This is a genomic window from Rhodococcus sp. 05-2256-B1, assembly GCF_002258465.1.
In the GTDB taxonomy this organism is placed as follows: domain Bacteria; phylum Actinomycetota; class Actinomycetes; order Mycobacteriales; family Mycobacteriaceae; genus Rhodococcoides; species Rhodococcoides fascians.
This window is the reverse complement of sequence record NZ_NOZA01000030.1, coordinates 113,421-340,411: the sequence shown is the minus strand read 5'-3', so window position 1 is coordinate 340,411 and position 226,991 is coordinate 113,421. Positions and strand designations below refer to the sequence as shown.

239 protein-coding genes, 4 tRNA genes and 2 pseudogenes (2 of these 245 cut by a window edge) are annotated in these 226,991 nt (G+C 65.0%); 93 read left to right on the top strand and 152 right to left on the bottom strand.

All coding sequences use genetic code 11. The features are described from left to right. From CH285_RS18840 to CH285_RS18820, 5 genes are all read right to left on the bottom strand, one after another. A protein-coding gene (locus tag CH285_RS18840) for an ATP-binding cassette domain-containing protein (protein WP_176458515.1) crosses the window boundary here: on the bottom strand, positions 1-217 show its 5' portion. 968 nt of this gene lie to the left of the window's left edge; only the first 217 of its 1,185 coding nucleotides appear in the window; its start codon is at positions 215-217; its stop codon lies beyond the left edge, outside the window. A gap of 490 nt (positions 218-707) precedes the next feature. Further along, on the bottom strand, positions 708-1,094 hold the full coding sequence (gene rplL / locus CH285_RS18835; RefSeq protein WP_032365267.1) for a 50S ribosomal protein L7/L12: 387 nt from the start codon (positions 1,092-1,094) through the stop codon (positions 708-710). An 81-nt stretch (positions 1,095-1,175) separates the two neighbouring features. Beyond that, complete coding sequence (rplJ, locus tag CH285_RS18830) at positions 1,176-1,757, bottom strand: 50S ribosomal protein L10 (protein ID WP_032365266.1); 582 nt, start codon at positions 1,755-1,757, stop codon at positions 1,176-1,178. 332 nt (positions 1,758-2,089) lie between these two features. Beyond that, positions 2,090-2,575 carry a class F sortase gene (locus CH285_RS18825; protein ID WP_230592922.1) on the bottom strand — a complete coding sequence of 162 codons (486 nt, stop codon included), beginning with the start codon at positions 2,573-2,575 and terminating at the stop codon, positions 2,090-2,092. A 143-nt stretch (positions 2,576-2,718) separates the two neighbouring features. Then, complete coding sequence (locus CH285_RS18820) at positions 2,719-3,486, bottom strand: CHRD domain-containing protein (protein ID WP_032369727.1); 768 nt, start codon at positions 3,484-3,486, stop codon at positions 2,719-2,721. A 143-nt stretch (positions 3,487-3,629) separates the two neighbouring features. On the opposite strand from CH285_RS18820, the gene CH285_RS18815 reads away from it, so the two are divergent. Both CH285_RS18815 and CH285_RS18810 read left to right on the top strand, forming a co-directional pair. Then, positions 3,630-4,163, top strand: a complete 534-nt coding sequence (locus CH285_RS18815; RefSeq protein WP_230073282.1) for an RNA polymerase sigma factor — start codon at positions 3,630-3,632, stop codon at positions 4,161-4,163. Further along, positions 4,160-4,930: an anti-sigma factor domain-containing protein gene (locus CH285_RS18810; RefSeq protein ID WP_032369729.1), complete on the top strand. Its 771-nt coding sequence runs from the start codon at positions 4,160-4,162 to the stop codon at positions 4,928-4,930. The genes CH285_RS18815 and CH285_RS18810 overlap by 4 nt, the downstream gene beginning before the upstream one ends. On the opposite strand, the gene CH285_RS18805 is transcribed toward CH285_RS18810, so the two are convergent. The 5 genes from CH285_RS18805 to CH285_RS18785 are packed head-to-tail and all read right to left on the bottom strand — an operon-like array spanning position 4,912 to position 10,525. Next, positions 4,912-7,191, bottom strand: a complete 2,280-nt coding sequence (locus CH285_RS18805) for an MMPL family transporter (protein WP_094643952.1) — start codon at positions 7,189-7,191, stop codon at positions 4,912-4,914. The two genes, CH285_RS18810 and CH285_RS18805, sit on opposite strands and share 19 nt — an antisense overlap. Then, a complete protein-coding gene (locus CH285_RS18800; RefSeq protein ID WP_094643951.1) occupies positions 7,188-8,354 on the bottom strand; it encodes a hypothetical protein in 1,167 nt (388 codons plus the stop codon). Before CH285_RS18800 ends, CH285_RS18805 begins: the two co-directional genes overlap by 4 nt. After that, on the bottom strand, positions 8,351-9,091 hold the full coding sequence (locus CH285_RS18795) for a phosphatidylserine decarboxylase (protein ID WP_094643950.1): 741 nt from the start codon (positions 9,089-9,091) through the stop codon (positions 8,351-8,353). Before CH285_RS18795 ends, CH285_RS18800 begins: the two co-directional genes overlap by 4 nt. Further along, on the bottom strand, positions 9,091-9,288 hold the full coding sequence (locus CH285_RS18790; RefSeq protein WP_032369733.1) for a hypothetical protein: 198 nt from the start codon (positions 9,286-9,288) through the stop codon (positions 9,091-9,093). Before CH285_RS18790 ends, CH285_RS18795 begins: the two co-directional genes overlap by 1 nt. A 1-nt stretch (position 9,289) precedes the next feature. Beyond that, entirely contained in the window at positions 9,290-10,525 is a 1,236-nt protein-coding gene (locus tag CH285_RS18785; protein ID WP_094643949.1) for an SDR family oxidoreductase, read from the bottom strand. 237 nt (positions 10,526-10,762) lie between these two features. Between CH285_RS18785 and CH285_RS18780 the strand changes: the two genes are divergently transcribed. Further along, complete coding sequence (locus CH285_RS18780) at positions 10,763-12,709, top strand: CocE/NonD family hydrolase (protein WP_094643948.1); 1,947 nt, start codon at positions 10,763-10,765, stop codon at positions 12,707-12,709. A 10-nt stretch (positions 12,710-12,719) separates the two neighbouring features. Next, positions 12,720-13,631 (top strand): alpha/beta fold hydrolase, encoded by a 912-nt coding sequence (locus CH285_RS18775; protein WP_094643947.1) that lies wholly within the window; start codon positions 12,720-12,722, stop codon positions 13,629-13,631. A 72-nt stretch (positions 13,632-13,703) separates the two neighbouring features. Here CH285_RS18775 and rplA read toward each other — a convergent pair whose 3' ends face one another. From rplA to CH285_RS18720, 11 genes are all read right to left on the bottom strand, one after another. Next, complete coding sequence (rplA, locus tag CH285_RS18770; protein ID WP_027498276.1) at positions 13,704-14,423, bottom strand: 50S ribosomal protein L1; 720 nt, start codon at positions 14,421-14,423, stop codon at positions 13,704-13,706. A gap of 83 nt (positions 14,424-14,506) precedes the next feature. Next, positions 14,507-14,941 (bottom strand): 50S ribosomal protein L11, encoded by a 435-nt coding sequence (gene rplK, locus CH285_RS18765; protein WP_008713829.1) that lies wholly within the window; start codon positions 14,939-14,941, stop codon positions 14,507-14,509. A 65-nt stretch (positions 14,942-15,006) separates the two neighbouring features. Then, a complete protein-coding gene (nusG, locus tag CH285_RS18760) occupies positions 15,007-15,843 on the bottom strand; it encodes a transcription termination/antitermination protein NusG (RefSeq protein WP_032365254.1) in 837 nt (278 codons plus the stop codon). A 64-nt stretch (positions 15,844-15,907) separates the two neighbouring features. Continuing rightward, entirely contained in the window at positions 15,908-16,369 is a 462-nt protein-coding gene (gene secE, locus CH285_RS18755; protein ID WP_032369898.1) for a preprotein translocase subunit SecE, read from the bottom strand. Positions 16,370-16,399: 30 nt separating this feature from the next. After that, a tRNA-Trp gene (locus tag CH285_RS18750) sits at positions 16,400-16,472 on the bottom strand. A 190-nt stretch (positions 16,473-16,662) separates the two neighbouring features. Next, positions 16,663-17,088, bottom strand: coding sequence for a (3R)-hydroxyacyl-ACP dehydratase subunit HadB (gene hadB, locus CH285_RS18745; protein WP_032365253.1), 426 nt, complete (start codon positions 17,086-17,088; stop codon positions 16,663-16,665). Next, on the bottom strand, positions 17,075-17,587 hold the full coding sequence (gene hadA, locus CH285_RS18740; RefSeq protein WP_048316186.1) for a (3R)-hydroxyacyl-ACP dehydratase subunit HadA: 513 nt from the start codon (positions 17,585-17,587) through the stop codon (positions 17,075-17,077). Before hadA ends, hadB begins: the two co-directional genes overlap by 14 nt. 91 nt (positions 17,588-17,678) lie before the next feature. Beyond that, complete coding sequence (gene rpmG, locus CH285_RS18735; RefSeq protein WP_027498281.1) at positions 17,679-17,846, bottom strand: 50S ribosomal protein L33; 168 nt, start codon at positions 17,844-17,846, stop codon at positions 17,679-17,681. A gap of 81 nt (positions 17,847-17,927) precedes the next feature. After that, positions 17,928-18,000 (bottom strand) — tRNA-Met (locus tag CH285_RS18730). A 63-nt stretch (positions 18,001-18,063) separates the two neighbouring features. Then, positions 18,064-18,136 (bottom strand) — tRNA-Thr (locus CH285_RS18725). Between the two features lie 183 nt (positions 18,137-18,319). Next, positions 18,320-18,402, bottom strand: a tRNA-Tyr gene (locus CH285_RS18720). A gap of 175 nt (positions 18,403-18,577) precedes the next feature. On the opposite strand from CH285_RS18720, the gene CH285_RS18715 reads away from it, so the two are divergent. Beyond that, entirely contained in the window at positions 18,578-19,078 is a 501-nt protein-coding gene (locus CH285_RS18715; protein ID WP_027498282.1) for a YajQ family cyclic di-GMP-binding protein, read from the top strand. 66 nt (positions 19,079-19,144) lie between these two features. On the opposite strand, the gene htpX is transcribed toward CH285_RS18715, so the two are convergent. Both htpX and CH285_RS18705 read right to left on the bottom strand, forming a co-directional pair. Further along, the gene (gene htpX / locus CH285_RS18710; protein WP_094643946.1) at positions 19,145-20,014 is read right to left on the bottom strand and encodes a zinc metalloprotease HtpX; all 870 of its coding nucleotides are present in this window, start codon (positions 20,012-20,014) and stop codon (positions 19,145-19,147) included. Between the two features lie 87 nt (positions 20,015-20,101). Further along, the gene (locus CH285_RS18705; protein WP_032369738.1) at positions 20,102-21,121 is read right to left on the bottom strand and encodes a polyprenyl synthetase family protein; all 1,020 of its coding nucleotides are present in this window, start codon (positions 21,119-21,121) and stop codon (positions 20,102-20,104) included. A 294-nt stretch (positions 21,122-21,415) separates the two neighbouring features. Between CH285_RS18705 and CH285_RS18700 the strand changes: the two genes are divergently transcribed. Next, complete coding sequence (locus CH285_RS18700) at positions 21,416-22,663, top strand: geranylgeranyl reductase family protein (RefSeq protein ID WP_094643945.1); 1,248 nt, start codon at positions 21,416-21,418, stop codon at positions 22,661-22,663. Positions 22,664-22,675: 12 nt separating this feature from the next. On the opposite strand, the gene CH285_RS18695 is transcribed toward CH285_RS18700, so the two are convergent. The 4 genes from CH285_RS18695 to CH285_RS18680 form a co-directional block, all read right to left on the bottom strand. Beyond that, a complete protein-coding gene (locus CH285_RS18695; protein WP_027498286.1) occupies positions 22,676-23,371 on the bottom strand; it encodes a demethylmenaquinone methyltransferase in 696 nt (231 codons plus the stop codon). Between the two features lie 14 nt (positions 23,372-23,385). Beyond that, a complete protein-coding gene (locus CH285_RS18690; RefSeq protein ID WP_217900717.1) occupies positions 23,386-24,525 on the bottom strand; it encodes a glycosyltransferase family 4 protein in 1,140 nt (379 codons plus the stop codon). 63 nt (positions 24,526-24,588) lie between these two features. After that, on the bottom strand, positions 24,589-25,014 hold the full coding sequence (locus CH285_RS18685; RefSeq protein WP_094643943.1) for a glutaredoxin domain-containing protein: 426 nt from the start codon (positions 25,012-25,014) through the stop codon (positions 24,589-24,591). Beyond that, a complete protein-coding gene (locus CH285_RS18680; RefSeq protein WP_176458516.1) occupies positions 25,007-25,495 on the bottom strand; it encodes a DUF3592 domain-containing protein in 489 nt (162 codons plus the stop codon). Before CH285_RS18680 ends, CH285_RS18685 begins: the two co-directional genes overlap by 8 nt. A gap of 55 nt (positions 25,496-25,550) precedes the next feature. Between CH285_RS18680 and CH285_RS18675 the strand changes: the two genes are divergently transcribed. Further along, positions 25,551-26,054: a DUF2505 domain-containing protein gene (locus CH285_RS18675; protein ID WP_027498290.1), complete on the top strand. Its 504-nt coding sequence runs from the start codon at positions 25,551-25,553 to the stop codon at positions 26,052-26,054. Here CH285_RS18675 and menD read toward each other — a convergent pair. Then, the gene (gene menD, locus CH285_RS18670) at positions 26,051-27,661 is read right to left on the bottom strand and encodes a 2-succinyl-5-enolpyruvyl-6-hydroxy-3-cyclohexene-1-carboxylic-acid synthase (protein WP_094643942.1); all 1,611 of its coding nucleotides are present in this window, start codon (positions 27,659-27,661) and stop codon (positions 26,051-26,053) included. The genes CH285_RS18675 and menD overlap by 4 nt on opposite strands. Before the next feature lie 62 nt (positions 27,662-27,723). On the opposite strand from menD, the gene CH285_RS18665 reads away from it, so the two are divergent. The 4 genes from CH285_RS18665 to CH285_RS18650 are packed head-to-tail and all read left to right on the top strand — an operon-like array spanning position 27,724 to position 31,690. Further along, positions 27,724-28,311: a flavin reductase family protein gene (locus tag CH285_RS18665; RefSeq protein WP_094643941.1), complete on the top strand. Its 588-nt coding sequence runs from the start codon at positions 27,724-27,726 to the stop codon at positions 28,309-28,311. Then, on the top strand, positions 28,308-29,372 hold the full coding sequence (locus CH285_RS18660) for an AbrB family transcriptional regulator (RefSeq protein ID WP_094644056.1): 1,065 nt from the start codon (positions 28,308-28,310) through the stop codon (positions 29,370-29,372). The genes CH285_RS18665 and CH285_RS18660 overlap by 4 nt, the downstream gene beginning before the upstream one ends. 49 nt (positions 29,373-29,421) lie before the next feature. After that, complete coding sequence (locus CH285_RS18655) at positions 29,422-30,270, top strand: siderophore-interacting protein (protein ID WP_094643940.1); 849 nt, start codon at positions 29,422-29,424, stop codon at positions 30,268-30,270. 22 nt (positions 30,271-30,292) lie between these two features. Beyond that, positions 30,293-31,690 (top strand): DUF2252 domain-containing protein, encoded by a 1,398-nt coding sequence (locus CH285_RS18650; protein WP_255032524.1) that lies wholly within the window; start codon positions 30,293-30,295, stop codon positions 31,688-31,690. An 84-nt stretch (positions 31,691-31,774) separates the two neighbouring features. On the opposite strand, the gene CH285_RS18645 is transcribed toward CH285_RS18650, so the two are convergent. From CH285_RS18645 to CH285_RS18635, 3 genes are read right to left on the bottom strand one after another with little or no spacing between them, the layout of a single operon-like run. Next, complete coding sequence (locus CH285_RS18645; protein ID WP_027498296.1) at positions 31,775-32,218, bottom strand: DUF6918 family protein; 444 nt, start codon at positions 32,216-32,218, stop codon at positions 31,775-31,777. A gap of 52 nt (positions 32,219-32,270) precedes the next feature. After that, positions 32,271-33,242, bottom strand: a complete 972-nt coding sequence (locus CH285_RS18640) for an o-succinylbenzoate synthase (RefSeq protein ID WP_094643939.1) — start codon at positions 33,240-33,242, stop codon at positions 32,271-32,273. Next, positions 33,239-33,883, bottom strand: a complete 645-nt coding sequence (locus CH285_RS18635) for a PaaI family thioesterase (RefSeq protein WP_094643938.1) — start codon at positions 33,881-33,883, stop codon at positions 33,239-33,241. The genes CH285_RS18640 and CH285_RS18635 overlap by 4 nt, the downstream gene beginning before the upstream one ends. Positions 33,884-33,951: 68 nt before the next feature. Here CH285_RS18635 and CH285_RS18630 point away from each other — a divergent pair, with 68 nt between their 5' ends. From CH285_RS18630 to CH285_RS18620, 3 genes are all read left to right on the top strand, one after another. Further along, the gene (locus tag CH285_RS18630; protein ID WP_027498299.1) at positions 33,952-34,845 is read left to right on the top strand and encodes a 1,4-dihydroxy-2-naphthoyl-CoA synthase; all 894 of its coding nucleotides are present in this window, start codon (positions 33,952-33,954) and stop codon (positions 34,843-34,845) included. A 6-nt stretch (positions 34,846-34,851) separates the two neighbouring features. Further along, positions 34,852-35,973 carry a GGDEF domain-containing protein gene (locus tag CH285_RS18625; protein WP_230591125.1) on the top strand — a complete coding sequence of 374 codons (1,122 nt, stop codon included), beginning with the start codon at positions 34,852-34,854 and terminating at the stop codon, positions 35,971-35,973. 101 nt (positions 35,974-36,074) lie between these two features. Next, positions 36,075-36,455, top strand: a complete 381-nt coding sequence (locus CH285_RS18620) for a VOC family protein (RefSeq protein ID WP_032369747.1) — start codon at positions 36,075-36,077, stop codon at positions 36,453-36,455. Here the strand turns inward: CH285_RS18620 and CH285_RS18615 are convergent. Together CH285_RS18615 and CH285_RS18610 are read right to left on the bottom strand one after the other, a co-directional pair. After that, complete coding sequence (locus CH285_RS18615) at positions 36,452-37,723, bottom strand: sensor domain-containing phosphodiesterase (RefSeq protein ID WP_230593371.1); 1,272 nt, start codon at positions 37,721-37,723, stop codon at positions 36,452-36,454. The genes CH285_RS18620 and CH285_RS18615 overlap by 4 nt on opposite strands. A 105-nt stretch (positions 37,724-37,828) precedes the next feature. Then, positions 37,829-39,148, bottom strand: coding sequence for a hypothetical protein (locus tag CH285_RS18610; protein WP_094643937.1), 1,320 nt, complete (start codon positions 39,146-39,148; stop codon positions 37,829-37,831). A 187-nt stretch (positions 39,149-39,335) separates the two neighbouring features. Between CH285_RS18610 and CH285_RS18605 the strand changes: the two genes are divergently transcribed. Genes CH285_RS18605 through menE form a run of 5 tightly spaced genes read left to right on the top strand, consistent with a single transcriptional unit; the run spans position 39,336 to position 42,623 of the window. Beyond that, positions 39,336-40,508, top strand: coding sequence for an inorganic phosphate transporter (locus CH285_RS18605; RefSeq protein ID WP_094643936.1), 1,173 nt, complete (start codon positions 39,336-39,338; stop codon positions 40,506-40,508). A gap of 5 nt (positions 40,509-40,513) precedes the next feature. Then, positions 40,514-40,801 carry a hypothetical protein gene (locus tag CH285_RS18600; protein WP_027498305.1) on the top strand — a complete coding sequence of 96 codons (288 nt, stop codon included), beginning with the start codon at positions 40,514-40,516 and terminating at the stop codon, positions 40,799-40,801. A gap of 26 nt (positions 40,802-40,827) precedes the next feature. Continuing rightward, positions 40,828-41,157: a DUF3349 domain-containing protein gene (locus CH285_RS18595; RefSeq protein WP_032369750.1), complete on the top strand. Its 330-nt coding sequence runs from the start codon at positions 40,828-40,830 to the stop codon at positions 41,155-41,157. Between the two features lie 4 nt (positions 41,158-41,161). After that, positions 41,162-41,476 carry a DUF3349 domain-containing protein gene (locus CH285_RS18590; protein ID WP_027498307.1) on the top strand — a complete coding sequence of 105 codons (315 nt, stop codon included), beginning with the start codon at positions 41,162-41,164 and terminating at the stop codon, positions 41,474-41,476. 10 nt (positions 41,477-41,486) lie between these two features. Beyond that, positions 41,487-42,623 carry an o-succinylbenzoate--CoA ligase gene (menE, locus tag CH285_RS18585; protein ID WP_032369751.1) on the top strand — a complete coding sequence of 379 codons (1,137 nt, stop codon included), beginning with the start codon at positions 41,487-41,489 and terminating at the stop codon, positions 42,621-42,623. A gap of 22 nt (positions 42,624-42,645) precedes the next feature. Here the strand turns inward: menE and aztA are convergent, their stop codons facing one another. Beyond that, positions 42,646-43,296 (bottom strand): zinc ABC transporter ATP-binding protein AztA, encoded by a 651-nt coding sequence (aztA, locus tag CH285_RS18580; RefSeq protein ID WP_032369752.1) that lies wholly within the window; start codon positions 43,294-43,296, stop codon positions 42,646-42,648. A 53-nt stretch (positions 43,297-43,349) separates the two neighbouring features. Here aztA and aztB point away from each other — a divergent pair, with 53 nt between their 5' ends. Genes aztB through aztD form a run of 4 tightly spaced genes read left to right on the top strand, consistent with a single transcriptional unit; the run spans position 43,350 to position 47,582 of the window. Continuing rightward, positions 43,350-44,231 carry a zinc ABC transporter permease AztB gene (gene aztB / locus CH285_RS18575; RefSeq protein WP_230592926.1) on the top strand — a complete coding sequence of 294 codons (882 nt, stop codon included), beginning with the start codon at positions 43,350-43,352 and terminating at the stop codon, positions 44,229-44,231. Beyond that, positions 44,213-45,436 carry an ABC transporter gene (locus tag CH285_RS18570; RefSeq protein ID WP_094643935.1) on the top strand — a complete coding sequence of 408 codons (1,224 nt, stop codon included), beginning with the start codon at positions 44,213-44,215 and terminating at the stop codon, positions 45,434-45,436. Before aztB ends, CH285_RS18570 begins: the two co-directional genes overlap by 19 nt. Then, complete coding sequence (gene aztC, locus CH285_RS18565; RefSeq protein ID WP_032369754.1) at positions 45,433-46,359, top strand: zinc ABC transporter substrate-binding protein AztC; 927 nt, start codon at positions 45,433-45,435, stop codon at positions 46,357-46,359. The genes CH285_RS18570 and aztC overlap by 4 nt, the downstream gene beginning before the upstream one ends. Positions 46,360-46,388: 29 nt before the next feature. Beyond that, positions 46,389-47,582: a zinc metallochaperone AztD gene (aztD, locus tag CH285_RS18560; RefSeq protein ID WP_176458517.1), complete on the top strand. Its 1,194-nt coding sequence runs from the start codon at positions 46,389-46,391 to the stop codon at positions 47,580-47,582. Positions 47,583-47,630: 48 nt separating this feature from the next. Here the strand turns inward: aztD and CH285_RS18555 are convergent, their stop codons facing one another. Both CH285_RS18555 and CH285_RS18550 read right to left on the bottom strand, forming a co-directional pair. Beyond that, positions 47,631-48,011 carry a nuclear transport factor 2 family protein gene (locus CH285_RS18555; protein ID WP_255032525.1) on the bottom strand — a complete coding sequence of 127 codons (381 nt, stop codon included), beginning with the start codon at positions 48,009-48,011 and terminating at the stop codon, positions 47,631-47,633. 5 nt (positions 48,012-48,016) lie between these two features. Further along, positions 48,017-49,693 carry an alpha/beta hydrolase gene (locus CH285_RS18550; protein ID WP_255164802.1) on the bottom strand — a complete coding sequence of 559 codons (1,677 nt, stop codon included), beginning with the start codon at positions 49,691-49,693 and terminating at the stop codon, positions 48,017-48,019. Positions 49,694-49,755: 62 nt separating this feature from the next. Between CH285_RS18550 and CH285_RS18545 the strand changes: the two genes are divergently transcribed. The 3 genes from CH285_RS18545 (at position 49,756) to CH285_RS18535 (ending at position 52,857) form a co-directional block, all read left to right on the top strand. After that, the gene (locus CH285_RS18545; RefSeq protein ID WP_027498315.1) at positions 49,756-50,535 is read left to right on the top strand and encodes a PIG-L family deacetylase; all 780 of its coding nucleotides are present in this window, start codon (positions 49,756-49,758) and stop codon (positions 50,533-50,535) included. 154 nt (positions 50,536-50,689) lie between these two features. Further along, positions 50,690-51,940, top strand: a complete 1,251-nt coding sequence (locus CH285_RS18540; RefSeq protein ID WP_032390385.1) for an Hsp70 family protein — start codon at positions 50,690-50,692, stop codon at positions 51,938-51,940. A 47-nt stretch (positions 51,941-51,987) separates the two neighbouring features. Then, the gene (locus CH285_RS18535) at positions 51,988-52,857 is read left to right on the top strand and encodes a 1,4-dihydroxy-2-naphthoate polyprenyltransferase (protein WP_027498317.1); all 870 of its coding nucleotides are present in this window, start codon (positions 51,988-51,990) and stop codon (positions 52,855-52,857) included. Here CH285_RS18535 and CH285_RS18530 read toward each other — a convergent pair. Genes CH285_RS18530 through CH285_RS28450 form a run of 5 tightly spaced genes read right to left on the bottom strand, consistent with a single transcriptional unit; the run spans position 52,854 to position 54,388 of the window. Further along, positions 52,854-53,234 (bottom strand): phage holin family protein, encoded by a 381-nt coding sequence (locus tag CH285_RS18530; RefSeq protein ID WP_032365232.1) that lies wholly within the window; start codon positions 53,232-53,234, stop codon positions 52,854-52,856. The genes CH285_RS18535 and CH285_RS18530 overlap by 4 nt on opposite strands. A gap of 33 nt (positions 53,235-53,267) precedes the next feature. After that, positions 53,268-53,771 carry a Clp protease N-terminal domain-containing protein gene (locus CH285_RS18525; RefSeq protein WP_094643933.1) on the bottom strand — a complete coding sequence of 168 codons (504 nt, stop codon included), beginning with the start codon at positions 53,769-53,771 and terminating at the stop codon, positions 53,268-53,270. Positions 53,772-53,777: 6 nt separating this feature from the next. Next, on the bottom strand, positions 53,778-53,993 hold the full coding sequence (locus CH285_RS18520) for a hypothetical protein (protein ID WP_032365231.1): 216 nt from the start codon (positions 53,991-53,993) through the stop codon (positions 53,778-53,780). A 55-nt stretch (positions 53,994-54,048) separates the two neighbouring features. Further along, positions 54,049-54,198, bottom strand: coding sequence for a hypothetical protein (locus CH285_RS28455; protein WP_255032526.1), 150 nt, complete (start codon positions 54,196-54,198; stop codon positions 54,049-54,051). Between the two features lie 22 nt (positions 54,199-54,220). Continuing rightward, on the bottom strand, positions 54,221-54,388 hold the full coding sequence (locus CH285_RS28450; protein WP_230597500.1) for a hypothetical protein: 168 nt from the start codon (positions 54,386-54,388) through the stop codon (positions 54,221-54,223). Between the two features lie 171 nt (positions 54,389-54,559). Here CH285_RS28450 and CH285_RS18510 point away from each other — a divergent pair, with 171 nt between their 5' ends. From CH285_RS18510 to CH285_RS18500, 3 genes are read left to right on the top strand one after another with little or no spacing between them, the layout of a single operon-like run. Further along, positions 54,560-55,954 (top strand): HNH endonuclease signature motif containing protein, encoded by a 1,395-nt coding sequence (locus tag CH285_RS18510; protein WP_094643932.1) that lies wholly within the window; start codon positions 54,560-54,562, stop codon positions 55,952-55,954. 25 nt (positions 55,955-55,979) lie between these two features. Next, a complete protein-coding gene (gene pepN / locus CH285_RS18505; protein ID WP_032390388.1) occupies positions 55,980-58,439 on the top strand; it encodes an aminopeptidase N in 2,460 nt (819 codons plus the stop codon). 5 nt (positions 58,440-58,444) lie between these two features. Next, positions 58,445-58,756: a hypothetical protein gene (locus CH285_RS18500; protein WP_032369908.1), complete on the top strand. Its 312-nt coding sequence runs from the start codon at positions 58,445-58,447 to the stop codon at positions 58,754-58,756. A gap of 6 nt (positions 58,757-58,762) precedes the next feature. Here the strand turns inward: CH285_RS18500 and CH285_RS18495 are convergent, their stop codons facing one another. Continuing rightward, positions 58,763-59,845, bottom strand: a complete 1,083-nt coding sequence (locus tag CH285_RS18495) for a PLP-dependent cysteine synthase family protein (RefSeq protein WP_032390389.1) — start codon at positions 59,843-59,845, stop codon at positions 58,763-58,765. Next, positions 59,842-60,195: a DUF4229 domain-containing protein gene (locus tag CH285_RS18490; protein ID WP_027498324.1), complete on the bottom strand. Its 354-nt coding sequence runs from the start codon at positions 60,193-60,195 to the stop codon at positions 59,842-59,844. Before CH285_RS18490 ends, CH285_RS18495 begins: the two co-directional genes overlap by 4 nt. Before the next feature lie 199 nt (positions 60,196-60,394). Between CH285_RS18490 and CH285_RS18485 the strand changes: the two genes are divergently transcribed. Further along, positions 60,395-60,610: a BldC family transcriptional regulator gene (locus CH285_RS18485; protein WP_027498325.1), complete on the top strand. Its 216-nt coding sequence runs from the start codon at positions 60,395-60,397 to the stop codon at positions 60,608-60,610. A gap of 135 nt (positions 60,611-60,745) precedes the next feature. After that, positions 60,746-60,943 carry a membrane protein gene (locus CH285_RS18480; protein WP_027498326.1) on the top strand — a complete coding sequence of 66 codons (198 nt, stop codon included), beginning with the start codon at positions 60,746-60,748 and terminating at the stop codon, positions 60,941-60,943. A 9-nt stretch (positions 60,944-60,952) separates the two neighbouring features. Here CH285_RS18480 and CH285_RS18475 read toward each other — a convergent pair whose 3' ends face one another. Next, positions 60,953-62,296 carry a MinD/ParA family ATP-binding protein gene (locus tag CH285_RS18475; protein ID WP_373454745.1) on the bottom strand — a complete coding sequence of 448 codons (1,344 nt, stop codon included), beginning with the start codon at positions 62,294-62,296 and terminating at the stop codon, positions 60,953-60,955. Here CH285_RS18475 and CH285_RS27550 point away from each other — a divergent pair. Then, positions 62,241-62,459, top strand: a complete 219-nt coding sequence (locus CH285_RS27550; RefSeq protein WP_052063184.1) for a hypothetical protein — start codon at positions 62,241-62,243, stop codon at positions 62,457-62,459. The genes CH285_RS18475 and CH285_RS27550 overlap by 56 nt on opposite strands. Positions 62,460-62,740: 281 nt before the next feature. Here the strand turns inward: CH285_RS27550 and ccsB are convergent, their stop codons facing one another. The 6 genes from ccsB to hemL are packed head-to-tail and all read right to left on the bottom strand — an operon-like array spanning position 62,741 to position 68,775. Next, positions 62,741-63,724, bottom strand: a complete 984-nt coding sequence (gene ccsB, locus CH285_RS18470; protein WP_032375566.1) for a c-type cytochrome biogenesis protein CcsB — start codon at positions 63,722-63,724, stop codon at positions 62,741-62,743. A gap of 3 nt (positions 63,725-63,727) precedes the next feature. Further along, on the bottom strand, positions 63,728-65,347 hold the full coding sequence (resB, locus tag CH285_RS18465; protein ID WP_032407367.1) for a cytochrome c biogenesis protein ResB: 1,620 nt from the start codon (positions 65,345-65,347) through the stop codon (positions 63,728-63,730). Then, a complete protein-coding gene (locus CH285_RS18460; RefSeq protein ID WP_032369910.1) occupies positions 65,344-66,153 on the bottom strand; it encodes a cytochrome c biogenesis CcdA family protein in 810 nt (269 codons plus the stop codon). Before CH285_RS18460 ends, resB begins: the two co-directional genes overlap by 4 nt. 5 nt (positions 66,154-66,158) lie before the next feature. Continuing rightward, positions 66,159-66,749 carry a TlpA disulfide reductase family protein gene (locus CH285_RS18455; protein ID WP_027498331.1) on the bottom strand — a complete coding sequence of 197 codons (591 nt, stop codon included), beginning with the start codon at positions 66,747-66,749 and terminating at the stop codon, positions 66,159-66,161. Continuing rightward, positions 66,742-67,404, bottom strand: coding sequence for a histidine phosphatase family protein (locus CH285_RS18450; RefSeq protein WP_027498332.1), 663 nt, complete (start codon positions 67,402-67,404; stop codon positions 66,742-66,744). Before CH285_RS18450 ends, CH285_RS18455 begins: the two co-directional genes overlap by 8 nt. Before the next feature lie 51 nt (positions 67,405-67,455). Beyond that, positions 67,456-68,775, bottom strand: a complete 1,320-nt coding sequence (hemL, locus tag CH285_RS18445) for a glutamate-1-semialdehyde 2,1-aminomutase (protein WP_032365224.1) — start codon at positions 68,773-68,775, stop codon at positions 67,456-67,458. 117 nt (positions 68,776-68,892) lie between these two features. Between hemL and CH285_RS18440 the strand changes: the two genes are divergently transcribed. After that, a complete protein-coding gene (locus CH285_RS18440) occupies positions 68,893-69,399 on the top strand; it encodes a pyridoxamine 5'-phosphate oxidase family protein (RefSeq protein ID WP_032407368.1) in 507 nt (168 codons plus the stop codon). Here CH285_RS18440 and CH285_RS18435 read toward each other — a convergent pair. From CH285_RS18435 to CH285_RS18420, 4 genes are read right to left on the bottom strand one after another with little or no spacing between them, the layout of a single operon-like run. Then, complete coding sequence (locus tag CH285_RS18435) at positions 69,396-69,941, bottom strand: hypothetical protein (protein ID WP_094643931.1); 546 nt, start codon at positions 69,939-69,941, stop codon at positions 69,396-69,398. The two genes, CH285_RS18440 and CH285_RS18435, sit on opposite strands and share 4 nt — an antisense overlap. Before the next feature lie 53 nt (positions 69,942-69,994). Then, on the bottom strand, positions 69,995-70,684 hold the full coding sequence (bioD, locus tag CH285_RS18430) for a dethiobiotin synthase (protein WP_094643930.1): 690 nt from the start codon (positions 70,682-70,684) through the stop codon (positions 69,995-69,997). Further along, positions 70,681-71,814: an 8-amino-7-oxononanoate synthase gene (locus CH285_RS18425; protein WP_094644052.1), complete on the bottom strand. Its 1,134-nt coding sequence runs from the start codon at positions 71,812-71,814 to the stop codon at positions 70,681-70,683. The genes bioD and CH285_RS18425 overlap by 4 nt, the downstream gene beginning before the upstream one ends. A gap of 39 nt (positions 71,815-71,853) precedes the next feature. Beyond that, a complete protein-coding gene (locus tag CH285_RS18420; protein WP_373454743.1) occupies positions 71,854-73,140 on the bottom strand; it encodes an adenosylmethionine--8-amino-7-oxononanoate transaminase in 1,287 nt (428 codons plus the stop codon). Between the two features lie 84 nt (positions 73,141-73,224). Between CH285_RS18420 and CH285_RS18415 the strand changes: the two genes are divergently transcribed. From CH285_RS18415 to CH285_RS18405, 3 genes are read left to right on the top strand one after another with little or no spacing between them, the layout of a single operon-like run. Continuing rightward, complete coding sequence (locus tag CH285_RS18415; RefSeq protein ID WP_094643929.1) at positions 73,225-74,571, top strand: serine hydrolase; 1,347 nt, start codon at positions 73,225-73,227, stop codon at positions 74,569-74,571. A 46-nt stretch (positions 74,572-74,617) separates the two neighbouring features. Next, a complete protein-coding gene (locus CH285_RS18410) occupies positions 74,618-74,824 on the top strand; it encodes a hypothetical protein (RefSeq protein WP_027498338.1) in 207 nt (68 codons plus the stop codon). Positions 74,825-74,867: 43 nt separating this feature from the next. Further along, the gene (locus CH285_RS18405; RefSeq protein ID WP_032365221.1) at positions 74,868-76,835 is read left to right on the top strand and encodes an acyl-CoA dehydrogenase family protein; all 1,968 of its coding nucleotides are present in this window, start codon (positions 74,868-74,870) and stop codon (positions 76,833-76,835) included. A 14-nt stretch (positions 76,836-76,849) separates the two neighbouring features. Here the strand turns inward: CH285_RS18405 and CH285_RS28730 are convergent. From CH285_RS28730 to CH285_RS18330, 15 genes and pseudogenes are all read right to left on the bottom strand, one after another. Beyond that, positions 76,850-76,972: pseudogene (locus CH285_RS28730) on the bottom strand (cyclase family protein); the annotation flags it as partial. Positions 76,973-76,983: 11 nt separating this feature from the next. After that, entirely contained in the window at positions 76,984-78,159 is a 1,176-nt protein-coding gene (locus CH285_RS18395) for a PQQ-dependent sugar dehydrogenase (protein WP_094643928.1), read from the bottom strand. 85 nt (positions 78,160-78,244) lie between these two features. After that, positions 78,245-78,448, bottom strand: coding sequence for a heavy-metal-associated domain-containing protein (locus CH285_RS18390; RefSeq protein ID WP_027498341.1), 204 nt, complete (start codon positions 78,446-78,448; stop codon positions 78,245-78,247). 21 nt (positions 78,449-78,469) lie between these two features. Beyond that, positions 78,470-78,751 (bottom strand): metal-sensitive transcriptional regulator, encoded by a 282-nt coding sequence (locus CH285_RS18385; RefSeq protein ID WP_027498342.1) that lies wholly within the window; start codon positions 78,749-78,751, stop codon positions 78,470-78,472. Between the two features lie 16 nt (positions 78,752-78,767). Next, positions 78,768-79,019 carry a hypothetical protein gene (locus tag CH285_RS18380; RefSeq protein WP_032369769.1) on the bottom strand — a complete coding sequence of 84 codons (252 nt, stop codon included), beginning with the start codon at positions 79,017-79,019 and terminating at the stop codon, positions 78,768-78,770. Next, complete coding sequence (locus CH285_RS18375) at positions 79,016-79,504, bottom strand: hypothetical protein (protein ID WP_032369770.1); 489 nt, start codon at positions 79,502-79,504, stop codon at positions 79,016-79,018. Before CH285_RS18375 ends, CH285_RS18380 begins: the two co-directional genes overlap by 4 nt. Beyond that, the gene (locus CH285_RS18370; protein WP_141214963.1) at positions 79,494-79,934 is read right to left on the bottom strand and encodes a hypothetical protein; all 441 of its coding nucleotides are present in this window, start codon (positions 79,932-79,934) and stop codon (positions 79,494-79,496) included. Before CH285_RS18370 ends, CH285_RS18375 begins: the two co-directional genes overlap by 11 nt. Before the next feature lie 35 nt (positions 79,935-79,969). Next, the gene (locus tag CH285_RS28005; protein WP_176458502.1) at positions 79,970-80,143 is read right to left on the bottom strand and encodes a hypothetical protein; all 174 of its coding nucleotides are present in this window, start codon (positions 80,141-80,143) and stop codon (positions 79,970-79,972) included. Positions 80,144-80,224: 81 nt separating this feature from the next. Beyond that, positions 80,225-80,863 (bottom strand): hypothetical protein, encoded by a 639-nt coding sequence (locus tag CH285_RS18360; RefSeq protein ID WP_230073313.1) that lies wholly within the window; start codon positions 80,861-80,863, stop codon positions 80,225-80,227. Further along, positions 80,860-81,834 carry a porphobilinogen synthase gene (hemB, locus tag CH285_RS18355; protein WP_027498346.1) on the bottom strand — a complete coding sequence of 325 codons (975 nt, stop codon included), beginning with the start codon at positions 81,832-81,834 and terminating at the stop codon, positions 80,860-80,862. Before hemB ends, CH285_RS18360 begins: the two co-directional genes overlap by 4 nt. Positions 81,835-81,927: 93 nt before the next feature. Beyond that, complete coding sequence (locus CH285_RS18350; RefSeq protein ID WP_027498347.1) at positions 81,928-83,490, bottom strand: uroporphyrinogen-III synthase; 1,563 nt, start codon at positions 83,488-83,490, stop codon at positions 81,928-81,930. Positions 83,491-83,649: 159 nt separating this feature from the next. Then, positions 83,650-84,609 carry a hydroxymethylbilane synthase gene (gene hemC / locus CH285_RS18345; protein WP_032390400.1) on the bottom strand — a complete coding sequence of 320 codons (960 nt, stop codon included), beginning with the start codon at positions 84,607-84,609 and terminating at the stop codon, positions 83,650-83,652. After that, positions 84,606-86,003, bottom strand: coding sequence for a glutamyl-tRNA reductase (locus CH285_RS18340; protein ID WP_032365215.1), 1,398 nt, complete (start codon positions 86,001-86,003; stop codon positions 84,606-84,608). Before CH285_RS18340 ends, hemC begins: the two co-directional genes overlap by 4 nt. Continuing rightward, the gene (locus CH285_RS18335) at positions 86,000-86,812 is read right to left on the bottom strand and encodes a redox-sensing transcriptional repressor Rex (RefSeq protein WP_027498350.1); all 813 of its coding nucleotides are present in this window, start codon (positions 86,810-86,812) and stop codon (positions 86,000-86,002) included. The genes CH285_RS18340 and CH285_RS18335 overlap by 4 nt, the downstream gene beginning before the upstream one ends. Positions 86,813-86,967: 155 nt before the next feature. After that, entirely contained in the window at positions 86,968-87,249 is a 282-nt protein-coding gene (locus tag CH285_RS18330; protein WP_027498351.1) for a glutaredoxin family protein, read from the bottom strand. 204 nt (positions 87,250-87,453) lie between these two features. On the opposite strand from CH285_RS18330, the gene CH285_RS18325 reads away from it, so the two are divergent. Continuing rightward, complete coding sequence (locus CH285_RS18325) at positions 87,454-88,389, top strand: HAD family hydrolase (RefSeq protein ID WP_045840673.1); 936 nt, start codon at positions 87,454-87,456, stop codon at positions 88,387-88,389. A gap of 18 nt (positions 88,390-88,407) precedes the next feature. Here CH285_RS18325 and CH285_RS18320 read toward each other — a convergent pair whose 3' ends face one another. The 10 genes from CH285_RS18320 to CH285_RS18275 form a co-directional block, all read right to left on the bottom strand. Continuing rightward, entirely contained in the window at positions 88,408-88,896 is a 489-nt protein-coding gene (locus CH285_RS18320; protein ID WP_032365213.1) for a GNAT family N-acetyltransferase, read from the bottom strand. Positions 88,897-88,915: 19 nt separating this feature from the next. Then, positions 88,916-89,965, bottom strand: a complete 1,050-nt coding sequence (locus CH285_RS18315) for a lysophospholipid acyltransferase family protein (RefSeq protein ID WP_027498354.1) — start codon at positions 89,963-89,965, stop codon at positions 88,916-88,918. Next, a complete protein-coding gene (locus CH285_RS18310) occupies positions 89,962-91,089 on the bottom strand; it encodes an NAD-dependent epimerase/dehydratase family protein (protein ID WP_255032528.1) in 1,128 nt (375 codons plus the stop codon). The genes CH285_RS18315 and CH285_RS18310 overlap by 4 nt, the downstream gene beginning before the upstream one ends. Positions 91,090-91,255: 166 nt before the next feature. After that, positions 91,256-91,357, bottom strand: a complete 102-nt coding sequence (locus tag CH285_RS18305) for a 30S ribosomal protein bS22 (protein WP_003402602.1) — start codon at positions 91,355-91,357, stop codon at positions 91,256-91,258. A 231-nt stretch (positions 91,358-91,588) separates the two neighbouring features. After that, the gene (locus tag CH285_RS18300) at positions 91,589-91,825 is read right to left on the bottom strand and encodes a helix-turn-helix domain-containing protein (protein ID WP_008713658.1); all 237 of its coding nucleotides are present in this window, start codon (positions 91,823-91,825) and stop codon (positions 91,589-91,591) included. 127 nt (positions 91,826-91,952) lie between these two features. Next, entirely contained in the window at positions 91,953-92,768 is an 816-nt protein-coding gene (gene proC, locus CH285_RS18295) for a pyrroline-5-carboxylate reductase (protein ID WP_027498355.1), read from the bottom strand. Positions 92,769-92,786: 18 nt separating this feature from the next. Beyond that, positions 92,787-93,644 (bottom strand): thioesterase family protein, encoded by an 858-nt coding sequence (locus CH285_RS18290; RefSeq protein ID WP_032369773.1) that lies wholly within the window; start codon positions 93,642-93,644, stop codon positions 92,787-92,789. Between the two features lie 20 nt (positions 93,645-93,664). Next, on the bottom strand, positions 93,665-94,507 hold the full coding sequence (locus tag CH285_RS18285; RefSeq protein WP_032365210.1) for a sugar phosphate isomerase/epimerase family protein: 843 nt from the start codon (positions 94,505-94,507) through the stop codon (positions 93,665-93,667). Between the two features lie 12 nt (positions 94,508-94,519). Further along, entirely contained in the window at positions 94,520-95,779 is a 1,260-nt protein-coding gene (locus tag CH285_RS18280) for a hypothetical protein (RefSeq protein WP_094643925.1), read from the bottom strand. Beyond that, positions 95,776-96,729: a Ppx/GppA phosphatase family protein gene (locus CH285_RS18275; protein WP_032365208.1), complete on the bottom strand. Its 954-nt coding sequence runs from the start codon at positions 96,727-96,729 to the stop codon at positions 95,776-95,778. Before CH285_RS18275 ends, CH285_RS18280 begins: the two co-directional genes overlap by 4 nt. A 33-nt stretch (positions 96,730-96,762) precedes the next feature. On the opposite strand from CH285_RS18275, the gene CH285_RS18270 reads away from it, so the two are divergent. After that, positions 96,763-97,560: a hypothetical protein gene (locus CH285_RS18270; protein WP_032365207.1), complete on the top strand. Its 798-nt coding sequence runs from the start codon at positions 96,763-96,765 to the stop codon at positions 97,558-97,560. Between the two features lie 67 nt (positions 97,561-97,627). On the opposite strand, the gene CH285_RS18265 is transcribed toward CH285_RS18270, so the two are convergent. The 11 genes from CH285_RS18265 to CH285_RS18215 all read right to left on the bottom strand — a co-directional run bounded on the left by CH285_RS18265 (position 97,628) and on the right by CH285_RS18215 (position 110,079). Next, the gene (locus CH285_RS18265; RefSeq protein ID WP_027498361.1) at positions 97,628-98,317 is read right to left on the bottom strand and encodes a response regulator transcription factor; all 690 of its coding nucleotides are present in this window, start codon (positions 98,315-98,317) and stop codon (positions 97,628-97,630) included. Continuing rightward, a complete protein-coding gene (locus tag CH285_RS18260; protein WP_027498362.1) occupies positions 98,314-99,486 on the bottom strand; it encodes a sensor histidine kinase in 1,173 nt (390 codons plus the stop codon). The genes CH285_RS18265 and CH285_RS18260 overlap by 4 nt, the downstream gene beginning before the upstream one ends. Before the next feature lie 137 nt (positions 99,487-99,623). Next, entirely contained in the window at positions 99,624-100,379 is a 756-nt protein-coding gene (locus tag CH285_RS18255; protein WP_032365206.1) for a phosphoglyceromutase, read from the bottom strand. A 12-nt stretch (positions 100,380-100,391) separates the two neighbouring features. Then, the gene (locus CH285_RS18250) at positions 100,392-101,555 is read right to left on the bottom strand and encodes a low temperature requirement protein A (protein WP_094644049.1); all 1,164 of its coding nucleotides are present in this window, start codon (positions 101,553-101,555) and stop codon (positions 100,392-100,394) included. 228 nt (positions 101,556-101,783) lie between these two features. Next, the gene (locus CH285_RS18245) at positions 101,784-102,185 is read right to left on the bottom strand and encodes a hypothetical protein (protein WP_094643924.1); all 402 of its coding nucleotides are present in this window, start codon (positions 102,183-102,185) and stop codon (positions 101,784-101,786) included. A gap of 21 nt (positions 102,186-102,206) precedes the next feature. Further along, on the bottom strand, positions 102,207-102,746 hold the full coding sequence (locus tag CH285_RS18240; RefSeq protein ID WP_094660301.1) for a DUF3558 domain-containing protein: 540 nt from the start codon (positions 102,744-102,746) through the stop codon (positions 102,207-102,209). Positions 102,747-102,903: 157 nt separating this feature from the next. Then, a complete protein-coding gene (locus CH285_RS18235; protein ID WP_371828524.1) occupies positions 102,904-104,103 on the bottom strand; it encodes a lipase family protein in 1,200 nt (399 codons plus the stop codon). A gap of 34 nt (positions 104,104-104,137) precedes the next feature. Next, positions 104,138-105,889, bottom strand: coding sequence for a CocE/NonD family hydrolase (locus CH285_RS18230; protein ID WP_094643922.1), 1,752 nt, complete (start codon positions 105,887-105,889; stop codon positions 104,138-104,140). Beyond that, positions 105,886-107,094 carry a lipase family protein gene (locus CH285_RS18225; protein ID WP_032369919.1) on the bottom strand — a complete coding sequence of 403 codons (1,209 nt, stop codon included), beginning with the start codon at positions 107,092-107,094 and terminating at the stop codon, positions 105,886-105,888. The genes CH285_RS18230 and CH285_RS18225 overlap by 4 nt, the downstream gene beginning before the upstream one ends. A 91-nt stretch (positions 107,095-107,185) precedes the next feature. Then, positions 107,186-108,628, bottom strand: coding sequence for an MFS transporter (locus CH285_RS18220; RefSeq protein WP_094643921.1), 1,443 nt, complete (start codon positions 108,626-108,628; stop codon positions 107,186-107,188). Continuing rightward, entirely contained in the window at positions 108,625-110,079 is a 1,455-nt protein-coding gene (locus tag CH285_RS18215; RefSeq protein ID WP_094643920.1) for a condensation domain-containing protein, read from the bottom strand. The genes CH285_RS18220 and CH285_RS18215 overlap by 4 nt, the downstream gene beginning before the upstream one ends. A 260-nt stretch (positions 110,080-110,339) precedes the next feature. Between CH285_RS18215 and CH285_RS18210 the strand changes: the two genes are divergently transcribed. Continuing rightward, positions 110,340-111,362, top strand: a complete 1,023-nt coding sequence (locus CH285_RS18210; RefSeq protein WP_094643919.1) for an alpha/beta hydrolase — start codon at positions 110,340-110,342, stop codon at positions 111,360-111,362. Between the two features lie 36 nt (positions 111,363-111,398). Then, the gene (locus tag CH285_RS18205) at positions 111,399-112,364 is read left to right on the top strand and encodes a glucosyl-3-phosphoglycerate synthase (protein WP_027498370.1); all 966 of its coding nucleotides are present in this window, start codon (positions 111,399-111,401) and stop codon (positions 112,362-112,364) included. Positions 112,365-112,540: 176 nt separating this feature from the next. Here CH285_RS18205 and CH285_RS18200 read toward each other — a convergent pair whose 3' ends face one another. The 10 genes from CH285_RS18200 to CH285_RS18155 all read right to left on the bottom strand — a co-directional run bounded on the left by CH285_RS18200 (position 112,541) and on the right by CH285_RS18155 (position 124,946). Continuing rightward, a complete protein-coding gene (locus tag CH285_RS18200; protein ID WP_032365199.1) occupies positions 112,541-114,130 on the bottom strand; it encodes an AMP-binding protein in 1,590 nt (529 codons plus the stop codon). A gap of 99 nt (positions 114,131-114,229) precedes the next feature. Further along, a complete protein-coding gene (locus CH285_RS18195; protein WP_027498372.1) occupies positions 114,230-115,498 on the bottom strand; it encodes an ABC transporter permease in 1,269 nt (422 codons plus the stop codon). Next, entirely contained in the window at positions 115,495-116,715 is a 1,221-nt protein-coding gene (locus CH285_RS18190) for an ABC transporter permease (protein ID WP_032365197.1), read from the bottom strand. The genes CH285_RS18195 and CH285_RS18190 overlap by 4 nt, the downstream gene beginning before the upstream one ends. After that, positions 116,708-118,210: an ABC transporter ATP-binding protein gene (locus CH285_RS18185; protein ID WP_032390616.1), complete on the bottom strand. Its 1,503-nt coding sequence runs from the start codon at positions 118,208-118,210 to the stop codon at positions 116,708-116,710. Before CH285_RS18185 ends, CH285_RS18190 begins: the two co-directional genes overlap by 8 nt. 18 nt (positions 118,211-118,228) lie before the next feature. Beyond that, positions 118,229-119,320, bottom strand: a complete 1,092-nt coding sequence (locus CH285_RS18180; RefSeq protein WP_228139285.1) for a BMP family lipoprotein — start codon at positions 119,318-119,320, stop codon at positions 118,229-118,231. 77 nt (positions 119,321-119,397) lie between these two features. Beyond that, positions 119,398-120,828, bottom strand: coding sequence for a nucleobase:cation symporter-2 family protein (locus CH285_RS18175; protein ID WP_094643918.1), 1,431 nt, complete (start codon positions 120,826-120,828; stop codon positions 119,398-119,400). Positions 120,829-120,885: 57 nt separating this feature from the next. After that, complete coding sequence (locus CH285_RS18170) at positions 120,886-121,392, bottom strand: YbjN domain-containing protein (protein ID WP_094643917.1); 507 nt, start codon at positions 121,390-121,392, stop codon at positions 120,886-120,888. Then, on the bottom strand, positions 121,389-122,717 hold the full coding sequence (gene mshA / locus CH285_RS18165) for a D-inositol-3-phosphate glycosyltransferase (protein ID WP_176458519.1): 1,329 nt from the start codon (positions 122,715-122,717) through the stop codon (positions 121,389-121,391). The genes CH285_RS18170 and mshA overlap by 4 nt, the downstream gene beginning before the upstream one ends. A gap of 67 nt (positions 122,718-122,784) precedes the next feature. Then, complete coding sequence (locus CH285_RS18160; RefSeq protein WP_094643916.1) at positions 122,785-123,633, bottom strand: alpha/beta fold hydrolase; 849 nt, start codon at positions 123,631-123,633, stop codon at positions 122,785-122,787. 11 nt (positions 123,634-123,644) lie between these two features. Beyond that, the gene (locus CH285_RS18155) at positions 123,645-124,946 is read right to left on the bottom strand and encodes an ROK family protein (RefSeq protein WP_094643915.1); all 1,302 of its coding nucleotides are present in this window, start codon (positions 124,944-124,946) and stop codon (positions 123,645-123,647) included. Between the two features lie 333 nt (positions 124,947-125,279). Between CH285_RS18155 and CH285_RS18150 the strand changes: the two are divergent. Continuing rightward, positions 125,280-126,034 (top strand): annotated as a pseudogene (locus CH285_RS18150) (SDR family NAD(P)-dependent oxidoreductase). Positions 126,035-126,093: 59 nt separating this feature from the next. Here the strand turns inward: CH285_RS18150 and CH285_RS18145 are convergent. From CH285_RS18145 to CH285_RS18135, 3 genes are all read right to left on the bottom strand, one after another. Then, on the bottom strand, positions 126,094-127,368 hold the full coding sequence (locus tag CH285_RS18145; protein WP_373454742.1) for a L,D-transpeptidase: 1,275 nt from the start codon (positions 127,366-127,368) through the stop codon (positions 126,094-126,096). Between the two features lie 86 nt (positions 127,369-127,454). Continuing rightward, complete coding sequence (locus tag CH285_RS18140) at positions 127,455-129,005, bottom strand: MBL fold metallo-hydrolase (protein ID WP_094643912.1); 1,551 nt, start codon at positions 129,003-129,005, stop codon at positions 127,455-127,457. 61 nt (positions 129,006-129,066) lie between these two features. Next, positions 129,067-130,083: a UDP-N-acetylmuramate dehydrogenase gene (locus CH285_RS18135; RefSeq protein ID WP_032399558.1), complete on the bottom strand. Its 1,017-nt coding sequence runs from the start codon at positions 130,081-130,083 to the stop codon at positions 129,067-129,069. A gap of 58 nt (positions 130,084-130,141) precedes the next feature. Between CH285_RS18135 and CH285_RS18130 the strand changes: the two genes are divergently transcribed. The 4 genes from CH285_RS18130 (at position 130,142) to CH285_RS18115 (ending at position 133,007) form a co-directional block, all read left to right on the top strand. Then, the gene (locus tag CH285_RS18130; protein WP_094643911.1) at positions 130,142-130,651 is read left to right on the top strand and encodes a DUF2505 domain-containing protein; all 510 of its coding nucleotides are present in this window, start codon (positions 130,142-130,144) and stop codon (positions 130,649-130,651) included. Between the two features lie 45 nt (positions 130,652-130,696). Further along, positions 130,697-131,200 carry a DUF2505 domain-containing protein gene (locus tag CH285_RS18125; RefSeq protein WP_032365187.1) on the top strand — a complete coding sequence of 168 codons (504 nt, stop codon included), beginning with the start codon at positions 130,697-130,699 and terminating at the stop codon, positions 131,198-131,200. A 143-nt stretch (positions 131,201-131,343) separates the two neighbouring features. Continuing rightward, entirely contained in the window at positions 131,344-132,039 is a 696-nt protein-coding gene (locus CH285_RS18120) for a methylase (protein WP_032386176.1), read from the top strand. A 26-nt stretch (positions 132,040-132,065) separates the two neighbouring features. Further along, positions 132,066-133,007, top strand: a complete 942-nt coding sequence (locus CH285_RS18115) for a GNAT family N-acetyltransferase (protein ID WP_176458520.1) — start codon at positions 132,066-132,068, stop codon at positions 133,005-133,007. Between the two features lie 3 nt (positions 133,008-133,010). Here CH285_RS18115 and CH285_RS18110 read toward each other — a convergent pair whose 3' ends face one another. Then, complete coding sequence (locus tag CH285_RS18110; protein WP_032365186.1) at positions 133,011-133,598, bottom strand: type IV toxin-antitoxin system AbiEi family antitoxin domain-containing protein; 588 nt, start codon at positions 133,596-133,598, stop codon at positions 133,011-133,013. A gap of 110 nt (positions 133,599-133,708) precedes the next feature. Between CH285_RS18110 and CH285_RS18105 the strand changes: the two genes are divergently transcribed. Further along, entirely contained in the window at positions 133,709-134,455 is a 747-nt protein-coding gene (locus CH285_RS18105) for an LmeA family phospholipid-binding protein (protein ID WP_176458521.1), read from the top strand. 61 nt (positions 134,456-134,516) lie between these two features. Here CH285_RS18105 and deoC read toward each other — a convergent pair whose 3' ends face one another. After that, positions 134,517-135,167, bottom strand: a complete 651-nt coding sequence (gene deoC / locus CH285_RS18100; protein ID WP_032369790.1) for a deoxyribose-phosphate aldolase — start codon at positions 135,165-135,167, stop codon at positions 134,517-134,519. 58 nt (positions 135,168-135,225) lie between these two features. Between deoC and CH285_RS18095 the strand changes: the two genes are divergently transcribed. Together CH285_RS18095 and purU are read left to right on the top strand one after the other, a co-directional pair. Continuing rightward, positions 135,226-136,068 carry a class I SAM-dependent methyltransferase gene (locus CH285_RS18095; protein ID WP_094643909.1) on the top strand — a complete coding sequence of 281 codons (843 nt, stop codon included), beginning with the start codon at positions 135,226-135,228 and terminating at the stop codon, positions 136,066-136,068. Between the two features lie 13 nt (positions 136,069-136,081). Beyond that, positions 136,082-136,966 (top strand): formyltetrahydrofolate deformylase, encoded by an 885-nt coding sequence (gene purU / locus CH285_RS18090; protein ID WP_032365183.1) that lies wholly within the window; start codon positions 136,082-136,084, stop codon positions 136,964-136,966. A 10-nt stretch (positions 136,967-136,976) separates the two neighbouring features. On the opposite strand, the gene CH285_RS18085 is transcribed toward purU, so the two are convergent. From CH285_RS18085 to CH285_RS18065, 5 genes are all read right to left on the bottom strand, one after another. Next, a complete protein-coding gene (locus tag CH285_RS18085) occupies positions 136,977-138,002 on the bottom strand; it encodes an alpha/beta fold hydrolase (protein WP_080731889.1) in 1,026 nt (341 codons plus the stop codon). An 80-nt stretch (positions 138,003-138,082) separates the two neighbouring features. Then, a complete protein-coding gene (locus CH285_RS18080; RefSeq protein ID WP_027498392.1) occupies positions 138,083-138,373 on the bottom strand; it encodes a DUF2516 family protein in 291 nt (96 codons plus the stop codon). 67 nt (positions 138,374-138,440) lie between these two features. Then, on the bottom strand, positions 138,441-139,235 hold the full coding sequence (locus CH285_RS18075) for a heparin-binding hemagglutinin (RefSeq protein ID WP_032365180.1): 795 nt from the start codon (positions 139,233-139,235) through the stop codon (positions 138,441-138,443). Beyond that, positions 139,228-139,695 carry a helix-turn-helix domain-containing protein gene (locus CH285_RS18070; protein WP_027498394.1) on the bottom strand — a complete coding sequence of 156 codons (468 nt, stop codon included), beginning with the start codon at positions 139,693-139,695 and terminating at the stop codon, positions 139,228-139,230. Before CH285_RS18070 ends, CH285_RS18075 begins: the two co-directional genes overlap by 8 nt. A 73-nt stretch (positions 139,696-139,768) precedes the next feature. Further along, positions 139,769-141,043 carry a DUF445 domain-containing protein gene (locus tag CH285_RS18065; RefSeq protein WP_027498395.1) on the bottom strand — a complete coding sequence of 425 codons (1,275 nt, stop codon included), beginning with the start codon at positions 141,041-141,043 and terminating at the stop codon, positions 139,769-139,771. 140 nt (positions 141,044-141,183) lie between these two features. On the opposite strand from CH285_RS18065, the gene CH285_RS18060 reads away from it, so the two are divergent. After that, a complete protein-coding gene (locus CH285_RS18060; protein WP_228139367.1) occupies positions 141,184-141,861 on the top strand; it encodes a TetR/AcrR family transcriptional regulator in 678 nt (225 codons plus the stop codon). Here CH285_RS18060 and CH285_RS28000 read toward each other — a convergent pair. Then, entirely contained in the window at positions 141,858-142,031 is a 174-nt protein-coding gene (locus CH285_RS28000) for a hypothetical protein (RefSeq protein WP_167326064.1), read from the bottom strand. The genes CH285_RS18060 and CH285_RS28000 overlap by 4 nt on opposite strands. A gap of 72 nt (positions 142,032-142,103) precedes the next feature. Here CH285_RS28000 and CH285_RS18055 point away from each other — a divergent pair, with 72 nt between their 5' ends. Together CH285_RS18055 and CH285_RS18050 are read left to right on the top strand one after the other, a co-directional pair. Further along, positions 142,104-142,649, top strand: a complete 546-nt coding sequence (locus CH285_RS18055; protein ID WP_176458522.1) for a type 1 glutamine amidotransferase domain-containing protein — start codon at positions 142,104-142,106, stop codon at positions 142,647-142,649. A gap of 16 nt (positions 142,650-142,665) precedes the next feature. After that, a complete protein-coding gene (locus CH285_RS18050) occupies positions 142,666-143,655 on the top strand; it encodes an iron-siderophore ABC transporter substrate-binding protein (protein ID WP_094643908.1) in 990 nt (329 codons plus the stop codon). A gap of 70 nt (positions 143,656-143,725) precedes the next feature. Here CH285_RS18050 and CH285_RS18045 read toward each other — a convergent pair whose 3' ends face one another. After that, positions 143,726-144,187: a PPOX class F420-dependent oxidoreductase gene (locus CH285_RS18045; RefSeq protein ID WP_027498399.1), complete on the bottom strand. Its 462-nt coding sequence runs from the start codon at positions 144,185-144,187 to the stop codon at positions 143,726-143,728. A 32-nt stretch (positions 144,188-144,219) separates the two neighbouring features. Here CH285_RS18045 and CH285_RS18040 point away from each other — a divergent pair, with 32 nt between their 5' ends. Beyond that, a complete protein-coding gene (locus CH285_RS18040; protein ID WP_094643907.1) occupies positions 144,220-145,077 on the top strand; it encodes a polyphosphate kinase 2 family protein in 858 nt (285 codons plus the stop codon). Between the two features lie 53 nt (positions 145,078-145,130). On the opposite strand, the gene CH285_RS18035 is transcribed toward CH285_RS18040, so the two are convergent. The 4 genes from CH285_RS18035 to aceA all read right to left on the bottom strand — a co-directional run bounded on the left by CH285_RS18035 (position 145,131) and on the right by aceA (position 148,964). Next, complete coding sequence (locus tag CH285_RS18035; RefSeq protein WP_094643906.1) at positions 145,131-146,171, bottom strand: NAD(P)-dependent alcohol dehydrogenase; 1,041 nt, start codon at positions 146,169-146,171, stop codon at positions 145,131-145,133. A gap of 96 nt (positions 146,172-146,267) precedes the next feature. Then, a complete protein-coding gene (locus CH285_RS18030) occupies positions 146,268-146,549 on the bottom strand; it encodes a hypothetical protein (RefSeq protein ID WP_371128976.1) in 282 nt (93 codons plus the stop codon). Positions 146,550-146,634: 85 nt separating this feature from the next. After that, entirely contained in the window at positions 146,635-147,510 is an 876-nt protein-coding gene (locus CH285_RS18025) for a 3-hydroxybutyryl-CoA dehydrogenase (protein WP_032373732.1), read from the bottom strand. Between the two features lie 164 nt (positions 147,511-147,674). Next, entirely contained in the window at positions 147,675-148,964 is a 1,290-nt protein-coding gene (aceA, locus tag CH285_RS18020; protein ID WP_027498404.1) for an isocitrate lyase, read from the bottom strand. Positions 148,965-149,496: 532 nt separating this feature from the next. On the opposite strand from aceA, the gene CH285_RS18015 reads away from it, so the two are divergent. Next, the gene (locus tag CH285_RS18015; RefSeq protein WP_143545007.1) at positions 149,497-150,411 is read left to right on the top strand and encodes a DUF559 domain-containing protein; all 915 of its coding nucleotides are present in this window, start codon (positions 149,497-149,499) and stop codon (positions 150,409-150,411) included. A gap of 194 nt (positions 150,412-150,605) precedes the next feature. Here the strand turns inward: CH285_RS18015 and CH285_RS18010 are convergent, their stop codons facing one another. Further along, a complete protein-coding gene (locus CH285_RS18010; protein WP_032381228.1) occupies positions 150,606-151,010 on the bottom strand; it encodes an SPW repeat domain-containing protein in 405 nt (134 codons plus the stop codon). 148 nt (positions 151,011-151,158) lie between these two features. On the opposite strand from CH285_RS18010, the gene ramB reads away from it, so the two are divergent. Both ramB and CH285_RS18000 read left to right on the top strand, forming a co-directional pair. Continuing rightward, the gene (gene ramB / locus CH285_RS18005; protein WP_027498407.1) at positions 151,159-152,571 is read left to right on the top strand and encodes an acetate metabolism transcriptional regulator RamB; all 1,413 of its coding nucleotides are present in this window, start codon (positions 151,159-151,161) and stop codon (positions 152,569-152,571) included. Positions 152,572-152,588: 17 nt separating this feature from the next. After that, the gene (locus tag CH285_RS18000; protein ID WP_032389034.1) at positions 152,589-153,362 is read left to right on the top strand and encodes an LLM class flavin-dependent oxidoreductase; all 774 of its coding nucleotides are present in this window, start codon (positions 152,589-152,591) and stop codon (positions 153,360-153,362) included. A 26-nt stretch (positions 153,363-153,388) separates the two neighbouring features. Here the strand turns inward: CH285_RS18000 and CH285_RS17995 are convergent, their stop codons facing one another. Continuing rightward, on the bottom strand, positions 153,389-154,384 hold the full coding sequence (locus tag CH285_RS17995) for an MBL fold metallo-hydrolase (protein WP_230597367.1): 996 nt from the start codon (positions 154,382-154,384) through the stop codon (positions 153,389-153,391). Between the two features lie 9 nt (positions 154,385-154,393). Continuing rightward, on the bottom strand, positions 154,394-155,716 hold the full coding sequence (mqo, locus tag CH285_RS17990; protein ID WP_052066482.1) for a malate dehydrogenase (quinone): 1,323 nt from the start codon (positions 155,714-155,716) through the stop codon (positions 154,394-154,396). Positions 155,717-155,786: 70 nt separating this feature from the next. Here mqo and CH285_RS17985 point away from each other — a divergent pair, with 70 nt between their 5' ends. The 3 genes from CH285_RS17985 (at position 155,787) to CH285_RS17975 (ending at position 159,918) form a co-directional block, all read left to right on the top strand. Further along, entirely contained in the window at positions 155,787-156,449 is a 663-nt protein-coding gene (locus tag CH285_RS17985; protein ID WP_052066481.1) for a TetR family transcriptional regulator, read from the top strand. Positions 156,450-156,544: 95 nt separating this feature from the next. Further along, complete coding sequence (locus tag CH285_RS17980) at positions 156,545-157,984, top strand: gamma-aminobutyraldehyde dehydrogenase (RefSeq protein WP_032389032.1); 1,440 nt, start codon at positions 156,545-156,547, stop codon at positions 157,982-157,984. Next, a complete protein-coding gene (locus tag CH285_RS17975; protein ID WP_094643903.1) occupies positions 157,981-159,918 on the top strand; it encodes a primary-amine oxidase in 1,938 nt (645 codons plus the stop codon). The genes CH285_RS17980 and CH285_RS17975 overlap by 4 nt, the downstream gene beginning before the upstream one ends. Positions 159,919-160,046: 128 nt before the next feature. On the opposite strand, the gene CH285_RS17970 is transcribed toward CH285_RS17975, so the two are convergent. The 3 genes from CH285_RS17970 to CH285_RS17960 form a co-directional block, all read right to left on the bottom strand. Then, positions 160,047-160,475 carry a hypothetical protein gene (locus CH285_RS17970; protein WP_037219569.1) on the bottom strand — a complete coding sequence of 143 codons (429 nt, stop codon included), beginning with the start codon at positions 160,473-160,475 and terminating at the stop codon, positions 160,047-160,049. 223 nt (positions 160,476-160,698) lie between these two features. After that, positions 160,699-161,220: a hypothetical protein gene (locus tag CH285_RS17965; RefSeq protein ID WP_094643902.1), complete on the bottom strand. Its 522-nt coding sequence runs from the start codon at positions 161,218-161,220 to the stop codon at positions 160,699-160,701. Next, positions 161,217-161,429 carry a helix-turn-helix transcriptional regulator gene (locus CH285_RS17960; RefSeq protein ID WP_027498412.1) on the bottom strand — a complete coding sequence of 71 codons (213 nt, stop codon included), beginning with the start codon at positions 161,427-161,429 and terminating at the stop codon, positions 161,217-161,219. Before CH285_RS17960 ends, CH285_RS17965 begins: the two co-directional genes overlap by 4 nt. Positions 161,430-161,610: 181 nt before the next feature. Between CH285_RS17960 and urtA the strand changes: the two genes are divergently transcribed. The 6 genes from urtA (at position 161,611) to CH285_RS17930 (ending at position 167,203) form a co-directional block, all read left to right on the top strand. Next, positions 161,611-162,888, top strand: a complete 1,278-nt coding sequence (gene urtA / locus CH285_RS17955; protein ID WP_032369802.1) for an urea ABC transporter substrate-binding protein — start codon at positions 161,611-161,613, stop codon at positions 162,886-162,888. 72 nt (positions 162,889-162,960) lie between these two features. Then, a complete protein-coding gene (gene urtB, locus CH285_RS17950; RefSeq protein ID WP_027498414.1) occupies positions 162,961-163,845 on the top strand; it encodes an urea ABC transporter permease subunit UrtB in 885 nt (294 codons plus the stop codon). Continuing rightward, positions 163,842-164,933 (top strand): urea ABC transporter permease subunit UrtC, encoded by a 1,092-nt coding sequence (gene urtC / locus CH285_RS17945; RefSeq protein ID WP_032369803.1) that lies wholly within the window; start codon positions 163,842-163,844, stop codon positions 164,931-164,933. Before urtB ends, urtC begins: the two co-directional genes overlap by 4 nt. Continuing rightward, positions 164,930-165,760 (top strand): urea ABC transporter ATP-binding protein UrtD, encoded by an 831-nt coding sequence (gene urtD, locus CH285_RS17940; RefSeq protein ID WP_027498416.1) that lies wholly within the window; start codon positions 164,930-164,932, stop codon positions 165,758-165,760. Before urtC ends, urtD begins: the two co-directional genes overlap by 4 nt. Then, entirely contained in the window at positions 165,753-166,445 is a 693-nt protein-coding gene (gene urtE / locus CH285_RS17935; protein ID WP_032365166.1) for an urea ABC transporter ATP-binding subunit UrtE, read from the top strand. The genes urtD and urtE overlap by 8 nt, the downstream gene beginning before the upstream one ends. A gap of 11 nt (positions 166,446-166,456) precedes the next feature. Next, on the top strand, positions 166,457-167,203 hold the full coding sequence (locus CH285_RS17930) for a GntR family transcriptional regulator (RefSeq protein ID WP_080729159.1): 747 nt from the start codon (positions 166,457-166,459) through the stop codon (positions 167,201-167,203). On the opposite strand, the gene CH285_RS17925 is transcribed toward CH285_RS17930, so the two are convergent. Continuing rightward, entirely contained in the window at positions 167,130-168,059 is a 930-nt protein-coding gene (locus CH285_RS17925) for an ABC transporter substrate-binding protein (protein ID WP_094643901.1), read from the bottom strand. The genes CH285_RS17930 and CH285_RS17925 overlap by 74 nt on opposite strands. A gap of 109 nt (positions 168,060-168,168) precedes the next feature. Between CH285_RS17925 and CH285_RS17920 the strand changes: the two genes are divergently transcribed. From CH285_RS17920 to CH285_RS17910, 3 genes are all read left to right on the top strand, one after another. Next, a complete protein-coding gene (locus CH285_RS17920) occupies positions 168,169-168,729 on the top strand; it encodes a carboxymuconolactone decarboxylase family protein (RefSeq protein WP_027498420.1) in 561 nt (186 codons plus the stop codon). After that, positions 168,726-169,490 carry a class I SAM-dependent methyltransferase gene (locus tag CH285_RS17915; RefSeq protein ID WP_255032288.1) on the top strand — a complete coding sequence of 255 codons (765 nt, stop codon included), beginning with the start codon at positions 168,726-168,728 and terminating at the stop codon, positions 169,488-169,490. The genes CH285_RS17920 and CH285_RS17915 overlap by 4 nt, the downstream gene beginning before the upstream one ends. A gap of 117 nt (positions 169,491-169,607) precedes the next feature. Further along, entirely contained in the window at positions 169,608-170,657 is a 1,050-nt protein-coding gene (locus CH285_RS17910) for a M48 family metallopeptidase (RefSeq protein ID WP_032369805.1), read from the top strand. 70 nt (positions 170,658-170,727) lie between these two features. Here the strand turns inward: CH285_RS17910 and lpdA are convergent, their stop codons facing one another. Next, positions 170,728-172,143, bottom strand: coding sequence for a dihydrolipoyl dehydrogenase (gene lpdA, locus CH285_RS17905; protein ID WP_032365160.1), 1,416 nt, complete (start codon positions 172,141-172,143; stop codon positions 170,728-170,730). A gap of 114 nt (positions 172,144-172,257) precedes the next feature. Here lpdA and CH285_RS17900 point away from each other — a divergent pair, with 114 nt between their 5' ends. Beyond that, positions 172,258-174,327 carry a prolyl oligopeptidase family serine peptidase gene (locus CH285_RS17900; protein WP_094643900.1) on the top strand — a complete coding sequence of 690 codons (2,070 nt, stop codon included), beginning with the start codon at positions 172,258-172,260 and terminating at the stop codon, positions 174,325-174,327. 2 nt (positions 174,328-174,329) lie between these two features. Here the strand turns inward: CH285_RS17900 and CH285_RS17895 are convergent, their stop codons facing one another. From CH285_RS17895 to ppk2, 3 genes are all read right to left on the bottom strand, one after another. Next, the gene (locus CH285_RS17895) at positions 174,330-175,346 is read right to left on the bottom strand and encodes an alpha/beta hydrolase (RefSeq protein ID WP_032389022.1); all 1,017 of its coding nucleotides are present in this window, start codon (positions 175,344-175,346) and stop codon (positions 174,330-174,332) included. A 127-nt stretch (positions 175,347-175,473) separates the two neighbouring features. Then, the gene (locus CH285_RS17890; protein ID WP_027498426.1) at positions 175,474-176,307 is read right to left on the bottom strand and encodes an alpha/beta hydrolase family protein; all 834 of its coding nucleotides are present in this window, start codon (positions 176,305-176,307) and stop codon (positions 175,474-175,476) included. 1,084 nt (positions 176,308-177,391) lie between these two features. Continuing rightward, positions 177,392-178,336 (bottom strand): polyphosphate kinase 2, encoded by a 945-nt coding sequence (gene ppk2, locus CH285_RS17885; RefSeq protein ID WP_045840630.1) that lies wholly within the window; start codon positions 178,334-178,336, stop codon positions 177,392-177,394. A gap of 281 nt (positions 178,337-178,617) precedes the next feature. Here ppk2 and CH285_RS17880 point away from each other — a divergent pair, with 281 nt between their 5' ends. After that, positions 178,618-178,824, top strand: coding sequence for a PspC domain-containing protein (locus CH285_RS17880; protein WP_027498428.1), 207 nt, complete (start codon positions 178,618-178,620; stop codon positions 178,822-178,824). Positions 178,825-178,904: 80 nt separating this feature from the next. Here CH285_RS17880 and CH285_RS27995 read toward each other — a convergent pair whose 3' ends face one another. Both CH285_RS27995 and CH285_RS17875 read right to left on the bottom strand, forming a co-directional pair. Further along, complete coding sequence (locus tag CH285_RS27995) at positions 178,905-179,060, bottom strand: hypothetical protein (RefSeq protein ID WP_155288427.1); 156 nt, start codon at positions 179,058-179,060, stop codon at positions 178,905-178,907. Between the two features lie 162 nt (positions 179,061-179,222). Then, positions 179,223-180,635: a glucose-6-phosphate dehydrogenase gene (locus CH285_RS17875; RefSeq protein WP_027498429.1), complete on the bottom strand. Its 1,413-nt coding sequence runs from the start codon at positions 180,633-180,635 to the stop codon at positions 179,223-179,225. 49 nt (positions 180,636-180,684) lie between these two features. Between CH285_RS17875 and CH285_RS17870 the strand changes: the two genes are divergently transcribed. Beyond that, complete coding sequence (locus CH285_RS17870; RefSeq protein WP_094643899.1) at positions 180,685-181,287, top strand: hypothetical protein; 603 nt, start codon at positions 180,685-180,687, stop codon at positions 181,285-181,287. 12 nt (positions 181,288-181,299) lie between these two features. On the opposite strand, the gene CH285_RS17865 is transcribed toward CH285_RS17870, so the two are convergent. Continuing rightward, positions 181,300-181,872, bottom strand: coding sequence for an isochorismatase family protein (locus tag CH285_RS17865; protein ID WP_027498431.1), 573 nt, complete (start codon positions 181,870-181,872; stop codon positions 181,300-181,302). Between the two features lie 21 nt (positions 181,873-181,893). Here CH285_RS17865 and CH285_RS17860 point away from each other — a divergent pair, with 21 nt between their 5' ends. After that, positions 181,894-182,700, top strand: a complete 807-nt coding sequence (locus CH285_RS17860; RefSeq protein ID WP_255032287.1) for an MOSC domain-containing protein — start codon at positions 181,894-181,896, stop codon at positions 182,698-182,700. Here CH285_RS17860 and CH285_RS17855 read toward each other — a convergent pair. From CH285_RS17855 to aspA, 4 genes are read right to left on the bottom strand one after another with little or no spacing between them, the layout of a single operon-like run. Then, a complete protein-coding gene (locus CH285_RS17855; protein ID WP_094643897.1) occupies positions 182,665-182,985 on the bottom strand; it encodes a hypothetical protein in 321 nt (106 codons plus the stop codon). The two genes, CH285_RS17860 and CH285_RS17855, sit on opposite strands and share 36 nt — an antisense overlap. Before the next feature lie 58 nt (positions 182,986-183,043). Then, positions 183,044-183,964 (bottom strand): asparaginase, encoded by a 921-nt coding sequence (locus CH285_RS17850; RefSeq protein WP_094643896.1) that lies wholly within the window; start codon positions 183,962-183,964, stop codon positions 183,044-183,046. After that, a complete protein-coding gene (locus CH285_RS17845; protein WP_032399574.1) occupies positions 183,957-185,390 on the bottom strand; it encodes an amino acid permease in 1,434 nt (477 codons plus the stop codon). Before CH285_RS17845 ends, CH285_RS17850 begins: the two co-directional genes overlap by 8 nt. Positions 185,391-185,394: 4 nt before the next feature. After that, positions 185,395-186,834 carry an aspartate ammonia-lyase gene (aspA, locus tag CH285_RS17840; protein WP_027498436.1) on the bottom strand — a complete coding sequence of 480 codons (1,440 nt, stop codon included), beginning with the start codon at positions 186,832-186,834 and terminating at the stop codon, positions 185,395-185,397. Between the two features lie 102 nt (positions 186,835-186,936). Between aspA and CH285_RS17835 the strand changes: the two genes are divergently transcribed. Beyond that, a complete protein-coding gene (locus CH285_RS17835) occupies positions 186,937-187,641 on the top strand; it encodes a FadR/GntR family transcriptional regulator (protein ID WP_094643895.1) in 705 nt (234 codons plus the stop codon). A 22-nt stretch (positions 187,642-187,663) separates the two neighbouring features. Then, entirely contained in the window at positions 187,664-189,079 is a 1,416-nt protein-coding gene (argG, locus tag CH285_RS17830) for an argininosuccinate synthase (protein WP_032373710.1), read from the top strand. Between the two features lie 68 nt (positions 189,080-189,147). Here the strand turns inward: argG and ligD are convergent, their stop codons facing one another. Both ligD and CH285_RS17820 read right to left on the bottom strand, forming a co-directional pair. Continuing rightward, positions 189,148-190,095 (bottom strand): non-homologous end-joining DNA ligase, encoded by a 948-nt coding sequence (gene ligD / locus CH285_RS17825; RefSeq protein ID WP_032406506.1) that lies wholly within the window; start codon positions 190,093-190,095, stop codon positions 189,148-189,150. Positions 190,096-190,167: 72 nt separating this feature from the next. Next, positions 190,168-191,634 (bottom strand): helix-turn-helix domain-containing protein, encoded by a 1,467-nt coding sequence (locus tag CH285_RS17820; RefSeq protein ID WP_052060538.1) that lies wholly within the window; start codon positions 191,632-191,634, stop codon positions 190,168-190,170. A 150-nt stretch (positions 191,635-191,784) separates the two neighbouring features. Between CH285_RS17820 and CH285_RS17815 the strand changes: the two genes are divergently transcribed. Genes CH285_RS17815 through CH285_RS17800 form a run of 4 tightly spaced genes read left to right on the top strand, consistent with a single transcriptional unit; the run spans position 191,785 to position 195,010 of the window. Further along, on the top strand, positions 191,785-192,828 hold the full coding sequence (locus tag CH285_RS17815; RefSeq protein WP_027498441.1) for an amidohydrolase family protein: 1,044 nt from the start codon (positions 191,785-191,787) through the stop codon (positions 192,826-192,828). Position 192,829: 1 nt separating this feature from the next. Then, positions 192,830-193,609: an iron-sulfur cluster assembly protein gene (locus CH285_RS17810; RefSeq protein WP_255032286.1), complete on the top strand. Its 780-nt coding sequence runs from the start codon at positions 192,830-192,832 to the stop codon at positions 193,607-193,609. Between the two features lie 5 nt (positions 193,610-193,614). Further along, complete coding sequence (locus CH285_RS17805) at positions 193,615-194,640, top strand: NAD(P)-dependent alcohol dehydrogenase (RefSeq protein WP_027498442.1); 1,026 nt, start codon at positions 193,615-193,617, stop codon at positions 194,638-194,640. A 46-nt stretch (positions 194,641-194,686) separates the two neighbouring features. Beyond that, a complete protein-coding gene (locus CH285_RS17800; RefSeq protein ID WP_094643894.1) occupies positions 194,687-195,010 on the top strand; it encodes a putative quinol monooxygenase in 324 nt (107 codons plus the stop codon). 9 nt (positions 195,011-195,019) lie between these two features. Here CH285_RS17800 and CH285_RS17795 read toward each other — a convergent pair whose 3' ends face one another. Both CH285_RS17795 and CH285_RS17790 read right to left on the bottom strand, forming a co-directional pair. Next, on the bottom strand, positions 195,020-195,922 hold the full coding sequence (locus CH285_RS17795) for an alpha/beta fold hydrolase (RefSeq protein ID WP_094643893.1): 903 nt from the start codon (positions 195,920-195,922) through the stop codon (positions 195,020-195,022). Between the two features lie 30 nt (positions 195,923-195,952). Then, entirely contained in the window at positions 195,953-196,741 is a 789-nt protein-coding gene (locus CH285_RS17790) for an RsiV family protein (protein ID WP_094643892.1), read from the bottom strand. A 92-nt stretch (positions 196,742-196,833) separates the two neighbouring features. Between CH285_RS17790 and CH285_RS17785 the strand changes: the two genes are divergently transcribed. Further along, on the top strand, positions 196,834-197,187 hold the full coding sequence (locus CH285_RS17785) for a VOC family protein (protein WP_032369819.1): 354 nt from the start codon (positions 196,834-196,836) through the stop codon (positions 197,185-197,187). 66 nt (positions 197,188-197,253) lie between these two features. Here the strand turns inward: CH285_RS17785 and groL are convergent, their stop codons facing one another. Beyond that, complete coding sequence (gene groL / locus CH285_RS17780; protein WP_008713461.1) at positions 197,254-198,879, bottom strand: chaperonin GroEL; 1,626 nt, start codon at positions 198,877-198,879, stop codon at positions 197,254-197,256. Between the two features lie 406 nt (positions 198,880-199,285). Between groL and CH285_RS17775 the strand changes: the two genes are divergently transcribed. Continuing rightward, positions 199,286-200,767 (top strand): amino acid permease, encoded by a 1,482-nt coding sequence (locus CH285_RS17775; protein ID WP_027498447.1) that lies wholly within the window; start codon positions 199,286-199,288, stop codon positions 200,765-200,767. Positions 200,768-200,832: 65 nt separating this feature from the next. Here the strand turns inward: CH285_RS17775 and CH285_RS17770 are convergent, their stop codons facing one another. After that, positions 200,833-201,750 (bottom strand): serine/threonine-protein kinase, encoded by a 918-nt coding sequence (locus tag CH285_RS17770; RefSeq protein WP_094643891.1) that lies wholly within the window; start codon positions 201,748-201,750, stop codon positions 200,833-200,835. 265 nt (positions 201,751-202,015) lie between these two features. Here CH285_RS17770 and CH285_RS17765 point away from each other — a divergent pair, with 265 nt between their 5' ends. Then, positions 202,016-203,881 (top strand): BCCT family transporter, encoded by a 1,866-nt coding sequence (locus tag CH285_RS17765; RefSeq protein WP_094643890.1) that lies wholly within the window; start codon positions 202,016-202,018, stop codon positions 203,879-203,881. Positions 203,882-203,930: 49 nt separating this feature from the next. Here the strand turns inward: CH285_RS17765 and CH285_RS17760 are convergent, their stop codons facing one another. After that, a complete protein-coding gene (locus CH285_RS17760) occupies positions 203,931-204,260 on the bottom strand; it encodes a winged helix-turn-helix transcriptional regulator (protein ID WP_032406509.1) in 330 nt (109 codons plus the stop codon). 79 nt (positions 204,261-204,339) lie between these two features. Between CH285_RS17760 and CH285_RS17755 the strand changes: the two genes are divergently transcribed. Then, complete coding sequence (locus CH285_RS17755; RefSeq protein WP_032386652.1) at positions 204,340-204,687, top strand: DoxX family protein; 348 nt, start codon at positions 204,340-204,342, stop codon at positions 204,685-204,687. On the opposite strand, the gene CH285_RS17750 is transcribed toward CH285_RS17755, so the two are convergent. From CH285_RS17750 to CH285_RS17730, 5 genes are all read right to left on the bottom strand, one after another. Further along, entirely contained in the window at positions 204,667-205,269 is a 603-nt protein-coding gene (locus CH285_RS17750; RefSeq protein WP_032369823.1) for a DJ-1/PfpI family protein, read from the bottom strand. The two genes, CH285_RS17755 and CH285_RS17750, sit on opposite strands and share 21 nt — an antisense overlap. 7 nt (positions 205,270-205,276) lie before the next feature. Next, complete coding sequence (locus CH285_RS17745; RefSeq protein ID WP_032369824.1) at positions 205,277-205,954, bottom strand: GOLPH3/VPS74 family protein; 678 nt, start codon at positions 205,952-205,954, stop codon at positions 205,277-205,279. Between the two features lie 80 nt (positions 205,955-206,034). Then, complete coding sequence (locus CH285_RS17740; RefSeq protein WP_032369825.1) at positions 206,035-206,379, bottom strand: UBP-type zinc finger domain-containing protein; 345 nt, start codon at positions 206,377-206,379, stop codon at positions 206,035-206,037. Then, positions 206,376-207,809 carry an ATP-binding protein gene (locus tag CH285_RS17735; protein WP_094643889.1) on the bottom strand — a complete coding sequence of 478 codons (1,434 nt, stop codon included), beginning with the start codon at positions 207,807-207,809 and terminating at the stop codon, positions 206,376-206,378. The genes CH285_RS17740 and CH285_RS17735 overlap by 4 nt, the downstream gene beginning before the upstream one ends. Further along, positions 207,806-209,461 carry an FAD-dependent oxidoreductase gene (locus CH285_RS17730; RefSeq protein ID WP_032369827.1) on the bottom strand — a complete coding sequence of 552 codons (1,656 nt, stop codon included), beginning with the start codon at positions 209,459-209,461 and terminating at the stop codon, positions 207,806-207,808. The genes CH285_RS17735 and CH285_RS17730 overlap by 4 nt, the downstream gene beginning before the upstream one ends. A 499-nt stretch (positions 209,462-209,960) precedes the next feature. On the opposite strand from CH285_RS17730, the gene CH285_RS17725 reads away from it, so the two are divergent. The 6 genes from CH285_RS17725 (at position 209,961) to CH285_RS17700 (ending at position 215,609) form a co-directional block, all read left to right on the top strand. Then, positions 209,961-210,737: a DUF1206 domain-containing protein gene (locus tag CH285_RS17725; RefSeq protein ID WP_027498457.1), complete on the top strand. Its 777-nt coding sequence runs from the start codon at positions 209,961-209,963 to the stop codon at positions 210,735-210,737. A gap of 126 nt (positions 210,738-210,863) precedes the next feature. Then, positions 210,864-211,328 carry an SRPBCC family protein gene (locus CH285_RS17720; RefSeq protein ID WP_032369828.1) on the top strand — a complete coding sequence of 155 codons (465 nt, stop codon included), beginning with the start codon at positions 210,864-210,866 and terminating at the stop codon, positions 211,326-211,328. Positions 211,329-211,416: 88 nt separating this feature from the next. Then, positions 211,417-211,686: a GlsB/YeaQ/YmgE family stress response membrane protein gene (locus CH285_RS17715; RefSeq protein ID WP_027498459.1), complete on the top strand. Its 270-nt coding sequence runs from the start codon at positions 211,417-211,419 to the stop codon at positions 211,684-211,686. Between the two features lie 139 nt (positions 211,687-211,825). Continuing rightward, positions 211,826-212,542 carry a phosphatidylserine decarboxylase gene (locus CH285_RS17710; protein ID WP_032369829.1) on the top strand — a complete coding sequence of 239 codons (717 nt, stop codon included), beginning with the start codon at positions 211,826-211,828 and terminating at the stop codon, positions 212,540-212,542. A 7-nt stretch (positions 212,543-212,549) separates the two neighbouring features. Further along, entirely contained in the window at positions 212,550-213,404 is an 855-nt protein-coding gene (locus CH285_RS17705) for a CDP-alcohol phosphatidyltransferase family protein (RefSeq protein WP_027498461.1), read from the top strand. A 21-nt stretch (positions 213,405-213,425) separates the two neighbouring features. Continuing rightward, complete coding sequence (locus tag CH285_RS17700) at positions 213,426-215,609, top strand: AAA family ATPase (RefSeq protein WP_094643887.1); 2,184 nt, start codon at positions 213,426-213,428, stop codon at positions 215,607-215,609. 53 nt (positions 215,610-215,662) lie between these two features. Here the strand turns inward: CH285_RS17700 and CH285_RS17695 are convergent, their stop codons facing one another. Both CH285_RS17695 and CH285_RS17690 read right to left on the bottom strand, forming a co-directional pair. Beyond that, positions 215,663-216,415, bottom strand: a complete 753-nt coding sequence (locus CH285_RS17695) for an isocitrate lyase/PEP mutase family protein (protein WP_032365137.1) — start codon at positions 216,413-216,415, stop codon at positions 215,663-215,665. A gap of 59 nt (positions 216,416-216,474) precedes the next feature. Further along, the gene (locus CH285_RS17690) at positions 216,475-216,885 is read right to left on the bottom strand and encodes an NUDIX hydrolase (RefSeq protein ID WP_027498464.1); all 411 of its coding nucleotides are present in this window, start codon (positions 216,883-216,885) and stop codon (positions 216,475-216,477) included. 247 nt (positions 216,886-217,132) lie between these two features. Here CH285_RS17690 and CH285_RS17685 point away from each other — a divergent pair, with 247 nt between their 5' ends. Genes CH285_RS17685 through mnhG form a run of 6 tightly spaced genes read left to right on the top strand, consistent with a single transcriptional unit; the run spans position 217,133 to position 223,564 of the window. Further along, entirely contained in the window at positions 217,133-219,982 is a 2,850-nt protein-coding gene (locus CH285_RS17685) for a Na+/H+ antiporter subunit A (RefSeq protein WP_094643886.1), read from the top strand. Continuing rightward, complete coding sequence (locus CH285_RS17680) at positions 219,979-220,665, top strand: Na(+)/H(+) antiporter subunit C (protein ID WP_081371263.1); 687 nt, start codon at positions 219,979-219,981, stop codon at positions 220,663-220,665. Before CH285_RS17685 ends, CH285_RS17680 begins: the two co-directional genes overlap by 4 nt. After that, the gene (locus tag CH285_RS17675; RefSeq protein ID WP_094643885.1) at positions 220,662-222,305 is read left to right on the top strand and encodes a Na+/H+ antiporter subunit D; all 1,644 of its coding nucleotides are present in this window, start codon (positions 220,662-220,664) and stop codon (positions 222,303-222,305) included. Before CH285_RS17680 ends, CH285_RS17675 begins: the two co-directional genes overlap by 4 nt. Positions 222,306-222,307: 2 nt before the next feature. Then, positions 222,308-222,949, top strand: coding sequence for a Na+/H+ antiporter subunit E (locus CH285_RS17670; protein ID WP_228139369.1), 642 nt, complete (start codon positions 222,308-222,310; stop codon positions 222,947-222,949). Beyond that, complete coding sequence (locus tag CH285_RS17665; RefSeq protein ID WP_027498468.1) at positions 222,946-223,203, top strand: monovalent cation/H+ antiporter complex subunit F; 258 nt, start codon at positions 222,946-222,948, stop codon at positions 223,201-223,203. The genes CH285_RS17670 and CH285_RS17665 overlap by 4 nt, the downstream gene beginning before the upstream one ends. Positions 223,204-223,225: 22 nt before the next feature. Continuing rightward, complete coding sequence (gene mnhG, locus CH285_RS17660; protein WP_027498469.1) at positions 223,226-223,564, top strand: monovalent cation/H(+) antiporter subunit G; 339 nt, start codon at positions 223,226-223,228, stop codon at positions 223,562-223,564. Here the strand turns inward: mnhG and CH285_RS17655 are convergent. The 4 genes from CH285_RS17655 to CH285_RS17640 form a co-directional block, all read right to left on the bottom strand. Next, on the bottom strand, positions 223,530-224,819 hold the full coding sequence (locus CH285_RS17655) for a phosphatase PAP2 family protein (RefSeq protein WP_094643884.1): 1,290 nt from the start codon (positions 224,817-224,819) through the stop codon (positions 223,530-223,532). The two genes, mnhG and CH285_RS17655, sit on opposite strands and share 35 nt — an antisense overlap. Before the next feature lie 38 nt (positions 224,820-224,857). Then, the gene (locus CH285_RS17650; protein ID WP_027498472.1) at positions 224,858-225,988 is read right to left on the bottom strand and encodes a glutamate--cysteine ligase; all 1,131 of its coding nucleotides are present in this window, start codon (positions 225,986-225,988) and stop codon (positions 224,858-224,860) included. Position 225,989: 1 nt separating this feature from the next. Continuing rightward, positions 225,990-226,712 (bottom strand): superoxide dismutase[Cu-Zn], encoded by a 723-nt coding sequence (gene sodC / locus CH285_RS17645; protein ID WP_032365131.1) that lies wholly within the window; start codon positions 226,710-226,712, stop codon positions 225,990-225,992. Between the two features lie 96 nt (positions 226,713-226,808). Next, positions 226,809-226,991, bottom strand: the final stretch of a protein-coding gene (locus CH285_RS17640; RefSeq protein ID WP_255032285.1) for a LytR C-terminal domain-containing protein. The gene runs 354 nt beyond the window's last position; 183 of the gene's 537 nt are visible here — the last part of the coding sequence; its start codon lies off the right edge, out of view; it ends in the stop codon at positions 226,809-226,811.

Here is a 226,991-nt window from a genome sequence, read left to right as displayed (position 1 = left end):
AGGAGCACTGCAGGATGTCGGTTCCGTCGATGAAAATCTTGCCCTGCTCGGGGCGAAGGAGACCGATCAGCGACTTGAGGAAGACCGACTTACCGGTACCGGAAGGACCGAGCAATGCACTGACTTCACCCTTCGGCAGAGTCAACGTCACGTCCTGCCAAATCTTCTGTACACCGAAAGACTTGGTCAATCCTTCGACCGAAACCTCGACTCCCACGCTGACCTCCACAATTCATACACATCGACCCGGATGTGGGTTGCGTCACTGTATCCCATGCACGTGTCCGCTCCGACACAGGAGCTTACCGCCCAGTAAGAACTTCCCCGAGTCAGGCTGTAGAGCTTGCATCAGTGTGGCTCATCTCACGCGAGCCGGTCGGGAAGTCGCCCGAACTGTGACAAGTCCCTGCCGTCGGATTCTGTGACAAGACACAACTGCACCCGGCCGAGACCATTCGGAAAGCTTCGGACTTCGGCGTTCACGAGTAAACAGTGACGCGTTGCCGATGTCCCGGGATCGAGAAGACTCCGTGATCGGTCACAACGCAGCGCGATGCGATCCGCATCGAACACAGGAGAAGGCTCCATCGAACGCAGGAGCAGCCCTCCCCCGAACACAGAAAAGGGCCGCCCTCACCGAAGTGAGGACGGCCCCTTCTGTGCGCTCGATGTTGACGAGCGCGAAGTACGACTGCAGTGAAGCGGTCTTACTTGACGGAGATCTTTGCGCCGGCAGCTTCCAGCTTCTCCTTGGCAGCCTCGGCTGCATCCTTGGCGACCTTCTCCAGGATTGCCTTCGGAGCGCTCTCGACGAGGTCCTTGGCTTCCTTCAGGCCGAGGCCGGAGACGACCTCACGGACGACCTTGATGACCTGGATCTTCTTGTCGCCGGCCGACTCGAGAACGACATCGAACTCGTCCTGCTCTTCGGCTGCCTCAGCCGGAGCGCCTGCTCCGCCTGCTGCTGCAACTGCGACGGGAGCAGCTGCGGTGACCTCGAAGGTCTCCTCGAATGCCTTCACGAACTCGCTGAGCTCGAGGAGGGTGAGCTCCTTGAACTGGTCGAGCAATTCTTCGGTGCTGAGCTTCGCCATGGTGGCGGTCCTTCCTGTAAGTACCTGGCCGCTGATCCGCGACATGGTGTTGGTGTGGAGCTGTTCGCTAATGCCAGCGGATCAGCTTTCGGCGGGAGCTTCCGCCGGTGCTTCTGCTTCTGCAGGGGCCTCGGCTGCGGCAGGTTCGCCGGCAGCCTTCTTCTCCTGCAACGCGAACGCCAAGCGGGCGAACTGCGATGCGGGAGCGTTGAACAGGCCTGCAGCCTTCGACAAGTTGCCCTTCATGGCGCCGGCGAGCTTGGCCAACAGGATCTCGCGAGACTCGAGGTCTGCGATCTTGTTGATCTCGTCCACGGACAGCGTTGCGCCGTCCATGTAGCCGCCCTTGATGATCAAGGCCTTGTTGTCCTTCGCGAAGGCCTTGATGGCCTTCGCAGCGTCGACCGGCTCGCCCTTGATGAATGCAATGGCGGTCGGTCCGACGAACAAGTCGTCGAGGCCGGTGATGCCGGCATCGGCAGCTGCGCGCTTGACCAGGGTGTTCTTGGCGACGGAGTACGTGGCACCTTCGCCGAGCGCACGCCGGAGCTGAGTCAGACCGGAAACCGACAGGCCACGGTATTCCGTGACGACGGCAGCCGTCGAACCCTTGAACTGGTCGGTGATCTCCGAAACTGCGGAGACCTTTTCGGGCTTTGCCATACTTCGCCTCCTCTCGTGGGAAGTTGTGTCGATCGCGAGAGGGCCGGAAAACGACGAACGCCCCGGTGCAGGAAGCACACGGGGCGTGAACAAGTGGCAGCCGAAGCTGCACGACAGGTTCCCTACCGCGTTCTCCTGCGTGGGCCGTCCGAAGCGATCTCGGACCTTCAACCGCACACCTGTCAGGAAATTTCCCTCGAGAAGGCGGTGACCAACGGTCTTGGGTAGAACTTGATTGGGCGGAACGAAAGAAATGCACGCACTGCGAGCACATTCCTTCTGGACCGTCGACCAGGCTACAACACCTCGGGGGTCAACTCCAAAACGATCGGCTACTGCCGCACCCCGTAGACGACCAGGTTGCGTTCGTAACTGCCCACGGTCGCATCGAAATCGCCCGAACAGGTGATCAACCGGATCTCGTCGCCGGGCACCGCGCCGAACACCGACGCCGTCGGGAAGTCCGCCTTGCCGTGGTCGCCGATGCGCTCGATCCGATAGTCCGCTCGGCCACCTGCTTCGTCGCCGACCGTGACGATATCGCCCGGGTTCAGATCCGACAGCCGATCGAACACCGCAGGCCCGGTAGTCGAGTCGACATGCCCGGCGAACACCGTCGGACTGCCGATCCCACCGGGTCGGCCACCGCCGGTGAACCACCCGACGTCGTCGTAGTCGGTGGGTACCTCCATCTCGCCGCTGTCGGCAATACCCAGGCCGACGAGCCCCTCGTCGAGCGCGATGGCAGGAATGCTCAGGCGCATCGGGATCGGCCGATCCCCCACTACGCCGGACAGTTCGGGCGAGGGCACGGGCACGGGCGACGAAGAGGACACCGTCGGGGCCGGCTCAGGTTGTGACGACGGTGGCGACGGTGGCGACGCACCACATCCCGTCACCACCGCCGTCAGAACCGCAGCCGTCAGAACCGCGGCCGCGAGTGCAGCCCGCGTGGGGAGCTTCAGCTCTGCACCCCGCGGGTGCGCCGTGCCACCAACGTCACGCCCGCGACAGCCATCGCGCCGAGGGCTACCGCGCCGACGACGGGAGCTGCGGAACCGGTCGCCGAATCGGATGCCGCGGCGAGCGCCGCGCCGCCACCTCCGGTTGCTACCGATCCGACCGGAATCCGGGTCAGCTGTCCTCGGACCGCTCCGGCCGAGAAGTCGACGGTGTGGGTGTCGGCCGCGAAGCCTGCTGGGTCGGCTTCGATCCGGTCCAACGTGAATCCGGTACCGCTGTCTGCATCGGCACCGGCCGGGGTCAGACCGGTGGTGAACGGACCCTGCATGCAGCCGTTGCTGTTGCGCGGGCCGTCCCCGACGGGGGTCGGGTTCGGGAACGCGAGGCGCGGCGGTCCCGCTGCACCTGCTGCGGCCTGGTGGATATGAGTAGCCGTCTTGGCCGGGCTCATGTAGTCACCTGTCACACCGTTCAGCGAGATGTCGTAGCAGATGATGTCGAGGTCGGAATTGATCCGCAGCGTGAAGGTGCCCATCGCGCCCGGCTGACCCGGAGTGGCCACGCCGTCACCGTTCAGAACCTGATCGGGCGTGGCCATCGCGGTGAATGCGCTGGTGAAACTGTCCGGTTCGGCGACCGGGGTGTCGGCAGCGGCCGGGCCCGCCGAGAACAGCAGCAGCGCCGCCGCGGTGGCCGTACCGCCGACGAGTGCCGTGGCGGATCTACGAACGGACGCCGCCCGGCGTGTAGTGGAACGTGTGATCATCTCGTGTGCCTTCCATGAAAGTATCGGGCAGGCGAGCCCGTACACGGTGTACGACGGTCGGCGCGTAGATGTTCAAATATCGGTAAAGAAATATTCCAGTCTTGGATATGAACGCCTGCGGGGCCGCAGACGTAATCACTGTCATGAGCATCGGGAGCGTGATCGAGCTGAACTTCGATGTCGCGGCCGCATACGACCAGCACGCGTCGGAGATGCTCGGTTACGCCGTCAATGCCCTCCGCGATCGAGCCCTCGCCGAGGATTGTGTGCAGGAGACGTTCCTGCGGGCCTGGCGGGCCAGAGCGCGCTTCGACCCGAGCCGAGGTTCACTTCGCACGTGGCTCTTCGCGATCGAGCGAAACGTCATCGTCGATCTCGTTCGGTCCCAGGCGAGAGTGCCTGCGACGACATCGGACCGGCCCGACGAGCACGAACGCGGACCGAGCGCCGTCACGCGCGACACCACCGCCGACACCGACGAGCGGCTCCGCATCATCGCGGCACTGGCACAGCTCTCGCCCGACCACCGCGAGGTCGTCGTGGCTGTGCACGTATCCGGAAGCAGCTACGCCGAACTGTCGGAATCGACCGGAGTGCCGGTACGCACGCTCCGCACCCGCGCCTTCTACGCCCTGAAGGCACTACGCAGAAACCTCGACAGAAAGGAGGACCGATGACAGCCTCACCCGATCGGCGAGCAGAGCTGATCGCTGCAGCAGTCGGCGACGATCTCGACGATGCCGAAGCCGGCGAACTTCGCGCGCTGGCCGCGTCGGACCCCACGGTCGACACCGAGATCGCTGCACTGCGCGCGACGACGGAGCAGCTCGAACGCCGGGGCCCGAACCTGCCGTGGCTCGACTCGACTCCGCCGCCCGGACTCCGCGAGCGAATCCTGGCCGCCACACAGAACGCCGACAACACCGAGAACACGGTTGCCCCTGAGCGTTCGGACAGCTCCGGATTGCAGCCGGTCGCCAGGCCGCGGTTCGGTGTCAGAAACGGGTCGGCCGGGTTGGCCGCTGCCGCAGCGCTCGTCGGTGTCGTCGTCGGCAGTGCAGCAGTACTGGGCATCGACGCATACCGCTCCGAGCCCGGTGAACCCCAGGTCGTGGTCACCGGACCACCAGGAACTCTCGGGGCCTACGAGGAAATATCGTTCACCACCAGCGGACCGACTGTCGACGTCGAAGGCGGTCTCGTCGCCCACACGTGGGGAACGGAAACCGTCCTCGAAATGGACGGCATCTCCGAGGGCGGTCCGTACGACGTCGTTCTCGTCGACCGATCGGGCGTCGACCGGCCGTCCGGCACGTTCCTCGGCAGCACCGTCACCATCGAGTGCCGGATGAATGCCGCCGTCCTGCGCGGCGACGTCGCCGAGATCGAGATCAGGGGTTCGGACGGAGTCGTACTCGCGTCGGCTCAGGTGCCGTCTGCCTGAACGCTTGTCTCGGAACGCAATCCGGGCCACCAATTTCGCTCGCCGAACAGCTTCATCATCGCCGGCACCATCATCATGCGCACCAGAACCGCGTCGAACAAAACGGCGACAGCGAGCGCGAACCCGAACTGTTGGAGTTCGAGAACATCGGCAGTGAGGAAGCTGGCGAACACGGCGATCATGATCGCGGCCGCAGCAGTGATCGGCCTGGCGGTGTGCTCGAGGCCGTCGACGATCGCGGTGTCGTTGGCGCTGGTGTCGTTGGCACTGGTGTTGGTCACGCTGTGTCGGTTGCGATGCGAGACGAACACCTCGCGCATCCGGCCGATGAGAAACACCTCGTAATCCATCGACAGACCGAAGACCACGGCGAACACGGTGACGGGCAGATACACCTGGATGTAGCCCGGACTGTCGAATCCGAGTAGCGACGATCCCCATCCCCACTGGAACACCGCCACCGTCGCACCCAACGCCGCGCCGGTGACGAGCACATTCATGGCGACCGCCTTGATCGGAATCACCACGCTCCGAAAGACGATGCCCAGGTACACCAGCGAGAATGCCAGTACTGCGAACACGACCCACAGGAATTTGCTCGAAATCTCCTGGGAGGCATCGACGACGAGGGCGGTGGTTCCGCCGACCGATACGGTGGTGCCGTCGCGGTCTGCGGCAACAACTGCCTGCGACCGGATCGACGCGACCAGGTCGGAGGCCTCGGTCGAGTCGATCGGCACCGCGGGCACCACGATCAGCAGCGTGCGACCGGAGTCCTGTTGCGCCAGGGCGTAATCGACGCGACCGTCGGCTCGGATGTCGTCGGCGAAGGCCGCGACGGTGGCCGCCTGCGCCGGTTCGAGGGGACGGTCACCGCTGCCGGTGAACACGACGGTGATCGGCGAAATCGTTCCAGGAGCGAACTTCTCGGTGAGGACCGTGTTGGCCCGGCCGCTCGGCTCCGCGGCAAGGGCGTCGGCTCCGAGGTCCACCCCGTACTGGATGGTCCCGATCGGCACCAGGGCGGCCAGCAGCACGGCCGCGGTGACGGCCGTGTAGCGCCACGGGCGTTCGATGACGTGCCGCGCCCACCGTGACCACCACGTGGGTATCGCGGCATCATGCTCACCGACCGCCGGAGGCTGAAACCTCTGCGGCAGCGACAGTGTCGAGATTCGCGGGCCGAGGACCGCGAGAATTGCCGGTAGCAGCGTCCAGGCCACCACGACGACGCACGCCACCGTCAGCGCAACGACGAACGAAATACTCTGCACGGCAGGAACATCGACGATCGCCAGAGCACCGAGCGAAATGAGTACGACCAGACCGGAGATGACGATCGTGTGGCCCGCCGTTCCCATCGCGGCCCCGACGGCCGCATTCGTACGCCCCTGGCCCGTGGCGTCCCCCGGCAGCGTGGTGCGGTCCATTTCCTCTCGAAATCGGCTGACGATGAAGAGCGCGTAATCGATGCCCAGACCGAGACCGAACATCGACGCCACCGTCGTCACGAGGACGTCGAAGGTCATGACGTGCGAGAGCAGCGAGAACACTCCGAACGCCGCCAACACTCCGATGCCCGTGGTGACGAGCGGCACGATGCCGGCGACCACGGATCCGAGAGCCAGGATCAACAGCACGAATGCCATTGGTAGGCCGATACTTTCGGCCCGGACGGCGTCGTCGGACTCAACTTTCGTCAGATCGACGGTCATCGGCGAGTATCCGGTGACCGCCACGTCGATACCGCCGGCGGACGCCCCGTCGATGAGCTTCTGCATCCGTTCTGCTGTCGCGATCCGGTCGCGAGGGTCGCCGCCGACACCGACGAAAGCCAGTGCCGACGTTCCGTCCTCGGAGATCTGGGGCACGAATCCGGCCGTCTCGTAGGGATCGATGACCCGCAGCACATCCGGGGATTGCCGCAGCGCAGAGACGGTCTCGCCAACGCGTTCGCGGAAAGCGGGATCTGCGACGCGGACCCGATCCGACGTGAACGTGACGACGAGCTGCTCGGACCCGAACGAGGAGAAGTGCTGTTCGACGAGCGCGTCGGCGCGACTCGATTCGGTACCGGGGACGGAGAAGTTGGCTCCCACCAACGAGTTCTGCAGTGCCGGATAGAGCGCAGCAGAACCCACCGCGAGCAACAGCCAGACGGCCAGCACGAGCCACCTGTGACGGCCGACCGTTTGCCCCCAGCGGTCACCGATGCCGAGCCTGGTCTGCGCACGGTCGAGCACCACCGTCCGATCGATCATGGCCGAGGCAGCTCGAGATCGCAGTTGTAGATGCGGTACGTCCGGTGCGGAGTCTGCTCCATGCGGGTCAGCACCGATCCCTTCATCCAGGGACTGTCGTCGAGCACCGGCGCTGCCTCCACCCGGGTGTAGCCGAGATCGCGCATCCGCACCGACAACTCCATGATCAGCAACGACGACACCGCGCGATCGGGGCAGTCCGGATCGACGAACAGCATGTCCACCCGCACCCCGTCGATCACGTCCGTCCGGCTCGGCTTCTTGACGTGCCACAGCGTCACCAGGTCTCGCAGCCACCGCGACTTCAGGTGCGCCGCCTTGGCCGCGGCCTGATTGACGTCCGGGATACCCATCAGAAATCCGACGGGCTTGCCGTCCAACTCGGCCAGCAGGGTGAGCCGTCGATCGAGGACCGGCAGCATCATCTTCAGCAACTCGAACAGTTCGACGAAGGACAGTGGTGAGAAGCCCCAGAAGTTCACGAACGTCTTGTTGTAGAGATCGCGCACGATGCGCGCGTCGCGGCGAACCGTTCGGTACTTCATCGAGCGGAACGTCACTTCCGAACGCGCCTTGATCTTCTCGAAGATCTGCATGTGCCGCGCATATTCGGGGCGGTTGTAGATCACGCACGGGTCGTCGAACAGGTAGCTGTAGAAGTCCTTGATCCCCACGAGCCCCCACTTCTCGAAATGGGCTGCGTAGTACAGAGGATTGTGCGGCATGCCCACCAACGGAAGGGCAGGCTCGTCGTCGACGACGATGCCCGCGCTGTAGAACATCGACGGACCGAAAGGCCCGGACATCGCGCCGAGCCCGCGCGCGGCAAGCCACGCCGCCGCGGCGTCGAGCAGGCCGGTGGCGACCTCGTGATCGTCGACGGCCTCGTAGAACCCGAAGAAGCCGATGGATTCACCGGTGTACTGGGTGAAGCTCGTGTCGTGGATGGCCACGACTCGTCCGACGACGACCCCGTTCTCGCGTGCGAGGAAGGCCGCGATATTGCGGGTCGACGCGATGGCGACCGGCGGCGAAATCAGGATCCGATCGAGATCCATGGGTTCGTCGGGCAATCGGTACGGATCACCCTGGTAGACGAGATCGGTGACAGCCTTGAATTCGTTCCAGTCCTGGGTGGACTCGACCCGGTCGACAGTGATCATCGTTCCTTCTCACATGAAGTGTTGTCTGCCACCGGGATCGGTGAGCGGGCGACGACGCTCTCCCCCGCGAACACGTACTGGCCCGGTCGGACGGTGATGGTTTCGGCGAGAGCGTCGGGGACGAACACGTCGCATTGAGACCCGAAGCGGATCATCCCGTACTGCTCGCCGCGTTCGACGGTGTCGCCGACGGCGACGTGCGCGACGATCCGGTCGACCCACAGATCCGCTATCTGTGTCACCGTCACCACCGACCCCGATGAATGTTCGATGGAGATGGTGAGCCGCTCGTTGCTCAGTATGTAGTCGCACCCCTCGTCGTACGGGGTGCGCCGCGTCAACAGGTTCGCTCCCACTCGCGCCATCGACTTGTTGAACGGTGCCGCGGAGCGATGACGCCGCATGCCGATGGTGCCCGAGATCGGAATCCTGTTGCGGTGCACCGAGTATTCGGACATGTAGATCCCGATGAGGTATCCGCTCTCGGTCGCTGCCACACCCGCGATCTCGTCCAGCGGAATGGTTCTGCCCTTCTTGACGGCGAATGCCGTCGAACCCGCGTCGACGCGTTTGACGTACGTGACGAACCCGTCGGCTGGTGCCACCACCGACAGCGGATCGGCCGGCGGAACGCGATGCGGGTCTCGGAAGAAGAACCGGGTGCGCCAGTACAGGAACACCCCGAACGGTGCCGCCACGGCGACACCCACACCGACGAGTGCTCGTCCGAGCGACATCAGAGATGTCGCTGTTCGTCGATGCTCTCCGACCACGTCACGAACGCGTCGGCTGCCCGGTGTCGCAGCGCACCGGGCAGCAGCCCGATAGCTGCACACACGACGTAGAAGCCAACGGAGAGAACGGCGTTGGTGACCTCGTGGCCGAGGGAGAGTTCCCGCAACCGCACCGAGGTCGGCTCGAATCCGTCTGCCACGTCAGTTGACGACAGGGGTGAGCGTCTTGAGCTGGGCCTTCTCGAAGTACAGCTCGAAGAGCCTGCGGTGATCGCACCAGGAGGTGTCGTGGTCGACGGGCAGGATGGCCTCGGGCTTGTGCACCAGCCGCATCAGCTTGTCGATGTTGTCGGCAAGCATGGTCTCGGCGAACCGAGGAGAGATACGGACGCTGACGCGTTCGACGAACTCGTCCCAGCTCACCAGGTCGAGGCCGAGGAGCTCGGCATACAGATCGTGTCCGTAACCGGTCGGGTTACTGGGCAACAATCGGGTGAGCGGGTGGCTCCGCAGTGCGTTGCCGGCCATGACGTCGCACATCACGTCCACCGGGACGTAGTTCATTCCCGGCCCGTCCCAGATCGCGCCGGCGGCGATCGCCAACTCCACGATGCGCCAGAAGCTGTAGACGCGGCCCGGATCGAGGCCAAGGTCGGTACTGCCGAGGATGTAGGGGGCCTCGGCCAGCGTGACGGAGTACGTGTCCGACATCGACAACCACCCGAGCAAGGTGGCGTTGACCCACTTCATCTGGGCGTACCCGGAGTACCACCACGAGTCGGGACGACGGAAGTCCTCGGGCTTCTGATAGAGATGCGCGCCGATGCTGCCGACGTAGGTCAGATGCTTTCGGGCCGAGGTGATGCTGAATTCGAGGATGCGCAGCACGCTGACGAACCAGTCGTCCCGCAGCTCGGCGTAGCTCTCGGTGTAGTCGGTCGAGCTGGCGCAGTTGAAGATCTGGCCCACACCGGCTGCGAGTTCGAAGTACGCGGCCTTGTCCAGACCGAAGCGGAACGAGGTCGGCGTGCCTTCGACGATCCGAATCTTGTCTGCATCGACCGTGATCTCGTACTGATCGAACGTGCGCTGGAGTCGCTCGAGGGCCGACTCCTCCTCGGTGGAACGAACCACGGCGTACACGACGTCGACGGCGGAGTCCCGGGTGAGACGGCCGATCAGATGCGCGCCGAGAAACCCGTTCGCTCCGAACACGAGCGCAGTGTCGGTACGCGGTGGTGCCATGCTCGCGACGCGGCGACGAGTCTCCTCGTCGATGAACGGCCGCAGCGCGGTGGGATCGCCGTTGCTGAGGGCAACGACATCGGCGTACTTGCCGGCAAAGCGAAGCCCCGGGCATTCGCTGGTGATCAGTGCGTCCGCGTGCGGCCAGATAGGCCGTTGCGATCCGTCTCCGAACAGTGCTTCTACGTGCATTCGTACTCCCCCTGCAACGGTCGGTGTCCCACATCACTCGGACTGGCAGACGTTAACAACGCAGCGCGCGTCGTAGTCGCTGGTTTCGAAAGTCTGGTACGCCCCACAGCGTCGCTCAACCGGCGTTGAGAATGTTCCCAACAAAACACAGAATGCAGGCCGTCTCGTTGGAGCACACCACGACCGATTCGCGTTCCACAGGACAAAGAGGGTCGTTCGAAGGTCTAATCGTTCTTCATGACCGCCGTCGAGCCCAACCCCCTCCTGAGACCCCAGCGCGACCCCAGCAGCGGCGAGGCCGCGCAGGCCTGGGCAGCGATCACGGCGCAGGCTCCGCAGTACCCACGAGTGTCCGTCTCGGCCGACGTGCGCATTCCGATGAGCGACGGAGCGGCCCTGCGCGCATACGTCTTCCGCCCCGCCGATGCGTCCGGGGCGCCGGTACCGGGGACGTTCCCGACGGTCCTGAACCTGACGCCTTACAACAAGCTGCTGATCAAAGGTATCGATACGATCCTCGAAACACCGATACTCGGCCGAGCCATCAGGAAGTTCTCGTCGGCGTTCGACCTGACCGGTACCGCGTTCGACGGCATCACCGAAATCACTCGTGTGGTCGCGGGCGGAGCCGCGGATCTGTTGTCGGTGAACCGCCACCTGGTCCGCAGCGGGTACGTCCAGATGATCGTCGACGTTCGAGGAACCGGAAGCTCCACCGGAACCTGGGACGTGCTGGGCACCCGAGAACAACAGGACTCGACCGAAGTGATCGAGTGGGCGCGCCGGCAATACTGGTGCAACGGCAGAATCGGTATGGCGGGCATCTCGTACTCTGCGATCAACGCACTGCAGGCGGCAGCCAAGAGACCCGACGGGCTCGACGCGATATTCGCCGTCGAAGGTTCGGTGGACATCGTTCGCGAGATCTTCGCAACCGGAGGCGCGACCTCGGCGTTCATTCCCCTGTGGCTCGCTGCTGTCAACGGACTCAAATGGGCACCTGCGGTGAGAGGAATCGATACCGTCGCCTGGCTTCGCGATCGCGTCCGATCACCTGCGACCGACCTGTTCGATCTGGCCAAAGGCTTTGTGACGGGCAATGATCCACGAATCTACGACGACCCGTACTACGACACCATCGACGCCGTCATCGAGGACATCACCGCACCGACCTTTCTCTACGGCTGCTGGCACGACATCTTCGGCAGCTCGGCCCCGGACATCTACAACCGACTCGCTCTCGAACGCGGCTCCAAACAACTACTCGTCGGCGACGGCTACCACGTCAATCCCGGAATCGGCTTCGGCGAACCGGGTTTTCCACCACGACTGGACGTACTCGAGCGAGCCTGGTTCGACAGGTGGCTGTGCGACATCGACAACGGAATCGAGAACTACGGGCCGGTCACACTCCGACAACAGGGCGGCAATTGGACTGCGCACGGCCGCTTTCCGGCTCCCCAGGCACAGTCCCGCAGGCTGTATCTGTCGGCCGAAGCGTCGAACACCGCCGCCCACGCCGCCGGCGACGGCAGCCTCGCCTTCGAGCCGTCCACGTCGTCCGGCGTGCTGACCGTACGTCCGTCCCTGCGTGCCGTCGTATCTCGGGAAACCACACAGGTTCTCGCCGGTGTCACGGCTCTACTGGGCGGCGGCTTCACCTACGACAACCGATTCGCCGAAGGTGCCGCCGCCACGTTCACCACCGAACCCGCCCGCGCGGACGCCGTGCTGTCGGGGCCGATGAACCTGCATCTGCGCGTGATCTGCCATGCCCGAGAAGCATTGTGGGCGATCATGATCTGCGACGTCGCCCCCGACGGTAAGTCGACCGTGCTGAGCAACGGGGCGTTGCTCGCGTCTCGCCGAGCCGTGGACGACGAGCGATCACTGTTCGCACCGAACGGCGACTACACCCGGCCGTACCACCCGCTCACCAAGGCCGCTGTGCTGCCGGTACCCGTGGGGCAGCCCATCACACTCGACATCGACATTCTCGGCACCGAAGCTGTGATCGCGACGGGTCATCGCCTCCGGGTGGCCGTATTCGCCACCGACGCACCACGGTTCATCCCCATCCTGCCGGACCTCGTTCGCACTCGACTGAAACCGCAGGACATCGCGATCGACCCACACGATCCCAGTTACCTGGTGGTTCCGGTACTGGGCGACCCCGACTGGTAGGAACGAGAACATGAGAATCGAACAAGGCATCGCGCCGTCGAACTCCATCGACATCGCGTACGAGGACATGGGTTCCGTCGACGACCCCGCCGTACTGCTCATCATGGGTCTGTCCGCGCAGCTGACGCTGTGGCCCATGGACTTCTGCACGCGTCTCGTCGACGCCGGCTATCGGGTGATCCGCATCGACAACCGCGACATCGGGCTGTCGACGAAGATGACGGGCAGGAAGGTGCACGGCTGGCAGATTCTTCGGCTCCTCCGGCACGAACTGGGGATGTCGTCGGACGTCCCGTACACGATCGTCGACATGGCCGCCGATGCGGTCGGCGTACTCGACCACCTCGAGATCGACTCCGCGCACGTCGTCGGCGCGTCGATGGGCGGCATGATCACGCAGGTGTTCGCCGGTAGCTACCCGCAGCGAACCAAATCCGTGTCCATTCTGTTCTCGAGCACCAACGAGGCATTCCTGCCACCGCCGGATCCCCGGGCACTACTGCCGTTGATCGGTGGCGTCGGCAAGGACGCCACGAAGGACGAGATCATCGCGCATTCGGCGAAGACACTGTCCACGATCGGCTCCCCCGGGTTCCGGACACCGCTCGAGGAACAGCTCGAAATCGCCCAGGTGATGTACGAACGCAACTACAACCCGTCCGGCGTCATTCGGCAGATGGCGGCCATCACCGGTACCGGCAGCCTCAAGCCCTACGCACGGAAGATCGACGCACCGACGACCGTCATCCACGGGACCGCGGACCGACTGGTGCGGCCGGCCTGTGGCAAGGCCATCGCCCGGGCGGTTCCCGGCGCGGAGCTGACCCTCATCGACGGCATGGCACACGACCTGCCGGCCGCGTTGCTCGACCGAATCAGCGGCCTCGTGCTGGCCAACTTCGCTCGCACGAACGCAGCCTAGATCTCGGCAGGACAGAACGACGAAGGCCGGCCTCCCACAGGGAGACCGGCCTTCGTTCGGAGCTGAAAGAAATTACGCGTTCGCGTCGTCCTCGAGGAGGTTGCGAGTGCGGTTGGGATCGACCTGGACGCCGGGTCCGGTGGTGGTCGAAACGGTGACCTTCTTGACGTAGCGACCCTTCGCCGACGACGGCTTCGCACGCAGGATCTCGTCCAGTGCGGCACCGTAGTTCTCGACCAGCTTGGTCTCGTCGAACGAGGCCTTGCCGATGACGAAGTGCAGGTTGGCCTGCTTGTCGACGCGGAAGTTGATCTTTCCGCCCTTGATGTCGTTGACGGCCTTGGTCACATCGTTGGTGACCGTGCCCGTCTTCGGGTTCGGCATCAGGCCACGAGGTCCGAGGACACGGGCGATGCGGCCGACCTTGGCCATCTGATCGGGGGTCGCGATAGCGGCGTCGAAGTCCAGGAATCCGCCCTGGATGCGCTCGATCAGATCTTCTGCACCGACGACGTCGGCTCCTGCTGCCTCGGCTTCAGCAGCCTTCTCACCAGCGGCGAAAACAATAACCCGAGCGGTCTTGCCGGTGCCGTGGGGAAGGTTGACGGTGCCGCGCACCATCTGGTCTGCCTTGCGGGGGTCGACGCCGAGTCGCACTGCGACCTCGACGGTGGGGTCGAACTTGCTCGACGCGGTCTCCTTGGCCAGCTTGGCGGCTTCCAGAGGCGAGTAGAGGTTGTCCTGGTCGATCTTGGCGGCCTGCTCGAGGTAGGCCTTACTGCGCTTTGCCATGTCTTACTGTCCTTCGTTCGAGTTCAGAGTGGTTGACGAGCCTGGCCGGCTCTCCCACGTGTGATGCTTGGAGAGGCTGAAAATCAGCCTTCGACCGTGATGCCCATCGAGCGAGCAGTGCCGGCGATGATCTTCGCGGCCTGATCGATGTCGTTGGCGTTGAGGTCTTCCTGCTTGGTCTTGGCGATCTCGCGCACCTGATCCATGGTCACCTTGGCGACCTTGGTCTTGTGCGGCTCGCCGGAGCCCTTCGCCACGCCTGCAGCCTTGAGCAGCAGCTTGGCAGCGGGAGGAGTCTTCAGCTTGAAGTCGAACGTACGGTCCTCGTAGACCGAGATTTCGACGGGCACGACGTTGCCGCGTTGCGACTCGGTCGCGGCGTTGTACGCCTTGCAGAACTCCATGATGTTGACGCCGTGCTGGCCCAGTGCGGGGCCGACGGGCGGTGCCGGGTTGGCGGCGCCGGCCTGGATCTGCAGCTTGATGATCCCGGCTAGCTTCTTCTTCTTCGGGGGCATGTCTTGTTTCCTTGTATTCGCTCGGGTTTCTTGCGGTTGCTACTGCAAGTCTGTGCGGTCGGCTTCTAGATCTTGGAGACCTGGGTGAAGCCGAGCTCGACCGGGGTTTCACGGCCGAAGATCGATACCAGCACCTTGAGCTTCTGCTGCTCTGCGTTAACCTCGCTGATGCTGGCCGGGAGGGTCGCGAACGGGCCGTCCATGACGGTGACCGACTCGCCGACCTCGAAGTCGACCTCGATGGTGGGCTTCGACGTGGTCTCGCTGCCCTGCTCGGCAGTGCCTGCGGCCGCTTTCGCGTCCTTCTTGGCACCTTCCTGCGGCATGAGGAACTTGACGACCTCGTTGATGGTCAGCGGCGACGGACGTGACGTCGCGCCGACGAAACCGGTGACGCCGGGAGTGTTGCGGACCGCACCCCAGGACTCGTCGTTCAGTTCCATGCGGACCAGGATGTAGCCCGGCAGAACCTTGCGGTTGACCTGCTTGCGCTGGCCGTTCTTGATCTCGGTGACCTCTTCGGTGGGAACCTCCACCTGGAAGATGTAGTCACCGACGTCGAGGTTCTGCACACGGGTCTCGAGGTTGGCCTTGACCTTGTTCTCGTATCCGGCGTAGCTGTGAATGACGTACCAGTCACCGGGAGCGCGACGCAGAGCCGCCTTCATCTCGGCAACGGGGTCTTCGGGCTCTGCAGTGACGTCGACGTCAGCGGTGACCTCGGATGTCTCGTCGCCTTCGGCGGGAACGTCGTCCCCGGCGGCAGCGGCGACGTCGGCCTTGATTGCTTCGTCCGTCTCGCGGTCCTGAGCGGCCTGCTCCGCTTCGAGGCCCTGCTTGGTCGCCTCGACATCGGCGTCGAATGCGGCCACTTCGGTGGCGTCGTTGTGCGGCGTGCTCACGTCAGCACCCTTTCTCTAGTTCCTGCTCGGTTCGATCGTCGAAAGTCACGGCAACTGCGTTCGGTCAACCGAACAGCCAGCCGACGCCCTTGATGAACAGCAGATCGAGGCCACTGATGAACGCGACCATGAACGCCAGGAAGACGAGCACGACGGTGGTGTAGGTGACCATCTGCTTCTTGTTCGGCCAGATGACCTTCCGAAGCTCGGCGACGACCTCGCGGAAGAACTGCAGCAGACGCAGAAACACATTCGGTCGCTTGTCGAGCTTGGCCTTGCCGGACCGAGCCTTGCCCGAAGCCGCCTTCGCGGGCGCGGCCTTCGTCATCGAGACTCCGGCGGCGCTGCCACGGGACCTGCCGGACGCGCGCTTACCGGTGGGAGCCACTGCGCCTGCAGCGGCATCATCTGCGGTTGTGTCAGCATCGGAGAGACGGCCCTCGGAGCCAGGTGCGACGTCGTCTGGAGCCGAGGAGTTCTCGAACTCCTCCGATCGACCGTCGCGCTTACCGCGCTCCTCGCTCACGTCGTTCCTCTCAGTTGCTGACACCTTGGGCAGGGGCGACAGGACTTGAACCTGCAACCTACGGTTTTGGAGACCGTTGCTCTACCAATTGAGCTACGCCCCTTCGGCCGAAAACTTCTCGGCCGCTCTGGTGTCCACCCGACGCATTCACGCGAACCCACACAACCTCCGAGGAGGACGCGGGCAGCGCACAGCGCTGGATTACCCCAGAAATCTCAGTGTACTGCACACCCTTCGGAACAGATAAATCCCGTCGTTCCGGCAGCTCGGTGGCCGTCCGGATCGACCCATCATCAGGCCAAGCGAACCGTAGCGGTCGCTCGCCCGAAAATCTTCTTGCCCTCGAACTTCGCCACGATAGCGATGACGGCAGTTCTCTCGTCCGCATCCACCGACTTGATCTTGCCGGAGAACTCGACCGCAGCCGCGGAGTCCTCGGACACGTAGACCGAGCTGGTGAAGCGAACGTTGTATTCGGTGACCGCACCGGGATCACCCAGCCACGACGTGACGAACCCGGCACCGAGGCCCATCGTCAGCATGCCGTGCGCGATCACATTGTCCAGGCCGGCCAGGCGGACGACCTCGTCGCTCCAGTGAATCGGGTTCGGATCTCCCGAGACACCCGCGTAGTTCACCAGATCGCCGCGCGTGAGCATGACGACTCGCTCCGGCAACTCGTATCCGACGGAGACGTCGTCGAAGCTACGAAGCGCCATGCATGATCACTTCCTTGACCGCGTGCGCGATGTTCTCGTCGACCTCGCCGCCGGTACGCGCGACGATGGTCGTCCACGTCGTCTGCACGACCTCGCCGTTCTGGTCGGTGACGATGTTCTTGGTGGTCATGATGTCGCTGCCACTCATCTGACGGAACGACTCGAGGTGGACATCGCACACCAGTCGATCGCCGACCTGAATCGGGCGATGAAATTGCAGCCGCTGATCGGTCTGCAGAATCTGGCTCGGGTCGTACCCGGTGATGACCTCTTTGAACATCCGCGTCTGCGCGATGATGCCGACCAGCGAAATGAAGGTCAAGGGCGCGAGGAGACCGTCGTAACCGAGGCCCTTCGCTGCGTCCTCGTCGTGATGCGCGGGATGGAAGTCCTGGACCGCACGCGCGTACTCACGGACCTTTTCGCGGCCGACCTCGTAGAAGTCGTCGACGCGGTAATGAAAACCGACCATGGACGCCGCGTGAGCGGATACATCCATGGCCGGAATTTCAGCTGATGCCGCAGCATCGTGTGGTGCTTGTGACACGGTGGAAACGACCTTTTCTACCCTTACAGAAGGGCAGTTGGACCTAGCGAGACTCGCGGTGCGCCCGGTGCGTGCCGCAGTTGGAGCAGAACTTCTTCAGCTCGATGCGGTCGGGATCGTTCCGACGGTTCTTCTTGGTGATGTAGTTGCGGTGCTTGCAAACCTCGCAGGCCAAGGTGATCTTGGGCCGCACATCGGTGGAGGAGGCCACTGGACGCCTACTTTCGGGTAAATCTGATCTGGGTCAATCAGGACTGTTCATGCGTGCTACTTGCCGTGCTTGCCTACTGTGTAGCGGTGACCGGACTTGAACCGGCGACGCAACGATTATGAGTCGTTTGCTCTACCAACTGAGCTACACCGCCTCAGGTGCTCATCGTCCACCATCCCACGAACGGGAGCGCGACGTCGAGCCATCCAATCCAGCGAGCCCCCTAACGGAATCGAACCGTTGACCTTTTCCTTACCATGGAAACGCTCTACCGACTGAGCTAAGGGGGCGGGTGACTACGGGAACTCTCGTTCCGCAGGCTCCACCTCAGAACACGAACAAGCCGTGCGCTGAAGCCTTCAAGAGGTTACACATTCCGAGCACCGACTGCCAAATTGCGAGGTCAGCGGCCCTGATATGTCCTCTTCACATGGAAACCCCAGCGAGAAAATCTCTCGCCGGGGTTCCAGGTGTGGCAGATGTAGGATTCGAACCTACGTAGGCATAAGCCGACGGATTTACAGTCCGCTCCCATTGGCCGCTCGGGCAATCTGCCGTGCTGCGATCGAAGTCCGTGCTGGTCTTCGGCGCGGTGAGAAGAATACAACGAACGTCCCCCCGGAACGCAAACCGGGTGGATACGGTCGGTAGCGGGCCGATAAAGTCCCAGCGGGATGTGGACCGACACCACCGCAGAAACAAATTTTCGATTCGACTGGAGAGTGTGAGAAGTGGCTGATTCGTCCTTCGACGTAGTGAGCAAAGTCGACCGGCAGGAAGTGGACAACGCTCTCGGACAGGCCGCGAAGGAGCTGGCGACCCGCTTCGACTTCCGAGGATCGGACACCAGCATCGAGTGGTCCGGCAGTGGCGAGTCCGAGACCATCGTCATCACGTCCGAATCCGAGGAGAAGGTCAAGGCAGCTCTGGACGTCTTCAAGGAGAAACTGATCCGACGCGACGTATCGCTCAAGGCTTTCGAGACCAACGACCCGGCCGCGTCCGGCAAGGTCTACAAGGTCACCGGCAAACTCGTGCAAGGCATCAGCACCGAGAACGCCAAGAAGATCTCCAAGAAGATCCGCGACGACGGCCCCAAGGGCGTCAAAGCGCAGATCCAGGGCGACGAGCTGCGCGTGAGCAGCAAGAAGCGCGACGACCTGCAGGCAATTCAACAGTTGCTCAAGAACGAGGACTTCGGCATCGCCCTGCAGTTCGTCAACTACCGGTAGAGCGCCGCATGTGAGTGGAACCTCGTAGCAGACTACGAAGTTCCACTCACATGCCGCAGGCTCCGCTCAGTACGGCCGATGGCCGGCCATCCGCTCGAGCCGTTCGATTCGGTCGGCCATCGGCGGGTGGGTGGCGAAGAGCGCGCCCGCCTTGTCGCCGATGCGGAACGGATTGGCGATCATCAGATGCGACTCCGCGGCCAGCCGCGGCTCGGGCGGCAGCGGTGCCAGCTGCACCCCCTGCTCGAGTTTGCGCAGCGCCGACGCCAGCGCCAGCGGATCACCGGTCAGCTCGGCACCGGACTGATCGGCCTGATACTCCCGAGAACGAGAGACCGCCAGCCGCACCAACGTGGCCGCGATGGGTCCCAGCATCGACACCAGAAGCAGAGCGAGCGGATTGGCTCCCCCGTTGCCGCGGCCACCGAAGACGTTGGCGAAGAAGGCCAGGTTCGCCAGGCCCGAGATGACCGCCGCCATGGCACCGGCCACCGACGAGATCAGGATGTCGCGGTTGTACACGTGCGAGAGCTCGTGTCCGAGTACCGCTCGTAGTTCGCGCTCGTCGAGCATGCGCAGAATGCCCTCGGTGCAGCACACGGCTGCGTTGCGCGGGTTCCGCCCGGTGGCGAACGCGTTGGGATTGTTGGTCGGGCTCACGTACAGCGCGGGCATCGGCTGATGCGCCGTTGTCGCCAGTTCCCGCACGATCCGGTACATCGCCGGCTGTTCGAGCTCACTGACCGGCACCGCGTGCATCGACTTCAGAGCCATCTTCGCGCTGTTGAAGTACGCGTAACCGTTGACGCCGACGGCCAGCACGATCGACCCGATCAGAATCATCGAGTTACCGAACAACGAACCGATGAAGACGATCAGCGCAGACATCCCGACCAGCAGGCCGAATGTCTTCGCACCGTTGGCGTAACTGTTCATCGTGACGGGTGCCTCCTCGTACCGGGTGTTCCTACCCGATTCAACGACGGCACCCCGACGCGCAGTTCCCGACCACTGCGTGGGCGACTACCCCACGCGTTCGACGGTGTAGTTCACCAGTCGGCCCAGGGCGTCGTTGGCCGGTCCCTGCGGCAGCAGTGCGAGCTCGGCGTAGGCGCGGTCGGCGTACTCGCCGAGGGTCTTCTTGGCCGCGACCATGCCGGGTGACCGCTGCAACAGCTCCAGGGCCTCGGTGACCAGCGCATCCTCGGTGACCGGGCCGGCCAGGATCTCGCGGAGGCGGTCGCCGTCGGCACCTTCCTCGCGGAGCGCGAACAGCACCGGCAGGGTGTGCACGCCTTCCCGCAGGTCGGTGCCGGGAGTCTTACCCGACTGCTCGGTGGCCGAGGAGATGTCGATGATGTCGTCGGAGATCTGGAACGCGGTGCCGACAGCGTCACCGAGGCGCTCGAGGCGTCCCACGTGCTCGGCATCGCCGCCACTGAACGTGCCGCCGAAGCGCCCACAGGAGGCGATGAGCGACCCGGTCTTCTCCCACACGACCTTCAAGTAGTGCGCGATGGGATCGTCGGTGCTCTTGGCCCCGATCGTTTCGCGCATCTGCCCGGTGACCAACTCGGCGAAGGTCTCGGCGATGATGCGGACGGCGTCGGGTCCGAGGGTGGACACCAGACGCGACGCATGTGCGAACAGGTAGTCGCCCGCGAGAATGGCCACACTGTTGCCCCAGCGTGAGTTCGCACTCTCGGCTCCGCGGCGCATCGACGCCTCGTCCATGACGTCGTCGTGATAGAGCGTCGCCAAGTGCACCAGCTCGACCACGGTGGCGGCGGTGACGATCGCCGGATCTGTCGGCGACGGCCCCAGCTGGCCGGTCAGCACGGTGAACAGGGGTCGGAATCGCTTGCCGCCGGCCTTCGCCAGATGCAGAGCAGCCTCGGTGAGGAACTCTTCGCCGTCGGACAGTTCGCTGATCATCAGCTCTTCGACGCGCGCGAGACCGTCGGCGACGGATCGAGCGAGCTCCGGGTCACCCAGGTCGACTCCGGCAACGACCGTTACTGCGGTCGCGTCGTCTGTACTCACGATGTTGATCCCTGTCCTGTCGTCGGCGTCGAGCGGCGATGGATGACGGAAACTGCTGCTCGGGTACTACCGTAGTGAACCTAGTGTGCACACTCGCACGACGGTGCCGCCCACCACAGGTGACTATTCCCTCACCGAACCGAGCCCGAGTCGCTTCCCGACGCGCCCTCCAGGGCCAATGAGTGAACGACGTCACCGCTCCGACGGTGAACACGCCCGATGAGCAGGGCCTCGACAACGGTCGACCGAAGGCCCTGACGGCGCAGCACCGCGGCAGTCGGGATACTGGGATCTGTGACCTCATCCAACCCGGCCCTGCCCTCCTCGACCGATGTGTTGGTCGTGGGCGCGGGCCCCGCAGGATCGTCCGCGGCAGCGTGGGCAGCGCGTTCCGGCCGCGACGTCGTACTCGCCGACGCGGCCGTCTTTCCCCGGGACAAGACGTGCGGCGACGGGCTGACTCCGCGCGCTGTCGCCGAACTCGATCGGTTGGGCCTGGGTGAATGGGTTCGCGGTACCGCGCGCAATCGCGGGTTGCGTCTGAGTGGGTTCGGCCAGGAACTCGAGCTCGAATGGCCGAGCAGATCGTTCCCTGCGGTGGGCAGCGCCGTCCCGCGAACCGAATTGGACGACCGCATTCGCCGCGTCGCCGTCGAGGCCGGGGCTGTGATGGCCGAGGGTGCCAAAGCGGTGTCCGTCACCCGCGACGGAAATGCGGTCCGATCGGTGACGCTGCAGACCGGCGAAGGCAGCCATGAGGTCGCGTGCCGCACTCTGATCGTCGCCGACGGAGTCCGGTCCACGCTGGGCAAGCAACTCGGACGCCAGTGGCACCGCGACACAGCGTTCGGCGTCGCCGCCCGCGCGTACATCACGTCTGCGCGCAGCGACGACGAATGGATCAGCTCGCACCTCGAACTGCGCGACGGCGCAGGCACTCTGCAGCCCGGCTACGGATGGGTCTTCCCCCTGAACGACGGCAACATCAACATCGGCGTCGGCACGCTGGCCACCGCCACCCGGCCCGCACCGGGAGCCCTGCGCCCCCTGCTGGACCTCTACACCCAGCAGCGGCGGTCGGAATGGGAACTGACCGGCGAGCTACGGTCGGTCGCGTCGGCGCTGCTGCCGATGGGCGGGGCGGTCTCCGGCGTCGCGGGGGTGAACTGGGCGATCATCGGCGACGCCGCAGCGTGCGTGAACCCACTCAACGGTGAGGGCATCGACTACGGACTCGAAGGCGGCCGCATGGTCGTCGACCTTCTCGATCACGCGGACCTGACCGACGCCTGGCCGACCCTGCTGCGTGAGCACTACGGTCAAGCCTTCTCCATTGCTCGACGCCTCGCCGGACTGCTGACCGTGCCGAGGTTCCTGCCCGCAGCGGGTCCGGTGGGCATGCGCTCGCGGGCACTGATGAAAGTTGCCGTCCGGTGCATGGGCAACCTGGTCACCGAGGCCGACAGCGACCTCGTCGCTCGTACGTGGCGAACCGCAGGAACCACGTCACTGAAAATCGATTCGCGGCCGCCGTTTTCGTAGCCGCGCGCGGGCTCAGGGCCGAATTGCCTTGTGTAGTGCCACGATTCCGCCGGTGAGGTTGCGCCACTGCACGTCGGTCCAGCCGGCGTCGGCGATGCGCTGAGCCAACTGCTCCTGGGTGGGCCACGCGCGAATGGACTCGGCGAGATAGACGTAGGCGTCGGGGTTGCTGCTCACTGCGCGAGCGACTTTGGGGAGCGCCTTCATCAGGTACTCCATGTATGCCGTGCGGAACGGGCCGAAGACCGGGGTGGAGAATTCCGAGACCACAAGACGCCCACCGGGTTTGGTGACCCGAGCGATTTCGCGCAGACCGGCATCGAAGTCGGAGACGTTGCGAAGGCCGAACGAGATGGTGGCGGCGTCGAAACTGGCGTCGGCGTACGGAAGTGCCATCGCGTCACCGGCGACCATCGGCACTCCGCGGGAGAGTCCGGCTCGGAGCATGCCCTTGGAGAAGTCGGTGGCGACGCACCAGGCCCCGCTGCGTCCGAGTTCGACCGTGGAGACGCCGGTGCCGGCGGCGAGATCGAGGACCCGCTCGCCCGGCTTCAGGTCGAGTGCTCGGCGGGTCAGCTTGCGCCAGCTGCGGTCCTGGCCGAACGACAGAACGGTGTTGGTGATGTCGTAGCGGCGGGCGACGCCGTCGAACATCGACGCCACCTCGTGGGGCTCTTTTTCCAGGGTTGCGCGCGATGTCGTGGCCACGAACTCCAGCTTACTCAGGCTGCTTCGGTCACCCGTGGCGCTGTGATGCCTTGCACGTCGTAGTAGTGGGAGATCAGCTCGTCGCAGATGGCAGGCCAGGTGCGGTGCAGAACCGATCGGCGGGCGGCGTTGCCGAAGCGGGCGCGGGTGGTGGGTTCGGCGAGGGCGCCGACTGCACTGGGCAGCAGCTCGGTGAACTTGTCGACCGGCAGTAGGTAGCCGTTGCGGCAGTGCGAGACCAGATCGCGGGGTCCGCCGGCGTCGGGACCGATGACGGGCACTCCGCTGGCGAGGGCTTCTTGGACTGCCTGACAGAAGGTTTCGTGTTCGCCGGGGTGGACGAAGATGTCGAAGCTGGCGTAGGCCTGCGCGAGTTCGTCGCCGCCGAGTTGCCCGGTGAAGATCGCGTTCGGCATCAACGCCTGCAGTGCTGCAGTATCGGGTCCGCCACCGACGATCACCAGCTGGATCGACGGATCTGCGGCCAGTACGGCAAGCCGTTCGACGTGCTTCTCCGGCGCGAGCCTGCCGACGAACCCGACGATCAGCTTTTCGCCGGATCCCCATCGGCCGCGAAGGGTGGCCGACGCGGCCGAGGGCGCGAACCGAACCGCGTCCACTCCCCTGGCCCACCGGTGTACGCGCGGGATGCCGTGCTGCTCGAGAGCGTCGACGGCCGAGGTGGACGGTGCCAGAGTGCGGGCCGCTCCGCGGTGCAGTCTCCTGGTCCAACGCCACGCGGCCTTCGAGGTCAAGCCGAGGCCGTAGCTCGCGGCGAATCCTGCGACATCGGTCTGGTAAACGGCGACGGCAGGCACGTCGAGGCGGTTGGCGGCGGCCAGGCCGCCCGCTCCGAGCAGGAACGGGGACGCCAGATGCACGACGTCGGGCGCGAAGGTCCGTAGCGCCGAGACCATCCCGAGGCCAGGAACACCGACCGGCAGGGAGCTGACCTTCGGCACCATGACGGACGGCACTCGGTGGACCGGGACGCCGTTGTGCCAGGTCGCCGCTCGCGGTCCCGACGGGTTGTCGGGGGCGACGACGATGGCGTCGTGCCCGGTCTTCTCGAGATGTTCGAGGACACGGATCACCGAGTGGGTGACGCCGTTCATGTTGGGTAAGAACGATTCCGCAACGATGGCTACTCGCACGGTCCTCAGTGTGGGTGGCCACGCAGTCACCCAGGCATGGACGACGTTACGTGTGGGCCAACGTCACACGAATTGCTGGGCGACCCACGACGGACTCGGGTTGGTGCGGTGTCCGGTACCCACGAACACCGTCGGAACCGTCTCGTTCCCGTCGTTCACCGACCGAACCCGCGCTGCGGCAGCAGCATCTGCGCGGATGTTCGTCCACACGGCCTTCTTTCCGCGGAGCAACAGCGCAACCCGTAGCCGAAGGCAGAAGATGCAACCGGGACGCCAGTAGATCAGCGGCACCGATTTTTCGGTCGCGAACACTCGAGACGCGTCGTCGGATACAGAGCGCGGATACAGCACCGGAGTCGTCAGAACGAGCAGAAACACCACCACGAGCACCATGATCACCATCGAGGACGCGATGTTGCCGAAGTTCACCAACGCGAACCCGGCCACTGCGGCGACAGCAGCGATGACCCGCTGTCTGGCATTACGCATCCTGTACCTCCATGCGCTCGGCCTTCATGCGCGGGGTCTCCTTGCGACGTAACCAGAACAGGGCAGGCCCGGCGATGAGCCACGTGACGACGATGACCGATCCGGCAGGAACGATCGCTACCGCGGCGTCACGGCCGGCGACACGCACCAGCAGGTCGCTGTCGCTGTCGTTGTCGTCGGAGTCCGCCTTGTAGTACTCGACCTCGATGCGCTGCCCCACGACGAGATTGGTGGGGTACAGCACGCCGAGTCTGGGATTGTGGGTCACGCCGTCGGGGGTGATGAAACTGACCGCCGAACGCAATTTGCCCGCTGAGAGCACCTCGGCCGTCGCGACGCCCTTGTCGGAGTCGATGGTGACGTCGTTTCGCCAGGCACCGACCACCAAAAGGACCGACAGAACCGAGATGGCGACCGCGACCACGAGCACGACCAGCCGGATTCTGTGCAGAGTTCGGCTGCCCCTCTCGGTGTCGGTCACAGCATTCAGGTTACTTCGCGGCCGGTTCGCCTCCGCTCCGGTAGCCTCTGTGCTCATGTCGCGCAGCTTCGAGTTCACCGTCGAATCGTCCAATCCGCCCGCTGACGTGCACGCCGCACTCACCAGTGAAGACCAGTGGGCCGCTCGCTTCGCCAAGGCGAAGAAGACGGACGGGTACGAGATGACCAAGCACGACGACGGCGGCTTGACCGTGGACATCACGGAGGAGGTCGGCACGTCCGAACTGCCCGGGTTCGTCACGAAAGTCATCAAGGGCAAGCTGATCGTCTCGCGTACCGACCACTGGGGTCCGCTCGAAGGCGACCACGCCGAGGGCACGCTGGTCGGCGGCACCACGGGTCTACCCGCGAAAGTGAACGGCACCCTCTCGCTTCGCCCCGACGGCACCGGAGCGAAACTGGTCGTCAAGGGTGAGTCGACGGTCAAGATTCCGCTCGTCGGCGGCAAGATCGAAGACCTGATCAACAAGATGATCAAGGACATGATCGATCAGGAAACCGGCGAAACACTCGAATGGGTTGCTGCGCAACAGAATTAGAGACGGGCCCGGATCGCTGCGTGTAGGTCGCGCAGCCCGGACCGTTCCGTGGTCACTTCCAACACGCGGATTCCGTCGGCGTGCCCGGTGAGTTCGGTTGCCAGATCGGCCACGTCCACCAGGCGATGTTCGACGCGGTAGGCCCCGCACAACGCTCCCAGGTCCATTCCGTGCGGTGTTCCGAACACCCGCTCGAACACACCCGCGTACTGCGGGTCGCCCTGTTCGAGAAGCTCGAAGATGCCGCCGCCGTCGTCGTTGGCGACGACGATCGTCAGGTCGTCCGGACGCGGCTCGCCGGTGCCGATGAGCAGACCCGCCGCGTCGTGCAGGAACGTCAGATCACCGAGAAGCGCCACGGTGCGGCGCTTTCCGGCCATTGCCGCACCGATGGCCGTCGAGACGGTGCCGTCGATGCCGGCCACGCCACGATTGGACAGAACCTTCACGCCCGGGATCGGAGTCGAGACCAGGGCCGCGTCGCGCACGGGGTTGGAGGCTCCGAGCACCAGCTGATCTCCGGGCTGCAATGCCGACATCACCGCGTCGGCGACGTGCAGACCCGTCGGCTTGGGGTGCTCTCGAAGTTGTTGGTGCACAGCCTTTTCGGCTCTCTCGGACAGCGCGGCGCAACGGGCGATCCACGCGGGATCGGGTGCGCCGGTGGTCACGGCACGCGTGCCGGTGGCCAGCACGTTGCCCGAGACGTCGGGCCAACGCGGGCCGGTGGTGAGCGCGATGACGTCCACCGCCGGATCCGCGAGCAGCGCCGACACCTGACGGTGCAGTGTCGGACGACCGGTGATGACGGCTTGACGCGGCTTCAACTGCGCAAGAGCCAAGGGGTGCAATGCAATTCCGTGCAGCGGTGCCGTCGGCTCCGCGACGGTCGGTAGACCGGCCAACTCCGGACGGACAGCGCCGCCGTGCCCGGACACGACCACGGTGTCGACCGACAGATCGAGCTCGACGGGCACGTCGAGCGTCGCCTGGGTGGTCGAGGTCCACGGCAACCCGTCGGGACGTCCCTCGGGCCGGGCCCCGGGATCACCGAGAGCGGGAACCAGCGGCTCGCGCAATGGGATATCGAAATGCACGGGCCCGGCGTTGCCCGAGCGCGCACCCCGCGCAGCGGCGATGACTCGCGAGACGGCGCTGCGCCACTGACTGTTCTGCTTGGGGCCTTCCTCGGCGAGTCCGAGGCTGATGGTTGCGCGCACCTGGGATCCGAACAGACCGAGCTGCTCGATGGTCTGGTTGGCACCGGTGCCGAGCATCTCGTACGGCCGATTGGCAGAGATGACGATCAGCGGGATGCGCGCGTAGTTCGCTTCGAGGACAGCCGGCCCCAGGTTTGCCACCGCCGTTCCCGACGTCATCACCACCGGGACGGGTTGGCCGCTACCCAGGCTCAGTCCGATGGCCAGAAATCCGGCGGTGCGCTCGTCGATACGCATGTGCAACCGCAGGCGTCCGGCCACATCGGCTTCCTGCAACGCGAACGCCAACGGGGCGTTACGCGAACCGGGACAGAGCACGACGTCTTCGATACCGCTGCGTGCCAGTTCGTCGACAACAGCGGTGGCCTGAGCGGTGGACGGGTTCACAGAATCCAGAGTGTCAGACTCTCCCGTCGGCCGCCGCAACCGGGCTTTGACAGTATTGAGACGTGCGTACAGTCTTCCGACCCGATGAGGTCACCCCACGTCGCTTCTACCAGCTACTGACCGCGTCGGTGGTGCCCCGGCCTATTGCGTGGATCTCCACGGTCTCCGCCGACGGTGTGGCGAACCTCGCGCCCTACAGCTTCTTCACGGTGTCCTCCGTGGAGCCGCCGGTCGTCCAGTTCACCTCGGTGAGCCGCAAGGACAGTTTGCGCAACATCGAGTCCACCGGCGAGTTCGTGGTCAACCTGGCGACGGCACCGTTGGTCGATCAGGTCAACGGCAGCTCGGCGAGCTTCGAGCACGGCGTCAGCGAGTTCGAGGCCGTCGGCATCGAGAGCGAACCCAGCGCGATCGTCACGCCGCCGCGGGTAGCTGCCGCCCCGATCGCCATCGAAGCCACGCTGCACCGCGTCGTCGAGGTGGGAAACTGCTTCGTCGTCATGGGCAGCGTCGTCGCGGTGTCGGTTCGACCGGAATTTCTCGCCGAGGACGGCCTGCCCGAGTTCGAGACCATCGCACCGCTCAGTCGACTCGGCCGTACCGAGTGGGGACTGCCGCCCGAGGTTCGCGAGATCGAGCGACCTTCTTGATTCGCTGGCTGCTGCTGGTTCTCGTCACGGTCGCACTGACCGTCGGGGCCGATGCACTCGGTGTGCCGTCGGCTGCGTTGTTCGTTGCACTGTTGGTGGCGATCGTGTTCGCGCTCGCCGGGTGGGCTCCGACGACCGGAACCGAACGGGCCCCGCTGCCGCGCAGACTCGGCATGGCGGCGCAGGCAGTACTCGGCGTCGAGATCGGCACGCTCGTGCAGAGCGACACTCTGAGCTCGCTGGGCGATACCTGGCTGCCGGTACTGCTGGCATGCATCGGCACCCTGTTGCTGTCGATCGCGGCCGGCGCGCTGCTGGGGCTTCGTAAAGACATCGATTCACTGACCGGCTCCTTGGCGCTGGTCGCAGGCGGAGCCTCGGGACTGGTGGCGATCACCCAGGAGTTGGGCGGCGACGAACGCGTGGTCGCGGTGGTGCAATACCTGCGCGTCGTGCTGGTGACAACGACGCTGCCGCTGGTCGCAACCCTGGTGTTCGACGCCCAACCCGGACAGTCGTCGGTCACCGCCGACGTGCACGAGGCGCTGTGGATCGATCTTGCGTTCGTCCTGATCTGCGGCGTCATCGGGGTAATGCTGGCCAAGGTGATCCGGCTGCCCGCCCCCGCCCTACTCGGACCGCTGATGATCGCCACGCTCGCCGACGTGCTCGGCGTCTCGTTCGACGCGTCCGTCCCGACGCTGTTGCTGTGGGCGGCGTACATCGTCATCGGCTGGCAGGCCGGACTGCGGTTCACCGTCGCCAGCTTGAAGTCGATCTCGCGGGTCCTGCCCGCATCGCTGATGTTGATCATCGCCGTTACCGTCTGCTGCGCGATGCTCGGCCTGTGGCTGGCGTCGGCGACGGGGACGAGCGGCTACGAGGGCTACCTCGCGACCACTCCCGGCGGGGTGTACGCCGTGCTGGCCATTGCCGCGTCGACCGGGGCGAACGTCACCTTCGTCGTGGCCGCCCAGGTGATCCGCGTGTTCATGATGCTGTTCGCAGTACCCGTCGGAGCCAAGGTGGTCCAGCGCTACCGGCGCGGTCGGCCCGAGTGAGAGATCGACGCAACCCCATCGCAGCTTAGGGTCGGCTAACCTGTGCGGCATGGGTAAGTACCTCAAACCGGAGAACCCCGCGTTCTACCGCCTGACCGTGCTCGGGAGCGAGCGAATCAGCCCCAGCTTCATCCGGGTGACCCTCGGCGGCGATTCGTTGTCGAACTTCCGCTACATGGGCTACGACCACTGGTTTCGCCTGTTCCTGCCGCAGCCGGGCCAGGACGAGCCGCGCATCCCCAGCGCCACCTCGATGCTCTGGTACGCCCAGTATCTGACGTTCTCCAAGGACACAAAGCCGGCGGTCCGCAACTACACGGTCAGCCAGTACCGCGCTACGGGAGAGGGCACACACGGCGACGGCCCGGAGCTGGATGTGGACTTCGTGGCGCACGGCGAAGTAGATGGTGGCGGCGGAACCGGTGGTCACAGTGGGCCGGCGTCGTCGTGGGCTACCAGGGCGGTCCCAGGCGATCGCGTCGCGATCTTCGACGAAGGCCGCATCTACACGTTCGAGGGACAATCGAGCTGGCAGTTGCTCGTCGGCGACGAGAGTGCTGCCCCGGCGATTCTCGGCATTCTGCGGTCGTTGCCGGCCGACGTTCGGGTCAAGGCCTTCGTCGAAGTGCCCACCGAGGCCGACATCCAGAAGCAGGACGTGCACGCAGGCGTCGAGATCGAATGGATCGTGCGCCCGAACCCGCTGGCCAAGCCGGGCGAGGCCGCGTTGGCCGCGGTGCAGAAAGCCGAGCTTCCGGACGGCGATCCGTTCGTCTACGTAGCAGGGGAACAGGGGTTGGCGACGGGCCTGCGTAGATACCTGGTGAACGAGCGTTCCGTACCCAAGTCTCGGATCTGCTTCACCGGATACTGGAAGTTCGGTAAAGCCGCCCCGTAGCCCTCGATTAGTGTGACTTCACATGCCCGGCTCCGGAAAAGGTCATACCGTCGTCACCGACTCGGTTGCAGTCGACAGCGCGCCGTACGCATCGTTGCGTGCGCGGCCACTCCCCCGAGCAGAACGATACGAGCTGGGTCGACGCCTGCGCGACAAGGTCCCGATCGCATCGCTGGGCGACTGGACACCGCCGCCGGATCGCCCGGACCCGGTGCAGCAGATCGAGTACTCACACCAGGGCCGGATCGAATGGCTCATCCCCACGCGCCTCGAGCGCATGGTCGAATCCCCGTACGGCTTCCTGCGCGGGACGGCCATCGTCATGGCTCGGGATGTCGCGATGCTCCCGTCGACCGGTATCAATCCGGTGATCAGCGGCGACGCCCACCTGGGCAATTTCGGGTTTTACGCCTCCCCCGAACGCGACCTCGTCATCGACCTCAACGACTTCGACGAAGCGCACCCGGGTGCCTGGGAATGGGATCTACGACGCCTCGCCGCGAGCATCTGGGTGGCGGGCCGACAGAACGGACGCAGCGAGGATCGGTGCCGCGATGCCGTCGCCGCCTGCGTGTCCGCGTATCGAATCGAGGTCGCGCGCCTCGCCGACGAACCGCTGATGTCGCGGTCGTTCCAACGGTTGACGGCCGAGAAACTGCAACGGGATGCCACTGCGGGATCGTTGCGGAAGGAGATCAAACGCGCCACCAAGAAAGCGCGTCGACGCACGAGTGACCGCGTCCTGCCGCGATTCACCGAGGAACACGAGGGCACTCGCAGGATCGTCGAGGAGCCGCCGATCACCACCCGAATCTCGGCCGAGGACGAGGAGTTGCTGGCCGTCGGACTGGACGAATACCTGCTCACCCTCACCCCGCATTGGCGTCGGGTGCTGGGGGGATACACGTTGATCGACGTCGCGCATCGCGTCGTCGGAGTCGGCAGTGTCGGGCTCCGGGCGTACGTGGCACTGCTCGAAGGCACCAGCGCGGACGACGTCGTGTTCCTGCAGCTCAAGCAGGCCAGACGGTCGGTGCTCGCGCCATATGTGCACGGCGAATCGGCCTGGCACGACCATCAGGGACAACGCGTGGTGGAGTACCAGCAGGATCTGCAGACGGTCAGCGATCCACTGCTGGGGTGGTGCACGATCGCCGGACGGCAGTACTACGTGCGGCAGTTCCGCAACATGAAGGGGACGATCGATCTCTCGTCGATCGATGCACCCGCGCTGGTGGATTACGCGCGGGTGGTGGGGCGACTGCTCGCGAAGGGACACGCTCGCACCAGCGGCGCGTCGATGATCTCGGGATACACGGGCGATTCCGATGAACTCGACGTCGCACTGTGCCGATTCGCGCGGCTGTACGCCGACCAAACCGAGGCCGATTGGGAGCGTTTGAGCGCTACGCGCATGTGAGCGTGGAGCCCTCGGGTCGTTCCGCGGGCTCCACTCCCACCTCGTAGCCTGCTACGAATTTCCACTCACATGCGGCGAAGCCGCTCAGGCGTGCTTGGCGACCAGATCGCCGACGCGCGGCAGTGCCTCGGTGACGTTCTTCTTCGCCGAGCCACGCAGGCTGCCGTAGAACTTCTTGACGACGGACTTGTCCGTCTCCTCGATGCGCGCATCGGTGACCGAGAGCAGAGCGTCGGACGCGGCATCTCCATTGGCGGCGAGATACTCACCGAACGTGCCCTGCGGGGCGGCGTTGTACGACTGCCAGAACGGATCGAGCTTGTCGACGAAATCGGGCCACAGAGCCGAGACCGCATTGTCGATGTAGGACGGACCGACCTTCTTCACTGCGCCGTAGCCCCCCTTGACCGCGAGGCCACTGGCGCCCTTCTTGTCGGCTACCTCGGCGTCGATCAATGCCAGCACGTCGACGCGCAGAGCGTCGGCCTTCGACTCGTCGAGCAGCGAATCCTTCAGTGCAGCAACCACTTCGAACTTCCTCCCAGATGTGTCGGCGGCCCCACGCGGACCGGGCGCAACACTACCGCAGCAGTGCGTGGCAGCGCCGCACTCGCTCGATCCACCACTGGGTGCGCTCGGCGTCGGCACCGAGTTCGATCAACGCGTGCGGATCCGGCTCGACGCTCTGGACCGGATACGTTCCGTCGACCACCTCGGGTGCCGGTGCGACGTCGCGAACGAACAGGCTGCCCGTCCCCAGTCCGCAGGCGAATTCCAGATGCGGCAGCGCGGCGGCAGCGGCGAGCCCGGAGGCGATGCCCACAGCCGAATCGAGTGCACTCGACACGACCACCGGCACGCCGTACTCCCCCAGTTCGCCGGCCAGTTCGAGCAGTGCGCGCATGCCGCCGAGCGGAGCGACCTTGAGTACCGCGATGTCCGCGCCGCCGGCCCGCACGACCTTCATCGGATCCTCGGCCCGGCGGATGCTCTCGTCCGCGGCCACCCGAACTCCCGGAGCCCGTCGCCGCAGCTCGACGAGCTCGGCAACCGTGGCGCACGGCTGCTCCGCATATTCGAGTGGCCCGTCCGCAGTGAGAGCAGCCAACGCAGTGACTGCCTCGTCGACGGTCCAGCCCCCGTTGGCGTCGATCCGCACCCGCGGCAACAGCTCGCGCACCGCACGAACGCGAGCCACGTCGTCGGCCAGGCTCTGCCCCTTCTCGGCCACTTTCACCTTCGCCGTTTCGGCCCCGGGTGAGCGGCTCAGCACGCCCGCCACATCGGAGGCGTCGACCGCGGGCACGGTCGCGTTGACCGCGATGCGTCGACGCACCGCATTCGGCGGGCCCTCCCACGCGGCCTCGATCGCCGACGCCAACCACGGGGCGGACTCGACGTCGTCGTACTCGGGGAACGGAGAGAATTCACCCCACCCACCGGGACCACGAATCAACATCACCTCACGGGTGGTGATCCCACGGAACTTCGTCCGCATCGGCATCGAGAGCACGTGCGCACCGTCGAGCAGATCGTCGGCCGGGGGAATCATTGCTGCCCCGGGAGCAACTGCACCATCAGTGCCTCGCAGTCGGCGAGCAGGTTGCCGTCCAGATCCGTCAGCCTCGCGCTGATGAACGTCTTACGACCCTCCACCTTGTTTACGGCACCCTCGACGACCAACTCGGTGTTCAGTGGGGTCACCTTGCGGTAGTTGATGTGCAGATATGCGGTCCGGCTGATGGGCCGACCGTACGCATGTTGGATCAGGCCGAAGAGGTCGTCGAACAGCAGCGGAAGGGTGCCCCCGTGCGCGGCGGCGTTGCCACCGAGGTGGAAGCGACGGAACATGCCACGGCTACGGACGCCGTCGGCTGCGAATTTCTCGATGACCCACGGCGGCAGCAGCAGCGAACCACGGCCCGGCAGAGCGGGTACCCGCCCCGCGGTCTGCTTGCCTTCGGCGACCACGTGCGGCTCCAACAACTCGATCAGTTCCCGAGTCTTGCTCGCGGCTGCCTCGGTGACGTCTGCAGGCAACGACGTGGACACCGCGAGATCCTGGACCGTGCGCAGTGCCTCGAGCAACTGCCCGTATTCCGGCCCCACCTTCGCCGGAACGAAACGCGGGAAGCCGCCGTGGTGGTCGTAATCGGGGTCGGAACTGCGGTCGAGCTGCATCGGATCGGTCATGACCTGCACGCTAGCTGCATCGCCCGGCCGCAGCGGATTCAGCCCTCGCCACCGTTAAGCTGGCCCACGTGACCTTCACTCCCGCACTGTGGCGTCCCGTTCCCGGCTTCGAAGATCTGACCGACATCACCTATCACCGCCACGTGTCCGACGCGACCGTGCGGGTGGCGTTCGATCGTCCCGAGATTCGAAACGCTTTTCGGCCGCACACCGTCGACGAGCTCTACCGCGCGCTCGAACACGCACGCGTGAGTTCGGACGTGGGAACCGTGCTGCTCACCGGCAACGGGCCGAGCAGCAAAGACGGCGGCTGGGCGTTCTGTTCCGGCGGCGATCAGCGCATTCGCGGACGAAGCGGCTACCAGTATGCGGACGGTGAAACGGCCGAGACGGTCGACAAGGCGCGCGCGGGCCGTCTGCACATTCTCGAAGTGCAGCGGCTGATCCGCTTCATGCCCAAGGTCGTCATCTGCCTCGTCAACGGGTGGGCAGCGGGTGGCGGGCACAGCTTGCACGTGGTGTGCGATCTGACGCTCGCAAGCCGCGAACACGCTCGCTTCAAGCAGACCGACGCCGACGTGGGCAGCTTCGACGGTGGTTACGGCAGTGCGTACCTGGCCAAGATGGTCGGGCAGAAATTCGCCCGAGAGATCTTCTTCCTCGGCGAGACGTACTCGGCCGAGGAAATGCACCGCATGGGCGCGGTGAACAAGGTGGTCGATCACGCCGAACTCGAGAACACCGCCATCGAGTGGGCCGCGAAGATCAACGCCAAGTCGCCGCAGGCACAGCGGATGCTCAAGTACGCCTTCAACCTGCAGGACGACGGTCTCGTCGGCCAGCAGTTGTTCGCCGGTGAAGCCACCCGGCTGGCGTACATGACCGACGAGGCCGTCGAGGGACGCGATGCGTTCCTGGAGAAGCGCGAGCCCGACTGGTCGCCGTTTCCTCGATATTTCTGACGCTTCGTGACCCCGAACTCGCATCACCGCGATCGCGGTACTGCCGCGGGTGCTCTGTGGGCCTGGTTCACGCAGCCGTACGACTACCGCTGGATGGCGGACTTCCAGAACTCGCGGCCCACCGGAAAACTCATCCGATGGGTGATGGCGATCCTGACGCTGAACTACGGCGCTCTGGCGGTGGTGGCCCTCTTCTCCGACGGCACCTCGCGGAACGCCGCGGCAATCGGCTGGAAGGCATTCCTGGTCGTCATGGCGGTGGCGGTCGCGGCCGCGTGGATCGTCAAGCCGTTCCCGGGCCGTCTCGGGGTGGTGGCATTCGCGGTGTTCGCCGATCTGGGCACCGCGTCGTCCATCCTCGTCAACCCGATCGCCGACGCGATCCTGACGTGCGCGCTGTTCGCCGTCATCGGCACGTTCTGCACGTTTTTCGTCAGTCCACGGTGGCTGGTGGCTCACCTGATCTTCTCGGTGGCGTGCACCATCGCTGCCGCGGTGGCGACGTACCGCACCGGCGACGTGGACGTCGCGTCACTGATCTTCCGGACCGACGTGGTGTTGCTCGCGATCGCCGGGGTGCCGCTCACCTCGCATCTGTTGGTCACCGTGTTGACCGACGACGCCCGCAGTTCGTTGCTCGACCCGCTCACCGGGTTGCTGAATCGGCGCGGGCTCGAATCGGTGATCCACGACGTCTGGTTGCTCGGCCGCGAGGAGGATCGCTGCTCGGCCGTCGTGGTCGTGGACATCGATCGCTTCAAAGCCGTCAACGACGACTACGGGCACGAGGAGGGTGACGCCGTCATCGTTCGCGTCGCCGAGCGTCTGGGCGCACACATGGGGAGATACGGCGTGATCGCACGCACCGGCGGCGAGGAATACCTCGCGGTGGTCTCGACGTCGCGCCTGCACATCGATGCGTTGATCCATGGTGTTCGACGAGCCATGCGCGATCCCGACGACGGCGTCGCCGTGACGGTCAGCGTGGGGGCAGCCATCCTGCACGCGAGTTCACCCCTGTGGGAGCAGAACCTCGACCTCGTGACGCGGGCGATGCGGGTGGCGGACTCGATGATGTACGAGGCCAAAGCAGCCGGCGGAAACCGGATCGTCACGACGGTGCTGTGATTCCACTGATCGATGCCACTGATCCGGGTCGTTCCGCAGGCTCCACTCTCGCTGTGACCATCCTGCGGCAGTGATGGTCGGTTGCGTGATATCCATGCGAGGTGGACATCCTCGCTGCACGTACCATCCTGCGCCCGGTCGACTACCGGAAGACCCTCGAGTTCTATCGAGACGGCCTGTCTCTTGCGGTGTGCCGTGAATATCCCGGCGGCACGGTGCTGTTCGCAGGCCAAGGGTTGATCGAGATCGCAGCGCACGGTGGCACCGAGGAGCCGGGTTCGTTCTCCGGGGCACTGTGGCTGCAGGTGCGCGACATCGATTCTGCCACATCGGAATTGGAGCAGGCCGGCATTGCGATCGTGCGGGCGGCGACCACCGAACCCTGGGGACTCATCGAGATGTGGATCGAGGATCCCGATGGAATCCCCATCGTGCTGGTGCAGATTCCGCAGGACCACCCACTCCGCCGGGATACTCGCTAGCCACCCGAGACGGTTCGCAGTACCGCCGACGCCGATTGCGGCCTCGACCACAGATATCCCTGCGCCAGAGTGCATCCGAGATCGAGAGCGGCGTCGGCCTGAGCTCGACTCTCGATCCCCTCGACGATCATCGTCAGCTCCAGATCCTTGGCGACCGAGGCCAACGACTTGATCATCGCCCGACCGGCCACGGTGTCGATGAACCGCGTCAGATGTCCGTCGATCTTGATGCCGTCCGGTTGCAACGTCACCAAGCGTTCGAGAGACGACCAGCCGGAGCCGAAGTCGTCGAGCAGGACGCGGAAACCCAGCCGGTGCACGTCGTCGATGTGCTTGCGCAACAACGGCCCTGGCGTCACCGACGAGGTCTCGGTGAGTTCGAGCGAAATGGATTTCGGCGACACCTCGGTCGACGCGATCGCGCGTTCGAGTTGGCCGACGCCGTCCGGATGCGCCAGATGACGTCCGGAAATGTTGACGGTCAGCCGCAGGTCCGGTCGGTGTACGTGCCACTTCTTCATCTCCACGGCTGCCTGCGCGAGCACGCTCAGATCCACGTCGATGATCAGTTCACTCGCCTCGGCGAACGGCACGAAGTCCGCGGGCACCACCAGACCCCGAGTGGGATGGTGCCAGCGCGCCAATGCCTCGAAGCCGACGATCTCCTCTGTCCGTAGGTCCACGATCGACTGGAACCACGGGACGATGTGACCGTCGGCGAGGGAGTCGGCGATGTCGTTGTCGCTGCCGAGTCGGGTGGATCCCGAGCCGACCCGCCGATGCAGATCGAGCTGCTCCTCGAGGACGGACGCGAACTGTTCGAGCTCCTGCATCTGGTCGTTGGAGAGGGGCCTCGAAGTGCGGTCGAGCAGACACAGAGTGCCGATCACCAGACCTTCTCGTCCGCGAAGCGGAACCGAGGCATAGGACTCGATGCCGTTCTCGTCGAGCAGCGCGCGTTGCCGGGTGGTCGCATCGACCCGGCCATGGGCGACGACCGCAGGCACTCCCGTGCGCACCACGTCGTCGCACAGGGTGTCGGCCCGAACCACGGTGGACATCGGTGGACCGCCGATGTTGACCAATGTGTACTGGGTGTCCTCGTCCAACACGTTCAGCTGGGCAATGGCGAATCCGACACTGCGTGCCGCGAATTCGACGGTGGAGCGCAACGCGGGTGTGGTTGCTTCCAGATCGAGGTAGCGGCGAGCCGAGTCGCTCTGCCGCCGGGACTGGGAGCGTGCGGTGTCGTGCACCTCACCGTCCACCAGCATCTCCTCGCAGCCGACATCCGGGCACGCTCTCGACCCGGGTGGAACCGAGTTTAACCGTGCACGAGCGGCAGACCGCAGGCAAACCCCATCTCGAGCTCGTCACAATGCCGGGAAGCGCGTGTGCAGGAGCCGATGACGCAACACAGCCGCGGCCACCCGTGCGCCTTCGTCGGTTGCGACGCGGTTGTCGGCCGAGCGGAACGCTCCAAGAGCGTCGAGTTCTGCGATCAACGTGTCCGCCAGAGTCTCGGCGTGCTCCGACTCCGGCTCCTCCCCCGCGTGGGTCCATCCCTCCGCACGCAACAGTCGAGCCGAATCGTCGGCCGTCGCCTGCGCGTCGGCGATGTCGTTGCCCAGGATCATCCGGGCCAGGAGAACCTCAGCAGCGATCGAGTCGGGGTGGTAGTCGCTGCCGACGATTCCCCCGGTGAGCACGCGCCACAATCCGTCCGAGCTCAGCTGCCGGGTGCGCGTCGTCGGTACCAGCCTGCCTGCGGACCGCCGCATCAACCGAAGTCGCATCACCAGACGCCGGAGAGCGAGAACCTTGTCGGTATCGAGTTCGCGTCCGACGAACTGCGGACGCTCAGCTACCGGAAAGACGGTGCGAGCGATCCGCGCCACCAGATCGTCCGGCAGATACCCGGCATCGGTCAGCGCCACGCCGTCGCCGATGCAGCCGATGAAGCTCTCGAGTCTGCGCACGCACCCGTACACCGGCTCGGCCGCCTCGTGCAGCGCCTCGCGCAAGCCCAGGTAGAGCTCGGCGCGTGGAGCGCTGTAACTGCTCCACAGTTCGATGCGGTGGTCGAGAAGTTGTTCGAGCAGAACGTCGTCGGTGTCGTTCTTGCCCTGATCCGAGGTCAGCACCGCGTCGGTCACGCCGCGGCGACGCGTCGCCCGTGCGGTGACTCCCAGTGGTCGGCCACCGGGCTTCGACGGCTCGAACTCACCGGCGATGGTCGCCACTTCGAGTGTCTCACCGATCTTTTCGACGATGGCCCGCTCGACCCCGGTCGGAGCGTCCTGCCACGTCACCAACTCGGTGTCGACTGCACCGATACCGGACTGTTCGGTCGCCGCACGGTACTGCTGCAACCACGTCTCGTCGTCCTCGATGCGCACCAGCTCGTCGGTGACGTCGCTGCGCGCGATCTCCGCGTACGCCACCCGCCCCAACCGCTCGAGCAGATCACCGAGCGCACGAGCGATATCGACGCCGCGGTCGGGTCCCTCGACCGCATGACGCAGATAGACCCACAGGAATGTCTGCACGGAATGCTGCGTTGGACCTGCTGGTGGGGATACCTGAACCAGGCCGTCCCAACCGAGCCGGGCGTCGGCGGCGAGAGCGGGATCGACGGAATCGAAGTACGACAGTGCGGCCCACACCGCGTCGTCCATGCCCGAACCCTTCACGGGTTCCACTGTTCCACAACGAGTCCCTGCAACAGAACTGCTGTCCGTGCGCTACGCCACAGCAAAACTGGACATATAAGGCAAAAAGGTGAACGGCCGATGAACGACAGACGACTTCGCAGCGCCCAAGAAGAACACTTCGCAAGAAATTTCCGCGAAACAGCGTTCGTGTCCCACACTTTCCACCGTGAGCGCTGAATTTCTCGTACTTCTCGTGGTGGTCGTGACGGCCCTGGCCTTCGACTTCACCAACGGTTTCCACGACACCGCCAACGCCATGGCGACGTCGATCGCAACGGGGGCATTGAAGCCCAAGGTCGCGGTCACCCTGTCTGCCGTCCTCAACCTGGTCGGCGCCTTCCTGTCCGTAGAGGTCGCAGCCACCGTCGCGAAGGGGATCGTCAATCTCGGCGACACCGGCGGCCAGGCCCTGCTGACCATCATCTTCGCCGGCCTCGTCGGCGGCATCCTGTGGAACCTCGCCACCTGGCTGCTCGGCATCCCGTCGAGCAGCTCGCACGCACTGTTCGGCGGCCTCATCGGTGCCACCATGGCGGGCCTGGGAACCAGCGGCGTCGTGTGGGACGGGGTGTGGAGCAAGATCGTATTGCCCGCCGTGCTGGCCCCCATCGTCGCCGGCCTCGTCGCCACCGTCGGCACCTGGATCATCTACCGCATCACCAACGCAGTTCCCGAGAAGTCCAAGGAGCGCGGATTCCGTTGGGGCCAGATCGGTTCGGCCTCACTCGTCTCGCTCGCCCACGGCACCAACGACGCCCAGAAGACGATGGGCGTGATCTTCCTGGCGCTCGTCGCGTACGGGACCGTCTCGCCGGACGCCGAGATGCCCCTGTGGGTCAAGGTCATGTGCGCCCTCGCCATCGCGTTGGGCACTTACCTCGGCGGCTGGCGCGTCATCCGCACCCTCGGTAAGGGCCTCGTCGAGATCGCATCCCCGCAGGGCATGGCAGCCGAGTCCTCTTCTGCAGCAATCATTCTGACGTCGAGCCACCTCGGCCTCCCGCTCTCGACCACGCAGGTCGCGACCGGCTCGATCCTCGGATCGGGACTCGGCAAGCCCGGTGCCGCCGTGCGCTGGAACGTCGCAGGACGCATGGCCGTCGCCTGGGTCATCACCTTGCCGCTCGCCGGTGTGGTCGGCGCCGCATGCTGGCTGCTCGCCCACACGATCGGCGGTCTGCCCGGCATCCTCGTGGTCTTCGCCATCCTCGTCGGCCTGGCCACCGTCATGTACATCCGCTCGCGCCGCGAACCCGTCGATCCGGACAACGTGAACGCCGAATGGGACGGCGGACTCGTTCCTGCCGCCGCCGAAACCGACTCCCCCGCGAAGGTCTGAACATCATGGAAACCCTCAAGCACACACTCGATTCGCTCTGGCAGGTTGTTCTCGTCGGCCTGCTGCTCGGTGCCGGACTGCCCGCGATCTTCGCTTTCGGACTCAAGGCACTCTCGGTCGGTGAGCCCTCGGACGAGGCCACTGCCTCGGGCACCACACGCGTGGCCCGACCGGCAGTGGCCACCGCCGCGGCCGTCCTCTGTTTCGCAGTGGTCGTCGTCGCCATCGTGGCCGGAATTCTCTTCATCATGAAGAACTTCCTCGACAGCACATTCGGCATCTCCGTCTTCTGACACACCCGAGAAGGGGTACAGCTCTCATGACCGACTCCACCAAGACCGCATTCCCGGCCTCGGTGCTCGAATGGCTCCGAGCCGGATACCCCGAGGGCGTTCCGCCCAAGGACCGATTCCCGCTCGTCGCCCTTCTGCGCCGCGCCGCACTCACCGACGCTCAGGTGCAGGAGATCGTTCTCGAACTCGTCTCTCCCGCCAACGGTGCACTCGACGACGGTGCCATTTCGACCGAGGAGATCGCGACGTACATCCGCGACCAGATCGACGCCGAGCCGACGGCCGAGGACATCTCCCGTGTCTCGGCACGACTGGCCGCCGGTGGCTGGCCGCTCGCGGATCCGGCTGCCCTGTAAGACCATGGCGGTCCCGTCGTTTCTCCACTCGATCGTCGAGTGGCTCCGCGGTGGGTATCCCGACGGGGTACCCGAAGCGGATTACGTTCCCCTCCTTGCCCTTCTGAATCGGCGACTGTCCGACGACGAAGTGCAGTCGGTGATGGATGCCCTCATCGCCGACGGCCAGTTACCTGCCGACAAGGCCGGAATTTCCGTCACCATCACCAAGGTCACCAACGAGCTGCCCCGAGAAGAGGACGTCAATCGGGTGCGCGCGAACCTCGCCGCCGGGGGTTGGCCTCTGGCCGACCCGTTCACGATCCGGCGCAAGGACTAATCTCGCCAGTGTGCTCGAGAGCGTTCCCATTCCAGCAGGCTCGGCCGCGGCAGACATCCTGCCGCGGCTGAGCCGTCTGCTGGCCGGCGACGGCCCGGCCGTCCTCCCCGTCCCCGCCGACGATCCACGCGAGATCCGACGCCTGCACGACGCGTTGGCCCCCGGAACCCCCATCGACGACGACGTCGCATTGGTCGTCGCGACATCGGGGACGACGGGAATTCCAAAGGGTGCCATGCTGTCTGCATCCGCACTGGTCGCGTCGGCGACGGCAACCGAGGAGCGCCTCGGCGGCCCCGGCTCGTGGCTGCTGGCTCTGCCCGCACACCACATCGCCGGGATGCAGGTGTTGCTGCGCAGCGTGCTCGCCGGCACGTCGCCGGTGATCATGGACGTCTCTGCCGGCTTCGACCCGGCCGCCTTGGTCGAGGCCGTGGGACGGATGTCGGGTCCGCTGCGCTACACCTCCCTGGTGCCCGGCCAGTTGGTCAAAGCACTCGAGAACCCCGAGGCCACTGCTGCACTGGCATCGCTGGACGCCGTGTTGCTCGGCGGCGCTGCCACGCCGATTCCGTTGCGCGAGAGAGCCCTTGCCGCGGGTGTTCGATTGGTACGCACCTACGGCATGAGCGAAACCGCGGGCGGCTGTGTGTACGACGGAGTTCCGTTGCACAGCACCGTCGTTCGGATCGACGACGGACGAGTGGTTCTGGGCGGGCGGACTCTGGCCTCGGGCTATCGCGGATTACCGGACCATCCGGCATTCGCCGAGCCGGGATGGTTCCGCACGGACGACGCAGGCACGATGATCGACGGGGTGCTGAGCATCACCGGTCGACTCGACGAGGCCATCTCGACGGGCGGCTTGACCGTCGTACCACAGGTGGTCGAAGCCGCGCTGGCAACGCATCCCGCTGTCCGCGAGTGCGCTGTCGTCGGATTGCCGGATGAGCGCCTCGGCCAGAAGGTGGTGGTGGCAGTGGTTGCCTCTGCGCCGGTGACGTTGGCGGAGTTGCGCTCTCACGTCGAGCAGTCGCTCGATGCCACCGCTGCACCGCGGGAGCTGTTCCTCGTCGACGCACTGCCGACCCGAGGCCCGGGCAAACTGGACCGCGCGGGATTGCGAGCCGAGTTGGCAGCGCGGTGAGAGCACCCGACGCGCGTATCCGTCAGAAGACGATTCGACCGTCCTCGAGTTGCACCACTTCGTCGGCCGCGGCCAACACCTCGGGATCGTGAGACACACACGCAACGGCAACTCCGCGCATAGTCTCCTCACGCATGACGGCTCGAATCCGTTGTCCACTGGCGGCGTCGAGACCTGTCGTGGGTTCGTCGAGCAACAGGAGATCGGCCCGGCGGGCCACACCCTGCGCCAGTAGGGTGCGCTGACGCTGCCCTCCGGACAGGTCGGCGAACGGCATGCCGGTCAGTTCCGCGATGTCGAGGCGCTCGAGGGCGTCGCGCACCGATGCCCGAGCCTCGGTGTTCATCGGACGCCACCGGCCGAGGCGTCCCCACGCACCCACTGCCACGACGTCCCATACGGTCAACGGCAACCGATCCGGCACAGCAGCGCGCTGCGGTACGAATGCAATTGCGCGAGTTGCGCTTCGGGTCCCGCCCGTCAGTGGCCGGGTGCCGGCGACCACCTCGAGCAACGTGGACTTGCCGGCACCGTTCGGCCCTGCGATGGCCGTGAGCCGACCGGGTAGCAGGTCCAGATCGACGCCTGCGAGTGCCGTGTGGCCGGAGAACTCGACGCGGACGCCCCGGAGGCGAGCGAACTGGGACGACGCGCTGACAGCTGAGGTGTTCACATTGCCACTATACGATTTTGAATATCGTTATCAATCTCATTAAGCTCCCGAATGTGCCATTTCAGACAATCGACGCGCTGTTCGAGCCGTTCGACCTGGGTTTCGTACAACGCGCCCTGTTCGGCGGAGCCCTGGTCGCCGTGCTGTGCGGGGTGGTCGGAACGTGGGTGGTGATCCGCGGCATGGCATTTCTGGGTGAGGCGCTCGCACACGGAATGCTGCCCGGTGTCGCTCTCGCGACCGTTCTCGGAGTTCCGGTGATGATCGGGGGCGCACTGAGCGCGGTCGCCATGAGCCTCGGGATCACCGCGCTGCAACGCCGCGGAACACTGTCCTACGACACGAGCATCGGGATGTTGTTCGTGTCCATGTTGGCGCTCGGCGTCATCGTCATCTCCCACTCGGGGAGCTTCGCCACCGACGCCACTTCCATACTGTTCGGCGACATTCTTGCCATCTCGCACACGGACCTCTATCTCCTGGCCGGAGCGGCCGCACTCGGAGTCACCGTCGCGGCGCTGTTTCATCGACCGCTGGTCGCCGTTGCGCTGGACCCCCGAATTGCCTCGGTGCTCGGACTCGGGCCGCGCTCGGCTCAAGCAGTTCTCGTCGCACTGGTGACGCTGGCAGTCGTCGCGTCGTACCAAGCCGTCGGCTCGCTGCTGGTCGTCGGACTGTTGCTCGCTCCTGCCGTCGCCGCCGGGCAGTGGACCACCCGCATTCCCAGTCGAATGCTGGTGGCGGCCGTCCTCGGCGTGCTGTCCGTGCTCGGCGGCCTACTGATCTCCTGGCACGCGGCCACCGCCGCCGGTGCCTCCGTGGCGGCGACGGCAATCGCGGTGTCCGGCCTGTCGTACGCGATACGCAGTGCCGTCACCGCCATCCGTCCTCGCTCCACTTCACCCGAAAGGAACACGTGCGCCCCCGCATCCTGACCACCACAATCGCCGTCGGTGCCCTCGTTCTCGCATCGACTGCCTGTTCCTCGGAGACGAACGGGCCGCGCACAGACGAACCCGCAGTCGAAGGCCACGGGGCAATAGCCGGTGCCGCCGAACTCGCCGAACCGCGGCTCGGGCTCACGTCCGTGGACCCGACGGGGCGGGTGTCCCATCTCGATCTGCTCGACGACACCGTCACCGATCTCGGGACCATCGGAGCCCCGCAGGCTCTGCATACCGACGGCCGCTACCTGTTCGTGCAGACCGACGCGGGCGTCGAGATCGTCGACAGCGGGGTCTGGACCTGGGACCACGTCGACCATTTTCACTACTACCGCAGCGAGCCTCGACTGCTCGGCACGGTCGGCGGCTCAGGTACGGCAACCGTTGCCACGTCCAACCTTTCGACTTCGGGAAGTACCGGACTGTTCTTTGCCGACTCCGGCGAGGCTGTGCTGCTCGACACCGAGGCCCTGTCGAAAGGCACAGTCGTGGAACGATTCCGAAAGGTCACCACGCCCGGTGCCGGAATGGTCGTTCCCGTCGGCACTTTCGCGCTCGTGACCGAGGGATCCGGTCCGTCGACCTCGGTCGTCGGATACACCGCCGACGGCGAACGCACCGGGCCCGTCGAGCCGTGCCCGCAGGCCCGCGGCACGATCACCACCAGGGTCGGTGCCGTGATCGGGTGCGCCGACGGCGCACTGCTCGCCTCGGCCACCGGTGACGAGTTGGCGGTCGAGAGAATCCCCTACCCGGCCGGCGCCACCGCCGCGGCAGCGACGTCGTTCGACAACCGCGAGGGCCGCCCCACGGTCGCAGGTTCTGCCGGTGCAGAGGGCATTTGGATGCTGGATACCCGCGAACGGTCGTGGTCCCTACTCCCGGCACCGGCACCCCTGGTACACGTCACCGCCGTGGACGATGCGGACGAGCACGTGCTGGCCCTCACCGAGGGTGGCCGAGTCCTGGTATTGGACGGCAACAACGGAGCAATCCTGGCCGAAACCGAACCGCTGGTGGCCGAATCACTCGAGGCCGGCGCGTCCCCGACTCTCGTCGCCGACGATCAGCGCGCCTATCTCAGCGCCCCGACCGAACGACGGCTGTACGAGATCGACTACGCCGACGGTGCCCGCACAGCGCGGACCTTCGACACCGCCACCGAACCGGTCTTCACCGCGGAGACCGGACGATGACGAGCGGACGCGTCAGCCGCTTCTCATCGGCAGTGGCGGTGGCCGCAGCAATCGGACTGTGCCTGAGCGGCTGCTCCGCCGACGGTGACGACCGCCCGGTGGTGATCGTGTCCACGAACATCCTCGGCGACGTCGTGCAGCAGCTCGTCGGCGACGAGGCAGACGTGGTGACGCTGATGAAGCCGAACGCCGACCCGCATTCCTTCGAGATCTCGGCGCAGGAAGGTGCCCGCCTACGCACGGCAGACCTGATCGTCTCCAATGGTCTCGGCCTCGAGGAAGGTCTGCAGCAACACCTCGACGAGGCAGCGGCGGAGAACGTGCCCACCTTCGTCGCGGGCGACGCCATCGACGTCCTCGAGTACACGGAAGGGGACGCCGCAGGCAGTCCCGATTCGCACTTCTGGACCGATCCCGCGCGCATGACAGCCGTCGTCGATGCCCTCGAGCCGGCGCTCGCCGGGCTGGACGGTGTCGATTCTGCCGAGATAGCCGACCGCACAGCAGGTTACCGGCTGCAGTTGAAGGGGCTCGACGACGACATGAGCGCCACCTTCGCTGCGATCCCGGATCAGCGCCGCGCACTCGTCACCAATCACCATGTATTCGGTTATCTCGCAGACCGTTTCGATTTCACAGTGATCGGGGCAGCCATTCCCGGCGGCACCACCCTGGCGGCACCGTCTGCTTCCGATCTGGCCGAACTCGTCGGAGCCATCGAGAAGACCGGTATTCCTGCGATATTCGCGGAATCGTCTTCTCCGGATCGTCTCGTCCAGGCCTTGGCGAGCGAGGCCGACATTCGCGTCGCTGTGATCGAACTGTTCACCGAATCACTCACCGCACCCGACGGCGGTGCCCCCGACTACCTCACCATGATGCGCGTCAACACCGAGCGCATCTCCGATGGACTCACCAGCTGACCGATTCGTCACACAGAAAAGGAACAATCATGCGTATCAACGATTTTCGAAGGGCGAGCGTCACCGCGCTCGCCCTCGGTGCGGTAGCGACCCTGGCGGCGTGCTCCTCCGGCACCACACCCGCCGCCGAATCCGTAGCGATTGCGGCCGGGCCACGGGTCGCAGTGTCCTACGAAGGCGGCCTTCGGGTGCTCGACGCCGACACGTTCGAGACCGTCGCTGATTTCGACTCCGAGGAGTACACGCGCCTCAACCTCGCCGGCGACGACCGCAACGTCATGGTCACCACGAGCGAGGGCTTCCGTGTGCTCGACACCGCGGCCGGGACGACCGAGCAACCGCAACTGACCGACACCGTCTTCGAAGCCGAGAAGCCCGGTCACGTCGTACGACACGGCGGCAAGACCATCCTGTACGCCGACGGCACCAGCGACACCACGATCTTCGACACCGCAGCGCTCGAATCCGCAGACGGGCTCCCGGAAACCGAGAGCATCCCCGGTGTCGACGCGCACCACGGCGTCTCGATCGTCCTCGAAGACAGCACGTTTCTCACCACGGTCGGGAACTCGAACGGCCGCACCGGCATCGAGGTTCGTGACGCATCGGGCGCGGTCGTCGCCAAAAACGATCAGTGCCCCGGCGTCCACGGAGAGGGAACAGCGGAAGGCGAGATCGTCGTCTTCGGTTGCGAGAACGGCGCTCTGATCTACGACAAGGGCCAGATAACCAAGCTCGACGCTCCGGACCAGCCCTACGGGCGGACGGGCAACGCGTACGTGAGCGAGACCAGCCCCCTCATCGTCGGAGACTACAAGGACGACCCGGACGCAGAGGGCTCACTCCTGCACGCGGTCACCGTCATCGACCCCGCGGCCAAGACCCTCGACGTCGTGAAGCTCCCCGACGGTGCCGAGTACACCTGGCGCGGAGTCGCCCGAGGCCCCGGCGACTTGGCCTACATCATCGGATCGGACGGCGCAGTCCACGTATTCGATCCGACGACAAAGACATTCACCGCCTCGTACCCCGTCATCGACGCCTGGGAAGGTCCCGCGAAATACCAGGACGCCCACCCCGGCATCTCCATCGCGGGTGACACCGCCTACGTCACCGAACCGGCCGGCAACAGCATCCACGCCGTCGATCTGAGCACCGGAAACGTCACCGAGAGCAAGCAACTCGATGTCACGCCCAACGAATTCGTCGTCGTGACTGCCTGACCCTGCAGCCCGGGGACGCAGAAATCCACTCTGCGTCCCCGGGTTCGGCTACCCCGTCCGATCCGGCGGACCGTCGACCACAGGTGTGCCTTGGTGATGCACCAGTTCCCATCCATCGGAGGTGCGTCGCCAGATCGACGATCGACGGGCTCGACGTCCCGACCGTCGTGACGTCCATTGCACCAGAACGACACCCACGCCCAGTATCCGTCCGGAGAGATCGTGGACCTCGATGATGCCGTCGTCCGCACTTTCTCCGCCCAACAGCTCGAGTATCGACGGCTTGGTCCACACCACCCCCGACGCTCCGATCTCGACGAAATCGTCCGCGAGCAGCGCCACGAGTCTGCTTCTGTCACGCCGTGTTTCGGCCCGCTGCAACTGCCGCTCCAGCTCCAACACCTGGGCAATACCGTCGGTCTCCGGCACCGATGTCAGCCCGCCATTTCGAGGTACAGCCGCTCGACGTCGGCGTCGGACCATCCCGGCGGTTCGAGGATGTCGGCCCACATGCGCACCGCGTCGGCTCCGTAGCTGTGGCCGTGCCCGTCGTCGACGTCGGTGGAGAACACCTGGTCGAAGGTCAATTGCCAGAACGTCACGAACGGGAACCACTGCACTCCCGGATCGACGTCGGTGCCGCGGGGTTCCCGTAGCCAGTCGGGCCTGCCGAGGATCAGATCGGGTGACCACCACACGATCGGGTCGGATGCGTGCTGCCAGTAGACGATTCGCGGCTCTTCCCACGGACCACCGATGTCGAGATCCCCGGACGAACTCGCGAATCGCACGTGCTCTCCGCCGTCGACGACAGGCAGGATCTCGCGGGAACCGGCGTCACGTCCGCTCGTGATACGCGCCCACTGAGGCGTGAAATTGGGGTTGCCGACCCACAGAGCACCGTCGATGCGCGCGATCATGTCCTGCGCACCGCTGAATGCATCCTGCCCGCCGTAGGCACCGAGGCTCTCCCCGAACAGCACCAATTTGGGTCGTGAATCCTCCGGGAGTTCGCTCCACACCGCGTAGATCGCCTCGAAGAGGGCTCGTCCGGCATCCTGCGGGGTCTGCCGGTCGGCCAGAAATGCCATCGGGCTCGGCAGGAACGAGTACTGCATCGACGCAATGGCCGAATTTCCGTCGTACAGATATTCGAGAGGGCCGGCGACGGATTCGTTGACCCATCCGCGTCCGGTGGTGGTCGCGACACCGAGCACGGCCCGAGAAAACGCAGCCGTGCGTTCGAGCTCGGCGACCACCCGCTCTGCCACACCCTCGACCGTTTCGGCCGACTCGACACCGGCGTACACGCGGATCGGTTGCACTGCAGACCTTCCGGTGAACTCGCCGATCTCGTCGGGCGATGCCCCGGAGACCACGAAGCGTCGCCCCTCCTGCCCCAGCGACTCCCAGTCCTCGTTCGACGCATCCGAACCCGACAGTTCTGCTGCATCAGGCTTTTCCACCCCATCGTGGTTGCCGCGATCGGCGGTAGAGGCCGACTTTTCCGCGACGGCCACAATTCCCCGAATCAGTGCACCGTTGACGGTGAACACCACCAGCAGAGCAACCACGATCACGCTGGCGATCCGCGCCACCGGCTTCGGCACGTACTGCTTGCCCCATCGCGTCAGAGCCCGAGTTGCTCTGCGCAGCAGGCGGCCGAGAGCAAGCACCCCCACCGCTACCACCAGCGAGAGCACCAGCACCGCGATGTAGAGCGGCCGGCCGGGGTCTTCTACGCCGACCAGCTTGCGCACGATCTGCTGCCACCACGAACCGAGGATCAGGAAGAGCGGAATCACCACCACCGCAACCGCGGCCAACGCCCACCACCCACGTCGACGCCACTGCTCCGACCAGTCCGGTGACACTCCGCAGAGCCGAACCACCCAGGCAACGAGGCACCCCACGCCGTACCCGATCGCGACGCTGATCCCCGTGGCCACCGCCTGCAGGTACCACACACGAGGTAGCAGAGACGGAGTCATCGACAGCGCGAAGAACACCAGAGCGAAGAAGATCCCCACCGGATGTAGTGCGCGACAGTACCGATCCGCTCGCGAATCCCGCCAATACGAACGTATCGAGGCCGACCGCCGTGTGGTCACCCATAGATCGTATTGGCCCACCGACTGGGCCGCACCCACTTCGACGTGCAAGCATTCACGCCATGAGTGTTCTGGTCTGCTTCCACGCGCATCCCGACGACGAAGTGTTCGGCACGGGCGGCGTCATGCGGCTCGCGGCCGACGCCGGCCACCGCGTCGTACTCGTGACGGCCACCGACGGTGCCGTCGGCGAATATCCCGACGGCATCCTCGCCGACGGGGAGACGTTGGCCGCGCGCCGACACATCGAATTGGACCGTTCGGCTGCCGTCCTGGGGGTCGCGCGCGTCGTTCGCCTGCACTACGCCGATTCCGGAATGGCCGGCACGCCGGAGAACGGCAACCCGGAGGCGTTCTGCAATGTCGACGTCGATACCGCGGCTGGGCGATTGGCCGACGTGTTGCGCGAGGAGCAGGCCGACGTCGTCACCATCTACGACCCGAACGGTGGATACGGCCACCCCGACCACATTCAGGTGCACGTCGTCGGCAAGCGCGCCGCCGAGATCGCCGAGACGCCGTACGTGTACGAGACGACCACCAACCGTGACCACATGCGCAGGTTGATGGAAGCCAATCCCCACTGGAGCGAAGAGGCGTCACCACCGGACATGGAGTCGTTCGGACTGCCGGAAACCGAAATCACCACTGTCGTGGACGTGTCGAGCGTCATCGCGGCCAAGCGGGCCGCGATGGAAGCGCACGAAACGCAGGTCGGCGATTTCGGGCCGTTTCTCGCAATGCCGATCGAGCAACTGACCACTGCGTTCGGTCTCGAATGGTTCCGCAAGCTGCGGGGCACCGGCGGGGTCGGACTGACAGAGACATCGCTGCCGCTCTGACACCACCGGGTCGCCGGTCGTGAGGTCCGTCGTATTGGGGTCGGAGGCCGCCCGTCGAACACCCTCGACCTGACGTTCGGATTGTTTTGGACCTCTAATCAAACCTCGAGACGGTACAGTGTCCACGTCGCCGTACAGGAGAGGCCGGTTGGAGATGCGTTCGTCGGTAGGTGTGTCCCTGGGAACGTGCGGCATCCGCACGTCTCGGACGACCGAAGACGGCACGTGGACAGACGCCGCTCCCTTCGACGACTGGCAGCTCTCCCCCTCCCCCGAGGACGTCGCGCGGGTCGTTCGCGGAATCGTCGACCGCCCGGACGCGCCGCAATCACTGGGCATTGCATACCGGACCGCCGACGAGCGTGATCGCATCACGAAGGCTCTGGCCGAGGAATACGTCTCGGACGTACATCTGATCGACGAGACCGACGCTGCTCTCGAGTACCTCCGTCCCGGCCTGGCCAGCCAGCACCGCACCATCGCCCTGTTCGACGCAGGCGAGACCGGTGTCGACATAGACATCGTCGACGTCGAATCCGGCCGCTCCTACGGCTCGACTCGTACGACAGCAATCAGCGGAGCCTCGTTCGATGCGGTGGTTCGGGAACACATACTGGGCCTCGGCATCGTGCGGGAGCCGCACACACACGACGAGGACACTGCTCTGACGGCATTCTGCCGTGGCATCAAAGAGGCACTGTCCACGCACGAGACCACCAGCACGCCCGACGGCGAACATATCCTTCTCGAGCGCCACATCTTCGAGCTGTCGATCGCCCGCGCCACCGAACAGGCGGCCACCACGGTCCGCCAACTGGGGCTCGAAGCCGAGTTCTATCCCGACGCCGTCATCGCCATCGGCGGTACGAGCAATGTCCCTCTGGTCCGCACGACACTCGAACGGTTTCTGCAGCTGCCGACCATCGTCCCCGAGCAACCAGAACTCGTCGTTGCAGGTGGGGCGGCCGTGCACGCTGCACGCGTCGACGTCGACCGCATTGCACCGGTCGTCTCGCACCGACCGGCGCTGGCGCGGCTCGGATTGATCGCGCTACCGATCGTGGGCGTCATCGCCGCCGTCGGACTGTTCTCGGGCCTGAGTTCCGAGAGCGAAGACCAACCGCTGAGCACCCCTGCCAGCGTGGACGAGGGCATCCGGCAGACCACGACACCCTCGGCCGCACGGACCACCACCGCCACACCGTCACCGACCCCGGACATCCCGGCCCCGCCGCCGACGTCAGCTGCACCACCTCCAGCCGCCGACAGCGTGCCGTACGTGCAGTATCAACCGCACTACAACCCGCCGCCACCGCCGCCCGCTCCGACGGTGCCGCTACCGCAGATCCCCGGAGTCCAAATGCCTGTCATCCCGCTGCCGGTACTGCCGCGCCTGCCGTTCTGACCGGCCGCGTCCGCACCCTCCCGGCAGATACGGAAAGATCGTCGCTCATGGCCACCACAGCACAATGGATCGAAGGGGCGCGACCCCGAACGCTCCCCAACGCTATCGCCCCCGTCCTCGTCGGCACCGGTGCAGCCGTGTCCCTGGACGCAGGCGTGTGGTGGAAGGCTCTACTGGCACTGATCGTCTCGTTGGCGCTGATCGTGGGCGTCAACTTCGCCAACGACTACTCCGACGGAATCCGCGGCACGGACGACGACCGAGTCGGCCCACTCCGACTCGTCGGCTCCAAGGCCGCCTCGGCAGGAGCCGTCAAACGGGCAGCCATCGGCTGCTTCGCGGTCGGTGCCGTCGCAGGTCTTGTCCTGGCCGCCACGAGCGCTTGGTGGTTGGTGATCGTCGGCCTGATCTGCATAGCCGGTGCCTGGTACTACACAGGCGGCTCGAAGCCTTACGGCTACAGCGGATTCGGCGAGATTGCCGTGTTCGTGTTCTTCGGACTCGTCGCCGTGCTCGGCACCCAATACGTGCAGGCCGAGCAGATCGACTGGGCGGGCGTGCTCGCCGCGGTAGCCGTCGGATCTTTCTCCAGTGCCGTACTCGTCGCGAACAATCTTCGGGACATCCCCACCGATACCGAATCCGGAAAGCGCACGCTCGCAGTGCGATTGGGCGATACCCGCACGCGCTATCTACACCTGGCACTGTTGGTCGTCCCGTTCGCCATGACCGTCGCGCTGACCGCCCGAACCCCATGGGCACTGGTTGCCCTGCTCGCGCTACCTCTCGCTGCGCGCGCCAATTCGCCGGTTCGCGGCGGCGCTCACGGCTTCGAATTGATACCGGCGCTGCGTGATTCGGGACTGGCAATGCTCGTCTGGGGTGCCGGTACCGGTGTGGCGCTGGCGTTCGCCTAACGCTTCTCGGGCACGAATGCGCCGAGCAGAAAGTTCACGATCGAGATGATGATCGCGCCCCAGAACGCGGCAGCGAAACCGACGATCTCGAGGCCGTAACCGGTCTGCGACGACAGCCAGCCCGTCAACATCAGCATCAACGCGTTGATGACGAGAGTGAACAGCCCGAGGGTGAGAATCAGCAGCGGCAGTGACAACAGCTTCACCATCGGCCTGATGAACGCGTTGACGATCGTCAACACGGCCGCAATACCGAGCAGGACCACGATGTCCCACCCGTCACCGCGGCCCGAGCTGGTCACGGTGATGCCGTCGACGAATTCCTTCGCAACCCAGATGGCGACGGCATTGATCACGAGCCGAATCAGAAAGTTCATGGCGCCCATCGTAGAGTTCGGGCCCGCTCGGAGCTATGACGTGCGAACCAGCAGGACGACGTCGCGCAGATCGTTCAGGCCTCCGCGAACAGTCACGAGCTCGGTGAACGATGGATCGGCACCTGCGATCACACCGAGAAGCATGTGCTCGACGCCGATCTCCCTGTCCCGCAATCGGACGGCCTCCTTCAAGGCCAGCTTCAGCGCTTCCTTGGCCGACGGCGCGACCGGCAGGTGAGAATCGTTCGAATGGTCGACGTCGCCGAACCCCACCGCATTCTCGACGGTGTCGATCACGTCGTGAAGGTCGATGCCGATGGACCGTAGGGCCCGGGCGTCCCTCGACAGCACGTCCTCGAGCGCGTTGTCGAGGGTGAACCCCGCCTCGGCCAGCGCAGACCCAAGCGGTTCGTCGGCCTTGTCGAGCGCACCGAGGAAGAGATGAATGGGTTCGATCCGCTCCGAGTGCAACGCCCGGGCGTGCAGCCGGGCACTGATGACGACCGCCCTGGCCTGAGTGGTGAATCGCTCGAACATGGTTGTCTACCTTCCCTTTCCGCCGTGCTTCTTGTGAACGGCCTGTCTGCTGACACCCAGCGAATCCGCTATCGCCTGCCACGCCCATCCCTGATTCCGCGCATTGCGAACCTGGACGGCTTCCAGACGTTCGAGTAGACGGCGAAGTGCGGCTACGGCACGCAACCCCTCCCCCGGATCGGAACTGGCGGCCGCGGCGGCCAATGCAGTGGCTTCTGTCATGAATGTCAATGTAGGTTGACAGAGAGGGGGTTGTCAACCTTTATTGACACGCAAGTCAGTGGTCCACAGCGATATCGACAGAGACCCGCCCACGGTCGTCACGGGTCGCCGTCGCGAGCCCGGAGTACCGGACACCGCCGAGGTCGACATCGACACGACCGCCGCCGTCCACGAAATTTCGCCACCAGTTCTTCTTGTCCGACATCGCCACCCTGACCTTCAGGTGCTCACCCTTCCGGCTGATCGCAACCGGCAATGATCCTCTTGCCGGACTTCCGGCCGGTGTAGGTCAAAATGCCCATCGAGCGTCCGAGCACCCCGTCGAGCACCGGTGCCTTCATCACGACCATGAAGACCTTGTTGAACCCTGCCGCCGACTTCTGAAATGTGTTCATCGTGTCCGCCTTACAAATCGCCCCGCACGTGTCGGCGAGCGTAGCCGTGACACAGGCCGACGGGAACGTCACTGAGACGGCAGACCGGACTTCGCTGCCCGGGGCCCCTTCCATCAGCGCCGAAGAAGGTGTCGGTGCCCTGTTCTACACTTGCCGCAGTGGATCGAATACGTGTTCGATCTTCAGTCGCTGGGGGGTGACATGGGGCTACGGAAAGCGGCGTGGGTGACGGGGGACCATTCTCCGCTCGCCGACGTTCTGAAAGCGCGACGGACGATCAACGCTGCCGTCGCTTCGGAACTTGCTCTGCTGGACGAGTATGTCCGCAGCCGAACGGCCGGCGCGTCACCGTGGGACACCGGGGTCACCGAGAAAGATCTGTTCAACTCGGCAGTCTGTGAACTGGCGGCGGCTCTGTCGTCCACGTTTGCCGCCATCAACAACAAGGTGCAGATGTGGCGTCAACTGCGCCCTCTCGTGCGTCAGGGCTTCATCGACGGTGCCCTCGATCTGGAGCGAGTCAGAACGATCCACGATCATCTACTTCATGCCCGTCCGGAGACGGCCGTTGCCCTGGAGACCGAGATTCTCAAGGCCGCCCGGGAGATGGCACCGGGAGCTCTGGGCCGCGAAATCGATCGACTGCTCATCGAGGCCGACGCCGACTGGGACCGTGCGGTACGCAAGCGTGCCGCACGCACCGAGAAGCGAATCCGCCTTCGTCGCCGGGCACGAGGACTGTCGAGCCTGACCACACTGATGACCGACGGCGAAGCCGACGAACAACTTGCGCGGATCGACGCCGAGGTCATACGCCTGCACCCGGAGGATCCGCGGTCGGACGACCAACGACGGGCCGACGCTCAGACCGCCTTGATGCGCGGGGAGACACTGCTGTGCGAGTGCGCGACATGCCTGACGCCGCGCGACGGCGACAGGGCCCCCGAGCACGATGATCCGGACACAGCGGACAACGAACCATCGGACACCGACTGCGCCGCAACCGACGGAACACGCAGCGGCAGTTCCACTTCCGCTGCACCGGGGGACGAGCCGCCGACGAGCCAATCACCGAACACGATCCCACCGGACGCACCGCCACCCAGGCTTCCCACGCCCGGCTCTGTGAATACCAGAGCTACCCGATCGCGGCCGGGTGGGGGAACGCTGATCGAACGGTGGCGTGCCACCGTCGGGGACGACCCCATCGGGATCCACGCCTTGTACCCCGACGGCCATGGGGGCATGAAACTCCCGCCGCCAGGCGCGCTGAGCTATACGCCCAGTCGAGCTCTCGCGGCGAAGGTTCGAGCCGAGAACCCGTACTGCCTGCATCCTGGCTGCAACGTGCCCTCGGAACGATGCGACCTCGACCACATCGTCGAATTCGACCGACACCGCCCCGAGAAGGGCGGCTGGACCATCCTCACGAACATCGGTCCGCGCTGTCGGCTCCACCACAACCTCAAAACGCGCAAACTTTGGCGCACCGAACTGCTTCCGGATGGAGTGCTACATATCGTCGATCCACTCGGACGTCACTACTTCACCCCACCCGCCCTGTGAAAAACAATCACCTAGGGTTGGTTCGGTGAGCACCGCGAATCTGACCCGAACCGAAACTCGCAGGCGATCGCGCCACATAGACGGGGTGAAGTATCTCGTCGATCTGAACCTCCTGCGCGCCGAGGACACGGACGTCGACACCTTCGAGTCGGTGACGACCATCGAGTTCGATGCCACGACTGCGGCGACATGGGTCGATTTCATCGGTGCGTCCGTGGACGAGGTCACCGTCAACGGCACCGATGCGCAGGTCGATTACGACGGAGCTCGCATTCAACTGGTCGGACTCGCCGACCACAACGTCGTTCGGATACGTGCACGCGGGCGGTACAGCAGGTCGGGTGAAGGACTCCACCGCTTCGTCGACCCCGTCGACGACAACGTCTACCTGTACACCCAGTACGAACCTGCCGATGCTCGACGGGTGTTCGCGAATTTCGAGCAACCCGACCTGAAGGCCTCGTTCACGCTGAGGGTCACAGCGCCCCCGGCATGGACGGTCCTGTCCAACCGCGCGGGAGTCACCGACGGCACAGTCACCACGTTCGCCCCGACTCTGCCCATATCGACGTACATCACCGCGGTTGCGGCCGGCCCGTACCACGGTGTCGAATCGTCCTGGACTCGAGGCGATCTGACTGTCCCGCTCGGCGCGTACTGCCGCGCATCCCTCGCCGAGTATTTCGATGCCGAGGACATCTTCGACATCACCGAGCGTGGCCTGGACTTCTTCCATGACAAGTTCGACTATCCGTACCCGTTCGGTAAGTACGACCAGATTTTCGTCCCCGAATACAACCTCGGTGCGATGGAGAACCCCGGGCTCGTCACGTTCACCGAATCGTACGTATTCCGTTCGGCAGCAACCGAAGCCCAGTACGAGGCTCGGGCGAACACGATTCTGCACGAGATGGCGCACATGTGGTTCGGCGACCTCGTCACGATGCAATGGTGGGACGATCTGTGGCTCAAGGAGTCGTTCGCCGACTACATGGGTGCGTACGCGTCGGCCGAAGCCACCCGGTTCACCGATGCCTGGGTCAGTTTCGCGAACCGCCGAAAGGCGTGGGCCTATTTGCAGGACCAGCTTCCCACCACTCACCCGATCGTCGCCGACATCACCGACCTCGAGGCAGCCAAGCTCAACTTCGACGGCATCACCTACGCCAAGGGCGCGAGCGTGCTCAAGCAGTTGGGGGCGTTCGTCGGTGCCGACGCCTTTTTCGCTGCGTCCCGCAACTACTTTCGCACGCATGCCTTCGGTAATACGACCCTGACGGATCTCTTGAGCGAGATGTCCACCGCCAGCGGGCGAGACCTCGAGACCTGGGCGGGCGCGTGGCTGCAGACCACCGGCGTGTCCACCCTGACTTATACCGGCGACGCCGTCGAGCAGACGGATCCGCGTCCGCACCGCATCGCGGTCGGGCTCTACGATCCGGACGAGGCCGGAAATCTCACAAGGACCCACCGCTACGAACTCGACATCACCGACTCGCGAACGCCCGTCGACTTCCCCGATTCTGCACTGGTTCTGCTCAACGACGACGATCTGACCTACGCCAAGATCCGATTCGACGAGCGCTCCACCGCCACAGTGCGGACCTCCCTCGATCGCATCGTCGATCCCCTTGCACGAGGGCTGGTGTGGTCGGCACTGTGGAACTCCATCCGGGACGCGGAGCTCTCTGCGATCGAATACCTGGACATCGCAACCAGATTCGCACCGACCGAACCCAAGATCGGGTTGCTCTCCGCAGTCACCGCCAACGTGGCGTACACACTCGCGCACTACCTCCCCGAAGACCGACGGGACGAGCCCACCCGGCATTGGCTGGAAGCGTCGTGGCGGCAGCTGCAGTCGAGCGAACCCGGAAGCGACGCGCAGTTGGTGTGGGCGCGGGCGGTCGCATCGGCTGCGCAACTCGACGACTTCCTGGCCGACGATCTACGCTCCCTGCTCGATGGCACCGCGACCATTGCTGGGCTGAGGCTGGACCCCGATCAGCGCTGGGCATTCTGGCTGGCACTCGCCGCCACCGGACACGCAACTATCGCAGAGCTGGATGCCGAACTCGGTTCGGACGACACACTTTCGGGGCGCACTGCCCACACCGCGGCGGCGACGGCGATCCCTGACGCCACAGTCAAAGCGAGCGCGTGGACTTCCATCACCGAGCGCGACGACGTGTCCAACGATGTTCTCGACGCCTTCATCACCGGGTTCGGGGCGGGTCACCGACCGGACCTCACTCAACCGTACGAGGACCGGTATTTCGAGTCCATCTCCTCGTTGTGGACCTCACGCAGCATCGAGATCGCACGGAGGATAGTTGTTCGCCTCTTTCCTCAGCGATCGTCGACCGACAGTGCAGACGTGTGGCTCGCCGAGCACGAGTGGGCACCGGCTGCGTTGCGGCGCTTGGTGATCGAGCAGAGAGATCACCTGGCCCGGAGTTTGCGCGTGCAGGCTCGGCTAGGGTGACGATCATGTCCGACCATGATGCTCGACGTTCGTTCGCCACGTCCGCTCTCGCCGCAGGCGGCTTGCTCGGCGGCTTCGCTGTTGCTCGCCGGTCGCACAATCGCCAACTCGGCGGAGCAGTGCTCGCTGCAGTCGGCGTCGCCTGCACCACGCAATGGCAGAAATCCTCGGGCTCGGCTCGTGCCGGCGCACTGCTCGGGACGTACCTCGTGGCGTTCGGTGCGTCGCATCCGCTCGCGAAGAAGATCGGTGCGTGGCCGGCCGTCGGGACGGTCGCCGCTGTCACTGCGGTGACGTCGATGGTCGTGACCTGGTAGATCTGCTCAGAACACCCCGGTACGGATGAACTGCTCGAGCGCGGCGGTCGGTTCGTCGAGATCCATCCCCTGGCCCGCGACCCAGGTGTCGTCGAAATAGGTTTGCGAGTAACGGTCTCCGCCGTCGCACAACAACGTCACCACACTGCCGGTGCGTCCCGCGGCAATCATCTCGGAGATCAATCCGAAGGCACCCCAGATGTTGGTGCCGGTGGATCCTCCCACTCGTTTACCGATCGCAGCCGAAGTGAATCTCGCGGCCGCCACCGACGCAGCGTCGGGCACCGCGATCATTCGATCGATCACTTGGCCGACGAAGGACGGTTCCACCCGCGGTCGCCCGATGCCTTCGATACGTGAGGACTTGCCGGTCTCGAAACCCGCGTCACCGGTCTCGTAGCCTCCGATGAATGCCGAGTTCTCGGGGTCCACGACGGCCAAACGCGTTGCATGCCTTCGGTATCGGATGTAGCGACCGATGGTGGCGCTCGTTCCGCCTGTTCCCGCGCCGACAACCACCCAATCGGGGATGGGACACTTCTCGAGCCGGAGCTGATCGTAGATGGACTCGGCGATGTTGTTGTTCCCTCGCCAATCGGTGGCCCGTTCGGCGTGGGTGAACTGGTCCATGTAGTGGCAATCGGGTTCGGCTGCGAGCCGGTGCGCCTCGGTGTACATCTCACCCGGGTGGTCGACGAAGTGGCAGCGCCCACCGTGCGATTCGATGAGGGCGATCTTGGCGGGACTTGTACTTCTGGGCATGACTGCGACGAATTTCAGTCCCAGCAGGCCGGCGAAATATGCCTCACTGACCGCCGTGGAGCCGGACGACGCCTCGACGACCGTGGTTCTCTCGGTGACCCAGCCGTTGCAGATCGCGTACAGGAACAGCGATCGCGCCAGCCGGTGTTTGAGGCTGCCGGTGATGTGGGTGGATTCGTCCTTGAGGTAGAGCGAGATTCCCCATGCAGCAGGCAGCGGATAGCTCAGCAGGTGAGTGTCGGCACTGCGCTGAGAATCGGCTTCGATCAACCGGACTGCGTTGTCGACCCACTCACGCGAGCCGGAGCGGTCCACCGATGCGGTCACTTGCGGCCGTCTTCACCGCGCAGCTTGGACTGCAGGTCCGCGCGAGCGGTGCGTCGGTGTTCGTCGACTGCAGCTATGGATTCGTTGACGCGGATGCGCATCTGCTTGAACAGAAGCAGGGACAACGGCAGCGAGATGAGGACGCCGAAGATCGCCGCGACGAGGATCGGAACCTCGATGCCGAAGAGTAAACCGACACCGATGATGATCGCGGCGATGACGATGACGAGCGCCAGACGCGCAAACGTGTACACGGCGAGATTGACGGCAAGGGACTTCTTCGCAGAACGGCCGGGCGTGGGGTTTCCGCTGGTCGGGTCGCTTCGGTCGGCATTCGTCGCATCGCTCACGAGCTCAAGGTTACCGGTCACGCCAGGGCTTCCCACCCACCCCTGGCGTGACCGATTTGTCCATTACCTCCCCTTTACCAACCTTGTATCAGTCGAGTACCTAGGGGTCCGAGTGCAACCATGGGGCTCACAACACCGCAGACCGATATCTCCGGTTCGACGCAAATGCACAGAACCGCACCGTAGGAGGACACGACAGATGAGCGCACCCACGTTCCACAAAGCTCAGGACTCACTTCTCACACCGGGTCAGGTAGCAGCGCTTTTTCACGTCGACCCCAAGACCGTGACTCGCTGGGCGCACGCCGGACGTCTTGGATCGCTCCGCACTCCCGGCGGACACCGTCGCTTCCGCGAAACCGAGGTCATGCAGCTGCTGACTTCTCTGACGACCGAAGCCGGCGTACAGCACTGAGACAGGCCATTCGGCGCAGTTTCGGCAACGACCTCCGCACCCGTACGAACTCATCGAACATTCTCAGGAATCTTCGACGCTCGACGGGTGCGGAGGTCGTTGCATGACGGCTACCCTCGTAGTAGGAGGTGCGTCGTGATCTATCTATTGGCGTTGATCGGTTTGGTGGCAGTGATTGTGCTGCTGTGGAAGGCATTCGGACCCAGCACGCAACCTGAACCCCCGCGGACTGTCGGGCCCGATGACGATCCGGAATTTCTCTGGAAAATCAACCGGGACGCTCGTCGCGGAGGCAAGGACGGGACCGACGCCGGCACTGAAGTCGGCGAATAAAGTTTCCGGTCAGCTGCGGCGAGAAGTAGTGGGCGAGGCCGGAAAGCCTGCTGCCACCGCCGCAGCTACTTCGAGGAGTGCCTTTCGCGTGCGTCCACGAAGCCTGCCCAGTTCGATCTCAGCCCCCTCCTCCAGATGCGGGTCGAACGGAATCGTCCGAACCTGAGCGCATCGCTGCTCGAAATGTTCGACCACCTTTTGCAAGTCGACTTTTCCCGCCCTCGGTCTTACCGCGTTGACCACCGCCACCGACGTGGCCACCAATTCTCGATAGCCATGAGCATCCAGCCAATCCAATGTCGCCGACGCGCTCCGCGCCCCGTCCACAGACCCTGAGCTGACGACGACCAGAGTGTCCGCGCCCTTGAGAATGCTTTCCATCGCCGAATGCATCAATCCGGTGCCGCAGTCGGTGATGACGATGCTGTAGAACTTCTCGAGCAGTGTCACCGTTCGGTCGTAGTCGTCACCGCTGAATGCCTCGGACGCCGCCGGGTCCGAATCGGAGGCCAGCACCTCCAGCCGATGGACGTTCTGTGAGGTGTAGGCCCGAACGTCGCTGTAGCGCTCCAAGGAATCCATGTCTCGCAACAGATTTCGGACCGTCGCCGTCGTTTCCGACGGTACTTTCTGCCCCAGCGTTCCGCGGTCGGGGTTCGCGTCGATCGCAATCACGCGGTCACCGCGGATGTCTGCGAACGTCGAGCCCAACGTGGCCGTTGTCGTCGTCTTTCCGACCCCACCCTTCAACGAGAGCACCGCGACGCGGTAGCACCCCACCAATGGTCGATCGACCTGCGCGGTCAATTCGAGGCGTCGCTGTTGCGCCGGACTGTTCCCCACATCGATCCGACCACCGGACACCAGATACAGCGCACGACGCCACCCGGCCACCGGGGCGACAGTTGCAGACCTGATGAGCAACGAATCGCCGAGGTCGGCCGCCGACATCGGCTGCGACGGCGGTCGATGATTCGGCTGAACGACAGCAGCCGCGACGGGAACCACAGCAGGAACATGGCCGGGCACCATCGGTTGCGGCCACGAACCGGGTTGCGGAGCCCACTGCCCATACCCCTGACCCTGCCCATACCCCTGCCCATGCCCATGCGTCGGCCAGCCGTTCTGGGCCTGCCACTGATTCTGGGCTGCCCACTCGTTGTTCGGCTGCCAATATTGCTGGGGCACAACAGCATTCGGGGTCAACACCACCCCGTTCTGCGGCTGGACAGGGTGCTGACCCTGTTGCCCAGGCGGCTGCGGCTCGCCCGTGGGCCGAGTCGGCGGACCAAGGGGCATGGCAGTGTCGGACGAAACCGGTGGCACAACCGGTGGACCCGATGCTTCGGGCATCGTCGGCATCTCGTCGGTCGGTGGCGTCACCTCGACGGGTGGAGTCGACATTGCCGCGACAACAGGAGTCGGGCTCGGGGCATCCGCGGGCGGCATGGCGATGGGGGTGGATCGGAACGGTTCACGCTCCCCCACAACCCGAGACTCCCCCACAACCCGATAAGGCCCCGCAGTCTCAGCAGACCCCGCAACCCCCGAAACTTCCCCAACCTCGGCAGACCCGACAACCGGGGTCTCGGTCACCACCGGCTCCGGCGTGTTCGGGGGTTCGTCGTCGTCCATCGGTCGGACGGGTTGCCAATTGTTTCCGTGCCGATCGGCCATGACCGATTTCCCCCCAGTGTGCGTCCCGCGTCGAGTGCCGGCTCGGATGTCTCCCCCATCGAGCCGGATCGGACGCTACCAGCTGCACGTCGGCAGCGGAGCGTGTGGAACGCGCAGAGGTCAGTTCAGTCCTGCGTAGCTGTGCAGACCGGAGACGACCATGTTGATGATGAAGAGGTTGAACAGCATGGCAGTGAATCCACCGACGTTGATCCACGCGGCGCGGGTGTTTCGCCAGCCGGAGGTGGCGCGGGCGTGCAAGTAAGCGGCGTAGATGATCCACGTGATGAAGGACATCGTTTCTTTGGGGTCCCAGCCCCAGAAACGTCCCCATGCGGCCTCGGCCCAGATCGCGCCGAGGATGACGCCGGCTCCGAACAGCGGGAAGGCGACGATGGTCGTCTTGTAGGCGAGTCGGTCGAGGGCTTGGGCGTCAGGGAGCTTGGAGGCGAAGCGGCCCCAGAATCCCACGCTTTCCTCGCCGAGGGGCTGTTTGATGCGCAGCAGGAACAGCAGGCTCGCGACACCGGAGACCAGCAGGATGCCGCTGCCGACGCTGACGATGGTGACGTGGATGGGCAGCCAGTAGGAGCGCAGTGCCGGGACGACGGGTGCGGCATCGGCGTAGAGCTTGGTGGCGGCGAAGAACATCAGCACGATGATGGGTGCGAGGACGAACACCAGCATCGGGCGCATCGTCTTCTTGCGCAGCACCACCACGGAGGTCAGTGCTGCGGCAGCGGTTGCCATGGTGACGAACTCGTACATGTTGCCCAGCGGGAATCGGTGGGTGGCGAATCCGCGGAGCACGACCGAGGCGATGTGTAGGACGAGGGCCGGTGCGAGCAGCGCGAAGCCCATACCTGCAAGGCGTTCGGACAGCGGGCGCTTGGGTGCCTCGATGACGCGTCCCGGGCCGGAGGACGCAGCCACCGACGACGCGGTCACGGGGGCTCCGGCACCGACGAGTTCCTTGGCCTGAGCGGCCGTCGCCTTGGCGGAGGCGTACTGGGCGATGAGCAGGACGAATGCGAGCACGTAAATGGTGAAGGCTGATTCGAACGACCAGTCGCTGTACTGCGAGAGTGTCTCGTTGATCGGCATCGGTCAGTTCTCCTGTTTCGAGGTGTCGCCGAGCAGGCGGGTGCACAGGCGGTCGAACTCTTCGCCCCACCCCGCCTGATCGGTGCGTGCAAGTCCGCCGAGTTCTACTACAGTACGTCGTGAGTCGCCGTCGGCGGTGAGTCGGACCCAGATTCTGCGACGTTTGATCACCAGTGAGACGAGCAGTCCGCCCATCATCGTCAGCGCGAACACCAGGACCCAGGTCTGAGCCGGGTCGTGCGAGACCTGCAGGTTGACGAATTCCTTCGCCCCGTCGAATCTGACAACGGTGCCGTCGCTGAGTGTGGCCGATTCCCCGGGCATGAGGTTGACGCGGTCCTGCTTGACGAGCCTGCCCTGGGCGATCATTTCCTGGTCGAGCGAGAAGATGGATTGCGGGAGTCCGGTGTCGAGTCCGGTGTCGCCTTTGTAGATGTCGATGGCGACGGCGGGGTCGTTCATCGCCGGGAAGCTCGACGACAGCAGACTGCCGTGGAACGACGCCGTCGGGGCGAACAGTCCTTCGATGGCGATCTGGTTCTTACGCCGGTCCAGCGCGTCGGGGTAGAGGCCACCGGGTGGGTCGACTCGAAGTACCCCGCTGGAGAGGAATGTGGTGGCGTCCGTCGGCTGCCACTGGATGGTGTCGGTGCGGGTCTCGCCGTTCGGGAACGTCACCGTGAACGTGGGCGCGTAGCCGTGGCCCTGCAGGTAGACGCGGTCGCCTGCGACCCGCAGCGGGTGATTGACCTGCAGTCGGTCGTCCTGCCAGTCGTTGTTCGCCAGGTCTTCGCCGGCCTGGTATTGGATGTTCGAGGTGAACATTTCCGCCTGGCCGTTGTCGAGGTAGTCCGCCTGGAAGTCCTTGACGCGCAAGCACAACGGCTCGAGGTCGGTGCCGTCGACGAGGTTGCCCGCCCGGAACGAGTCGTAGTTGGCAGGCGTGGAGGTACAGAATCCGGGGCCGTCGTCGGCGATGACGATGCGGTTTCCCTCGTAGCCGAGCAGCTTGCCCATGGCGATCGCGGCCAACAGTCCGACGAGCGAGAGGTGGAACACGAGGTTGCCGAGTTCGCGAACGTAGCCCTTCTCCGCCGAGAGCGTCACTGCCCCACTGCCCTCGGACCGTTGCGCGACGCGCCACCCACGCAGCTGAGTACGAACCTGGGCTGCGATCTCCTCGGGTGCGCCGTCGACGTCGTACCGGGTGTGGTGCGGCAGGCGCGAGAGGTTCCGCGGCGCACGAACGGGCTTGGTACGCAACTGTTTTGCGTGCTCGATGCACCGCGGCAGGATGCAGCCGATCAGGGAGACGAACAGTAGTGCGTAGATCGCGGTGAACCAGAAGCTGCCGAACACGTCGAACAGTTCGAGCTTGTCCATGATGGGGCCGAGTGTCGGACGGTCGGCGATGTATTGGTCGACCTTGCCCGCGTTGAGGCTGCGTTGCGGTACCAGGGCTCCGGGCACGGCGGCGAAGGCCAGCAGGAACAGCAGCACCAGCGCGGTCCGCATACTGGTGAGCCCGCGCCAGGTGTTGCGCACCACGGCCACGGCCTTACCGAGTACGGATTGCTTGTGCGGCGGCGACGCTTCTGTCCGCTCCTCGGTCTCGGCGGTCATATCGGCAACACCACATCGGAGACGAAGGCGTCGCGCACCCAGCCGACGAATTGATCCCAGGCACCGGTGACCAGTGCAATTCCTACCGCTATCAACATGATTCCGCCGAACACCTGTATCTGTCGTGCGTGTGTACGTAGCCAGCCGACGCCTCGCAGTGCGCTGACCGATCCGAACGCGAGGATCACGAACGGCAATCCAAGACCGAGGCAGTACGCCACGATGAGGGTGACTCCGCGGGCAGCCGTGGCACCGTCGGTGCCTGCGGCGAGCGAGATGACGCCGGCGAGGGTGGGCCCGAGGCACGGGGTCCAGCCGAGTGCGAACACTCCCCCGAGCAAGGGCGCTCCGGCGAGGGAGCCGATCTGCTTCGGCTCGAACCGCACATCGCGCTGCAGCGCGGGAATCAGTCCGACGAACACCAGGCCCATGGCGATGGTGACGACGCCGCCGATTCGCATGAGCAGTTCGCGGTTGATCGCCAGCACCGAAATTGCGCCGAACACCGACGCGGTGGCGAGAACGAACACCACGGTGAATCCGAGGACGAACAGCCCCGCGGCTCCCGCGACGCGCAGCCGACCGCTGCGCACCTTCGTCTTGACGGCCGCTTCGTCGGCGCTGACCGCCGGTGCGTCGGCTCCGACGACCCCGGCGAGGTACGACAGATATCCCGGAACCAGCGGTACGACGCACGGTGATGCGAAGGAGACGAGCCCGGCCAGGACGCAGGCTCCGAGGGCCAGCAGCAGCGGCCCGGAGGCCGCAGCTTCCTGGAAACTCGCGCCGACGCCGGCTAGGTACATCTCGCTCACGGCTGCACAGGCTCCTCGGCTGCCACGCGCTCGACGACGGGCTGCAGGTCCTCGACGAGCAGTTCACGCAGGAACACTGCGGCCACGCGGTGCTGTCGATCGAGCACGATGGTCGTCGGAATGACAGAGGTCGGAACGCCACCGAGCGCGGTCAGGGTGCGCATCGGCGGGTCGTAGATCGAGGAGTACGTGACGTTGTTGCTGACGACGAAATCCTGTGCTGCGGTCTGTGATTCGTCGCGCACGTTGATGCCGAGGAATTCGACGCCGGAGGCTTTGGTGGCCTCGTAGACCTTCTCGAGGTCGTCCGCTTCTCCGCGGCACGGTCCGCACCACTGACCCCAGACGTTGAGGACGACGACGTCACCCTCGTAGTCCGACAACGAGGTCGTCTTGCCTTCGGTCATCAGGTCGGGTCCGGAGAGTTCGCCGAGTGCGCCGCGGTCGGACGGCGGATCGTAGAAGATTTCGGTCTTTCCGCCGGGCGAGACGAACTGGAAGGTTCCGCCCTGAGCAACCGCGTCGGTGCCGGTCGAACAGCCGGCGACGAGGGCCACAGCGGCAACCGCGAGTAGTAACCTACGCACCGGTGATCCTCGGGTCGGATGCTCCTGCTGGCTCGGAGTAGACGAGATCGACGAGCTGATCGCCCTCGTAGACCAGTGACGTCAGCGACGCGAGTCCACACTGGCGATTGCGCGGGTCGTGCCAGAGCCGGTCGCCCTGGAGGAACCGGCGCAGCGTCCAGACCGGGAGTTGGTGGCTCACGCAGACGGCCTCGTGCCCGACGGCTGCGACTCTGGCCGCGTTGACGGCGGCGAGCATGCGGTGCGCGATCTGCAGATACGGCTCGCCCCAGGACGGGGTGAACGGGTCGCGCAGCTTCCACCAGTGCCGAGGCCTACGCAGGGCTCCGTCGCCGACGGCAACGCGCAGCCCCTCGAACTCGTTACCCGCCTCGATGAGATTCTCGTCCTCGGACACCGTCAGGCCGTGGGCTGCCGCGATCGGGGCAGCAGTCTCCTGGGCGCGTTGCAACGGCGACGCGACGACGTGGGTGATGTCGTGACCGGCGAGCGCATCTGCGACGGCCTTGGCCTGGGACTGGCCGGTGACCGACAGCTTGAAGCCGGGCAACCGCCCGTAGAGGATGCCCTTGGGGTTGTGCACCTCGCCGTGCCGGAGGACGTGCACGATGGTGCGCGTCGTCGAGTGCGGGTGTGTTGCGGGGGCCTCGGTCACGTCGGGGTCCTGTTTCTCGCTAGTCGGGTGGTGATCACTTCTGAGTGGACGTCACAGTGGTGCTACAGCGGCTGCCGCAGCCTTCGCAGCGGCCGGGGCCGCGTCGGCGATGATCTCGAAAGCTCGGTCGTCGAGCGCAGCCGAGACGAACCATGCCTCGAATGCGCTCGGCGGCGGGTACACCCCGCGAGAGAGGAACGCGTGGAAGAACGCCGGGTAGCGCCACGTCTGGGCAGCCTTGGCCTGCGCGTAGTCGGTGACGGGTCCATCGGCGAAGAACACACTCACCATAGTGCCCGCGAACTGCACGTGGTGGTGGACGCCTTCGGCGGTGAGAGCATCGCCGAGCAGTGTTCCGAGTCGCTGTGAGTTGGTCTGCAGCTTCTCGTAGACGGCGGCGTCGGCCAGTTGCAGGCTCGTCAGGCCGGCAGCGACGGCGACGGGGTTTCCGCTGAGGGTGCCCGCCTGGTACACCGGCCCGGCCGGTGCGAGGTAGGCCATGACGTCCGCGCGGCCACCGAATGCTGCGGCCGGCAGCCCGCCGGACATGACCTTGCCGAAGGTGTAGAGGTCGCCGGCGACACCGTCGATGCCGTACCAGCCTGCGGCGCTGACACGGAATCCGGTCATCACCTCGTCCATGATCAGCAATGCGCCGCGCTCGGTCGCGAGTCGGCGTAGTCCCTCGTTGAAGCCGGTGACCGGCGGGATCGCGCCCATGTTGCCCGCGGCCGCTTCGGTGATGATGCACGCGATCTCGCCGGGATTGGCGTCGAACGCGGCGGTGACGGCGTCGAGGTCGTTGTAGGGAACGACGATGGTGTCCGATGCCTGAGCGCCGGTCACTCCGGGTGACGTCGGCAGTCCGAAGGTGGCCAGTCCCGAGCCCGCGTCGGCCAGCAGGGCGTCGACGTGGCCGTGGTAGCAGCCGGAGAATTTGAGGATCTTGGTGCGGCCGGTGAAGCCGCGCGCCAGACGCACCGCGCTCATCGTGGCCTCTGTGCCCGAATTCACAAGGCGAACCTGGTCGACGGGGCCGACGCGGCGCACGATTTCCTCGGCGAGTTCGATTTCGCGCTCGGTGGGTGCGCCGAACGACAGTCCGGTTGCGGCCGCCTTCTGGACTGCCTCGACGATCGCCGGATGGGCGTGTCCGTGGATCATCGGACCCCAGGACGAGATGAGGTCGACGTAGGACTTCCCGTCCGCGTCGGTCATCGTGTATCCGCTGGCCTGCGTGATGAAGCGTGGAGTGCCGCCGACCGATGCGAACGCACGCACCGGAGAGTTGACGCCACCTGGAATCACTGTGCTCGCGCGGGCGAAGAGTTGGGCCGATACGGGGGCGTCGTTGCCGTCAGGAACAGTCACGACTTCCAGTGTCCCAGGTTCTGCGAAATCACCAACTACAGGGCGTAATAATCGCCGAAACAGGGAGTCGGCCTGGTTTCGGCGATTGAAGACCCCCGCCCCGGGTATTTACTTTCGATGACAAACACCGATGGCGTCACCAAGGTCGCCGAATTGATGTCCGAAGCCGGACTGTGCATGTTCACCACCGTGGGCCGGGACGGCCACCTCCTCTCGCGTCCGATGGCACTGCAGGAGGCGGAGTTCGACGGGGACCTGTGGTTTTTCGCAGCGCAGGACTCCAGAAAGGTACGCGACATCGCCGCCGACCCGACGGTCAACGTCTCGTTCCAATCCGGTCAGGGCTGGGTGTCGCTGTCCGGTACTGCTGCGGTCGTCGAGAACAAGGCCAAGGCGGAGGAGCTGTGGAATTCTCGGGCGGCCGCGTGGTTCGAGAAGAACCCCGATTCACGTGAGGTCGCTCTGATCCACGTGGCCGCCGAAGGTGCCGAGTACTGGTCCACCCCGGGCTCGAAGGTGTCGACCCTGCTGGCCTACGCCAAGGCGAAGGTCACCCATGAGCGTCCGAACCTAGGCGAGAACGACGTGGTCGAACTCCAACTGCCCAATACCTCGACGAGCTAGTTCCGCTCGTGCCGGGCTGCCGTCGGGGGCAAGTCCGGATTACCGGTCACGCCATGCTGTCCTGCCTCGGACCGGTCGGTACTCGCGTTCCGATCGGCACTCGCGTTCCGATCGACAGTCGCGTTGTGCTGCGCACCGAAGTCCCGATCCGCGCCCGCGTCGCGGCCGACGTTGTGGTCACCGGTCACCTTGCGGTCGCCCTTCACATCCGGATCGATGTGGTTCGCGCGCTCGAACTGTGAGTTCACTTCGTCGCGTGATGCCGCCGCGACTCCCTGGTGAGATTGGGCCTGCTGAGCAAGTTTCTCTGCCTCGGCAGCTTTGACGTCCGCCTCCGCCTGGGCGCGACGTGCCTTGGCCTCGCTCTCACGGGCCTGCAGTTCACGCTCCTCGACGACGGTCGCTTGATCGGCCGCCTTCTCGCGAAGGTGGTTCGCTTCCAGCCTCTTTCGCTCTTTGCCCTTGCGTGCCACAACCAGGGCGACGGCAACGACCAGCACTACGACTACTACTGCAACGATGATCCACACTGCGGTGCTCATGATGGAACTCCCGATCTGTTCCGACTGCCGAAGTGGCAGACGTTCCGAGACGGTTACCCGAGTAATGAGCCGGCAAACTCGCCGAACATCGTCCAGGCGAGCGCACCGAAGTCCTGTGCGTCCAGCGCGGCGGCCCCGTTCGGCACACATGCCAGCAGCTCGACGCCCGTCACGAGCGGCAACTCCTCCACGTTGACCCGCGCCGCCAGATCGGGTTCGGCCGGCCACGATCCGATCACCAGGCCCGCACATGTCACACCCGCTGCGCGCACCGCGGCGACGGTCAGCGCGCTGTGGTTGAGCGTCCCCAGCTCTGCCCCTGCCACGATCAGGACCGATGCGCCGACGGCGCCGGCGACATCGAGTGCGGTGAACCCGCCGGCACCCAGGCGCACCGCTACCCCGCCCGCACCCTCGACCACGACGAGATCGTGGGCCTCGTCGAGCCCTCGCACCGCGTCGACGACGTAGTCGAGTTCGAGCATCGACCGACCCGAACGGCGTGCTGCGACGTCGGGCGCGAGTGGCTCGGGGTACCGCGCCAGCTCGATTCCGCGGACTCCCGAAAGACGTTCCACCACATCCATATCCGACTCGTCCAGGCCGTCGTCACCGACTCCGGTCTGCGCCGGTTTGCACACCGCCACCGTCCGTCCATGTGCCCGGGTTGCGGCCGCGAGCGCCGCGGTCACCACGGTCTTGCCGACGCCGGTCGACGTTCCGGTGACGAGAAGAACCGTCATCCCGATACCGCCGCACGCAACACCGTCGAGAGAACGGACGTGGCACGGTCGATATCGGTGTCGCTGAGGTCGGCGCGCGCGGTCAAACGCAGCCGAGATGCGTTCGCGGGAACCGACGGCGGCCGAAAGCACCCGACGCGCACGCCCAGGTTCAGACACTCCCCGGCCGCGCGGACGGCACGCACTGCGTCGCCGAGTACTACCGGAACCACCGCCGACGCCGTCGGCGAAACACCGGCGGCCACCGCCAATTGCCCTGCCCGCCGACCGATCGCGGCGACCCGATCGGGTTCGCTGCGCAGCACCGCCAGCGCTGCCGATGCCGCGCCGACCGCGGCCGGGGCGAGCGCGGTATCGAAGACGAAGCTGCGCGCACTGTGCAGTACCTGGTGCCGTACCGACGACGGCCCGAGCACCACCCCGCCCTGCGATCCGAGCGCCTTGGACAGCGTCGCGGTGATCACCAGGTCCGGCAGTCCCGCCACACCGGCGTCGTGGACGGCACCGCGCCCACCGTCACCTCGGACGCCCAGCCCGTGGGCTTCGTCGACGATCAGCACCGCGTTCCATCTCCGGCACGCCGCGTACAGCTCGTGCAGCGGCGCGAGATCGCCGTCGGCGCTGAAGATCGAGTCGGTCACCACGAGCGCGCGGGGTTCCGTTCGTTCGCGGAGCAACTGCTCGACGTGCTCGACGTCGCGATGCCGCGCCACGGCCACCCGCGCCCGAGACAGACGGCAGGCATCGATCAACGACGCGTGCGACGCGGCGTCCGAGATCACGACGGAGTCGCGGTCGGCGAGCGCGGTGACGACTCCGAGATTGGCGGTGTAGCCGGACGAGAAGACCAGTCCGGTCTCGGCACCGACGAAGTCGGCAAGGTCCTGCTCGAGCTGTTCGTGGGCGGTGGTCGTGCCGGTGACCAATCGAGATCCGGTGGACCCGGTGCCCCACCGACGCGTGGCCGCGCAGGCCGCGTCGACGACGTGCGGATGACGAGACAGGCCGAGGTAGTCGTTCGACGCCAGGTCGAGTGTCGAATCCTCGGGACTGCGAGCGTGGACGACGCGCTCGAGCCCGGCCGCGCGACGGTCGTATGCGGCGGCGTCGAGCCAATCGAGTGCACTCATGTCCACCACCATACTTGAACAGTGTTCAAGTATGGTCGTTCAAGTATGGTCGCGCGCCACCGCCACCATGGCATCGGCGATGGCTGCCACATCGGCATCGGTACAGACATACGGCGGCATCGCATAGACCAACCTGCCGAACGGCCGCAGCCAGACACCTGCGTCCACGGCGACGGCCGTCGCACGTGCCATGTCGACCGCGCCGGTCAGTTCGATCACCCCGATTCCGCCGAGCACGCGCACGTCGGCCACGCCCGGGAGCGACCGGGCCGGCTCGAGCCGTTCGGTCAGCACGTCTGCGACGGCGGCGACCTCGGCGCGCCAGTCGCGCGAGAGCAGCAGCTCCACCGACGCCACCGCGATCGCGCAGGCCAGTGGATTGCCCATGAACGTGGGCCCGTGCATCAGACCGCCCGCCTCACTGCTCGACACCGCCTCGGCCACGTCGGTGGTGCACAGCGTCGCCGCCAGCGTCATGTAGCCGCCGGTCAACGCTTTGCCGACACACATGATGTCGGGTGCGATGCCCGCGTGATCGGCGGCGAACAGCTCACCGGTGCGGCCGAACCCGGTGGCGATCTCGTCGAAGATCAACAGCACGCCGTACTCGTCCGCGAGTTGGCGCAGTTCGACCAGCAGACGTGCGTCGTGGAAGCGCATTCCGCCGGCACCCTGCACGATCGGCTCGACGATGATCGCGGCCACATCGTTCGCATGCGCCGCGAGCACCTGCTCGAACTCGGCGACGTAGGCGGCGATACCCGCCGCATCGGACGCGGCGGGTGGCGCGGGCGCGAACACCTGCTGCGCCAGCACACCGGTCCACAACCTGTGCATCCCGCCGTCCGGATCGCAGACACTCATCGGCGCGAACGTGTCCCCGTGATAGCCGCCCCGCCACGTCAGCAACTTCATACGCCCGCTCTCACCCCGCCCACGCCAGTACTGCAATGCAATCTTCACCGCGACTTCGACGGACACGGACCCGGAATCTGCGAGGAACACCTTGTCCAGCCCGGCCGGCGTGATCGAGACCAGCAGCTCCGCCAATCGCGCCGCCGGCGCATGAGTGAGGCCTCCGAACATCACGTGACTCATGCGGTCGAGCTGGTCTCGCGCTGCCGCGTCCAGCACCGGATGCCGGTAGCCGTGCACCGCCGCCCACCACGAACTCATGCCGTCGACGAGTTGGCGGCCGTCGGCCAACGTCAGTCGAACCCCGGAAGCGCTGTCGACGACCAACGGTGTCGTCGTCGACGGAAACCCGCTGTAGGGATGCCAGAGATGCTCGGTATCTATTCGACGGACGTCGTCTGAAGTCAGCACGCCAGAGCACACTGCCACAGCACCCGACCGGCCGTACCGAGACTGGGCGGGTGGCGAAATGTCCGAATCCTTTAGCATTGCGACATGACGACGCGCACCGTGACGAGACTGGCAGGGGTGGTCGTGGCCGTAACTCTGACGCTGTCCGCCTGCGGGGGACCGTCGGAAACGCCGACGCCCACGATCACCACGGCACCGGCGTTCGCGATCGACACCTCGACGCCGCTGGGCGCGATCAACGACCGAATTCTGCAGTGGATCAACGCCGACGCCGCCCCGGATCCGGCGGCGGTGGACGCCGTCACCGGCGCGGAGCTGGCGGCAGCACTCGAGCCGATGGGCGGGCTCGTCACCCCTCTCGAGCAGTTGCGCGCCGGGGCGCCGAACGTGGCGACGGGTTTCGAGGCCGGACCGGACAGCGCCGTTCTTCGCTTCACCACCGCCGGCATTCCGGCCACGATCACCACCTCCCTCGGTGCCGACGGCACGCTCGACGGCATTCTGGCCAGTCCGGAAACTCCGACGATCTCGTCCTTCGACGAGCTCGATGCCGCCCTGTCGAAGGTGGCTCCGAATTACTCCTACAGCGCGTCTCGTCTGAACGGCGGTGAGTGCGAGTCGGTGTACTCGGTCAATGCCGACGCGATGCTTCCGCTGGGATCGGTGTTCAAGCTGTACGTTCTCGGTGCGCTGACCGACGAGATCGAGGCAGGCAGCGTGCGATGGGACGAGCAGCTCACCATCCGCGACGAGAACAAGAGTGCGCCATCGGGTGAGCTGCAGAACCGCCGCGACGGCACGACGGTGTCGGTGCGCGAGGCCGCGGAAAAGATGATCTCGCTGTCCGACAACACCGCCACGGACCTGCTGATGGAACGCCTCGGTCGGGACCGCGTCGAGGCTCAGCTCGCCACGATGGGCCATCACGATCCCGCGGCGATGACGCCGATGATGGACACCCGACAGTTCTTCGTCATCGGGTTCGGGAATCCGAACCTTCGTTCCGAATGGGCGGACGCGGACGCCGACGCTCGCGAGCAGCTCCTCGAGCAAGCCGATTCCCGGCCGCTGGACATCGACTTCGAGAATTTTCTCGACAACCCGGCATCGGCCGACGGCGTGGAGTGGTTCGCCAACGCGCAGGACGTGTGTGCGGCCGTGGGCTACCTGGCGACCGGCCCGTCGGCGAAGGAGAACCGTCGGATCCTGGCCATCACCCCGGGTGTGCAGCTCGATCCCGCTCGGTGGCCGTACTCCGGCTTCAAAGGCGGAAACGCTCCTGGCGACCTCGCCGCGGCGTTCCTGACAACCGACGCCTCGGGGCAGGACTGGATCGTCACCGAGCAGTTCCGGGCAGACGGTGCCATCGACCTGATCCCGTCCAGCTACGCGTTCCTGGTTGCGCAGGAAGCTTTCGCTCTGTTGAAGTGAGTGGGATTTGTAACACCGGTGTTACCGCTGGATTACACTCGTGCCCGTGGAGGCACAACACGAACCGGCTCAGCAGGCGTGGCCGACGGGCTTCAAAGAGTTCCTGGTCTGCGAGTTCACCGACTTCAGTCCCCTGGTGACCAGGGCCATGGAGGACAACTGCGCGTCGCTGTTCCACGACGGTCCCTACGGCAGATCCGGCTTCTGGCGGACCTTCCGGGCCGTGTTCCGAGAATTCGTCTGGCCGGTCTGAAGTTCCGGGCCTCACGGGCCGCGGCAAAAGGTTACCGTCGAGTATGGCAACCACAACGGATCACCTTCGGAACACTCTGGACGGCCGCTGGCGTGATGTGAAGAACGAGGCGCGCAAGCAACTCGCGCGCGACGAGTTCCGCCCGCATTACACACCGAACACCGTCATCGCCCGCACCAAGGCGCTCGAGCAGCTCAAGCTTCTCGCCGCGGCCGGGGCTGCCGACAACGGATTCAAGAAGGAACACGGCGGTACCGGAGACGTCGGTGCCGCGGTGACGATGATCGAAATGCTCGCGATGAGCGACCTGTCGTTGATGGTCAAGGCCGGGGTCCAGTGGGGACTGTTCGGCGGTGCCATCGAGAATCTGGGTACCGAGCGTCACCACGAGGCGTACGTACCGAAGATCATCAACCTCGAGTTGCTGGGTTGCTTCGCGATGACGGAGACCGGACACGGCAGTGACGTGCAGTCCCTCGAGACGACGGCGACGTACGACCCGAAGACCGACGAGTTCGTGATCAACTCACCCACTCCGTCCTCCCGCAAGGACTACATCGGTGGTGCCGCCGAGACCGCGACCGTCGCTGCCGTCTTCGCGCAGCTGATCACCGCAGGGCCGGGCGAGGAGCCCGAGGGCCACGGTGTGCACTGCTTCTTCGTACCGCTGCGGGACGAGAACGGCGACGACCTCCCCGGCGTGACGACCTCGGATTGTCAGTACAAGGGCGGACTCCCCGGCGTGGACAACGGCCGACTGATGTTCGACCATGTCCGCATTCCGCGGGACAACCTGCTCAACAAGTACGCCGACGTCTCTGCCGACGGCACGTACACCTCCCCTATCGAGAATCCGTCCAGGCGGTTCTTCACGATGCTCGGCACGTTGATCCGCGGGCGCGTCACCGTCGGTGGCAGCGCTGCGGCCGCAGCTCGTGTCGCCCTCGACATCGCGACGCGATATGCGTTGCAGCGCAGGCAGTTCGCTGCACCCGGTTCCGATCAGGAAGTGCTGATCATGGACTACCTGGTGCATCAGCGTCGACTCTTCCCGCTCATCGCCAAGTCGTACGCTCTGCAGTTCGCGCAGAACGAGCTGGTGTCGAAGATGCACGAGCTGCAGACTGCGGACAACCCGGATGCCGAGGAGCAGCGCGAGCTCGAGTCGCGTGCCGCCGGCCTCAAAGCCGCCAACACCTGGCACGCCACTGCCGCGATCCAGGAAGCACGCGAGGCATGTGGCGGCGCTGGCTACCTGGCCGAGAACCGGCTGATCTCACTCAAGGCCGACACCGATGTGTTCACCACCTTCGAGGGCGACAACCACGTGCTCACGCAGTTGGTGGCCAAGGAACTGCTCACCGCGTACGCCGACGACGTGAAGTCGATGAGCCCGGTCGAGTGGGTCAAGTTCGCAGCCGACATGGTCGGCGATCGCGTCGTCAAACGCACTGCGGCGCAGGCGATCATGCAGACCATTCTCGATCGGCGTCAGGACAACGAAGAGGAGGGGTCGCTGTTCAACCGCGGCACCCAGGTCAAGATGTTCGAGGATCGTGAGGAGTATCTGCTGTCCACGGTCGCGCGCCGTCTGCAGTCGAAGTCGAAGGAGAGCAGTTCGTTCGACGCGTTCAACGCGGTACAGGACCACGTTCTGCACGCTGCGAGCGCCCACATCGACCGCATCATCTTCGAGGCCTTCATCGCCGGTATCGAGTCGTGTGAGGACGAGACCACCAAGGACCTGCTCGAGGAGGTCTGCGACCTCTACGCCCTGTCGGTGATCGAGGACGACAAGGCCTGGTTCATCGAGCATCGCTACCTGTCCACCGAGCGCTCCAAGGCAGTGACTCGCGCGATCAACGAGCGGTGCCGCACCCTGCGTCCGCATGCGGAGTTGCTGGTCGACGGCTTCGGCGTGCCCGAGGCACTCGTCGGTGCCGCGATGCTCGGCGAGCCCGGAGCGGGAACTGAGGAAGAACCGGCCGGGAACCCCAGCCACGCGCACTGACGCGTAGTCGGGGTTCAGCCGGGAGAGATTGCGAAGACCCGGCAGGGACCACCGGTCGCGCCCGCGTGCTTCGGTGCGCCGACGACGACCGTGGCCCCTGCCGGGGGCACGGCTTCCAGATTCGCCAGTGCCTCCACGCGGCCGCCTATCAGCCGGCAGCAGGGGTGACGAGCAGAACCTTGTCGTCGGATCCGTTGTCGGTGGTCAGCAGGAAGGCTCCGTCGCTTCCGAAGCTGGTGAGCGAGCGCAGCCGACCGTAGGTACCCACCAGGGCGTCGGCTTCGTCGACGTAGTCCGTGCCGTCCTCGGACAGCTTGAGGAACACGAGCTTCTCGCCCTGCTGACTCGACACCACTGCGGAACCGTTCCAGGAACCCCATCCCGCGCCGTTAGCGAAGGTCAGGCCGGGAGTCGCGATCGTGGGGCTACCCGAACTCCACACCGCCGCGCGGGCCCCGGGCACCCGGGTGGGATCGGTCATCGGCACCGACTCGTCGTAGACGAACGGCAGCCGATCCGGCCGGTAGCCGTAGTTGCCGCCGGGGACCAGTAGGTTGAGTTCGTCGTCCCTGGTGGTTCCCTGCTCCACCTCGTAGATGTCCTGAGTGCCGGGTCGTATCGCGAGCCCCTGTACGTTCCGATGACCGAGCGTGAAGACACGTCCGGGTGCATCGGCCGCCGCCGAGCCATCGGCGTTGATGCGCAACACCTTGCCGCCCAACGAGTTTCGATCCTGCGGCACCGACGGCGACGCGGTGTCGCCGGTGCCGATGTACAGGGTGCCGTCGGGGTGGGCCAAGATGCGGCAGCCGCCGTGGCGACCACCGTCGGCGACGGGGATGTCGTCGACGAGAGTGCCGGTGCGCGTCAACTCGGTCCATGCGGAGTCGACGGTCCACGACACCACGGCGATGTGGTTGTCGGTGCCCCCGCCCGCACTACCGGTGCCCGCACTGCCGGCACCTGTTCCCTGACCCTGCACGCCCTGGCAGGTGTAGATGGTTCTCGATGTGGCGAAGTCCGTCGCCAGTGCGATGCCCATCAGGCCTGTCTCGCCCGACGCGTAGAGATCGCCTAGATCCGCTTCGAGCTCGCGAGTGGCACCGCCGACATCACGAATGACGAATCGCCCCGCTCGCTCGCCAGTCAGCACCGTCCCGTCGGGGGCAACCACGGCATCCCACGGTTTCGCGAGCCCGTCGAGCACGGTGGTGACCGTCAGGTCGGGCAGTGGATCGGCCTGTGCCGTCGCGCCCGTCGAGCATGCCAGCGTCAGGAAGACGCTGGCGGCGAGTACTCCGGAACTGGACACCAGCTTGTTCATCCACACTCCTGACGACGATCGGCCACCAGCCCGATATGACCGGTATCACACGATCATAAACACACCGAGGAGATGGCCGACGCAGTCAGGACGCGATTCGGTAGCCGGCTTCTTCGATCGCGGCGTCGACGGCAGCAGCGTCGAGTTCCGCGTCGCTGCTGATCACGACGGCTCCGGTGTCGACGTCCACATCGACGCCCGTGACGCCCGGAACCTCGGACACTTCTTCTTTCACCGACGCTGCGCAATGCGCGCACGTCATACCTTCGACGGAGTAGGTCGTCTGCACTTTGTTGCCTCCTGTGCCTGGTCAGGAACGTACGAGACGCGCAATGGCCTCGGACGCCTCTTTGACTTTCGCGTCTGCTTCGGGTCCGCCCTGCCGCGCGGCGTCGACGACGCACCCGGCGAGGTGGGCGTCGAGCAGCTTCAGCGAGACGGACTGCAACGCCTTCGTCACCGCGGATACCTGGGTGAGAACATCGATGCAGTACCGGTCGTCGGCGACCATGCGTGAAATGCCGGCCACCTGCCCCTCGATGCGACGCAGTCTTTTCAGCAGGTCGTCCTGTTCGGCGCTGTAGCTGCTCATGCCGTCGATCATACCCCTACCCGGTATGGGGAGGTTCGTCCGTCAGCAGTCGACGGACGCCATCGATGGCAACCAGTCCCCCGACGATCACCGCCAGGGCGGCGACCGCAATCCACGACCCCGAGTAGTACGTGCCCGTGTACGCCGGAGACACGTCGGGAACGGCGGCGAATTCGGTGGTGCGTACGCCTGCCTTCCAGCACACCATCGCGCAGATCACCGCGACCGCTGCGAGGACCAGTTCCACCCAGCCGACGGACTTCCTCACACGTACTCCTGCTTCGCCGTCTCGAGTGCGGCGCGTAGACCGTCGTCGTCCTTCGCCCACGCTTGCACCAGACCGCCACCGACCAGTCGCAGCCCGATGCCGTGCCGTTTGCGCGGCACCCCCGAGAGCTCACCGAGAACGCGTGCGGTTTCCCACTTCTTCGGCTCGTATTCGCCGTCCTCGTACTCGGCAGGCGGGAAGATCTCCGTGATCTCGGCGACGTCGACGGTTTCGGTCCCCTGCCGCAGCTGCCGAGTGGTCAGCTCGACGCTGACATGCATGCGGGCCGCGCGGAGCTGTACGTAGGTCAGTCCGACGAGAATCAGCGAGAACAGCGCCAGGGCGAACCAGTGGATCACCGGTCCCGACGCCAGCTCGACCGCGAGCACCACCAGACAGAACGCGGGGCCCCACAGCAGGGCGCGCCAACGACCACCGGGCTCGTGGAACAGAACGGGATCGGTGCCGCCGGGATCATTGCTCACGGACGAACCACTCTCGCGCCGACGGTCGATACACCAGCACCGATGCAACGACCAGTGCGACCGTGATGATCAGCAACACGAACGGGAAGACGAGCGCGGCGAAGGTCAAGAGCAGCGCGGTGGCCCCGGACAGCGCCACCAACGCCCGTCGGAACCGTCGGTCGCCACCTCGGACGGGGCCCGACATCAGCCCCACTGCCAGGCCGACCACGCCGAAGATGACACCGAGACCTCGGAACACGGTCAGAAAGGAGTCGATCTGTTCGTCGCTCGCACCGCCGTCGGTGAACGACGCGCGGATCTGGTCGACGGGCAGCGTGAGCGCGATCATGCAGACGACGATCAGCATCACTGCCGACGCCAACCACAACCAGTACGCGGTGGAGACCACCCGGGGACGAACCATCGATTCGTCAATGTCAGCACTCACGCTCGACATACTGCCACCGCGCGGTGGCACGGAGTTCAGCCGGCAGAGATTCCCAGCGCCATGATGGCGATGGCCGCCGACACGGCGAGCAGCAGACCGAGCAATGCCCACCCGGGCCTGCCGTACTCGGCGGGACACGCGTTGCTCTCGGCCGCCGCGATCGACTCGGGGAGGGCACGACTGGGCGGCACCGGAATGTTCTCTGCCATGTTCGATCCGATCACTCGATACGTTTATCGAAAGTGATGGTAGTCACACCGGCGGGCTCAGCGCGCGGAACACGCTCGAAATCAGCGCTTCCGCGAGGACAGGAAGTACTCGTTGGATTCCTTGCGGTGCATCAGGTAGATCGCACCCGCAGCAAGCACACCTTGGCCGATGCTCAGCACGCTCATGACGATGTTCATCGCACCGGTACTCGATGCGATCGCGAACAGGTCGAGAATCGTCGTGAACACGGTGATCGAGCCGATGACGGTCAGCAGCATGCGCGCCCACATCTTGCCGGCACGCATCCGCTTCACCCAGAACAGGAACAGGGCACCGAATCCCACGACGACGAACAGCGTCACGACGAGCATCACCGTCACCATGGACTGCGTGGATTCGACGGTCATGTCCGCCGCCGCACCCTGTGCTGCGAGGTCGTCGAGCAGAGACTGCGCGAATTCCGCGCGTGCGCCGAACAGCGTCCACACCGAGTACAGCGCCGAGATCGCACCGATCAGTGCAACTCCCCACCACAGGTGCCGGGCGGTCTCCACATCCACCGGTGCCGGGCGAGCGGACGGCTCGAGCTCGGGACCGGACTGAGGGAAGCCGTGTTCTAGCTCCCAGCGCTGCCAGTCCGGTTGCAACGGAGGATTGTTCGGCACGTTGCTGTCAGGATTGCTACCGTCCGCGTTGTTGCTCGGAGGAAAATCGTTCACAGCCAGCCCGCCACTTCGGTTGCCCAGTAGGTCAGTACGACATCTGCACCGGCGCGCCTGATGCCGACGAGCGATTCGAGGACGGCGGCATCCCGGTCGATCCACCCGTTCTGGGCAGCGGCGGTGATCATGGCATACTCCCCCGAAATCTGGTACGCCGCAACCGGAACCGGTGACATCTCGGCCACGTCGCGGAGAATGTCCAGATACGACATCGCCGGCTTGACCATCACCATGTCGGCACCCTCGGCAAGATCGAGCTCGACCTCGTGGGTCGCCTCACGGCGGTTGGCCGCGTCCTGCTGATACGTCCGACGGTCACCCTGCAGCGACGAGCCGACCGCTTCACGAAACGGTCCGTAGAACGCAGACGCGTACTTGGCCGAATACGCCAGCTGCCCCACCTCGACGTGACCGGCCGCATCGAGTCCAGCACGAATGGCACCGACCTGGCCGTCCATCATGCCGCTCGGCCCGAGCAGGTGCGCTCCGGATTCCGCCTGCGCGACGGCCATGTCGACGTACCGCAGCAACGTCGCGTCGTTGTCGATCGAGCCGTTCTCGCTCAGCACACCGCAGTGGCCGTGCGAGGTGAACTCGTCGAGGCAGGTGTCGGCCATGATGACCGTCGAGTCACCGAGATCGGCTTTGAGACGGGCCAGGCCCCGGTTGAGGATTCCGTCGGGATCCGTTGCCCCCGAACCGTTCTCGTCCTTGTCCTCGACCTTGGGGACACCGAACAACATCACGCCGCCGACACCGGCTGCGACTGCTTCCTCGGCGGCCCTGCTCAGCGAGTCCAGCGTGTGCTGGAACACTCCGGGCATCGAGCTGATCGCGCGGGGCTCGGAGATGCCGTCGGCGACGAACATCGGCAACACCAGATGCCGTGGCTGCAGCGACGTTTCGGCCACGAGGCGGCGCAGTGCCGGAGTGCGGCGAAGGCGTCGGGGACGGTCGGTGGGGAACAAGCGAACCTGCCTCACTTGGTTCGTCGTGCGCGTTGTGTGTGGCCGGAGCTACGCACAACGCGCACGAGGCGCATTCAGCGCCTGCGTGACTTCTTACCGCCTGCGTGACTTCTTGCGCGGTGGCGGCAGTGCACCCTCGGCCCGCAGCCGAGCCGCGTGTTCTGCCAGCGCCTCGACCAGCGGTCCGACCTGAGCCGACTCCGGCTGCACGTCCACGCGCAGACCGAACTCGACGGCCGTCTCGGCAGTCTTCGGGCCGATGCACGCGACGAGCGTGCGAGCATGCGGCTTACCTGCGATGCCGACCAGGTTCCGCACGGTGGAGCTCGAGGTGAAGCACACCGCGTCGAATCCACCGGTCTTGATCATCTCGCGGGTCTCGGCGGGGGGCGGCGCTGCCCGGACGGTGCGGTAGGCCGTGACGTCGTCGATCTCCCAGCCGCGTTCGCGCAGCCCTTCGGCGAGCGTCTCGGTAGCAATGTCGGCGCGCGGCAACAGAACTCGATTGACCGGGTCGAAGACCTCGTCGTACGGCGGGAAGTCCTCGAGCAGTCCGAGCGAGCTCTGCTCCCCCGACGGAACGAGTTCGGGATTGATGCCGAACGAGCGGACCTTGGCCGCGGTTGCCTCACCGACACAGGCGATCTTGACGCCGGAGAACGCACGCGCGTCCAGGCCGAATTCCTCGAACTTCTCCCACACCGCGCGAACGGCGTTGGTCGAGGTGAACACGACCCACTGGTAGCGGCCGTCGACCAAGCCCTTGACGGACCGTTCCATCTGAGCAGGGCTGCGCGGGGGCTCGACGGCGATGGTCGGAACTTCGATGGGGATGGCCCCGTGGGTGACGAGGCGATCGCTCATCTCGCCGGCCTGGTCCTTGGTGCGCGGCACCAGCACGGTCCAGCCATACAGTGCGCGAGACTCCCACCAGGACATCTTGTTTCGTCCGGAGACGACCTTGCCGACGGTGACCACCAGAGATCCGACGAGCTCGGATCCCGCGTCGTTGAGGGTGGCCAGTGTGGCCTCGACGGTGCGCTGCTGACGGGTGGTGCCGCGCACGGTGATGGCTGCAGGTGTCTGCGGTGCCAGGCCGTGTTCGACGAGGGCACTGGCGGTTTCGGCCAGGTGCCCCGCCGTGGCGTGCAACACCAGCGGGCCGGGAGCAGCCGCGAGTGCAGCCCAGTCGACCTCGCCGCGAACGTCCGCTTCGGTGTGGCCGGAGCCGAGTGCCATGCCTGCGTAACTGGGTACCGCGGAGCCCGAAGGCAGACCGGGCAGCACCTCGAACGGCACGTGAGTGCGGGCCACGGCACTGACCTCGGCGATCACCGAGTCGGTGGTCAGCGGATCTCCCGAGACCAGACGCACCACATCGTGGCCGTTCTTGGCTTCGGCGAGAAGGGTTTTGGCGACCTCGGCGGGCTCGCCCAGTGCCGGGCGCACCTCGACCCCGTTCTCACCCGTCTCGGCATCGCGAGGGACGTCGGCACCGACGAGAGCGGTGACACCCTTGTCGACGTCGGGATCGGTGAAAGCGAGCTCGGCCGCTCCGAGCACTTCCCGTGCCCGGACCGTGAGCAGAGCCGGGTCACCGGGCCCGGATCCCACGAACAGGATCCGTCCGTTGGTGTTCTTGCGGACTGGGCTCATCGGTTGTTCTCCAGTGCTGTCTTGTATGGGTACTGCAGTTCTATCGGGGTTGCGGTGCCCCGTTTGGGAATCAGCCGGGCAGTGGCGATCGACTCTCTTCGCACTACGGGACGGGTCGCCGCGCGTTTGGCGCGTCCGCGAACGGGTGCCGTTATTGCCCTAGACATGAGATCCGCCCTGTGCTGGTTCGGTGACCGAAACGAGTTCGCGTGCACCGAGATCGAGTAGTTCGCGGGCCAGTTCGCGGCCCAGTTCCTCGGCCCGGCCGGGTGACCCGACGATCGAAGCGCGAATGGTGTCGCTGCCGTCGATGGCCGCGACGCAGCCGCGCAGCGACAACTCGTCGAAGATGCGGCCGTCTTCGTCGATGGACTCGACGACCTCGGCGATGGCACCCACCGGCGCGGTGCAGCCGGCTTCGAGTTCGGCGAGCAGTCCGCGTTCGGCGGCCACTGCGGCCCGCGAATGTGCATCGTCCAGTGTGGCGATGGAGGCGGCGAGATCGGTGTCGCCACTGCGACATTCGACGGCCAGTGCCCCCTGTGCGGGTGCCGGCAGCAGCTGCACCGGATCCAGCGCTTCGGTGACGACGTCCAACCTGCCGATACGGGCCAGTCCCGCCCGCGCGACGATGACGGCGTCGAGCTCACCCGAGGCCACCTTGCCGATGCGGGTATCGAGGTTGCCGCGCAGGGGTCGAACGTCCAATCCCTGTCCGAGAGCACGCAATTGAGCAATACGGCGGGGCGCGGAGGTACCCACCTTCGCGTCGGCCGGCAGCTCACCGAGCACGAGCCCGTCGCGGGCCACCAGTGCATCTCGGGGATCTTCACGCTCCGGAATGGCAGCGATGGTGAAGCGCTCGTCGGCGGCGGTCGGCAGATCCTTGTACGAGTGCACTGCTATGTCGACGGTGCCGTCGGCCAGGGCCTCACGCAACGCCGCGGTGAACACTCCGACGCCGATGGTCTGCACCGGTGCTGCCGACAGGTCGCCTGCGGTCTTGACGATCACCAGTTCGGCTTCGACTCCCGCCGCTGCGAGAGCCACCCGAACCGTATCGGCCTGAGTGGTCGCGAGAAGGCTTCCGCGAGTACCGATCTTGACGACGCCGGTCATTCCTGATCCCCCTCGGCGGTGGTTCCGGGGCGAAGATCGGTACGGCTCGCCGTGAAGTCGTCGACCAACTCCAGGGAGCCGATTTCCATGGGAGTCGCCACGGCCTCGACCGAACCGGGGCTGAGCTCGAACAATTCGCGCAGCGCCGCAGCATAGGAATCTCCGCCGGGTGTGCTGGCGAGCTGCTTGACGCGCACCGTCGGTGAATGCAGCAACTTGTCGACGACGCGGCGCACGGTGCGGGCCACTTCGTCACGCTGCGGGGAGTCGAGCCCGGGCAGCCGCGACTCGAGCCGCAGCAGTTCCCCCTCGACCACCTCGGCGGCGCGCTGGCGCAGCGCTGTGACGGTGGGGGTGACCTCGGCAAGTCGTTGTCCCGCAAGGTAACCCGAGAGTTCGTTGGAAACGATCTCGCGTGCGGCCGACGCGTCGTTCGCGGCAGCTCCGGCAGCGGGGTCGCGCTGCAGGGATTCCATGTCGAAGACGGTGATGCCCGGCAGACCGGAGACGGCCGGGTCGACGTCGCGCGGCAGTCCCAGGTCGCAGATCACGAGCGGCCGGTCTGCGTCGCGGCGGGCGAGTGCGAGGTGGGCGTCGGCGATGGAGACGACGGCCCCCACCGCACCGGTACAGGTGACGAGGATGTCGGCGGCGGCCACTGCGTCGGCCAGGTTCTCGAGCGCGACCGAGGAGGCGGTGATTCCGTTCGAGACGGCGTTCTCGGCCAGGTGGTCGGCTCGTTCGCGGGTGCGGTTGACGACGGTCAGCGAGTCGATTCCGGCGCGGCCCAGGTGTGCGACGGCGAGTCCGCCCATCGCTCCTGCGCCGAGGACCACCGCGGTGCGGCCGCGGAGCGAGCCGCCGAACACGTCTGCGGCGCGGTCGAGAGCGACGGACACCACCGAGGCTCCGGCGGCGTCGATGCCGGTTTCGCTGTGCACGCGCTTGCCGACTCGCAGAGCCTGCTGCGCGAGTTCGTGCATGACGCGGCCCGATGCCTGCTGACCGTCCGAGGCGGCGTAGGCCGATCGAATCTGGCCGAGGATCTGCTGCTCTCCGATGACCATCGAGTCCAGGCCACTGGCCACGGCGAACAGGTGCTCGACCGCGGCCTCGCTGTACCGAACGTAGGCGTGCTTGGTCAGGTCGGCGATCTCGAGGCCGGAGTGCTCACCGAGAACTTCGCCGACGGCGGTCAATGCGCCGTGGAACGCGTCGACGACCGCGTAGATCTCGACGCGGTTGCACGTGGAGACCACCATGACCTCGGAGATGTTTCCGCTGGCCATCAGTTTGTCGGTCAGTTTCGGGCGATCGGTGTCCGTGATGGCGACACGCTCGAGGACTGCGACGGGAGCGCTACGGTGCGATATCCCGACGAGAAGGACACTCACGGTGCAATCACCGATCCGTTTCTTGTCGAACTGTTGACTGGGCTTGGATTACCGGCGATGCGCGGACCGTGACTGCGGCCCAGACGCGAGGTGGAAGGCAGTGGCGACGCCGACACGGGCGTCGGCACCGGGGCCGTCACGATCGTCGGCCCGGACACGTTGCGGGAGCTGTTGAAGGACAGAACCTGCATCTCGACGGCCAGGTCGACTCGGCGTACCTCGACGTGGTCGGGGACGTCGAGCACCATCGGCGAGAAGCTCAGGATGCACTCGACTCCGCCCGAAACGAACCGGCCCGCCACCTGGTGGACGGCCTCGTCGGGAGTGGCGATGACACCGATGGTCGCCTCGAGTTCGCGGCAGGCGTCTTCGAGCTCGTCGATATGCCGAACGGTGAGTCCCTCGACCTCGGTGCCGACTCGCGCGGGGTCGTTGTCGAACAGGCCGACCATGGTGAACCCGCGACGTGCGAAGCCGCCGTATCCGGCGAGAGCCTGACCGAGGTTGCCCACACCGGCCAGTACGACGCGGTGACCACGGTCGAGCCCGAGAGCACTGTCGATCTTGGCGCGCAGGCGCGCGACGTCGTAACCGACTCCGCGCACACCGTTGGGTCCGAGGAACGAGAGATCTTTGCGCAACTTCGCAGATCCGACGCCTGCTGCGGTGGCAAGCTCTTCACTCGAGACGATGAGAACGCCTTCGTCTGCAAGGATCGAGAGGACCCGCAGGTATGTCGCCAGACGAGTGACCGTAGCCTGAGGGATGACCCGCTCTACGCCGCTGGGCGACGGGCGCTCTTCGGTCACGTCTGGGGCTCCTCGTCCGAACGGCGTCGATGCCGGTCTTCACGCTGATCCTGCGTTCGTGTCTATTTCACGAATGCTGTTCACACCACGGTAACTGCTTGTGAACGAATGAACAAAGTTGCGCATACCGGCCCTCACCTGCACACGGAGAGCAATCACACGTTCTTAGGGTGCCCTGCCCGGCCCAGATCGGCCCGCAATCGGGGCACGTCGACCTCCCAGTAACTGTGCTCGACACCGTCGAGTAGCACCACGGGCACTCGGTCGCCGTACTCCGCGCGCAGGTCAGGCGATTCGGCTGCGGCCTCGTCCACGTCGATGACCGTCACGGCGACGCCGAATTCGGCGCACACCTCGTGGAGCACCGCGGACGCGTGGGTGCAGGAATGGCAGCCTGCGCGGGTGAGAAGTGCCACGCCGGACGGAGTCGTTTCCATCCGTCCACTCTGACATGCCGGTAACAGAGACGAAGGTCACAGCTGTGCGGTGCGTCGGGAACTGTTCATCGTCGGTAGGTGCCGTCGTGCGACGCTCGTGTCGGACGCACGCATTAGGCTGCGAGTGACGTACTGGCGAGGGAGGTGGACGTGGTGACTGACGGGGGCACAGACCTGCCGATCGAGGACACGCCCGATGTCGACATGGTCGACACGAACGATCCGGACGGGGACAAGCAGCGCAAGCGGCGTATTCGCCGGATTCGCAATCCGTTCGGCCCGTCCGATGCGGAGGTCCGCGCCAACGTCGCGGGTGAAGCGAGCGCCGATGCCGCTCTCGCCCTGCAGGTCGAGTCCGAGGGAGCGGTTCCCCGCGATCTGACCGCAGCCGCCTTCTTCGACGTGGACAACACCATGGTCCAGGGCGCGTCGATCATCCACTTCGCGCGCGGACTCGCCGCCCGAAAGTACTTCACCACGGGCGACGTGGCCCAATTCGCTTGGCAGCAAGTCAAATTCAGGGTCAGCGGCAAGGAGAACAGCGAGGACGTGGCCAGTGGCCGCGAGAAGGCGCTCTCGTTCATCACCGGTCGTCCCACTGCCGAACTGAGCCGGCTCGGCGAGGAAATCTACGACGAGATGATCGCCGACAAGATCTGGGCGGGCACCCGTGCCCTCGCCCAGATGCACCTCGACGCAGGTCAGCAGGTGTGGCTGGTCACCGCCACTCCCCTCGAACTGGCGCAGATCATCGCCAAGCGGCTGGGCCTGACGGGCGCGCTGGGAACTGTCGCCGAGAGTAAGGACGGGGTGTTCACCGGCCGTCTCGTCGGCGACATCCTGCACGGCATCGGCAAAGCTCATGCGGTGCGGTCGTTGGCCGTACGAGAAGGCCTCAACCTCAAGCGGTGCACCGCGTATTCGGACAGCCACAACGACGTGCCGATGCTCTCGCTCGTCGGTACCGCGGTCGCGATCAACCCCGATCCGGACCTGCGTGAGCTGGCGAAGAACCGCGGCTGGGAGATTCGCGACTATCGCACCGGACGTAAGGCCGCCAAGATCGGCGTTCCCACTGCGCTGGCCCTGGGCGCGGTGGGCGGCGGTCTCGCCGCGGTGATCGGTCGCCGCAAGGCCTGACCTCGCTCGCCCGTCGGGTCAGAGCGTCAGTTGCATCAGGGTCAGGTCCAGCCAGCGCCCGAACTTGACCCCCACCTCCGGCATCTGTCCGACGCGAACGAATCCGAACTTCTCGTGCAGTGCGATGGACGTGGTGTTCTCGGATTCGATGAACCCCACCAACACGTGGATGTCGCCGCCTCGGGCGCGGTCGATCAATTCGCTCAGCAAGGCACTGGCCAGGCCGCGGCGATAGAAGTCGCGGTGGATGTACACCGAATGTTCCACCGAGTGCCGGTAGCCGCTCTTGACTCGCCACTGGCCGTACGACGCGTAGCCGGCGACCCGGCCGTCGACCTCCGCGGTGAGTACCGGGTACCCGGCAGCGATCCGTCCCTCGAACCACGCTGTGCGATCGGCGAGGTCCACCTGTTCCTCGTCCCAGATGGCGGTGGTGTTGGCGACCGCATCGTTGTGGATGTCGAGAATGTCGGGGAGGTCTTCTACCGTGGTGTCGCGAATATGCACTGGCAGAGGATAACCCGAGCTATCCGAGAAACACGTTGCGTCTCTTGGCAAGCAGTCGGTACAGCGTGTGCTGAATGGTTTCGCGCACGTGGTCGGTCAGCTCGAAGAGCACCATCGGATCCTCGAACGCGGTGGCGTCGTAGGAGTCGGTGTGGATGGGCTTGCCGAACTCGATGTACCACTTCGACGGCAACGGAATCAGGCCCAGCGGCCCGAGGTGCGGGAAGAACGGTGTCACCGGGAAGTACGGCATCCCCATCAGTCGTGCCAGCGGGGCGATGTCGCCGATCTTCGGGTAGATCTCCTCGGACCCGACGATGGAGCACGGAATGATCGGCGCACCCGTTCGCAGTGCAGCCGAGACGAAGCCGCCGCGGCCGAACCGCTGCAACTTGTACCGCTCGCTGAACGGTTTGCCGATCCCCTTGAAGCCCTCCGGGAACACGGCGGCAACTTCCCCGGTGCGCAGCAGCCGCTCCGCGTCGGGATTGCACGCCAGCGTATGCCCGGCCTTGCGGGCGATCGTGCCGACGCCGGGCATCTCGAATGCCATGTCGGCAGCCAACATTCGCAACGGCCGGTGGGCAGGGTGATGATCGCGCACGGCAACCGACGTCATCAGCGCATCGACCGGTACGACTCCGGCGTGGTTGGCCACGACGAGCGCACCTCCCTCGGCGGGGATGTTCTCGATGCCCTTGACCTCGACGCGGAACCATTTGTCGAACAGCGGACGCAGCAGCGGCAGCCACACGGCATCGGCGAAGTGCGGGTCGTAGCCGAACTCGTCGACGCTGTAGTCGCCGGCCAGGCGTCGACGCACGAACTCGGCGACCGAGGAGATCTGGTCGACGATCGCGGTCTTGGTGTCGTCGATCATCGACAGCACGGGTGCCGCTTCTGCGGCGATCGTGGCCGCAGAAGCGGCGGGGGTCGGGTCCACCAGCGGCGTCGGCTCACGTGGATCGGCGTAGGCCGATGGGTGCCGCTCGCGTGAACCCTGCGCTGCGCGGGCGGACCGGGCGGACGCGCCGCCGTGCAAGGGAATGACTTTGGCCACGTCGCTCACCTGTCCGCTCCGGATTCTCGCGCCGTGTCGGCACTGCCGAGCGCGGCCAGTACGCGCGCCGCGGACGCCCCCGTGTCGACGGCCCCGAGCAGCCGATTCTCGATCGCGTCGACCCATTCGGTTCGGACGACCGGCCGCAGCGCTGCGCCCCGGACGAAGTCGTCGAACGCCTGGACTGTGGTCCACCGAGGCTCGAACCCGAGGACGGACCGCATCCGTGTGGTGTCCAGCCCGCAACCGAAATGGAAGTAATCGAGTTGCTCGGTGGTGAATTCGCGCATCATTCCGCCCATGAGTGCCCGCCCCACGCTCCTGAACAGTGGAAACGGCACCGGAACCTGCACTCGACCGGCACGTCGAATGGCCTGCGAGAGCATGATGGTGCCGTCGGCACCGATGTTGAACGTGCCTGCAGGCCCGCCGATGGTCGCGCGTTCGAGGGCCGCAAGGGCGTCTTCCTCGTGCAACAGCTGCATGCGCGCGTCGCGTCCGACGATGCTCGGGATCAGCGGTGACGTCATGTACCGCGAGATGGTGCCGTTGAGCCGCGGGCCGATCAGTGGGGCCATACGCAGGATCGATACCGCGATGTCCGGGCGACGACGACCGAGTCCGCGAATGTAGCCCTCGATGTCGATGGTGTCCTTGGCGTACGCGCCGCTCGGTGGGCGTCGGGCACTCATCTCCTCGGTGAATTTCACCGGATCCTTGGCGCTGCATCCGTATACCGAGGACGACGACCGCAGGACCACCTTCTCCACGGTCGGCGACTTCTGGCACACCGCGAACAGCTGCATGGCTCCGATGACGTTGAGGTCTTTCATCGTCGCGCGGCCGCCGGATTTCGGAGGCTTGGCGACCGTGGCCGCATGCACGACGGTATCGACGCCGGCGTTACGAATCACCTTGCCGATCAACGGGTTTCGAATATCGGCACGAACGAATTCCGCGCGACCCATACGTCGCAGCAGATCTTTGCTCGGAGATTTCTCGTCGACAGCGATGACACGTTCGATGCGAGGGTTCTGAGCGAGGCGGGTGACGAGGTATCCGCCGAGGAATCGACTGGCACCGGTCACGAGCACCACTCGGGGCGCGGCAACACCACGATCGCTCGGACTCACTGCGCCTCCCCAACTTCGGCTCCCGTGCCGAGCCTACTGGATCGACAGGTTTCCGCGAGGCCTGAAAGGAAAGGAGGCCTGGAAGGAAAGATGCAACTCGCCTTCGAACGAGCAGAGCCCGCCACCGATGGTGACGGGCTCGGCCGTGAAGCAGATGACGGCAGGCTTATTTGCCGAGTTTCCTGCGCTGCACGCGGGTACGACGAAGCAGCTTGCGGTGCTTCTTCTTCGACATGCGCTTGCGACGCTTCTTGATCACTGAACCCATGCGGGTGTCCTCACGTTCTTCTCTAGCGTTTTCGCGCACGCCGTTTGCGTACGCCTACCTGACAACCAAGCCCGAAGGCTTCGAGCCAACAACCTTGGTCACCGAGCTGGCGCTGGGGCCACGTACTCGCCCACGGCTGCACACCGGCTGGCTGGCACGACGAACGCCAATCCTACCGGTGTGAGCCGTGACTTACGAAACCGGCCCGGTCTTACGACCTAGCTACGTGCACTAGCCTGCGTCGAAATACGAGGTCTCGAGATAGTCGTGTACCGCCTTGGCGTGCACACGAAAAGATCGACCCACCCGTACTGCGGGCAGCTCTCCGCCGTGCACCAGTCGGTACACGGTCATTTTCGAAACTCTCATCAGAGTCGCCACCTCGGCGACAGTGAGGAACTGTGTTCCGGCCAGAGCCGGTTGACCGTCCGGGGACGAACCCTTGGACGGCTTGTTTATAGACGCCATCAATCCACTTACCTCCGGCACGTCTCATGCGGCAGGCTTCCCCTCCTGCCGAACAGACACGCACGTGCTGCCCCCGAGCCTATAGGGACAGATGGGGTTACTGCGACGGGTGTGGGGAAAAGATTTTTTATTCTGCTGTGATGCCCATCTCAATCGATCGGGCGTTGGCTGCACCGAGAGCATCGAAAAACGCAGCTCGGAGGCCGTTTCGCTCCAATTCGCGCACCGCCGCGGCGGTCGTTCCGCCCGGGGAGGTCACGGCGTACCGAAGCTCGCTGGCGGACTCGTCCGAGCGATCCAGCATCGCTCCCGACCCCACCATCGTCTGTGCGACGAGTGCAGACGCGACATCCCGGCTCAATCCCAGGCCCACTCCCGCGTCGATCATGGCCTCGGCGACCAGGAAGAAATAGGCCGGACCGGACCCGGACACGGCCGTCACCGCGTCGAGCTGATGTTCCTTGACGACGACGACCTTGCCGACGGCCGAGAGGATGGAGCGCACGAGCTCGAGGTGCTCGGCGCGGGCGTACTTCCCCGGGGCCAGCACACTGACGCCCTCCCCTACCAGCATGGGGGTGTTGGGCATGACCCGTACGACCGGGAATCCGGCGGGGAGCTTGGGCTCGAACTTGGCGGTGGGCACGCCTGCGGCGAGCGAGACGATGAGTTGTTCGCGGTCACCGTCGAGCTCGATCTTGGTGATCTGATTCAGTGCGCCTTCGACGTCGGCCGGCTTGACCGCCAGCACGATGACGTCGGCTCCCTCGGCCGCGTCGGCGACACTGGCGGTCAGTACTCCGAAGTCCTTCGCGATCTCTTTGGCGCGCGGCTCGGACTTCTCGGCGACCACGAGGTCGCGCACGGCGTGACCGGCCTCGAGGAGTCCCGCAATCAATGCCTCGCCGATCCGTCCGCCACCGATCACTGCAATTCTCGTCATACGGCCAAGCCTGCCATGTCAGTTCGAGCGCGGCACCATCGCCAACTGTCGGCTCTGCACCACCACGGCACCGGTCGAGTCGAGTATCAGGTGGTCCTCCTCGAACCAGGTGCTGCCGATGACGGAGCTGGTCGCTGCCACTCGCAGCCACCCCGGAGCCGGGCGGCGACGCAGATATGTCGTCAGCTGGACCGTCGGTGCCCAACCGAACATTCCGCGGTTCATCGTCACCGGGGCCGAGATGTCGCCTGCCATCAACGCGAAGAGCACCGACGTGTCGGCGTCTGCTTCGTCGCCCGCGAAGGGGCGCACCCACAGTCGAATTTCGGCCTCACCCTGCTGACCGGTGAGAAACGATGCCGACGACGGTTCGATCCGCATCTCGCAGCCCTTGGCCACGTGCACGATCGACGCCATGGGGTGATCGCCTGCCACCGCGAGGGTGTCCGCAGGAGGCTCCGCGGCCATCGACGTCAGCGACAACGGGGTTTCGTGGTTCGGTTCCTCCGAGTCGGGCCGACCGAGGGTGACCACCGCCCGCACTGCGACACGTCCGGCCTGAGTCAGCTCGACGTCGACGTGCGAGACCTGCCTGCCGCGCTTGCGCACGATCGTCGTGAGCGCCACTTCGCCGGGATCGGGCGCGGCCAGATAACTGACGCTGACGGCCAACGGCTGGATCTCGACCTGGGCCGGGTCGATCAGCACGATCTGCTGACGCGCCGCGGCCGCGCAGATGGCGAGCATCGCCCCGCCGTGCACTTTGGGGCCGATGGTCCAGGTGGAATCGATCGCACCGGCGAAGGACGCCGTGTCTGCGGAGACGTCGAGTGGGACCAGTGTGGTTGCGGCCCGGAACGGGCTGGTGGAACTCATTCCGGACAACTTACCGGCAGTCAGGACAGGTGTGCGCGGGCGAACTGCAGCGCCTGGTCCAGCATCGACGAACGCTCGGGCACCGTGCGCGCATTCTGAGTGTTGATCTCGATGACGGCTTGGCCGTCGAATCCACGCCGCACCAGTTCGGTGCAGACCTGGGCGCAGGGCTGGCTGCCGTGCCCCGGGATCAGATGCTCGTCCACGGACGCGCCGCGTCCGTCGGCCAGATGCAGGTGCGCTATCCCGTCGCCCATCCGGTCGAGCATCTCGAGTGCGTCGGAGCCCGCCGTCGCGGTGTGCGAGAGGTCGAGTGTGTAGTGGCCGTGACCGACATCGGTCGGGTCGTACGACGGCGAGAACGCCGACAGCGCCGCTCCCGGGCCTCCGCGTCGTTCCAGCCGCTGGGCGGATTTCTCCTTGCGCCCGAAGAATCTGTCGGCACGCATCGGGAACATGTTCTCCACTGCGACCACGACGTGGGAGTTCGATTCCAGTTCCGCCACCTGATCGGCGAATCCATCGCTGTACTTGCGCTGCCAGCGGAACGGCGGATGCACGACGACGGTCGCCGAACCCAACTTCTCGGCCACTTCGACCGACCGGGCCAGTTTGACGATCGGATCCGATCCCCACACCCGCTGTGAGATCAGCAGACACGGCGCATGGATGGCCTGCACCGGTATCGAGTACTCACGTGACAGCGCAGCCACCGCATCGACGTTCTGACTGATCGATTCGGCCCACACCATCAGTTCGACGCCGTCGTAACCCAGATCGGCGGCATAGCGAAACGCTGCCTCGGTGTTCTGCGGGTACACCGAGGCCGTGGACAATCCGACCTTGATTCGCTTCGCCGCCATCGTTGTCGAAACTCAACCGGTACTGAGCTGGAAGGCCAACGGACCGAGCGTGACGAACACACCGACGGCGATGGCAATGACGATCGAGACCAAATCGTCGGTACGCCGGAGAATCCTCACCACGGCGACGAGACCGACGATGACCAGCACCGACAGCACCAGTGCCACCCATGGCAGCACGTCCCACAGCTGCTCGAAGCCCTTGAACAGCAGCGCACCGACGACGATCGACACGACGGCCTGCCCGATGAGCACCAGCCACTGCCGAACCGCGCCGCCCTTGCCCTTGACCGGGGACTTGTCCTTGCTCGCCGTGTCTTTGCTCGCCTGATCCTTACTCGCCGACTTGCGACGATCGGCACGCGACCCGGTACTCGGGGTGTCGGCGGTCTTCGGGTCGGCGGTCGTCGAGTCGGCAGGGTCGTCGTCGGTGGTCGGCTTCGTGAGGTCGACTACCTCGGGTATGACCTGAGTGCCGGCCTCGTCGGCCGATCCATCAGTGGCCTTCTCGTCAGCGATCTTCTTGTCAGCGGTCTTCTTGTCAGCGGTCTTCTTGTCAGCGGTCTTCTTGTCGGCGGTCTTCTTGTCGTCGACCTCGTTAGCGCGCGTGATGCGCGGGGTGACCGCGGTCTTCGCCAGGTCGTCCACCTCGACGAGAGCGGCATGTGGGCTCTCCACGAGCGGCGCACGCGAGGTCACGTCGGTCTTGGGTTCGGCGGATTCGGTCGAACGCGGCGGCTGGAATCCCGCCGATCGACGGGCCCGTCCCTGCTCGGCCTGGGTCGACCCGTACGGGCGTCGCTCCGATCCTTGCGCGGCAGGAGCAGCGGGCCGCAACCCGCGCGCGGTGTCGTCGTGAGATCGATTGAGCAGGTCTCCGGCGACGGTCGTGGAGCCCGACAGCAGTTCCGGTTCGGGCTGCTGCTTGTCGCGCTTGCCTGCCGGTTGGTGCGGGGTCGGGCGTGCGCTCTGGGGCCGGGCCGGTTGCGGCCTGGACGACGTGGTCGTGTCGCCGTCGGATGCGCTGCTCGTGGTCTCGTTCGCAGCGGTATCGGGAGCTTCGTCCCGCGGCTCGTCGACGACGGGTGCGCTGCGGTCCCCGGGTTCGTCACGAACGACGGGAATCTCCCCGGTCAGTTCGGCCACGGAGATGCCGCCCTTGACGCCTCGCCGGCGTCGCCCTCCTGCCGTCAGGTTGGTCTTCTGGCCGTTTCTGGCCAACAGCTCGGCGACCGAGATCTGCCCGGTGTCTTCCGGGTTGGCGTCGCTCATCGTGAACTCCCCACCAGATCGCCGTCGGCTTCGGTGTCCAGCTTCCTCAAAATCAAACCTTCCCTCAGCGCCCACGGACAGATCTCGAGTGATTCCACCGACAGTGCCCGCATGCTCGCCTCCGCGACCAGCGCCCCGGCCACCAGTTGTGGTGACCTGTCGGCACTGATGCCTTCCAATTCTGCACGGTCGGCGGCCGTCATCCGCGATATGAACGCGATGAGTTGCCTCAGACCGCTCGCCGTCAGCGTTCTCGTCACCCGCGGACCGGCCGCGGAAGGCGCAGCACCGGTCAAGCGAGCCAACGAACGAAATGTCTTCGACGTTCCCACAGCACGGTCCGCATCCCCCGCAGCCAACAGTTCTTTGGCCGGTGTCGCGAGTTCGGCATCCAACCAGTCACGAAGCACGGCGATACGACGCTTTCCCGGAGGATCCTCGTCGAGCCAGTCCCGGGTGAGGCGGCCGGCACCGAGCTGCAGGGAGAACGCCACGTCGGGATTCTCGTCGCTGCCGCTGGTCAGTTCCAGCGATCCGCCGCCGATGTCGAGTCCGAGGATGCGCCCGGCGCTCCAGCCGTACCAGCGGCGCACGGCCAGGAACGTCAATCTGGCCTCGTCCACGCCCGACAGGGTTTCCAGGGCCACTCCGGTCTCGGCGAGAACCCGCGCGAGAACGTCGTCGGAGTTGTAGGCGTCGCGCACCGCGGAGGTGGCGAACGCCATCAGTTCACTACAACCCGACCGAGCGGCGATGGCGGCGAACTCACGCACCTCGTCGACGAGCCGATCGGCACCCGCAGGAGTGATGTTGCCGAACGCGTCGGTGTTCTCCGACAGGCGCAACGTCGCCTTGCTCGAGCTCATCGGCGTCGGGTGTGCGCCACGGTGTGCGTCCACTACGAGCAGATGCACCGTGTTGCTACCGACGTCGAGCACCCCTAATCGCACAACCCCACGGTACTGGGTCTACCGTCGTCGTTTGTGACAGCAGGTCGTGAGCAGCAGTCGTTCGCTGCAGAGGTCGAGTTGGATTTCCCGCGAGAATGGGTCGAGTTTCCCGACCCCGACAACTCCGAACATGTCATTGCCGCCGATCTGACGTGGCTGTTGTCCAACTGGACCTGCGTGTTCGGTACCCCCGCCTGCCAGGGCACCGTCGAGGGTCGCCCCGACGACGGATGCTGTTCGCACGGCGCGTTCCTGTCCGACGAGGACGACAAACGCAAGCTCGACGAGTCGGTGAAGTTGCTCACGCCGCAGGACTGGCAGCTGATGGACAAGGGTCTGGGCAAGAAGGGATACGTCGAATACGACGATCTCGACGACGAGCAATCTCTGCGCACGCGGCGGTACAAGGGTGCGTGCATCTTCCAGAACCGACCCGGGTTCGAGGGTGGCATCGGGTGCGCATTGCATTCGATGGCGCTGCGCAAAGGCATCGAGCCGCTCGAGGTCAAGCCCGACGTGTGTTGGCAGTTGCCCATCAGGCGCACCCAGGATTGGGTGACGCGTCCCGACGGCTCCGAGATTCTCAAGACCACCATCGGCGAGTACGACCGACGCGGTTGGGGCGAAGGCGGACTCGATCTGCACTGGTACTGCTCCGGCTCACCCGACGCGCACGTCGGAGCCAAGCAGGTGTTCGAGTCGTACAAGCCGGAATTGACCGAGTTGCTCGGCAAGGCCGCGTACGAGGAATTGGCGTCCCTGTGCAAGCGTCGCCGTGGCCTGGGTCTGATCGCCGTACATCCGGCTACTCGTGAGGCCCAGCGCCGGTAGCGGCTGGCGCCGCACGTGAGTGGAAACTCGTAGCCCACTACGCTTTTCCACTCACATGCCGCAGGCTCTACCCCTCGAGCTTGTAGCCCAGACCGCGCACGGTGACGAGATGCTCCGGCTTGGCCGGGTCGGTCTCGATTTTCGACCGCAGTCGTTTGACGTGCACGTCGAGAGTCTTCGTGTCGCCCACGTAGTCCGCACCCCACACTCGGTCGATCAACTGACCCCTGGTCAAGACCCGGCCGGAGTTGCGCAGCAGGTATTCGAGTAGGTCGAACTCTTTGAGCGGCAACGTGATCTGATCGGATCCGACCATCACCACGTGGCGTTCGACGTCCATCCGCACCGGCCCGGCCTCGAGCACTCCGGTGTCGGTGCCGCCATCGACCTCGGCGTCACTGCCGCGGCGCAGTACGGCGCGGATACGAGCGATCAGCTCACGGGCCGAATACGGCTTGGTGACGTAGTCGTCGGCACCGAGTTCGAGCCCGACGACCTTGTCGATCTCACTGTCGCGCGCGGTCACCATGATCACCGGAACGCCTGAGCGCGAACGCAATTGCTTGCACACGTCGGTGCCGCTCATTCCGGGAAGCATCAGGTCGAGCAGCACGATGTCCGCGCCGGCACGATCGAATTCGGCCAGAGCCGACGGTCCGTCGCCGACGACGGTGGCCTCGAACCCCTCTTTGCGGAGCAGGAAGGCCAGTGGATCGGCCAACGACTCTTCGTCTTCCACGATCAGAACGTTGGTCACTGATTCTCTCTTTCTGTAACCGCGGCGTCGTCTTCTTCTTCGAAGTACGCGGGGATCTGGAGGGTGAAGGTGGATCCGGTGCCCAGCTTGCTCCACAGCGAGATGCTGCCGTTGTGGTTGGCTGCGACGTGTTTGGCGATGGCAAGGCCGAGGCCTGTCCCGCCGGTGGCCCGCGACCGAGCTTTGTCGACGCGGAAGAATCTCTCGAAGACGCGTTCCTGGTCCGCCTTGGCGATACCGATTCCTCGGTCGGTGACGGCGAACGCGACGTTCGAGCCGCGCAATGCCCTACTGACCGAAACGGGCGAACCGTCGGAGGAGTACGCGATCGCGTTCTGGATGAGATTGGCGAGCGCCGTCACCAGTAGCGCCTGGTCGCCGAGTACTTCGAGCCCGCTCGGGTGGTCGGTGGTGACGGAGATGCCCGCGTTCTCGGCAGCGAGTTTGGACCGGTCCATCGCCTCGTTGACGACGGTGTCCACGTCCACCACTTCCAGGTCGGGCAGTTTCTCGGCCCCCTGCAGACGCGACAGTGCGATCAGCTCGGTCACCATGTTGCCCAGGCGCTTGGATTCGGCGACGACCTTGCCGCCGAAGTGCCGGACGGAGTCGGGATCGTCGGCGGATTCGAGCAGCGCCTCGGCCAGCAGGCTCATGGCACCGACCGGTGTCTTGAGTTCGTGACTGACGTTGGCCACGAAGTCACGACGCGTGGCCTCCATCCGTACCTGCTCGGAATCGTCGTCGGCGAAGAGAACGACGAACCGTCGGTCCTCTTTGCTGAGCAGTCTCGCGACGCACCGAACGGCGATCTTGTCGCGGCCGGGCCGGGGGGCCTTGGCACTGAGATCGACTTCGACGGGATTGCCGTCGGACAGCACTTTCGTCGCCGCGGCCCACGCCCGCTCGTCGATGGAACGGTTACGCACCAGTCCGAGCTCCTCGGCCCGAGGATTCGACAACACGACGTCGTGAAATTGATCGACGACGGCGATACCGCTCTCCGACGCCAGCACGATCAGGTCCAGTACCTGCGACATCGTCAATCCGGAGGTGGCGCGGCGGCGCTCCGAGTGTCGAGTGTTGAGGTACGGGATCAGAACACCGCCGACGAGGTATCCCACGAAGGCCGCGGCAATTGCCAGTAGTACGGCCGATGCAACACTCACACCGGAATCGTACGTTCGATGGACGGCTCACATACGCAGGGTGCAGGCATTTCCCTGGTCGTCATAGCCCTCGTCGGCAGTGTTCTTCGTTCGTTCACCTGCAGTTTCGACAAACTGCCGGTTTGTGCGTGGCGGAGTTACTTACCGCCCTGGTTTGCCACGGCAGCCGCACCCGCAGCCGCTGCTTCCGGATCCAGGTAGGTGCCACCCGGATTGGTCGGCTTCAGCTTGCCGTCGACCTCGGTGAGGTCGTACTGCAGTGGGATGCCGGTGGGGATGTTCAGTTCGGCGATGTCCGCGTCGGAGATCTCGTCGAGGTACTTCACGAGTGCACGCAGCGAGTTGCCGTGTGCGGCGACGAGCACGTTCTTGCCGGCCTTCAGATCGGCGACGATCGTCTCCTCGAAGTACGGGATGAGCCGTTCGACGACGTCGGCGAGGCATTCGGTCAGCGGAACGCTGTCCAGGTCGGCGTAGCGGGGATCGGCATCCTGGCTGAACTCGCTGCCGACCTCGATGGCGGGCGGCGGGGTGTCGTAGCTACGACGCCACAGCATGAACTGCTCGTTGCCGTACTTGTCCTTGGTCTCGGCCTTGTTCAAGCCCTGCAGTGCGCCGTAGTGCCGCTCATTCAGACGCCAATCGCGCACGACGGGGATCCAGTGCCGCTCGGCCGCGTCGAGCGCGAGGTTCGCGGTGCTGATCGCGCGGCGCAGCAGCGAGGTGTACAGCAGGTCGGGCAGGACGCCCGCCTCGGCGAGGAGCTGGCCGGCGCGCTTGCCCTCGGCCTCGCCCTTCTCGGTCAGTCGCACGTCGACCCAGCCGGTGAACTGGTTGGACGCGTTCCATTCGCTCTCGCCGTGACGAAGCAGAATCAGGGTTCCGATACTCATGTGGTCAGTTTCTCATGCGGGACGCTGGGGAGTGGAGCCTGCGGAACGACCTATCGCTGGGGGTCGTGGCCCGCGTGCGACGAGCACGCCTACGACGACGATCATGACGACCGCGGTGAGGGTGATCGGGATGGGAATGATCGGGTCGAACAACACGAGCACGGCACCGACCGGAACTGCGATGTTGACGACGCGATCCGCGTGGGCGCGGATGGCGATCAGCCACACTCCGAGGACGAATATCGCAATCGGAACCGTGACGGTGAACGACGCGGCGACGTCGCCGAGCTTGCTGTGTTCGGTGAGCACGTCGATCTCGACCTCGATGCCGGCCGAGAACGCGCCCGCCGCCGCGAAGATGAAGTAGTGCGTGTAGCCGTAGATCAGCGAGTTGCCGAACTTTCCGATGGCCCGGTGATGCGGCGGCCAGAAGTAGATCCACCACAGACTCGCGGTGACGACGAGGGTGAGGACGGAAATCGAGATCAACGGTGCCAGAGCCGTCTCGTCGTGCAGCGCTTCGATGATGGCGTTGGCCGATGCGAGCAGACTCTCGCCGAGCAGTATCAGCGTGAACAGCCCGTAGCGTTCGGTGATGTGGTGCGGGTGCCATGGCGTCGACCCGCTGCGTTCGGCGATCAGTGGAACCGCCATTTCCGCGGCTGCCAGGACGAAGAACAAGACGATGGCGGCTGTGCCGTCGAACAGCACCAGCCAGAGAATCCACAGAACTTGAACGCCCGCAATGCCTGTCGCGTATGTCAGTGCGGTCTTCTTGTAGTCACCGGTCCGAGACGCTCGAACCCATTGCGTCACCATCGCCACGCGCATCACGACGTAGCCGAACACGACGACCGCAAAGTCCTTGTCCACGAACGCTGATTCGACTCCGGCGGCGAGCACCAGCACGCCGGCCATCTGTACGACGGTCAGCGTTCGATAGAGCCAGTCGTCGGTATCGAAGGAGGTGGCGAACCACGTGAAGTTCATCCACGCCCACCAGATCGCGAAGAACACGAGGGCGTAGCTGAGCAGACCGTCGGCGACGTGGTTCTCGGTGAGCGCGTGATGTAGTTGCACCGCCGCGATACTGACGGCCACGACGAACACGAGGTCGAAGAACAATTCGAGTGGACTCGCCGCGCGATGCGGTTCGTTCGGATCGCGCGGAAGCATCTGTACCAGCCGGGCCGTGGAAAGATTCACGAAGGCAGAGTATGGCATCCGATTCGCGAATGTTGTCGTGATTGCGTTGCCGTAGTTGCCTTTACGGACATTTCGGGCAGGGTCGACGGTATGGCGTTGGCGATTCACGGAACCTCCCACCCTTTGTGACGACCGCGCGCCGGGGTTCCCCGCATAGCGGGGGTGCGAGGTCCGGAGAAAGGGTGTGAGGTTGCGCGACTACTCCCCCAGCGCCGCCCCGATCTCGCCGACCCGAGCTCCCACGCTCTGATCAACCTCTTCGGTGTCGACGAAATAGCGACGAAACACCGAGCGCATCAATTCGACGACCTCGATATGTTGCCTGATCGCAACAGCCGCCGACCGTTCCTCACCATCGGCCAGTCGCTTGAACTTGCGACCCAGCTGTCGAGCTGAAGGAAGCGTTCCGAATGCGTCGAGATCGACGAGATAAGCGGTCTTGGTCAACATGTCATCCAGGTGGTCCAAGTAACTTGCGCACACCGTGTCGCAACGAGACGCGACTTCGTCGGGTATTTCAAGGACTCCTGCCTCCGCCTGATCGGACAGCTCACGCCACCTCTCCACGGCATTCCACAGGTGTTCGGAGCCAGTAGCCACAGTGAATCTCCTGAATTCGGTCTAGTTCGTGCGGGGTGGCAGAAACTCGTGAAGCGCGTTGGCGACTCGGTCGAGTTCGACGCACGGGTCGCCCAGCGGGGCCCGAGAACCGCGTCCGTCAAGAATGAAGTACACGATTCCTCCGTCGACCTCATTCGCAATGCCACAATTGACCTCGACCGCCTGGCCGGCCCTCCGGAACTCCACTCCACCGTCGACCTCGTCGCCGAATTCCTGAAAGCGTTCGTTCTGCTTCAAATACCCGAGATCGTGAAATGAAGAGAACACCCCGACGTAGAACCAAGATCCGGGGTCAGGGTTCTTCCAACTGCACACCTTCCACTCGGATGTCGCGGAGTTTCCTCCACGGAGGGCCGGTTCCTTACTTTCCACATCCAATCCCGCGGCCTCGACGGCATTGTCCGGGATGGTGCATGGATCCCAGGGCTCGGTGGCGATCGGCGCAACGCTGGTCGACGTCGGCAACGCAGCATTCGGGGCACTCGGCGTCGACTCACCACATCCGGCGACCAGCATCATCAGTCCGACCACACCCGTCACCCAGCGCCCTATTGCTCTCACAACTGGTTGGACGCGGCGAGCCCCGACTCGGTTCCCCGGCAACCTCACACACCTACTACCGACTGCGCGCCCCGCTCACTCAGGAGCAAGGGCGCGCAGTCGACAAATGCGGTGTGAGGTCACCACCGAGCGGGCATCAGCCGCAGTTCGACGGTGCCGGCTCTCCTCGGAATCGTGCGTCCACGTAGGCGTAGGCCTCGGGCAGTCCGACGATGGATCCGCTGAAGTGCTCGGCGAGCGGATACGCCCGGAACTGCACGGTTGCCCCGGCTGCGCAGTAGCGGTCGACCGTCTCCTTCACCGGTGCGTAGGGGGTGATGAAGTCGTTGATTCCATGCCAGATGTACACCGGGGCCGTGGGGACGCCGTCGTAGTCGACGAGACTGTTCTTCTTCAGTACCGCCTGCGCAGAGGGCAGGGACGCGATGTCGACGTTCGACAGATCTCTTGCGCTCTTGAACGCTCCGCCGATGATGATGGGGCGCCTGCATTCGTTGCTCACGCGATCTCGCAGGGCCAGGCCCGCTGCATTCAGGTTCTCCGAGACGGGGAATTCGGTCGGGTATTCACGTTCGAGTCCCAGTGATGCCGCGAGTGCCATTCCGAAGGCGGGGTGGGGAATCGCGCTGTAACCCAGGTTCTGTGCGATCAATCCCAGGTCAGCCGGGGTTCCACCGTGCACGCTGGCCACGATGTTCAGCTCCGGCGCGTAGGTGGGTGCCATGGCACCGGCCCACGAGGTCGCCAGTGCACCTCCCGAGTAACCCAGCAAAGCAACGGGACTGTCCTTCAGCGGCAACTGCTCGAAGTTCTGCACGGCCCGCACACCGTCGAGCGTCAAACGACCTTCGTACTCCGCGGCTCCGTAGGCTCCGGTCGGGCCGAGGTAATCCGGCACCGCAACCGCCCACCCGCGGGCGACCATACCGACGTACAGGCTCGGCGCTTCACCGATCTCGTATGTGAAAAGACCATGTGACGGTGCACATTTGACGCCCAGAGCATTGATGACGGCTTGATAGGACACCAGTGGGGTTCCCGCGCCCTTGCCTCGCGGCATCAGCACGGTCGTCACCGCGGCGACGGGTGCACCTGCGGAGTTGGTGGACCGATACTTGAGTTGCCAGATGTCGGTGTTGGGGTACATCCAGGCGTCGGCCCGTCGGCTGGCCAGGATGTCACCCGGCGCGTGATCGGCGATGTCGGCCGGTGCCGCGTAGAAGACGTCCGGATCCGGGGCCGTCGGCGCGGGAGCCGCCGAAGCTGTTGTGCCCACTGCGAACAGGGACGCGCAGAGTGCCACCAGGATGGACCCCAGGGTAAAGAACTTTCGGATCACAGCGAGCCTTTCGGGTGAGCAAAATCGAAGATCACGGGACTACGGGAAGAGAAAGCTGGTTGATCGGATCCATCGAGGACACGGTGACGTCCGCTGGGCCCGGCCCACCTGCGAAGGAAGGATCCGACGCGGTGATCTCGACGGCGACGCGATGACCGCGGTCGAATCGATGGACGATGCTCGGTAGCGAGATGGTCACCGGTTCACCGGATCCGGTGAGTACGGCGGGTGCAAGGAGTCCGTGAATCGGGCTCCGCGCACCGTCGGGTGCTACGTCGAGCACGGTGACGAAGACGGTCGCGGGACCGGACACCGTGGGACCGATGGACAGTTCCGGTGAGCCGACGACGTCGATGGGTTCGGTCAGTGGCGGAGTCGTCCAGTGCGCGGCAGAGCCGGGTAGCGAGACCCGCGGCACGGGCAACTCGGCCGCGAGATTCGACAGTCCGAACGTGGTGGGCATCGACGCACCTGCACCCCGAATCGTCTGCGTCCACACTTCGTTGGACGAATCCCCCTCCGCCAGTGATCCATTCGACAAACGGAACGTGCGGCGAGCACCGACGGGAAATGTCTCGGATTCGACGTAGGCCGGCGACGCGACGCCGGTGTAGGGCACCCAGTCCCGGAAGTAGGTGAAAGCCGGTCCTGGGTCGACGTCACGATCCTTGAGGTGTCGGTCGAGCCAATTGCCCACCAGTGCCGCTTCGTGCTGAGTGAACGGGTCGGGGGCCTTGATGTCGAACTCACCCGGATAACCCTTGCGATCGTTGTGTCCCCACGAGTGCCAGACCATGGACGTTTCCACTCCCCGCGCCCGCAGGGCCTCGAATGTAGCTGCGGCCTCGTCGAGACTGAACAGCGAATCTTTCTGCCCCTGCGTGAGCAACACCGGCACATCGACTCGATCGAGATAGTCCACCGGTGAGACATGACGCATCGCCGCCAGAGTTCCCGGGTCGGGTTCGCGATTGGCCGTGAAGGCGGACGCGGCGTCGCACACCCACTGGGCGTAGTTCGGGCACCCCTGTGCCCGTGCCGGATCGACGGCGTATCCGCCCGGTCCGGTCAGAACGGCACCGGCGGCCAGAAATGCCGAACCGAACACGCTCTTGACCGGCCCGACGGATCTGCGGCCGGCCCCGTCCGGTGCCAACGACCGCGCCAGATCGTTCCAGGTGATCATCGACGCGACGGTGTCCAATCGTGGATCGACCGCCGCCGTCGCCAATCCCGTTGCGCCGGCATAGGAACCGCCGAGGTAGCCGACGCGCGGGTCACCCGGCGCGTCGAGGCGAACCACATCCAGTGCGGGGGCGGCCACCGTCCGTGCGGGATCGGTGAACACCCCGCCGCTCGCACCGGCGAGATAGCCGATCAGAGCCGATGCGGCCATGCCGTCGTAATCGGGATCGGCGAAGTAGATCTTGCATGTCGAGCCGCCGAAACCCAGAGCCGAGTACGTCAGAACCACGTAGCCGTGAGTGGCGAATCTGGCAGCGGCACCGGCCTGGTCGTCCTTGGATCCGCCGAAACCGTTGCTGGTCAGAATGGCTGGAGCTCGGTGGTCCGGTCCCAGCCCGACAGGAACGTACACATCTCCGACGACGGTGCAGTGCTGGTCGTGTTCCGGCCCCACTACGACGTCGAAGTACCGAGTCTGCACCGAGAAGTCGCCGAGCGCCTGCGGTGCCAGGACCGGAAGATCCGCTGCATATCCGGGCGCGGAAGCCGCGACCAGTGCCGTCGTCACAGCAGCGACGACGGTTGCCAGTCGTCTCATCGGAGGCAGTTCGTCGGCGGCGCGACACCCCGGAACCTGTTGTCCAGGAATGTCAGTGCCGCGGGAAGGCCCTCGAACGCAGCCTGGATGTGCTGCGGTGCGTGCACGACGTCGAACTGCAGTGTGGCACCACTCGCGCAGTACCGAGCAGCAGTGTCACGCAACGCACCGATCGGAATGAGCGGATCGTTGTCGCTTCCCCACAGAAGTGTGGGTGCCGTCGGCACACCGGCGTACTTGACCAGACTGTTCTCGTCGATGATCTGCTGCGCCTCGGGGCTGTCCACCAACGACGTAGTGGTCGAGACCGCCAGCGCGCTCTTGAAGGCTCCGGTCGCAAGGATCACCGGCGTGCACGCATTCGACACCTGATCCTTCAACGCCAGACCGGTGGGATTGAGCTGCGCGGTGATCGGCAGGCGATCCGGGTATTCGCGTTCGAGTCCGAGGGCGGCCGCGAACGCGAGACCGAATGCCTGATGGGGCTGAAAACCCAACGCGCGAGCAATGTTGTCCAGATCCGCAGGCACACCTCCGGCTGCGGCACCCACGATGTTCAGCTCGGGTGCATAGCTGGGAGCGAGCGCCGCGGCCCACGCCGTCGCCATACCGCCGCCGGAGTAACCGGCCATACCTACCGGACTCGCTACCAAACCGAGTTCCGGCACGCGCTGTGCGGCGCGGACGCCGTCGAGCGTGATCTGTCCGCCCAACTTGGCTGCGCCGTACGCACTTTTCGGCCCGAGGTGGTCCGGTACCGCCACGGTCCATCCACGCATCAGCGCGAGGTTGAGAAATTCACGTTCCTGCACACCGGTCGTCGGGTCGGCACCGAACAGGGACTCCGACGGTGCGCACTGCAATCCGAGCGCATTGACGAACGGCTGATACGACAGCAGAGGCCCACCGGGTGCACGGTTCGTCGGTGCCAGAACCGTTGTCACTGCGGCGATGGCGTCGCCTCGGGAATCGGACGACCGGTACTGGAGCTGCCAGATGTCGGCACCGGGATACAGGGGGCTCGAAAACCGCCGACTGGCAACGACATCGCCATTGTTCTTCCCGTTCAGGTCCGCAGGCGCCGCATACAACGTGCCGGGTACCGGGGCCGGATCACCGGGCGCAGCCGACGCATGGGGAGCAGATACGAACAACAGCGACATCAACCCGACGACGAGTGTCGAGGTCACGAGGGTGCGAAACATGGTGTAACTCTTCTCGATTTCGATCGGCCCGAACTCCTGGTCCGGGTGAGACATTGTCGGATACTGTTGCGGAACAATCACTTACGAATACTCACGGCACACCCTGGGAGACCATCGACGAGCTGCGTTCGATGACGCCGCGGGGCAGCGCGGCCGCGAATGCGGTGGCCACCACCATGGTCGCGGCCAGCCCGAACAACACCGTCCGCTGAGACGCCAGATAGTCCGCGGCAACCGGCTCCGCAGGAAGCAGACCGAAGTACAGGGCCCCGGTCACCGCGGTTCCCACAGCCGATCCCACTTGTTGGACGGTCGGCAGAATTCCCGAGGCCGAGCCGATGGCGTGCGGGGCCACCCCCGCGACGATGGTGCTCTGCAACGGCGCGATCACCGACCCGAGACCCGCGCCGAGTACCCCGAGCGGCACGACCGCCCACCAGGGAAAGCCGGCACGGTCCAGGTATTCTGTGGTGACGCCGAGAACGAGCAGAGCCAGTCCCATGGCGGCCGCGCCGGCCGCAACGACGCGAGAATCCCAGTGGTGGAACGAGATCGGCGCGGCCACGGAAGCGAGCACTGCCCCGAGCGCGAAGGGAACAGTGATCACTCCCACCGTCGACGCGCTCTCCCCCAGTCCGGATTGCAGTGTCACCGACATCGTCAGAACGAACCCGGTGAAGGTCCCGTACACGAGAGCCGATACGGCGCATCCCACGGAGAATCCTCGCTCACCGAAGACGCCGATGTTCACCATGACGTGTGCTCCTGCAGCACGTCGACGACGCTCCCACATCGCGAACCCGGCCAGCGTCGTCAGACCGAGCGTAGCCGCGGGCAACGCTGCGGCGACACTCGAGCTGATCATGACGGGACAGACGATCAGCAGGGCCCCGATCGACCACAGGACGGCACCGACCGGGTCGAACCGCCCGCCGTGTCCGGCCGGGACCTGCTCGGTACCCGATGCCACGAACCTGCGGCCGAGAACGACCGCCGCCGCCGCGATCGGGACGTTGATCAGAAACAGTGCTCGCCAACCGGTTCCGAGGATGTCGAGGTGCAGCAGCGCTGCGCCGATGGACGGCCCGGCGAGCCCGGCCAGCCCCGCGGTGCCACCGTACAGCGCGAACGCGGTGGTGCGCCGCGTGCCGGAGTAGGCCGCTGTCACGATCGCCACCGTCTGCGCCGACATCGCCGCTCCCGCGAGCCCCTGCAGCACGCGAGCGAGGACGAGCAGTTCGACCGTGGGCGCGTAGGCGCAGAGCACCGATGTCACGGCGAACAGCGCAGTGCCGGTGACGAATACCGTTCTGCGCCCGAACACCTCACCTGCGCGCGCCATCGTGAGCAGCGCGCAGGCGAAGGCGAGCAGATACGCCGTCGGGATCCAGACCTGCTGGGTGCCCGACGCGTCGAGGTCACGCGCGATCGTCGGCAACGCCACGGTGACGGCGGTGACGTCGATCATCTGCATCGTGACGGCCAGCAGGCAGGCACCCAGCGTCAGCCACGACCCGCGGCGAGGGAGCGTCATACCCTGCTGACGTCCGGAAGCTCGTGGGCCAACACGTGAGCCTCGGGTGGCTGTGGGATGTAGTCGCCCTTGTCGACCACGGCGGCGTAGATTTCGGAGATCTTGGAGAAGTACAGGTCGATCGAACGATCGGCCTCGTCGGTGCCCGGGTACAGGAACTCGACGCCGGTGTGGTCCTCGAAGCGGTTGATCCACATGAAGACTTCCTCGGAACTGCCGCGGTTGCCGTACAGACCCGCTCCCGCCGCATCCAATTCGGCTTCGCCCGGCAACTTGCGAACGTCGACGTACGAGATCATCGGCGCGGTCCATCCCGGCTGCGTCGTGATTCCGTGTTCCGGCAAGGCCAGCTCGAGCACCCGGTGGTACGAGGTGTTCGCCAGCAACTTTCCGGAGTCGAATGCTGCCTGTGCGAGCACTGCGAGGGTACGGAACGTCGGCTGCTCACCGAGGTCGAATTGCACCGGAATCAGGCTCGAATACCACCCGATCGACGCGAATTCGCCCGGGGTCGCCCGCGTGCTCTTGGGCGTCAGACCGAGGTAGCTGCCCCGGCCGGCGAGCTCGTACTCCGCCAGCGCTGCGGCGGCGAAGATTCCGCCGATGAACTTGACTCCCACGGCTGCACACGCCTCGTCGACTGCCTGCGCGGTGGCACCGTCGAACAACGGGAACGAGCTGTGCGAGGTCCGCGTGTAGTCGATGCTGCTGCGTCCCAACGGAAGTGGGAACGTCGGCAGATCGCCCCCGTTGTCGGTGACCAAGTCGATCCAGGTCCGAACCGCAGGGCTCTCGAGAGTCGTCGCGTCGCTCTCGAGGCGTTCGCGCTGGCAGTACTCGAGGTAGCTGCCCGGGGTGAACAGGCCGTCGGACTCCCCCGTCACCGCGTTGCGATAGAGCTGGCGCAGTTCGTAGTAGGTCAGGGCCTGCGAGATGCCGTCGGTGTCGAGGTGATCGACCGCCGCGTACACCACGAAGTGATCGTCGTGTTCGATCGTTCCGAACGAGAAGCAGTCCCAGCTCTCGGGACCGGGCGTGCTGTCCTGCACGTGACGCCGAATGGCCTCGGAGTCCGCAGGCGTTCCGAAATCGGTCGCTTCGAGCGCGATGTCGGCGACGTCGACGAGGTGGCGCGTCGAACCCTCGGCCGTCGTCGAGAACCAGCTACGGAACGAATCGTGTCGGGTGACGAACGTGTTGAATGCTCGTCCCATCGCGGTGCGGTCCAGCGTGCCTTCGATCTTGAACGTCACCAGGCACAGCCGGGAGAATCGGAACGACGATCCCCGGTTGCGGTAGGCGCCTTCGAGATACGCCTGCTGGATGTGCGAGGGCGGTGCCGGGTGAACGGGCGCAGCCGCGGCAGCAGCTCGTGAGGCGACGGTGGGTGACCACGTGGTGAGCGGTCCTGGAGCGGGCTTCCACTCGTCGATGAGTCCGAATGCGACCACGACACAACCTTTCGAAGGAGACAGAGCGATTCGACGCGGCGAGGTGCGTCGGAGGGGCCAGTGCATCACCCGGGCAGAGGCCGAGAAACCCCGTCGACGAGCATTTTGGAAAATTGACAACGATTCGCGGGATATCTGTGTCAGAACTGAAGGATCGTCAACATTGTTGTCGACACCAGTGATTCGCATTACCGTCCAAAGGCACATCGCGCTCGCCGGATGTTTGTCGTGCGCGGCTCCCACAATGTCAGGAACCGTTGATGCCCAGTCGATTTCGCCTCGGTCAGGCGACCTTGTCGGCTCTGAGCGTGCTCGCCACCGTCGTCGTTCTCCTGTCGAGCGCACCGGGGTCGGCTTTCGCCGACACCGTCTCGTCGGTGGTCGGCGTCGAGGGAGTTGCCGACCGACGAGACATCGTGTGGGTGCATTCGGCAGCCATGGACCGCGATATCCAGCTCGACGTATTTCGGTCGGCACAGCCCGGTTCACCCACGCTCTATCTACTCAACGGAGCGGCGGGCGGTGACGGGGGAAGCAGCTGGTTCGACCAGACCGACATCGCCGGCTTCTTCGGAGACAAGAACGTCAACGTGGTGGTTCCGCGGGGCGGCGCTGCGAGCTATTACACCGACTGGTTGCACGACGATCCGGTACTGGGCCGAAACATGTGGTCCACCTTCCTCGGTCGCGAACTTCCTCCGGTGATGGATGCTCTGCTCGACGGCAACGGGGCCAATGCGGTCGCCGGTATATCGATGGCAGGCACGTCCGTTCTGCAGTTGGCCATCGCCCATCCCTCGGTGTATCGATCCGTCGCCGCGTTCAGTGGATGCGCACGCACCAGCGACCCGGTGGGTGCGATGTACGTCAGGTCCGTCGTCGAGGCCCGCGGCGGTGGGTCGACCGCCAACATGTGGGGACCACAGGGCAGCGCCGACTGGATTGCCAACGACCCCTACGTCAATGCCGAGGGGCTGCGCGGCATGGCCGTCTACATCTCGTCCGGAACGGGAGCGCCCGGTGCGTTCGACGTGCCGGGCGGCCCCGGTATCGGCAGCGATTACGGCAAGCTAGCCCAGCAACTCGCCGTCGGCGCAGTGATCGAGGCGACGACCGATGTGTGCTCGCAACAGATGCGGAAACGGTTGCAGGAGTTGAACATCGAGGCCACCTACAACTTCCGACCCAACGGGACCCATTCCTGGGCCTACTGGCAACAGGATCTGCACGATTCGTGGTCGGTGATCGCACCGTCGTTGGGGCTGCCGACCGGCCCGTCCTGAGCCGTGCACTCCTCGAGCGATGACGAAGGAAAAGCGATGAACCGAACCGACGTTGCGGGCACTCCGGCTCTGGCTGCCACCTGGGCCCGCTCTCCGTGGCCACTGGCAGACATCATCCGGGCCAAACGTGGCCGGACCGTCTCGGTCGTGCTGCCCGCTCTCGACGAGGAAGAGACCGTTGCCGGCGTCATCGCCTCGATGACTCCCCATCTGGGCAGCCTGATCGACGAGCTGGTGGTGCTGGATTCGGGATCGACCGACCGCACCGCGGCGCGGGCCCGCTGCGCCGGTGCCACCGTCGTCTCCAGGGAGGCCGCCCTACCCGGCACACCCGTGGTTCGCGGCAAGGGTGAAGCGCTGTGGCGCGGAGTGGCCGCCACCTCGGGCGACCTCGTGGTGTTCGTCGACTCCGATCTGGTCGATCCCGGTTCGCACTTCGTTCCCTCCCTCGTCGGTCCACTGGTCATGTCCGACGACGTCGAGTTGGTCAAAGGCTTCTACCGTCGGCCGCTGACGATCGGTGACACCACCGACGAGGACGGCGGCGGCCGCGTCACGCAGCTGACGGTACGTCCTCTACTGACGGCGCTTCGGCCCGAACTCGCCGGCGTCTTCCAACCGTTGGGCGGGGAATACGCCGCGACTCGTCGCCTCCTGGAAGCACTTCCGTTCGCCCCCGGCTACGGAGTCGAGATCGGTGTACTGCTCGATACGTGCGACCGGTTGGGTATCGGCGCGATCGGCCAGGTCGGACTGGGAACCCGACGGCATCGAAATCGGCCGACGTCGGAGTTGGCTGTCATGAGTCGGCAGATCATCGCCACGATGTTCTCGCGCCTGGGCCTGAGCGATTCCGGAGCCGGGTTCACCACGTTCTCCACCACCGGAACTCAGCTCTCGATGAGCGTGGCACCGTTGTCTCTCGTCGACCGTCCCCCACTGACCACCCTGGACGAATACAACCGCCTCACCCGATGCCCGGCGATGAGTGCACCCGGCTGATTCGAGCGCGGTTCCACGACAACCTCACACCCCTGCTACCGACTGAGCGCCCATGTTTGCGCCCGAGGAGGGTCGCGCGGTCGGAAAAATGGGTGCGCACTATCGAAACGTCTGCGCCACAACACAACACCCCGCCCCACTGAGTGTGGGACGGGGTGTTGTCATGGAACGGAGTATTACTTTCCGGCCTCCGCGGCCCGCAGATCCTTACGAAGAATCTTGCCGGCCGCAGACTTCGGCACGATGTCGATGAACTCGACGCGTCGGACCTTCTTGTGCGGGGAGACGCGCTCGGCGACGAACGCGATGATGCCTTCTTCGTCGATCGTGGCACCCTGCTGGCGGACGACGAACGCCTTGGGGATTTCCTCGCCCTCGTCGTCGAGAACACCGATGACGGCCGCGTCGGCGATTTCCTCGTGCGTGAGCAGCAGCGCCTCGAGCTCCGCCGGGGGCACCTGGTAGCCCTTGTACTTGATCAGTTCCTTTAGGCGGTCGACGATGTAGACGACACCCTCGTGGTCGGCGACGGCGATGTCGCCGGTGTGCAGGTAACCGTCGGAGTCGAGGGTCTCCGCGGTGGCGGAAGGATTGTTCAGGTATCCCGCCATCACGTTCGGTCCCTTGACCCACAGCTCGCCCGGCTTGCTCAATCCCTCTGTGGGCAGCTCGATTTCCTCGAGCGTGCCCGGGTCGACGAGCTTGTTCTCGGTGTTGGCCAGTGGCTGGCCCACCGAGCTGAGCGGCATGTCGTCGCGATCGAACGGGATCGCGTGGCTGACCGGGCTGAGCTCGCTCATGCCGTAGCCCTGACGCACCCGCGTGTTCAAGCGCTTGGCGACGGCCTTGCCGAGCTCCTCGTCCAACGGGGCCGCGCCGGAGAAAATGGTGTGCACGCTCGAGAGGTCGTACTGATCGATCATCGGGTGCTTGGCGAGCGCGACGGCCACCGGCGGGGCGATGAACAGGTAGGTCAGCTTCTGGTCCTGGATGATGCGCAGGAACTCGACGAGGTCGAACTTCGGCATCGTCACCAGATGCGCGCGCAGCTTGAGGGCGATGTTGAGCAGCACCGTCAGGCCGTAGATGTGGAAGAACGGCAGCAGCGCCAGGATCGCGTCGTTGCTGTCGATGCCCACGCGCGGTTCCATCTGGGCCACGTTGGCGACGAGGTTGCGGTGCGTGAGGATGACGCCCTTGGGCACACCCGTCGTGCCGGACGAGTACGGCAGCACGGCAACGTGCGTCGCCGGATCGAACGAGACCTCGGGAGCAGGCGCGCCCTGGGTGAGCAGGTCCCGCAGACTCGGGTGGCCCTCGGCACCGTCGAGCACGATGACGTGATCGGCGTCGATACCCACCTTGTCCGCGGCGGCCTTGGCCTGCGGGTACAGCGGGGAGACGGTGAACAGGAACTTCGCGCCGGAGCCGGTGAGCTGCTTGGCGATGTCCTCGGCGGTGTAGAGCGCATTGATCGTCGTCGCGGTTCCGCCGGCACGCAGAATGCCGTGCAGCACCGAAGCGAATGCGGGGACGTTCGGCGAATGCAGTCCGACGACGTCGCCGACCTCGAGCCCACGGGCAGCGAGCGCCCCGGCGATCGCGTCGACCTGGCCGATCAGGCTCTTGTAGGTGGTGACGTCACCCGACGTGCCGTCGATGAGCGCAGGCTTGTCCAGATCGGACTCGGCGATGGACCCGAACAGGAAGTCGTAGACGCTCAGATTCGGGATCTCGACGTCGGGAAAGGGACTGCGGAAGCTCATGGCTCTCCTTCGAAAAACTGCGGCAACAATGATCGAACCTTACAGTGAAAGCGGTCACATCGGACAGCGACCCTACCGCTGAGTCAGATGGCGAAACCGTCAACTCCTGGACGCGTACGGTTTGCCCGCCGCGGCCGGTCCTCGCACGTGGCCCACCAGGCCGGCGACGGCGAAAATGGTGACCACGTACGGCAGCATCAGCATGAACTCGCTCGGCACCGGGGACCCGATGATGCCCAGTACGTTCTGCAGATTCGACGCGAAGCCGAACAGCAATGCGGCCAGGGTGGCCCGCACCGGATCCCATCGGCCGAAGATGACCGCGGCGAGTGCGATGTAGCCGGCACCTGCGGTCATCTCCTTGCCGAAGGCCCCGACGGACCCGAGCGTGAAATACGCACCGCCGAGCCCGGCGATGGCACCGGCGAGGCAGACGTTCCAGAACCGCGTTCGGGCGACGTTGATCCCGACGGTGTCGGCGGCTTGTGGGTGCTCACCGACCGCGCGCAGTCGCAGACCCCATTTGGTGTGGAACAGACCGAAGAACACCAGGGCCACGGCGATGTACATCAGGTACACGATGAGCGTCTGCCGAAAGAGCACCGGCCCGAGGATCGGAATCTGCGAGAGCACCGGAATGTCGATGCGCGCGAAGCGCGGTGGTGAATTCAGCGTCTCGGCGTTCTTGGTGAGCACCACCGAGTACAGGAAGCTCGTCAGTCCCACGACGAGCACGTTGAGCACCACACCGACGATGACCTGATTGACGAAGTAGCGAATCGAGAACACGGCCAGCAGAGACGCCGTCAGTGCGCCTGCGACCAGAGCGGCGAGCAACGCCACGTAGGTCGAACCGGTGATCGACGCGACGACGGCGCTGACGAAAGCCCCTGCCAGTAGCTGCCCTTCGATGGCGATGTTGATGACGCCGACGCGCTCGGAGATCACTCCGCCCATCGCACCGAAGATCAGCGGTGTGCTCAAAGCGACTGCGCCGATGAGCAATCCGGGCACGGGGATCGTCTCCCCGTCCGCGGCCCACGCGAGGAATCCGAACACGAACAGCACTGCGAACACGGCGAGCAGCCACAGCGGCGTCGACCGGTAACGCGACGCCAACAGCGCCGCGTAGCCGGTGATGACGGCCAGTAGTACCACCACGACCAGGCCGGCGCCGTACGACGGTACGCCGACGGCGGGCAGTGCGAAGAAGTCGTCTTCCGAGGCCAGCGCGAATGTACTGGTGCCCGAGCCTTTTCGGACCACGAACAGCACCAACGCCAGCAGTGTCACGACCCCGAGGATCGTGGGCACCTTCCAACTACGACCGAGGACCGTCTCTGCGGGTGAGTCGACGGAGGTGGTCACAGTGCACCCACCTTCGCGGTCTCGGCTTTGGCGAGTTTCTCTTCACCGGGTTTGGGCAATCGGAACACCGCTCGCACCAACGGCGGTGCGGCGATGAACAGCACGATCACCGACTGCACGACGAGCACGATGTCGATGGGTACGCCCTCGGCCGCCTGCATGGCGAACCCGCCGGCCTTGAACGCGCCGAACAGGATTCCCGCGAAGAAGACGCCCCACGGTTTGGATCGCCCGAGCAGGGCCACGGTGATGGCGTCGAATCCGATACCGGCGTCGATGTCGGCACTGAAGCCGGTGGTGACCGTACCGAGCACCTGAGCGACGCCGGCCAGGCCGACGAGAGCTCCGGAAAGGATCATCGCGTAGAGGTAGATGCGGTTGACGTTCATTCCGGCGACGCGTGACGCGTGCGGGTTCTCACCGACGGCACGGAATCGGAATCCGAGGCTCGATCGTTCGAGCAGCCACCACACCGCGACCGTCACGAGGATGACCAGCACGAACCCGAGATGCAGGTTGTACTTGTCGCCGAACAGCTTCGGGAACACGGCCGTCGATTCGATGGGGGCCGTCTTGGGATTGTTCGATCCCGGAGCCTGCAGCGCACCGGGGGTACGCAGCAGGTACGAGATGAGATAGAACGCAACGTAATTGAGCATGATCGTGACGATCACCTCGTGAGCACCGGTGCGGGCCTTGAGAAATCCGGCGATGCCGCCCCAGACCGCGCCGCCGACAACGCCTGCGACAACGGCCACCAGCAGATGAATGCCGGCAGGCAGGCTCACCCCGAAACCGACCCAGCCCGCGCATGCGGCGGCGATCAGCATCTGGCCACGACCACCGATGTTGAACATACCGACCCGAAAGGCAAGGGCCACACCGAGTCCGGCGACGATGAGCGGTGTCGCGAATGTCAGCGTCTCGGTCAACGGCCGGATGCCGTTCTCGAACCCGGGACGACGGAAGTTGTACACCGACCCCTGGAACAGCGACGAATACGCGCCGGACACCGAATCCCAGATCGCCGTCAGCATGTCCGACGGACGGGAGAAGAAGTAGCCGGCCGATTCCTGGACGCCGGAGTTGGTCGCGGCAATGAGGACGGCACCGACGATCAGCGCAAGCAGGACCGCGAGAACCGAGATGATCGCACTGCCGGTGAAGATCTGCCGAAGTACGACATGAGCTTTCGACGGCTGCTCGGTCTCACTCACCGCGCTCGCCGCCCATCATCAATCCGAGTGTTTCGCGGGACGTATCCCCGGGGACGATTCCCACGATTGCTCCTCGATACATGACGGCTATGCGGTCGGCCAGTGCGGCGACCTCGTCCAGTTCGCTCGACACCACGATGACCGGGATCCCCGAATCCCGGGTGGCGACGATGCGCTTGTGTACGAATTCGATGGATCCCACGTCGATTCCGCGAGTGGGCTGCGCGGCGACGAACAGTCGCAGATCGCGGCTCAGTTCGCGTGCGAGTACCACCTTCTGCTGGTTACCACCGGACAGGCGTCCGACGGCGGTTCCGATTCCCGGTGCCCGCACGTCGAATTCGCTCAGTTTCTCCGACGCGAACGTGTCGAGATACTCCCGCTGTACCGCTCCGCGCCGCACGAACGGCTCACTGATGGAGCGGTCGAGCATCAGGTTCTCGGCAATCGAGAACTCCCCCACCAGGCCGTCGACGGTCCGGTCCTCGGGCACGAACCCGACGCCGGCGTCGAGCACCTGCTGAACTGTCGCCCCGACGAGAGAGCGACCGTCGAGGGCGATCTTTCCGGATACGTTCTCCTGCAAGCCGAGTAGCGCCTCGACGAATTCGGTCTGCCCGTTGCCCTGCACGCCGGCAATGGCGAGGATTTCTCCCGCGGCGACCTCGAGACTGATGTCGTCGACGGTCTTGTTGCCCTGGGCGTCGAACACCGACAGGTTCTCGACGACCAATGCTGCAGCACCCGGCTCGGCCGGTTCCTTCGAAACGGTCAGCTGCACATCACGTCCCACCATCAACGCGGCGAGTTCGGTGTTGCCTGCCGTCGGCTTCGCTTCGCCGACGACCTTGCCGAGCCGGATGACGGTGATCTTGTCTGCTACTTCGCGTACTTCACGGAGCTTGTGGGTGATGAACACGATGGTGGTGCCCGACGCCGCAAGTTCCCGCATGATCCGCATCAGATCGTCGGTTTCCTGCGGCGTCAGCACGGCCGTGGGCTCGTCGAACACGAGCACCTTGGCTTCTCGAGAGAGCGCCTTGACGATCTCGACCCGTTGCTGAACGCCGACGGGGAGATCGTCGACGAGAGCATCGGGGTCGAGGTCGAAGCCGAACCTCGCGGATATTTCTCGTACCAGCTTTCGTGCTGCCACGAGGTCGAGTCGTCCACCGAGTGAGGTGGTTTCGTTGCCGAGCACGATGTTCTCGGCCACGGTGAACACCGGAATCAGCATGAAGTGCTGATGCACCATGCCGATTCCTGCAGTCATCGCCTCGCCCGGTCCGGCGAAGTTCTGCTCGACGTCGTCGAGCAGGATCTGGCCCTCCTCGGCGCGGTACAGGCCGCTGAGCACGTTCATCAACGTGGACTTGCCTGCGCCGTTCTCACCGAGGAGGCAGTGGATCTCGCCGGATTCGACCGTCAGATCGATGTGATCGTTGGCGATCAACGAGCCGAATCGTTTGGTTATACCGCGAAGTTCGAGCTTCATATCCCTTTACGACCGAGGCTACTTGGGTGCCGACGGCGATTCGACGGTGATGGACCCGTCGACGATGCCGGCCTTGATCGTGTCCAGTTCGCCCTGCAGTGCGGGGTCGACCTGGGACTCGAAGTCGTGGAACGGCGCGATGCCGACGCCGTCGTTCTCGAGGGTGCCCACGTACGGGCTGTTGTCGAACTTGTCTGCACCGGAGTTGGCCACTACCTCGTCGACACTGGTCTTGAGGCCCTTGGTCACCGAGGTGAGCAGCAGGTCGCCGACAGATGGGTCCGACTCGAAGACGTCGGCATCCGCACCGATCAGCGCGACCGGACGAGAGGAGTCCCGAATGGCCTGCGCCGCACTCTGATAGATGGGTCCACCGACCGGGAAGATGACGTCGGCGTTCTGGTCGATCAGGCCCTGGGCGGTGTTCTTGGCGACCTCGTTGGCGGTGAATCCGCCGGTGAACGAGCCGTTCTGGGAAGGCACGTCCCAGCCGATGACGCGGACTGCCTTGCCCTTCTGCTCGTTGAAGTAGTTCACACCGTCGGCGAAACCGTCCATGAAGATGGTGACGGTCGGCAGCTGCGAGCCGCCGAAGGTGCCGACGACTCCGGTCTTGCTGTAGCTGGCGGCGGCGTAACCGGCCAGGAATGCCGACTGCGACGCGTCGTAGGTCAGCGGCTTGACGTTCGGCAGATCGATCGAGGAGTCGTCGATGATCGCGAAATCGATGTCGGTGTTGGCCTCGGCCGCGACCTTGGTGGCGTCGGCCAGGTCGAATCCGACGGTGACGATCAGGTTGCAGCCCTGATCGACGAGGTTGTTGATGTTGGGGGCGTAGTCGGTGGGCGACGTGGACTCGACGGTGCGCGGCTCGACGCCGAGCTCGCCTGCTGCCTCGGTGAGTCCTTCGAAACCGAGCTGGTTGAACGACTTGTCGTCGAATCCGCCACTGTCGGAGACCATGCAGGGCAGGAAGTCACTCGAGCCGCCCCCGCCGGATCCTTCGTTCTCGGGTGCGGATCCACAGCCTGCGATCAGGGCGATGGCACCGAGCGACGCGACGCCGCCGAGTGCTGCCTTCCGCGTACTCGTGCGGGTAACGAATGACAAGATGTCCTCCAATATCGATGTGTGTTTCGTCTGTTTCGGGACGGTACTCGCGCGAACCTGGGTGCGCAGGATTTCACTCAGGTATCGGTGTCGGGCGCGACCTTGCCGGTCAAGGTTCCGCCTTTGCCGAGTACCCGTGCTTCGTCCTCGCGCACCATCACTGCCGGGCCCGCGGCGACCACCGATGGATTCGACGGCGTACCGGGCTTGAATACGTTGAAGAATACGTTGAGCACCACTGCGACAATGCTTGCGGCACTGATTCCGGAATGGAACACCGTGACGAACCAGTCCGGGAACTCGTCCCAGAAGTCGCTCGCAACAACAGGAATGAGACCGAAAGCCAAGGTCACCGCCACGATGACGACGTTGGCGTTGTTGTCGTAGTTCACCTTGCCGAGGGTGCGGATTCCACTGGCGGCGACGGTTCCGAACAGGGCGATTCCGGCACCGCCGAGCACGGGCAGCGGAACCACGCCGACCACCGCCGCGAGAACCGGCGAAAGACCCAGCAGCGCAAGCACGCCGCCGCCCAGGGCGACGACGAAGCGGCTCTTGATGCCGGTCATCGCAACCAGTCCCACGTTCTGTGCGAACGCCGTCGCCGGAAACGTGTTGAAGATGGGGGCGACGGCCGAGGAGACCATGTCTGCGCGCAATCCGTCGCCTACACGTCGGGAGTCGACGTCGGTTCCGACGACCTCTCCCACGGCCAGGATGTCGGCCGTGGTCTCCACCATCACCACCAGGATCACGATCGTCATCGACACGATCGCGCCGACGGCGAAGATCGGCGAGCCGAAGGCGAACGGGGTGGGCACCGCGACCACCGCGGCATCACCGACGCCGCCGAAGTCCGTCTTGCCCACGATCAGTGCTGCGATCGTCCCGACGACGAGCCCGAGCAGGATGGACAGGCGCGAGAGCACCTTGATCTTGGTCATCACCAGCACCGCGAGCAGGGTGAACATCGCCAGTCCGATGTTGCCGGGGTCCAGGTACTGGGGGTTCGGCGCACCGCCCACCATTTCCTGGCCGGTGATCCAGCGTGCGGCGACCGGCATCAGCGACAGCCCGATGACGGTGATGATGCTTCCGGTCACCAGGGGTGGGAAGAAGCGGACGATCTTCGAGAAGAACGGGGCGATGGCCAAACCGATCAGCGCGGCCACCAGGACGGCCCCGAGGACCGTGCGCAGTCCGGTTCTACCGTCCTCGGCGCTGCCGATGATGGTCAGCACCGTCGACACCGATGCAAACGAGATGCCTTGCACCAGCGGCAGTTGCGAGCCGAAGAAGGGAACTCCGACGGTCTGCAGCACGGTCGCGACACCACTGACGAACAGCGCGCACGAGATGAGCAGCGCTTGATCGGCCCCGGACAGGCCCGCTGCTCCGCCCACGATGATCGGGACGGCGATGACACCGCCGAACATGGACAGGATGTGCTGCATGCCGTAGCCGAACATCTGCAGCAGCGGCGGGCGAGTGTCCTCGGGCCTGGTCATGACCTCAGGCTAGGAACCGGACGTTACCGAGGGCAATACCCAGCCGTTTCCGGCGAGTTACGGATGTTCCGGCTCGTCGCTGCTGCCACTGGCCACCAGGTGCTCGAACGCCTTCAGATTCGCGAGCGATTCACCGCGCGACACACGCCAGGCCCATTCGCGCATGATCGACTCCGCGAATCCCAGCTCGAGCAACACGTTGAAGTCGCCGTCGGCCGCCTCGAGGGTCTGACCGAAGATCCGATCGAGTTCGTCACCGTCGACGGCGCGCAACGACATTCGGCCCACCAGGTAGATGTCGCCGACCTTGTCGATCGTGTAATGCACTCCGTACAGCCGACGGTTGCGACGCAGCAGGTATTTGTAGACGCCCTCGAAGTTCTCGTCGGGCTTGCGGCAGACGAACGCCTCGATGCGCACCCCGTGGTGTCCGACGGTCAACATCGTCGTCGTCTTCAGTTTGCGTTCCCCGGGCAGTTCGACGGTGAACACCTCGCCGCGCCGCGTGTAGTCCAGTTCGCGATCCTTCAGGACCCGGTCGATCAGTTCGGCGGTTTCGCTCATGCAGTCACTGCTCCCGATCTGCGCAATTTCGACAATCCTCGGACTCGTCGCGGCGAGAATTCACTCGGTGCCTCGCCTCGATCGAAGTGGAATCGGGCCTGCCGGTAGCTCTCGATCAGGCCGTCCGCGGTGTGTTCCCACGAGAAGTTTCGCGCATGGAGCGGTGCGGCAATTGCCATCTCGGACAACGCCGCTCGATCGACGAGCATCGACGCCAACGCGTCGGCCCAGTCCGTGATGCGGTGTCCCTGCACCAGTCGCCCGGTTTCACCGGATCGCACCGCGACACCGAGCCCGCCGACATCTGCTGCGAGAACCGGTGTTCCGCAGGCCTGGGCTTCGATCGCCACCAGGCCGAACGATTCGTTGTAGCTCGGCACCGCCACGAGATCGGCGGCTCGGTACACCTGCGCCAGGCGCGCGGACGGCTGCGGCGGCATGAACGTCACGTGCGGGGTGATCCCGAGCGTATCGGCCAGATCGATCAGACTGTCGGGTCGGTCCAACCCGCTGCCGGACGGCCCGCCGACGATCAGGATCCGCAGCGGCATGCTCGGATGTCGTTGCAGCACTTCGGCAGCCGCTGCGACCAGAACGTCGGGGGCCTTGAGCGGTTGGATCCGCCCGACGAACGCGACGACGGCCTCGTCCTGCGAGAGTCCGAGTGCGGCACGTGCGGACCGCTTGTCTCCCGGATTGTATTGCGCCAGATCGGCTCCCGGGGCAACCACGTCGATCGACTCCTGCCGAGCCCCGTAGATCTCGACGAGCGATTTCGCTTCCTCGGTGGTGTTGGCGATCAATCGATCGGCCTCGGCGACCACCTGCTGCTCACCGATCTGACGGGCCGCGGGCTCGGGTGCGTCGCCCTGAGCCAGGGACGCGTTCTTGACGGCGGCGAGGGTGTGCGCCGTGTGCACCAACGGCACTCCCCAGCGGTCACGTGCCAACCACCCCACCTGACCCGACAGCCAGTAGTGCGAATGAACCAGGTCGTAGTAGCCGGGCTCGTGCCGAGCTTCCTCGCGGAGCACCCCGGCCGCGAACGCACACAGTTGAGTGGGCAGGTCGTGTTTGTCCAGACCCTCGAACGGCCCCGCGACGATGTTACGTACCAGCACCCCGGGAGCCGCCTCGACGACCGGCGCGTCGCTCGACGACGTCGCGCGGGTGAATATCTCGACCTCGACGCCGCGTTCGGCCAACTGCTTGGCGCTCTGCAGTACGTAGACGTTCATTCCCCCGGCATCGCCCGTTCCGGGCTGCGCCAGCGGGGAGGTATGCAAGGACAACACAGCGACCCTGTTCAGCCGGCGTCCAGTCACTTCTTCAGCGTGCACGCCTCCACATTACGTCGCCACGTCTGCCGCTTCGCACGGCCTGCGCTTTTGCTCACCCGTCCAGACCGTCGACGAATTCGCTCACCTCGCCGAGAAAGCGCTCGGGATCGGCGACGAACGGGCCGTGGTCGACGCCGTCCCAGTACGACGCGCCGGCTCCGGGAATGAGGTCCGCGGCGTGCCGACCGGCCGAGACATCGACGACGGTGTCGTCGGTTCCGTGCAGCACGAAGGCGGGGACATCGAGGTTGCGCAGCAGCTCGTCGTGGCCGACGGCGCGATCGAACAACGCGGCGCGAACCCTCGGCCGGGTGGACAGGGTCAGCCCGAACAGGGCCTGCGCCTCGGTGCCCTTTCCCTCGACAGGGCCCGTCAACGCGTTACCGAAACTACCCAGTGCCTTGATCGCGATACGCGGTTCCTCGGCCATCGCCCCGGGGATCGCCGCCCGCATGGCCGTGCCCACCCGTCCGCCTGCCTCGCCTCTGCCGATACTCGTGATCGCGCCCACGAGCACGATGCCCGCGATCGCGTCCGAGCCGTGGGTTGCGAGATAATCGCAGATCACCAGCCCGCCGTACGACCAGCCCAGCAGCACTGCGCCTGCGGTGATGTTCTCGGCGTCCAGCACCGCGGCCACGTCCCCGGCCCAGATCTTCGAGTCGTCGTATCCAGTCGCGGGGGCATCGGAGTAGCCATGTCCACGCAGGTCGACGGCAACGACGCGGTAGCGCGAGGAGAGATCGGCCAGCAGCCCGTCGCCCCAGCACGCCGAACTCTGTGCCCACCCGTGCAGCAGAACCAGCGGTCTCGCCGCCGGGTCACCGGTGACGCGATAGACGATGTTCGTTCCGTCGATGCCGGTGGCCTGCCGAACCGGTCCTGCTGCAGGGGTGCTCATGTGGGGTCAACTTACGCGGCTGCTCGGCGCATCGAGGCCAGTGGATCCGAGTACAGGGAACTGAGCGAAACCACCGTTGCGGCGAATTCCTGCACCCGGTCGCCGAATCCGGTGACCCGAATGTCCCTGCGCGGCAACGTCGAATTGGCGGCGAAGGCCTCCCCCACGTGCGGAATCCCGGCGGGGTACGCCGTGAACGCCTGGCCACCGAGTACCACTCGATCCGGATTGAACATGTCGCGTAACAGGGCGACCGTCCGACCCAACGTGACGGCCCGCTCGACGAGCAATTCCCGGGCCGCCTCCGAGCCGTCGGTCGCGGCTCGGTACACGGCGGAGACAGTCGGCCGGGCTCCGCGGGCTACGCTCGCGAAAATTCTGCGGTCGATCGCCGCGGTCACGATCGCGCGATCGCTGACGGCCGCTTCGAGGCAGCCCCGGTTGCCGCAGCTGCACAGCACCGACGAGCCGGTGGGCAGGTGAGCGATCGACCCGGGTCCGCTGGACGGAGTGTGCACGCGGCCGTCGATCGTCAGCGCCATGCCTGCGCTTTCGCGTGCATAGAAGTAGAGCGAGGTGCCGGTGCTGCTCGGCGGAGCAGCGGCGTCCGATACGCGGGGCGCGAGCAGAAGTTCCGACGCCGCCATCGCTTCGACGTGGCCGGAAACAGAGATCGGTAGCCCCAACCCACCGCCGATGACGCCCGCCACCTGGGCGTTCTCCCAGCCCAGACGCGGATGATCAACGGTGCCGGTCGTCGTGTCGACACGGCCGCCGAGGGCAACCCCCACCCACAGTGGGGTGCGCCGATGCCATCTGCCGGCGAAGGCCCCGGCGCTGCGGGTGATCGAGGCGAGCGCCGCATCGGCGGACCCGCTGGGCGTGGGAATCTCCACAGCCCCCAGGATCTTTCCGCGCGGGTCGCTGACGATGATCCCGGTGACGACGGCACCGATATGGATCCCGATGGTCGAGAACGGCTCGTGATTGACCTCGAACGGCACGCGGGGTCGTCCGATCGCACCGGCGGCCGTGAGGTCTGCGCGCTCGCGCAGCAATCCGACGCCGAGCAGAGCAGACACCTGACGATTGACCGTGGCAATGCTCAAACCCGTTGTGCGCGCGGCGCTGTCACGCGAGATCGGGCCCTCGACGCATGCTACCCGCAGTACCGACGCCGCGGGACTGTCGACAATCCGAAGATCGGGCGCGACGAGCTGGACCCGCGATCGCAGCGGGGCGTGGGAGGTGGACCGCGCCGGCGAGCGCAGCGCGGTGGGGCGAGAGTGGTGGTGCAGCGTGGATACGGACATCCGTCGTGTTCCTCAGCAGTGGAAAACTCTCGTCTCGTGTGCAACGTCGACGAAAGAGCGAAGTGATGCAGGTCAAGGGGTGAGGCGGACCGGAGAGGTCCACGTCACGCGAATCGACTGCCCGTAGCGCGAGAAGGCTAGAGACAGGTTCCTTGGCCGAGGCAACACAATTCCCGAGGAAGCGGGAGGCGAGACCCGAGGGACGCGGTCACATAGGTGACCCGCATCGCGGTGGTCTCGCTGGCGGACATGAACCCAAAATTAGCACTCGAAGCCCGATTGTCCAATCGGGCCCGTCCGGATGCGCTGTTTCTCCCGAACTAGAATTTCTCCATGACCTCGCCCGAACACATCGCACCCGATACCCGCATCGCCGTCGTCACCGGAGCGAGTTCCGGCATCGGCGCGGCCACTGCGCGCCAACTCGCCGCCGACGGATTCCACGTCGTCATCGGCGCACGCAGGCTCGACCGACTCGAAGAACTGGCCTCGGAGATCGGCGGCACCGCCCTGGAACTCGATGTGACGGACGAGGATTCGGTGGCCGCCTTCACCGCCGTCATCCCCCGCGTCGACGTCCTGATCAACAATGCCGGTGGCGCAAAGGGATTGGCCCCGGTGATCGACGCCGACCTCGACGACTGGCGCTGATGTGGGAGACCAACGTTCTCGGCACACTGCGCGTCACGAAAGCGTTGCTGCCCAAGCTGATCGATTCCGGCGACGGCCTGATCGTCACCATCACCTCCGTCGCGGCATTCGAGGCGTACGACAACGGCTCGGGTTACACCTCCGCCAAACATGCTCAGGCCGTACTGCATCGGACGCTGCGCGGCGAGCTGCTCGGCAAACCGGTGCGGTTGACCGAGGTTGCACCGGGTGCCGTGGAAACCGAATTCTCACTCGTCCGCTTCGACGGTGACGCGGCCAAGGCCAACGCGGTCTACCAGGGCATCACGCCGTTGGTCGCAAGCGACATCGCCGAGGTGATCGGCTTCGTCGCCTCCCGCCCGTCGCACGTCAATCTCGACCAGATCATCATCAAGCCACGCGATCAGGCCGGTCCGGGGCGCTTCTCCCGTAAGTAACCCATGTGAGTGGAACTTCGTAGTGGGCTACGAGGTTCCACTCACATGCGCGCAGCGCTCTACCCCGCGGGCGCAGGTGCCGTTGTCGTCGCGGGTGCCGTTGTCGCAGGCGTCGTCGTTGCTGGTGCCCCGCCGGCAGGGAGCGCCGACATCGACTCCCACGTCGACCAGTCGATGGCCCAGTCGTACAGGTCACCGTCCGCTGCGGAGAGGTCGATGCGGGTGCCGGTGACCTCCACCGGGTCGCCGTACATCGCCGTGCCGAAGTACTGCTGCGCGTCCTCGGTCGAGAGGTTGATGCATCCGTTCGTGACGTTCGATGCGCCCTGCACGCCGGTGGTCAGCGGGTTGGCGTGAATGAACTCGCCATTGTTGGAGATACGCACCGCCCAGCGTTCGCGCACGTTCTCGTAGAACGGCGGGTTCGACATGAGGAAGTCCTCGTGCTTCTCGGTGACGACGTGGATGCCGCTGCGGGTGACGTTGCGATCCTCGTTGCCCTCGCCGTAGCTGACGGGAATGTCCATGATCGTCGCGCCGTCGCGGACCACCTGCATGCGGTGGCTGGTGGCGTCGGCGACGACGACCTGACTGCGTCCGATGCTGAAGTTGAGGGTGACGTCGTCGGCCCCGTAGGCACCGTCGCCATAGTTCACGCCGTAGAGCTTGGCGCTCACCGAGACCGTCGTGCCGGGCGTCCAGTAGTTGGTGGGGCGCCAGTGGATGCGCGAGCCGTTGTCGTCGGGGAACCACGCCCAAGCACCGGGCGTCGGCGGGTTGGTGGTGACGGTCAGCGCCTTCTCGACGGCTGCCTTGTCCTCGATCGCCGAGTCGAACTGCAGGATGATCGGCGCTGCGATGCCGACTTCCTGGCCGTCGCCGATGTTGGTGCTCACCGAGGTGCGGCTGTCCGGTTCGACGGTGGTGAAGCTGCCCTCGATCGGCACGGTCTTGTTGTCCGCGCCGACGGCGGAACCGGACCACGTGTATTTCACCCCGTACCCGAGTGGCTCGGTGACGGCGTAGGACGCCTTGTCGGGTGCCAGTGCCCCCTGAACGATCTTGCCGTCCGGGTTCGTCAACTCGACCTGGGTGAGCGATCCGTTCGTCACCGACACCGAGATCGGTGCCACCGGGCTGACGTCGGTGGCACCCTCGGCCGGGTTCTGGGTGATCTGCGCGACGGGCGCTGCCTCGGTTGTCGGTGCCGAAGCACCCGGGCTCTTGTCGCCCGATCCGACGGTGCAGCCGGCTACTAACGCAACCAGTGCAACGAGCACGGTGACCAACCACACCATGCGCGTCCGTTTTGTCTGTTCTACCTGCTCATGCACGTTGTCCAACGTACCTGCGTCTGCGAACTACCCCACATTTCCCACTGTTTTTGGGGGCAGTCTCACAGCGAACCGTCGACGACGAGTCAGAGCTTCTGCGAGCGCAGCTCGTGTCCCTTCGACGTCAGGCAGCGGCCCGAGTCCAGGTTCCAGTCCCAGCCGTGCAGGTTGCAGGTGAGCTTGTTGCCCTCGACGATGCCGAACTTCGTCAGGTCCGCCTTCAGGTGCGGGCAGCGACGTTGAATTTCGTAGCCGCCCATCGTGATGGTGGCCGTGTCGTCGTGCGCCTCGGAGAACCAGCCGTCGGCGTAGGCGATGCGTTCGTCGGTGAGGCACTTGAAGAACGTGTAGAGGAATTCGTTGTACCCGCCGACGCGTCGGGCCCGGAACCGGGTGGACAGGAAGATCGAGTTGACCCAGTCCGGCTCCTGATCACGCACTGCGGTGCGTACGAGTTCCGGCGGGATCGTGAAGCTGTATCGGAACTTCTCGTTCGAGATAGGCTCTCGGACAATCCTTTTCGGGAAGTCCAGCACAACCGTCTCGTCACCCATCGTGATCCCGACGGGGTAGCCGATGCCATCACAGATCAGATCCGTCTGAGCCATGATCGGCTCGAACAGTCCGCGCAGCGGCTCGAGCAGCGGCTCACCCTCGGCCGGTGCCCAGCCGGCCTTCTCGGCTGCGATGACCGACGCCTGACGCTGGGCGTATTCCTCGATGTAGTCGGCTTTGCCGGTGGTGAAGATGGCTTCGGCGTCGGCCGTGGGGATGGGATGCTCGTGGGACTTCAGATCCGAACCCTCGAATGTGGCCGTCGTGCCCGGAATCATCAGCAGACCCTTGTCGTGCCCGTGCAGTCGCATCTGCTCGAGAAACACCATCTGGTCCGGGAACACGTTGGCCGGGTCGCCGTAGACGTCGTTGAGCGAGCGCAGTTCGTCATCGAGGAAACACGGCGGGCCCGCGGACGGAATGACCCACGTGGAGCCGACCTGCTCGATGTACTGACGCGCACGATCCATCTGTCGCTGACGCTTCTGGATACCGAAGTTTCGCTTCGCCCGCGAGACCATGTCGTAGACCATCGGGTACCAGATCGCGCCCGAATACTGCAGCATGTGGACGTCGACGGGACCGAACTGCTCGGTCATCATGTCCAGGTCCACCGGCCGCGCGTCGTTCATGTTGAACGCGACGGTCTTCCCGTCGGACACCACCAGGCCGGAGTCGCCGATCGGGCCGTCGGCAGGCGCGCGGAGCGCGATGATCATGATGTCGAGATCGCCCTTGGGCCCGGTCAGCGTGTGCTTGACCGAGTCGGTGGTCTCGTAGAACTTGTGGAAGCCGAGCTTCTCCAGCTCGTGCTTGAGATCGAGCACCGGGTAGTCCGGCAGCAGGACCGTCGCGTCCTTGTTGACGTGTTCGGCCAGGTTGCGGGGATCGAAGTGATCCTTGTGCAGGTGCGAGACGTAGAGGTAATCGCAATCACCCAACTCGTCCCAGTCCAGGCCCGAGTTGTCGGGGAAAGGGAACCACGACGCGTAGAAGGACGGGTTCACCCACGGATCGCACAGGATGCTCCCCGCCTCGGTCCGAATATGGAATCCCGCGTGCCCCACGCTGGTGACCTGCACTGACTTACCTCCTACGAGCCGAACTCTCGAATCTCCATCGTATGCGCCGTTTCGAGCGTCCCTAACCCAGAGCGCAGTTGACGAGGTCACACTCGGGGGTCAGCGTGACCCCGAACTTCTCTCGCACACCGTCTCGGACGTGCGCGGCAAGAGCCATGATGTCCGACGCGGTGGCCCCACCCCGGTTGGTGATCGCGAGTACATGTTTGGTCGACAGGGCCGCAGTACCGCGGCCGAACTCGGTGCCGTAGCCCCGAGGGAATCCCGAGTTCTGAATGAGCCAGGCGGCCGGAATCTTCGTGCCGGCCGGATCGGGGAAGCTCGGCGCGTGGGTTGCCTGCTCCGGCACCTCCGGCAACACCGGGTTGAGGAAGAACGACCCCACGCTCCACGTGTCGTGATCGGCCGCGTCGAGCACCATCCCACGTTCACCGCGCAGCGCGAGCACTGCTGCACGTACGTCCGGTACCGGAACGACGTCGCCGATCTGCACATCGAGCCGCTCCGACAACGCCGCGTAGCGCACCGGCAGCGATTCGGTGGTCTTCTTCAGCGCGAACGTCACGTCCAGAATCACGTAGCGCGACGATCGCTTGAACACCGACGACCGATGCGTTCCGAATCCGCACTGCTCCGGCGTCCACACTGCCGTCTCTTGCGTCTGCCGGTCGTAGACGGTGAGGCTGTGCAGCAATTCCGACGTCGACGCGCCGTAGGCCCCGACGTTCTGAATGGGCGTCGCGCCCGTCGTTCCAGGAATCCCCGACAGCGCTTCCATCCCGGACAGCCCGGCATCTATCGTCGCCTGTACGACGGCATCCCACTCGACACCGGCGTCCACGGTCACCCGCTCGCCGTCGATCTCCAACCGCGAGCCAGTCACCCGAACCACCCGGCCGTCGAACCCGTCGTCGCCGACGACCAGGTTGGATCCGCCGCCGATGACCAGCACATCCGTCCCTGCACGGTCCGCGTCACGCACCAGGGAGACCAACTCGTCAGCGTTCGTCGCGACGGTGAATTCACGGGCTGGGCCACCCACCCGGATGGTGGTGAGTTCGGAAATTGCAGTAGGCACGGACTCTCACGCTACCGGTCGCGCACGAACGTCCTCAGTCACCCGGTAACCTGCGGGGATGCCTCGCCCTATTGAGCACAGCTCGACTGTGCCCGCCTCCGCCGACAAGGTCCACGCAGCGCTGACGTCCGAGCAGTACTGGAAGGACCGCATCGAGCAGATCGGCGGCCCCGGTGCCAGCTTGAAGAGCGTCACCGTCGGCGACGGCACCATCGACGTCGTCATGACCCAGTCGGTCCCCGAAGAAGAGTTGCCGTCCGCGGTCACAGCCTTCAAGAAGGGCGACCTCATCATCGAACGCACCGAGAGCTGGGGACAGTTCGACGGCACCCACGCCGCGGGCACCTTCGGAGCAACCGTCGAAGGAGCACCTGCGCGCATCGCCGGCACCACCAGCCTCGACGGCAAGGGCGAGACGACCACCGTGGCGCTGGCCGGCACCACCGAGGTCAAGGTCCCCATCTTCGGCGGGAAGATCGAAGCGATGATCAGCGAGCAGGTCCTCGCCCTCATCGACAACGAGCAGGACTTCACCGGTAACTGGATCGCCGCGCAAGCAAGCAGCTGAGCCTGGTCGTTCCGCAGGCTCCACTCCTGGGTAACCTGGCGCACTATGGCTCGCCGAATGAACTACTCCGCCCGGTTCACCCACTCGACGCAGCAGGTCTATGCAGCGCTGTCCAGTCGTGAGCACTGGGACGCGCGTATCGAGGAGATGCGTAAGTATTCGGAGAACGAGCTGAAGAGCTTCGAGGTGTCCGACGCCGGAATCGACATCGTGATGCACCACGTCATCCCCCGTACCGAACTGCCCGACATCGCACAGACGGTGATGAAGAAAGACATGGTCATCACCCGCAACGTGCATTTCGACGCGTACGGGGAAACCACTGCGGGGCACTACGACGCGTCGATTCCGGCCGGACCCGGCTCACTGAAGGGCACCACGTCACTGTTCCCCACCAACGGTGGCTCGACGCTGCGGACGTCCTCCGAGGCCAAGGTGTTCCTGCCGTTCATCGGCGGCAAACTCGAGCAACTGATGCTCGTCAACCTCATCGACCTGTGGCGCGGCGAGGGCGAAGTGACCGCCACCTGGCTCGAGAAGAACGCCTAGCCCTGAACAGTCCGAACAGGGGTCGTTCCGCAGGCTCCACTCCCCACCCGGGTCGTTCCGCAGGCTCCACTCCTGCCCCTGAGGGTGTCATCACCCGCGGCACCACCGGCATCAATCGGTTGCGTCGCAGCGACCGGTGGTTGATGCACGATCCCGATGTCCGACGCGTCCTGCGCGAATCACCGGACCCCCTCGTCGTCGACCTCGGGTACGGGGCGATGCCGAACACGACTCTCGAACTCGCGGGCCGACTTCGAACCGTCAGGCCCGATCTCCGAGTCACCGGTCTGGAAATCGATCCCGCGCGGGTGGTCGAAGGAAGCGGCGGCGTCGAATTCGCCCGTGGCGGCTTCGAGTTGGCCGGACTGCGACCGAATCTGGTGCGGGCCTTCAACGTGCTGCGGCAATATCCCGAGGACGCGGTTCCCGGTGCCTGGCACCGCATTCTGTCGGGCCTGGCACCCGGCGGCCTGTTGGTCGACGGCACCTGCGACGAACTCGGTCGACGCTGCGCGTGGGTGCTGCTCGACGCCGATGGGCCACGATCTCTGACTCTGGCCTGGGACCCGTTCGATGTCGAGATGCCGTCGGACATCGCGGAGCGGCTTCCGAAAGTGTTGATACACCGCAACATCGAGGGCGAGCTGATCCACGATGTGCTGCGCCGCGCCGACCGCGCGTGGTCGGTCTCGGCACCACTGGCCCCGTTCGGCCCCCGGTTGCGTTGGCGGGCGGCATTGAAAGTGCTTGCAGAGCAAGGACTCCCGGTCGCACTCCCCCGCCGCCGCATGCGAGACAACGTGCTCACAGTGCCCTGGTCGACGGTCGCCCCGACGTGACCGATCCTGCTGCGAAGGAAATGCGCATGAACACACCTGACGCTCTCACGGTGAGGCCGTGTGTGCGCGACGACCTCGAAATACTCGAGCAGTGGCGCACTGTGGAGCCAGTCGAGTGGGTCGATTCGACTCGCCTCCACGAGGACATGGCGTCGGGCAATTACCGGTTCGAGTGGACATGGCTGGCCGAACGCGCCGGCCGTCCGGTCGGGCGCGCGGTGTGGTGGGGCCGTTCCGACGCAACGAGCCCGGTCACCCTCGACTGCTTGTGGGTCGCCCCGGACGAGGAGAGACCGGACGACGTCGGCGCTGCCCTGGTCGGTGCCGCCCGTGCAGCGTTCGATCACAGCATCGCATTGGAGTTCAATGTCGATGTGCCGGTAGGGAACTCGATGGACGATTCCCTGCCGCGGGCGTTGGCGTGGCGCGCATCGGCTGCGTACGGAGGCGGATTCACCCGCACGACCGAACGCGTCTCGTTCGCCCGGACGGCTGACGCCCCGCAGCCCGAGACGTCGACCCGACTGCACTTCTCGGCGGGCACCGATGCAGAATTCCTCGAGGTGTTCGAAGCCGTCGCAGCCGGAAGCCTCGACTCCCATACTCGAGAGATGGTCGCCGAGCACGGCGTCGCCGCACTCGCCGCGGACGATCTCGTCTTCTATGGTTCGCTACCGGGGCGGCGGGAGTCCTGGCAGATCGCCGGCCGACTCGACGGCACGACGGTGGGCTTCGTCGTCCCGACCAGAAATGCCTACGACGCGGCCATTAGCTATCTCGGGGTGCTCCCCGAGCATCGTGGTCAGGGCTATGTCGACGATCTACTGTCCGAGATGGTCCGGATACACCACGACGACGGGCAGCACCGCATAGTCGGAACCACCGATGCAGCAAACGCACCCATGCGAGCAGCCTTCGAGCGCGCAGGCTTCGTCGTCACCCGCACCCGTATCGTGCACGCGGGCTAGCGATCACGTACAGGCGGACAGTGCCAGTTCGACGCGTTCGGCCACTCGATCGGTGCTGCTGCCGGCCTCGGAGTACAGCGCCTGCGGGTCGACGCGACCGATGGCCACGGCGTCGCCCACCACCTCGTCGAGGGTGATCTGCGAGATGCCACCTGCGGCGAGGTCGAGGACCGTGCGTACGGGAGTGGTGATGTTGAACGTGCCGGCCGATTCGACGTCACGCGGCTCTAGCCGAAGTCGGTGCACTGCCAGGCGAGTGTCGGTGAGTCGTAGGTCTCCGAACGCGCAGAGATGTACGAACTGCGGGTGCAGGTGTCCGAAACCGTGCAATTCGGCGGCGCTCTGGTGTGAGATCACTGCCTCGCCGCCGAACCACGCGCACCACATAGCGAACACTTCGAGTTCGCTGTGCGGCCACTGTCCGAGCCGAAACAGGTTGCGCTCGACGCGAGTCCACGTGGCCGTGGCCAGGTTGACGCGCACCATCGCAGAGTCGAAGCCGAGTTCACCGGCCTGCTCGGCGGTGAAGTAGCCGTCCTGCCGGGTAGCGAGCGAGTGCAGCTCCTGCACACTCGGTCCTATCGTGCTCATGCAGCAAGAGTACGTCAGAATGTGTTACACATCACAAACTTTCGAATCGAATCCCCGGACTCGGCGAGTTTCACAGAGCTTGCTCAGAAACTTCGGGAAGACTGCCGGGAATGACATCCTCAGCCAGGCGCAGCACAGTACCGCTGATCGCAGTCTCCGTTGTTGTCGTCCTCCTCGTCGCCGTCATCGGCGGAGAACTGTTCGTTCGGCAGCAGATCAAATCCTGCCTCGCCGGCCAGCTCGAGTCCGAGCTGGGCAGCCAGGTGGAGGTGGGTCTCGGCTTCAAGCCGGTCTTGCTGTCCTTGGTAGACAAGAAAGTCTCGTCGGTGACCGTCGACAGCGACGATGCTCGATTCGGCCCGGCCGAGGGCATGGTCGTGCACGCCGAGGCGAACGATCTGAACCTGACCCAAAGCGCCGACTCCGGCGGCACCATCGGTAGCTCGAGTGCCGACATCTCGTGGTCGACCGACGGCATCACCCGCACCCTGCAGAGCCAGGGCATCGGTGCCATCGTCTCCGGGGTCACGTCCGACGCGTCGGCGGGCACCCTGGAGTTCGCCGTCGGCGCGCTTGCGAATCTGACCGTCAAGCCGCAGGTCACGGGCGGCAAGGTCGACGTCCAAACCGTCGACGCATCGATTCTGGGCCTGGGAATCCCCACCGATCTGGTCGATTCCGTCGTCGGCGTGCTCACCGACAGCCTGCAGGCGTACCCGCTGGACATGGCTCCGACGTCGCTGACCGTCACCGACTCCGGCATCGAACTCGCCCTCGAAGGCGGCCAGTACACCATCCCGGCCACCCAGCAGAACCAGAATCAGCAGACGCCCGAGGGTTGCTCCCTGGTCGCGTAACCCACGTGAGCGGAAACTCGTAGCCCACTACGAGTTTCCGTGCACGTGCGACGCAGTCGCTCTAGTTCAAACCGTCGAGTACCGCGCGGGTACCCGATAGCCCCAACCGCGTGGCACCGGCGTCGATCATGGCCAGGGCAGCGTCCGTGGTGCGGATGCCGCCGCTGGCTTTGACGCCCAAACGTCCGCCGACGGTCTCGGCCATCAGCCGCACCGCCTCGACGCTCGCGCCGCCAGCGGGATGGAATCCGGTGGATGTCTTGACGAAGTGAGCTCCGGCCTTCTCCGCGGCGCGGCACACTTCGACGATCGCCTCGTCGGACAGCGCTGCCGATTCGATGATCACCTTGAGTACCGCGTCGCCGATGCCTTCGCGAACGGTCACGATGTCGGCCAGAACGGCGTTGTAGTCCCCGGCAATGGCCGCGCCGACGTCGATCACCATGTCGACCTCGTCGGCCCCCTGCTGCACGGCCAGTCGCGCCTCGGATCCCTTGATCAGCGAATGATGCTTGCCCGACGGGAATCCGGCCACCGCAGCGGTGAGCATGCCCTCGGCGCGAATCGGCAGCATCGACGGGGAGACGCACACGGCGAGCACTCCCAGCTCGCGGCCTTCCTCGATGAGGGCCTCCACGTCGGCGGCCGTGGCCTCCGGCTTGAGCAGGGTGTGATCGACCATTCCGGCGAGGGCGGCGCGGGTGAGTGTCATGAACCCAGCTTTTCACAGCACCGCATGTCGCGGCCCTGTCGGTCTACCATTCTCGGCTATGGACGCAGCCTCGCTCGCCGACACGTTCAACGCCACCAGCAGGGAGTTCGACGCGGTGACGCCGCTGGTCTGGGGCCCGGCCGGGCAGTCGCTGATATTCGCTCTCGGGCTGCGATCCGGCGACGCCGTACTGGACGTGTGTTCCGGCACGGGGGCGTCCGCACTCCCCGCCGCGGCAGCTGTCGGCCCGGACGGTCTGGTCCATGCCGTCGACCTCGCCGACGACCTGCTGGAGGTGGGCCGGGTGAAAGCCACCGAGCGCGCCCTACGCAACATCGACTTCGTCGTCGCCGACGCCACTGCCTGGGAACCGCCGTCGACCGTTCCCGACGCCGGATACGACGCCCTGGCGTGTTCGTACGGCATCTTCTTCCTGCCGGATCCCGAGCGGGACTTCTCGCGCCTGTTGTCGCTGGTCCGGCCTGGTGGCGGCGTCGGGGTGACGGTGTGGCGTCAGGGCGCGATCGAGGCGTTCTCCCGTGCGTATTTCGAGGTGATCGCAGCACATTCTCCGTCCACGGAGCAGGTGGGCCGCCTCGCGCAGGAGGGGTACGACAAGCACCCGATCCGGCGCATGGAGACGGCCGATCTGCTCGGTACGTGGCTCGCGGCGGCCGGTACGACGGACGTCCGGGCGGTCGAGCTGAGTAATCATGTACCCGCCACGGAGTCGTTCGTGTGGAGCTTCGTGTTGGGCAGTGCTCTGCGCGGCGCCCTCACCCCGTTCGACGACGCAGCCGTCGGGCGGATTCGAGCGGACTTGTTCGCGTCGCTGACCGAGCGCGGCATCGATTCGATCGATCTCGGGACACTGGTGGCAACCGGGTTGCGAGCGCCCTGAGAGAATTGCCCTCATGAGTTCTTCCGTGTCCGAGGATCGCCGCTACGTTCTGTCCCTCGGTTGCCCAGACAAGACGGGCATCGTCGCCCGTATCTCCACGTTCCTCGCCGAGGTCGGCGGCTGGATCGTCGAGGCCGCCTATCACGCCGATCCCGATACCGGTTGGTTCTTCACGCGTCAGGCCGTGCGGGCCTCGTCGGTGAGCATGAGTGTCGAGGATCTGCGTGCCCGCTTCGCCGAGGTGGCTGCCGAGCTCGGCCCGGAAACCGAATGGGCACTGCATGATTCGGGCGCACCCAAGCGAGTCGTACTGCTGGTGAGCAAGGAAGCACACTGCTTGCACGATCTCCTGGGCCGCGCGGCCGGCGGGGAGCTACCCGCTCAGATATCGGCGGTGATCGGCAACCACAGGTCGCTCGAGCCCGTCGCTGCGGCGCACGGAACACCCTTCCATCACGTCGAGTTCGCGAAGGACCCGTCCGAGCGCGGACCGGCTTTCGAGGAAGTCCGCTCGCTCGTCGACTCCTACGACCCGCACGCGGTGGTGTTGGCGCGCTTCATGCAGGTGCTGCCCGAGTCGCTCTGCGAGCACTGGGCCGGTCGCGCCATCAACATCCACCACAGCTTCCTGCCGTCGTTCGTCGGTGCTCGGCCGTACCACCAGGCGTTCGCCCGTGGCGTCAAGCTCATCGGCGCAACGTGCCATTACGTGACCGCCGAGCTCGACGCGGGACCCATCATCGAGCAGGACGTCATCCGCGTCGACCACTCCGACGAGGTGACCGACATGGTGCGTCAGGGGCGCGACATCGAGAAGCTGGTGCTCTCCCGCGGCCTGCGCTGGCACCTCGAGGATCGCGTCCTGGTGCACGGACGCAAGACCGTGGTGTTCAGCTAGACCGTTAGGGTCACAGGTTCCGCAGGCGAACCACTTCGGCGTTGAAGTCGTCGATCGCTTCCACCGAGCTCATGTGGCCGATTCCGGGGATCACGATCAGTCGGCTCAGGTGATCGTGGTCGTCGAGTGCTCGGGCGAGCTTGCGCGCGTGCACGGGCGGGGTCAGTCGATCCGCAGATCCGACGAGCACGCTGGTGGGCACGGACATGTTCTCGAGCGCCTCGCGGATGTCGAGGTCGCTCAACGCAGCGCCCCAGATACCCCGGGTACGCGGCGCGCACTCGAGCACGATCTTCTCGCAGAACGCCACCTCGGCGGGCGTGGCACCGGGGGCCATCGAGATGTACTTGATGGCTTGGCGGGTCACCGGGGACGGCCGTAGCGGTAGCGCCGAGCTCAGCACAGCGCGTCCCACCGGAGCGGGTACCCGTGGGAAGCGCTGCGGCAACGGGATGACGGTGGTCTCTCGGACGAGGGAATCCGTCGCCGTGCTGGCGAGCAGCACGGCGCTGACCAGGCGGTCGACCTGATCGGGGTAATTTCCGGCCCACGCCATGATCGACATGCCGCCCATACTGTGCCCCACCAGGACGGTCTTGTTGTCCTCGGTGACGGTGGCCGAGAGAACGGCCGACAGGTCGTCGGCCAGTACGTCGGGGCTCAGCGGACGCGTTCCGACGTCGCTGCGTCCGTGTCCGCGCTGGTCGTAGACGATGACGCGGTAGCGACCTGCGAGCGCATTGATCTGCGGAAACCAGTAATCGGCCGAGCATGTCCAACCGTGACTGAACAGGACGGGTTCGGCATCGGGGTCACCGTAGCTGCGCACGTGCAGGTGTGCGCCGTCGTCGGTGACGACTTCGGTGACGGTCGGCTCGGCCGTGGGATGCTGCAGCAACTCGTCCGGCTGCACGTCCGTGGTCTTGGTGAACGAATGGAGTCGACGTCGCCGAACGACGAAGGCCCCGATGCTCGCGGCAGCGGCGATGCCTCCGACTCCGAGCAGCGAACGTTCGATTACCTTGCGTGAAACCACTGATATTCCCCTCTACCTGTGACCCCCGAGCGGGTGCGGTAGAGGTTACGCCCAGCGCCGAACGGGTGCTTCAAGCCCCTCTACCAGCGCGGTCCGCGCTGAATGCCGTCGATCTTGGGACGCACGTCCACCAGGTACACCGCGATCGCGACGACTCCGATGATCCAGAACATGATGACGATCGGGCCGATCAGCGTCAGCAGCAGCCCGACGGCCAGAATGCCCAGCCAGGCGTTCTTGGTCAGCTTGCCGGTGGCCGGAAAAGCGTCGGCACGTTGGCGTAGCGCGTGGAAGATTGCGTACGCAGCCCCTGCAATCGAGATGATTTGCAGGATCAGGAAGATCGTCTGGGAGAAGCTGCTCGCAATCACGTCGCCCAGTGTACGAGAAACGACCCCTGCACCGTGCGGTGCAGGGGTCGTTTTCTTTACGAGTGCTTTAGCTGGTGGTCTTCTTGGCCGGAGCCTTCTTGGCAGCCGGTGCCGGTGCGGTCTTCTTGGCGGCCGGTGCCGGGGCAGCCTTCTTGGCCGGTGCCGGAGCAGCCTTCTTGATCGGTGCGTCGGCGGTGCCGCGGGTCTTGGATTCGACCTTGCCTGCCACGCCGCTCACCTTGTCGGACGCCTCGACGGCCTTGTCCTTGGCTTCGTCGCCGGCTTCGTCGATGTTCTCGGCGAGCTCGTCGGCGGCCTCGGAGATCTCGTCGGCACCTTCGCGAACCTTGTCCGACGCGATGCCGGCCAAAGCTGCGGCGCGCTCGCCGACTGCGCGGGTCTGCGATGCGACAGTTCCGAGAGCGTGCTCGGTGAGGTCGACGACGTCGTTGGCGGCGGAGTTGGCCCGCTCGAGGCCTTCTTCGACTGCCGGGGTGCGGCGGATGCGCTCGACGGTCTCTTCGCCGCGCTCGGCGAGCGAAGTGTACAGGTCGGACGCGACCTTGAGGTACGCCTCGGCTACCTTGCGAAGCTCGTCCGGGGTGAAGCGCTCGCGGAGCTCGGCGATCTCGTCGGGCAGCTCTGCGGGCAGGTTCGTCAGGCGCTCGCGGAGCGACTCGACGCCCTCGGTGACTTCGTCGGAGAGGTCTGCGATGCGAGCGTTGACCTCGCTGGTCCGGCTCTCGGCGCGCGAGCGCACCTGTGCCACGACATCTGCGACGGCCTGGACGACTGCGTCGCCGGCACCGACAGCTGCGTAGATCGGAGTCTTGACGTTCTCGAAGTTCTTGGAATCAGACATCTGGTGTCTCCTGTTCGTCGGTTTCGGGCTCTTGCGTCGACTCGTTCTCACGACAGAACGAGTCGTAGATCTCGATCAGCACTTGCTTCTGCCGTTCGGTGATGTGCTCATCGCCGAGCAGAGCTTCGCGCACCGGACCGTGGGGACGCGCTTCCAAGATCCCGGCCCGGACGTACAGCACCTCGGAGGAGACGCGCAGACCCTTGGCTATCTGCGCAAGCACTTCTGCGGACGGATTGCGTAGTCCGCGTTCGATCTGGCTCAGATACGGGTTGCTCACTCCGGCCCTGCTCGCGAGCTGCCGCATGGATACTTGTGCGGCTTCTCGCTGGGAACGGATGTAGCTTCCGATGTCCTGGGCTGCAGTCGTGACGACTGCGGCGACAAGGTCTCCGGCCTCGGCGACCACCTGCGTCGCCTCGGTCGCTTTGGCGACCAGATCCCCCTCGTTCTCGGCCATCTCGGCCTCCTGGTTTCGGTGTCCTACTGGACGGTACCGAAGGGTGCTAACTATTGCAAGCACTCTGCTAGCACTAGTGCCCGAAGATCAGATCGGAGACGGTGTAGATCGCCAGGCCTGCGATGGAACCGACGACGGTGCCGTTGATCCGGATGAACTGGAGATCCCGTCCGACCTGCAGTTCGATCTTCCTGCTCGCTTCCTCGGCGTCCCAGCGCGCGACGGTGTCGCCGATGATCGTCGTGATCTCGTCTGCGTAGTTGGCAGCGATGTAACGGGCCCCACCCAGCAGCCATCCGTCGGCTTTTCCGCGCAGTTCGTCGTCGTCGCGCAGTCGAATGCCGAAGTTGGCCGTGTTCTCCTTGATCTTGTTGCGCAAAGTACTCGTCGGATCGTCCACCGACTCGGTGATCAGACGCTTGGCCACCTTCCACGTCGACGCGGCGAGCCCGGTGATCTCCTCGCGGCCCATGATCTGTGCCTTGAGCTTCTCGGCCTTCTCGATGGTGGCCGGATCGTTCTGCAGATCGTTGGCGTAGTCGACGAGGAACTTGTTCGCCGCCAGGCGCACCTCGTGTTCGGGATTGGAGCGGATCTTCCACGTGAACTCGACGAGTTCCTTGTAGACCTTCTCCCCCAGCAGCGTGTCGACGAACTTCGGCGACCAGTTGGGCGAGTCCCGGGCGACCACACGATCGATCATTTCCTGGCTGCCCAGTGCCCACTGATGAGCCCGCTCGGCCAGCATGTCGATCAGCGGCAGCTGACGGTTCTCGCGAAGCAGCTCGTCGAGGATGCGGCCGATCGGCGGACCCCATTGCGGATCGGCCAGTCGGCGCACGATGGTGCTGTCGATGACGGCGGTGATGTCCTCGTCGTTGAGCACGTCGACCACGCCGTGCAGCACCGTTGCCGCCTCGGCCGCCACCCGTTCCGCATTGTCGGGTTGGGCGAGCCAGGTGCCGAGCCGCAACGGCACCTGAGCCGACGCGACCTTCTCCGAGACGACCTCGGGCGCGAGGAAGTTGCTACCGACGAACGAGCTCAGGCTGGCACCGAGCTGGTCCTTCTTCTTCTTGATCAGGGCTGTGTGCGGAATCGGAATGCCCAGCGGATGCTTGAACAGGGCCGTCACTGCGAACCAGTCCGCCAGCGCGCCCACCATGCCTGCCTCCGACGCCGCTCGGACGTACCCCACCCATGCCCCGGCCCCGGTGGATTCCTGCCAGCGGCAGAAGAGATAGACGATCGAGGCGAAGACGAGGAATCCCGTCGCGACGGTTTTCATCTTGCGGAGGTCGCGACGCTTGGTCTCGTCGTCGAAGTTCATGAGCTGCACACCCGACATTGTGCCCAGAATCGCAACCGATCAACCGGGCACGGCCCCCTCCTGTGTCGTACCCGACGCATAAGGTGAGTGACGTGGTGAAAAATAGTGCGGCGGCAGCCTCGGAGGACGCCCCCGAGGCGGACGCGGACAAGCCCAAGATCGAGAAGCCGGACGGCCGCAAGCGTCGATGGCGAGAGCACAAGATTGCCCGACGCGAGGAGCTCGTCGACGGTACGTTGGCCGCGATCCGGCTGCGTGGTCGAGAGATCGGGATGGACGAGATCGCGTCGGAGATCGGTATCTCGAAGACGGTGCTCTATCGGTATTTCACCGACAAGAACGATCTGACCAGCGCGACGATGTCCCGGTACGTCGAAACCACCCTCGCGCCGCGCATCTACTCCGCGATCTCCCACGAGCTCGACGAGTACGAGCTGACCCGGGTGGTGGTGACCGCCTACGTCGAGACGGTGGCCACCGATCCCGAGGTGTACCTCTACGTGATGGCCAACAACGCCGGCAACAACCGGGACGTGGTGGCCGAGTCCGAGCGCATGATCGCCGAACTCCTCTCCACCGTGTTGGGTGAGCGGCTGCGCCAACGCGAGATGGATTCGGGCGGCTCGGTGCCGTGGGCGTTCGCCATCGTCGGCGCAGTCCAGTTGGCCACGCACTGGTGGATCTCGAACAAGTCCATGTCCGCCGATGACCTGATCGACTACCTCTGCATGATGATGTGGGGCGGCATCCACGGCGTGGCCATGGCCGACGGCTCACCGGCCAAGTTCAAGTCGCAGCCGCATCCTCTGGTGGACGACGAGCCGGGTAAGTCCTAGCGCTCGTCGTATTCGTCGTCGAGCGGAACTTCGGTGCGTTGTTCGATGACGTCCGTGGCGTCGGCCTCGACGGGGAGATCGCCCGCATCCGGCTCGTCCGGTTCGTCCGCGATCGGCAGATTCTGCTCGACGCGATCCTCGGTCGGAGATTCGATCGGTGATTCGCTCATGTGTCCATTCGTACCACTGCCGCGCACACGGTTCTCGTTTGAAACTCGATCGCGCCGGTAATCCGAACGAGCATGAGCAACGAAACATTGTCCGGACGCCGCATTGCCGTTCTCGCCACCGACGGTGTCGAGCAGGTCGAATTGGTGCAGCCTCGTGAAGCCGTCGAAAATGCTGGTGCCACAGTCACATTGGTGTCGCTCGATCACGGCGACATCCAAGCCATGAACAGCGACGTGAACGCAGGCGACACGTTCAGTGTCGACAAGATCGCGGGCGAGGTATCGGTCGACGACTTCGACGCGTTGATCCTGCCCGGCGGCACCACGAATCCCGATCAACTGCGCGTGGATGCGGACGCAGTGGAGTTCGTGCGCGCATTCGTTCAGGCGCGCAAACCGGTCGGAGTCATCTGCCACGGCGCGTGGACGTTGGCCGAAGCAGACGTACTGAAAGGCCGCACGCTGACGTCCTACCCGAGCATTCGGACCGACCTGCGCAACGCCGGTGCGACTGTCGTCGACGAGGAAGTGGTCGTGGACGGCAACCTGGTGTCGACTCGTAACCCCGACGACCTGCCTGCCTTCTGCGCGAAGATCGTGGAGCACTTCCGCGCTTGATAGGTTAGCGTGCCCTATGCGCATTTCTCGATCTCTGGCCCTGCCTGCGGCAGCCGTGGCCCTCGCTCTGACCCTGACCGCGTGCGGATCCGGTAATTCCGACGGCGGCGACTCGGCCGACTCGGCTGCTGAAGGCACCGTCGTCACCGACATGTTCGGGGAGGTCGAGGTGCCGGCCGACCCCCAGCGAGTAGTTGCACTCGGCTGGTCCGACGCCGAAACCGCACTGGCTCTCGGCGTGCAGCCCGTCGGAGCCAGTGACTGGCTCGGCGTCGGAGGCAACGGCCTCGGCCCCTGGGTCACCGAAAAGTACGACACAGACCCGACGATCCTGGCCACCTACGACATCGACGTCGAATCGGTCGCCGCCTTGGCACCGGACCTGATCCTGTGGACCAGGAGCACCAACGACAAGGCCGTGTACGACCAGCTGTCCGACATCGCCCCCACTGTCGCGGCCCCTGCGGGAACCGACGTCGCCTACGGCACCACATGGGACGGGCAGACCGAGATCGTCGCCGAGGCGCTCGGAAAAGTCGACGAAGGCAAGAAGCTGATCGACGACACCGAGACCCAATTCGCCGAGACCGTCGCTGCCAACCCGGAATTCGCCGGCAAGTCCGTCGCCGTCGGCACGCTGTACAGCGGCCAGAGCGGGGCCTACGTACGCGGCGACACCCGAGTCGACTTCCTCGAAGCACTCGGACTGTCGAACGCCCCGGCCATCCAGGACCTCGCCCAACCCGGGAAGTTCAGCGTCGACCTCTCCGAGGAGAACATCGCGAACCTCGACGCCGACCTGACGGTCATGTTCCCCATCGGCAGCGGACCCGAGGTCATCACCGAGAACCCGCTCATCCAGGGACTCCCGTCGGCCCGCGACGGACGCCTCGTCGTGCTCGGTGACACCGACCTGTCCAACGCATTCTCGGCCGCCTCGGTCGCGGGAACCCGATACGCACTCGACAACGCAGTGCCACTGTTCGCAGCACCACTGAAGGCTTAGCTCACACCCTCCCTGGAGGGCTTGCGACACTCTTCCCGGGCGGGCTTGTCACACTCTTCCCGGGGGCTTGTCACACTCTCCCGGGCGGGAAGCCACCCGCGGCGATCGGGCCCCAGGTGTCGATCGTGATGCGGATCAACGACTTTCCCTGCTTCACCATCGCCGCGCGGTACTCGTCCCAGTCCGAGTGCTCGCCGGCGATGCTGCGGAAGTACTCCACCAGAGGCTCGACGGCGTCGGGGAGATCGATGATCTCGGCCGTCCCGTCGACCTGGACGTAGTCGCCGTTCCAGTCGTCGCTGTGTACCAACACGGTGACGGCCGGCGTGCGGCGGATGTTGTGCACCTTGGCGCGCTCGGGGTAGGTGGCGATGACGATGCGGCCTTCCGAGTCCACGCCTGCGGACACCGGGGAGACCTGCAGACCGTCGTCGCGCTTACGCGTGATCAGGGTGTGGTGGTGCCGCGGAGAGACGAATTCGAGCAGTTGCTCACGCGACACAGTCTCGGCTTTTGCGATGGTAGGGGCCATGAATCCCATGGTAGAGAAGTAGTCTTCCGCCTATGGCCGACAAGTCGAAACTGTGGACGCTCTCTCCCGTCGATGTGCTGCGCGCCAGTGCCTCTCCTCGTGTGGAGGACATCGACTTCACGGCCACCCCGGGCTTCGACGGCGGAAAATCCGACGGCAAGGCGCTGCTCGAAGAGCGCGGCGAAGTTCTTGCTGCCCTGCAGGAGAAGTTGTACGCCCACGGCCGAACCGGCGGTAGCCGATCGGTTCTGCTGGTGCTGCAGGGCATGGATACCGCAGGCAAAGGCGGGATGGTCAAACACGTCATCGGGTTGGTCGATCCCCAGGGCGTCGATCTGGCGTCGTTCGGCGTTCCGAACCAGGAAGAGAAGCAACACCATTACCTCTGGCGGATCCGGAACGCACTTCCGCGAGCCGGACGGATCGGCGTCTTCGATCGTTCCCACTACGAGGACGTTCTCGTCGTCGCCGTGCACGAGCTGGTGCCGCGGGAGGTGTGGGAGAAGCGATTCGACGAGATCAATTCCTTCGAGAAGGAACTGGTCGAATCTGGCACGGTCGTAGTGAAGGTGGCTTTGTTCGTCTCGCCCGAGGAACAGAAGAAGCGACTTCAGGAACGGCTCGATCGGCCGGACAAACATTGGAAGTACAACCCGGGTGACGTCACCGAGCGGGGTTTCCTGCCGCAGTATCGCGCGGCATACCAGCGGGTTCTCGATCGCACGGATCTCGACCATGCTCCGTGGTTCGTCATCCCAGCCGACCGCAAGTGGTACAGCAGATTGGCTGTCACAGAAATTCTGATCGATGCGCTGGAAAAGCTCGATCTCGATTGGCCTGCAGCCGATTTCGATGTGGAGCACGAGAAGAAACGGCTCGCCGAAAGCTGACGACGAAGGGCCCGCGACATTGCGTCGCGGGCCCCTTCTCGGTCAGTTGGAGATCAGAGTGTTGCGGTGTCGATCACGAAGCGGTAGCGCACGTCGGACTTGACGACGCGGTCGTATGCCTCGTTGATCTTCTCGGCCGGGATGACCTCGATCTCGGCACCGATGTGGTGCTCGGCGCAGAAGTCCAGCATTTCCTGGGTCTCGGCAATGCCGCCGACCATGGAACCGGCGAACGAGCGACGGTTGGCCAGCAGGTTGAATGCCGGAACCTCGAGGGGCTTCTCGGGAACACCGAGCTCGACGAGGGTGCCGTTACGTGCGAGCAGTCCCAGGTACTTGCCCATGGGCAGGTTCGCGGAGACGGTGTTGAGGATCAGGTCGAACTTGCCCTGCAGATCCTTCAGTGCGGTGGTGTCCTTGGTGGCGTAGTACTCGTCCGCACCGTAGGCCTTGCCGTCTGCTTCCTTCGCATCCGTCTGGCTCAGCACGGTGACGTGCGCGCCCATGGCGTGAGCGATCTTCACGCCGATGTGTCCGAGGCCGCCCATACCGATGATGGCGACCTTTTTGTCGGGGCCGGCTCCCCAGTGCTTGAGGGGCGAGTACAGCGTGATGCCTGCACACAGCAGCGGTGCGGCGACATCGAGCTCGACGCCCTCGGGGATGCCGAGCACGAACTTCTCCGTGACGACGATCTGGGTGGAGTAACCACCGTTGGTGAACTCACCCTCGTAGGTCGTCGAGTTGTACGTCTGGACGACGCCCTTGGTGCAGTACTGCTCGTCGCCGTCGAGGCACGCCTCGCACTTGCCACACGAGTCGACGAAGCAGCCGACGCCGACACGGTCGCCCACCTTGCGGGTGGTTACCTCGGAGCCGACCTCGGCCACGATGCCGGCGATCTCGTGTCCGGGAACGACGGGGTACGTGGTGCCACCCCACTCGTTTCGAGCGGTGTGGATGTCGGAGTGGCAGATGCCTGCGAACTTGACGTCGATGAGGATGTCGTTCGGTCCGACTGCGCGTCGCTCGATCGTCGCCTTCTCGAGCGGGGCGTCCGGAGCGGTGGCCTGGTAAGCGGTAGCTGAAGTCATAACTACATTGCTACCTACGCATCTGTGTAAGCGCAACACAGCTACCGCCTCGACCAGGCTATTCCCGCTCTGAACGAGTCGTTCGCAACACTAAGGTCAGCTGTTCTTGGCGATATTGACGCCCAACCACCCAACATACGCCACCAGACCGACCAGTCCGATCTTACGGGTCTTGGGGTACGCGATAGCCACGCCTACTGCCAACTCGGTGGCACCGTTGCGGCTGATCCAGGTTCGCGTGTCATTGGGGAACGGGAGCTTGGTAATTCCCTCGAAAGCCTCGGGGACCACGAAGTGGGCGGCGCCGGTGGCGGCCAAACCGATCCCGAAACCCTTGGCGACCAGACCGTTCGACTTCTTGGACTTGCTCACTGACATGCTCCCTGGGATCGATGGATTTGCACCGGCAGACCGACAATAGCGCTCGGCAGGCCGCTGCGCGGCGACCCGCCCGAGACGCCCACTACTTTGCTACGCGGCCGTTCTCGTAGCGGTAGAACCCGGCCCCGGTCTTCTTGCCCGTCTGTCCCGCCTCGACCATGCGCAGCAACAGCGGCGGTGCCGCGAACAGCGGCTCGTCGAATTCCGAATACATGGAGTCGGCAATGGACTTGACGGTGTCGAGACCTACGAGATCCGCGAGCGCGAGCGGTCCCATCGGGTGCGCCAAACCCAGAACCGTCGCTTTGTCGACGTCTTCCTTGGTGGCGAATCCCGACTCGACCATGCGGATCGCCGAGAGCAGATACGGAACGAGAAGTGCGTTGACGACGAAGCCCGAGCGATCCGCGGATCTCACCACCTGCTTGCCGAGAACATCTCCGGCGAAGGCTTCGGCGCGGTCGGCCACCGCATCGGACGTTGTACTCGTGGTGACCAGCTCGACGAGCGGCAATACCGGAACCGGATTGAAGAAATGAAGTCCGACGACGCGTTGCGGTGCCGTGGTGGCCGACGCGAGCGTCGTGATCGGAATGGACGAGGTGTTGGACGCGAGCACGGCATTCGCGTCGGACACCACCGCGTCGAGTTCTGCGAATATTGCCGCCTTGATCTCTTCGTCCTCGAGGACTGCTTCGACGACGAGTTGGCGGTCTGCGAAGTCCCCGAGGTCGCAGGTGAACCGCAACCGGGAGGCGGCGTGTTCTCGTTCGCGCTCGGTGATCTTGCCGCTGCTCACTCCGCGGTCCAGTGATTGCAGGATGCGGCTGCGGCCGGCCGTCGCCAGTTCGCGAGTCTGTTCGTAGACCGCCACGTCGACGTGCGCGCGGGCGCAGACCTCTGCGATTCCCGCACCCATCTGTCCGGCTCCGACGATCCCCACCCTCTCCACCGTCACAGCAAACTCCTAGCGAATAATGTTGCAGCACAACAGCTTAAAGCGAGATGAGGGTAACCCTTCCGGGGTACGCCCAGAACCCAGGCGATACAAATCAGGCGGCCCGCAGCGAAACGCTGGGGCCGCCTGACTAGTGCGCTGAAGATCCGGGGAGGCGGGCTAGCTCAGTGGAACTGGCCTTCTTCGGTGGAGCCCTTCAGTGCTGCCGTCGAGGTGTTGGGGTCGACGGTGGTGGCGATGCGGTCGAAGTAGCCCGCGCCGACCTCACGCTGGTGCTTGATGGCGGTGAAGCCACGCTCTTCGGCAGCCTTGAACTCGCGCTCCTGCAGGTCGACGAACGCGGTCATGCCTTCGCGGGCGTAGCCGTGTGCCAGGTCGAACATGCCGTAGTTGAGCGAGTGGAAGCCCGCGAGGGTGATGAACTGGAACTTGAAGCCCATGGCGCCGAGTTCCTTCTGGAACTTCGCGATGGTGGCGTCGTCCAGGTGTGCCTTCCAGTTGAACGAAGGCGAGCAGTTGTAGGCGAGCAGCTGGTCCGGGAATTCGCTGCGAACCGACTCGGAGAACTTCTTGGCGACCTCGAGGTCCGGGACGCCGGTCTCCATCCAGATGAGGTCTGCGTACGGTGCGTAGGCCTTGGCGCGAGCGATGCAGGGCTCGATGCCGTTCTTGACGCCGAAGAAGCCTTCTGCGGTGCGGGTTCCGTCGAGGAACTCGCGGTCACGCTCGTCGACGTCGGAGGTGATCAGCGTGGCTGCCTCGGCGTCGGTGCGGGCGATGATGACCGAGGGGACGTCGGCGACGTCCGAGGCCAGACGGGCGGAGGTCAGGGTGCGGATGTGCTGCTGGGTGGGGATGAGCACCTTGCCACCGAGGTGGCCGCACTTCTTCTCCGATGCGAGCTGGTCTTCCCAGTGCACGCCGGCAGCACCGGCCACGATCATGGCCTTCTGCAGCTCGTATGCGTTCAGTGCGCCACCGAAGCCTGCTTCGGCGTCGGCCACGATGGGTGCAACCCAGTTCTTGACGGACGTGTCGCCCTCGATCTTGGCGATCTCGTCGGCGCGCAGGAGTGCGTTGTTGATGCGACGGACGACCGACGGAACCGAGTTGGCCGGGTAGAGGCTCTGGTCCGGGTAGGTGTGGCCCGAGAGGTTGGCGTCGCCGGCGACCTGCCAGCCGGAGAGGTAGATCGCCTGGAGGCCGGCGCGAATCTGCTGCACGGCCTGGTTGCCGGTGAGGGCACCGAGCGAGTTGATGTAGTCCTCGTTGTTGACGAGATCCCACAGGATCTCGCTGCCGCGGCGAGCGAGTGTGGCTTCTTCGACCACAGTGCCCTGGAGGTCGGAGACCTGCTGCGCGGTGAAGTTACGGGTGACGCCCTTCCAGCGCGGGTTGGTGTCCCAATCCTGCTGAATCTCGGCGGTGGTCTTCGGGGTGCCGGTGGTCGACATCGGAGCTCCAGTCTCTTCTCTGCTTCTCGGCCTGCCGCGAGACGAATCTTCACATCGTTGCCAGGCCCTTCTGGTGTACTCCAAAACAATGGCACACCCGAAAACAGGCGTCTACCAGTTGTTAGTGCCAATCTTGGCTAGCTTTCCAGAGCCCTTTGCTAAGTCTGCAAATTTTCGGGGCTCACATACCTCGCCGATCGGGCAGCGTGGTTACTCGTCGGTAGCGACGAATCCCCAGTTGGTGAACGGAATGAACAAAATTCTTTACGGGACGCTTGTACGGTTTGAATCGGGCGTCTGAATCGAGTCAGAAAAGAGCCTGGTAGTGATGGACGTCACACTCGTCTCGTCTCACGATGTGGACGCTGCACAAGGGGCTCCACTCGCGATCTCTCGTTGGAGAATCCCCCGAGAGAGTGCGTCGAGTGGAGCAGGAATTGCACCATCCACAAGCATTCGGCCATGCACAGGCCATTCCATTTCCCCAGGTCGACCGATCAACACCCCACAACGACACACCGATGCTGCAGCCATGACACACCACAACCCCAGAGGTCATTCCGCAGGCTCCACTCCCACCCCCGCAGGTCATTCCGCAGGCTCCACTCCCACCCCCGCAGGCTCCACCCCCACCACGTGGGGGGACCTCGTCGCCGCAGGGATTCACCCCAGCACCATCTCGCGTCGCTTCACGCGCGTCCTGCCGACGGTCCATATGCGCGGGGAGCCGTCGACGAGGGACCGTTGTCGGGCGATCACGCTGTGGCGACCCGACGCCGTCCTCAGTCATCGATCGGCCGCGTACCTGCGCGGCTGGACCACCGAACCGACAATGCTCGACGCCACCGTCCCCCGAACTGCGCGGCTGAGACCTCCGTCGTGGCTTCGGCTGCACCGTCGCGAGATGGACTCCACGCTCGTCGACGAGGTCGCAGCGCTGCCCTGCACCATCTCTGCGCAGACGATGCTCGATTGTCTGGCGCTACTCCCCCGCCCCGATGCCGAGTTGCTGATCGACGAGCGCCTGAAGTTCGGAATGGACCCGGCTTCGTTGCTCTGCCTACTCGACCGATTCCCGGGTCGGCACGGGAACGTCGAGCTGGCTCGTCAGGTGCGGCTCGCGGTATCGAGATTTGCGTCGGAGCCCGAGCGCGCCCTTGGCCGCGCAGTGCATCGACTCGGCCTGCGCCTGGAGATGAACGCTGCAGTCGGTCCGTTCGTGTGTGATTTCGTCGACCGCCGCAGCCGAACGATCATCGAAGTCGACGGTCGCGAATTCCACAGTGCAGCAGCCGTATTCAGCAAGGATCGCCGACGACAGAACGCGCTGGTGCTCGATGGCTGGTTGGTGCTGCGCTACTCGGCGTTCGATGTGCTCGCCGCGCCTGACGACGTGGCTGCCGAAATCGCGTCGGTTGTCAGGCGGCGCCGGGCATCGCGGCGATGACTGCACACGATGCTCCACTCGCTGGGCCGCACACGGAGTTCATCGCGCCCGCCCCAGGGAGTGGAGCACCAGTTGCATCAGGCCGGTCGCAGTGGCATCGCGGCGATGACTGCACACAATGCTCCACTCGCTGGGCCGCACACGGGATTCATCGCGCCTGTCCCGGGAAGTGGAGCATCAGTTGCAGAGAAGCCTCAGATGCGAACGCCGGTGCGCTCGTTGCTGGAGGCCACTACTCGCGAGGTGACCGGCGCCCGGCGCGACGCAATGACCCCCAGCGCACCCATTGCAGCGATCACGAGTCCGCCGACGATGGCGAACAGGTCCGCGGCCAGCAATCCGGAGGGGAAGACCATCAGCGCGGGTGAGACGGCGAGCAACACACCGAGGCCGACGTGGGTCCAGTGGCTCTGCCTGGACGCGGATCCGATGGCCCAGAGCGCCGACGATGCCGCGAGTATGCCGAGCACCAGGATGGCTCCGGTGACTTCTTGGTCGCCCTGGACGGGAAGCCAGACGGTGGAGGCGACCAGAACGGCTCCGGTGACGAAGACGACGACGTCCCTGACGATTTCCGATGTGCGCTGACGATTGGACATGACCGCTCCTCGAGGTGCGTGATGAATAGCTCGTATATCGGTATACGCCTTTACTTCGGCTAATGTTCCCGACGGTCACCGAATCGTGACCCAGCAGCTAGTTGCGAACGGTGTTAAGGCAATTCTTCGCAGGCGTAGCCTGGCAACCGTGTCCAAGACTTTCGTCGGCGTTCGCCTTCGGCAGCTCCGCAGCGAACGCAGCATGAGCCAGGTATCTCTGGCGCAGAAACTCGGCATCTCTGCCAGCTATCTCAACCAGATCGAACACGACGTGCGTCCGTTGACGGTTCCGGTTCTGCTGCGCATCTCGGAGGTCTTCGGCGTCGACACCTCGTTCTTCTCCTCCGAGGACGACACCAGGTTGGTTGCCGAGTTGCGCGAAGTCGCACTCGATCAAGACATGGGCATCGACGCCGATCCGCACGAGATCGCGCAGATGGTCAGCTCGCACCCACAGCTGGCTCGGGCAATGGTCAATATGCATCGCCGATACCGCAATACGACGGCTCAGCTGTTGGCAGCGACCGAGGAACGATTCTCCGACGGCAGCGGCAGCGGCTCGATAAGCAAGCCGCACGAAGAGGTGCGCGACTACTTCTATCAACGACAGAACTATCTGCACGAATTGGATACCGCCGCAGAGGCATTGACATCGCGGATCCGGTTCCATCGCGCCGATGTGGGCGGTGAGATCGCGAAGCGGTTGCGGACGGTGCACGACGTGCAGATCGTCAATCGCATCGACCTCGGTGAGAATGTGCTTCATCGGTTCGACCCGCAGACGCGGGTGTTGGAGATTTCTCCTCACCTCTCCGGCGGGCAGAAGGTGTTCAAGTTCGCCGCCGAGCTCGCGTATCTCGAATGCGGTGATCTGTTGAACAAGATGGCCGACGAGGGAAACTTCACGAGCGAGGCGTCGAAAAAATTGGCGGTGCTCGGGTTCGCCAACTATTTCGCGGCCGCGACGGTGTTGCCGTATCACCAGTTCCACGATGTCGCCGAGGATTTCCGATACGACATCGAGCGGCTGTCGGCCTTCTTCTCGGTGAGTTACGAGACCATCTGCCACCGACTCTCCACGCTGCAGCGCCCCGAGATGCGCGGTGTTCCGTTCTCGTTCGTTCGGGTCGATCGCGCCGGCAACATGTCGAAACGACAGTCCGCCACCGGCTTTCATTTCTCGTCCAGCGGTGGCACGTGCCCGCTGTGGAACGTGTACGAGACGTTCGCGTATCCCGGCAAGATCATGACGCAGATCGCCGAGATGCCCGACGGGCGCAATTATTTGTGGATCGCACGAACGGTGGAACGCCGCGCCGCCCGATACGGGCAGCCCGGCAAGACTTTTGCCATCGGCCTCGGTTGCGAACTGCGCCATGCAGGACGGCTCGTCTATGCCGATGGATTGGACGTGCAGGGCTCGGCGGTTGCGACTCCGATCGGAGCGGGTTGCCGGGTCTGCGAACGCTCGAATTGCCCGCAGCGTGCGTTTCCGCCGCTCGGCAAGGATCTCGACATAGATGAGCACCGAAGCTCGGTGTCCCCGTACCTCGTTCGCTGAATAGAAAGAGAATTCCCATGACCCGAATCGGCGTTGTACTCAGGCCCGAGATCGCCCCGGAGGCGCTGGTCGACGCGGCTCGCGCAGCCGATGCCGCGGGCGTCGACGAGGTCTGGCTGTGGGAAGACTGCTTCTTCTCCGGCGGGCTGTCCACTGCTGCACTGATTCTCGCGAGCACCGATCGCGTGAACGTCGGCATCGGGGTGTTGCCAACTCCGATGCGGAACGTGGCGTCGACGGCCATGGAGATCGCGACCGCCGCTCGGGTCCATCCGGGCCGGCTCCGCGTGGGGCTCGGCCACGGCGTCCAGTCGTGGATGGGCCAGATCGGCGCGCGAGTGCAGTCTCCGCTGACGTTGCTCGACGAGCAGATGACGGCGCTCACCGCGCTGTTGGCGGGCGAGAGCGTCACCGTGCAGGGTCGGTACGTCTCGCTCGACAATGTGCAGCTCGATTGGCCTCCGCTGCAGGCACCTCCACTGCTCGTCGGGGCCACGGGCCCGAAAACCCTTGCTCTGAGCGGCCGCAGGAGTGTCGGCACCATTCTCACGAGCGAGACGGACCCGGATCAGCTGCGGACTGCCGTCGGGCATATCGCCGCAGGGCCGGGTCACGACATCGTCGTCTATGTCGCCGTCGGATCCGATTCCGATGCCGCCATGAGCAATCTGCAGCGCTGGATCGATGCGGGCGCGACCACTGTCGTACTCGAACCGACTGCAGAACAACCGGATCCGACCCCACTGTTCGCACACGCCGCGTCCTTGACAAAGGAGTTCGGAGCCCGGTAACCAGCAATCTCACCGAAAGTCTGACACTAGCGCTCCCGCAGATAGCGTCCCGCGTCGGCGAATGCGCGTGCTCGACGCGTCAGCGTGGGTGGCGCAGCGGGTTCGCCTCGCCACAGGCGGTAGAGCGTGCTCATGCTGAGGATGAGTCGCTCGGGCGAATCCCAGTGCGCGTAATGGCCGAATTCGGGTGATTTGAGCAGGTTCAGGGCGGCCTCGGTGGAACCGAGTCCCGCGTCGAAGCACGCTCGTCCGGCCTCGCCGACCCAGGTCCAGTAGCTGCGCACGGCGCGTATTTCGTCGGTGCCGCACAGGGGTCCGTGGCCGGGAACGTACAGGTCGGCGTCGAGTTCGAGGAGGTGGTCGAGGGCGTCGATCCAGTTCTGCAGCGGGCCGTGCCAGAGCACCGGGGTGGCGTCGATGAAGAGCAGGTCGCCCGCGAACACGACCCCCGCGTCCGGGAGGTGCGCGATGAGATCGCCTTCGGTGTGCGCCGGACCGAGGTAGCGCAGGTGAACCAGTCGTCCTGCGACATCGATGGTTTCGGTGGTTTCGAAGGTGTGATCAGGCAGCCGGGGCAGCGCCGACGGAAACAGCGCATCGCCGCGAACACGGTCCATGTAGGAGCCCATCGCACCGATCGGTCCCGGCACCCAGCCGACTGCCTTGCCGAAGGACGCGAATGCGGATACACCCTTCGGCGGAGTCTCCTCCTTCATCGCGTGCAGCGACGCCGCACTGGTGGTGATGCGTGCGGAGGCGGGCACGCTGTCGTTACCCCACCAGTGATCACCGTCCGAATGCGTGTTGAGGACCTCGGTGATCGGTGCGGCGGCAACCAACTCGGCCGTGTCGGCGGCAACCCTCTCGGCCCAGTTCACGTCCCAGACGGTGTCGATCAGCATCGACGCCGAGCCGGGTGCCACGACGAGCCCGGTGTTGGTCTGACCCCAACTGCCCGGTGGACGCATGAAGGCCCAGGTGTCGTCGGCGATCTGCTGGTATCCCACCTCGGTGTTTCGCACTGCCACAGGCTATCCGCTGAGCATCTCCTGCAGTCGACCATTCCACTGGCGCTCCGGAAAACATCGACCCAATACCTCCAGCATGATGGGAACAGCGGTGGAGGCGCCGGGCGATGCGCCGAGCACGGCGGCGATGGAGCCGTCCTGCGACGCGATCACCTCCGTGCCGAAACGCAATTGCCCGTTCACGACGATCTGGGCGCGCTGTCCGGCGGGGACCACGGACCAGTCCGACGGATCGGCATTCGGTACGAATTGGCGCAACGCAGCGATCTTCTTGGCTCGGGTGGCCGTCAATTCCGACAGCAGCAGACCTATCAACGGCGTGTTGTTGCCTGCCATCGACAGCAGTGACCCGATGTTGTGCCGGTCGATCGACGTCGGGAAGTCGAGCCACGATCCGTGTTTCAGAAACCGAGGATTCGCGCCGGCGTACGGTCCGAAGAGTATGGACCGCCGCCCGTCGACGATGCGGGTGTCGAGATGGGGCACCGACATCGGAGGCGCTCCGATGGGCGGAGTTCCGTAGACCTTCGCGTCGTGCCTGTCGACCACCTCGGGCCGATCACAACGCAAGAACTGCCCGCTGATCGGTAGTAGTCCGTAACCGCGGGCCTCGGGAATCCCTGCTGTGCGCAACAGCTTCAGAGCCCAGCCACCGGCACCGACGAACACGAAGCGCGCGCGCTCGATCGATCGGCCACCGCGCACTCGCAGGGACCAGGATCCGTCCCGTTCCTGACTCATCCCGGTTACCTCCTGCCCGGTCTCCACGCGCGCACCACGTCCACTCATGTCCCCCAGCAACTGCCGCGTCAGTGCACCGAAGTCGACGTCGGTTCCGGTCGCATCTCGGGTGGCGGCCCAGTCGCCTGTTCGTCCCGCCGACACCAGCGGTGCCCACTCGTCCAGTACCGCAGCGTCTTCGGTGTACTCCATGGCTCGAAACAGCGGATGCGCCGTCAACGCTCGATGCCTGGCCTGCAGCGATCGGACGTTATCCGCCCCCTGCACCAGAGTCATGTGCGGCACCGAACGTACGAAGCTGGTGTCGGCCAGCGTCGACCAGAAGCGTCGCGTCACGGCGAACTGCTCGGCGATCGCGACGGCCCGGTCGATATCGACGGAGCCGTCGAATCTCTCCGTCGTGTAGTTGGTTTCGCACAGGCCGGCGTGGCCGGTCCCGGCATTGTTCCACCCGTCGGAGGCTTCCATCGCTACCTCGGGCAATCGCTCGAGGACCCGAATCGACCAGGTCGGCTCCACACGTTGCAGCAGCGTGCCGAGCGTCGCGCTCATCACCCCACCGCCGACGAGGATGACGTCGTCCATCGTGCACCCCTTTCTCGTACTAAGTACAAGTCACGCTAACACCGACTCGTACGCCTGTATAGTTCTGCCGGTGCCTCGCTTGACCAGGACTGCCGTCGTCGACGCCGCGCTCGAAGTCGCGTACCGACGCGGACTGGACTCGCTCACCATCCGCAAGATCGCCACCGAACTCGGCGTCTCTCCCATGGCGATCTACTGGCATGTGAAGAACAAGGACGAACTGCTCGACGCCATGGGCGACCGCGTCTGCCAGGATCTCGAGATCACCGTCGATCCCACGGCATCGTGGTGGGAGCAACTTCGCACCGTGCTCGAGGACTTCATGCGCGCTTTGCGCGCACATCCCGGAGCAGCGACCATCGTCGTTCCACGAATGCTGTTCTCGCCCAACAGCAGAGCGGCAATGGAGCTCAGCCTGAGACTTCTGGGCGAGGCCGGCTTCTCCCTGTCCGACGCCACCCAGCTGGCCCGTCACGGCGTTCGAGTCGCTATCTCGTTGATCACGGAGCCCCTGTTCACCGGTGTGGATGTCGAGCCGGAGCGTCGGGCACACGTCGAGCACGAAGTGGCGGAAACGATGAACTCCCTCGATCCCGACGAGTTTCCCAACATCCTCGCCGCAGCCTCGTATCTGAGCGACGTCAGTGCACGGGCAGCGTTCGAGAGGCTCGGTCTGGACACTTACATCGCCGGTGTCAGGGCTCTGGCCGAGAAGACCGACGTTTCGTCCTGACTGCTCGCGTCGTCGTGTACATCTTGTCGGGTGGCAAAGTCTCGTCCGCGGGTGCAGGCTTTGCAGAACCGAAATAGTCGACGCTAGGGGTTGTGATGACGGTGCCTGTCCTGCAGAACTACATCGACGGGGCATTCGTGACGCCCTCGGGTACCGAGATGCTCGATGTCGTCAGTCCGGTGGACGAGTCGGTGGTCGCTCGAGCCCCGATTTCCGATGCTGCCGATGTCGATGCCGCAATGTCGGCTGCCGCCAAAGCTTTCGAGACCTGGGGCAAGACGACTCCGAGTGAGCGGCAGAAGGTACTGCTGAAGCTCGCCGATGCCATCGAGGCCCACAGCGACGAGATCGTCGAGGCGCAGAGTCGTAACACCGGTCAGCCGAAGGCCACCATCGCCGCCGAGGAAGTCACCGTCGGAGCAGATCAGATTCGGTTCTTCGCCGGGGCTGCACGGATGCTCGAAGGCAAGTCGGCCGGCGAGTACATGGACGGGTTCACCTCGTACGTACGCCGCGAGCCGATCGGCGTCGTGGGGCAGGTGACGCCGTGGAACTACCCGTTCATGATGGCGATCTGGAAGATCGGGCCTGCGCTGGCAGCCGGCAATACCGTCGTCCTCAAACCGAGCGACACCACCCCCGAGAGCACCCTGGTGCTGGCGAAGCTGTCCAAGGGCATCGTCCCCGACGGGGTGCTGAACATCGTGCTCGGCAACGGCGGCACCGGTGCCGCCATCGTCGAGCACAAGACGCCCGGCCTGGTCTCGATCACCGGTTCGGTGCGGGCAGGCATCGCCGTCGCCGTCGCCGCTGCCAAGCAGCTCAAGCGCGCGCACCTCGAACTGGGCGGCAAGGCACCGGCCATCGTGTTCGACGACGTCGACATCACCAAGGCCGCCGACGGCATCGCTGAGGCCGCGTTCTTCAACGCCGGCCAGGACTGCACGGCGGTCACTCGCGTGTTGGTTCACGAGTCGGTACACGACTCGCTCGTCGACGCACTCGTCGCCAAGGCGAAGACACTGAAGGTCGGATTGCCCGATGACCCCGACACCTTCCTCGGCCCGCTGAACAACGTCAACCACTTCGGTCAGGTCAGCTCCAAGGTCGACGGTATCGGCGCGCACGCCACCATCGTCACCGGTGGAAAGCGCATGGGCGACAAGGGATTCTTCTACGAGCCCACGATCATCACGGGCGTGCAGCAGTCCGATCCCATCGTGCAGGAGGAGACGTTCGGCCCGGTGCTGACGGTGCAGAAATTCTCCGACGAGGCAGAGGCGATCGAGCTGGCCAACGACGTCGACTTCGGTCTCGCGTCGAGCGTCTGGACGTCCGATCATGCTCGCACGCTTCGTATTTCGGCGGCTCTGGACTTCGGTGCCGTCTGGGTCAACTGCCACATCCCGTTGGTGGCCGAGATGCCGCACGGCGGCTTCAAGTACTCCGGTTACGGCAAGGACCTCTCGGCCTACGGCGTGGACGATTACACCCGCATCAAGCACGTGATGAGCTCGACGGAGACCATCGCATGACATTCCATCCCCTGGACCCACTCTCGAGCGACGAGTTCTCTACCGTCGCCGAGGTTCTGGGCCGGGAACACGGTGTCGGCGACGGGTGGCGATTCGCCTCGATCGAGATGATCGAACCGTCCAAGTCCGAGGTCGCCGCATTCGATGCGGACGGTACCGTCCCCGCCCGTCGCGCAGTCTCGGTGGTGTTGAACCGCGCCGAGAACAGCACGTTCAAAGCCGTGGTGTCACTGGACAACAGGAGCACCGAATCCTGGACCCACATCCCGGACGTGCAGCCCAACTTCACCGTCGACGAGTGGGAAGAGGCCGACGCGGCGCTGCGTGCACACCCCGATGTGATTGCCGCACTTGCCGATCGCGGGATCACCGATCTCGATCTGGTGTTCATGGACACCTGGACGTACGGCGAGGCGGTGACGCCCGAGAAGTACAAGGGTCGACGCCTGGGCTGGTCCGACACGTGGGTCAAAGCCGCCGAGGGTGCCAATCCGTACGCGGGTCCGGTGGGCGGCTTCCACTGCGTCATCGACGCCAACACGATGGAACTGCTCGAAATCGAGGACACCTACCGCGTCGAGCGGCCGGAGATCATGGGCGAGTACGTGCCCCGCCATATTCCGGAGCGCATCCGTAACGCCAGCAGCCGTCCGCCGCTGAAGCCGCTCGAGATCACCCAGCCGGACGGCCCGTCGTTCGAGCTGGACGGCAACAAGCTGACGTGGCAGAACTGGTCGCTGCGCGTGGGGTTCAACTACCGCGAGGGCATGACGCTGCACGCGGTCACCTACGACGACAACGGGAACGTGCGATCCGTCGCGAACCGAATGTCGTTCGCGGAGATGGTCGTTCCGTATCGTGACCACACCGAGGACCACTATCGGCGCACCGCATTCGACATCGGCGAGTGGGGCCTGGGCTTCATGACCACCTCGCTCGAGCTCGGCTGCGATTGCCTCGGTGAGATCCGGTATCTCGATGCCGTGCTGCACAACAGCAAAGGCGAGCCGTACACGATCACCAACGCGATCTGCATCCACGAGGAAGACAACGCGGTGCTGTGGAAGCACGTCGATCACGACGCCGGGGCAGAGGTGCGTCGGATGCGCCGTCTCACCGTCAGCTTCCACGCCACCGTCGCCAACTACGAGTATCTCGTCTACTGGCGCTTCTATCAGGACGGCAACATCGAGTGCGAGGTGCGCGCCACCGGCATCATGGTCGTCACCCACTTCGAGGAGGGCGGCACCCATCCGTCGGGCACGCTGATCGACAATCGCACGTATGCGCCGTACCACCAGCACTTCCTGGTCGCCCGGCTCGATCTGGACATCGACGGCACCGAGAACACCGTCTATTCCAGCCAGACCCAGATGGTGCCGATGGGTCCCGACAATCCGTACGGCCTGGCCCTGACACAAGTGAACACCCCGCTCACCACCGAGTCCGAGGGTAAGCAGGATTACGACTGGAACACGCAGAAGGCGTGGAAGGTGGTCAACGACAACGTCACCAACGGTCTCGGCACCCGGCCCGCGTACAAGTTGGTGCCCGGCTCGGCGATTCCGGCGATGTTCGATCCGACGTCGCCGATCTTCCAGCGTTCCCAGGTGATCGGTCACACCGTGTGGGTCACCCCCAATTCGCCCGACGAGCGTTGGCCCAGTGGCGAGTTCGTCAATCAGAGTGGCGTCGACCATGGCCTCCCCGAGTGGACCGAGAAGAACCGTTCGATCGAGAACACCGATGTGGTGGTCTGGTACACCTTCGGCATCCATCACATCACCAGGCCCGAGGACTGGCCGGTGATGCCGTCCGACACCGTCTCGTTCTGGCTCAAGCCTTTCGGCTTCTTCGACCGCAACCCCTCGCTCGACGTCGCACCATCGGAGCCGAAGCACTGCCACACCGATCCCGGCAGCACCTGTCACTGACTGGCGCGACCTGACGGCAGCGAGGACCGACAACGAAGCGAAGCGGCGCGTAGCTCACCTGAGCTACGCGCCGCTTCGCTGTGTTGAAATGACCGGGCCTTGCGTCCCGCCTAGGAGCTGTGTCCGGCCTACGAACTACGTCGGACCTCGAACTGCTCGCCGACGACAGCAGTCTGCGATTCGGTGACGCAATCCAGGCGTCCGTCCAGACGCAGCGAGACGTTGTACTCACCCGGCTTGAGCGCGAACGTGGTGATGGAGATGCTTGTCGCGTTGTCTTCCACGACGACGCGTGGGCTCAGCGACAGCATGCCGTTGTGCAGGACCTCGCATACCTGACCCGGAAAAACGTTGTCCACATCGACGGTGATGGTTCTGGGGCCGCCCAGAACCTCGATCGTGGGAGTGCTCGACCCTACGAGTCTGAGGTAGCTCTTTTCTCTGCGCACGGTCTCGACTTCCCTGTTTGCATGCTCCACCGGAGGGTGGACGCCCGACACGGTCTCGTTGGTACTTCGTGGCGCGACGGAGGACGGATTGGTATTACACGTCGTCATCGCCGTCCACCCGAGCCTCCCTTTACATCGAACGTGCATCCGTCCGCGTTACCGAAACCGCCGCCGAACAGCACCCCTACAGCCGCAACACCGGGAAATCGCGATGTCATCGGTCAGAACATACCCTCCGGCCTGCAAATCTGCGAAACGGAGACGGTCCAACCGAAGCCTTTACGCATCCTTGCACCCTGTAACAGATCGTGCGACACATTCGAGACCCAATTCATTCGTCCGTATCGAAAGCCCGCTGCTCGGCCAGCTCGGCGGCATGCTCGGCCTTTCGCTGTTTCCGCTGCTTGCGCTTGACGCCCACTACAGCGCCGGCGATGCCCAGCGGTACACCGATAGCCGCCCCGATCCAGACGGACCCGAGATCGCCGCTCACGTAGCGACCGAGCAGCCGTACGAACGCTCCACCCACACCCAGCAAGTACAGAACGATGAAGACCGCAAATCTCGCGCGGAGCCATTGCTGAGCGCTCTGCACTTCGACCCCCCGAGCTCGGGCGTACCCAATTACCACGTAGGAGACAGCAAGGAGAGTGACGATGATCCCGATTGCGATCCATGCCCCGGTGATACCCGCCGCGTACGGCAGGATCGCCGCCGAGATGAACCCAATCCACAGCAAACACTGCAAGCCGACGGCCGAGGCCTCGTTGTAGATGTCGCGTTGTAGTTCGTCGGCGTAGAAGTCGTCGTCCAGGTCTCCCACGAAGCGGGCAGCTTTGGTGAATGCGCTCATGTTCGTTTCCCTTCGTCGTCGCCGAACAGTGTTTCGACTGTCGTGTCGAGTGCTCGGGCCAGTCGCAGTGCCAGGTACACGCTCGGTGCGTAGTCGCCGCCCTCGACGGAGACGATGCTCTGCCGGCTGACTCCGCAGATGGTGCCGAGTTCGGCCTGCGTGATGCGTGCCTGTTTGCGATGCGCGCGAACGTTGTTGGATCCGGGCATGACAAAAAGTCAACTCTGCTTGTCACAGAATGTCAAGCAGTCTTGTCATTCGCTCGCCTTTACCTACTCGTAACGCGAGAAACAGACTCGTCACCGCAGAAAATACCAACGCAATAAGTTGCCTTTACTGTTCGCAATCGCGAATACATCTCCGTATACACACTTTCCGAAAGGGCCGTAGATGCCTGCTGTCTCGAAGCGCATGTCCGTCAAGCGCGTCATGGTCGTTCCCGCAGCACTGGCTGCATTGAGCCTGGTTGCCACTGCATGCGGTAGCAAGGCGAGCGACACCACCACCGCCGAGGGCGGCGGAGGCTCGTCCACCTCGTGTGTGGACACCTCCGGTGACACCATCAAGGTCGGCTCGCTCAACTCCCTGTCCGGCACGATGGCGATCAGCGAAGTGACAGTGCGTGATTCGATCGCACTGGCCGTCGAGCAGATCAATGCGGCAGGCGGCGTCAACGGAAAGCAGATCGAGGTCGTCGCAGAGGACGGCGCATCCGAGCCGACCGTGTTCGCCGAGAAGGCCGAGAAACTCATCAGCAGCGACTGTGTCGCAGCAGTTTTCGGTGGCTGGACGTCATCGTCGCGCAAGGCGATGCTGCCGGTGTTCGAGGACAACGACGCACTCCTCTACTACCCCGTGCAGTACGAGGGCCTCGAGGCGTCGAAGAACATCTTCTACACCGGAGCCACCACCAATCAGCAGATCATCCCGGCCCTGGACTACCTGAAGGAGAAGGGCGTCAAGTCCCTCTACCTGGTGGGCAGCGACTACGTGTTCCCGCAGACCGCCAACCGCGAGATCAAGGCGTATGCGGCCGCCAACGGTATCGAGATCAAGGGCGAGGATTACACCCCGCTCGGTTCGACGGACTTCTCCACCATCGTCAACAAGGTGCGCTCCGCCGACGCCGATGCCGTGTTCAACACGCTCAACGGTGATTCCAACGTCGCATTCTTCCGTGAGTACACCAACGCCGGTCTCAAAGCTGCTGACATGCCGGTCATCTCGGTGTCCATCGCCGAGGAAGAGGTGGCGGGCATCGGAGCCGCGAACATCGCGGGCCAGCTGACTGCCTGGAACTACTACCAGACCGTCGACAGCCCGGAGAACACCAAGTTCGTCGCCGACTACAAGGCGAAGTACGGAGCCGACAAGCCCACCTCGGACCCCATGGAAGCCGCGTACACCTCGGTATACCTGTGGAAGAACACCGTCGAGAAGGCAAATTCGTTCGCGGTGGCCGACATTCAGGCCGCAGCCGACGGTGTCAGCTTCGCCGCTCCCGAGGGCGAGGTCGTCATCGACGGCGACAACCACCACATCTCCAAGACCGCCCGCATCGGTGAGATCCGGCCCGACGGCTTGATCTACACGGTGTGGGAGTCCCCCGAGGCCATCGCTCCCGACCCGTTCCTCGAGACCTACGACTGGGCCTCCGACCTCAACTGACCACCACCCATGTGAGTGGAACTTCGTAGCCTGCTACGAAGTTCCACTCACATGCTCCGAAGGAGCTCCCCCATGGACGTCGTGATCGGACAGTTGTTCACCGGCCTGTCGATCGGATCCATTCTCTTGCTCGCCGCCCTCGGGCTCTCACTGACGTTCGGTCAGATGGGCGTCATCAACATGGCACACGGCGAGTTCATCATGGCCGGCTCGTACACGGCTTACGTAGTGCAGCAGATCGTCTCGACCGGCGGCGCATCACTGTTCATCTCGCTCATCGTCGGCTTCCTCGTCGGCGGCGCAATGGGTGTGCTGCTCGAGGTGACGCTGATCCAGCGCATGTACCACCGTCCACTGGACACCCTGCTCGTCACGTTCGGCGTCGGGCTCATCCTGCAGCAGCTCGCTCGCGACATCTTCGGTGCCCCGGCGGTCAACGTCGTCTCGCCGGAATGGCTGAGCGGCGGCGTCGACATCCTCGGTGCCGTGGTGCCCAAGACCCGAATCTTCATTCTCGTGCTAGCGGTCGTCGCCGTTGTCGCACTGTCGATCGCGCTGAAGAAGACCGCAATGGGTCGACGCATCCGCGCGGTGGTGCAGAACCGCGATCTCGCGGAAACCTCGGGCATCTCGAGCCGCCGGACCGACATCTCGACGTTCTTCCTCGGCTCCGGTTTGGCGGGTGTCGCGGGCGTGGCACTGACTCTGATCGGATCCACGAGTTCCACTGTGGGACAGAGTTATCTGATCGACGCCTTCCTGGTGGTCGTCGTCGGTGGACTCGGCCAGATCAAGGGCGCGGTGATCGCCGCCTTCGCCCTCGGGATTCTCAACTCGTTCATCGAGTACAGCACGACGGCCTCGATCGCCAAGGTCATCGTCTTCGTCCTCATCGTGATCTTCCTCCAGGCCCGCCCGCAGGGCTTGTTCGCCGTCAAGACAAGGAGCCTGGTATGAGCGAGTTCATCGCCAAGCGCGGCGCTTTGCTGGGTTTCGCGCTCGCCGCAATCCTGTTGTTCGCTGTGGCGCCCGCTGTCCTCAGCGACTTCCGGTTGAATCTGCTGGGCAAGTTCCTCTGCTACGCAATCGTGGCTGTCGGTATCGGATTGGCCTGGGGCCGAGGCGGAATGCTCACCCTCGGCCAGGGTGTCTTCTTCGGCATCGGTGCCTACATCATGGCCATGCATCTGAAGATCTCCGACGCCGATCTGCGCGGCGACGCGGTACCGGACTTCATGTCCATCGCCGGTATCCGTGAATTGCCCTCGTACTGGCTGCCGTTCACCTCGCCCATCACGACGATCCTGGGCATCCTGTTCGTGCCGGCGCTGGTGGCGTTGGTGCTCGGCCTAGGCGTGTTCAAGCGTCGCGTCAAGGGCGCGTACTTCGCGATCCTCAGTCAGGCACTGGCCGCCGCCTTCGCGATCCTGCTCATCGGACAGCAGACCACCGGTGGATCCAACGGGCTCAACAGGTTCCGCACGTTCTTCGGGTTCAACCTCAACGACCCGGCCAACAAGCAGATGCTGTTCTTCATCGCTGCCGGCGTACTGCTCGTCGTCGTCGCCATCACCCGCCAGCTGATGTATTCGCGCTACGGCGAACTACTGGTCGCCGTCCGCGATCAGGAAGAGCGAGTGCGCTTCCTCGGCTACGACCCGGCGAACGTCAAGATCGTCGCGTACGTCGCCGCAGCGTTCTTCGCCGGTCTCGCCGGTGCGCTGTTCGTCCCGATCGTCGGCATCATCTCCCCCAACGACGTCGGCATCGTTCCGTCCATCGCGTTTCTCATCGGCGTCGCCATCGGCGGCCGCACCACCCTGCTCGGCCCGGTTCTCGGCGCGCTCGGAGTCGCGTGGGCGCAGACCACGCTGTCCGAGCAGTTCCCGTCCGGTTGGACGTATGCGCAAGGTCTGCTGTTCGTCGTGGTCGTCGGATTCTTCCCCGCCGGCATCGCCGGACTCTTCGCACTGCGCAAGCGAAAGAAAGAGCCCGAATCGGTCCCCGAGGCCAGCGCGGAACCAGAGAAAGAGCTCGCACGATGATCCATGTCGAAGGCCCGCAGCCCACGTTCGGCGGCAACGCCGGCATGTCCAGTCAGTACCTCGAAGTCCGCGATCTGACAGTCAGTTTCGACGGCTTCAAGGCCAACACCAACGTCGATCTGACGCTGATGCAGGGCGATCTTCGCTTCCTCATCGGCCCGAACGGAGCCGGCAAGACCACGCTGATCGACGCCATCACCGGTCTCGTTCCGGCCACTGGCTCGGTCACCAAGTCCGGAGTGGAACTGCTGGGCAAGAAGGTGCATCAGATCGCGCGCCTCGGCATCGGCCGAACCTTCCAGACCGCCAGCATCTTCGAGAATCTGACGGTGCTGCAGAACCTGGACATCGCCGCCGGATCCGGACGATCGGTGCTGACGATGCTGCGCCGTCGGGCATCGGTTCTGCCCCAGATCGAGGAGGCCCTCGAGACGATCGGTCTGACGGCCCAGAGAGACAAGGCCGCAGGAATTCTCGCGCACGGCCAGAAGCAGTGGCTCGAGATCGGAATGTTGTTGGTGCAGAACGCCGATGTGCTTCTGCTCGACGAGCCGGTCGCCGGCATGAGCCACGAGGAACGTGAGGAGACGGGCCAGCTGCTGCAACGCATCGGCGGTGAACGGACCGTGGTGGTGGTCGAGCACGACATGGACTTCATGCGGATGTTCGCGACCTCGGTGACAGTGCTGGCGGCCGGACGCGTTCTGGCCGAGGGCACCGTGGCCGAGGTGCAGGCCGATCCGAAGGTTCAGCAGGTCTACCTCGGCACCGCCGCGGCGGGCGAGGAACTCGAGCACATCGCAGAAGAGGGAGCCGATCATGCTTGAACTGGTCGACGTCAGAACAGGTTACGGCCGCAGCGAGGTCGTTCACGGTGCGTCGCTGACGGTTCCGGCCGACGGTGTCGCGGCGGTGATGGGCCACAACGGTGCGGGCAAGACGACGCTGCTGCGCGCGGCGGTCGGGCTGTTGAAAGTGAACTCGGGCAAGGTCATGTTCGACGGTGAGGACGTCAGTGCGTTGCGGCCCAGCGCCCGCGTCGCCCGCGGACTGGCGTACGTGCCACAGGGCCAGCAGTCGTTCGGTCAGTTGACGACAGCGGAGAATCTGCAGGTGGTGGCCGACGGGCGCAGGCGCGGCAAGGCACTGATCGACGAGGCACTCGACCTCTTTCCGGCGCTGAAGGAATTGCTGAATCGCAGAGCCGGCCTACTGTCCGGCGGCCAGCGCCAACAGCTCGCCATCGCACGAGCATTGATCACCGAACCGCGGATGCTGATTCTCGACGAGCCGACCGAGGGTATTCAGCCGTCGGTCGTCGCCGAGATCGAGCGCACCGTCATCGAGCTCACCCGCCGCGGCGGTCTCGGAGTTCTGTTGGTGGAGCAGCACATCGGCTTCGCATTGGAATCTGCCCAGAAGTACTACATTCTCGAGGCCGGCCGGATCACGTCCACCGGTGTGGGCGGATCCGATTCCGAGGCCGACGTGCGCGCAGCCATGGCGATCTGACCGGGCGTATCGTGCCGCGCAAGGACCTTCGCGAGAAGGTCTATTCGTCACTGCGCCGGGATCTGATCTCCGGTGCGATCGGCTCCACGGAACGGCTCGGCGAGGAGAGTCTCGCCGAGCTGTACGGCGTCTCGCGCACGCCTGTGCGGGAGGCGCTGGCACGTCTGCAAGCCGACGGTCTGGTCGTGCGCGACGAGGCCGGTCTGCATCCCTATCGTCCCCGGCTCGGCGACCTACCGGATCTGTACGAACTGCGGTCGACTCTCGAGTCCCGCGGAATCACTCGCTCGACGCCGCAGTCCTTCGATCGGGCGGCCTTGTCGGCGTTGGCGGTGACGTGGGCCGGGTTGCGTGCGCACCCACCGGAGACCACCGACGACATGGTCGCCATGGACGAGCAGTTCCATGTCGCGTTGTCGGCCGCTTCGGGCAATGCGGCTCTGACCGAGGCCCTGTGCGCCGTCAACGCCAAGGTGCGGCCCGTGCGCATTCTCGGTGGTCTCGACGCCTCGGCCGTGGTCTCGGCGATCGATGAACATCTCGCGATCGTCGAGCACCTACTGGCCGGGCAGCTGGACACGGCGCTGAATATGCTTGTTGCACATATCGATTCGTCCCGCGACCGAGTGGTCGAGCGCGCCCGTCAGGCAGCGGCGTTGGCCGGCGCGGTCCGAATCTGGCGCGTCAGTTGGAAGCCGACAGAATACGATCGATGTCGTCTAGCACGGTTTGCCCGCCCATGGGCCCGACGCCGGTGATCCAGTAGGACAGGTCCACCGCATGCGGATTGGGCAGTGTCGCAGCGTTGTCGGTGATCGACGCCGGGATTGCGCCGGGGTCCGACGGGTTGTCGGCGGTGACGACGATCAGGTCCGCGGCCGCCTGAGCCGCCAGCTCGGGAGAGAGGTCGACCGAGATCTCGTCGGTCCATTCCGGCCGCGGCGGGGTGGTGAATCCGGCGCATTCGAGCGTGCTTCCGGCGAACGACGACGGCCCGTACAGGGTCAGCTCACCACTGCGCGGCCTGATCAGTTGCGCCGTTTTCCCGGCGGTGTCGTGCTTTTCGGCGATCTCGGCGCACCGGTCGTCGTATGCGGTGAGCAGTTCCTCTGCCTTCGCCTCCTTGCCGAGAACGCGCCCGACGAATCGGACACTGTCGCGCCACGGATCGGACTGGGAGGCGATGAACACCGTCGGCGCGATGGCGGAGAGTTGGTCGTAGTACTGCGCGTGCCGAGTCTCCGTCCCGAGAATGAGGTCGGGTTGCGCGGCCGCGATGTCCTCGATGGTCGGTTCGGCCACCGTGCCGACCGTGGCGATGCCGGCCGCTTCCGTACCGAGATAGGGCGGCACACCGGCGGTTTCGCTGAGCACCGCCGTGCCGACGGGCACGATGCCGAGCGCGACCGTGGTGTCGAGTTCCACCGGTTCCAGGGTGACGACCCGCAGAGGATTGTCGGGAACGTCGATCGAGCCTCGAACGGTCTCGACCGTTCGAGTCGCTTCGCCGGCCGAACCGTCGGCGGTATCGGCCGACGAGCATGCCGTCGCTCCTGCCGCCACCGCGAGCGCGGTGATGGCCAACGCTGTCAGACCGAGCTTGAACTGCACCACTTCGAGGGACCTCCGGGTAGAACAATGCGAGACACAAAGGAGGTTAGCCTACCCTCCAGATCATCACCCCGCCGCGTCCCCGAGCGGCGGAGCTACCAGTCGGTAAGATGTGATCGTGACCACTCCACGCATTCCGTCCGGTACCGCCCGCACCCTCGGCCCCGTCAACTGGGTCATCTGCAAGGTCATCGCCAAGGGCGCAGGAGTACCCAACCCCCACCTGTTCACCACTCTCGGTCGAACCGGCGGCCTGTACCGGGCGTGGCTGTTCTACAGCGGCCATCTGATGCCGGGCGGAAAGATCTCCCGCAAGGAATCGGAAATGGTGATTCTCCGGGTGGCGCACCTGCGCGAATCTGCATACGAGATGGACCACCACATCCGCCTGGGCCGTCGAGCCGGCATCGACCGAGACCTGCTCGAGCTGATCATGACCGGCCCGCACGCCCCTGGGCTGTCGACTCGCTACCGCACCATCCTCACTGCCGTCGACGAGCTGATCGAGACCAAGACGCTCACCGACGCCACGTGGTCCGAACTGGCGACCCAGTTCGACGAACGTCGCCTCATCGAATTCGTCTTGCTGGTCACCCAATACGACGGGCTCGCAACCACATTGGGCACCCTCCGCGTCGAACGCGACTACGGCGACCGGCCGCCACGACGATGAACGAGACACCCGAGACTGCACTGCGCCGCGCTCTGGCGATGATCGAACCGGAGTCGGTGCGCACGAGCGCCCGGATCGACGGCGGCTACGTCGAACTCATGGGCAACGCCAAGGCCCCCAATCCGACGATGGCCAGCCGAGCGATGAACAACCGCGGTGTCGCGGCGATCTACGAGAACATCTGGCGACCGTTCGGAGTATCGATGATGGGAATCGGCGGGCTGCCCATGTCCGCCGAACGCGCCAAGGCCGTCGCCGACCTGCGGTTACACGGGCCACAGCGAGTCCTGGACGTCGCCTGCGGCCCCGGCAACTTCACCAGGTTCCTGTCGGAGCAGCTGACCGAGGACGGTATCGCCGTCGGCTTCGATATCTCCGAGGCCATGATCGCTCGCGCAGTGCGCGACAATCGGGGGCCGCGTGCGGCATACGTTCGCGGCGATGCGGCCGAACTCCCGTACGCCGACGCGACATTCGACGCCGTATGCTGTTATGCCGCACTGTATCTCGTGCCACATCCACTGCAGGTGGTCGACGAGCTCATCCGCGTCCTGCGACCGGGTGGACGCATCGCCATCATGACCAGCTGTGAACTGGGCCTGGCACCGCTGCGTACCGTCGTCGGCCTGGGATCTGCCGCCGTCGGTGTGCGGATGTTCCCGAAGGGGCAGTTCACCGAGATGTTCGATGCTGCGGGCATGACCGACATCGAGCAGGACATCCGCGGTCTCGCCCAATTCGTCAGTGCCACCAAGAATTAGCGCTACCGACCCTGCTGTACCCCCGGCGATGCGAGACCTGACCGTGGTCAAGAACGAACCGGAAGGGCTTTTTACTGATACTTTGGCAAACAGACCGATCAGACTGGGAGCCACACAGTGACACACGCACCGGACCGTACTCGTATCGAGTTTCCCGATATCTCTTCTCGCACTTGGGAACACCCTTCGGACCGAGCAGCCTTGGTCACTCTTCGTACCCTCAAGGGCTTCGACACGGTGCTGCGAACGCTGTCCGGACTGCTGCGCGAGAGACAGCATCGCCTGATGTACTTGGCCACCGCGGTGCGTGTCGACGAACGCCAGTTCAAGGATCTGAACGATCTTCGAGCCGATTGTGTGCAGATTGTCGGCGCGGAGGAAACTCCGGAGCTGTTCGTGGTTCAGTCGCCGATAGTCAACGCGTTCACCATCGGGATGGATCGACCGTTCATCGTCCTGACCACCGGCATGCTCGACATCATGACCTACGAGGAACAGCGATTCGTCGTCGGCCACGAACTGGGCCACGCCCTGTCCGGCCACGCGGTGTACCGCACCGTTCTCATGCACCTGATGCGCCTCGCCGGCACGGTCGGCTGGGTTCCGGTGGGCGGCTGGGCCTTGCGCGCGGTGATCGCGGGACTGATGGAATGGCAGCGCAAGTCCGAATTATCCGGCGACAGAGCAGGTTTGCTGTGCGGACAGGACGTGCACACCGCGATCAGCGTGCAGCTCAAGTTGGCGGGCGGCGCACGTATCAGCGAAATCGACGTCGACGCCTTCCTCGCTCAGGCCGCCGAGTACGAGGCCAGTGGAGACCTGCGCGACGGCGTGCTCAAGCTGCTCAATCTCGAACTCCTCTCGCACCCGTTCTCGGTGCTGCGCGCTGCGGAGCTGAAGAAGTGGGTCGACAGCGGCGAGTACGCGGCGGTCCTCCGCGGCGACTACCCGCGCCGGTCCACCGACGACGAGGCCAAGGTGTCGGAGGAGTTCCGTAACGCGGCCCGCACGTACAAGAACAACTTCGACACGTCGGAGGACCCGCTGATCAAGACGGTCCGCGACATCGGCAGCGGCTTCACCGGTGCCGTCGACGCCGTCGGCAACGGAATCGGCGACGTGGCGTCGGACATCAAGGGCCGATTCGACCACTGGCGAAAGTCCTAGCACCCCAGAACTAAGCGAACGGCGGCGACCACCGAGGTGGTCGCCGCCGTTCGTCGTTCTACAGCAGAGATCAGAAGTTGATCATGTGGCCTGCGAGGCCGTGGATCGCTTCCTGCAGTGCCTCCGACAGCGTCGGGTGCGTGTGGACGTTGCGGGCCAGCTCGTTGACCGTCAGGTCCCACTTCTGGGCCAGGGTCAGCTCCGGCAGCAGCTCCGAGACGTCCGGTCCGATGAGGTGGCCACCGAGCAGCTCACCGTGCTCGGTGTCGGCGATGAGCTTGACGAAGCCCGTCGCGTCGCCCAGGCCGTGTGCCTTGCCGTTGGCGGCGAACGGGAAGTTCGCGACCTTGATGTCGGATCCACGAGCCTGCGCTTCTTCGCGGGCCTGGTCCTCGGTGAGACCGAAGCTCGCGACCTGCGGCTGGCAGAACGTGGCGCGCGGCATCATGCGGTAGTCGTCGATCGGCAATGTCTCTGCGCCGCCGATGGTTTCGGCAGCCACCACGGCCTGCGCCTCCGCCACGTGGGCGAGCTGGAGCTTGGCGGTGACGTCGCCGATGGCGTAGATGTGCGGGACGTTGGTCTGCATCGTGTTCGTGATGCCGATGGCACCGCGATCGGTGAGCTCGACACCGGTCTTCTCGAGACCGAAGCCCTCGACGCGAGGCGCGAATCCGACGGACTGCATCACCTTGTCGACGGTGAAGGTCTCGCTCTCACCGGACTTGTTGTGCTTGATCTCGACGGTGACCTTGGAGCCGTCGTCGTCGATGCTCTGCACACCTGCGCCGGTGATGACCTTGACGCCGAGCTTCTTGTACTGCTTCTCGATCTCCTTCGAGACGTCCTTGTCCTCGTTGGGGAGCGCGCGATCGAGGAACTCGACGATGGTGACGTCGACTCCGTAGTTCTTCAGGACGTACCCGAATTCCATACCGATGGCACCCGCGCCGACGATGAGGATCGAGCCCGGCAGATCCTTGGTCATGATCTGCTCTTCGTACGTGACGACGTTCTTGCTGAGCTCGGTTCCCGGGAGCAGCTTGGTGGTGCTGCCGGTCGCGATGATCGCGTTGTCGAACGTGATCGTCTCGGTGCCGCCCTTGGACAGTTCGACCTCGATGGTGTTGGCATCGGTGAACGTGCCCTGGCCGTCGTACTCGGGGATCTTGTTCTTCTTCATCAAGAAGTGGATGCCCTTGACGCGTCCGTCCGCGACCTTGCGGCTGCGGTCGAATGCTGCCCCGAAGTCGAAGGATGCTTCACCCGAGATACCGAACAGCTTGGCCTCTTTGGTGAAGAGGTGCGCCAGCTCGGCGTTACGGAGAAGCGCCTTCGAGGGGATGCAGCCCACGTTCAGGCACACACCGCCCCAATACTTCTTCTCGATGATGGCAGTGCTGAGTCCGAGTTGTGCCGCGCGGATAGCAGCGACGTACCCACCGGGACCGGCTCCGAGGACAACGACGTCATAGTGTGAGGTCACGAGTCCCCAGCGTAGTCGTGCCCTCCGACACTGTCTCGACCTGGTCTTCGTTACCAGCCGGTAGCCTCGCACGCGTCCTGCACCCGACCGCACGTGTGCTGCTAGAACTGTGCCATGGCTTTCTCGGACGACCCGTACCTCTGGCTCGAAGACGTCACCGGCGACGACGCACTCGCGTGGGTACGCGAGAAGAACGAGGTGACGATCCAGGCGCTGGCAGGCGAGCGTTTCGACGCCACCGTGGCGGGTGTACGCGAGATTCTCGACACCGATGCGCGGATCCCGTACGCACGCAGGCGCGGGCAGTTCCTCTACAACTTCTGGCGCGACGCCGAGCACATCCGCGGGGTGTGGCGGCGCACCACGATGGACGAGTACCGCACGGACGAACCCGCATGGGACGTCCTGCTCGATCTCGATGCCCTGGCCGCCGACGAGGGCGAGAACTGGGTGTGGGGCGGCGCTCAGGTACTGCGCCCCGACCAGCTGCGCGCTCTGGTGACGCTGTCCCGAGGCGGTGCCGACGCGACGGTGGTACGCGAGTTCGATCTCGACTCCCGCACGTTCCGCGCTGCGGAGGACGGCGGTTTCACGCTGCCCGAGGCCAAGACCGACATCGGCTGGATCGACGCCGACACCGTGTTCGTCGGCACCGATTTCGGACCGGGGTCCCTGACCGAATCCGGCTATCCGCGGATCACCAAGAGATGGCACCGAGGCACCCCGCTCGCCGACGCGGAGACCGTCTACGAGGGCGAATCCCAGGACATCTCGATCTCCGCGTGGCACGACCGCACGCCGGGATTCGAGCGCGACTTCGTGCAGCGGTCCACCGACTTCTACAACTCCGAGACCTACGTGCTCGACGGTACGGCGGTGACCCGCATTCCGACGCCGACGGACGCATCGACGTCGGTCCACGAGAACTGGCTGCTGGTTCGGACGATGACCGAGTGGACCTACGACGGTGTCACCCATCCGGCGGGCGCTCTGCTCGCGGCCGACTTCGACGAATTCATGAGCGGCACAGCATCTCTGACGGTTCTGTTCACTCCCGACGAGCACACATCCCTGCATCAGTACGCCTGGACCGAGAATCATCTGCTGCTGGTGACGCTGCAGGATGTCCGCACTCGTCTGCATGTGCTCACCCCTCGTGCGCGTTTTGCGTACCTGGAGGGGCGCAAAACGCGCACGACGGAGTGGGACACGGCCACCGTCGACGGGCTGTCGGAGTTGGCGTCGACCGAGATCATCGGTACGGACGCCGAGGAGAACGGGGACGAGTTCTTCCTCGGCTCCTCGGGTTACCTCACCCCGGCGACGCTGCTGGTCGGCACCGTCGGCGGCGCGCTGGAGGTACTGAAGCAGGCTCCCGCTTTCTTCGACGCGGACGGCATGACGGTGGAGCAGTTCTTCGCGGAGTCGGACGACGGCACTGCGATCCCCTACTTCGTCGTCCGACGCGGCGACGCAGGCCCCGGCCCGACACTGCTGTACGGCTACGGCGGCTTCGAGATCTCGATGACGCCCGGCTACAGCGGAGCAATGGGTCGAACGTGGCTCGAACGCGGCGGCACCTACGTCGTTGCCAACATCCGCGGCGGCGGCGAGTACGGACCGTCCTGGCACACCCAGGTGTTGCGGGCGGGCCGGCATCTGGTCCACGAGGACTTCGCCGCGGTCGCCCGCGACCTGGTGGCCCGCGGGATCACCACCGCCGATCGCTTGGCCGCCCAGGGCGGCAGCAACGGTGGCCTGCTGATGGGCATCATGGAAACGAAGTACCCGGAACTGTTCGGGGCGTTGGTATGTCAGGTCCCGCTACTGGACATGAAGCGGTACCACCTGTTGCTCGCGGGAGCATCCTGGGTGGCCGAGTACGGCAACCCCGACGACCCCGCCGAATGGGAGTTCATCTCGCAGTACTCCCCGTACCAGAACGTCGTGGCCGCGTCCGAGCGGAAGTACCCACCGATACTCATCGCCACGTCCACCCGAGACGATCGAGTCCATCCCGGTCACGCGCGCAAGATGGCTGCGCGGCTGGCCGAGCTCGGTCAGGACGTGTGCTACTACGAGAACATCGAGGGCGGCCACGGCGGGGCGTCGGACAATGCGCAGCTGGCTTTCAAGACCGCACTGACGTACGAGTTCCTGTGGCGGCAGCTCGAGAGCCGGTGATGTCAGTCGGCCAGAGCCTGCTCGAACATCGGCCAGGAATTGTGGAGATCGTCCTGCCAGTATCCCCAGGAGTGCGTGCCGCGTTCCCGTAGCTCGAAATGAGCTGGGATATCCAGCTTTTCGAGCGCGCTCTTCAGTCGACGGGTGCAGTCGCCGGTGGCGACCTCGATGGCACCGCCCACCACCATCTGGTTCAGCAGCACGAAACCGGGGCCGTTGGGGTTGGTTCCGTCGAAGGTGTCCGATGCCCCCGCCAGGCCACTGCCGTTGGAGATGTACAGCGCGGTGCCGCGCAACTTGTCGGCGTTGACGACAGCGTCGTTGTGCACCCAGTCGGGGTCGTCGTCCGGGCCCCACATGTTCTTCACGTCGGTTCCGAGCGCCATCGATACGACGGTCTTGACGTACGCGCGGCCCAACGGATCGGTGGTCGAGGCGCAGCCGCTGTAGGAGCCGACCGCCCGGAAGAGACCGGGGTTGTGCGCCGCCAGATTGAGCACCGACGTCGCAGCCATCGAGATTCCGGCAATGACGTTGCGGCCGTTGGTCTTCAGCAGTTGGTCGACGAGTGGAGGCAGTTCGCGGGTCAGGAAGGTCTCCCACTTGTTGCGGCCGAGCACGCGATCGTCGTGCTGCCAGTCCGTGTAGTAGGAATAGGCGCCGCCGACGGGAGTGACGACATTGACGTTCTTGTCCGCGAAGAACGACACGACATCGGTCTGGGTGTACCAGTCCATACCGTCCACCCCACCGCCCGCGCCGTTGAGCAGATACACGGTGGAGCTCGGTTTCGCGCGGTCCGGAGAGCGAAGGATCTTCAGCGGGATGGTCCGATCCATCGCGGCCGAATGCACGAACGCCGTCATGGCGACGGCGTCGGTCTCCTCCGTTCGCACCACGTACGACGTCGACGCGTCGGGCGCGGCGAGGGCCGTGCCCTGCGAGGCCGACGCAGCGATACACGCGGCCACGAGCACAGCCCTACCGATCCGACGAGCTGTAGCCCCCAGGCCGTTCATACACGTGCTCGCTATCTTCGGCAGAACAGAAGTTGAGTCACTAGCGTTGTACACCAGAACGGGCGCGGAGTTGGAACTTATCGCATGAATTAATCCAAACGACCGTATCGTTCGGCACGGGGTTGTGTCAGCGGTGCATCCACCGCTCGACCAGGTCGGCCACCGCTGTGGGATTGCGGATCCACCCGTTGTGGCCCAGCGGCTCGTCGATGTGTTCGGTGGTGATGTCGGCGTTGGCAAGCTTGGCCGTCAGATTCTCCATCGACCCCTTGGGGGCCAGATCGTCGCCCTCGATGGTCACTGCCAGCACCGGTAGGGTCAGCCGGCCCATCCGTTCCTCGTAGTCGATGTCGGCACCGGCCGGCTCGATCGAGCCCGTTCGGGCGAACCTGGACCAGTCGTCGATCAACACTCGTGATTGACGACCGAATCCGCCGACCCCGATGCGGTCCCCCGGCCAGAATCCGGCGATGTTGCTGGTGATCGCCATCGCCGCCGCGCCGAAGTACAGCGGGACCCCGCGAGTGGTGCCGAAACCGCGGTGGTACGGCGACCCGGATGCCACCAGGATCAAGCCACCGAGCCTGCCTCGAATTCGGGCTGCGTACATCGCGCCCAGTTGTCCGCCCATACTGTGGCCGAGCAGATACGGGGTTGCGGCGGGAAACTGCTCGCGCACCACCTCGAAGATCGCCGGAAAGTCGACCGAGACCAGTTCCTGATAGCCGTACCTGCTCGACGAACTCGGCTTCGGCTTACTGTCCCCCTGGCCCCGAAGATCGCCGATCGCAGCATGGAATCCGCGGGCGACGAGCGCTTCGGCGAACAGCCGGTAGTAGCCGCCGGGGATGCCGAGACCCGGGAGAACGACGATGACGGGCGCATCGTCTCGGCCCTCACTCGGAAACAGCGTCACCGGCACCGTCGAACCGTCGGGCATCTGAATCGGAACCGTCTGCATCGGCCAACCCTATGACGGTGCGACCGCACCTTCCCCAGGGCACTACCTCACAGGATGATCGGGTGGTAGCTACCGGTCGACCAGCTGAACCAGAACAATTGACTGTTGATGAATCCGACTACGGCTTCGAGCATGGCACCACCTCTATTACCGTCGATACCGAGCGCATCGAGGATGAGGTTCAGGTCTACCCGGTCGGCGGCGAATCATCGACCGCTGGAGGATATTTCGGTCGACCGAATGACACTTCGAAACCACGAAAACCGGGCCCGACGGTAGTCGGGCCCGGCTTCGGGGTCGCGCTTCAGCTGGGGAGCGTGCCGGGGATGTTGACGACCGAACCTGTTCCTTCGGAGCTGCCGACAGCGAGCAACTGCAGCAACAGCGAGAGAAATTCCATCAAAACTCCTTCGAGAGAGGGGGATTCGCCGCCGACGCGGCGTCGCGAGCCTTACTGTTCATCGATTCGGCTCCGGTCGGCCGTCCTGGCCGAGGCCTACGGCGCGGAGCCGGGATGTCAGTCGGAGGAAGAACTGATACCCGAGAAGAGCTGGATGAAGATTGCCAAGAGGTCACCGAGTTCAGCGGACATGCGACAGGCTCCTTGTTGTTCGAGGGATGTGCAGATCGAACGTGACGGTCGTCACTCGATTACCTCTGCATGAAGATTTCTACCCGAACGGATAACGTTTCGTACACGCATTGGCATCGAAAAGTCAGAAATCTTGGTGAGCTGTCACAAAACGGTCACGGAGACGAAAAGTCGCGGCCGCCCCCGACAGCGACCGCGACTCGTGGACCGACGAATTACGCGGCGCTACCCGACGTCAGCACGCCGACGATCTGCTCGACGATCGCGTCGACGATGCCGTCGTAGACTCCGGTTGCAATGTCGGTGATGAACTGCGCAGCTGAACCCATGAGAACTCCTGATGCTCGTCTCTTCGTACAGCCGTAGGTAATACGGCCTACCACTTTCCTACCGCAACCACCGGCGCGGTGCACAACGCGGCACGAACTCGCTGCGCGGATACCGAAGCGACGCAGGACGTTCACCGAGCAGACCCCGGTATGTAGCCCAGAATTATTCTCCGAGCACGTCTTTCGCGCGTCCGACGAGCAGCGGGTCTGTTTCGCCCACGATCTCGGAGTCCTTGTTGGCGTAGTCGAACTTGTTGAGCACGAACCGCATCGCGTTGATCCGCGCGCGCTTCTTGTCGTTGCTCTTCACCACGGTCCACGGTGCTACGTCGGTATCGGTGGCGCGGAAGTTCTCTTCCTTCGCAGCGGTGTACGCATCCCACTTGTCCAGTGACGCAAGATCCATCGGCGACAGTTTCCACTGCCGTACCGGATCCACCTGCCGGATCGCGAAGCGAGTGCGCTGCTCGTGCTGCGACACCGAGAACCAGAACTTGGTCAAGCTGATGCCCTCGTCCACCAACATCTGCTCGAACAGCGGTGCCTGCCGAACGAATTGTGCATGCTGCTCCTCGGTGCAGAACCCCATGACCCGTTCGACACCGGCACGGTTGTACCAAGACCTGTCGAACATCACAATTTCGCCGGCCGCAGGCAGATGCCCGATGTACCGCTGGAAATACCACTCCGTCGACTCCCGCACCGACGGCTTCTCCAACGCGACGACGCGTGCGCCGCGGGGATTGAGGTGCTCCATGAACCGCTTGATCGTGCCGCCCTTACCGGCGGCGTCGCGACCCTCGAAGATGATGACGTGGCGTCGTCCGGTGTCCTTGGACCACATCTGCAGCTTGAGCAGTTCGATTTGCAGCAGCCGCTTTTCGAGTTCGTACTCGGCGCGGGTCATACGCTCGTCGTAGGGGTAGTTCTCCCGCCACGTGTCGACGACGTGACCGCCCGGGACCGTCAGCAGCACCGGGTCGTCGTCATCGGAGTCGTCGACGACGAACCCCGAAGTATCGGCAAGATCCACGGCGGTCGTGATGTCCCGCACGTCGCTGAGATTCTTGCGTGCAGCCACGCCGTTGCGGAGATCGAAGTCGGTCATGCGCCGAAAGTTAGTGCTCATCGGTGACCGGTCCATGGCGATTCGGTGAACACCGAGCGCAACCGGACGCATCGGACACGCTTCCGGTCTGCAAGGGGGACGGACCGGAAGCGACCGACACTTCCGACCGTAATCCTCGCGCCGACAACAGGTCGAGTGTCTGCGGCGTAAAAGTCACCGAACTTGTTCGGCGACCCCTTTCTCGATCGTTCGATTCTCCGGGTCGATATGGGTGAAAGCCCCGATGTGCCCACAGGCGTCGGCGACGCAGACTTCTCACCATGACATTCGAGAGCAATTCCCCCAGAGAATTCACCCTGTCCAACTCGCAGAAGATGATCGGAGGCGTCTGCGGCGGTATAGCCGACTACTTCGGTTGGGACGTCAACCTCGTTCGCGTCGCCACCGTCGCCGGTGCAGTGCTCAGCGGTGGCACAGTCGTGCTGATCTACCTGGCGGCCCTGATGCTGATGCCGCGCCGCCCGTGAGCTCCCGCGACCGCGGAAAGGCCCCGCATCCTCGCCGGTGGAGGAACGGGGCCTTGCCGTCGGACTTCCCGGAATGGGGCCTAGCTGGAGCCGAAGCTACCGGTGCTTCCGCCGAGCAGTCCGTCGAGAAGTTCACCGAGACCATCGGTGAGGCCACCGGTGATGGGTCCGGTGATGCCACCGTCTTCGCCGCCGCCGAGGATGGGCAGGAGGCCGGTGAGGAGATCGAGGAGCATGGGTAAGCCTTTCGAAAGACACGTCGTGGCCCGAGTCGGATTGTGACCAGGCCACAGGAACATAACGTTCCAGACGCGATTCATTCCATCGTTTCGGACAAAAAGGACCCGCCGGCTGTTTCGGGGCTCGAAAGCCGACCCGGTTCTTCACCGTTCCGCTGATCAGTCCTCGGTTTTCCCGGTGATCAACCAACCGCAGGGCGCAGCCAGATCGTCGGCTTCCGTCGGTCCCATCGAGCCCGGCGCATAGTTCTTCACCGCGGGCGGATCGTTCAACAGCGGCGCCGCCACCTCCCACACGTGGGCCAGGCCGTCGGGTCTGGTGAACAGCGATCGGTCCCCGTTCAGTACATCGAGGATCAGACGGGAGTACGGGCTCAACGGCTCCGCGTCGGGCACCGATTTCAGCGGCAACGACAGATGCCCGACGGACAGGTCGAAATCCGGTCCGGGTTCCTTGACCGTCATGGCGATATCGATGCTGCCGTCACCGGACAGGTCGAACGAGAGCACCGCGCCGTCTTCGGGCAGCGTCGACAGTGGACTGTCGGCGGGCTTGCGGAACACCAGCGATACCCGCTGCGCTCCGGCACCGAGCATCTTGCCGGTACGAAGCAGGAACGGCACCCCACGCCAGCGATCGGTATCCACCCACAGCTTCGCGGCCACGAACGTGTCGACCGTCGAATCCTCGGCAACGCCGTCGACGTCGCGGTAGCCGTCGTACTGCCCCAGAACCACCTCGTCGGTGTCGAGTGGACGGAACTGCCCGATCACCGTTTCGCGAGCCGACTGCAGATCCTCGGCCTTCAACGACGCAGGGGGTTCCATGGCCACCTCGGCGGCCACCTGGAACAGATGGGTCACCAGCATGTCCAGAACGGCACCGGTCTCGTCGTAGAACTCGGCGCGGTCGTCGATGTCGAGTGTCTCGGGCACGTCGATCTGCACATGCTCCACGTGCTCGGAGTTCCAGATGCCGCTGATCATGCCGTTGGCGAACCGCAGCACGTGCAGGTTCTGCGTTGCTTCCTTACCGAGGAAATGGTCGATGCGATAGACCTGTTCCTCCTTCACGACCTCGTGCACGGCCTTGTCGAGTTCCTCGAAGTTGTGCTGCGAGGTGCCGAAGGGCTTCTCGTACACCACTCGGGAACCCTCGGCGAGATCGTGTGCACCGAGGGCCTTCGTGTAGTCGACGAACGTGCTCGGCGGCAGCGCGATGTAGTGCACCAGCTGCGCGTCGTCACCGATCTCTTTCCTGGCGTCGGCGACGACGTCGGGGAGCTTGCCGGGATCGTCGACGGTGAAGCCGTTGCCCGCGAAACGGATTCGCTTCGAGAACGCCGACCAATCGTCGTCGGCCACGTTCTCGGCGAACTCGTCGAGCACATCTTTCACGTGGTCGCGGAACTCGTCGTCGGACGAGTCCTTGCGACCGTTGCCGATCAGGATCCATTTCTCCGGCAGCAGGCCTTCGACGTGGAGTTGGTAGAACGACGGCAGAACCATTCGCTTCGCGAGGTCTCCGGTCGCGCCGAACAGGACGAATACAGTGGGTTGCGAGGACGCCATGACCTCCACTATGCACCGCATAGTGCTACCTAGGTGAGAGTGCACGAAGATGACCAGATCACGGTTTCACGGAGAGATCTACGGGGTAGGTACGACGTCGGGAGTGCGCATCGTCGTCGGACACTGGACGCGCTCGCCCCTCGGCGAATTCACCGATGTGATGGTCCAATTCGCGGACGGTCGACGCCTACTCGTGGCCCCGAACGAGGCGGTACGTGAATTCGTCACGGCGACATACTCGTTCGATTCCACCGAGCTGGTACCGGTCACCTTCTCCGACCAGCCCGACGGCTGGCGGTCCGTCGTCGCCGGGGATCTGTCGGTACGCATCCGAGTGGCCGGAACGACGGTTCTCGGCCGCGCCCTGAGCCTCGTCCCCGACGCCGTGTCCACCGCACCGTGGTTCTGCACGATCAGCGACCCCATCGCCCGAGTGATACTGCGCGGAGTGCGAACTCGCGGCAGCGCCGGCGGAGGCCGGCGCGAATACTACGGAGCCAGGCACCAGCACCGCGTCGTCGACGTCGTCGCATCCTGGCAAGGAGACGACCTGGGCTCGCTGACGCCCGTCACTCCCCCGGTGACGTTCGGTTTCGGCAGCACCCCCGCGGCACCGTCGGTCACGTCCATCACCACCACGATCGACTCGTAGACCACTTCTGTTTCACACCACTGCTGCTCCGACTTCGCGGAGTTCGTCGAGAGCCGCTGCGGAGGTCTCGGGAGCGACCCCGGCCACCAGATCGGTGAGAACCCGAACGTCCAGGTGCTGTGCCACTGCATCTTTCGCCGACGCCAGCACGCAGTAATCGGTGGCGAGACCGACGATGTCGACGGCCGTCACCTCGTTGGAATTCAGGATCTCGGACAGGGATGTTCCGTCCTCGGTGACGCCTTCGAACGCCGAGTACGACGGTCTGCCCTGCCCCTTGTAGACATGCACGTCGACGCTGCCGGTTCGGTAATCCGGGTGATATTCCGCGCCGACCGTTCCCGCGACGCAGTGCACCGGCCACGTGGTGACGAAGTCCGGGGCAGCGTCGGTGGCGAAATGTCCACCGTTGTCGCTGTCGCCGTCGTGCCAGTCGCGTGAGGACACCACGAGGTCGTAGTCGTCGCCGCTCCGGGCGAGGTACGCGCTGATCCTGCGCGCCACCTCCCCACCGCCGACCACGGCCAGAGCACCACCCTCGGTGAAATCGTTCTGAACATCGACTACCAACAGAGCACGAGTCATATGTCCCAGTATCCTCGACGGGTGCGCGTGTCGTCTCTGGTGACCTATCCCGTCAAAGGATGTGCCGGTACGGCACTGGACTCGGCCCGGGTGAGCGCAGCCGGTCTCGAACACGACCGAGCGTTCATGATCGTCGACGCGGACGGCTCGTTCCGCAGCCAACGCACCGATCCCGTGCTGGCCGTCGTTCGATGCTCGGTGGAAAACGGCTCACTGACACTGCGACACGAAAGCGCAGGAAGCGTCACCGCCGTCGTCGATCGTGATTCCGCGGACCGCGGGGTCACGATGTTCGGCACGCCGCTGCGGGGCATCGACCAGGGCGACGACATCGCCGCCTGGCTCACCGACGTCATCGGCGAGCCCTCCCGCCTCGTCGCCGCGCCCCACGATCACGGCCGCGTCACCGACGGAATCCGCCCCGGCTCGGCCCACTTCGCCGACAGCGCCGCCGTCCACATCCTCTCGACCGCCACACTGGCCGGTCTGAACTCCCGCCTCGACGCCCCGCTGCCGATCGACCGATTTCGGCCCAACATCGTCGTCGACGGCTCGCAGGACGCTCATGTCGAGGACGAAGTGCGCAACATCTCGATCGGCGACGCACGATTGACGTACACGAAGCTGGCGATCCGCTGCGCCGTCACCACGGTGGAGCAGAGCACCGGTGTTCGCACCGGACCCGAACCTCTGCGCACTCTCGGCACCTACCGCCGGGCCCGGCAGAAGGGCGTCGCCTTCGGTTCGAAATTCTCGGTGATCGAGGAAGGAACCATCTCGGTCGGGGACGAACTACGCGTCGAGACCTGGGGCGAGTCGGAGCTGTAACTCGAACGGCATGTGGTTCGCCCACCCGTTTCGAGCTCGCAGCCGAAGGTGCTGTTCTGCACCGAGTTCGACGCGTCGCCGTCCGATGCCGAGTGCGGACGTCGTGCCGCGGTAGCGGATGAATGCGGTGAGCTCGTGGCCACCCGGTGCCAGCTCGTAGGTCGACGGTTCCGACCACGACTCGCGATGCTCCACGCCGTCGATCGTCACGAACGGCCGCGCCAGCGTGCGCACCAATGACGCGTTCACCCAATGCGGAGCGAACTCGATCTCGATCGTGCTCACGTCACGCCTCCTTGGTGCGCTGAGTGTCCACTATTCGGCTCCGTGGGCGGGATCCCGCCTAGGCGAACGAATTGTGGACGACCACGTCAGTAGCTCCAGTGGCGACCAGCGCCGCCAACTGGATGCGCGCCTGTCCGGCCCGGAGTTCGCGGGAGAAGACCGCACCGGCGTCGAGCAGATCGTGGCCGCCGCCTCCGCCGCCGTACGTCGGCGAGGTCTCACCGAACGGCACCCGCGTCGTGACGACCACGTGCAGCCCAGCAGCAACGGCCTCTTTCACCGCGTGCACCACCAGAGCGTTGGTGTTACCCGAGCCCAACGCCTCGAGCACTATGCCCGACGCCCCGGCTTCGCGACAGGCATCGATCTGCACCCCGTCCGCGCCCGGGTACAGGGCCACGACGTCCACGCGCACTCCCGCGACGGGCTGCCACCGCAGCGGGTCCGGCCTCGGCACTGCTGCCGACCGAAAGGCGTCGAGTTCGGAAGTGTGCTTCTTGATCGCCCCGCGGGCCGGCAGTACTCGTCCGCCGAACGCGATCAGCACCCCCTGCTCGGACCGCGCCGCCGTCACCGCGGCGGCGATGTTGCCGGGGCCGTCCGGGTCCGGATGATCGGCGGTGCGTTGGGCCCCGGTGAACACCACCGCACGCGCGTCGTCGTGGAACAGGTCGACGTACAACGCCGACTCCTCCATGGTGTCGGTGCCGTGCAACACCACCACTCCGGCGCAGCCGTCCTCGGCCAACGCGTCGACCACGGCAGTGCGAATGGCGTCGAGATCGGCGAGGTCCAGGGCGGAGCTGTCCTTCGACATCACCTCGCGCACCACCACGCCGTCCATGTCGACGCCCACGCCTGCGACCGGCCGAGAAACCCCGTGCTCGTCGCGACTACTGGCGATCGTCCCACCGGTGGTCAACAACGCGACGAACTCAGCACTGTCGGGTCGTTCCGGCAGGCTCCACTCCTCAGTCATTACGGGCGGCTACCTCTCGAATTCTGTTGCGGCACATGTACCATCCGGCGATCAGCATCGGCGCGATGAGCAGGATGGACGCGACGGTCCACGTACCGACGGGTTTGTCGAAGGCCATCAGCACCAGTACACACGCCAGAAAGCCTAGCGTTGCGTAGCCGGTGTACGGGGCACCGAACAACCGGAACGCAGGCCGGGTGACCGCGCCGGTCTTGGACAGAGACCAGAACTTGAGCTGGCACGCCACGATGACGGCCCACGCGCTGATGATGCCGAGCGCAGCGAGGTTCAGCACGATCTCGAACGCCTGCGCCGGGACGACTGCGTTGAGGACGACCCCGAGCAGCGTCACCACCGACGTCAGTGCGATGCCGCCGTACGGAACTCCCTGCTTGTTCATGCGGGCCGCGAATTTAGGTGCCGAACCGGCGACCGCCATCGAATGCAGGATGCGACCGGTGGAGTAGAGCCCGGCGTTGAGAGACGACAGCGCTGCGGTGAGCACGACGAGGTTCATGATCGCGTCGGCACCCTCGACGTCGATCGCTCCGAAGAATGTGACGAACGGGCTCTCCCCGGCCTGATACGCGGTGTACGGCAGCAACAGCGAGAGCAGCAGCACCGAGCCGACGTAGAAGACGACAATGCGGACGATAACGGTGTTGATCGCCTTGGGGATGACCTTCTCGGGGTTCTGCGTTTCTCCGGCGGCGGTACCGACCAATTCGATGGAGGCATAGGCGAATACGACGCCCTGGATCACGACGATCGCCGGAAGCAGTCCGTTGGGGATGAGACCGCCGTTGTCGGTGAGGACGCTCAGACCCGGAGCCTGCCCGTCGATGGGGGTACCGAAGATGACGTAGTAGGTGCCGATCGCGAGGAACGTCACCAGGGCCACGACCTTGATGAGCGCGAACCAGAATTCGAGCTCACCGAACACCTTGACCGACACCAGGTTCAGACCGAGAACCAACACCAGGCCGGCCAGCGCGAACACCCACTGATCGACGTTGCCCAGTGGTGCCCAGTACTTCTTGAAGAAGTTCATGTACAGCGCCACTGCCGTCACGTCCACGACGGCCGTCATCGCCCAGTTCATCCAGTACAACCACCCGGCCGCGAACGCGACCTTCTCACCGAAGAACTCGCGGGAGTACGAGACGAACGATCCGGACGACGGGCGGTGCATCACCAACTCACCCAGCGCGCGCAGGATCAGGAATGCGAAGAAGCCGCACAGTGCGTAGACCAGAACCAACGCGGGCCCGGCGTCACGCAATCTTCCGCCGGCACCCATGAACAGGCCGGTGCCGATCGCGCCGCCGATGGCGATCATCTGAATCTGGCGCGGAGCCAGTTCTTTTCGATACCCCAGCTCCTCTTCGCTGAAGGCCTGCTTCTGGGTCGGGTTCTCGGTGCTCATCGCATTACCTCGTCGACGTCTCGGGAGCAACGGAATGCTCGGTGGGAGCCACCCGCAGGTTCGCGAGATGCTCGGGGCTCAGCAATCGATCCAGCTCTTCTCGCGCCAGCAGGCCCTTCTCGAGCACCAGGTCGACGACATTGCGACCGGTGACCAGCGCTTCCTGCGCAATGGCCGTCGACTCCACGTACCCGAGGTACGGGCTGAGCGCGGTGACCAGACCGATCGAGTTCTCCACCCGCTCACGCAGCAGATCGACGTTCGCGGTGATGCCGTCGACGCACCGATGCGCGACGGTCCGGCAGGCCGCACTCAGATGCGCCATACCGTCGGACAGGGATTTGACGATGATCGGCTCGAAAGCGTTGAGCTGCAACTGCCCTGCCTCGGCGGCCATCGTGATGGTGACGTCGTGACCGATCACCTCGTAGGCAACCTGATTGAGAACCTCGGGAATGACGGGGTTGACCTTGCCGGGCATGATCGACGAACCCGCCTGCATCGGAGGCAGATTGATCTCGTTGAAGCCCGCGCGCGGCCCGGAGGACAGCAGCCGGAGATCGTTGCAGATCTTCGACAGTTTCACTGCGACGCGCTTGAGCACACCCGACAGGTGCACGAACTGCCCGACGTCCTGCGTTGCCTCGATGAGGTCCGTTGCGGTGACCAACGGCAGGCCGGTGATGGTGCGCAGGTGCGCGACGGCCGACTCGGTGTATCCGGCAGGAGCATTGAGCCCGGTGCCGATGGCCGTGGCCCCGAGGTTGATCTCGTGCACCAGCAACGCGGCTTCCTCGAGCCGTGAGCAGTCCTCGTCGATCATGATCGCGTAGGTGCCGAACTCCTGACCGAGTGTCATCGGCACCGCGTCCTGCAGCTGGGTGCGGCCCATCTTGACGACGGTGGCGAACTCGCTTGCTTTGCGGGAGAACGAATCTCGCAGGACCTTCATCGATGCGATCAGCTCGTGCACCGCGAAGATGGTCGCGATGTTCACCGACGTCGGATACACGTCGTTGGTGGACTGCGAGGCGTTCACATGCTCGTTGGGGTGCAGCATCGAGTAGTCACCGTGCGCGTGGCCGAGGATTTCCAGGGCACGATTGGCGATGACCTCGTTGGCGTTCATGTTGGTCGACGTCCCCGCGCCACCCTGAATGACGTCGACGACGAACTGTTCGTGCCACTGGCCGTCGAGAATTTCCTGGCACGCGGCCCGGATCGCTTCCCCGCGGGTGGCGTCGAGGATTCCGAGGTCCTGATTGGCCGCCGCGGCCGCCCACTTCACGGCTGCGAGCCCGCGGACGAGGTGGGCGTTGGTGGAGATCGGCCGCCCCGTGATGGGAAAGTTCTCCAGCGCGCGCAGGGTATGGATTCCCCAGTAGACGGTCATCGGAATCTCGCGTTCGCCGAGAAGGTCTTTCTCGATGCGGGTATCGGCCACGGTGGGTGCGCTCCTTCAGGGGTGTCCAGCTGTCCGGCTGTCTGACAGGTAGAGTGTGGCGTAGAACACCTCGTCGGTCAACCCCGGGATAGGATCACTCGCATGAACCTGTCGGACAGCTGGGCAGTCAGTGCGCCCACCAATGCCCGCATGAGCGCCGCCGAAGCAGTCTTCGCCGACCTGCGTGCCGCGATCTCATCGGGAAAGCTCCCCGTCGGGCAGAAGCTCCCGTCCGAGGCGGCGCTGGCCGCGAGACACAGCGTCAGTCGTTCCGTCATCCGCGAGGCGCTGCGCTCGTGCCACGCGCTCGGTCTGACCGAAACCAAGACGGGCCTCGGCACCTTCGTCGTCCGTGATCGAGTGGGTGGCGACCTCGACATCGGCAATTACGAGGCCCGCGAACTCATGGAGGCCCGCCCCCACGTCGAGGTACCCGCAGCCGGGTGGGCGGCCGAACGACGCACCGGCGACGAGTTGGCGATTCTCTCCAGCTTGGCCGACGAGATGCGTTCCGAGGACGACCACGAGGCCTGGGTCCTGTTGGACGCGCAGTTCCACACCGCCATCGCGCGGGCCAGCAGAAACCGCGTGTTCGAGTCGATCGTCGTCGACATCCGGGACGCGTTGACGCGGCAGTCCGAAACGTTGAACCTCGTCGCCCACCGGCAGCAGCAGTCCAACGTCGAGCACGACGCCATCGTCGCCGGTATCCGATCCGGCGATTACGACGCAGCAGCCCGCGCCATGACCGCCCACCTCGATGCCGTCCGTGGTGCAGTGGAGTCGCTCGCCGATCGGCCCAGCTGACCGTACGACTAAGCTGCGGGCCGTGACGAAGGTATTGAACTCTCTCCCGGTCGGTGAACGAATCGGCATTGCATTCTCCGGTGGTCTCGACACCTCGGTGGCCGTGGCGTGGATGCGCGAGCACGGCGCGATCCCGTTTGCCTACACCGCCGACATCGGCCAGTACGACGAGCCGGATCTGTCCGACGTACCCGCCCGCGGCCTTGCGTACGGCGCCGAGCAGGCCCGGCTGATCGACTGCCGCGAACCGCTGGTCGAGGAAGGCCTCGCGGCACTGACCTGCGGCGCATTCCACATCCGATCGTCGCTGCAGACGTACTTCAACACCACTCCCCTCGGCCGCGCGGTGACCGGCACGCTGCTGGTGCGCGCGATGCAGGAGGACGGCGTCTCGATCTGGGGCGACGGCTCGACGTACAAGGGCAACGACATCGAGCGGTTCTACCGCTACGGCCTGCTCGCCAACCCCGAGTTGCGCATCTACAAGCCGTGGCTCGACGAGGCATTCGTCGCCGAGCTCGGCGGCAGGCACGAGATGTCGCAGTGGCTCACCCAGCGCACCCTCCCCTACCGTGACTCGGCCGAGAAGGCGTACTCCACCGACGCCAACATCTGGGGTGCCACCCATGAGGCGAAGCGTCTCGAATACCTCGACACATCCCTCGAGATCGTCTCGCCCATCATGGGTGTCCGCTTCTGGGACCCCGAGGTCGAGATCGCAGCCGAGGACGTCACCGTCGACTTCGAGCGTGGCCGTCCCGTTCGGATCAACGGCAAGTCCTTCGACAGTGCCGTCGACCTGGTGATGGAAGCCAACGCCATCGGCGGCCGCCACGGACTCGGCATGTCCGACCAGATCGAGAACCGGATCATCGAGGCCAAGAGTCGCGGCATCTACGAGGCCCCGGGCATGGCACTGCTGCACATCACCTACGAGCGGCTCGTCAACGCCGTCCACAACGAGGACACCATCGCCTCGTACCACAACGAGGGCCGCCGACTCGGACGCCTGCTCTACGAGGGCCGCTGGTTCGATCCGCAGGCACTCATGCTGCGCGAGGGCCTGCAGCGCTGGGTCGGCAACGTCGTCACCGGCAGCGTGACGGTTCGCCTGCGCCGCGGTCAGGACTTCACCATCGTCGACACCCAGGGCAGCAACTTCAGCTACCACCCCGAGAAACTGTCGATGGAACGCAGCCAGGGCCAGGCCTTCTTCCCCGGCGACCGCATCGGCCAGTTGACGATGCGCAACCTCGACATCGCGGATTCGCGCAGCAAACTCGAGCAGTACGCCGCCCAGGATCAGCTGACCGCCTGGGGCGACCTGATCGGCGAACTCGCCCCCGGTGGAGCCGACGCCATCGCCGCCAGCAGCGCCGAGAACTCCGTGGACTCCGCAGCCCTCGACCACGCCGCAATCGAGTCCGGTACCGACTGACTTCTGGCTGCCGAACTCGAAGTTATGGACGGATTTCTGCCGATTTCCGTCCATAACTTCGAGTTCGGCTACTCCTCGGGCTCCGTCAGGCCCTGATGCTCGTCGCGCTCCGCCCACTCGAGTAGCTCGTCGATGGCGAACACCGCGTCGTCGATACCCGCATGTAGGTCGCCCAGTTCGGCGAATCTGGCCGGCACCGTGAAGATCGTGAACTCGCGTGGATCGACGTCGGGTACCTCGGCCCACGAAATGGGCGTCGACACAGTCGCTTCCGGGTTTCCCCGCACCGAATAGGCGCTGGCGATCGTGTGGTCGCGCGCATTCTGGTTGTAATCGACGAACAACTTCGACGGGTCGCGATCCTTGCGCCACCACGTCGTCGTCACGTCCTCGGGTGCGCGGCGCTCCACCTCCCGCGCGAATGCCAGTGCGGCCCTTCGTAAGTCCTTGAAGCCGTAGGCCGGGTCGATCCGAACGTAGATGTGCAGACCATGGCCGCCGGAGGTTTTGGGCCAGCCGACGGCCCCGAGATCACTCAGCACCTCCTGCACGACACCGGCGACGCGTTGCACCCGATCGAAGGGGCAGTCGGGCATCGGATCGAGGTCGATGCGCCATTCGTCGGGCATCTCGACGTCGGCGCGGCGCGAGTTCCACGGATGGAACTCCACCGTCGACATCTGCACCGCCCACGCCACGTGCGCCAATTCGGTCACGCACAGCTCGTCCGCGGTGCGGTTGTAGCGGGGGAACGTCACCTCGACGGTCTCCAGCCACGGCGGGGCTCCGTGCGGCACGCGCTTCTGGTGCACTTTCTCACCGGCGAGGCCCTTGGGGAAGCGATGCATCATGCACGGCCGCTCCCGCAACGCGCGGACGATGCCGTCGCCGACGCTCAGGTAGTAGTTCACCAGGTCCAGCTTCGTGGCACCGCTCTCGGGGAAATACACCCGATCGGGGTTGGAAATGCGCACCGTGCGCGTGCCCACCTCGAGTTCTATTGCCGGAGATGCCATACCAGCGACACTAGATGTACCCGCGGCCGCGCGCGCTCGGAAGTCGGAGATTTTCTCGCAGGTCCACCGGAGCTACGTGTGGGAACGCAGCGTGATGCCGTAGCGGTCTCGCTTGCGGTAGATCGTGGCCCGACTCATTCCCAGTTCCTCGCCCGCCTGGTTCATCGTGATGCCGGGCCGGCTGAGTACTCGAATCATCTCGTCGCGCTCGAACGTCTCGATTCGTGTCAGACGTTGGGTGGTCCGCGAAAGCAGCTCGGGCGGCAGGTGATTGACGCCGACGACGTCGGCGCGGACCGCCGCCTCGTGCATCACCGTCGCCAGCTCGGTGACGTTTCCCGGCCACGAATATCCGACGAGGGCTCGTTCGGCGTCCCCGGTCAGGCTGACCTCGCGTCCACGTGCCCGCAATGCCAGATGCCGAGCGAGCGGAGCGATGTCCTCGGGCCGATCGCGCAGCGGCGGGACCTCGACGACCGAACGCACCAGCTGCGCCAGGGCAGCGGGAACAGCGTCGTAATCGGAGGCCGTCAGGGTGACGGGCACGCCGTCACCGACACGAGAGATCAGTTCCGCCAACGCGTCTGCCCCTCGCGCCGGAAGACGGTCCACGTCGCGGACGATGACTGCGGTGTCCGGCTTGGGCAGCTCGGGAGTCCACAAGTCCAGCCAGGCGTCGACGTCGCGCGCCGCCGGAACACCGGCACTCAGAATTCGACCCCGTGGGCGGATGGTACGCAGCGCTCGGGCCAGAATCGTGGCACGTCCGGTTCCCGGTTCTCCTACCAACAGGACCGAATCATGTTGACTCAGAGCTGTTTCGGAGGACGCGAGAGCCTGATTCCACCGCGTCGACAGCGTCGGGACGCTGCCCGCACCCGGCCGACCCGATGACGCCTCGACGCGAAAGACCGTCCCACGTGGAGCCGGACGCGCGTGCTGTCCCTGCGCTCGCGCGAGCATCATCGCCGCAGTGTTCCCTGCCGCCGACTGAGCAAGGGCCAGCAGCAGATCCGTCGACGACTCCGACCACGTGGTGAGGTTGACGCAGCCCTCCACGGTGCCCGTCATCGGGTTCAGCACCGGTGCCGCGGCGCAGGTGTATCCGGTGAGCGAGAGCGAGTAGTGCTCCGAGGCGCGCACCACTGCCGGAATTCGATCGGCGAGCGCGAGGGCGAGGCCGTTGGTGCCCGCCTGGTTCTCGCCGTACGAGAAGCCGGGGGCCAGATGCACACGGTCGAGCGCGGCCAACAGCTCGCGGTCCGCGCTCACTCGATCGAGCACCAGACCGTCGGCGTCGGTCAGCATCATCGACACCGGCTCGTTCGCCAACGTGTCGCGCAGTCCGTCGAGCACTTCGCGTCCACATCGGTAAAACAGCGATTCGCCGTCGTAGGTGCCCGAAAATGCGGGTACGACGTCTTCGAGTGGCACTCCGAATTCCTGGCTTCGGTGCCACGATGCGAGCAACCGATGCGACACGGCAGCAAGGGGCTCCGAGTGCAAGCGGGCCCGTACGAGACCCTCGGGATCTGCCATGTGATTCAGGTTACATTCGCTGGTCGCCATGGATCCGAAACCAGCGTCTCGAATTGAGACATCGCGCTACTTCGTCGAGCCTTCGCCGCGCCTACCGTCATCCACAGATCGCTTGTGACAGACGTCACGCACAGTCTCTGGAGGTCAGCCATGTACAGCAAGAACGGCGAGAACTACTTCATCGTGGACGCCCACGTCGCGCTCTGGGATGCGCGGCAGGAGAACCAACGCAACATCCACGGCAAACAGTTCATCGACTGCTTCTACGACTACCACCGCAATCTCTCCCCCGAGAGCGAGCTGTGGAGTTACGAGGAGTACCTCTACCAGGGCGGCGATCGGTTGATGCGCGACCTGTTCGAGATCGGATACGTCGACCACGCCATCTTCCAGCCCGCTCACCTGGGCGAGTTCTACCACCGCGGGTTCGGCCAGACCGACGAGGCATCGGCGCTCGCTGCAGCTCATCCGGACAAGCTCACCTACAACCACCACTTCGACCCACGCAACGGCGAACGTGGCCTCGACCAGCTGCGGGCAGACGCAGAACGCTTCGGGCTCAAGGGCGTCAAGCTCTACACCGCCGACTGGCACGGCGATTCTCGCGGCTACAAGCTCGACGACGACTGGACTCGGCGTTACCTCGACGTGTGCCGCGAGGTCGGCATCAAGAACATCCACGTGCACAAGGGACCCACCATCCGTCCGCTCGATCGCGATGCGTTCGACGTCGCGGACGTCGACCACGTGGCCACCGACTTCACCGATCTGAACTTCGTCGTCGAGCATTGCGGCCTTCCGCGACTCGAGGACTTCTGCTGGATCGCCACCCAGGAACCCAACGTGTACGCCGGCCTCGCGGTGGCCATCCCGTTCATGCACACGCGGCCGAAGTACTTCGGTCAGATCATGGGCGAGCTGCTGTACTGGCTGGGCGAGGACCGCATCTTCTTCTCCTCCGATTACGCATTGTGGACGCCCAAGTGGTTGGTCGAAGGGTTCGTCGACTTCCAGATCCACGAGTCCCTCGACGAATACGCACCGATCACACTCGAGCAGAAGAAGAAGGTGCTCGGATTGAACGCCGCCAAGCTGTACGACATCCCGGTGCCCGCCGAGCTGCAGCTGCCCGACGCGAACGAAACCGAGACCGGACCGCGTCAGCCCGAACGCGCCGACCTTGCGGCGGTGTGACGTGACGACTGCTGTGACCACCAGGAAGGACGAGGCGTACACCGCCCTCGGAGTCGTCCTGGATCCCGAATTGGACGAGCCCATCACCGATCTCGGCTTCGTCCGGTCGCTCGACGTCGACGAGGGCACCGTCCACGTTCATCTGCGGTTGCCCACCTCGTTCTGCTCACCGAATTTCGCGTATCTGATGGCGGGAGACTCCAAGGACGTGCTGACGGCGCTGCCGTGGACCGAACACGTTCTCGTCGAACTGGACGATCACCACGACTCGGACAAGATCAACGCCGGGCTCGCCGCCGACGCGGGATATCGCGGCACCTTCGGACACGAGGCCGAGGAGGATCTCGACGAACTACGAGCGACGTTCCGCCGCAAGGCGTACGTGGCGGCGATGGAACGGTCGCTCATGGCGTGGTTGCGCGCCAATCCCGACTCGACCGAGAACGACCTGGCCGCAGTGGTTCTCGGAGACCTACCGGATGATCGCACCTCGACCGCGCTGCTTCGCCGACGCGAGGCTCTCGGCCTGCGGACCGATCCGGCGGCACCGGCACTGGTCGATCATGCGGGTCGTCCACACACCGGCGACCTGACGATGGTGATGCGACGCGCCCGCGCCACCCGCGTTTCGATCGACGGTAATGCGCACTTCTGCCGCGGATTGCTGCAGACCCGCTACCCCGGCGCAGAGGAACAGCAAGTCCCTCGCGAAGAGGGCGCGTTCGTTCCTCTCACCACTCTCAGTGTCCCCCTCCGCACTACACAGGAGCATGTTTCATGAGTTCGATGCGCGCCGTCCAGGTCGTCGGATATCACAAGAATCTGGAGATGACCGAGGTTCCGATTCCGGAAGTACAGGGTCCACTCGACGTCATCGTCAGGATCGGCGGCGCAGGCGTGTGCCGTACCGATCTGCACATCCTCGAGGGCCAGTGGGCCGAGAAGTCCGGCGTCACACTGCCTTACACGATCGGCCACGAGAACGCCGGGTGGGTCCATGCCGTCGGATCGGCCGTCACCAACGTCCGCGAGGGCGACAAGGTGATTCTGCATCCACTCGTCACGTGCGGGTTGTGCCGAGCGTGCCGCTCGGGCGACGACGTCCACTGCGAGACGAGCGATTTCCCGGGTATCGACACCAACGGTGGATACGCCGACTATCTGCGGACCAATGCGCGAACCGTCGTCAAGATCGATGATTCACTCGAACCGTCCGCAGTCGCTGCACTTGCCGATGCCGGCCTGACGGCATATCACGCGGCCGCGAAGGCGGCCCGGCGTCTGACTCCCCGCGACAAGTGCGTCGTCATCGGAGCAGGCGGCCTCGGCCACATCGGCATTCAGGTACTCGAAGCACTGTCGCCCGCCGAGCTGATCGTCATCGACCGCAATGCCGACGCCGTGAAACTCGCGCTCACCTTGGGGGCCGATCACGCGGTGGTCGCCGACGGCAGTCAGGTCGATCAGGTCATGGAACTCACCGGCGGCTTCGGAGCCGAGGTGGTACTCGACTTCGTCGGCGAGAACGGTTCAACCGCAGAGGGATTGGCCATGACCCGACGTGCGGGCGACTACCACGTCATCGGGTACGGCGAGAACGTCGACGTCCCGACCATCGACCTGGTGTCGGCGGAGAAGAACATCGTCGGCAATCTCGTCGGGTCCTACAACGACCTGTGCGACTTGATGTCACTCGCCGCCCGTGGTGCCGTCAACCTGCACACGCAGACGTACGCACTGGACGATTTCCAGAGCGCCATCGACGACCTCGACAACGGTCGGGTTCGCGGCCGCGCGATTCTCGTACCGTGAAATCGGGTACAACCCAGATTCGTCACTACAACCACAGGGAGCAACGTTGATCTTCATCACCGCCAAGTTCAAGGTGAAGCCCGAGCACGCCGACAACTGGCCCGAGATCTCGCGCGATTTCACCGAAGCCTGCCAGGCCGAGGAAGGATGCCTCTGGTACTTCTGGTCGCGCACCCTCGACGACCCCACCGAGTACGTCCTCGTGGAGGCGTTCAAGGATCCGGATGCCGGTGCCGCCCATGTGAATTCGGATCACTTCAAGCAGGCCCAGAAGGATCTTCCGCCGTACCTCATGGAGACGCCGAAGATCATCAGCCAGGAAGTAGACGGCACCGACTGGAACGAACTGGGCGAACTCGCGGTCGACTAGTTCGTTCGTCTAATCCCTTTCGCGATCCCGGATCACCTGGCCGAGTGTCATGATGGCGTCGGCGAACTGCCCCGGCAACTCCTGGGGCGGGTTGTGGCCGCACTCGACCTGACGAACATCGATCAGATCGGTGAAGTGCGCCGTGTGGTCTGTGCGGCCGTACAACGAGGCGACGGTGTCCTCGGTCGGATCGATCACGACCGTGGGCACCGTGATCGCCGGTTGCCGTGTCAGCAACTCCTGCGTCGCGGCGTAAGCGGCGTCGCCCGCCTCGATGCCGTATCGGTGCCGATAGGAATGCACGGACACGTCCACGAAGTCGGGGTTGTCGAACGAGGGCGCGGTGGCCGCGAATTCGGAGTCCCCGAACCGCCATGTCGGCGACCAATCCGTCCACAGTGTCTGCGCGATCTCGGCGCGGTAGGCCGCGAGCCCGGCCCGGCCGCGCTCGGAGTGCAGGTAGTACTGATACCAGTACCGCTTCTCGAGGTGCGGCAGCACGGGCGTGGTCACCGCCGCCTCGATGTCCTGCACGAGGTACCCGGACACGCTCACCAGACCGGACACCAATTCCGGCCACAGCGCGGCGACGACGCACGCCGCTCGGCCACCCCAGTCGTAGCCGGCGACGATGGGGTCGTTCAGCTCCAGGGCGAGGATCAGCTCGCGAAGATCGTGGCCGATCGCAGCCTGCTCACCGGAGCGCATCGTATCGGCGTCGACGAAGCGAGTCGGTCCGAAACCGCGCAGGTACGGCACCACCACGTCGTAACCGGACTGGGCGAGCAGCCGGGCGACATCGTCGTACCCGCGCGGGTCGTAGGGAAACCCGTGTATCAGCACCACCGAGCGGCCCGACGGATCACCGCCGCGGTCGTACGCAACCTCCAGCACCCCTGCGCGAATCATCATGGGTCCATGCTCGCATTGCCGGGCTGAGGGTCAGCTGCTCAGCACGTCCTCCATGCCGGGAGCGAGGACATCCGACAGGTCGGTCCAGGGGATCGTGATCGTGACGAGGCCGATGCCATAGGCCCCCACCTGGTAGTCACCGAAGTGAATGTTCATACCTTCCGGCGATGCCGTCCAGTTCCCGAAGTTGGCAACCGTCGGTTCGATGCCCGAGCGCTCGAAGCTGCCGCCCGCGCGGGTGGACGGGAGAATTGCCGCTGCTCGATCGGACAGTCGAGACAGGCCGGCATCGAGGTCGGTGAAGGCATCACCGAGGGTGATCGGCTGTGCGGTATCGGCGTCAATGGTCACGGTTGCAAGCAGTGAATTACCGTGCGCTCCGGGCGGTACGGCGATCCAACTCGTGATCTGTTCCGCACTGATCACGAGTCGACCGACGTGGGTCGTACCCGTCGAGTAGCCGTCGCTGAGAGCGAAGTCGTTCCCGTACTCGCGGTCGATCTGATCCTGGAGCGCGGCGCGCATCGACTCGTTGAACTCCGCCGTCACGGCAGCGTTTCCACCACTGAGCTGTGGAATTGCGACGTCGTAGGTCGCACGCTCCGTAGATCCGGTGACTCGGGTGCTGCCGACAACGTACGGCTCGGCGGCACTCGAGGTAGTGGTTGGCGTTGTAGACGTCGGCTCGGCGCGCTCGGTGGTGGCGGTGACATCGGTGATCGTCGGTGCCGACGCCGGCGTGGCAGTTCCCGAGGTGGAGCAGCCTGCGAGGGCCGCTGCCAGAGCGAGTGCGACCGTCATCGAGCGGATTCGCGTCATGCCCCACACTAACCACCGAACAGCCGACAACTCCGCTGCTAGCGTCGAACCTCCCGGGTCTCCGACCGGCCCACGTTCGGAAAGGGAGTTCGATGAATACGACGAGCATCATCACCAACCTGCGGGTTCCGAACGTCGACGAGGCCAAATCGTTCTACACCGAGTTCCTCGGTCTGAAATCCGAGGAGTTCGATATGGGGTGGGTCGCGCGGCTGTCGTCACCCGATCGCCCGGTGAGCGTTCAGCTGGTGACGAGCGATCGGAGCGCACCCGAGGATTCGGTGATGTCGGTGCACACCGACGATGTCGATGGCGCGTACGCCGAAGCGCAGAAACTGGGCTACGAGATCGTGCACCCATTGACGACCGAGCCGTGGGGTGTGCGCCGCTTCTTCGTTCGCGCTCCCGACGGCAACGTCGTCAACATCGCGTATCACCGGGACTGACTACAGCACACGAAAAAGCCCGACCCCCTCGAAAGGGAGTCGGGCTTTTTCAGCGAGGGGCTGGACTCAGAAGTCCATGCCGCCCATGCCACCGGTCGGATCGCCAGCGGGCGCTCCGGCCTTCTCGGGCTTGTCGGCGACGACGGCCTCGGTGGTGAGGAACAGAGCCGCGATGGACGCTGCGTTCTGCAGTGCCGAGCGGGTGACCTTGACCGGGTCGTTGATGCCTGCAGCGAGCAGGTCCTCGTACTCGTTGGTCGCGGCGTTGAGGCCGTGACCTGCTGGCAGGTTGGAGACCTTGTCCGCAACAACGCCGGGCTCGAGGCCTGCGTTGAATGCGATCTGCTTGAGCGGGGCGGACAGTGCGACGCGAACGATGTTCACGCCGGTTGCCTCGTCACCGTCGAGCTTGAGGTTGTCGAGTGCGGGCGCTGCCTGGAGCAGTGCCACGCCGCCACCGGCGACGATGCCTTCTTCGACGGCTGCCTTGGCGTTACGCACGGCATCTTCGATGCGGTGCTTGCGCTCCTTGAGCTCGACCTCGGTTGCCGCTCCGGCCTTGATGACTGCAACGCCACCGGCCAGCTTGGCCAGGCGCTCCTGCAGCTTCTCGCGGTCGTAGTCGGAATCGGAGTTCTCGATCTCGGCGCGGATCTGGTTGACGCGACCGGCGATGGCGTCGGAATCTCCCGAGCCCTCGACGATGGTGGTCTCGTCCTTGGTGATGACGACCTTGCGTGCCTGACCGAGCAGCTCGAGTCCGGCGGTCTCCAGGGAGAGGCCGACCTCTTCGCTGATGACCTCGCCACCGGTGAGGATGGCGATGTCGGCGAGCTGCGCCTTGCGACGGTCACCGAATCCGGGAGCCTTGACGGCGACGGACTTGAAGGTGCCACGGATCTTGTTCACCACGAGGGTGGAGAGAGCTTCGCCCTCGACGTCCTCGGCGATGATGACGAGCGGCTTGCCGGACTGGATGACCTTCTCCAGCAGCGGCAGCAGGTCCTTGACGGTGCTGATCTTGGAGCTGACGAGCAGGATGTACGCGTCTTCGAGGACGGCTTCCTGACGCTCTGCATCGGTGGCGAAGTACGCCGAGATGTAGCCCTTGTCGAAGCGCATGCCCTCGGTGAGCTCGAGCTGCAGGCCGAAGGTGTTGGACTCCTCGACCGTGATGACGCCTTCCTTGCCGACCTTGTCCATTGCCTCAGCGATGAGCTCGCCGATGGACGGGTCGCCTGCGGAGATGCCAGCGGTAGCAGCGATCTGCTCCTTGGTGTCGATCTCCTTGGCGGACGCGAGCAGCGACTCGGTGACGGCTGCAACAGCCTTCTCGATGCCGCGCTTGAGGCCGAGCGGGTTCGCGCCGGCTGCGACGTTGCGCAGGCCTTCACGGACGAGTGCCTGAGCGAGAACGGTAGCGGTGGTGGTGCCGTCGCCTGCGACGTCGTCGGTCTTCTTGGCGACCTCCTTGACGAGCTCGGCACCGATCTTCTCGTAGGGATCTTCGAGCTCGATCTCCTTGGCGATGGAAACACCATCGTTGGTGATCGTGGGAGCTCCCCACTTCTTCTCGAGTACGACGTTGCGACCCTTGGGGCCCAACGTCACCTTTACTGCGTCGGCGAGGGCATTGAGGCCTCGCTCGAGGCCACGGCGTGCCTCTTCGTCGAACGCGATGATCTTGGCCATTGCGAAGTGATCCTCCGGATTGGGGGTGACACATTGCTGGCCGAGCTCGGTGCCCGCGACGGACGACCAGGGGTGTCGTTGATTCCCCGGCCTCACCGTGTCCCGACCTGGCACTCACGTGTCGAGAGTGCCAACTGCATTTCTAGCACTCGCCCATGGTGAGTGCAAGGTCGTCCGCCGCCGGCGAACCGCCGCACCCCCCATGCTCGACGCCACCGCGGGACGCAGGTGCCGAGCAGATGCTCGGCCGAGCCGGTATCCGTCACACACTGTTCACACCTGTACGCATTGTTAACATCCGAATACGGTGCATCGGACCCGTGACGCTAATACCGTTGAGCGACAACGGTTTCGACACCCGAAAAATTCGGACAAACCCCCGCAAAAGCGACAGTGAGGATCGAATATGTCCGATACGGTCGACACGTCGTACGACAACTCGGCGATGGACCACGAGGAAGAGGGCTACCACAAGGGCCTCAAACCTCGACAGTTGCAGATGATCGCGATCGGTGGCGCAATCGGCACCGGCCTTTTCCTCGGCGCAGGCGGACGCCTCGCCAGTGCCGGGCCTGGCCTGTTCCTCGCCTACGCCCTCTGTGGAATTTTCGTCTTCTTCATTCTCCGCGCCCTCGGCGAATTGGTGTTGCACCGCCCGTCGTCGGGCAGCTTCGTCTCGTACGCTCGCGAGTTCTTCGGCGAGAAGGCCGCATTCGTCGCCGGGTGGATGTACTTCCTCAACTGGGCGATGACGGCCATCGTCGACGTCACGGCCATCGCGACCTACATGCATTACTGGGGAAGTTTCGAGGTGATTCCGCAGTGGGCCATCGCGCTGGTCGCACTGGTTCTGGTGATGAGCCTGAACCTGGTGTCGGTCAAGTGGTTCGGTGAAATGGAGTTCTGGGCGGCCATGATCAAGGTCATCGCGCTGGTGACCTTCTTGATCGTCGGCATCGTCTTCTTGGCCGGCCGCATCCCCGTCGGTTCCGAGATGCCCGGAATCAGCTTGATCACCGACAACGGCGGCCTGTTCCCGTCCGGCGCGTGGCCCCTGGTCATCGTCATCTCGGGTGTCGTGTTCGCTTATGCCGCAGTGGAACTGGTGGGGACCGCGGCCGGCGAGACCGAGAACCCGGAGAAGATCATGCCGCGGGCGATCAACTCGGTCATCGCCCGTATCGCACTGTTCTACGTCGGCTCGCTGGTACTGCTCGCACTACTGTTGCCGTACACCGCATATCAGGCCGGTACCTCGCCGTTCGTGACGTTCTTCTCGAGCATCGGCCTCGGCGGCGCGGGCACCATCATGAACATCGTGGTGCTCACCGCGGCGCTGTCCAGCCTCAACGCCGGTCTCTACTCGACCGGCCGAATTCTGCGGTCGATGGCGATGAACGGCAGCGCACCGGAATTCACCAAGAAGATGACCAAGGGCGGAGTACCGTTCGGCGGCATTCTGCTGACCTGCTTCATCACACTGTTCGGTGTCGCCCTCAACGCCATCGCCCCGGGCGAAGCGTTCGAGATCGTGCTGAACATGTCCGCACTGGGCATCATCGCCAGCTGGGCAACCATCGTGCTGTGCCAGATCCAGCTGTACCGCTGGTCCAAGAAGGGCATCCTGAAGCGGCCCAAGTTCCGTCTGTTCGGTGCGCCGTACACGAGCTACGCGACGCTGGTCTTCCTGTTCGGCGTGCTGGTCCTGATGGCCTTCGATGCCCCGATCGGCTCGTGGACCATCGCGACCCTCGTCGTCATCATCCCCGCACTGATCGGCGGCTGGTTCCTGGTGCGCACCAAGGTGCTCTCGGTGGCCGAAGAACGAATGGGCTACACCGGCCAGTACCCGGTGGTGGCCAACCGTCCGACCGAACCGGAGGAGTGACCCTTCCCAACCCCCTCTCGAGCCAGGGCCCCGCATCGACCCGATGCGGGGCCCTGCTCATGGAGTCACGAAAACCTGAGCCATCGCGAGCGGGTGAACGGTGAGCGTCGCGCCGGCGGCTCCGGCACTCCGGCAGAAACAGCAGCAGCCACGGCATCGGCAAGCTCCACGCAGGTCTGGAATCGATCTGCCGGGTCCTTGGCCAACGCGCGTGCGACCACCGCGTCGAGACCCCGCGGCAGTGATCGCCGACGCCTCGTCACCGCAGGCGGTTCGGCCGACAGATGGGCGGCCGTGATCGCGAGCGGCGTGGCCAACGGGTACGGCGTTCGCCCGGTCAGCAATTCGACCAGCGTCGCCCCCAATGCGTAGACGTCGGTCTGCGCGCTCAGCACTCCCCCGCGAAGCAGTTCCGGTGCCGCGTAGTGGATGGACGCCAGTACAGTTCCGCCGACGACCAGCGGCGTCGAGTCGTCGACCAGACGCGCAATTCCCCAGTCGGACAACAACACCTGCTCGTACCCGTCCACCCGCTCGGTGGAGATGAGGATGTTCGACGGCTTGACGTCGCGGTGCAGGACGCCGTTCGAGTGGGCGTAGTCGAGCCCCTTGGCCACCTCGGCGACGATGCGCGCCACACGGGAGACGTCGAGAGCGATCTGACCGCGAGCGACCAACCGCGCCGCGCTGTACCCGTCGACGTAGTGCATCGACATCCACAACTGGCCCTCGAATTCACCGTGTTCGTGCACCGACACGATGTTCGGATGCACCAGCAGCTCGGCCACCGTGGCCTCGGTCCGAAATTTGGTGCGCAGTCGCGGCGAGCGCGAGGCGTCGTGGTCGAGGATCTTCAGAGCTTCGAGCCGATCGTGTCCCCGGCCGAGTACGAGGTACACCTCACTCATGCCGCCGACCCCGAGGCGACGCTGCACCCGGAAGCCGGCGAACTCCGCACCCGGCTGCAGCTGGCCGGGCGTCATGGAATCACCTGCTGCGCAGCCTCACTCACAGCCCACAGGCTCACGAGAGGGACGATCGGACGAGGCCGCAGCATCGACAGAACTGTAGTCCGCGGGGCACATTCCGGCGACTCGGTGGTGCCGCCGGGGCGTGCGGCAGTTTCGCCACCAGCGCCGATGTCGCTTATGGTGTTTACCGGTACTTGACCGAAACAAGAGAAATATAGCGGCATACCGATAGTGGTCAGCCGATCACCGTGACTCGAGTTCAAAGGAAGTCAAGTAAATGAAAGCTGTGAAGGAAGCGTGGGGAGGACTGCTCAAACCGGTCTTCGTGCCCGCGTCCATCATCATCTTCGTCATGATCGCCTTCTCCGTGGTCTATTCGAGCACCGCGGCGGATTCGTTCGACACACTCAACAAGGCGATCACGTCCGGCGTCGGCTGGTGGTACATCCTCGCCGCGACCGGCTTCGTACTGTTCGCGCTGTACTGCGGCCTCAGTAGGGTCGGCAACATTCGCCTGGGCCGAGACGACGAGAAGCCGGAGTTCGGCGTCCTGTCCTGGTTCGCGATGCTCTTCAGCGCCGGCATGGGAATCGGCCTGGTGTTCTACGGCGTCGCCGAGCCCCTCTCGCACTACGTGACACCACCCGAGGCCGGAGGCATCCCCGGCAGCACCGACGCGTCCGCACGCCAGGCGATGGAGCTGACGCTCTTCCACTGGGGTCTGCACGCATGGGCCATCTACGTGGTCGTCGGCCTCGGTATGGCGTACATGACCTACCGCAAGGGTCGCCCGCTGACCGTGCGTTGGCTGCTCGAGCCACTGCTGGGCCGCAAGCGCATCGAGGGTGCAATCGGGCACACCATCGATACGGTCGCCATCGTCGGCACCCTGTTCGGTGTGGCGACCTCGCTCGGATTCGGTGTGCAGCAGATCTCCGCGGGGCTGGAGTACCTCGGCTGGGTGGAGACCACCAACTGGTTCGTCATCCTGCTCATCGCCGCCATCACCGGCATCGCCACCTTCTCGGTGGTCAGTGGAGTGTCCAAGGGCCTCAAGTGGCTGTCCAACATCAACATGGGTCTGGCAGCTGCGCTCGCCCTGTTCGTGCTGCTCCTCGGTCCGACGCTGTTCCTGATGCAGTCCTGGGTGCAGAATCTCGGCGGTTACGTCCAGGCCCTGCCCGAGTTGGCGCTACGCACCTCTCCGTTCTCCGACGACGGTTGGGCCGGCGGCTGGACCATCTTCTACTGGGGCTGGTGGATGAGCTGGGCACCCTTCGTCGGCATGTTCATCGCCCGCATCTCGCGCGGTCGCACCATCCGTGAATTCGTCTTCGGCGTACTGCTTGCACCGACCATCGTCGGTTCGCTGTGGTTCACGATCTTCGGCGACACGGGCATTCTGCGTCAGCGCAACGACGGCGATCTGCTCGACGCCGAAGGGGCCGTGAACACCAACACCAGTCTGTTCCAGGTGCTCGACGGTCTGCCGATTGCGGCGTTGACCAGCGTCATCGCCATTGCTGTGATCGTGTTCTTCTTCGTGACGTCCTCGGACTCCGGCTCGCTGGTGATCGACATCCTCGCGACCGGCGGCGAGCTGGAAACCCCGAAGATCACGCGGGTCTACTGGGCCGTCCTGCAGGGCGTGGCTGCGGCCGTGCTGCTGCTGATCGGAGGAACCAGTTCTCTGACTGCTCTGCAGACGATGTCGATAGCCACGGCAGTACCGTTCTCGATCGTATTGGTGCTGGCATGCGTGTCGATGCTCAAGGCCTTCCGCTACGACGTCGCCACCACCCCGCGGTACTTGCGCGTCACCGCGACACCCGATGTCGGGGAGGACGAGCCCGAGGCGGCACCGGTGTCACCGGCGGCACGCAAGCGAGTGAGTGCCGGGATTTCGTCGACATTCTCCGGCTTGGCACCGTCCCGGGAAGGGGTGACGCCGCCGCGCACGGACGGCAGCGTCGTACTGGCGGTGCACGAGGTGCCCACCGAACAACTCGAGATTCACCCCGAGACGGGTGCGGTCGAGTACTCCGGTGACAACGCACCGGTCGATCCCCTGGGCGGCGAAGTGTTCGACACCCAGGAGTTCGCAGATTCGGCCGAAGGCCAGAACGTCAAGAACGGCGACTGAACACCTTCTCACCCACCGATCTCTGGCCCTCGCGACACGTTCGCGGGGGTCAGAGGTTTTTCGAAGCCCAGTCGGTCAGTGCTTGCAGGGACGGCAGCAGCGCCGCTCCGGACTGCGTCAAGCTGTACCGCACCGAGAGCGGCGGTCCGTTGTCCACTGTTCGCTGGACCAGGCCGGCTTTGCCGAGCTCCCCGAGCCGCTCGGACAGGACCGAATCGCTGATGCCACCGACGGCCCGGCGTAGGTCCGCGAATCCCATCGACCCGTTCATCAGGGTGGCCAGCAGAATTCCGTTCCATCGCTTGCCGAGGAAGCCGAACGCTTTGGTCAGGGCTCCGTCGCAGGCACGAGGTTCGTGAGTGGGTTCGTTCGCGGCCATGACCCCACCGTACCGAAGTGCTACTGTCTGCCTTGCCACTTCTGATTCACTAGTGGCCTCAGAAATGAAAGCAGGGCTCATGTTCATCGCAACAGTCGTCGTGTCGGTGCTGCTGGCCGTGGCACTCACGTTCTCCGCCGTCGGGAAGCTGACGCGCAACCCCTCCGTCGTCCCGATGCTCGAGCAGGTGGGCGTGCCCGCCGACAAGATTCCGTGGTTGGCCTACGCGGAGATCCTCGGTGCCGTCGGCCTGCTCGTCGGCCTGTTCGCATGGCCGATCGGAGTCGCGGCAGCCATCGGCGTCATCGCGTACTTCGTCGGAGCAGTCGTCGCGCACCTGCGCATCAAGGACAAGGAATTCGGTCCGGCGGCAGGCCTGGCCGTGTTCGCCGTCGTTGCCCTGGTCCTACGGGTGCTCAGCGCCTGACCAGTCGTAGTCCATCTGGCCCGCGGTGGCGAGAGCCTGATCGGCGCTCGTCCACCGCGCGACCAGATGCAGCGCAAGGTCCAGGCCTGCACTGATACCGGCCGACGTCGCCAGATCACCGTGGTCGATGTATCGAACTCCCTCGTGCACGGCCAGCGCGGGCCAGCGGGTGCGCAACAGGTCGAGGTCCTCCCAGTGCGTGGTGACCGGACGCGAATCGAGCAGGCCCGCCGCGGCGAGAACGAAAGCACCGGTGCACACCGATGCGACAACTTCTGCGGTGGGTCGAAGTCGCTGCAGCCACTGAAGAACTCGGCCGTCCGCTTCGATCGCGTCGACGACACCGCCGGGAACCAGGACGAGGTCGTAGGTCCGTGGATCGTCGATCGTAGTGTCGACGCCGATCCTCATCCCACCTCGCGCGCGTACCGCTGCATCGTCGAGCCCGACGAGCGTCACGTCGAAAGGCACCGCGCTACCGGCACGTTGGGCCACCCGATTGGCCACCGAGAACACCTCGAACGGCCCGCAGGCATCGAGCACCTCGACGTCGTCGAACAACAGAATCGCAATACTTCTCATTTTCGCCTCAGCTGCTCGTGGTCGAAACGATGACGGGCACCATGATCGCTGCCGTCACCGCGGCATTGACGTCCGAGACCGCTTTGCGGACGGCTGCACCCGCCCACTCACCCTCGGCGATCTGTTTGGCCCTCGTCTTCAGCACCTTCTTGTCGGCATCGACGATGACCTTGTGCGTCAGATCGACTGCCGAGATCAGTGAGATCAGAGCAGCCGAGTGCGGCGTCGGCGTCGTGCCGTCGACGAGAGCACTCCGCAGTGCATCCCGCAGCACCTTCTCCCGCGAGGTGTCGCGAGCCGGCCACGTCGTCGTCGGGAAAAGCCCCCAGACCTTGTCCTGCTTCTCGGTGACGAAGCCCTGCGCGACCAGACGCGCAGCCAGTTCCTTCGCCAGATTCTTCTGCGACTTCTCTATCACCTTCTGCGGCTTCATCGGCCGCGACGCCGTTGCCACCAGATCGAACACCCGGCGCAACAACGGGTCTGCGGGCGGATCTCCCGCGACGACGACGTGGTCCTTCTTGGTCTGCTCACCGGGACCGGTGATGCGGAGCGACCCGCCCAGGGCGAGCTCGACGACCAGCGCACCCGCGAGAACACGGGGCAACTTGGTGGAATCGGCCGATGGCTTGCCCAATTCGTCGTCGAGCAACAACAGCAGCAGGTCCTCCGCAATCAAGGTCATGCTGCGAGATTACCCACAGTGCGCACTCGATTTGCGGTGTTCATCCGCGCGAAATCGACTGTTCAGTCGGCCCCGCCCACTCAGTTGATCAGACTCTGCCAATTCGAGGGCACCCGTTCACGAGGGCCCGGAACCGTCTGATCGAGCGGATGATGTTGCGGCGGAGCAAGTTCGGGCCCGTCGTACATCTGCTCGTCCTCGTAGTTGTAGAACCAGTCCTCGCCGGGCTCGAAGCTGCGCACGAACTGGTGCCGAGTGGATTCGGCATGCTTGCTGGCGTGCTGCGACGGAGACGAATCACAGCACCCGATGTGCCCGCACTGCGCACACCGCCGCAGATGCACCCACCACCCCTGCGTCTGCGTGCACTCCACGCAGCCCGGGCCGGACGGCGGGACTGTCGGATCGATACCGTCGATTGTCATGATGCCTCCTCGATTGCTGGATGAACGGGCAGTCGCACGATGAATCGGGTGTCCCCCGGCTGGGACACCACTCGCAGATCGCCCTGATGTTTCTTCACCACGATCCGCCACGAGATGTCCAGACCGAGCCCCGTGCCCTCACCGACGGCCTTGGTGGTGAAGAACGGCTCGAATATTCGCGACCGAATGCCCTCCGGCACACCGGGTCCGGTATCGCACACCTCGATCTGCACCTGATCGTCGTCGAGAAGTGTGCGGACGGTGAGCGTGCCACGGCCCTCCATGGCCTGCACCGCATTGTCGATCAGATTGGTCCATACCTGATTGAGCTCGGCGGCATACGCGGGAATGGGAGGTACCGACGGGTCGTATTCCTTCACCACGCGGATATCGTCACCGATCTTGCGCCCCAACATGATCAGCGTGCTGTCGAGCAGTTCTCGAACATCCACCGTCTGGTATGGCGCTCGATCCATCTGCGAATACTGCTTGGCCGCGCCGACCAGAGTGGAGATCCGAGTGGTCGAATCCGAGATCTCGTTCATCAACAACTCGGTTTCCACCGTGTAGTTGAGCCACCTGATCGCCCCTTCGAGCATGGCCGGATCCCCCACCGTCGCCGAGACCCGATCCAGCCACGGCACGTCGAGACCCGCCGAGACGAAAGTGGGGGCCAGATCCCATCCCCCGTCGATTCCGTTGTCGTCGAACCACTCTCCGAGCTCGTCCTCCCGGTCCGACGCTTCCATGGCCGTCAACTTGGGTGCCTTGGCCACCAGTTCCACGGCCTCGTTCTGCAGTCCGACCAGATGCGACAAGCTCGAGCGATCGAGAGTCCCGCCGGCAATCATTGCCAATTTCTGCCGCATGTGCGCCACCCGATTTCGCAACGCGGACGTCGCCCGCACCGCGGCCGCGGCCGGATTGTTCAGCTCGTGCGTCAACCCGGCCGACAGAGAACCCAACGCCAACAAGCGTTCTCGCTGCTCGACGACCTGCTTGGTGTTCTGGTTTCCGAAGAACAATCCCTCGAGCAGATGGAGGGCCATCGGGAACCACTCGCGCACGATCGAGGCGAAGCAGTCGGCATCGAGGACGAAGAACCGGGACTGCGCGGTCACGCGCATCGAACCCTGGTAGGTCTGCGGTACTCGATCACCCAGATATGCCTGCCACGCACCGGCATACACCCCGCGCTGCGAGGTGCGATTGACCACCAGGTCTTCCCCGCCCGAGAGCCTCGAAAGCACCACCGAGCCCTCGATCAACACGTAGAAGCACGTCGCTGGGTCGCCCTCCGCGTACACCGGCCCCGGCTCGATCGTTTCGATACGGCCGTCTCGACACAGCTCGGCGAGCTGTGCGTCGGTGAGCTGCTCGAACAAGAACAGCGTCCGCAACTCCTCCGGATCGCACAGGGGCGCGTTCACGGATTTGCCAGGTATCTGTGCACCAACATCACGGCCATCGCTCCCTCTCCCACCGCCGACGCGACACGTTTGGCCGAGTCGGATCGAACGTCCCCGGCCGCGAACACTCCCGGCACGCTCGTCTCGAGGTGGTGCGGCAACCGCGCGGGGGGCCACCCGGCAGGGCCGCGGCCGTCGACCACCAGATCGGGGCCCGTCACCACGAATCCGTGATCGTCACGCACGAGCACGCCGTCGAGCCAATCGGTACGCGGTGCCGCGCCGATGAACAGGAACAGGTACTGCGCGTCCACCGTCGTCGTCTCGTCGGTTGCCCTGTTGTGCAGCGTGATCTGCTCCAGGTGCCCGTCACCGGAGACGCCGACGACCTCGGTGCACGGCCGAACGCTGATCTTCGGGTTCTCCTCGATCTGCTTGATGAGGTAGTACGACATCGATGCCTCGAGGGACGCCACGCGAATCAGGATCGTCACCGACCTCGCGCCCCGCGAAAGATAGACCGCTGCCTGGCCGGCCGAGTTCGCGCCGCCGACGATGAAGACGTCCTGCTCGGCGCAGCGAGCTGCCTCGGTCATCGCCGATCCGTAGAACACTCCGCGACCGGTGAAGTCGTCGATTCCGGGGGCCTCCAACCGGCGGTAGGCGACGCCGGTGGACAGGATGATCGTCTGGGCACTGATGCTGCGGCCGTCGGCGAACCGCACGGTCCGCGCAGCGCCGTTGGTCTCCAAGGCCACGACGTCCTGCGTGGTGACCACCTCGGCACCGAACTTCAGCGCCTGCCGCCGAGCCCGCTCCGCAAGTTGTGCACCCGAGACGCCGTCGGGAAAGCCGAGGTAGTTCTCGATGCGTGAACTCTGCCCGGCCTGCCCGCCGGTCGCAGTGCGCTCGATCAACGTGGTGCGCAGGCCCTCGGACGCGCCGTAGAGCGCAGCGCCGAGTCCGGCCGGGCCGCCGCCGATGACAACGAGGTCGTAGAACTCTTCCGACGGTGAGACCGTCAGCCCCAGACGGTTGCCGAGTTCGGCATCGGACGGCTCGATCAGCGCGTCACCTTCGGTGGTGATGACCACCGGCAGCCGGTCGTCGGCCACTCCGGCCGCTGCCAACAGCCGCGCACCCTCGGATTCGTCGGACATGTACCAGCGGTACGGCAGTTGATTGCGGGCGAGAAACTCCCTGATCTCCGAGGACCGCGCAGACCAGCGGTGGCCGACGATCTTGGTGTCCTCCACGGCCCGATGGTCGTACGCGCACCAGACTTCGAGCTGAGCGTCGAGGACGGGGTAGAGCTTTTCCTCGGGTGGATCCCACGGCTTGAGCAGGTAGTAGTCGAGATCGATGACGTTGATGGCGTCGATCGCAGCGTCGGTGTCGGCATAGGCGGTGAGCAGGATTCGCCGCGCCGTCGGGAACAGATCCATGGCCTGTTCGAGAAATTCCATGCCGCTCATGTTCGGCATGCGGTAGTCGGCCAACAGGATCGCGACCGGAGTGCCGCGCAACGTCAGTTCCTTGAGCGCATCGAGCGCCCCGGCACCGGATTCCGCGCGCACGATGCGGTACTGCTCGCCGTACCGGCGGCGCAGGTCGCGGGCGACCGAACGCGATACTCCGGGATCGTCGTCGACGCTGAGAATGACCGGTTTCATGACCCTCCAGGACTGGTGCTCGTCAACCTCATGAGCATGCCACCACCGGACCCCCTATGGGAGGTGAGTGACGGCGTCGAGCCTGGGAACAGCAGGGTCAGATTCGGCCGCGCCTGATCAGATCGATCTCCTGCGGGGTGAGCAGCCGCTCGAGTTTCTCGGCCGGCCAGGTACGCGGACTGCCGCTCATCCTGGCGGTCTTCAACAGGGGCAGATCACTGCTGGTACGACGCATTATCGACTGTAATTTCACGGTGGATCACTCCGAACAATTTCTTCGTTGGTCCCGACACTCCGCTTGCTACATCGGTCAGTGTCCGCCCGGCGTTAACGCCGGGCTGGGATCTCGTACGGCGTTTCGCGCCGAAAGACCGTTTCTCCCCGCTCTACGTGGGGTAACCACCGGCCCACATCAACTGATCGGGGAACGTTCGTGAACACGTCGGGAAAATCCACGTCGGGACATTCGGGAACAGGCAAATCGGCTACAGGAAAATCACTGGCCAATTCGGTTCAGGACAACGGTGCATTCGAGAAGGCGGCCCGGGCCGGACACTTCGTCAGCGGAGTGCTGCACATCCTGATCGGGTACATCGCCATCCGATTGGCGTTCGGTCAGGGCGGTAACGCCGACCAGTCAGGAGCACTCGCAGAACTGGCCGAGAAGCCCGGCGGCAAGATCGCACTGTGGGTTGCCGTCGTCGCGTTCGTGGCGCTGGCCCTGTGGCGCATCGTCGAGGCCATCGTCGGCAAGAAGTCCGATTCCGACGAGGGCAGCGCGATGGATCGACTCAAGGCGGCAGCGCTGGCCGTCGTCTACATTGCCTTCGCCTTCTCCACCTACGGTTTCGCAACCGGATCCGGTAAGTCCAGCGGACAACAGAACGCCGGCTACTCGGCGCGACTGATGGAATCCGGTGGCGGCAAGCTCGTACTGATCGTCATCGCCCTGATCGTCATCGGCGTCGGCGGATACCACGTCTACAAGGGCGTCTCGAAGAATTTCCTCGACGACCTCGAAGGCAGCCAGAGCGGGGCGGTCGTGAAACTCGGCATCGCCGGATACGCGGCCAAGGGCACGGCGCTCGTGGGAGCGGGAATCCTCGTCGTCGTGGCGGTACTGCAGTCGGACCCATCCAAGGCCACCGGAATCGACGGTGCCGTCAAGACACTGGGAGCCCAGCCGTACGGGCAGGTTCTGTTGATCCTCGCCGGCGTGGGAATCGCGTTGTACGGCCTGTATGCGTTCGTCTTGGCTCGCTTCGCTCGCATGTGAGTGGAAGTTCGTAGTGGGCTACGAGGTTTCACTCACATGGTGGCCGAGTGTGGTCACGGCCACATAGGATGCACACGATTGGTGTGACGATCAGTTGCAGCTATTCCTACAACCCGGAGGCCCACGTTGAGCAAGACCCTCGAAGCCACGATCGACATCGATGCCAGTCCGCAGGCCGTGTGGTCGGTCGTCTCGGACCTACAGCGCATGGGCGAGTGGAGTCCGCAGTGCAAGAAGATGAAGGTCTTCGGCGGACCCGTCGGCAAGGGCACCCGAACGCTCAACATCAACCGCAAGGGCCTGCTCGTGTGGCCGACCAGCGCCAAGGTCGTCACCTTCGAGCCGAACAAGGCACTGGCGTTCCGCATCGTCGAGAACAAGACGATCTGGTCGTACACGCTCACTCCGACCGCAACCGGAACCACCGTCGTCGAGAAGCGGGAAGCCCCCAGCGGCACCTCGGCCGTGTCGTCGTTGCTGGTCAAGCGGATCCTCGGCGGGATCGAGGAGTTCGATGTCGAGTTGGTCGAAGGCATGAACAGCACGCTCCGACGCATCAAGACCGAAAGCGAAAAGTCGAGCCGAGAATAACTTTTCTCAGGAAGGTTTCAGGTTTGTTACCCCTGGGCATCCGTGGTTTCGACAAGCAATCGATACACACGGAAAGTGGGGGCAACACATGTTGGGTCTCGGAATCATCGGCTGGATCATCATCGGCGGTCTCGCCGGCTGGATCGGCAGCAAGATCATGAAGACCGATGCTCAGATGGGCATCATCCTGAACATCGTCGTCGGCATCATCGGCGGCCTCATCGGCGGTTACCTGCTCAAGGTCTTCGGCGTCGACGTCGAAGGTGGCGGCCTGATCTTCAGCTTCATCACCTGCATCCTCGGTGCATGCATCCTGCTGTTCCTGGTCAAGCTCGTGACCGGTCGCAGCCGCGTCTGATTTCACTCGCACTTCCCGACTGCCGGGGCCGCTCACGTACTCTGTGAGGGCCCCGGCAGTCGTTTTGTTCGCCGTCCGATCAGCCCCCGGCGTCCAATCCCTGCCCGCATCCGAGCTCACCCGACAGTAAGAGGAGACCGTGGCACGCCGTCCCGCCCCGATTGATCAACCACCCCGCACGGGAGTGGCTCACATCGTCGACCTGGTTCGCGAAACGGTTCCACCGCTGCACCCCGCCGGACTGCCCTTCGTCGGTGGTCCCCTGGCCGTCGCAGTGCTCGGCCGTCGGTCGAAGTGGGTCCGCAATGCCGGGCTCGTCGCCGCCGGAGCCTGCGCCACCTTCTTTCGCCACCCGTCGCGGGTGCCGCCGAACCGGCCCGGCGTCGTCGTCGCTCCCGCCGATGGCCTGGTCACCCTCGTCGACACCGCGATCCCGCCCGCCGAGCTCGATCTCGGTGCACAGCCCGTGCCGCGAGTGAGCATCTTCCTGTCCGTTCTGGACGTGCACGTGCAGCGTGTCCCCGTCGGCGGACGCGTGGTCGAGGTCGTGCATCGCCGCGGCCAGTTCAAGTCCGCCGACTTGGCCGAGGCCAGTGAGGTCAACGAGCGCAACAGCATGCACATCGAGACCGATTCCGGTCACCACGTCGGCGTGGTGCAGATCGCCGGTCTCATCGCTCGACGCATCGTCAACAACGCGAAGGTCGGAGACGTGCTCTCCATCGGCGACACGTACGGCCTGATCCGATTCGGCTCCCGCGTCGACACCTACTTCCCGGCCGGGACGACGTTGCTCGTCGAACGCGGCCAACGAGCGGTCGGTGCCGAGACGGTACTCGCCGAGCTCCCCCAGTAGAAACGACATGATCACCAGACGCGCCAAGCCGCCTGCTGCTATCCGTCTGCTTCCGTCGGTCGTCACCATTCTCGCGTTGTGCTCCGGGCTGTCGGCAGTCAAGTTCGCTCTCGACGGTCAACTCGGAACCGCGCTCGCGATGATCGGTGCCGCTGCGATCCTCGACGCACTGGACGGCCGCATCGCCCGACTGCTCGACGCCACCAGCAAGATCGGTGCCGAGCTGGATTCGCTGTCCGATGCAATCTCATTCGGCGTCGCGCCCGCCCTGGTGCTCTACGTGACTCTGCTCGAAGGCAGTAGTGGCGGTTGGATCGTCGCACTGGTGTACGCCGTGAGCATCGTGCTCCGACTCGCCCGGTTCAACACCCTGCTCGACGAGGACGACACCCCGGCGTACGCCCGCGAGTTCTTCACCGGGGTCCCCGCACCCGCAGGTGCACTCATCGCGCTCGCCCCGATCGCTGCGTTCGAGGAATTCGGCGACGGCTGGTGGGCCTCGTTCTACGTCGTCGCCGGCTGGTCGATCCTCACCGCTGGTCTGATCGTGAGCACCATCCCCACTCTCGCGCTCAAGACGGTCTCGGTGCCACCGCGCTTGGCCGCCGGTTTGTTGGTGTTGGTCGCGCTGCTCGCTGCCGCGCTCATCACCTTCCCGCTGGTCCTGCTGATGGGATTGGTGTTCGCCTACCTCGTGCACATTCCGTTCGCGGTGCGCTCGCAGCGCTGGACGGCTGCACGCCCGTACACGTGGGATGCGAAGCCGGCCGAGCGTCGCGCGGAACGCCGCGCCATTCGACGGTCGCCCGGCAACGCGCGCCGGTCGCAGGCGCGTCTGGGACTTCGCCGACCGCGCAGCTGACGACCCCATTAGGTTGGACGTGTGACCGAATCCCGAACCCCCGAGCTCGTTCTCACCACCCGATTGAACACCTCGGCCGCCGACGCCAGGCGAGGCGTCGTCCGGCTCCATCCCGAGGTCTTGGCGGCGCTCGGTCTGCGGGAATGGGATGCCGTCTCGCTCATCGGTTCTCGGCGTACGGCTGCGGTGGTTGCCGAGGCTCCCAGCGGAATCCCGCAGGGTACCGCGCTGCTCGACGACGTCACGCTCTCCAATGCCGGACTACGCGAAAATGCTTCTGTGGCAGTCGCTCCCGTGACGGTCTACGGGGCGAGAACCGTCACGGTCACCGGGTCGGCCCTGGCCACCGGATCCATTTCCGACGCCACCCTGCGCCAAGCGCTACTCGGTAAGGTCCTCACCGTGGGCGACACCGTGTCGCTCCTCCCCCGAGATCTGGGGCCCGGCACATCGACGTCGACGGCCACGCAGGCACTGTCGCGAACGTTCGGGGTGGCGTGGACGACCGAACTGTTGACGGTCTCGGCCGTCGAACCCTCCGGCGGTCCCGTGAGCGTGCAACCCAATTCTGCGGTGAGCTGGGGACGCGGCACGGTCGCCTCGGGATCACCCGAATCGGCCTCGGCCGCATCGGTTCCGACGCCCGGAGCTGCGGCCCCGCCACGCGTCAGCGCGGCCGACCTGGTGGGCGTGAGCACTGCACAGGCCAAACTCACCGAGTGGCTACGACTGGCGCTCGACGAGTCGGAACTGCTCGCCACCCTCGGCGCGTCTCCGCATCTGGGTGTGCTGATCACCGGCCCCGGCGGAGTGGGCAAGACGACGTTGGCACGCGCCGTCATCGGCGATCGGCGATGCGTCGTGCTGGACGGGCCGTCGATCGGCGCATTGGAGGCATCGGCTCGCGTCGAACGCGTCACTGCTGCGGTGGACGAACTGACCGGCGCGGGGGTGCTGCTGATCACCGATGTCGACGCTTTGCTGCCGTCCGATCCGGAGCCTGCGTCGACGTTCGTCCTCGATGTGCTGCGCCGTGCCGTGGACACTCCGGGCTTCGCTCTGATCGTCACGACTGCACATCCCGAGGCCACCGACGCCAGAGTGCGTGGGCAGGATCTGTGCGATCGCGAACTGACCCTCACTCTCCCCGATGCCGCCGGTCGCAGAGCGTTACTGGAGCATCTACTGAAGAAGGTCCCTCAGGGTGATGTCGACCTTGTCGAAATAGCCTCACGGACACCAGGTTTCGTTGTCGCCGATCTCGCTGCCCTGGTGCGCGAAGCGGCGCTACGAGCGGCTGCGCGGGCATCGAACGATGCCACGGCCGCCTCACTGATGCACGACGACCTGATCGGCGCGTTGCAGGTGATTCGGCCGTTGTCGCGCTCGGGTGCCGAGGAATTGGCGATCGGCAGCCTCTCCCTCGAGGACGTGGGAGACATGGTCGAGACCAAGCAGGCCCTGACCGAGGCCGTACTGTGGCCGCTGCGTCATCCGGATTCGTTCGCGCGCTTGGGCATCGAGCCGCCGCGCGGAGTTCTGCTGTACGGCCCACCCGGATGCGGCAAGACGTTTCTGGTGCGCGCCCTGGCCAGTTCGGGCCAGCTCAGCGTGCACTCGGTCAAGGGCGCGGAACTCATGGACAAGTGGGTCGGGTCCTCGGAAAAGGCTGTGCGCGAACTGTTTCAGCGCGCCCGAGACTCTGCCCCCTCGCTCATATTTCTCGACGAGGTAGACGCCCTGGTACCGCGTCGCGGGCAGAGTTCGGATTCCGGTGTCGGCGACCGAGTGGTCGCGGCTCTGCTGACCGAGCTCGACGGCGTCGAACCACTGCGCGACGTCGTCGTTCTCGGCGCAACGAACCGGCCCGATCTGATCGACCCGGCTCTACTGCGGCCCGGCAGGCTCGAGCGCCTGGTCTTCGTCCCGCCGCCGGATGCCGATGCGCGAGTGGACATCCTGAAGGCGTCGGGCAAGTCGATCCCGCTCGCCGAGGATGTCGATCTCGAAGACCTCGCACGCGATCTCGACGGCTACTCCGCCGCGGACTGCGCGGCCCTGCTGCGCGAGGCCGCACTGACGGCGATGCGTCGGTCGATGGACGCAGCGGACGTCACCGCCGAGGATGTCGCCACCGCTCGGGCGACGGTCAAGCCGTCACTCGATCCCGAGCAGGTGGCGCATCTGCGGGCTTACGGGTCGTGAGCGGAAACTCGTAGCAGGCTACGAAGTTCCACTCACATGCGGCGCAGCCGCTCTCACTTCCAGCGGGCCAGAACTTCTTCGGCGCGCTTGGCGAGCACCATCTGGAAGATCGGGCCGAAGCTGATGCGACCGACGCCGAGGGAAGCGAAGTGCGAGAGGTCGCCCTCGGCGGGGTTGGCGATGGCGTTGATGGGCAGCGGGAGTTCTTCGGCGAGACGCTTGTAGTCGTCGTCGTTGTGGAAGCCGACGGGGTAGAGCGAGTCGGCACCGGCAGCGGCGGCCAGTTTCAGGCGTGCGATGGCGCGGTCGACGCGATCGTTCTCGTCACCGATCTGCTTGACGAACAGGTCGGTGCGGGCGTTGATGACGACGTGGACGTCGGTGGCGTCGGATGCCGCGCGGAGGGCTCCGACGAAGTCGGCGTGTTCCTGTGCTTCGCGAAGTCGGCCGCCCTCGCTGTGGACGGTGTCCTCGATGTTGAGGCCGACGGCTCCGGCGGAGATCAGTCCGTCGATCAGGCGCTTGGGGTCTTCTCCGTAGCCGGATTCGATGTCGACCGAGAGCGGTGCGTCCACGGCGGCGGAGATCTGGGAGATGCGGGTGAGCAGTTCGTCGAAGGTGATGCCCTCGTTGTCCGGCTTGCCGATCGAGTCGGAGACGGGGTGGCTGCCGACGGTCAGTGCAGTGAAGCCGGCGGACACGGCGAGGTTGGCGGACCAGGCGTCCCATACGGTCGGCAGGACGACCGGGTTGCCCGGCTGGTGCAGCTCGAGCAGGGTGGTTGCCTTCTGGGACAGGTCGGTCATGGAGACTCCTTCGCGGCGGTTGTGGAGAACGTACGTTCTCCACAACCAACATACGCGCTTCAGTCGATCAAATCGAGGGCCTTCATTCGGTCGAACACCATCAACGACCCCGGGGCGACATCGGGCATGGCGGCGTACTCGTCGCGAGTGAAGTACCGAATCTCGGCGATCTCGCTGGTCGGCGTCGGCTCGTCGGCAAGATCGGCGAGAAAACACGTGATCTCGAGCGGGGTGCCCATCGGATGGCCCCAGGCCTGGCACTCGAACACTCCGAGCAGCCGAACGTCGATGACCGCGGCGTCGAGTTCTTCCCTGATCTCGCGGTGCAGCGCCTGCTCGGGCGACTCGCCGGGATCGATCTTGCCGCCGGCCATGTAGAAGGCAGATTTGCCCGTCGACCGCGTCTGAAGCATGCGGCGGTGGCGAACGTAGGCAAGACCGGCGGTGCGAATGGGTCTCGGTTCACTCATCGACGATCGACTCTCTCTATCGGAAACGTCCGGTTTGTACCGCATGGCACGCCGTCGACCACGCAAAGTAGGATGGAAACCGACAAACGTGCCCGCCACCGTTCGGTGGTCGGTTCGTATTTCTCAAAGACCGGGTCTTCGGAGACCCAGGTCGATTTCACACACAATTTCACGACCCTACTCATCGCCGCCCTACGACCACCGCCCCGGCCCGAAAGCCGAGGCGACCGAGACGACGGAGTGATTTTTGCTCGCTATTCTTCTTGCGCACGCCGCCGCCGCGCTGCTCGCGCCGCTTCTCGTCCGGTGGTGGGGACGTACTGCATTCTTCCCTTTGGCCCTGGTGCCACTGCTCAGCCTGATCTGGGTGTTCGGCAACTGGAACACCGACCAGAAGCTGCACATCGAATGGGTTCCCGGCCTGTCGATGGACATCGACATGCGCTTCGATTCGCTCGCCGCCATCATGTCGTTGCTCGTTCTGGGCATCGGTTCGCTGATCCTGCTGTACTGCGCGCGCTACTTCGAGGACGACGAGCCCAGGCTGGGCCTGTTCGCCGCCGAGATGGTCGCGTTCTCCGGAGCCATGTTCGGCCTGATCACCAGCGACAACATGCTTGTGCTCTACATCTTCTGGGAAATCACGACGGTGTTGTCGTTCCTGCTGGTCGGCCACTATGCAGAACGCGCATCGAGCAGGCGCGCCGCGACGCAGGCTCTGCTCGTCACCACCGCAGGTGGTCTGGCGATGCTGGTGGGCATCATCGTCCTCGGCCAGGCCGCTGGGTCGTACAACCTGTCCGACGTCGTCGCGAACGCCCCGGGCGGCTGGCTGCCCGGAGTGGCGATCGTGTTGATCCTCATCGGCGCACTGAGCAAATCGGCCATCGTGCCGATGCACTTCTGGCTGCCCGGTGCCATGGCCGCGCCGACGCCGGTCAGTGGTTACCTGCACGCCGCCGCGATGGTCAAGGCCGGTATCTACCTGGTCGCGCGCCTTGCTCCGGGTTTCGCGGACTCCGGTCCGTGGCGCGCCACGGTCATCAGCCTCGGATTGCTGTCGATGATTCTGGCCGGCTGGAGAGCCCTCCGTGCCTTCGACCTCAAGCTCATTCTGGCGTTCGGCACGGTCAGCCAGCTGGGCTTCCTGATGGTCCTGGTCGGCATCGGATCCGAGAAGGCCATGCTGGCCGGCCTGACGATGGTGATCGCGCACGCGATGTTCAAAGCCACCCTGTTCATGGTGGTCGGCATCATCGACCACACCACCGGCACCCGAGACATTCGTAAGCTCGCCCACCTGGGCAAGAAGGCCCCGTGGCTCGCCGCCATTGCAGCGCTCGCGGCAGCGAGCATGGCCGGACTACCACCGATGATCGGCTTCGTCGGCAAGGAAACCGCCCTGTCGGCCGTGATCAGCACTCCGACGCTCGACCCCACGGTCGCGGCGATCGTCGTCGCAGGCCTGGTGATCGGCTCGATTCTGACGGTCACCTACAGCATTCGGTTCGTCTGGGGCGCGTTCGCCCGCAAGCAGCTCAAGCGTCCGAGCCCGTCCGTCAGAGCAATGCACGCACCCTCCGCATTGTTCCTGGCCGCGCCCGCGTTTCTCGCTGTTCTGGGTCTGATCGCCGGATTCACGTCCTCGGTCGTCGACCACATCGTCAGTCCCTACGCCCGAACCCTGCCGTCGTACGGGCAGGAGCCCTACCACCTGGCGTTGTGGCACGGATTCAACCTGCCGTTGGGGCTGACGGTCGTCGTGGTCACCGGCGGTGTGGCACTGTTCGTCGCGCATCGGGTGGTCAACCGACTCAAGTTCGAGCATCCGCCACTCGGTAACGCAGACCGCATCTACGACAACGTGCTCAAGTTCATGGACACCCTGTCCATCCGACTCACGGGCACCACCCAGCGCGGTTCGCTCCCCCTCACTCAGGGCACGATCCTGCTGACGCTGGTGCTGCTGCCGATCGTCGTACTGATCCTCGGCCAAGAACCCGGCCTGGATTACACCCTGTGGAACACCCCGCTGCAGCTGGTCATCGGAGTGATCATGATCGCGGGTGGCCTCGGCGCGACAGTCATGCGCAACCGTCTGGCCAGCGTCATTCTGGTGGGACTCACCGGGTACGGCTGCGGCGTCATCTTCGCCATCCATGGCGCTCCCGACCTCGCCCTGACTCAGTTCCTCGTCGAGACGCTGACCCTCGTGGTGTTCGTCCTGGTACTGCGCAAACTGCCCGCCGAGGTCGACGACCGGGGCTCGGCTGGTTCGCGTGGCCCCCGCGCCGCACTCGCCGTCGCCGTCGGAGCGACCGTCAGCGTGCTCGGCGCGTTCGCGATGAACGCCCGCAGTGCCGCGCCGGTCTCACTGCAGTTCCCCGAGGCCGCGTACGAGCTCGGCGACGGCAAGAACATCGTCAACGTGATCCTCGTCGACATCCGCGCCTGGGACACGCTCGGCGAAATCTGCGTACTCCTCGTCGCCGCGACGGGCGTGGCCAGCCTGGTGTTCCGCAACCGGCGGTTCGGCAGCGCTCCGCGGGTGTCCGACGCCCCCGCATCGTCGTCGGACACGAACGACGCGGCGGAGACGACGTGGCTGCTCGGCGGTGATCTGATCGATCCGCGGCATCGTTCGTTGATTCTCGAAGTCACGACGCGGTTGATCTTCCCGACGATCATGGTGCTGTCGATCTACTTCTTCTTCTCCGGGCACAATGCCCCCGGCGGCGGTTTCGCCGGTGGTCTGACGGCGGGCCTCGCTCTGGTGCTGCGGTATCTCGCCGGCGGCCGGTACGAGCTCGGCGAAGCGGTCCCGATCGACGCAGGCAAGATCCTGGGTCTCGGGTTGATCTTCGCGGCCGGCACGGCGGTGGCGTCGATGTTCCTCGGCGCTCCGGCACTGTCGTCGGCGACGTTGGAAGTGACACTGCCGATTCTCGGTGACATCAAGCTGGTCACCGCATTGTTCTTCGACCTCGGTGTCTATCTCATCGTGGTCGGGTTGGTACTCGACGTGCTCCGCAGTCTCGGCGCGCGTCTCGACGCACAGGTGGAAATGCAGAGCCAAGGCCGAGTGAGTGCCCGATGACCGCAGATGTCGGAATGCTCGTCATCGTCGGCGTTCTCGTCGCATCGGGTGTGTACCTGCTGCTCGAACGCAGCATCACCAAGATGCTGCTCGGTCTGCTGCTGTTCGGCAACGGAGTCAATCTGTTGCTGCTCACCGTCGGTGGCCCGGCAGGTACCCCGCCTATCGTCGGTCGAGACAACTCGCTGCACCAGAACATGGCCGATCCGCTGGCTCAGGCCATGATCCTGACGGCGATCGTCATCACCATGGGTATCGCCGCCTTCGTGCTCGCGCTGGCGTATCGATCGTTCACGCTCAACACCAAGGACGACCTCGAGAACGACCCCGAGGACACCAAGGTCTCCCAGCGCCGTTCGATGGCCGAAGCACCGGACCGCGACCGTTCCGACGACCCGGTCACCGGTGAGCCGAGCTTCGGCGGCGACGCTTTCGACTCGAAGGGCAATCCGATTCCGCTCGAGCAGATCAGGAACCTCGAAGACCTGGAGTGCTACGAGGATCTGCACGACGGCGACTTCGACAACGACGACGACAACCCCCAGCTCCGCGGTCTCGACGGACTCGACACGGCCGAGAAAGACGACAGCCGACCGGAGCACCCCAACACTGCCGACTCCAGGCCTGACGACACCAGCTCCGACGACTCCAGCTCCGACGACACGAAGGGAGACGACAAGTGACGATCTCCCCGGGCGTGATCGATGCCCTGACCCCGCTGCCCGTGCTCATCCCGATGCTCGCCGCGGCCTTGACGCTGGTGCTGGGACGCCGCCCCCGCGCGCAGCGTTTCATCACTCTCGCCGCGCTGACCGCGGTGGTCGCGATTTCGTCGATGATGCTCTACCTCGCCGATCGCGATGGGACCAGTGCACTGCAGGTCGGCGGCTGGGATTCACCACTGGGCATTTCGCTGGTGGTGGACCGGCTGTCGGCGATGATGCTCGTCGTCTCGTCGATCGTGTTGCTCGCGGTCATGGTGTACTCGATCGGCCAGGGCATCCGCGACGGCAGCGAGAATCAGCCAGTCTCGATCTTCCTGCCCACCTATCTGGCCTTGACCGCAGGCGTCTGCAACGCGTTTCTCGCCGGCGACCTGTTCAATCTGTTCGTCGGCTTCGAGGTACTGCTCGCCGCCTCGTTCGTGTTGCTGACGCTCGGTGCGAGTGCCGACCGGGTCCGCGCCGGCGTGTCCTACGTGATGGTCTCGATGGTCTCCTCGCTGATCTTCCTGATCGGCATCGCACTGGTCTACGGCGCCACCGGAACACTGAACTTGGCCCACATCGCAGTGCGGATGGACGACATCCCTTCCGGCACTCGTACGGCCATCTTCGCGGTGCTGCTCGTTGCGTTCGGCATCAAGGCCGCGGTGTTCCCGCTGTCCACGTGGCTGCCCGACTCGTACCCCACGGCACCGGCTCCGGTCACCGCGGTGTTCGCCGGCTTGCTGACGAAAGTCGGTGTCTACGCGATCATTCGCGCACACACGCTGCTGTTCCCGGACGGCTCACTCGACAACGTTCTGATGGTCTGCGGCCTGCTGACGATGCTCGTCGGCATCCTCGGCTCCATCGCACAGAGCGACATCAAACGACTGCTCTCGTTCACTCTGGTGAGCCACATCGGTTACATGATCTTCGGCGTCGCGCTGTCGACTCAATCGGGACTGTCCGGCTCGATCTACTATGTGGCCCACCACATTCTGGTGCAGACGACCCTGTTCCTCGTCGTCGGCCTGATCGAACGTCAGGCCGGTTCGTCGTCACTGCGACGGCTCGGTGGATTGGCCGCGGCCAGCCCGGTGCTGGCCATCGTCTTCCTGGTGCCGGCCCTCAATCTCGGTGGTATTCCACCGTTCTCGGGGTTCATCGGCAAGGTCGCCCTGCTGCAGGCCGGCAGCGACCAGGGCAGCGCACTGGCCTGGTTGCTCGTGGCCGGCGGCACCGTCACCAGCCTGCTGACGCTCTACGTGGTTGCTCGTGTCTGGACCAAGGCGTTCTGGCGAGCCCGCGCCGACGCACCGGAAGGCGACCTCGCGGACAACAGCCCCTCTGCCCTGCTCGACGATTCCTCGGACATCCAGTTCGGTGACCGCGAGGATGTGGGCCGGATGCCCGCCTTCATGTTGATCCCGACGATCGGCCTGGTCGTCGTCGGTTTGGCGATGACGGTGTTCGCCGGGCGCATCATCGACATCAGCGATCGGGCGGCGGCGGATCTGCGGGATCGCTCGGTGTACATCGACGCGGTTCGGGGAGCCGAGTTCGTCGGCGATCAGGCCTACGAACAGGCACGCGCAGACGAGGAGGGCACCCGATGAAGATGAACCGTTCCTTCCTGCTGCGGATCTGGACACTGGGATGGTTGACGGCCATCTGGGTTCTGTTGTGGGGCAACGTCTCTGCGGCCAACATCCTTGGCGGACTCGCGGTCGGCCTGCTTATCATGGTGCTGTTGCCGTTGCCGCGGGTGCCGGTCGAGGGACGCATCCACGTGTTCTCGCTCGTCAAGCTCGCAGTCGTATTCCTCTATTACGCAGCCGAATCCAGTGTCAGCGTGGCGTGGTTGGCGATCCGCCCGAAGGCACCGCCGGTCACCGGTGTGCTGCGCTGCCGCATCGCCATCAAGTCCGATCTGGTGCTCACCCTCTTCGTCGACGCGATGAATCTCGTCCCGGGCACGATGGTCCTCGAGATCGATCGCACCCGACGCCTGTTGTACGTGCATGTGCTGGACATGGGCACGCAGAAGGCAGTCGACGGGTTCTACACGTACGTTCGGAACCTCGAGAAGCTGTTCATCGCGGGATTCGAGCGCGACTCCGATTGGAAGCCGAGCCCCCTGCATTACCAGGAATACGAGCAGTACCACGGGGTTCTGGGTGACGATCCCGAATCGGGCGATCTCGATACTCCGCGCGACGACAAGATGACCGACGACAAGAGGAAGGGGGACTGGTCGTGACCGTAGTACTGGCGATCGCAGGCGCGCTGCTGATCGCCGCCGCGATCCTCACCGCATTCCGGTTGCTCGACGGCCCGAGCACGTTGGACCGCTTGGTCGCGATGGACACGATCCTTGCCGTGTCGATGTGTGGGCTCGGTGTGTGGGCCGTCTACAGCCGCGACACCACGCTGGTGCCTGCCATCGTTGCGCTGTCCCTGGTCAGCTTCGTCGGGTCGGTCAGCATCGCACGGTTCAGAGTGAGGGACGAATGAACGACACAGTGAGGGGCGAACGATGACCGCAGCCCAGTGGATTGCATCTGTCTTCATCCTGTTGGGAGCGCTGTTCGCCTTCACGGCCGCCGTGGGCATCGTGCGTTTCCCCGACACGCTCTCGCGCATGCACGCGGCCACCAAACCGCAGGTGGTCGGGTTGATCATGGTGTTGGTCGGCGCGATCATCAGCCTGCGCGGCAATGTCGACATCTGGATGCTGGTGCTGGTCGGCATCTTCACTCTCGTCACTGCTCCGGTGATTGCGCACACCGTGGGACGCGTCGCCTACCGGGAACAGCGCGGGCGCGACGGCCTGCTCATCGTCAACGAGATGGAACCGAACGAACCCGATCAGTGAAGCGCGAGCGATCTGCGAAGAACGCGGTATGGAATCCGAACGCCATACCGATCAGGATTCCGAGCACGAGCGGACCGAACACCAGTGGGTTCGCGGCGAATTCCTCGGCGAGGTAGCGGTAGCTCAGCAGTAGGGCGGCCATCGCGACGCAACCGTAGGTCACCAGCGTGATCCGGTCGCGGTCCCATCCCCGTTCCGGGTCGCGCAGCAACGATTCGATGGTGAGGCACAGGACCGCGCCCGCCACCAGGTCGACGCCGTAGTGGTAACCGAATCCGAGCGTCGCAGCCAGTGTTCCCAACAGCCACAGTGTGCCGCCGGTGCGCAGCCACCAGGGGCCGCGTCGGGAATGGATGAAGATGCTCAGAGCCCAGGCGGTGTGCAGACTCGGCATGCAGTTGCGCGGCGTCTGCGAGTCGAACGGGATCTCGCCGAGGGTGCCCGAGAGCGGAACCGACTGCGTCGGCCACGACTCGAACGCGAACATCGGGCCCACCACCGGGAACAGCAGGTAGAACACCGGTCCGACGAGTCCGATGAGCAGGAACGTGCGGAACAGGAAGTGTCTCGGCCACGCTGAGCCCGCGGCGACCCCACGCAGTTGGTACAGCGCAACGATGATCGCCGCGACGGGGAGCTGAATGTAGATCCAGTGCAGCGTTCCCTCGGCGACCGGGCCGAGTCGGTCCAGGATGCTGCCGAGCACCCAGGACGGATTTCCCAGCGCATGATCGGCGGCGTATGCGTATTCGTCGAGAACGTAGGGCCGGACCAAGGTCGTGATGTGCAACCAGGCATCGCCGGCCTTGGTCGCGAGCAACAACAGTGCGCCGAGGGCAACGCCGCGCATCGCCCGAGCGTCATGGCGCCGGACGACATGGAACGCGAGCGCGACCAGCACCAGCGACGGCCCGTTCCCGACGGTCGGTGGCACGTCGAACAGATACCGGCCGCCCAGTACGACGGCATCGAGCGCAGCAGCGACGGCCAGTACGCGCAGGCGGGTGGAGTTGTTCAGACCTACCGTGGCCAGGACGAGCGCCGCCCACGGCAGCGACATCGACTTCGGTGTTCCGAACATGTCGTTCCACATGCTCGGCAGCGGGCCGGGGAAGTTCCATTTCCACGCGACGACCTGCAGCGTCAGCAGAAACGCAGCGACGAGGACGGCACCGACGATCAGAGGACGAACAGAGTCCTCACGTGTCGCATCGACCTCGACGCTCTCGACGTCCCCCTGCAGCACGCCGTTGATCGTAAACGCTGAGTGAACACAAAATTAAATACAGAGGGTCACGATTGGAGATCGGTGACCAACGACTCCACGACGGCACGTAGATCGCCGCCGGATTTCGCGGCCACGGCACGCTGGCGTTGATACGAGGCACCGAGGCGGGGAATGTCGGCCACCGCGGCAAGCTCGTCGACGCAATTCAACCGGACCGCCGTCGGAGTCAACTTCTCCAGTAGGTCGTGCAGATCATCGGTGACCAGCCGCTCGTTGCTGTCGGCGTCGAGAATGATCTCGGCGTCGAGGCCGTACCGGGCAGCTCGCCACTTGTTCTCCTGGACGTGCCACGGCGGGATCGTCGGCAGGGTCTCGCCTGCTTCGAGTCGTTCGTCGAGATGCACGATCAGGCAGTGCGTCAACGCGACGAGGGCCGCGAGTTCACGCTTGGTCGATGCGCCGTCGCACACCCGAACCTCGATGGTTCCCCACTTCGGAGCCGGGCGGATGTCCCAGTGCATGCCCCCGAGCTGCTCGATGACGCCGGTCTTGAGCTGATCACGAACGAATCCCTCGAACTGCGACCAGTCGTCGAACTGAAACGGCAGACCGGCCGTCGGCAACTGTTGAAACATCAGTGCTCGGTTGCTGGCGTATCCGGTGTCGTTGCCCGCCCAGATCGGCGACGACGCCGACAGTGCCAACAGATGTGGGTACTGCAGCAGCAACGAGTTGAGGATGGGAAAGACCTTGTCGGGAGAGGACACCCCGACGTGGACGTGTACGCCCCAGATGAGCATCTGTCGACCCCACCACTGGGTACGCGCGATGAGCTCGTCGTAGCTCGGGGAGCTGGTCAGCTGCTGCGTCGACCATTCGGCGAACGGGTGCGTCCCGGCCGAGAACAGATCGATCCCCAGAGGATCCGCGGCCCGGCGCACCAGGTCTAACGAGCCGCCGAGGTCCTCCATGGCCTCCCCGACGTTCTCGCACACTCCGGTGACGAGTTCGACGGTGTTGCGCAGCAGTTCCTTCGTCACCCGAGGGGTGTCTCCGGCGAGGTCACGAACGCCGTCCATGACTGCCTCGGCGGAGTTGACCAGATCCCGCGTGCTCTTGTCGACCAGCGCGATTTCCCACTCCACGCCGAGCGTGGGTCGCGGAGAACTCGCGAAGTCGATCCGGGGAGCGTTCAAACTACTTCAGTACCGCGCACGCCGCCCGAGCACCGGCATCACCGGTCATCAGGGTCGCCATGTCGGGTACCGCAGCACCGTCGGGCAACGTGTACCGCGGCGGGATGTTGGCGAAGTTGTCTGCGCCCTCGTGCACGATGACCGACGTTCCGGCACCACCGGCGCGCAGGTCGTCCAGCGTGATCGCATCGGTGGTGGTGACCAGGCGGCCCGTGCCGTCCTCGCCCACCTGGATCGACGACAGGTCGCCGCTGGAGGGGTGTTCGGTGCGTCCGTCGACCTGCAGGTGACCACCCGCAGAGAGGAAGTTGCCCGGCTCACCGCCGGTAGGTGCCACCGAGTTCGGCTCGCAGGCCCCGACGGTGTGGACGTGGAAGCCGTGGAAGCCCGGCGTCATGTTCTCGACCTCGGCCGTGACGGTGAGCTTCTCGCCCTCCGACGCGAACGACACGGTGCCCACCTCGGCACCGGACGCGTTGCGGAGCACGCCCTCGATCATGTTCTCGGAGCTGCCTTCCGAGCCACTCTCTGCCCGACCGTCACCGGCGACTGCGGCCGCGGACGGGTCTGCTTCACCGGTCCACACCGGCGGCACCGTGCCGGGTGTGTCGGACGCGACCTCGCCGTTGCTGCAGGCAGAGAGCCCGAGAGCGGCGATCGCGAGGACCGGGGCCACGTAACGCAAAGAGCGGGTCGCAGCAGTGCGTCGCTTGAACAGGTCCATCGAAGAGTGCTCCTCTTTCGGGCAGGGTGAAGGGCTTGCAAAATCATAACGTGCCGACCGATTCGGCCGAACCGGACAGGTTGTCATGCCGGCGAGTTACTGCGTCACGATGACGACGACACCCGCGGTGGATTCGAGTGAACTTGGTTTGGGCTCGGCCGGAATGCCGAGTTGGGTGGCGATCGTCTGCGCTGCCTGCTGCTCACCGGTGTCGGTGCCGTAGTACACCGCGGTCTGGGCGAACTGGGCTTCGCTGAAGTTGCCGGTCTCGGCGACCGT

What these genes read in the sequence shown, in the direction of transcription:
- rplL (WP_032365267.1), bottom strand. Translation starts at nt 1,094, where the DNA reads ATGGCGAAGCTCAGCACCGAAGAATTGCTCGACCAGTTCAAGGAGCTC.
- rplJ (WP_032365266.1), bottom strand. Translation starts at nt 1,757, where the DNA reads ATGGCAAAGCCCGAAAAGGTCTCCGCAGTTTCGGAGATCACCGACCAG.
- CH285_RS18820 (WP_032369727.1), bottom strand. Translation starts at nt 3,486, where the DNA reads ATGATCACACGTTCCACTACACGCCGGGCGGCGTCCGTTCGTAGATCC.
- CH285_RS18815 (WP_230073282.1), top strand. Translation starts at nt 3,630, where the DNA reads ATGAGCATCGGGAGCGTGATCGAGCTGAACTTCGATGTCGCGGCCGCA.
- CH285_RS18810 (WP_032369729.1), top strand. Translation starts at nt 4,160, where the DNA reads ATGACAGCCTCACCCGATCGGCGAGCAGAGCTGATCGCTGCAGCAGTC.
- CH285_RS18805 (WP_094643952.1), bottom strand. Translation starts at nt 7,191, where the DNA reads ATGATCGATCGGACGGTGGTGCTCGACCGTGCGCAGACCAGGCTCGGC.
- CH285_RS18800 (WP_094643951.1), bottom strand. Translation starts at nt 8,354, where the DNA reads ATGATCACTGTCGACCGGGTCGAGTCCACCCAGGACTGGAACGAATTC.
- CH285_RS18795 (WP_094643950.1), bottom strand. Translation starts at nt 9,091, where the DNA reads ATGTCGCTCGGACGAGCACTCGTCGGTGTGGGTGTCGCCGTGGCGGCA.
- CH285_RS18785 (WP_094643949.1), bottom strand. Translation starts at nt 10,525, where the DNA reads ATGCACGTAGAAGCACTGTTCGGAGACGGATCGCAACGGCCTATCTGG.
- CH285_RS18780 (WP_094643948.1), top strand. Translation starts at nt 10,763, where the DNA reads ATGACCGCCGTCGAGCCCAACCCCCTCCTGAGACCCCAGCGCGACCCC.
- CH285_RS18775 (WP_094643947.1), top strand. Translation starts at nt 12,720, where the DNA reads ATGAGAATCGAACAAGGCATCGCGCCGTCGAACTCCATCGACATCGCG.
- rplA (WP_027498276.1), bottom strand. Translation starts at nt 14,423, where the DNA reads ATGGCAAAGCGCAGTAAGGCCTACCTCGAGCAGGCCGCCAAGATCGAC.
- rplK (WP_008713829.1), bottom strand. Translation starts at nt 14,941, where the DNA reads ATGCCCCCGAAGAAGAAGAAGCTAGCCGGGATCATCAAGCTGCAGATC.
- hadB (WP_032365253.1), bottom strand. Translation starts at nt 17,088, where the DNA reads ATGGCGCTTCGTAGCTTCGACGACGTCTCCGTCGGATACGAGTTGCCG.
- hadA (WP_048316186.1), bottom strand. Translation starts at nt 17,587, where the DNA reads ATGGATGTATCCGCTCACGCGGCGTCCATGGTCGGTTTTCATTACCGC.
- htpX (WP_094643946.1), bottom strand. Translation starts at nt 20,014, where the DNA reads ATGAACAGTTACGCCAACGGTGCGAAGACATTCGGCCTGCTGGTCGGG.
- CH285_RS18685 (WP_094643943.1), bottom strand. Translation starts at nt 25,014, where the DNA reads ATGCGTAATGCCAGACAGCGGGTCATCGCTGCTGTCGCCGCAGTGGCC.
- CH285_RS18675 (WP_027498290.1), top strand. Translation starts at nt 25,551, where the DNA reads ATGTCGCGCAGCTTCGAGTTCACCGTCGAATCGTCCAATCCGCCCGCT.
- CH285_RS18655 (WP_094643940.1), top strand. Translation starts at nt 29,422, where the DNA reads ATGGGTAAGTACCTCAAACCGGAGAACCCCGCGTTCTACCGCCTGACC.
- CH285_RS18650 (WP_255032524.1), top strand. Translation starts at nt 30,293, where the DNA reads ATGCCCGGCTCCGGAAAAGGTCATACCGTCGTCACCGACTCGGTTGCA.
- CH285_RS18640 (WP_094643939.1), bottom strand. Translation starts at nt 33,242, where the DNA reads ATGATTCCCCCGGCCGACGATCTGCTCGACGGTGCGCACGTGCTCTCG.
- CH285_RS18635 (WP_094643938.1), bottom strand. Translation starts at nt 33,883, where the DNA reads ATGACCGATCCGATGCAGCTCGACCGCAGTTCCGACCCCGATTACGAC.
- CH285_RS18600 (WP_027498305.1), top strand. Translation starts at nt 40,514, where the DNA reads ATGGAAACCCTCAAGCACACACTCGATTCGCTCTGGCAGGTTGTTCTC.
- CH285_RS18595 (WP_032369750.1), top strand. Translation starts at nt 40,828, where the DNA reads ATGACCGACTCCACCAAGACCGCATTCCCGGCCTCGGTGCTCGAATGG.
- CH285_RS18590 (WP_027498307.1), top strand. Translation starts at nt 41,162, where the DNA reads ATGGCGGTCCCGTCGTTTCTCCACTCGATCGTCGAGTGGCTCCGCGGT.
- aztC (WP_032369754.1), top strand. Translation starts at nt 45,433, where the DNA reads ATGACGAGCGGACGCGTCAGCCGCTTCTCATCGGCAGTGGCGGTGGCC.
- aztD (WP_176458517.1), top strand. Translation starts at nt 46,389, where the DNA reads ATGCGTATCAACGATTTTCGAAGGGCGAGCGTCACCGCGCTCGCCCTC.
- CH285_RS18545 (WP_027498315.1), top strand. Translation starts at nt 49,756, where the DNA reads ATGAGTGTTCTGGTCTGCTTCCACGCGCATCCCGACGACGAAGTGTTC.
- CH285_RS18540 (WP_032390385.1), top strand. Translation starts at nt 50,690, where the DNA reads ATGCGTTCGTCGGTAGGTGTGTCCCTGGGAACGTGCGGCATCCGCACG.
- CH285_RS18535 (WP_027498317.1), top strand. Translation starts at nt 51,988, where the DNA reads ATGGCCACCACAGCACAATGGATCGAAGGGGCGCGACCCCGAACGCTC.
- CH285_RS18530 (WP_032365232.1), bottom strand. Translation starts at nt 53,234, where the DNA reads ATGAACTTTCTGATTCGGCTCGTGATCAATGCCGTCGCCATCTGGGTT.
- CH285_RS18525 (WP_094643933.1), bottom strand. Translation starts at nt 53,771, where the DNA reads ATGTTCGAGCGATTCACCACTCAGGCCAGGGCGGTCGTCATCAGTGCC.
- CH285_RS18520 (WP_032365231.1), bottom strand. Translation starts at nt 53,993, where the DNA reads ATGACAGAAGCCACTGCATTGGCCGCCGCGGCCGCCAGTTCCGATCCG.
- CH285_RS28455 (WP_255032526.1), bottom strand. Translation starts at nt 54,198, where the DNA reads ATGTCGGACAAGAAGAACTGGTGGCGAAATTTCGTGGACGGCGGCGGT.
- CH285_RS28450 (WP_230597500.1), bottom strand. Translation starts at nt 54,388, where the DNA reads ATGAACACATTTCAGAAGTCGGCGGCAGGGTTCAACAAGGTCTTCATG.
- CH285_RS18500 (WP_032369908.1), top strand. Translation starts at nt 58,445, where the DNA reads ATGTCCGACCATGATGCTCGACGTTCGTTCGCCACGTCCGCTCTCGCC.
- CH285_RS18485 (WP_027498325.1), top strand. Translation starts at nt 60,395, where the DNA reads ATGAGCGCACCCACGTTCCACAAAGCTCAGGACTCACTTCTCACACCG.
- CH285_RS27550 (WP_052063184.1), top strand. Translation starts at nt 62,241, where the DNA reads ATGGCAGTGTCGGACGAAACCGGTGGCACAACCGGTGGACCCGATGCT.
- CH285_RS18475 (WP_373454745.1), bottom strand. Translation starts at nt 62,296, where the DNA reads ATGCCCGAAGCATCGGGTCCACCGGTTGTGCCACCGGTTTCGTCCGAC.
- ccsB (WP_032375566.1), bottom strand. Translation starts at nt 63,724, where the DNA reads ATGCCGATCAACGAGACACTCTCGCAGTACAGCGACTGGTCGTTCGAA.
- resB (WP_032407367.1), bottom strand. Translation starts at nt 65,347, where the DNA reads ATGACCGCCGAGACCGAGGAGCGGACAGAAGCGTCGCCGCCGCACAAG.
- CH285_RS18460 (WP_032369910.1), bottom strand. Translation starts at nt 66,153, where the DNA reads ATGTACCTAGCCGGCGTCGGCGCGAGTTTCCAGGAAGCTGCGGCCTCC.
- CH285_RS18440 (WP_032407368.1), top strand. Translation starts at nt 68,893, where the DNA reads ATGACAAACACCGATGGCGTCACCAAGGTCGCCGAATTGATGTCCGAA.
- CH285_RS18435 (WP_094643931.1), bottom strand. Translation starts at nt 69,941, where the DNA reads ATGAGCACCGCAGTGTGGATCATCGTTGCAGTAGTAGTCGTAGTGCTG.
- bioD (WP_094643930.1), bottom strand. Translation starts at nt 70,684, where the DNA reads ATGACGGTTCTTCTCGTCACCGGAACGTCGACCGGCGTCGGCAAGACC.
- CH285_RS18425 (WP_094644052.1), bottom strand. Translation starts at nt 71,814, where the DNA reads ATGAGTGCACTCGATTGGCTCGACGCCGCCGCATACGACCGTCGCGCG.
- CH285_RS18415 (WP_094643929.1), top strand. Translation starts at nt 73,225, where the DNA reads ATGACGACGCGCACCGTGACGAGACTGGCAGGGGTGGTCGTGGCCGTA.
- CH285_RS18405 (WP_032365221.1), top strand. Translation starts at nt 74,868, where the DNA reads ATGGCAACCACAACGGATCACCTTCGGAACACTCTGGACGGCCGCTGG.
- CH285_RS18395 (WP_094643928.1), bottom strand. Translation starts at nt 78,159, where the DNA reads ATGAACAAGCTGGTGTCCAGTTCCGGAGTACTCGCCGCCAGCGTCTTC.
- CH285_RS18385 (WP_027498342.1), bottom strand. Translation starts at nt 78,751, where the DNA reads ATGAGCAGCTACAGCGCCGAACAGGACGACCTGCTGAAAAGACTGCGT.
- CH285_RS28005 (WP_176458502.1), bottom strand. Translation starts at nt 80,143, where the DNA reads ATGGCAGAGAACATTCCGGTGCCGCCCAGTCGTGCCCTCCCCGAGTCG.
- CH285_RS18350 (WP_027498347.1), bottom strand. Translation starts at nt 83,490, where the DNA reads ATGAGCCCAGTCCGCAAGAACACCAACGGACGGATCCTGTTCGTGGGA.
- hemC (WP_032390400.1), bottom strand. Translation starts at nt 84,609, where the DNA reads ATGACCGGCGTCGTCAAGATCGGTACTCGCGGAAGCCTTCTCGCGACC.
- CH285_RS18330 (WP_027498351.1), bottom strand. Translation starts at nt 87,249, where the DNA reads ATGGAAACGACTCCGTCCGGCGTGGCACTTCTCACCCGCGCAGGCTGC.
- CH285_RS18325 (WP_045840673.1), top strand. Translation starts at nt 87,454, where the DNA reads ATGGTCGACACGAACGATCCGGACGGGGACAAGCAGCGCAAGCGGCGT.
- CH285_RS18305 (WP_003402602.1), bottom strand. Translation starts at nt 91,357, where the DNA reads ATGGGTTCAGTGATCAAGAAGCGTCGCAAGCGCATGTCGAAGAAGAAG.
- CH285_RS18300 (WP_008713658.1), bottom strand. Translation starts at nt 91,825, where the DNA reads ATGGCGTCTATAAACAAGCCGTCCAAGGGTTCGTCCCCGGACGGTCAA.
- proC (WP_027498355.1), bottom strand. Translation starts at nt 92,768, where the DNA reads ATGACGAGAATTGCAGTGATCGGTGGCGGACGGATCGGCGAGGCATTG.
- CH285_RS18290 (WP_032369773.1), bottom strand. Translation starts at nt 93,644, where the DNA reads ATGAGTTCCACCAGCCCGTTCCGGGCCGCAACCACACTGGTCCCACTC.
- CH285_RS18285 (WP_032365210.1), bottom strand. Translation starts at nt 94,507, where the DNA reads ATGGCGGCGAAGCGAATCAAGGTCGGATTGTCCACGGCCTCGGTGTAC.
- CH285_RS18280 (WP_094643925.1), bottom strand. Translation starts at nt 95,779, where the DNA reads ATGAGCGACGCCAACCCGGAAGACACCGGGCAGATCTCGGTCGCCGAG.
- CH285_RS18255 (WP_032365206.1), bottom strand. Translation starts at nt 100,379, where the DNA reads ATGAGTATCGGAACCCTGATTCTGCTTCGTCACGGCGAGAGCGAATGG.
- CH285_RS18250 (WP_094644049.1), bottom strand. Translation starts at nt 101,555, where the DNA reads ATGCTTCCGCGCGATCCGAACGAACCGCATCGCGCGGCGAGTCCACTC.
- CH285_RS18230 (WP_094643922.1), bottom strand. Translation starts at nt 105,889, where the DNA reads ATGAGACGACTGGCAACCGTCGTCGCTGCTGTGACGACGGCACTGGTC.
- CH285_RS18225 (WP_032369919.1), bottom strand. Translation starts at nt 107,094, where the DNA reads ATGTTTCGCACCCTCGTGACCTCGACACTCGTCGTCGGGTTGATGTCG.
- CH285_RS18220 (WP_094643921.1), bottom strand. Translation starts at nt 108,628, where the DNA reads ATGACGCTCCCTCGCCGCGGGTCGTGGCTGACGCTGGGTGCCTGCCTG.
- CH285_RS18210 (WP_094643919.1), top strand. Translation starts at nt 110,340, where the DNA reads ATGCCCAGTCGATTTCGCCTCGGTCAGGCGACCTTGTCGGCTCTGAGC.
- CH285_RS18205 (WP_027498370.1), top strand. Translation starts at nt 111,399, where the DNA reads ATGAACCGAACCGACGTTGCGGGCACTCCGGCTCTGGCTGCCACCTGG.
- CH285_RS18200 (WP_032365199.1), bottom strand. Translation starts at nt 114,130, where the DNA reads ATGAGCTTCCGCAGTCCCTTTCCCGACGTCGAGATCCCGAATCTGAGC.
- CH285_RS18185 (WP_032390616.1), bottom strand. Translation starts at nt 118,210, where the DNA reads ATGAAGCTCGAACTTCGCGGTATAACCAAACGATTCGGCTCGTTGATC.
- CH285_RS18175 (WP_094643918.1), bottom strand. Translation starts at nt 120,828, where the DNA reads ATGACCAGGCCCGAGGACACTCGCCCGCCGCTGCTGCAGATGTTCGGC.
- CH285_RS18170 (WP_094643917.1), bottom strand. Translation starts at nt 121,392, where the DNA reads ATGAGCGAAACCGCCGAACTGATCGACCGGGTCCTGAAGGATCGCGAA.
- CH285_RS18160 (WP_094643916.1), bottom strand. Translation starts at nt 123,633, where the DNA reads ATGAGCACCCCTGCAGCAGGACCGGTTCGGCAGGCCACCGGCATCGAC.
- CH285_RS18155 (WP_094643915.1), bottom strand. Translation starts at nt 124,946, where the DNA reads ATGTCCGTATCCACGCTGCACCACCACTCTCGCCCCACCGCGCTGCGC.
- CH285_RS18130 (WP_094643911.1), top strand. Translation starts at nt 130,142, where the DNA reads ATGCCTCGCCCTATTGAGCACAGCTCGACTGTGCCCGCCTCCGCCGAC.
- CH285_RS18125 (WP_032365187.1), top strand. Translation starts at nt 130,697, where the DNA reads ATGGCTCGCCGAATGAACTACTCCGCCCGGTTCACCCACTCGACGCAG.
- CH285_RS18120 (WP_032386176.1), top strand. Translation starts at nt 131,344, where the DNA reads ATGCACGATCCCGATGTCCGACGCGTCCTGCGCGAATCACCGGACCCC.
- CH285_RS18115 (WP_176458520.1), top strand. Translation starts at nt 132,066, where the DNA reads ATGAACACACCTGACGCTCTCACGGTGAGGCCGTGTGTGCGCGACGAC.
- CH285_RS18110 (WP_032365186.1), bottom strand. Translation starts at nt 133,598, where the DNA reads ATGAGCACGATAGGACCGAGTGTGCAGGAGCTGCACTCGCTCGCTACC.
- CH285_RS18105 (WP_176458521.1), top strand. Translation starts at nt 133,709, where the DNA reads ATGACATCCTCAGCCAGGCGCAGCACAGTACCGCTGATCGCAGTCTCC.
- deoC (WP_032369790.1), bottom strand. Translation starts at nt 135,167, where the DNA reads ATGACACTCACCCGCGCCGCCCTCGCCGGAATGGTCGATCACACCCTG.
- CH285_RS18095 (WP_094643909.1), top strand. Translation starts at nt 135,226, where the DNA reads ATGGACGCAGCCTCGCTCGCCGACACGTTCAACGCCACCAGCAGGGAG.
- purU (WP_032365183.1), top strand. Translation starts at nt 136,082, where the DNA reads ATGAGTTCTTCCGTGTCCGAGGATCGCCGCTACGTTCTGTCCCTCGGT.
- CH285_RS18075 (WP_032365180.1), bottom strand. Translation starts at nt 139,235, where the DNA reads ATGTCTGATTCCAAGAACTTCGAGAACGTCAAGACTCCGATCTACGCA.
- CH285_RS18070 (WP_027498394.1), bottom strand. Translation starts at nt 139,695, where the DNA reads ATGGCCGAGAACGAGGGGGATCTGGTCGCCAAAGCGACCGAGGCGACG.
- CH285_RS18065 (WP_027498395.1), bottom strand. Translation starts at nt 141,043, where the DNA reads ATGTCGGGTGTGCAGCTCATGAACTTCGACGACGAGACCAAGCGTCGC.
- CH285_RS28000 (WP_167326064.1), bottom strand. Translation starts at nt 142,031, where the DNA reads ATGAGCGAATCACCGATCGAATCTCCGACCGAGGATCGCGTCGAGCAG.
- CH285_RS18055 (WP_176458522.1), top strand. Translation starts at nt 142,104, where the DNA reads ATGAGCAACGAAACATTGTCCGGACGCCGCATTGCCGTTCTCGCCACC.
- CH285_RS18050 (WP_094643908.1), top strand. Translation starts at nt 142,666, where the DNA reads ATGCGCATTTCTCGATCTCTGGCCCTGCCTGCGGCAGCCGTGGCCCTC.
- CH285_RS18045 (WP_027498399.1), bottom strand. Translation starts at nt 144,187, where the DNA reads ATGGCCCCTACCATCGCAAAAGCCGAGACTGTGTCGCGTGAGCAACTG.
- CH285_RS18040 (WP_094643907.1), top strand. Translation starts at nt 144,220, where the DNA reads ATGGCCGACAAGTCGAAACTGTGGACGCTCTCTCCCGTCGATGTGCTG.
- CH285_RS18035 (WP_094643906.1), bottom strand. Translation starts at nt 146,171, where the DNA reads ATGACTTCAGCTACCGCTTACCAGGCCACCGCTCCGGACGCCCCGCTC.
- CH285_RS18030 (WP_371128976.1), bottom strand. Translation starts at nt 146,549, where the DNA reads ATGTCAGTGAGCAAGTCCAAGAAGTCGAACGGTCTGGTCGCCAAGGGT.
- aceA (WP_027498404.1), bottom strand. Translation starts at nt 148,964, where the DNA reads ATGTCGACCACCGGCACCCCGAAGACCACCGCCGAGATTCAGCAGGAT.
- CH285_RS18015 (WP_143545007.1), top strand. Translation starts at nt 149,497, where the DNA reads ATGACACACCACAACCCCAGAGGTCATTCCGCAGGCTCCACTCCCACC.
- CH285_RS18010 (WP_032381228.1), bottom strand. Translation starts at nt 151,010, where the DNA reads ATGTCCAATCGTCAGCGCACATCGGAAATCGTCAGGGACGTCGTCGTC.
- CH285_RS18000 (WP_032389034.1), top strand. Translation starts at nt 152,589, where the DNA reads ATGACCCGAATCGGCGTTGTACTCAGGCCCGAGATCGCCCCGGAGGCG.
- mqo (WP_052066482.1), bottom strand. Translation starts at nt 155,716, where the DNA reads ATGGACGACGTCATCCTCGTCGGCGGTGGGGTGATGAGCGCGACGCTC.
- CH285_RS17980 (WP_032389032.1), top strand. Translation starts at nt 156,545, where the DNA reads ATGACGGTGCCTGTCCTGCAGAACTACATCGACGGGGCATTCGTGACG.
- CH285_RS17975 (WP_094643903.1), top strand. Translation starts at nt 157,981, where the DNA reads ATGACATTCCATCCCCTGGACCCACTCTCGAGCGACGAGTTCTCTACC.
- CH285_RS17970 (WP_037219569.1), bottom strand. Translation starts at nt 160,475, where the DNA reads ATGACGACGTGTAATACCAATCCGTCCTCCGTCGCGCCACGAAGTACC.
- CH285_RS17965 (WP_094643902.1), bottom strand. Translation starts at nt 161,220, where the DNA reads ATGAGCGCATTCACCAAAGCTGCCCGCTTCGTGGGAGACCTGGACGAC.
- CH285_RS17960 (WP_027498412.1), bottom strand. Translation starts at nt 161,429, where the DNA reads ATGCCCGGATCCAACAACGTTCGCGCGCATCGCAAACAGGCACGCATC.
- urtA (WP_032369802.1), top strand. Translation starts at nt 161,611, where the DNA reads ATGCCTGCTGTCTCGAAGCGCATGTCCGTCAAGCGCGTCATGGTCGTT.
- urtB (WP_027498414.1), top strand. Translation starts at nt 162,961, where the DNA reads ATGGACGTCGTGATCGGACAGTTGTTCACCGGCCTGTCGATCGGATCC.
- urtC (WP_032369803.1), top strand. Translation starts at nt 163,842, where the DNA reads ATGAGCGAGTTCATCGCCAAGCGCGGCGCTTTGCTGGGTTTCGCGCTC.
- urtD (WP_027498416.1), top strand. Translation starts at nt 164,930, where the DNA reads ATGATCCATGTCGAAGGCCCGCAGCCCACGTTCGGCGGCAACGCCGGC.
- urtE (WP_032365166.1), top strand. Translation starts at nt 165,753, where the DNA reads ATGCTTGAACTGGTCGACGTCAGAACAGGTTACGGCCGCAGCGAGGTC.
- CH285_RS17915 (WP_255032288.1), top strand. Translation starts at nt 168,726, where the DNA reads ATGAACGAGACACCCGAGACTGCACTGCGCCGCGCTCTGGCGATGATC.
- CH285_RS17900 (WP_094643900.1), top strand. Translation starts at nt 172,258, where the DNA reads ATGGCTTTCTCGGACGACCCGTACCTCTGGCTCGAAGACGTCACCGGC.
- CH285_RS17895 (WP_032389022.1), bottom strand. Translation starts at nt 175,346, where the DNA reads ATGAACGGCCTGGGGGCTACAGCTCGTCGGATCGGTAGGGCTGTGCTC.
- CH285_RS17890 (WP_027498426.1), bottom strand. Translation starts at nt 176,307, where the DNA reads ATGCAGACGGTTCCGATTCAGATGCCCGACGGTTCGACGGTGCCGGTG.
- ppk2 (WP_045840630.1), bottom strand. Translation starts at nt 178,336, where the DNA reads ATGACCGACTTCGATCTCCGCAACGGCGTGGCTGCACGCAAGAATCTC.
- CH285_RS17880 (WP_027498428.1), top strand. Translation starts at nt 178,618, where the DNA reads ATGACATTCGAGAGCAATTCCCCCAGAGAATTCACCCTGTCCAACTCG.
- CH285_RS27995 (WP_155288427.1), bottom strand. Translation starts at nt 179,060, where the DNA reads ATGCTCCTCGATCTCCTCACCGGCCTCCTGCCCATCCTCGGCGGCGGC.
- CH285_RS17875 (WP_027498429.1), bottom strand. Translation starts at nt 180,635, where the DNA reads ATGGCGTCCTCGCAACCCACTGTATTCGTCCTGTTCGGCGCGACCGGA.
- CH285_RS17870 (WP_094643899.1), top strand. Translation starts at nt 180,685, where the DNA reads ATGACCAGATCACGGTTTCACGGAGAGATCTACGGGGTAGGTACGACG.
- CH285_RS17865 (WP_027498431.1), bottom strand. Translation starts at nt 181,872, where the DNA reads ATGACTCGTGCTCTGTTGGTAGTCGATGTTCAGAACGATTTCACCGAG.
- CH285_RS17850 (WP_094643896.1), bottom strand. Translation starts at nt 183,964, where the DNA reads ATGACTGAGGAGTGGAGCCTGCCGGAACGACCCGACAGTGCTGAGTTC.
- CH285_RS17845 (WP_032399574.1), bottom strand. Translation starts at nt 185,390, where the DNA reads ATGAGCACCGAGAACCCGACCCAGAAGCAGGCCTTCAGCGAAGAGGAG.
- CH285_RS17835 (WP_094643895.1), top strand. Translation starts at nt 186,937, where the DNA reads ATGAACCTGTCGGACAGCTGGGCAGTCAGTGCGCCCACCAATGCCCGC.
- ligD (WP_032406506.1), bottom strand. Translation starts at nt 190,095, where the DNA reads ATGGCATCTCCGGCAATAGAACTCGAGGTGGGCACGCGCACGGTGCGC.
- CH285_RS17820 (WP_052060538.1), bottom strand. Translation starts at nt 191,634, where the DNA reads ATGGCAGATCCCGAGGGTCTCGTACGGGCCCGCTTGCACTCGGAGCCC.
- CH285_RS17815 (WP_027498441.1), top strand. Translation starts at nt 191,785, where the DNA reads ATGTACAGCAAGAACGGCGAGAACTACTTCATCGTGGACGCCCACGTC.
- CH285_RS17805 (WP_027498442.1), top strand. Translation starts at nt 193,615, where the DNA reads ATGCGCGCCGTCCAGGTCGTCGGATATCACAAGAATCTGGAGATGACC.
- CH285_RS17795 (WP_094643893.1), bottom strand. Translation starts at nt 195,922, where the DNA reads ATGATGATTCGCGCAGGGGTGCTGGAGGTTGCGTACGACCGCGGCGGT.
- CH285_RS17790 (WP_094643892.1), bottom strand. Translation starts at nt 196,741, where the DNA reads ATGACGCGAATCCGCTCGATGACGGTCGCACTCGCTCTGGCAGCGGCC.
- CH285_RS17785 (WP_032369819.1), top strand. Translation starts at nt 196,834, where the DNA reads ATGAATACGACGAGCATCATCACCAACCTGCGGGTTCCGAACGTCGAC.
- groL (WP_008713461.1), bottom strand. Translation starts at nt 198,879, where the DNA reads ATGGCCAAGATCATCGCGTTCGACGAAGAGGCACGCCGTGGCCTCGAG.
- CH285_RS17775 (WP_027498447.1), top strand. Translation starts at nt 199,286, where the DNA reads ATGTCCGATACGGTCGACACGTCGTACGACAACTCGGCGATGGACCAC.
- CH285_RS17770 (WP_094643891.1), bottom strand. Translation starts at nt 201,750, where the DNA reads ATGACGCCCGGCCAGCTGCAGCCGGGTGCGGAGTTCGCCGGCTTCCGG.
- CH285_RS17765 (WP_094643890.1), top strand. Translation starts at nt 202,016, where the DNA reads ATGAAAGCTGTGAAGGAAGCGTGGGGAGGACTGCTCAAACCGGTCTTC.
- CH285_RS17760 (WP_032406509.1), bottom strand. Translation starts at nt 204,260, where the DNA reads ATGGCCGCGAACGAACCCACTCACGAACCTCGTGCCTGCGACGGAGCC.
- CH285_RS17755 (WP_032386652.1), top strand. Translation starts at nt 204,340, where the DNA reads ATGTTCATCGCAACAGTCGTCGTGTCGGTGCTGCTGGCCGTGGCACTC.
- CH285_RS17750 (WP_032369823.1), bottom strand. Translation starts at nt 205,269, where the DNA reads ATGAGAAGTATTGCGATTCTGTTGTTCGACGACGTCGAGGTGCTCGAT.
- CH285_RS17745 (WP_032369824.1), bottom strand. Translation starts at nt 205,954, where the DNA reads ATGACCTTGATTGCGGAGGACCTGCTGCTGTTGTTGCTCGACGACGAA.
- CH285_RS17740 (WP_032369825.1), bottom strand. Translation starts at nt 206,379, where the DNA reads ATGACAATCGACGGTATCGATCCGACAGTCCCGCCGTCCGGCCCGGGC.
- CH285_RS17730 (WP_032369827.1), bottom strand. Translation starts at nt 209,461, where the DNA reads ATGAAACCGGTCATTCTCAGCGTCGACGACGATCCCGGAGTATCGCGT.
- CH285_RS17715 (WP_027498459.1), top strand. Translation starts at nt 211,417, where the DNA reads ATGTTGGGTCTCGGAATCATCGGCTGGATCATCATCGGCGGTCTCGCC.
- CH285_RS17705 (WP_027498461.1), top strand. Translation starts at nt 212,550, where the DNA reads ATGATCACCAGACGCGCCAAGCCGCCTGCTGCTATCCGTCTGCTTCCG.
- CH285_RS17695 (WP_032365137.1), bottom strand. Translation starts at nt 216,415, where the DNA reads ATGACCGACCTGTCCCAGAAGGCAACCACCCTGCTCGAGCTGCACCAG.
- CH285_RS17690 (WP_027498464.1), bottom strand. Translation starts at nt 216,885, where the DNA reads ATGAGTGAACCGAGACCCATTCGCACCGCCGGTCTTGCCTACGTTCGC.
- CH285_RS17680 (WP_081371263.1), top strand. Translation starts at nt 219,979, where the DNA reads ATGACCGCAGATGTCGGAATGCTCGTCATCGTCGGCGTTCTCGTCGCA.
- CH285_RS17670 (WP_228139369.1), top strand. Translation starts at nt 222,308, where the DNA reads ATGAACCGTTCCTTCCTGCTGCGGATCTGGACACTGGGATGGTTGACG.
- mnhG (WP_027498469.1), top strand. Translation starts at nt 223,226, where the DNA reads ATGACCGCAGCCCAGTGGATTGCATCTGTCTTCATCCTGTTGGGAGCG.
- sodC (WP_032365131.1), bottom strand. Translation starts at nt 226,712, where the DNA reads ATGGACCTGTTCAAGCGACGCACTGCTGCGACCCGCTCTTTGCGTTAC.